This is a genomic window from Vibrio rotiferianus CAIM 577 = LMG 21460, from assembly GCF_002741985.1.
GTDB classification, from domain to species: Bacteria; Pseudomonadota; Gammaproteobacteria; order Enterobacterales; family Vibrionaceae; genus Vibrio; species Vibrio rotiferianus.
The window spans coordinates 57,672-233,014 of record NZ_APHW01000021.1 but is presented as its reverse complement, the minus strand read 5'-3'; the positions used below and the strand labels follow the sequence as shown (position 1 = coordinate 233,014).

Genomic DNA, 175,343 nt, shown 5'->3' with positions numbered 1-175,343 from the left:
AGCAGACCAGTTGTTGAAGATGAAGAGTTCAACTTCGATGATCTAGAGTGCCAGAGTTTGGTGAAGAAGATGCGAAGGCATCCATGGCTGAAGAGCCAGCAGAGCCGGAAGTGGCAGCTCAACCAGAGCAACCAGTTGTTGAAGATGAAGAGTTCAACTTCGATGAGCTAGAGTTGCCAGAGTTTGGTGAAGAAGACGCAATGGCATCAATGGCTGAAGAGCCAGTAGAGCAGGACGTTGAAGAGCAATCCGAACAGGATGCATTGTTTGACATGTTTGCTCAGCCAAGCGAAACGGTAGCTCCAGAGTTTTCGGCGCCATCTGAACCGGAAGTGTCTGATTTTGATGAAGCTGCAATGGCGAATCTACTTTCTGAAGACAGTATGGATTCAGAAACCTTCGATACTGATTTGGACAGTGACACCATAGCAAGCGCAGGCATGGATATTGAGGCTATGCTTGACGTTGGTGATGATTGGGATGGTTTCAAACTTTCTCCTGAAACTGAGTACCCTTCTCGTGGGGAGGAAGTGCCAGAAGATGAGCGTGAGGTTTGGAGTTCATCAGAGGCACTTGAGCAACCAAGAATCACCGAAGAAAACTGGGGTGAGCAAGAAGACCTTACCGACTTTGACCCTAAGAAAAATCAGTTCATGACGATTGACGAATTGATGGCTCAAGTGGATAAAGATGGTGGTGAATTTGAAGAACAAGATCTCAAACTTGATGTTGGTTTGAACGAGTTTCCTGATGTGATTGGTGATAATGGTGATGTCGACGTAGATACTAACGCAGAAGCGGCAGGTAAGCTTGACCTTGCAAAAATCTACCTAGAGATGAATGACCCGCAAGGTGCGGTCAAACTGCTAGAGGAAGCCATTGTTTACGGTGAAGATGATATTCGCCGCGAAGCGAAAGGACTCATCGACGCCATCAACGGTCGATAAACAAAAAATGGGTAGCAAACGCTGCCCATTTTTGTATCTGGAAGGACTTACGTATATACTTCCCGCCCCATTTTAGAGTTCGAAGGTTAAAATGAGAATCGCATTAGGTATCGAATATAACGGTACAAATTACTTTGGTTGGCAACGCCAAAGAGAAGTGAAAAGTGTCCAAGAAGAGCTAGAAAAAGCACTCTCTGTTGTCGCGAACCACCCTGTAGAAGTGCAGTGTGCTGGTCGTACAGATGCTGGTGTGCACGGCACAGGTCAAGTTGTTCACTTCGACACCAACGTAAGTCGAAAAATGGTTGCTTGGACAATGGGTGCAAATGCGAACATGCCAAGCGATATTGCTGTCCGTTGGGCGGTAGAAGTACCTGACGACTTCCATGCTCGATTCTCAGCAACTGCACGTCGTTACCGCTACATCATCTTCAATCATGCATTGCGTCCAGGTATCTTAAATTCGGGTGTGAGTCATTACCACGGTGATTTGGACGAGAAAAAAATGCACGAAGCTGGGCAGTACTTACTCGGTGAAAATGACTTCAGCTCATTTCGTGCTGCGCATTGTCAATCATTGAGCCCTTGCCGCAACATGATGCATCTCAATGTAACCCGTCATGGTGATTATGTTGTTATCGACATTAAAGCCAATGCTTTTGTTCACCATATGGTTCGCAATATTACTGGCAGCTTGATTAAAGTAGGCCGCGGTGAAGAAAAACCAGAGTGGATTAAGTCACTTTTAGAAGCGAAAGACCGCAAGTTAGCAGGAGCGACAGCAAAGGCGGAAGGTCTGTATCTGGTAGATGTGGACTATCCAGAAGAGTTTGGATTACCAAGAGTGCCGATCGGCCCCTTATTTTTGCCAGATAATTTGAACTAAATTCACGAACTTAATTCAAAATATCGGTACTTTAGAAGAGATCGCCGCGATAACCATTGTTGCGTCACCTGTATCAAAAATAGGTACAACCAGTTTTTTATCTACAGTCGCGGCAAGATATGTTTTAATCCGTCCGTAATATTCCGAATTTATATCTTTCGCAATGAAGCGGAAGAGTTGAGAGAAAAGGTCTTCCATGAGTTGGCTTGAAAAGATTTTAGAGAAAAGCAACCTTGTAAGTTCACGCAAAGCTTCTATCCCTGAAGGTGTGTGGACTAAATGTACATCTTGTGAGCAGGTGCTATACCATGCTGAACTTGAACGTAACCTAGAAGTTTGTCCTAAGTGTAACCACCACATGCGTATGAAAGCGCGTCGTCGTTTGGAAACTTTCCTAGACGAAGGTGAGCGCGTCGAGCTAGGTACAGAGTTTGAGCCGCAAGATAAACTGAAGTTTAAAGATTCCAAGCGCTACAAAGAGCGCATCTCTGCTGCTCAAAAGAACAGTGGTGAGAAAGATGCATTGGTTGTGATGCAGGGCGAACTGCTAGGCATGCCGCTTGTAGCGTGTGCGTTTGAATTCTCTTTCATGGGTGGTTCAATGGGTTCAGTTGTAGGTGCGCGCTTTGTAAAAGCGGTAGATGCTGCAATTGAAAACAACTGTGCGCTTGTTTGTTTCTCTGCAAGTGGTGGTGCGCGTATGCAGGAGGCGCTTATGTCTCTAATGCAAATGGCGAAAACCAGTGCTGCACTTGAACGCCTTTCTGAGAAAGGTCTGCCATTCATCTCTGTACTTACAGATCCAACAATGGGTGGCGTATCAGCAAGTTTGGCGATGCTAGGTGACATCAATATTGGTGAACCTAAAGCGCTGATTGGCTTTGCTGGTCGTCGTGTTATCGAGCAGACTGTACGTGAAGATCTTCCTGAAGGCTTCCAGCGTAGTGAGTTCCTTCTGGAGCACGGTGCGATTGATATGATCGTTGACCGTCGTGAAATGCGTCAGCGTGTGGGTGGTCTAGTGGCTAAGCTAACTAACCACAAATCTCCTATGGTGGTTTCGGTTAACGAATCTCCAAATGAAGAGCCATATTCTGTACCAGAAGCGGACGAAAAAGGGTAAAGTATCAACTAACATAAAAACCAAAGAAATTAATGGTTAAAGTTAGATGACCCAAAACTCTATTCCTCAAGCCACATCCCCTCTAGCGGTGTGGCTTGATTATTTAACAAAACTCCACACTTCAGCAATCGACCTTGGCTTAGACCGCGTTCAAGCGGTAGCACAAAAAGCCAACCTCACTAAACCAGCTCCTACTGTGATTACTGTTGCCGGCACCAATGGCAAGGGTTCAACCTGTGCGCTGATGGAAGCCATTCTATTGGACGCTGGCTACTCAGTCGGTGTGTACAGCTCACCACACCTTATTCGCTACAACGAGCGTGTTCGTATCAATGGCCTTGATGCCGATGACAGCAAACACTGTGAAGCGTTCGACTACATCGAAAAACAGCGCGGCGAGATCAGCCTAAGCTTGTTTGAATTCGGTACGTTAGCTGCTCTTCGTATTTTTCAAGTAGAGAAGGTGGATGTGGTTCTGCTAGAAGTTGGCCTTGGAGGTCGCTTGGACGCGACCAACGTGGTTGACCATGACGTGTCAGTTATCACTAGTTTGGCCATTGACCATGTTGACTGGCTAGGTGATGACATCAATGTGATCGGTTTTGAGAAAGCTGGCATTTACCGCGCGGGTAAACCTGCGATTTGTGGTCAACCAACGCCACCTGCATCGGTTGCTGCACACGCTGATGATATCGGCGCGGAATTCTACCAAGTTGGTATTCAATTCGATTACCACCTAACTGACAATGGTTGGAAGTGGTGTAGTGGTGCGTTCGGTCTTGATGATCTTCCGCTTCCTTCTCTGCCTTTACCAAATGCAGCTACTGCTTTAATGGCTCTCGGTGCTTCAGAATTGCAAATCACTGACATTAACATCGTTAATGGCTTGAATAATGCACGCCTAGCTGGCCGAATGCAGGTTCTGCAAAACAGTCCTGAAATCGTACTTGATGTTGCACATAACCCTCATTCAGCAGAATACTTAGTTGAGAAGGTAAAGCGCCAATACGCAGATAAAAACATCCACGTAGTGGTGGCGATGCTGCACGATAAAGACATCAAGGCAACAATCGAAGCGTTAAGCTCAATTGCTACACAATGGTATCCGTCATCGCTGACTGGCCCACGAGCGGCTACAGCAGAGGAACTATGCCAACACTTACCTCAAGGTCAAGTTCAGTTCCAAACGCCAGTAGAAGCGTTTGAGGACGCGAAAATACACGCGACTCAAGACGATGTCATTCTGGTGGTTGGATCCTTCCATACTGTGGGTGAAGTGTTGGAGCATTGGCAATCAAATAATGAGTAATCAAAGGTAATTTGATGGCAAGTAAATTCCAGAGTCGTTTAGTCGGCACCATCATTCTAGTCGCTGTAGGGGTTATCGTCCTTCCAGACGTACTAGATGGGAAGAAACTCCACTACAAAGAAGAGTTTGCCAGTATTCCTATTAAGCCTGAACTTGATAGCGATGTGGAAAACTTCGAAATTTTAAAACCTGTCGAAGATGATATTTCACTGCCTGACTCTCCAGTGACGGCGACAGTGAATGATTCAGAAGTCGTTGAAGCGGCGGTAGTTGAGCCGAATCAAACGACTGGGACACAGTCAGAAGAAACGAAACAGCCTGAACAGGTGGAAGTCGCAGTTCGACCGATTGAAGAAAAAAATCAATATGAAGATTCAGCCTGGATCATTCAGTTGATGGCTCTGAAAAATCATGAGAATGCAGTTGCACTAGTAGAGGATTTACAGAAGCGTGGTTACCAAGCTCATGTGAAAAAAGAGAAAACCTTTACTCGTGTGATTGTTGGCCCTGATGTATCAAAAAGTAAACTTGAACGACAGGTCAAGGAATTACAAAAAATTACAGGCTCAAAAGGTCAATTGCTTAAATTTAAGCCATTAAATCCATAAGAAAACGTTTGCGTCAGCATTTTTTCTGTTAAAATGCGCGCCAACTTAAGATGAAGAAAACATGAATTGGTTAGATTTTGTCATTTTAGGTGTGATCGGATTTTCAGCTCTGATCAGTTTAGTTCGCGGTTTTGCTAAAGAAGCTTTGTCTTTGGTGATTTGGTTTGGAGCATTTTTTATCTCCAGCAACTACTACGCCAAATTGGCGGTGTACTTCACCAACATCGAAGACGAAATGTTTCGAAACGGAGCCGCAATTGCGGCGTTATTCGTCGCAACCTTAGTGGTTGGTGCAGTGGTGAATTACGTCATTGGTCAACTGGTACAAAAAACAGGACTGTCCGGCACCGATCGAATTCTTGGTGTTGTGTTTGGTGGTTTACGTGGAGTACTGATTGTTTCTGCGGTGCTGTTTTTTATGGATGCGTTTACTGCATTCCCAAGCTCGGATTGGTGGAAAGAGTCACAGTTGGTCCCAGAGTTCAGCCGTATCATCGCCCCATTCTTCGAGCACTTACAAGCAACATCAAGTTTTTTGTCTGGCACTATCTAGTAGTGCCAGCTACTGTCGCAAATCGAGGATTAGGACATGTGTGGTATTGTTGGAATCGTGGGCACAACGCCTGTAAACCAGTCTATTTATGACGCGTTAACGGTGTTACAGCATCGTGGCCAAGATGCCGCTGGTATTTGTACCATAGAAAGCAATCGTTTTCGTCTGCGTAAGGCGAACGGTTTAGTGAAGGATGTGTTTGAAGCCAAACACATGCAGCGCTTGCAAGGTGAGGTGGGTATTGGACATGTACGCTACCCAACTGCAGGCAGCTCAAGTGCCTCAGAAGCTCAACCTTTCTACGTAAACTCTCCTTTCGGTATTACACTTGCCCACAACGGGAACCTGACTAACGCGCACGAAGTTCGTCAGAAACTGTTTGAAAAAGACCGCCGCCACATTAACACCACCTCAGATTCTGAGGTCTTACTTAACGTATTGGCTCATGAAATCGACACAGTGAAGGGGAACGTTACTTCAGAAGATGTGTTCCGCGCTGTAACAAATGTACATCGTACAATCCGTGGTGCTTATGCCGTCGCTGCAATGATCATTGGGCACGGTATGATTGCATTTCGTGACCCACATGGAATCCGTCCACTTTGCCTTGGTAAGCGCGAAGAGAATGGCAAAACAGAATACATGGTGGCTTCAGAATCAGTAGCGTTAGATGCGGTTGGTTTTGATTTTGTACGTGACGTTGCACCAGGTGAAGCAATTTACGCAACGTTCGATGGTGAGTTGTTTACTAAGCAATGTGCTGACAATCCTAAGCTTAATCCATGTATCTTTGAGTTTGTTTACTTTGCTCGCCCAGATTCATTTATCGATAAAATTTCTGTTTACAGCGCACGCGTTGAGATGGGTAAGAAACTCGGTGAACGCATCAGCGAAGACTACGCAGATCTCGATATCGATGTTGTTATCCCAATTCCAGAAACTTCTTGTGACATTGCTTTGCAAATTGCTCAAGCGATCGACAAACCATACCGCCAAGGTTTTGTGAAAAACCGTTATGTCGGCCGTACCTTTATCATGCCGGGTCAGCAGCAGCGTAAGAAATCTGTGCGCCGTAAGTTGAATGCGATTCGCTCTGAGTTTAAAGGCAAAAACGTACTACTTGTTGACGATTCTATCGTGCGTGGCACAACGTCTGAGCAGATCATTGAAATGGCGCGTGACTCGGGTGCGAATAAAGTATTTATGGTTTCTGCAGCACCTGAAGTTCGTTTCCCGAACGTATATGGTATTGACATGCCAAGTGCAACAGAATTGATTGCTCACGGTCGCGACAACGAGACCATTTGTAAGCAAATTGGTGCAGACGCGCTTATTTATCAGCGCCTTGATGATTTAGTTGAGGCGGTTGGCCTAGGTAACCAAGACATTGCTCAGTTCGATACCTCAGTATTTAACGGCGAATACGTTACTGGTGATATAGATCAGCAATATCTCGATTTCTTAGATGGTATGCGTAATGATGATGCGAAGACGGAACGCGAAATTCAACAAGATTTAGCGAACCTTGAACTGCATAATGAAGGCGCATAATTAGGGTCTGTTGACCTTTTGAGCTGATTTTTGCAGCAGTTTGTGGATTCTTTATACAAGGCAGAGGCTTTGAAATGTAGTTGCCCTACCTGATAAGCCGATAACGCAGTAGAAAGGAGCCACAAACGCTGCCCGAAGGGTTCGGCTAGGCGCCCCCTTCGGGCAGCGTTTTACTCTTTGTTGAGAGGATTTTGCTTAGAATAACTAGGCTACAAACCTCTCGCCGCGATTAAAACGCTTTTGACTAGGCGTCCCCATCCGAACAAAATTTAACCGCAAAAGGTCAACAGACCCTAGCGACTTCTTAAGAAATAAAAAACCAGAGCGAAGGCTCTGGTTTTTTTATGGCTCTTGACTTAGTGAATGTTGTAAGCAATCACGAAATCAATGAATAAGCGCACTTTTTCAGGAAGGTGGTCTTTGTGGTTGTAAAGCATGTAGATATCACGCGGGTTTGCGCTCCAATCTGGCAGAACGCGAACTAAATCACCACTCTCAATAAATTCTTTGATCATCACGTCAGGCATTAGGGTAATACCAAGGCTGTCTGAACAAGCGCTACGAACAACATTTAGCGCGTTAGCTTGGAAGCGACCTCGCTCGATGTTAACGACAGATTCACCCTTGCTGTTAATCAACGTCCACTTAAGAAGAGGGTGCCCTTTAAGTAGCGAGTGATTGCTAAGTTCTTCTGCATGAGTTGGGGCCGGGTTTGCAGATAAGTAGTCGGGACTAGCGACTAAAATATCTTTAACTTCGCCGATCTTACGTGCAATTAGACTTGAATCACGTTGAGGGCCTACACGGAAAATAACATCCCATTCGGTCGGATCAAGTTGATCTGCATTGCTTTCAGTTGTCAGTTCAATATTGATATCTGGGTACTGGCGCATAAAACCATTGAACATCGGCATCATCATGCGCTTAGTCAGATTATATGGCGCGGATATCTTTATCTTGCCAGACGCACCGCGGCATTCGTCGGTGATCTCTTCAGCAGCAGAAGTAAGGCGTTGAAGAAGGGGAGAACACTCATGATAAAAACGTTCTCCGGCTTCTGTTAGAGACAGTTTTCGCGCATGGCGGTTTAACAGTCGCAAGTTAACCGAATCTTCTAGCGCCTGAATACGTCGGGTGATGGTTGCCACCGGAATCATGGTCTTACGCGAAGTTGCGGTATAGCTCCCATTTTCGACAACTAATCGAAACAGGTTCAAATCATCTAATTTCATATTTCCAGACACTTTAAATTACCGTTTTTGGCTAATTTATAATTAACTTTGTGATCAAAGTTTGCTTTAAGTCAACATGTTGCATCATTTCAACACACGAGACATAGCTGAGTAAATACTGATAAAACATGCAATATTTGTATAAAACTCATTTTAAGGCTACGGTTTATAACAAGGTGAAAGGGCCTGATGTCTTGCTGCGCAACGTTTCGTGAGACGTAAATATAACAAAAATAATGACTTATTAATTTGTTTTTTGACTGAGCTTTGTGAGGTGTAAAGGTATGTATAAGACTCACAGTCAAACAGCAATAGCCTCGGCGCAAGAAGCGGTTAATCAGAAACTGATCATGTTAGTGGACGACGATCCGATTTTTCGCAAAGTGACTAGTGCTTATTTGGAAAGTCAGGGATTTAAGGTAGTAGAAGCTGAAAACGGGCTAGAAGCACTGCAACAACTTCGAAATAATGATCCCGACGTTATATTGTGTGATTTATCAATGCCAGTGCTCGATGGTATTGAGTTCGTCGAAGAGGTTAGTCTAGAGTATCCATCACTACCCCTTATTGTAGTTTCTGCTACCAATGAGATGTCAGATGTTGCGAAAGCCTTAAGGTTTGGAATAAAAGATTTCTTACCCAAACCCATTAGTAATTATGAACATCTCTATCAAGCAGTTGAAAACACCCTAGAGGATTCTGATTGTCATTTTTCAGAGCAACGCGATTTTTCAAGCCAGTGGTTCCGAGTTGATGATGGCGGTGAGATGCCAGATGAACAGGAATTGCATTGGCACTTAGAGTATCTGCAAAACAACCCAAGCGCCGCTCGTGATCTGCTGCATGCTTTGCTGCCAGAGAAAGATACCACCCAAGGTGATTGGAAGTGTTCGTATAGGTTGCTGCAATCCACTGACGTTATGCCTTTGGTATTTGATTATCGATGGTTGATGAATGGTCAGTTTGCATTTTACTTGGTGGATTCTGCTTCTCAGTCAGATAAAGGGGTAGCGACAACACTCCTTATTCGAGCTTTATTTGATGATTACCTGAGGAACCTGAAGAGCTTTAGTGCTGACCTTAAAGACCTTGTCGAGATTATTGAAAAGGGCATTCAGTGTTCAGAGTGTGCAGCGCCAGTCAATGCGGTATTTGGTGTGGCGGATCTGGCTTCTTCTTCAATATCGATACTACCAGCAGGCTTAGACAGCCAATGGATCAATGGCAATATGAACCACCATGTACCAGCTGGATTGAGTTTAGGAGAGGGAAGTGTGAAGAACTTCGTTACCAAAGATCTAACCATTAACACCAATGGTCAGCTTTCAATAGGTTGTATCGGATCTTCAAGCTTTAGCCTCAGTATCATTCAGATGAGTCGGCTTATTTAGTTGTGGGAGTATATTTATACTGAAACGGCGCATTGCGCCGTTTTTTGTTGGTTCGTATCCGGCTTCTTATTCTATAAACCCTTACTTTTTGTTGGTGTTTAGCATTTGCTGTTTAAGGTATAGTCATCGCTTAAAACAATAATGACCCATTTGTGCAACGTTAATTTAACGCGGTGCGTTTGGGAGAAGTAAAGTCAACTAGTGAGAAGAAGTCCATGGCAGACAAAGAATTTAAAGAGCCTTATAATGTTTTTTACTTTTTAGGTTTCATTGCAGTCCTTTTGATCCCAACTCTACCTGCAACGTTAACCTGGCTTCGCGTAATGAACGGTTACGCAGGCTTTTAATTAAAAGATAGTTTATTGGAGTCCACCATTCGTATTAAGCGTTACTTTTTCAATATTGCAGGTGGACTCTGCATGATACTTGGCATTGCAGGTATCGTTCTTCCTTTGCTCCCGACCACACCTTTTATCCTTTTAGCGAGTGCCTGCTTTTTACGTGGTAGTCCGATATTTCATCGTTGGCTACACGAGCATAAAACTTTTGGGCCGATATTAGAGAACTGGCACAAACATAGAGCGGTAACTCGAAAAGTTAAGCAACGTGGTGCGTTGTTTATCGTATTGAGTTTTACCGTATCAATTCTGGTTGCGCCCTTCATCTGGGTAAAAATTGCGCTTTTAGTGATGCTAATCGTTTTACTCAGTTGGTTTATACGTCTACCTGTGACTGAGCTTGTTGCTGACAGAGAAGAAAATCACTAAGATTGTAGGGAATAGTGTGCCCGCTCTTCGAGTGGGCGTTTGTATTTTCAGCGCCTGTGATTTTTTAAAAAAGCATATGGTGGTGAAAACCTATTGTTGATTGCCCTCATAATATTGTGATTAGAACAGAGGGTGATGAGCCAATCTAAGTAAACCGGTATTATGACTACAGAAACAATTTCACTGATCAAATCTAGCATCAAAAGCATCCAAGACTACCCAAAACCAGGTATCCTTTTCCGCGACGTAACTAGCCTTCTTGAGGACGCAGCAGCGTACCAAGCAACGATTAACCTATTGGTTGAGCGTTACAAAGACATGGGCTTTACTAAAGTTGTGGGTACAGAGGCTCGTGGTTTCCTATTCGGCGCACCTTTAGCGCTAGAGTTAGGCGTGGGTTTTGTTCCTGTGCGTAAGCCTGGCAAGCTTCCTCGCCCGACGGTTGCTCAATCATATGAGCTTGAATATGGTGTCGATACGCTAGAAATTCATACTGATGCAATCGTAGAAGGCGATAAAGTATTGGTTGTTGACGATCTGCTAGCAACTGGCGGCACAATTGAAGCAACAACGAAGCTTATCCGCCAACTAGGCGGTGAGTTAGAGCATGCTGCATTCGTTATCAACCTGCCAGAAATCGGTGGTGATAAGCGCCTAGAAGGTCTAGGCCTGAACGTATACAGCATTTGCGAGTTTGAAGGACACTAATACATTCAATGAGTTATTTAGCTTTAGCGCGAAAATGGCGTCCTAACAAGTTTGACCAAGTCGTAGGCCAGAACCATGTTCTGACGGCTTTAGAGAACGCGTTAGCGCAAAATCGCTTACACCATGCGTACTTATTTAGCGGCACTCGAGGCGTTGGTAAAACGTCGATTGGCCGACTGTTTGCTAAGGGCCTGAACTGTGAGACAGGTATTACCGCTAACCCTTGTGGTGAGTGTGATACTTGTCGTGAGATTGATGAAGGTCGTTTTGTTGACCTATTAGAGATTGACGCAGCTTCTCGTACTAAAGTTGAAGACACTCGTGAACTGTTAGATAACGTTCAATACAAACCCGCTCGCGGACGTTTTAAAGTGTACCTCATCGATGAGGTACACATGCTTTCGCGTCACTCTTTCAATGCACTGTTAAAAACGTTGGAAGAGCCGCCTGAGTATGTGAAGTTCTTGTTGGCGACCACGGATCCACAAAAACTGCCAGTAACGATTTTATCGCGCTGTTTGCAGTTCCACCTAAAGCCAATCAGTGTTGATGACATTCATCAGCAACTTGACCATATTCTGGAAAAAGAACAAGTCTCTGCAGAAGCAAGAGCACTTGGCATGATCTCGCACGCTGCAGATGGCAGTATGCGTGATGCATTGAGCTTAACTGACCAAGCGATTGCTCTAGGTAACGGTACAATTCAAACCGATATCGTGAGTCACATGCTTGGGACAATTGATACTGACCAAGCGATTCACTTACTTGAGTCGATCAGCAGTAAGCAACCTCAACAGGCGCTGGATAAAATCCAGCAACTTGCATCGAATGGTGTGGAGTGGGATGGATTGTTACAACAACTGGCATCGCAGCTTCATCGTGTCGCGATGTATCAAGCTCTTCCATCGACTTTGGATCAGGCGCAACCTGATGCCGAAAAAATCGAATTATTGAGTAAAGCTCTCACACCGCAAGATGTGCAGCTTTACTACCAAATTGCTTTGAAAGGTCGTGAAGATCTGACGTTGTCACCAAATGGTCGCGTCGGCATGGAAATGATCGTATTGCGCATGATGGCATTCCGTCCATCAGCGACTAATGGCGCAAACGTGATTTCTACATCATCACAGCCACAAGTCGCGCCAGCTGCGAGTACAAGTCAGCCAAAAGCGGCTCCGCAGCAGTCATCTCAACAGCCACCATCACACCAACAAGCATCCGTGTCTCAAGCGCCCGTACAGCAAACGCAAAGCCGCCCAATGACATCGGCACCGCAACAACAAGCTGTATCTCAGCCAATGAGTCAGCCTGCGGCGCACAACCCAAGTGCGATGAACGAAGCGCCACAGTACCAACCTGAGTATCAAGGTGGCTACGACATGGTACCACCACAATATGATATGGCTCCGCCAGTGAGTGAGAACCCTGCACCAACGCAGCAAGCTCCTCAACAGGCTCAGCCACAAGAAAGTGCTCCGGCACCTGCTCGTGGTAGCTTGAGTGGTTTGCGTCATCAATTGCGTTCGCAACGTCAAGGGCAGCAGCAAGCACCAAATCAAACTGGTGGCCCAAAAAAGTCTAACGCGACATCTGCACAAAAAGAATCGGTTATTGACCGTTTAGCGCAATTGCATGGCAATTCCGCGCAGGTGTCGCCTAAATCTGCTCCTCAAGCTGAAAAACAAGCACCAGAGGATGAAGCGTACCGTTGGCGTCCAACCAAGCCGGTTGAAAAGAAAGCCAATACGCAGTTGACACCTACGCAGCTCAAGCAAGCGCTAGAGCATGAAAAAACGCCAGAGATGGCGCAGAAGCTGGTTGATGAATCGCTAGAGAAAAGCGAATGGGCGAACTTAATTAGCCAAATGAATACCCCAAAATTAGTGGAACAATTGGCATTAAACTCGCATTTCAACAAAGAAGGCTCGACAGTTTCGCTACAATTAAGAGGCAGTCAGGCACACTTGAATACCGACAGAGCGCAAAGTGAGCTTCTGAGCGCACTGAACAATGTGTTGGGAGAAGAGTGTCACCTGAGCATCGGAGTCGGCGAAAACGGTGAGACGCCGCTTGAGTTGAGAGACAGGCTCTACCAAGAAAAATTACAACAAGCTCTGAACAGCTTAGAGAACGATCCGCATGTTCAGTTCATCGAACGTCGATTTGCAGCAGAGCTTGATAAAGATAGTGTTCGTCCTATCTAAAAATTGAACGGAATGGGGTTGAAAACGCAATGTGAAAACCCCATTAACAGATGCAACACCTAATTAAACCAGAGAGATAAACATGTTTGGTAAAGGCGGTATGGGCAACCTAATGAAGCAAGCCCAGCAAATGCAAGATCGCATGCAAAAGCTTCAAGAAGAAATCGCGAATATGGAAGTAACTGGCGAGTCTGGTGCTGGTCTAGTTAAAGTTACAATCACTGGCAGCCACAGTGTGCGTCGTGTAGACATTGACGAAAGTCTGATGGAAGACGACAAAGAGATGCTAGAAGATCTTATTGCTGCAGCATTCAACGATGCAGCACGTCGCGTTGAAGAGACTCAAAAAGAGAAAATGGCTTCTGTAACTGGCGGTATGCAACTACCACCAGGTATGAAGATGCCATTCTAATCTGCTGAATCTTAATTAAGCGGATTTTTAATGCGTACCAGTCATATGCTGGAACAATTGATGGAGGCCTTACGTTGTCTACCTGGGGTTGGCCCCAAGTCGGCGCAACGTATGGCCTTTCATTTGTTACAGCGTGATAGAAAAGGCGGTTTGCAACTGGCAGACGCGCTGAGTCAGTCCATGACAGAAATTGGTCATTGCACTGAGTGCCGTACTTTTACTGAAGAAGAAGTCTGCCATATCTGTACTAACCCAAAACGCCAAGAAAACGGTCAAATTTGTGTAGTAGAAAGCCCAGCAGACATTGCAGCAGTAGAAGCCACTGGTCAATACTCCGGTCGGTACTTTGTGCTGATGGGGCACTTATCACCCCTGGATGGTATTGGCCCAAGTGATATTGGCCTTGATGTGTTGGATTACCGTCTCCGTCGAGGTGATGTTTCTGAAGTGATTCTCGCCACCAACCCAACGGTGGAAGGGGAAGCAACAGCACATTACATCGCTGAACTGTGTAAAGAACATCAAGTTGATGCAAGCCGCATTGCCCACGGTGTACCAGTTGGTGGCGAGCTTGAGCTCGTGGACGGGACAACCTTGTCACACTCCCTTCTGGGGCGACACAAGATTTAATAATAAAGCCGCTGAATTCAGCGGCTTTTTTGATCTTGCGGTTTGAGAACTAATTAATCGTTTGATTCTTTACCTAGGAGATTCTGGTAGATAAGCGCACCTAGAATACCGCCCACGATTGGTGCTACCCAGAATAGCCAAAGCTGAGAAACCGCCCAGTCGCCAACAAATACCGCAACACCAGTACTACGCGCTGGGTTAACCGAAGTGTTAGTCACAGGAATACTGATTAGGTGGATAAGAGTCAAACACAGACCAATCGCGATAGGTGCAAAGCCTTGCGGTGCGCGTTTGTCTGTCGCGCCCATGATTACGATAAGGAACATCATCGTCATCACCACTTCAGTCACAAGTGCCGCCATCATTGAGTATTGACCTGGAGAATGTTCACCGTAGCCGTTTGAAGCGAAGCCCGAACCGACAACATCAAATCCCGCTTGGCCGGTCGCGATAACATAAAGTATGCCACCTGCAATCACACCACCGACAACTTGAGCAATGATATAAGGTACAACGTCTTTAGTCTCGAAACGGCCGCCAGCCCATAAACCGACAGTCACAGCTGGGTTTAGGTGACAGCCAGAGATATGGCCGATAGCAAATGCCATGGTAAGAACGGTCAAACCGAAAGCAAAAGAAACACCTAATAGGCCAATGCCCACGTCTGGAAAGCCAGCAGCCAGTACAGCACTGCCACAACCACCAAGTACTAACCAAAAAGTACCAAACACCTCTGCCATGTATTTATTCATATTGTTTCCTATGCGGATTGAGATTACCCGCTGAACATAGTTGAGAATTGTCAGAAAAGTGTGAGCTAGCACTCGGAAATTAAGCAGATTGCGAGATTTGGGTAAACTCGTCTCAGGTATGAAACAGAATTGTCGCGAACGGAGAGGGGAAAAAATAAAGACGAAAACCTCGGCTACCACTTAGATAAATGATAACCGAGGCGAGAGGATGGATTAACTAAAAGCGATAAACGGTGAGATACACAGCAAAATGCCTGTAGCAATGATTAGGTATAAAGAAGCACCTTTGTATTTATGCAGAGAAGGCACTTGATACACTAGGTAAGCTGGGATCAAACAACCAATCAGACCAAAGATAGGGCTACATACTGAAGTAAAGCTCAGCACAGGTAAATTCAGAACGATAGCACCCCATGCCATCAATATCGCGAATAAGATAATGCCTTTTGTCACAAGCTCTTTGTTGATTTGTTCTTCTGGCATGACCTTCTTAAGAGCGAGCATGGCTAGGCCTTGGCAAGAATCACGGAAACCAAGGTATACGCCGAAGAATGCAGTCATCACTGAGAAGATATTGAGCATTAGGCTTAGAAGTTTCAGAGTTGTGCCGTCCATCCCTTGAGCTACCATCGCCAAGGCTGAGATGTTTTCTTCTGCTGCTTTTACTGCATGTTCATGAGACATTGCTAAGGTAAATGAAATTGCGTAGAAGAACACGGTGACAAATAAAATACCGAAGGCAAGCTTCATCGCGCGCATTGCTTTGAAGCGTGCAACTTCAATCGACTTCTCTTTAGAACGGTAAGAGATCACCATTGGGCTTAAGCTTTGAATGAACAAGATAGAAGTGAGCGTGAACGGCAATAGCTCTATGGCATCTTTCAAGCCAGCACCTGCTGTTGGTACGCTACCCACGTTTGCTAAATCCCACTTCTCAATCATCATGAAGCCAAGCAATGCAACAGTACACAATTTGATTAATACCAATCCTGTACTGACTTTGAATAGGATCTTCTCACCACGAGAAGCGATGGCTACCAAAGCACAAACCAAAGCTAGACCGTACAGCGGATTTTCTGACAATAGCCCTTTGGTTACGCCAAAACTATGTAGGAAGGAAGCTGAATCATTGTTGATCGCAGTGGAATAGACAAATACCCAGATCACCAACATGATGAAGTAGAGCATGCCTAATAATGCTCCCCACTTATTACCTAGGTAACCGGAGATGACACCTGCGTAATCTTGGCATTTCGGTGAAGTGGATAAGGTATTGATGAAGAGGCGTTGGAATAGATACATTGCAGGGTAGCCAATTACTGCAGAGGCTAGGAACACCCATAGGCCAAGCACGCCAACCTTAACGGGGAGGAACACAATACCTGCACCGATAGCCATACCGATACTCATGATAACCCAACCCCAGTCGGTGCTATCAAACTTAGTTGCGGCTCTCCATTCTTCTGCCGTCATGCCAGCTTTAACGTGAGGCGGTTCATTTGTTATTGGAAGAGTTTGTGTAGGAACAGTAACGCTCATTGTCGTTTTCTCTTTGTTTGTATGAATTTTTCTCAAATCTATTTGAGAAAAACTTTAACAACAATTTTTTTGTGGAAAATTCAGATAAATTTGAGATCTCGACAAAAATACTCAATAAAATCTGAAAAAAGATCGATTTGTGTGATCTGAGGTAGTTGTTGTATTCGCATTTAGTTGAAAGAATAGCTTTGAAATGACAGCTTACTTAAGAGCTTTTAGATTAAAACTAAAAATTATGTGAGGATTAACATGAAAGAATTGATCGCTTCAGAGCACGCTCCAGCCGCAATCGGCCCTTATTCACACGGTACCGCTTATGGTGACTTGATTTTTACTTCTGGTCAGCTTCCTGTTGATAGCGCGACAGGCAAAGTGGTTGAGGGCGGCATTACTGCTCAGAGCCATCAATCTTTGACGAACCTGAAACACGTCTTAGAAGCGGGTGGCGGTAGTATTGATACTGTTTTAAAAACAACTTGCTACCTAGCAAACATTAGTGATTTTGCTGAATTCAATAAAGTGTATGCAGAGTTTTTCAATAAAGATTGCCCTGCACGCAGCTGCTTTGCGGTGAAAGATCTTCCGCTAGGTGTGTTGATTGAAGTTGAAGCGATTGCTTGCAAGAAGTAATACGGAGAAAAAAGCATGAATCAGCAATGGAACCAATATATCCAAATCATTAAGCAAGTCGTAAAACCTGCGCTCGGATGTACAGAACCCATTGCTGCTGCATATGCGGCAGCAGTTGCAAAGCGTGAGCTTGGAAGCCAGACCCCAGACAGGATTGAAGTTCGTGTCTCTGACAATTTATTTAAAAACTCGATGGGAGTTTATGTTTCCGGAACCGGGAAAATTGGTCTTAAGATCGCTGCGTCAGTTGGTGCGTTGGCTGGAGATCCTAATGCAGAACTTGAGGTTCTTGCCAAAATTAATCAAGACGACGTAACTGCCGCCCAGCAACTGATCGATCAAGAGCGTGTTAGTGTTGCACGTATCGACACACAAGAATTTATCTTTTGCAGCGTGACTATGACAGCTGGGGATGAAGTCGTTTCAGTGACGATCAGTGGCGGACATACCAACATTATTCAGATTACTCGTAACGGTGAAGTGACGTTTGATGCACCTCAGCAACAGCGTGTTGCAACAGGATCGATTTGCGAAGGCGTCGATATCTCGATTAAACAAATCTACGAATTTGCACTTCAAGCGCCTTTTGAAGACATCAAATTTATTCTAAAAGCGGCGGAGTTAAATAGTTCTTTGGCGCAAGAAGGGATCGATCGCGGTTACGGTTTGGAGATAGGAAGAACGCTGAAAGGCAATATCGATCAAGGTTTGCTTGGCAATGATTTGATGAGCCGAATTCAGATGATGACGTCTGCGGCATCCGACGCTCGAATGGGTGGTGCGACACTGCCTGCTATGAGCAACTTTGGTAGTGGAAACCAAGGTATCGCAGCAACGGTTCCTGTCGTTATTGCTGCAGAAGCGTTCCAAAGCAGTGAAGAGCAGCTAGCACGAGCATTGATAATGAGTCATCTTGGCGCGATTTATATCAAATCCTACTACCCACCATTGTCTGCTTTCTGTGGCAACACAGTAACCAGCGCGGCGGCATCCATGGCGTTAGTGTATTTGGCGGGCGGCTCGTTTGAACAGTCATGTTATGCGATTCAGAACGTAATTAGCGACAGTTCGGGCATGGTATGTGATGGGGCGAAATCATCCTGCGCGATGAAAGTCTGCACTTCCTCTACCACCGCGGTACGCTCATATTTGATGGCGATGGGTAACCACAGCGTGAAGAATCAAGGTATAGTAGGCGACGAAGTTGAACAAACGATAAGAAATGTAGGTTCAATGGTTAGACTTGGTATGCCATATACTGACAAATCTATAATCGATATTATGTCGGCCTAGCCTCAACGTTTTTGCTAAGGGAAGTAACATTGCAACTTAAGAAACTCACCAAAAGTGACTTAGATATTTTGAATTCAATGAAGAACGTCGTAGATGGTATTGCTCGCATGTACGGTGAGCATACCGAAGTCGTCCTTCACAGTCTTGATGCGGAAGCACCGGAAATCATCAAAATTGCCAATGGCCATGTTACTGAACGTGGAGAAGGTGCACCGATTACCAACTTAGCAAGAATGAAACTACTTGAAGGCAACGACGTTTCGGATTCGTACGTAACTAAAACGGCGAGTGGCAAGACTCTGCATTCAATTACCACTATTGTCCGCAACCCCAAAAATAAACCAATTGGTTTATTGTGCATTAATGTGGATATGGACGTACCGATGCAGGATTTCTTAAGGTCGATTATGCCGGTTCAGCAAAATGATTGTTGTTCGGGGAATGCTCGTTCGCCGGAGACGTTCGCACGTAATATCGATGAAACCATCATCAGCACCATTGAGACAGTGCAGTCGGAAGTGTGGGCTAACGAGGCGATTTCACCTTCAAAACGTAACCGAGAGCTGGTGACGCGTTTACAGGGCTTAGGTATCTTCAAGTACAAAGATGCGGTATTGATGGTGGCAAATCATCTCGGTATTTCACGCGATACGATTTACCTTTACCTTCGAGAGCTGGGCAGCAACGATTAAGTCAGTAGCTCGAGCTCTGTAATATTACTGATCGCTTCTTGATTGGTTTTGCCACACACGACCGGGCAAGGTTTAAAGTCGTGGCAAACTTTTGGGCGTTCAGGTTTTCCGAAAAGCTTACATAGGTTGTCATCATTCAATTGAATACAGCGCTCTCCAGCTGGTTTGCCTTTTGGCATGCCAGGAATCGGAGAAGAGATACTTGGTGCGATACAACACGCCCCGCAGCCCAATCGACATTCCATTTATAAGCCCTCGTAAAAAATAAGGGGGCATTATGGACATTTCTCGCCAGATTGGAAGCATTCCAACTAAATTCCCTTCATCTAATTGAACTCTCCTTTCTCTTAATGATTAAAATCAGCTGGTTACGTGTTTGCCTTATCTTTGAGTAGTTAGCAAAACTTGAACTTTTGCCGCTAGAGGAGTATAAAACGCACCCTATTCATTCCCATTCAAAACATAAGTAGTAAGCGTATGAGCACTCCATTTTGGCAAAGTAAATCGTTAGAGCACATGACAGAAGAAGAATGGGAATCTCTCTGTGATGGTTGTGGTAAGTGCTGCTTGCACAAGCTAATGGATGAAGATACTGACGAAATCTACTATACCAACGTTGCGTGTAGTTGGTTGAACAGTAAAACCTGTTCTTGTAAAGACTATCCGAACCGTTTCACATCAGGTGAAGAGTGTACCAAGCTCACGCGTGAAGACATTGATGATTTCACATGGTTACCTCATACCTGTGCTTACCGTCTGCTCGCAGAGAAGCAATCGTTGCCAGAATGGCACCCTTTGATTACGGGTTCTAAGTCAGCTATGCATGCGGCTGGTGAGAGTGTACGCAACAAAGTCGTTTACGAGATTGATGTGGTGGACTGGGAAGACCATATTTTGAACCACCCTAATCGTTCGTAACCAAATTTAATCAAGCCTCTCAAGTATATGAGAGGCTTGTTCGTTATGGGCAAGAGAAAAATGAGCTTAGTTTCTCAAGAAACGGTTATAGACGAAAAGTAGGACGAAAGCGCCCAGTGTCGCTGTGATGATACTCCCGATATTGATCCCATCCGCGCCACCAAGTCCGACAAAGCTTCCTAAAAAACCGCCCACGAATGCCCCGGCGATACCGAGCAGCATGGTTGCAATCCAGCCACCACCATCCTTACCGGGCATTAGCCATTTTGCTAACGCGCCTGCAATCAAGCCAAGAATAATCCACGATAGAATACCCATAATTTTCCCTTACATAAGTTGAAGTTACACGGATACGACTAAATCATAGTTCATTCCATTTAAGCGGGATGGGGAATATTTTGAAGCTGCGCTATGAACTTTGACATATGAGTAACGAAATGCTGTTCGACATTTAAAGTCGTGTTGTAAACTTAAGAACTATAATTTCAGGTGTTTAAGTCTCTTTGAGTCAAAATTGGACTCTAAGAACGGAATCACGTCTTCGAATGAGGTAATAATGGCGTTTCTATCCCCCCCCTTAAAGTGCGTTTCGCTTCCTTGTTATTTGTATTGACAATAGCCATGGCTTCTCTGAGCACATTTATTGCGCAGGCAACAGAAAGTGAAGCAGAAGTCCCAAAGGTTTCTGCTGCCGAGCAAGCGATTGATAGCATCAACACAGACATCATCGATTTGTCTGAAACCCTGAAACAAGCGAGTGGTGATGAGCGCGATGCGCTACAACTGCAGCTTTTCCAGAAAAACGAAGAATTAAGAAGCCGATTAGCAACTGCCATCGACCATGAATCGATTCCTCATAGCAAACTACTTGAGTTGGTGAGAACGCAAGAGAAGTACTCTGTAGGTGCGACTGCTTATTTAGATGAGAAAATCAAAACACTTTTGGTGGAAATCAATAAGGCTAAGGATGAAGACAAACTTTCTTTGATCAATAGCTATCGAGAATTGCAGCAATATCTTGATGCAAGCTATGACTCGAGCTGGCAAAACCTGACTTGGTTGAAAAAGCTCAATATCCAAGATCAAGATGCGGAATTGGAGCTTAAAGAAGGAGTCGATAAGCGAATGCGCTTACTTTCGGCTTCGATTGAATACTTGAATCAACAAAGTGGCGTCATTGCCTCTCAGTTATCTTCAAGCCCTGAATCAGAGAAGGCATCGCTCCAACTAAGCCAATTAATACTTAAGCAGAGACTTGGTATTGCAACGGACAGCTTGCGAAAACTGATTTCCATTGGTGATAAAGTTGGTTTAGAAACCTCTGAATATAAGCGTCAGATTTTCGAAGTGACAGGGAGCATTACCCACGACCTACTCAACACCAAAGTGGTGCTCTCCATCGTGAGCCACTGGTCAAACTCAGCGGTAGATTGGCTAGCTGATAATGCGCCTCAACATATCTTCCAGCTGTTCGTATTTGCGTTAATTCTCATTATTGCACGTGCCTTAGCCAAGCTAACTCGCAAAGTGGTGAGTAAAACCGTTGCTTCGAAAAACTTAAAACTCTCTCACCTAATGCAAGATTTCTTTATCTCAATGTCAGGTAAAGCCGTTTGGGTGATTGGTATCATGGTCGGCTTATCTCAAATAGGTCTGAACCTAGCGCCAATTTTGACAGGTTTTGGTATCGCGGGTGTGATTATCGGTTTTGCGCTGCAAGATACCCTGTCGAACTTTGCGGCGGGTATGATGTTACTTATTTACCGTCCGTTTGATGTTGGCGATTTTGTTTATGCTGGTGGAGTAGATGGAAAGGTAAGCCATATGAGCTTAGTGAACACCACAATTCGTACCTTCGACAACCAAATCATTATCGTACCAAATAGCAAAATTTGGGGGGGGATGTGATTAAAAACGTCACCCATGAGCGCATTCGTCGTGTTGATATGATTTTTGGTATCGGCTATGCCGATGATCTGCTCAAAGCAGAAGAAGTGCTAAATGATATTGTTACGTCGCACCCTTCGGTACTTCGTTCACCTGAACCTAATATCAAGGTACACACCTTAAACACATCTTCAGTTGATTTCATTGTTCGTCCTTGGGTGAAAACCGATGATTACTGGGATGTATATTGGGATGTAACCAAGGAAGTGAAACTGCGCTTCGATCGTGAAGGCATTTCGATTCCATTCCCGCAACAAGACGTGCACTTACACATGGTGGAAAAGAAAGAGTCGTAGACACCTCCTCTTTAACAGATAACAACAAAGGCGCTCAATGAGCGCCTTTTTATTGGTGTTTTTCTTGGTATTGCTGTCGAGATTTAGACCTGGTCGAAGAAAGTCACTTTAGGCTCGCTAACCAGTAAGTCTTCAATCTCCTTCAATAGGGCTTGAAAGTGCGCCGTGTTGCAATGTGAGTCAAACGCGGCTTGGTCTGCAAACTGCTCTTGAAACAAGAACTGGCTTGGGTCGTTTTTATCTTGGAACAGTTGGTAACGCAGGCAACCCGGCTCATTTCGAGTAGGTTCTAGCATGCCTTCTAGCGTTTGCTTGAGTTGCGAAATAGAGTCTGTTTTAGCATGAAATGCAGCTGTTAAATGAATCATTGTTGTGTTCACTTCTTTGTCGTTATGAAAGATTTCGTTTTTATAGGTAACGACCTTGACGTTGCAAGAACTCAATCTTGTAGCCGTCTGGATCGGTAATAAAGAAGAATGTCGCCAGGTGCTTTTGTTGGTGATCAAACGCTTTAATGTCACTCGCCTCTATGTCTAAGTTCTTTAGGCGTTGATGGGCGGCCTCGATATCTTCGACACTGACAGCGAGGTGACCGTAACCAGTACCATGAGTATATGGCTCGTTCTGATCATGGTTGTGGGTAAGTTCGAGTTCGAAGCTCGTTTCTGGGTTGGCCAGATAGGTAAGAGAAAACCCGTCGAAGATATATTGGTCTTTGATTTCTAGCTGAAGTGCATTGCTGTAAAACTTAAGAGAACGCTCCAGATCGCTTACGCGGATCATGGTATGAATCATTTTTGTCATGAGTACTCCTTATTAGTGCGCCCAGACTAGTCATTTTTCGGGAACAATAGGTAGTACTCAAGTACGACAATCAAATAGGGGCTTAGTTAAGTTCGCTGAGCGCGCTTTCAATCGTTGCTTGAGGTTGGCGTGCGTAGGTAAGACAAGCACAACGTAGCAGGGAAGCGAAATTGTTGACTTCACCATTGTGCTTTAACGCTTCTTGGTAAACAGTACCGATGAACTTAGGCACCGTCATCTCTTGCGCGGAAGCAATCTCTTCAAGAATCAACCAAAAGCTCGATTCTAGTTTTACGCTGGTGGCATGGCCATCAATGCGGATAGAGCGGGTGATAAACTGATAATTTTCTTGGGGTTGTTTAGCAAATATTTCGCACATGTGATGTTGTTCGTTTTACAAATGAACCGAAGATATTGGAGCTTGAGAAGCGTAGCGTCAACCGTTTTGAGTACAAAAAACGCCCTCAAGTGAGGGCGTGGAAGTGCACCAATGTAGTCAGTGCGGAGCATGGATTATTTGATTTGCTGGATAAGGTATTCACCAAGTTGTGAGTGATGCATTATCTTCGATACTGGCAGAATGGTACCCGCTGGTCCCCAAGCGAACACATTGACTGGTGTATGCGTGTGTGTGCCTGTTCCCCAAACGGTATTTTGTTTAGTGGCTTGTTCACGAGCTAGCAAGTTCCCCCTGTCGTTGTATGGGAAAAATGCATCAAAGTCGTTAATGGCTGGGACAGTTTCTTCACTCAAGTACTTATGGCTCGCTAAGCGGTACGGGTTAGGTTGACTTGCTAGTACGCGTTCTGCTTGCTCTGGAGTAATAGAGAAATCGCTGTTGGCGTTCACAATGTCAGCCAGCTTTTCAGGGGTTTGCTGCGCTTTATCAAGTTTTTGGAACTCGCTGATCATGCCGTAGTAGCTTTGCTTTTGATTGTAGAGGCTATCGAGAATATCAAACTGACCAAAGTTGAAGTTTGGCGCGTAATCACGCTTCGCGAAGGCTTCGCCACTACGCTTTTCAGGCTTAGGAAGATTGGCTGAAGAGTAGCTGAAACCAAAAGAACCGGTTTCATGGTCAGCGGTGACGATCACTAGCGTATCCTCACGGTTTTTTGCCCATTCATAAACGGAATTTACAGCTTCATCGAACTTGATCAACTCATGCAGCATGGTGCCAGCATCGTTGCTGTGACCTGCCCAGTCAATTTGTCCGCCTTCTACCATCAAGAAGAAGCCGTCTTTGTCTTTTGAAAGTACATCTAACGCCTTCTCGGTCATCTCTTTGAGAGAAGGTTGGCTTCGTTTTGGATCATTTTTACTCTGGCTGTAGGCAATGCCATCATTCATTCCTGAGTAAGCAAATAGGCCGAGTACTTTGTCGCCTTTGGCTTTCTCAAGCATGTTGCGGTTGAATGCTAAGCTGTAACCCTGCTGCTGCGCTTCGGTGAGTAAGTTACGTTCATCTTTGCGCTTCGATTTTAGGTAAACATCACCTTGAGTGAGCTTCTCAAGTTGCTTGTAGGTATCGCCTTTGTCGTTGGTTGATTTTGGAATCCAGTGACGAAGGCCACCAGAAAGCATCACATCAACGCCAGTTTCTAGCATGTCGACCGCAATGCTGTTCTCAAGTGAGCGATGAGGCTGGTGCGAGGCAAAAGCCGCGGGTGTGGCGTGCGTCATTCGGGTATCCGATACTAAGCCCGTCGCCTTACCTTTTGCTTTTGCTTTTTCCAAAATAGTTTCGACATGGTTGCCTTGGCTATCGATACCAATCACTTCAGAAGCGGTGGGGATACCCGTCGCAAGCATGGTCGCAGAACAGGCTGAATCTACAACAATGGCGTCTTCAGGGTTTGTCAAAGAGGAGCCTATAACACCTTCTTGGGCGAGTTTATAGAGCGCGGTGGTTTCACCTTGGTAAATTGAGTTTGGAGCGTGGTTTGCGTAGGTTTCTAGCAGGCCAACTTGTTGAGGGCCCATGCCGTCACCAATCATCAAGATAACGTTTTTGATTTCTGCCGATAGGGCATTGAAAGAGAGCGTCGAAGCCGCCATTGCGGTTACGATTGGGGTCACTAAGTGCTTCATTGTATATTCCTTATTTATAAAAGCGCTGGCATTACAACAAGGATTGATGAAGGAAATACTACAGTAACAAAAGATTCATATGAAAGTCATTGCGATGTTCTAGGGTGACAATAAAAAAAGCTCACCGAAGTGAGCTTTGAATTACGTTTAGGAGTTGAAAGTCATGAGCTAAAGTTACACCGCGTAAGCAGTACTTTGGGCCACGATTTGATTAAACTCGGCTCTGGACTGCTGGGCAGCTTCCGATAACTCGAGTTTTCTCTCTTTTGCTTTTACCACGTTATCCAATAGGGTTTGCAACTCCTCTTGCATCTCCTGAGGTAAGTGATGGTCTGCAAAATCACTGTCGTCACTATGCTCAAGAGCAAAAGCGCGAATACGTTTACGAAGTCTCATTAATTCAGCCAGCGCGTCACGCTCCTCTTCTGCAGCTTCTTGAGCAGCATCGCGTGCGCGTTCAAATTGTGCCATTGCCATCCCTTCGGTTGACCAAGGATCGAATTCTGGCAGCTCTTCAATGTTGATGGTCGGCTCTACGTAATCTTCCTGATGGCGAATATCCAGTGTGGTAGCGCGAACCGCTGATACCATCAACATGATGGAAATTCCTAGCAGAGGCAAGCCACCAACGATCGCTGCGGTTTGTAGCGTGCTTAGACCACCCATGAACATCAGAACGGTAGGAAGGAAAGACAGCGTGAATGCCCAGAACATACGGTTCCAGCGCATTGGTTCTTCTGTCACGTTGTTTTGCACTACAGAAGCAAGAATGTAAGAAATGGAATCAAACGTCGTCGCAGTAAAGATAATGCAAAGCAGCGTAAAGACTGCAATGACGAAGTAGCTCATTGGCAATGCATCAAGCATAGAAAATATTGCAGCTGTAGCACCTTCTGCATTTAAGATTCCCACGACGTCTAACTCCCCTGACAGCTGTAGAGACAAGCCATAGTTGCCTAGAATCATGAAGAATAGGAAGCAACCCAACGAGCCAAAGAAGATTGATCCGGAAACCATTTGTTTGATCGTGCGGCCACGAGAAATACGTGCAACAAACAGGCCCATGCTTGGTGCGAACACTAACCACCATGCCCAGTAGAAAATCGTCCAATCTTGTGGGAAGTGGGTATTGTCGAATGTACCGTAACCACCGAATGGTTCAGCCCAAGTCGCCATCACAAAAAAGTTCGATAGCATACGGCCAATCGAATCCAAACCAGTCTCCAGCATGAAGATAGTTGGGCCTACAGCTAACACAAAAGCGAGTAGCCCCATGGCACCCCAAAAGTTAATGTTACTTAGGACTTTGATGCCTTTTTCCATGCCCGCGTAAGAAGAGTAAGCAAAAATAGCGGTACAGATTAAAAGTACTAACACTTGGCTGTAGGTGTTCTTAGGCATGCCGAACAAGTAATGTAGACCTTCACCAATCAAAGGTGCCGCCAAGCCCAAACTGGTTGCTGCACCGCCAAGTAGGCCAAAGATAAACAGTACATCAACAATCTTGCCCGCTTTACCTTTACTGCGCTCTTCGCCAAGCACTGGCATCAGCGCACTGGAAACTTTCAGTACAGGCTGTTTACGTACGTAGAAGAAGTAGGCGATAGGTAATGCGGGAATAAGGTAGATAGACCAAGCAATTGGCCCCCAGTGGAACAGGCCGTACGTTGCAGCCCAACGAACGGCTTCTTCACTGCCTGGCTCTAGTTGAAAAGGAGGAGATTGGTAGTAATAAGCCCATTCGATACAGCCCCAGTAAAGAATGCTGGCACCAATACCACCACAGAACAGCATCGCCGCCCATGAGGCTGTAGTAAACTCTGGCTTTTCGTCTGGGTCGCCTAGCTTAATTTGCCCCATGTCGCTGAATACCACGTAAATCATGAAGATAAAAGCGGCAAGCCCAAGTGCAAGGTAGAGGAAGCCGAGCTTGTCGGTCATAAAGGTCTTCGCAACCGCAATCCATTCTGCACCTTCAGCTGGAAACAAAATTAAAGGGAAAACAATCGAAAGGAGAAGCGCAATTGCGCCGAAAAAAGTGGGTTTGTCTATAAGAGAAAATGCGTCTTTCACAGTTCATCATCCGTTAATGAATAGTTACCCATTATGGACTTGGACAAAAAACGCGTTCAAATGAGGTTACTTGTCGTAACGAAAGAAACTCTTGTTTAATCTTTTGATTTTTGGGTGGATTTTAAACATTATCCAAAAAAGCTAAACAAGCGCTAAGATGATTCCACCAACGGTGAGTGCTGCTGAAAGGTATTGACCCGCAGAGTAAGAGTCATCCTCTTCTTCTTTAATCTTATCCGGATGATCCATGCCTAACGCACCATGGGCGAATGACTCAACTTTGTCTCCCACGGTTTTATTTTCAGCTTTGACTTCGTGGCCATTTTGGTCGATGTCTTGCAGCGCGGCTAACAAGGCTTTGCCTTCATCAGACAAGGTCACCTTATTTTTCTCTATCTGCAATGGTTTAGGCGCATCATCACTACCAGCAGCCTTGTTAGCTTGTATCTTAGCTGGCTGACTGGAATATGCATTGACCGAGTTGCTTCCTACTGGATTCATCTGTTACCCCTTCGAACAACAGCACTCCTTCTATGAGTGCAGGTAAAAAGCAGTTATTTCTATATCGGCGGCAATGGATAATTCTTGAATCAATCAAACAAAAAATAGGTCTGCTTTTGCCGCCTCTGGTTTATACCCAGAAATTAAAGCAAAAAGCAGACCTATTTTTCTTTATCGATTGTAAGGTATTTCGGATTACTTACATTGAAGGTCGTTGTTTCGTTTCGTGAGGTGTTTGTACGCCGCCATACGATTCGCGTCTTGTACGTAGCGTACTGGTGGATCAAGGACCTCAAGTTGGTAATCAGAACCATCAGACGTAATGTCCGCAGTAGGCGTAATAACTGCGACGTTTAAATCTGGGTTGCGATTCAAGATAGATGTTGCTGTGCCTAAACCACCTTCGGTGTGGAATTTACCTGCAACATGAACTACTTGAGCCCCTGGGTGTTTTTCTAAGTATTTTACGATGGATTCCGCCATGGTCTCGTCCCATGTAACCTGAGCTGCGTATTGCTTCTCGGTCTGTTCTGGCTTGCCATGGTGCATGGATGCCATGAACTTTTCTTTGTATGGGCTGTTTGCGGTGTTGACTTCATTTGCAACAAAACGGCGCTCGTCAGAATCGAGCTTATCTAGGTAGTCGATACCTTGGCGTCCAATACAGCGCACAATGTCTTTTGGCGCATTTGATGCGATCACAGGAATCTCCGCTTGCTTAGCAAGCTCCACCAATGGGCGGTAGTCACTCTCGTAATTTGGCCAAGCATTACTTTGCTTCATGAAGTACTGCTCGCCGATTTCGCCGTTTAGGTACGAATCCAAGATTACTTGCTTGTCGCGTGTGACCTGTTCCATTGAAAGAGCAAGGGGGCGGTTAGCAGAAGATAGCTGCTTTAGCATGTCGGTCTGAAATCGGTGGACACCTGCATGTGTATGCCATTCACCAATTAAAATTACGTCAGCTTGCTGTAGTTCAGGGGGCAGTTGATTGACGGAGATAACTTCACCGGATGGATCATGAAGTTGGTAGTCATAGAAACTGGATACGTTATTTTCAGTAACGTTAGGAGTTGTTGGTGTGTTAGATACACAACCAGTGAGCAAGCCTGCAAAAATCAGACTCAATGTAGTAAAGCGCATTGAAAAGCCTCCAAAAATGTCCGAGTGATATTAATGGAGGCTGGCAGATGAATCAATGCTAATGAGAATAATTTACATTGCAATCTGTTATTCGTTGCTTGATTGAGCTGCTTTCTTTCGATAAACGCGCAGCATAAAGTCAGCCTCACATTGGAAAAGTGTAGATGACTTTAATTCTTCGCGAAGTTCATCGCTGGCTTTCCATGCAAATGGGGTCATTTGTAGTAGGTCAAATGCTACGCCGTCTTTTAAGTCCATGGTGTAGTTGAGCTTTTGTTGATGCTCTAATTCAAACCCGTCAATGCTCTCAGGCTCTTCATTATGTAGGCGCACTTCTTGATAGATACGTTCACGGAATTGATACAGGTGACGACCCGCAGGAGTGACGGTAATGACGACGCCATTATCCTTGATGACGCGCTGCAGTTCTTCTGCCTTACATGGCGCGTAGATACGTAAAACCGCATCGAGAGATTGCTCGGAAAATGGTAGACGGTGGCTAGATGCCACGCTGAAATCACAGTTCGGGTAGCGCTTAGATGCATAACGAATCGCTACTTTAGAGATGTCCAAACCGTATACATTGGCCGCTTCATTTTGAGCGTGCAGAGATTGCTGAACTTGGTCAGTGTAGTAGCCTTCACCACAGCCGATATCCAAAAGCTGGTGGTCAGTGCCCTCAGCGTATTTTGCACATAGGCGAGCCACTTCTTGGCGCATTGGATCGTAATGGTTACCTTCTAAAAAACGACGACGAGCCTGCATCATCTCTTTGTTATCACCTGGATCTTTTGAGCGTTTATGGTGAGCAGGCATCAGATTCACGTAGCCTTCTTTGGCTAGATCGAATTGATGATTGTTATCACATTTAAACGTCTTTGCTGTGAGCGTAAGAGCTTGATGACATAGAGGGCATTGATAGTTCATGACGATCTCTGGACAAATAGTAGGGCGGCAGATTCTATCAAAAAGGGATGCGGCAAGCGAAAGAAAAAGAGCCGAATATATCGGCTCTTTTGAACGGTTTTGCTAACGAGTGCTTAGTGGAAGAAATCCACTTGTTGCTTCAAGTTCTGAGCTTGCTGCTGTAGTTCAGTAGCGCTTTGTGACGTTTTAGCGCTGGTGTCACGGCTTTCGTGGTTGAGTTCACTGATAGAGTGAGCGTTAGCAGCGATTTCTTGTGAAACTTGAGCTTGCTCTTCTGACGTTGCGGCAATGGCATCGGCTTGAGAGGCGATGGATTGAACTTGTCCTGCTATAGCTTCAAGTGCCGTACCAGCTTCTTGCGCCTTATCGAGTACTTTATTCGCATTTTGCTGGCTTTCGTTCATCATGGAGACCGCATTACTGGTTGAGCCTTTTAGCTTTTCAATGATCTCGACAACGTCTTTAACGGAAGTCTGTGTTCGGTGGGCTAGGGTACGAACTTCATCAGCAACTACGGCAAAACCACGACCTTGTTCGCCAGCCCGCGCGGCTTCAATTGCGGCATTGAGTGCGAGGAGGTTGGTTTGCTCTGCAATCTCATCAATCATCTTAGTGACGGTTTGAATGCTTTCACTGTCATTGTTTACTTGTTCGATGGCTGCTGCCGATTGATCAAGTTGGTCATTCAATTGTGCTACATCGATGCAGACACCTTCGACAACTTCCAAGCCAGATTGGCTGTCGGTGTTCGCAGAGCGAACGTTTACGGCAATCTGTTCCACTTGCTGTGCAACAGATTGAGCTGAGGATGCCATTTCTTCAATGGCCGTAACAACTTGTTCTACTTGCTCTTGCTGTAAATCTGATTGCATAAGATTGCGGTTGGCATCATCAACAACGCTGGTTGAGTTACTTTCAACCTGATCGCTGGTGGTACGAATTTCTCCAACTAGATCATCGAGCTGGTTTGCCATATTGGCTACGCCATTGTTCAAATTGATGATTTCGTTATTGGATGGTTGACCGGTCGCAGGGATATCTATGCTGACTTCACCTTTGGCTAGTCGAGCCATGAAGCCATTTAGTACAGTGAGCGGCTTCAATGTTCGATTCAGCACGATAGTTAACACGATGAAGGTCGCCGCACCAACAATCACTGAAATAATGATGATCAGCTTAAGTAGAGCTTGGCTTCCTTTGGTCACCTCGTTGATAAAGGTGCCGCCAAGTAGCTTCCAGTTCCATCCCGGAACTTCGGTAAATACTAAGTATTTTTCACCAATGTTACCCTGATACTCGAACGGGTAGCGAATCAGACCACTTTGTTGCTCAAAAATTTGATGGAAAGGTTTGTTGCCGTTGTAGTCTGCTACATCAGTAATTGGCGGATCAGTCTCTTCATGGCTTGGATGAAGAAGGTAATGGCCTTGATTGTCTTTTTCGTTGTCAACGAGGATGGTGTAACCCGTGTCACCCCAACTTACCGATTCCAGTGATGCAAAAAGGTTTTGTGTTGCTTTTTCAACTGGCAGACCAATAAATGAAATACCGTTGACTTTACCATTCGAATCTTTCAGTGGCGCATAGTAGGTGATGTAACGTTCACCATACAGCTTGATCTGAGCGTAATAGGGCTGACCACTTCTAATTTTTTGGTAGCCTGGGTGATCAGAGCCTAGCGTTGTGCCAACAGCACGGTTTCCTTGAGGGTCCTTTAAAGAAGTTGATACTCGAATAAAGTCATTACCAAGTGGGGCGAAAATTGTCGCGATGGCGCCAGTGTCGCGAGTGAAGCTATCAACGAGTTTAGTATCTCCGATTAAGCTTTCACTGTATTGGGTAATATTTGGTACCTGCTTACCCATAAAATCAACGGAGTAACTTTCGACATATACACCGGCGAGGTAGCCATTACGAAAAGTTGACTCCAGTATTTCCGCAGTATGCAGGTAAGCATTGAATTGCCCAGCAATGGTTTTTGCCATGGATTCAACTTTAGATTGATGTTCTTTCAGAGTGCTTTCTAATAACACAGTTGAAGCGTTTTGATAAACAAGCGCAGCAATGCTTGAAAATGCGACGAGTAGACACAGCGTGATCACCAGCTTGAGCTGGAAACCGACACTTTGATTTCTATAGTTGTCTAGCATGTAGTGTCTTTCCTGATATTGGTTAAAGTTATGATTTCTGTATCGGCATGCTAACGATTTATATGATGAGTTTTTTTGATATTTATTAAGTTAATTGTCAAAAGTATGAGCAACCAATAGCTTAGATAGGAAATGACCGCTTGATTGCTCAGTTTATTTCAGAAAGAACGGATGAATCGCCACTCTGGATAGCGATCTTTTTGTATTCATTCAATTCGTCGGTTAGATGGTGAGAAAAAGAAAACTCATACCTTCGGTTTCGGTCACGTTAATCCATGTTTTTTCTAGGTATTGTTGCTTCTTTCCTAGCGTTTAGTAGAAGCCGATATGACGAAAAAAATCATTCTAGACACAGACCCAGGTATTGATGATGCAATGGCAATTCTTTTTGCTGAAGCGCATCCAGATATAGAGTTAATGGGCATCACGACGGTTTATGGTAATGCGACGATAGATAATGCGACTCAGAATGCCCTTTACCTAAAACAGAAGTTTGGTATGAATGCTCTGGTTGCTAAAGGGGCAGATAAGCCTTTAGTGAAAGCCCCTGTTGGAGCCACGGTTGTCGTACACGGTGAAGCCGGCTTTGGTGATGTAAAAGCGCCGAGTTCACTGGATGTGAGTGCCATTGACACGCCAGCCTATCAGTACATCATCGACAGCGTTAGAGCAGAACCGGGAGAAATCACCTTGGTGGCTGTTGGCCCACTTACCAACCTTGCGCTTGCACTCGAAGCGGACCCTGAAATCGTGAATTTGGTGAAAGAAGTGGTTGTGATGGGCGGCGCTTTTGGCGAGAACGATCATCGAGGCAATGTTACGCCATACGCTGAAGCGAACATCCATGATGACCCTCATGCTGCAGACAAAGTATTCACAGCTTCTTGGCCTGTTGTGATCATTGGTTTAGATGTGACAGAAGAGAGTTTCTTTACGGGGCAATATCTTGATCAACTAAGAGAGGACGCAGGAGAGGTAGGGCAGTTTATCTGGGATGTCAGTCGCTACTACTTGAAGTTTTACTCTGAGAAGGTAGGAATGGATGGCTGTCATGTTCATGACCCTTCCGCGATTGCTTATGTGATTGAACCTGAACTATTCACGTTGCGTAGTGGTGCAGTCAGGGTGGTCACTGATGGGCCAGCAGAAGGAATGACGATTCAGAAAATCGACCAACGCAAATATATGCATGATGAGTGGAGTGCTTTCTCTGCGCAAAACGTTGGCGTCGGTGTGAAAAGCGATACACTGCTTTCGCTTTATCGAGAGTCTATTATTCGTTATTCCGAACGATAATGGAGTGAGGTTATCTGTAATAGTCGATAACTTGCACGGATAGCCTCTCGTTGCCTGACTCTACGGGAAGAGTAAAAGTATTCGACGTTGGGTATTGATTTTGATTGTCGTAGGTAAGCCCCTCAATCTTCTTGAACGGTTTGCCTTCTACGTAGAACATCTCAATGTTTACTGCCGTTTTCTCGTCCGCGGAGACTTGGAAGCGGCAAATGCCGGTTGGGCAATAGACTTGAAATTGTGTTGGTGACAACTGCTTGTATTCGGAGACGTTTTTCTCTGCGTGTAACAAGACCTCAGAGCTAACACAGCCAAACAATAAGCTTGTAAGAAGTGATATTGAATAAATGTGGTATTTCATGGTTGCTCCATCGTCTCAATTCGCTTTGATTGGTCTTAGTATGGAATTGTAAAAAAGGCCGGGTGAACCGGCCTTTAAAATTGGATTACTGCGTAGAAATCACAGTGATAAGCTCGTGAGTCTCGCCAGGTTGAAGCGTTTTGCCTTGCTCGATACTTGGAGCGTGAACCGTCGACTCAACACACATCATGGTTTGGTAACCGTTGTCAGCCATATCACCCATGCCTTGCGCGCCCTCTGCCCAAGGGTTCCACAATACTGCCGAGTTATGACCTTGGTTCTCTACGCTCAATGTGCGGCCTAATACTGGATCTTTCACCAAAATTTGCGCTTCTGGTTGAGTGTAAACACGGTCGATAGTATCGGTTAGCTGAAGAACTTCGCCACCTTTGCAGATTTCACCTGCTTTTAGGCTATCGATGTATTCAGGACCCATACCTGTTGTTTGTGCTTGGTTGATGTCACCGACATTTAGGTAAGTGTGCAGCGCGCCAGAGAATGTCCACTCTTCATCATCGATGTTCATGACTTTCAATGTCACTTTTAGCTCGTCGCTGATTTCAACAACTAGGCGAGCATCGAACATGTGTGGCCAGATATCGTGAATCTCTTCAGTTGGGAACAGAGCCAGTTCAACGATCACGCCATTGTCGTTCTCACGGTGTTCAACTAGTTCCCATTCTGCAGTGCGTGCAAAGCCATGTGCTGGCGCAGCAACGCGGCCAAACCAAGGCCAACAAACTGGAATGCCACCACGCAGTGCCGCTTTACCATCAAAGATTGCTTTCTCGCTCATCCAGATCAGATCTTCTTGACCTGCTGGTGTAAACGATACGACATGACCGCCGTGTAGTGCGATGCCTGCAGTGGCCTTCTCATGAATAATGCGGACGACTTTAACCTGATCGATTTCTACGATTGTCACGTTGTCAGATAGAACCGTTAGGGCAGGGAGAGTATTTAAATCCATGTGCTGTTTCCTATAGCTGGGGGAGAGACTTCGCGACACACTTCATACATCAAATGTAAAACAGAGTCTGTCTTCTCTCAAATTCCAGATACAAAAAAGGCGACTCTAGAGCCGCCTTTTCTTTAACGAAGTTATTCGCTAATTGCTAACTGTCTAATTACTTAGAGATGTGAGCGATTAGGTCTAGAACTTTGTTTGAGTAACCGATTTCGTTGTCGTACCAAGATACAACTTTAACGAAGTTTTCAGTTAGAGCGATACCAGCTTTAGCATCGAATACTGAAGTTTGAACTTCGCCGATGAAGTCTTGAGAAACAACTTGGTCTTCAGTGTAGCCTAGAACGCCTTTTAGTTCGCCTTCAGAAGCTTCTTTCATTGCTGCACAGATAGCTTCGTAAGATGCGCCTTTCTCTAGGTTAACTGTTAGGTCAACTACAGAAACGTTAGCTGTTGGTACGCGGAAAGCCATACCAGTTAGTTTGCCGTTTAGTTCTGGAAGAACAACGCCTACAGCTTTAGCAGCACCAGTTGAAGATGGGATGATGTTCTGAGAAGCACCACGACCACCGCGCCAGTCTTTAGCAGAAGGACCGTCAACAGTTTTTTGAGTTGCTGTAGTAGCGTGAACTGTAGTCATAAGACCAGATACGATACCGAACTTGTCGTTAAGAACTTTAGCGATAGGCGCTAGACAGTTAGTAGTACAAGAAGCGTTAGAAACGATGTCTTGACCAGCGTAAGTGTCTTGGTTAACACCCATAACGATCATTGGAGTCGCGTCTTTAGAAGGACCAGTTAGAACAACTTTCTTAGCACCAGCAGTGATGTGCTTACGTGCAGTCTCGTCAGTTAGGAAAAGACCAGTTGCTTCAGCTACTACGTCAACGTCGATAGCATCCCATTTTAGATCTTCAGGGTTGCGCTCTGCAGTTACACGTACAGTTTTACCGTTAACGATTAGGTTACCGCCTTCAACTTCAACAGTACCGTTGAAACGGCCGTGAGTTGAGTCGTACTTAAGCATGTATGCCATGTAATCTACGTCGATAAGGTCGTTAATACCTACAACTTCGATGTCGTTGCGCTCTTGCGCTGCACGGAATACGAAACGACCGATACGGCCAAAACCGTTAATACCTACTTTGATAGTCATTATAGTTGCTCCACAACTTAATTTCTGATTAAAGATAACTGGTAGTAAAATTACAGAATCCAGTAAACATCTGCAACAGATAATCGGACTTAACTTGTTTAAAGTCAAAAAAAAGCGACGCTTTTTTTAACAATTCTTCGCAAATGCTCGTTTTTTAAACTTTTATCTAGTTATTCTACATTCCAGTTGGCGTAATATAACTTTTGAGATAAGTACTCGTATCAAATTAATTACACATGGTGTCCTGGTGAGAAAGTATGTGCTACAACTGTTACGAGAAGCAAGTTTTTTGCTCAAAAAGTCATTGCCAAAAATAAGAAAGAAGGAAATGAATGCTGTGAAGAAAGATGGAATAAAAGTAACGAAGTCCGATGAGTACTGGCGTGAGCAGTTATCTGTTGAGGAATATCATGTCTGTCGTGAGCAAGGTACTGAACCTCCATTTAGCGGCAAGCTGCTTCATAACAAAGATACCGGAGTGTATGCATGCACCTGCTGTAATGCGCCTCTTTTTGTGTCCGACAACAAGTATGATTCCGGCTGTGGGTGGCCAAGCTTTGATGCACCAATAGATAATGATGCGATTCGTTATTTGAAGGACTTAAGTCACGGAATGGTTCGAACTGAGATACGTTGTGCGGCATGTGATAGCCACCTAGGTCACGTTTTTGAGGATGGTCCGGTGTCTACCGGTGAACGCTACTGCGTCAACTCGGTGTCGTTAATTTTCAACAAATCAGAACAATAGTCGCACTATATAATGTAAGAATGTTTCATCCTTTCATTTTTCATTCATAACAAGTGAGTGGCTGCTTACCCAAATGCAAGGACACCCTAAGAGTGGGTGTTCTTTTCAAATATTTATTACCTTATTCAGCTTGGTTAGACAGCTATTCAAGATCAGTAGGAATGAGGCTTGGGTGATAACGGCCTTTATCAATCGCTTTAGCGACGTTACCTGCTATATCGTCAAGCACGTCATATTTACTTGCATCGGAAAAGTTAAACATGACTTTTAGGTTCTTTTCTGAGGCGACTTGCACATCAAATCGCTTCGCTACCATCGTCCAAATGTAAGCACGTTCTTTTCTGTTCAAACCTTGATGGATACTTGCCATAGACTTGAGGATCTCAGGGTTCACTTTTCCGCCCTGAGTCAGAGACAATGCCTTATCGAGAATAGTGATAGTCTTTTCTTGATCGCGAGTCGTGTAAAAAGTGGCTAAAGCGAACTGCAATTCGGCAGTATCTAAAGCTGTCGTTCCTTCCATTTGCAAGAATCGTCGTCTCGCATTGTTGTCACCAGTTTGAGACCAAAGAAAGTACAGCGTTGATGGATCTGATGTAGATTGTAAATCATTAACAATGCGCTCTAGCTCATCAATACTATTAACTAAAGCATTGAAGCGTTGCCTTTTAAGTGCACTTTGGTCGATAGGGGTGATCTGAGAAGCGAGTTCTAGACATTTTCGGTACTCAGCAACCAGCTTATATTCTTGAACTTTATTTGCTTCTGTTGGGGCTTTCATTACTTCAAAGCGGTGCCATACCAAATTGGTACGCGGAATACGGCACTGCCCATCGCTCATGTTGAGCTGTTCGCAACGAAGTTCAGGATTCTTTTCGCACAGCTCTTCGGTTGTTAAGTTTCCTTCAAAGCAGCCAGTGAGTAATAGAGAAAAGGTGGTTGCAACTAGCCAATTTGTACGTTTCATCATTTTGCTTGTGATCCGTTACACCAATTTATTTGTGTTGTCTTGACTCTGTTTAGTATCCGGTTATTTTCTGTGATGAAAATGTAATAAAAAGGTACATGATGAACGCAGAACAATTACTAAACGCGATAACCCCAGAAGTCTATGATCGCTTGGTTTATGCGGTCGAAACGGGTAGATGGCCTGAGGGTACACCACTTTCTCAAGAGCAGCGAGACTCATGTATGCAAGCTGTGATGTTGTTTCAATCTAAGCACAATACGGAAGCACAGCACATGACGGTTGCTGCAGGTGGGGAAATAAGCTTTAAGTCGAAACAAGAACTTAAGAAGCAGTTTTGTCAAGAAGAGGCAGATATAGTTAGAGTGAACCCAAACTTAGACTAAAATTTACGCCCAAAAAAGCCCAACGCATAAGTTGGGCTTAGCATTTGAAATGAGTTTACAGGCTCATTTCTCCTCTTAATACTTCCTGCATCTTGTCTTTGATTTGTTCGTAAGACAGATCTTGGCTTAATAAGTAGTGCAGTTTTGCTAGCGCTGCTTCTGGCGTCATATCAAAGCCGCTGATAACACCTGACTCCGCAAGAGCACAGCCTGTTGCATAGCCACCCATGTTGACTTTACCCGCCAGACATTGAGTGAGGTTCACGACGATGACTCCGCGCTCAGATGCTTCTTTCAGATGGCCAAGTAATTCTGGATTTTGTGGTGCATTGCCCACCCCAAACGTCAGCAAGATCATCGCGTTTACAGGCTGAAGTAGCGTGTTGCGAATTACTTCGTGCGAAATACCTGGGTACATAGTGATCACGCCAATAGGCTGTGGTGTGATGTTGTGTACTTTGAATTCACCTTCTGGCTTTGCCCCCACAGTAATGTTGTTGCTGATTTGGATATTGATACCCGCTTCCAGCAATGGAGGTAGATTAGGTGAAGTAAAGGCATTAAAGCCATCTGCATGAGACTTGGTACTACGGTTGCCGCGCATCAACTGGTTATTGAAGAATAATGTGACTTCGTTGATTGGGTAATTTGCCGCAATGTGTAGCGCGTTTAGCAGGTTCGCTTGACCATCCGAACGTAACTCCGCCAACGGGATTTGTGAGCCTGTCACGATAACGGGTTTGCCCAAGTTTTCTAACATGAAAGACAGCGCAGATGCCGTATACGCCATAGTATCGGTACCGTGAAGGATCACGAAACCGTCGTACTTTTCATAGTTGTCACGGATGTCATCGGCGATCTGCTGCCAGTCTGCCGGAGTCATATCAGAAGAGTCGATCAGAGGCTCGTACTCATGGATCGTATAATCTGGCATCTCTGGACGGTGAAACTCTGGCATGCTAGCAAGTTGTTTTTCCATAAAACCTGCTACTGGTACGTAACCATGGTCATCGGATTTCTGCATACCGATGGTACCGCCAGTGTAAGCGATGTAGATGTGTTTTCTAGTCATCGTTATATTTAACTTTCATGTAGGGGAACAGTGGCGGGGATTATAGCGGAATGAAACCTAATAAAAAGGGGCATCTCGCACAGAGCTACCCCTTTTAGACCATGATTCAGAGTGCTATTGCACTTGGCAAGTTAAACAGAATGCGTATTGGCCTTTAGGATCGTTGAAGCTTTGTAGCATACTTGCGTCTTGTTCGAACTGTTGAGCAATCGGTTGAAGGCTCTTCGGTAAAAAGCTTGTAGCGTCGATACCTAGAGACACTTTCACTTGATTCATGAACTCTTGGATAAACTGCTCGGTAGGTGACAGAGGTTCTTCCACCCAGTAGATGCCGTAGTCAGTGATGTCAGCAAGTTGCGCGGCCAACTTAACGGCATCATCGAAATCACCCATTTGGTCAACAAGACCGAATGACATCGCATCTTGCCCAGTCCACACTCTACCTTGCGCCACCTTATCTACTTCTTCTAGTGACATATCACGATTAGTACCAACTAAAGAAATGAAACGCTTATAGCCATGCTCGATACCAAGCTGGAATGCGTCAGATGCGCCTTTAGAAAGACCAGTGGTAAAACCTTCACCAGAGAATGGGGATGTACCAACACCATCAGTGCTGATGCCAATTTTGTTGAAGCCTTTCTCGAATGTCGTAATAACACTGAAGATACCAATTGAACCTGTTAGCGTTGTTGGTTGAGCTACAATTTTATCGGCGCTCATAGAGATCCAGTAACCGCCTGAAGCCGCGAGGCTAGACATGGACACAACCACAGGTTTGCCAGCTTCTTTCAGTGCTTCGATTTCGTTGCGAATAACTTCTGAAGCAAATGCGCTACCCCCTGGGCTATCTACACGAAGAACCACAGCTTTTACTTTGTCATCGTTACGCGCTTGGCGAAGCAAGCTTGCCACTGTATCGCCACCAATTGTGCCACGCGGCTGCTGACCATCCATAATTGTACCGCTTGCAACGACAACCGCGACATCACTCTCTGGTAGTGAAAGGTCAGGACGCATAGTTACAAGGTAATCGTAGTAGCTCACTGCGTTATAGCTGTCTTTACCGTCACTGCCAAATTGTTCGGCGAACAACTTACGAATATCTTGACGGGTGGCGAGTTCATCAACCAAGCCTAACTTTTTCGCCAATTGGGCAATATCACCATCCACGGATTTCATTTGAGCTAGCAACTCGTCCATCGTCGGATTCAGAACTTTCACGTCGATATTGCGGTTAGTGGCAACATCGTCCACAAAAGCGCTCCAAAGCTGCGTGATCCAACGTGTTGCTGATTCTTTTGCTGCATCTGACATATCATCGCGAATGAATGGCTCGATGGCAGACTTATAGGTACCTACGCGGAACACGTGTGTTGAAACGTCTAGCTTCTCAAGCAATGTTTTGTAGTACATCGAGTAAGAACTGTAACCCTTAATCAGTACACCGCCATCAGGAGCGAGATAAACTTTGTCTGCGTAACTTGCTAGGTAGTATTGGCTTTGGTTGTAAAAGTCACCAACGGCATAAATAGGTTTACCTGACGCTTTGAATTCATTGAGTGCTTTTGCGATATAACGAAGCTTCGTCAAGTTTGTTTCTGGCATATCGCGGAGCGCGAGTACTAAGCCGGAAATCTTCGGGTCGTCTTTCGCGTAACGAATGGTATCGACGATGTCGAATAACACGTTCTCTTTCGGGATTTCGTTACCAAGAACTGAGCCAGCTATCGAATCCATCGGGTTTACATAGCGACGTTGTTCTACGATAGGGCCAGACAGGTTCATCACCAGCGCGGATTCTTTTTCAACGGTAGGTTGACCTTCGCCCGTGTAGGTAAAGGCAAAGTAGAAAACGGCAATCATCACTAGGAAGATCAAGTTTGCCAGTGCAAGTCTGACAAAGGTGATGGCTTTCCATATCCCCTTAAATATCAGACCAATAAATTTGAAGAGTTTTTTCATCTTGTCTCCATAACGAGATAGTCATTCCCTAATCTTACAAAGTATGGGTTCTTATCTCTAAGATCTCAAAAGATAACAATTTTTTTAGCTTATCACGGCAATTCAACAATTGGCATATTTTAACGTGAGATTGACGCGTGTTGCAAAAATGTAAACGGCTGTTTGATTTTTTGATTTTTGCGGCGTACTGTGGTCAGACCACAACAATAAAAATGGATGTTTAGTGATGTCTGCCATGTACCCGAACTTGTTAAAGCCACTGGACTTAGGTTTTACACAACTACGAAACCGTGTCCTGATGGGATCAATGCACACAGGCCTAGAAGAGCATAAAGAAGGTCTACAAAAGCTTGCCGCGTTTTATGAAGAACGTGCAAAAGGCGGTGTAGGTCTGATCGTGACGGGCGGTTTCTCTCCCAATCTACGTGGTCGATTACATCCTTTGAGTGCAGAGTTCAGTAAACCTAAGCACGCTAAAGCACACAAGGTAGTAACAGAAGCCGTACATAAACATGGCGGTAAGATCGCTCTGCAAATCCTTCATGCTGGGCGCTATGCAATGCACCCATTCGCACAAAGTGCGTCAGGCATGAAAGCGCCAATCGCGAAGTTTGCCCCAAGTGAAATGAGTGCTCGCCAAATTAAAAATACCATCGAAGCATTTGCTAATAGTGCAGAGCTGGCTCAGCTAGCTGGCTATGATGGTGTTGAACTGATGGGCTCTGAAGGTTATTTGATTAACCAATTCTTATGTAAACGTACCAACATGCGATATGACGAATGGGGTGGCAGTTATAAAAAACGTATGCGCTTCCCGGTTGAGATCGTTAAAGCGGTACGTAAAGCGGTCGGTGAAAAATTCATTATTATCTTCCGTCTTTCAATGCTTGATTTGGTTGAGCAAGGAAGCACGTTTGAGGATGTAATTGAGTTAGCGAAAGCGTTAGAAGAAGCAGGCGTAACCATTATCAACACGGGTATCGGTTGGCACGAAGCACGTATTCCGACCATTGCCACTCAGGTTCCTCGTGGCGCATTCACGTGGGTGACAGAGAAAGTCAAACCTCATGTGTCAGTGCCTATTATCACCTGTAATCGTATCAATACCCCAGACGATGCCGAACGTATTCTCTCATCTGGGCAAGCAGATATGGTCTCAATGGCGCGCCCTTTCTTAGCTGACCCGTATTTTGTTGCCAAAGCGGAGCAAGAGAAATCTCAGTTAATCAATACGTGTATTGGCTGTAACCAAGCCTGCTTGGATAATGTTTTCAAAGGTAAGCGCGCAAGCTGTTTGGTTAACCCGCTGGCGTGTTACGAAACGGAAATCGTTGTTGAAGACGCTTTCAAGAAGAAAAACATTGCTGTAGTCGGTGCTGGACCTGCGGGTTTGGCTTGTGCGACGACACTGGCTGAGCGTGGGCATAAAGTTGATTTGTTTGAGAAGAATGATCGCATTGGCGGTCAGTTCCGCTTGGCCATGCAGATTCCGGGTAAAGAAGAGTTCCGTGAGACTATTCGTTACTTTGCAAACCGCATTGAAGAAACGGGTGTGAATCTGCATCTAGAGACAGAAGCCAATTATGATTTACTTACTGAGTACGATGAAGTCGTCATGGCATCAGGTGTTGAGCCACGTAAAGTCAAAATCGATGGTATTGATAACCCAGAGAAAGTCGTCGACTACCAAACGTTGATTCGAGATAAAACCCCAGTTGGTGAGAAAGTTGCGATCGTCGGTGCTGGTGGTATTGGTGTTGATGTTGCCACCATGATTACAGAGCCTGTCGGCCAAACACTTGATGATTGGCTGCACGAGTGGGGCATCGATAAAGAGATGTCTCAACCGGGCGGTTTGTATCCTTATCCAGATGCGGTGAGCGATAAAGAAGTGTGGGTGCTTCAACGTCGTAAGGGGCGTGTAGGTAAAGGCCCAGGTAAAACGACCGGTTGGATTCACAAACGTACATTAGAGAAGCGCGGCGTTCATCTGTACGGTGGCGTATCGTACGACAAAATTGATGATGCGGGTTTACATATCCATGTGAATGGCAAAGAGCAGTTGTTAGAAGCCGACAAAGTGGTGATTTGTGCTGGTCAAGAGTCAGTTCGCCCATTCGAAGATAAATGGCATGAACTGGGAGAGAAGCTACATATCATCGGTGGTGCCGATCATGCTGGTGAACTGGATGCGGTTCGGGCCATTCGCCAAGGCGTTAAATTAGCAGTGAAACTCTAACTCCTCGACACATATCCTAATTTTTTCATTCGTTCTTAACTTTTATAGCTGCGCCAAGTGCGCAGTTTTTTTTTGTTTCTAAGTCCCTATAAAACAGAGTGTTATTTGGGAAAGTGGATTATGCTAAAGTGAGTTGCGTAAAAAATAATAACTCAATCAAATAAGGATTTGCTCATGGAAGCTCTCGAACTTTTGCTCAACCGTCGTTCTATTGCCAAGTTGTCTGAGCCCGCACCAGAAGGTAAAGCGCTTGAAAACATCATTCGAGCAGGTCTACGAGCCCCTGATCATGCAGCGCTAACACCTTGGCGTTTTGTTATTGCTCAGGGTGATGGCCTGAAGAGGCTGTCTGATATTCTGGTTAAAGCAGCAGAGGCGGAAGAGAGTGATGAGGCGGTTGTTGAGAAAGTGAGAAATGCTCCTTTCCGTGCTCCTATGGTAGTTACTATTATTGCTAAAGTGACAGAGCATGAAAAAGTGCCAGCACTTGAACAGTACCTTTCTGCCGGTTGTGCTGCACAAGCTATGCAGATGGCAGCGGTGGCTCAGGGTTTCCAAGGTTTCTGGCGTTCAGGTAAGTGGATGTTCCATCCAGAAGTACACCAAGCTTTTGGCCTTGAAGGCGAAGACCAAATCGTCGGCTTCTTATACTTGGGAACACCAGGTTGTACCCCAATGAAGGTACCTCAAAGAAACCTCTCTGATTATGTCGAGTTTCTTTAATCAAAGGATGAATCTTACTGTTTATCTGTACAGTTCTTCTTGATTTATTAGGGCGACATTGGATAATGTGGCCTTAATTGTTTTTACTTCCAAGTCCTTATGTCTCGTCTGTTTATTGCTGAAAAACCAAGTTTAGGTCGCGCGATCGCGGCGGCTTTGCCAAATCCCCAAAAGAAAGACCAAGGCTTCATCCGTTGTGGTAATGGAGATGTGGTCACATGGTGTATTGGCCACTTGTTAGAGCAAGTCGAGCCCGATGCTTATGACGAACGTTATAAGAAATGGAATATGGCAGATTTGCCTATCGTTCCACAGCAATGGCAACTGAGACCGCGAAAAAGCGCGAGTAAACAGCTTACGGTGATCCGTAAACTCCTCAAAGACGCGACAGAGGTTATCCACGCAGGAGACCCAGACCGAGAAGGTCAATTGTTGGTGGACGAGGTTCTGGATTACTGCAAGCTTTCCAAAACTAAGAAAGAGGCTACACAGCGACTTCTTATCTCTGACTTAAACTTACCCGCGGTAAAGCGTGCGTTAAGCTCAATGCGCAGCAATCGTGACTTTATTCCTCTTTCTGTGTCGGCTCTGGCCCGTTCTCGTGCTGATTGGCTTTACGGAATGAATATGTCTCGCGCTTATACCTTACTGGGACAAAAAGCGGGTTATCAAGGTGTTTTATCTGTGGGGCGTGTGCAAACACCAGTGCTTGGTTTGGTGGTACGCCGAGATGAAGAAATCGAAAACTTTGTACCCAAAGATTACTTCACGTTGCATGCTCTGATCCCTTACCAAGATCAAAATGGCTCGTTTGATATTCGTGCGCGCTGGAAGCCAAGTGAAGCCTGTAAGCCTTGGCAAGATGAGGAAGGGCGTGTTCTCAGCAGAAAGCTGGTCGAGAACGTGGCGAACCGCATTACCAACCAACCTGCGAAAGTGACCGAGTCGGAACAAAAGCAAACCAAGCAATTTGCACCACTACCATATTCATTATCCGCATTGCAGATTGATGCTGCCAAGCGTTACGGCATGAGTGCGCAGCAGGTGCTGGATACTTGTCAGGCGTTGTATGAGAAGCACAAGCTGATCACGTACCCACGTTCCGATTGCCGTTACTTACCGATGGAGCATTATTCGCAAGCGGGATCAGTGACTTCTGCTATTGCTAACAATGCCAAAGAGTTACAAAGCGCGGTGCAAGGTGCTGACTTATCGATTAAGTCTAAAGCGTGGAACGACAAAAAGGTGGATGCTCACCACGCAATCATTCCAACGCCAAAACAAGCAAATGTGAACGCGCTATCTGGCAATGAGATGAAGGTATATCAACTTATTGCACGACAATACTTGATGCAGTTTTATCCGGCAGCGGTTTATGCTGAGGCGAAGCTGGTGTTTGATATTGCTGGTGGTATGTTTATCGCCAAAGGTCGTCAGCTCGTATCGACGGGCTGGAAAGCGTTAATGGGGAAAACGGATAAAGAAGATGATGGCATTGATGCGGTTCCGCCGTTAGCAGAAGGGACCGTACTGACTTGTCGTGAAGGTGAAATTAAAGATCGTAAGACTGAACCACCAAAGCACTTTACCGAAGCTACATTACTTCAAGCCATGACGGGCATTGCTCGCTATGTAGCAGATAAAGAATTGAAGAAGATATTGCGCGAGACGGATGGTTTAGGAACGGAAGCGACTCGAGCCGGTATTCTGGATACGCTGTTTAAGCGCCAGTTGCTGACTCGTCAGGGTAAATCGATTTTGAGTTCGCCAGCGGGGCGTGGCTTGATTCATGCGCTACCAATGGATGCGACTTATCCTGATATGACAGCGCATTGGGAGCACCAATTACAAGGAATGGCAGAACGAAATCAAGCGTATCAGCCTTTCATGCAAGCGTTAGAACAGCGTATTGATGGATTGATGGGCGAAGTGAAATCGGGTCCGATTCCTGATTCTTTACGTCATCTTCCTAAAGTAGAACGACCAGCATTCAAGCGTAAGAAGCGCAGCTATTCGAAAGGTGGTACATCGAAATCAACCTCCGGCAAACGTAAGTCTTCTTGAGACAGTAAAAGCGGCATCGATGAGTGCCGCTATTTATTTTTCAAATGGATAGTGAGTTCTAATCAAACAAATCGTTCTGCCTATCTCAATTGCTTAGGTATGGCGTTATTCTCAATCACTTAAACTACAAATTAGCTCATGATTTTCACTGAAATGAAGCAACTTTCCGTTGCCTCGCTGTAACTTATTACCAAATAGAGCTACCAAGGCAATTGGGTTCCGTCGTAGTTAATAAACTGGCCAGAATTTTCTTGCGTGCTTTGCTCAATGACTTTTGCTAACCCTGCAGCAGAGGTTTTAGTGTCGATAAGCGCATTTGGTCCGCCCATTGCAGTGCGTACCCAGCCAGGATGAAGCGCAAGCACAGTGAACCCCTCATCGGTTAAATCGTTACTTAAGCTCTTAACAACGGAGTTGAGTGCCGCTTTAGAAGAGCGGTAGATGTAGCCACCACCAGAGGTGTTTTCAGTCATGCTTCCTACTTTAGAAGAGATACACGCAACCTTCTTCGAGCTACCTTTTTGTAGCAGCGGGTAAAAAGTTTCCACTAGTTTTAATGGTGCGATGGTATTTATCTCGAAGACCTTTCGCCATTCCTCGATATCAGTGTTACCAAAGCCATAGCCTTTAGGACCGTAGTAACCAGCGTTGTTAATCAGCACGTCGATAGCCGGTAACTTGCTAGCTAACTCTGCGACTTGCTGGTAATTAGTGACGTCCAATTGATGCAAAGTTAATGTGCGGTAGTTTGATGCTAATGCTTGTAGCTCTGAGCTCTCTGCTAGGTTACGGCTAGTCGCGTGTACTTGAGCACCTTGTTGTAAATACAGTTCAGCTAAACTCAAGCCAATACCGCGATTCGCACCAGTGATAAAGACTGTTTGACTCATGGAAATACCTATCTATCTGATTCAATGAGGTTACTAGGAGATAGAATCATTGTGTTAGCTTAAGGCGATAAAATCAACTAACCACCACGCACCTAGCATCATCGACATGAATAGAGATATCGCGCAGAAAGAGCCAAAGAAAGTACCAAGGATCGTATATAAGGTTTTATTCATAACAGAAGGAAATTAATTGATATTGAAAATCATTATCAATTAATTTCCTTTTTATTCAACTCTTGGAGTTGGTACTATTTCACAACGATATATGAAAAGAATGTCTCATGCTACCCCTTATCTATCACCCTATTTACTCACAACTTGAGCTGCCAGAAGGCCATCGCTATCCGATAATGAAATATCACTATCTCTATCAAGCGGTAGTGGAGAAGCTTGCGACCAAAGGGTGGGGAGAACAAGTTGAATTCTTCCAACCAAACCCTTTGAATGTGGATGATATCAAACGCGTTCATAGTAAAGAGTACGTTGATTTATTGGTGACGGGAGCTATGCCAGCAGTCAAAATGCGCCGGATCGGGTTCCCTTGGAGTGAGGCCCTCATCGCACGGACACTCACGTCGACAGCAGGTACGGTATTGACAGCAGAGATGGCGCTAGAGCATGGCGTCGCGATTCATCTCAGCGGCGGTTATCATCACGCACACAAAGACTTTGGTAGTGGCTTCTGTCTTTTCAATGATCTTGCTATCGCGGCGAAGCACATGCTGGATCATGACCATATTGACAAGGTGATGATCATTGACAGCGACGTACACCATGGTGATGGAACGGCGACTCTGTGCGAGGACGAACCAGACATCATCACGTTGTCTTTCCATTGTGATAAGAACTTCCCAGCGAGAAAGCCAGATTCCGATCTTGATGTCCCTTTGAGTCGTGATACCAGTGATGAAACGTTCTTAATGACGTTTAAAGAAGTGGTTGAAATGGCGATTAACTTACATCGTCCAGACATGGTGATTTACGATGCTGGTGTGGATATTCATACCGACGATGAACTGGGTTATTTTGACGTGTCGACAGACGGTATATTTCGGCGAGACTGCTTCTTAATGCAGTTAATGAAAGACAAAGGTATTCCTGTCGCAGCCGTCGTTGGTGGCGGGTACCGAAGTGACCACGCTGACTTGGTGCCTATCCATATGCAGCTTATCGAAGCTGTGGCTCAAGTGTATGCGTTTGAACAATTTTAAGGTCTCACTGATAAAAAAAGTTAAAGGGATTCGCATGTCAGCGCGCTTATATTGGTAACTCAATGTAATTATTAACTTTTTTAACAGGAGTGCGTGACTTTTCTGGAACGCTATTCAAGGTTATTTGTTGATTTAGTAGGCACAATAGTCCCTATTTAACTCAATTGGTTTCTTATCCGTGCATAGTGTTGAAGTTAATCATAAATTGGCCATAGGAATTGATCTCGGGACAACTAATAGCGCGATATCTGTATGGCAAGATGACAAAGCGGTGTTTATCCCGAACAGTTTAGGGAAATTCTTAACACCTTCAGTTGTAGCGATTAATGAGAAAGACGAACTATTGGTTGGCGAAGCTGCCAAATCGCGTTTAGTTACAAATCCACTTTGTTCAGTCGCTTCTTTTAAGCGGTTTTTGGGCACGAATAAGACGTTTAAGCTGGCTAAAAAGGAATACAACGCAGTAGAGTTGTGTTCACTGATTCTCGCTTCGCTAAAACAAGATGCTGAAACATACTTGTCTCTGCCTATATCTGATGTGGTTATCTCCGTTCCTGCTTATTTTAATGACTCTCAAAGAAAAGAGGTCAAAGCAGCAGCTCGCTTGGCTGGTCTAAATGCTGTTCGGCTTATCAATGAACCCACCGCTGCATGTTTATCTTATAGCCTGCACAAGCAAGCGAATAGTCGTTTCCTTGTGTTTGACTTAGGCGGGGGAACATTCGATGTAACGGTCGTGGAACACTTTGAGAGCTTTATCGAGGTTAGAGCCTCAACAGGAGATAACTTTTTAGGCGGGGATGATTTTACAGATGATGTGATTCATGCAGTCTTAGCCAGATTACAACTTGCCCCAGAGGAGCTTCCACTCTCATTTCTATCCTCTCTTAGAGCTCATTGTGAGACGGCAAAGCATCGTTATGAAGATGGTTTGATCGTTGAAGTCCCAGAGCCTTATGGCCAAAAAATCCAGTTTACCAAACAGGACATGGAGGAAGTTTGGAAAAGTTCTCTCGACCGAATATTACGACCACTTGGGCAAGCTCTATCAGATGCTCGATTGGAATCAAATCAGATTGATGAGCTCATTTTTGTAGGTGGTGCCACACGACTAAGACTCATCCAGTCAACCGCGAATCGATTGTTAGGCCGTTTCGGCCACAGTGAGATCGATCCTGATCTAGTCGTGGCTCAAGGAGCAGCAATTCAAGCGGCTTGTCGTTTAAGAAACGAACATGTCAGTGAAATCATATTGACTGACGTATGTCCCTATAGTCTTGGCATTCTTTGTCGCCGAGGCGATCGAGAAGGCGTTTTTTCACCAATCATAGAAAGGAATACGATAATTCCAGTTTCTAGGGTTCAGACATTCTCGACCTGCAATGATGACCAAACCGATATATGCGTGGCGATCTATCAAGGAGAGCGCCTTTGGGCTAAGGACAATATTTTTATTGATGAGTTTGTAGTGGATATCCCCAAGGGAAAAGCGGGACAAGAGCTAATTGACATAAGGTTTAGCTATGACATCAATGGCTTGTTAGAGGTTGATGTTACTCCTCAATCAACTGGTGAAACCGTCAGTAAAGTTATCGACAAAACGCCAGAAGGTATAAGCCAGGAACAGTTGGAGATGAGTCATGCGAAACTAAGTCGCTTGAAGTTCCATCCTAGAGAGGCAATTCCCAACATTACATTACTCGAAAAACTGCATCAGCTCTATGCCGAAAACACAGCGGAATTTCGAACGGTTATAGAAGAGTACATCTTTGCGTTTGAGATGGCATTGGCGTCACAAGATGAGCTCGAGATCAGAGAAAAACGGACATTAATTTATCAACAACTGGGTAGGCTAGGGCTTAAATAATAAGAACACTATGAAATCTCAAAAACTAGATAAGATAAAAGATCAACCTTGTTATAACTGGTTGCTTGCTGTTACTGCGCCGATGTTGCTTTGGAGTTGGGGTACCGATTGGAGCCAGATTTGGATGGCTACTGAATTCAGAGATGGCAGTTTTGAGGAAAACAGAAAGCCCATCACTGAATCGTGGGGGATCCAGAACCATGATGATCTCGTCGAAACTATCAATCGATTACTGAGCTTGGATATGCATGGTTATGGAGGCAGAGGTTTCTTTGACCAAATAGCTTTGACCGGGAAGCACAAGCAACAGGAAATAATAGACAACATGGAAAGCGACCAGTTAAGAGATGAGTTTAGATTTCATCAAATGGCCTATGATCTCGTCGGTAATTGTCGCTTTTTTGGATTCGATTTGATGAGGGCAACTTATCTTTCTCGTCACGGCTTTGTGTCAGGTTGGCTCTCAGAAGACGAGATGTTGTTTTTTTTATCCTATGCTGCCCGCAAAATTCAATACTTGTTTCCCGATTGGGCCACCTATCATCGCAGTTACATACTGGGTAGAGTGTTTTGGAGATACAGCGTCAACGATGAAGGCCCCGAAATATTATTCACTGATGGAAGTTTTACATGCTATAGCCAATTTTACTCTTGTTTAAATCTCCCGAATGCTCCCGTCTGGGATAGTTTACCTTTTGATCTGCAGCTTCCTATTTTTGATGCTCCGGAATCCTTATTTTTAAAAGCCCAAGAAGAACAAAAAGAGGAAGCTTGATGGACATTTGGAAAATACTTGGTATCACGAAAACTGAAGATGAAACCGAGATAAAGCGTGCATATCGTGAACAATTGAAGCACAACCACCCAGAGGTGAATCCTGAAGGGTTTAAACAATTAAAACAAGCTTATGATTTGGCGTTAAAAAGCCGTAATGCAGAGACGATTACTCAAGCTTTTCCAACGCGAGAAAAGAGTGACACACCATTAAGTGTGTACAAAGCAACTTTTGATGAGCGAATTTCAGATCCTAAGGTACGTTTTGATATCGTCGGTTGGAAAAAGTGGTCGGAGAAAATTGCCTTATTGGATCTGTCATCTCAGATTAAGATCTCTGATCATGCATTAGACAAAATCATGAAACGACGCTGGTTTCCTGGCGAATTGATTCATTGCTTTTGGCAAATGTTCAACTGGCAACGTTTGATGAAGGGCTCGGAATATGATCAGGAGGTCGCTGACTTCTTAGTTTACTGGGGAGGTGTACAAACTCAAATACCACTTGAAGCACTAAGTGAGTATTGTGCAACTCAACAACGAGCGATAATGATGCGAATTGGGCCATTGTCTTTTTCAACAACATATCAGAATATCGACGATTTTATGCAGTGGTGGCACACGCCGATGCCATCTTCAGAAGTTTTCCATCCTTCGCAATATCTACTATTTCTGAAAGGATGCCAGCTACAAGGTTGGTGGCCAAAAACAGTCGTCCCGGAAGTTGTTGAACAGCTAAATAAATTGCACTTCACTGCACTTAACTGTGATGAATGGCTGCTTGTTGCTAATGCTTGTAAAGAGTTCGCAATGGAAGACTTGTTTGTGCAATCGTTGAATAATGTGCTGCAAGTGAATCAGAGCAGTTTTGGTCTTGTTGCTGAAGTATTGTCTGATTGGTTTAAAGGACAGCAGCAAGATGTGTCTATGGCTATGGCTGTTGTTGCAGCAGAGATATTACAAAAGCCAAAGGTGCGTTGGTTATTTCCGACACCATGGGACAAAGAGAAAAGCAAAGATCACGCTCGTTATGAATTTTTCGTCGATACTCTATCAAACGACAAACCTTTCGCAAAAACGATGAGGCCACTTAAGCACGGGGAAATAAACGATCTGAGCGATGAGGTTTATCTCACGCTGTGGTGCGGGTGTTATGGTTCTGCTAACGATTTTCAGCAAACATCAGCCAGAGTTTCTAAGCAACAAAGGGGAGATGACTTTGGCCTTATGTTCCAAGTGCTTGGAATGTGGTTGCAACACAAGAGCTCTGAGTTGGACTATCCTGAATGGCTGAAAAGTTCTCTTTCTCTATACGGCAATCATGATTGGTTTGACATTCCAGACTTGACCGAAGAACAAGTCTTGGAGCTGAGCTCTGAACAGTGGCAAAACTTATATTTCCGCCATCCACTTTTACCTGATCAATGGTTTAAGTTGCTAGTGAGAAAAGAAATCCTAACAAGGAAACTATTTGTTCGCCAATCACGAGTAAACTGGTTGTCTAGCATTGGCTTTTATCGGGTAGTCTGTCCAGATTACCAATTATTAAGTCCGCTAGGTGGGTTACGCTTTGCAAACGACATAGAGTGGTTGCTGCATTATTATCACCTATCTCCAACCTTACAGAATTATTCTGTTCCTTTACCTTCGACGTCGCTAGATACAGTCGGTGAATGCGCAATCACTGCCGCAAAAGCATTTTTGTTTGATCCGGCAAATGAGCACCTAGACGAGTTTGTAGATATCGAAAAGTACAGTGATCAGTTTATTCTTAAAAAGTTAATCGAACGGCGGATTGAGCACATATCTCAAAATGTTGATTATCAAGAGCTTGCAAAGCAGTCTCTGTCTAGTGGTATGCATTTAGCCGCATTTTCTAGATACTTGATACGAGAAGGGCAATTAGAAGGTGCAGCTGCATGCCTTGCAATCCTAGAGGCTAGATTAGAGGATTGGGCATATCTGGATTTATACGTAGATGTATTAAAATTATGCCTTGAGCAAGAGTTAGACGAGAGAAAAATCGAATATATTGAGTTTAGATATGATGATGAAACTTACCTCTATGCTGTGTGTTGTGCCTGTTTTGAAGAACCTACAGGGGCAAATAGGTTCATGGCTAAAACCATACCACGCGATAGCTACGAGGTTGGGATTAACTATGTGATTACTTTGATTAAGACTAAACTCGATAAACATAACTTCGATAAATCTTACATTGAGCAACTAGTATCAAAAGACCAAATATCAGCCGAACAAAGTACGATTGCTGAAATTGCTCTGTACCATTTGAACTCTACGATGCAAACTAAATTGGAAGAAGACATTGAACAGAAGGGTAAAAAGGCCAAATCACACAATGCAGGCATATATAATAAACTCGCATTTCTAAATATCGCCCTTTATGTTGTTTGTCGAGATCATCTGATTGGGCTCTCAGAAATTTTCTCGACTCAGAACACGGTTAATATATCTACTAGTATCTCATTGTATGCCTTCTCGTTACTCTTGTTTTTCGCTACTTATGCAAGAACGACTTCTAAGATTAATCGAGATGTGGTGAGGCTGATATATCCGATTTTCTATGTTTGTACGTTATTGTTTGGAAGTTTTTGGGTTGGAATAATACAAGGCTTAGTATTGCTGATTTTCACCTATGGTATTACTAAGTTTAACTTGAACGGAAAGTGGGAGTCCTCGACTTTCCATCGTCGAGAAGTACCTTTATTCGAGCAGATTTATGAACGCAAGCCAGAACCAGAATTATTCAGGTTAGATGCTGATAACGAAATGAGTGCTTAAGAAAGTTGGATGTAGCCTAACTTTGGCTCATCCTAAAACATGTTGACTGTTTATACTGAGCCAACTACTTACGCAGTTGGCTTTTTTCATGCGTCTGGTTTGGGTGTCTCACCAGGAGGCTAAGCAGTGGCCTCAATTGTTCTAGGCACTTATATATACCTTTATCTGCCGCTGAATCGACTTGCTTGTAAGTGGTGTCGCTTTTTCAAAAGTGTCGACGACCAGTAATTTAAAGTCTAGAGTGTAATCACGCAGGGTACGCTAACGTAGCGAGCTTTCTAAATGTGTCGGAGTGCTGGGCTTGCATTCAAGGAGGGATTTGGAGAAATCCCTCTTTAAATCTTCAGATACGAAAAAGCCCACTAATTGATTAGCGGGCTTTCTCTAAATGTGGCTTAGAGCCGGGGTTGTGCTCAACTAGGGATTTAGAAATCCCGACTTTTTTCCAAGCGCTAAAACGACGAAAGCCCGTTGATTTCTCAACGAGCTTTCTAAATGTGTCGGAGTGCTGGGCTTGCATTCAAGAAGGGATTTGGAGAAATCCCTCTTTAAACCTTCAGATACGAAAAAGCCCACTAATTTCTTAGCGGGCTTTTTACTAGAATGTGGCGGAGAGATAGGGATTTGAACCCTAGATACGCTATTAACGTATGCCGGTTTTCAAGACCGGTGCTTTCAACCACTCAGCCATCTCTCCGTTGTTGAGGCGCATAATATAAGGCTTTGAAAATCTTGTAAACCCCAAAATTGTTCGTTTGGTTATTTCGTGATCACAATTGTGTTGTTTGGTGTTTATTTAAACAAAAACGGCTTTCAAAATGAAAGCCGTTTAAGATTAGTTAGTTGCTCTTTGTATAGAAACGCTGTAGCTCGGTCAGACCTTGCATTAATACCGGCAGTTTAGGGCTAGTATCACGTAGGCGCTGATAGTCTTGATTATACAGCTTGTAGTTTCCAAACTTGTCGATAACGGTAGTTTGGTTCTCTGTAATAAGTGCAAGCTCTTTAGTATCTCCCGCCAAAATCCAACGGCGACGGCTTTCATCAAATAGATTGCGGCCACTACTGTATTCATTTGGGTTTGATGATACGCCTAGCATGTCTTGAAGTAAGGTTACTGATAGATCAAGGTGGCTAGTACTATGGCTAAACTTAGCAGGTAGCATTCCAGGCCAGTGAACAACCATCGGCACTTGAAGTTGATAGCGGCTGTAATTACTGTTTGCACCCCAGCTGTTTGTCTTAGTTTCGTTGAACTCACTACCATGGTTAGAGGTAATAACAACGATGGTGTTTTCTAACAACTGCTGCTCTTCTAGAGTGGTCAGGATGTTTTTCACCGTAGTATCTGCCGACTGTACTGCTTGCTCATAAGCTTGCTTAAATCGTTCACTTGCGCTCAGTTCATTATTGATAGAAGCAGGCTCGGATTCGAAGTTATCTACGGTGGTCACTTCAATGTAGCTAAACCATGGCGTACTAGCTTGCTCTGTTAGCCAAGTATTCCACGCAATCAGCGACTGAGCTTCAGTATGTGCTTGGGTACCATCTAAAGTAGGAGCCAGCTCTAAACCTCGGAAGATAACCTCTGGATATAAATCGTCTTCAAATCCATTCCCGCTGAACAAGCCGAATGAGTAGCCTTGCTCTTGCAATACATTCAGCATAACGGGTGATGAACCTTGTGCTTTAATGCTGCTTGCATAGCTTGTTGGTAAACCATAAAACAAACCAAAGGCGCCAAAAGCATCATTGCTCGAGCTGTAATGGTTGGTAAAGTTTTGATTATCTATTGCAAACTGATAGGTACTTGGCATTTCAGAGGCATTCAGGGCATCTGCACGCAAATTATTGACACTGATCATCAGTACATTGAGCTTATTGCCGCGGCGATTAAACTCTAACTTTTCCAATGGGTAACTAACGAGATCAATGTTGTCACGGTTTTCTTCTAAGCGTTTCAGGTACTCTTCACGATCAAGTAGACCATGTTTTTCCATAAAGCTTTTTGCTGTCATTGGGTACGACAGAGGGAAGTTCGATCGTTGACTTGTAATTGGACTATAGAAATAGGCGTCAGCCCATATATAAACAAGATGGCTAGCCATAAAGCTTAAGAAGAACACTGCAGCGAGTGGTCGGCCAACATGTTTATGAGATAGTTTACGTTGTTTACGCCACACCCACTCGGATAAGCCGAGTTGGAGTAAGAAAATAAGCGGCATTACAACAAAAAGGTGCTGTAAGTCTGCGCTAATGGCGCTTTTATCTTCACTAAACAACAATTCCCAAACGACGGGATTTAAGTGAAGGTTAATGGATTGATAGGCTTGGGTATCAATCAATAAAACGGTTTGACCGACGGTCGCGAATACCACTGCCACCAAACGAAAGAGTTTTCGTGATGGCAGGATAAACGTAAGCGGAAAAAGAACCAGTAAGTAGAGAGCAAATACTAGGAAGCCAAAGTGACCCACCCAGGATACCGCCAGATAAAATTGCCCTAACAAAGTTTCGGGCCAAGGTGACTGGACGATATAGCGTGTACCTATCAACATCGAAGCTATGATGTTGAAGAATGCGAACCAGTGACCCCAACCAACCAGTCGAGATACGCGTTCGCCGTATGAGTTTCCGCTGTCTACCATGTACTTGTTCTATTGTCCGTTATTAGTGTGATTTTGGGGCTTCAAGAGAAGACATTAGTGCCTGAGCAAATTTTTCAGCAATAATCTTACGTTGTGAAGCAGCAACTCGTTGATTTAAGACATTGGTTGCGATATTTCCGGCAATCATTAGCGTTAACTCTGGCGTTGCGGCATGTTTTTCAAGAACAGCACCCACTTCAGCAAGAATTTTCTCTACTTGGTCGTCAGTATATTTAGATGTAATCGGCATAAAGACTCTAATAATGATAGTAAAAGCGGCTTATGATACCCTACAATGCCTAGCAACTTAAACCTTGTCGCAAGATAAAATCACTATGAGCCTTCATCTTTCAAACGTAATATTGCATCAGCTGAGCAAAAATGATCAGGACGAACTGGTTGTTACCTACCGTTCAGACTCTCTCGAAAATGACGCATCCACTGAAAATCTAGTCGCAGAACTGCATCGAGTATTCCATTCTAAAGCAGGAAAAGGCTTTGGCTGCTTCCAGTCAGACAGCGAATTTCAGTTTTGGCTTCAAGAAATGCGCAAAGGAGAACGAAATTTTTATGACTTCTCACAAATTAGTGCAAATCGTTTGAAAGATGAGTTGATTAAATACCCTTTTGCAGACGAAGGTATTTTAGTATTTGCTGAGTACCAAAGCTTAGCTACCGACTATCTGTTTATTGGTATCTTGCCACTGAATCAAAGCTTAAAAGTAACGGAAGGTTTAGATATCAGTGCTACTGACTATCTAGATATCACTAAGATGGACATCGCTGCACGCATTGACCTATCAAGTTACGATACTGACCGTGATTCAAACCGCTACCTTTCTTACATCAAAGGTCGCGTAGGTCGTAAAGTAGCGGACTTTTTCTTGGATTTCCTACAGGCAGATGTGGGTCTAGATACTAAGCAGCAAAACCAAGTCTTGATGCAAGCAGTCGAAGACTTTTGTGCTGACTCAAAGCTTGAGAAGCAAGAAGCGAACGAGTACAAAAAGCAGGTTTACAATTACTGTAACGAACAAATCAAATCCGGCGACGAAGTTCAAATTTCTGAACTGTCTGGTGAGTTGCCACCAAGTCAAGATGGCACTAGCTTTGTGGATTTCACTAAAGAGCAAGGCTACGAGTTGGAAGAGTCATTCCCTGGTGATCGTTCAACCGTACGTAAGTTGACTAAGTACGTTGGTGCTGGTGGCGGCTTGAATATCAGTTTTGATAGTTTGCTACTTGGTGAACGTATTTTTTACGATCCAGAAACCGATACCTTGACGATTAAAGGCACGCCTCCAAATCTAAAAGACCAGTTGAGTCGAAATTAATCATTTTCAAAAGAGAGCTAGAGTAGCTCTCTTTTTTATGTGAGGTAAGCCCAGTAAACCTGTAATTGATGTTATATTCTTGTTATTAATGGAGTTCACCTGAGGGCTAGGGATTGATTCAAGCTAGAAGTGTTTTAAGACGATTTTCTTGGTTGTTATTTGTCATCTGGAGTATTGCTGCGGTGGCATTGTGGACCAGTTACCGTTCTACAGAGCAGTCTGTAAAAGCCGTTGATGAGCTGGGCACGAAAATCGATGAAGTACGAAATTCATTTCGTTTTGAATTACCTTATCGGGTACAGCATGCTGACGATATCTCCCTAACTCTACAGCTGATCTATGCAGTTAGGTTACAACTGGAAAGCCAATCCAAGAGTGTCTTATGGGCTCCGGATGTTACTCAGTTGCTTTATACGACAGATCGATTTTTAGAAAGTGCGAACAAGTTTGTTACTAGTGATCTTGAGTTGTTATCTCTTGCGGAAGCATTACAAGAAACAAGGGTTGCAGCTGGTGGTAGTGACGCGTTGCAGGCGATGGTTGCTCGCCTTGGGGCACATATATTGGATGCTCTCTTTATCAATCGCGCTAACAATCAAACTTCTTATCAAGAGTTGGATCAATTGTTTATTGAGTCGATGAGTTTACCGCAGGCACAAAGAGACGATTTTCAGCGCTTATTGGCTCAGGCTTCTGGCGTATTGTCTCGCCATGCTCAGGGCAAGTACCTAGTAACCCACCTTTCTAGTCCCGACTTTACTCATCAGCTACGAAAATTCGAAGAAGAAGTTCACCTCCGATTAGAACACCTTGTACTCATGATGACGCTACTAAGTGGCAGTCTGCTATTTGTTTTCTGCTATATAGCTTATGAAACCAAACAGCCTCATCCTAATAAAGAAACTCACTTATCTGAACCCCAGCGATTAGGGGGGGGCTTCTTGTTCTGAACAGGGCGTCCAGGAGCCGAACGAAGACGTTGACGATGTTAGTCAGTGTTCAAATCAGAAAGCGGCGGACTTTCATGCACCTGCTGCAGTGTATGAACCTAGAGAAACGGCTGAGAGTAAGTTCATTGATATCGATAAAATGTTGGATGCACTCTCGGGAGATGAAGAATCAGTCAGGATGCTGTTGGATGTGTTTATCCAAGATCATGCTGGTGATTCGGATAAGTTACGCCAATTACTCAGTGAAGATCTCGAACACGCTCAGCGAGTTGCGCATAGTCTAAAAGGTGTTTCTGGTAGTTTAGGAGCGATGCCACTGCACCATATTTCAGCGGAAATCGAAGACTTGCTCAAACAGGGAAGCCAAGTACCAGAAAGTGTGCTGCTTAAGCTGACAACCATACTTGAAAGTACAATACTTTTCGCAAAAGGTAGTCTTGAAACTGAAACCCTTCAAGAATCGCTAACGGATTGATATTCCTCTGACTTAAAATAGGTTGCTATGAGGTAAAAAGCGTTGCCTCAAGCTACTTCGTTAATAAACGGAGTGCTTATCCTGTTCTTATTCTATCGAATATAGGTATTTATCATGTGTTTTCGTCGGTTAGCTGTCACTCTGGCTATATGTTTATCATCAATCCTTTCTGGCTGCTCTTTATTAGAAGTAAAGATCGAGAGCCAGACAGTTCCGTTGACAAAGCAAGAGTTAAATATGCGCATTATGACGCGTGAATACGCTCAGCAATTCTTCGCTCAGGTCGAGCAAGCTGCCGATGTGCTGCATGAGCGCTATGAGTCTACGGATAAAGTGAATCAATCTTACATTCTACTTTGGAAAATTAATGCGGAAGAGGGGCTTCAAGCTGCGGCTTACCAAGTGTCACCAATGGCGGCGTTGATTGATACCTGGGTGTTTAGTTACCAAATGAACCAATTCTACAGTGCAGGCGCGGGTAAAGGCTTGTTTGCAACGGATGAAGCAACACAAGTATCTGCTCACTTAGCGAAAGAAGTTGATAAGCTGGCGCAATCTTTGTTGAAGAAGGACGTGTACGTCAAGACTAAGGTGTTCGTAGCTGATTTTGTTGAGAAGTACCCATTTACTGATTTAAGCATGATTCGCACACCTGCTTACCGAGCATGGCTAGCTGCAAACCAAATCAGTGAAGAAGAAGCGGTAACGACTCTAGGTACAATGCCAGAAGCCATTGGCGATGTTTCTGATCGTCTAAGTTTGGTTTCTGAACAAACTCCAAAGATCATGACGTGGAAAGCACAGCTATTAGCACTAAACAGTTCGGCAAGTATTGAGCAAGTCAACGCTGCACTGAACAGCCTTAAAGTGACTTCAGAGTCGCTGAAAGACTTTATCGATAATAACCCAGAATATATGCGCAATTTAGCTGAGCAAATGGCCTTGAAGTTGCAGCCCCTAGTGGAAGATATCGATCAAAAAACAGAAGAGCGTTTGTCTCAGTTGAGTGAAGAGCGTCAGGCTTTAGAGTTGATGGTGGCGAGAGAGCGCCAAGAGATAGCTCAAATCATCACAAACGAACGTGAGAAGTTCGCTCAAGATCTCGACCATGTTTCACAAGAGGTTGTGAACCTTGCCATGGATAAACTGATTGAACTCGTGAAGAGCACCATCATCTACTTCATTTTGTTCATTCTCGTGATCTTCTTTGCTCCCCTAGTTTTGGGTTATGCATTGGGTAAACGTTCAGCGGTAAGAACCAGCACTAAATCTGCTTGATTGACCAGAACTTAAATGACAAACATAAAAAAGGACCGAATCGTCGGTCCTTTTTTCTATCTGTCGAACAATAAGAAGACTTAAGCTGTTTGCTGTTTAAGTTCGCCTTCCGCTTCTTCTGTTGCTGGCGCAGTTGGTTCGCATTTATCAACAAACCAGCCCATGTAAGAGGTAAAGATTGTCACGATGATACATACGAAGCTTAACCACATGAATGGCGCGTAAGAAAGCGTTGCGACACCAAGGATACTCGCCATGTAGATACCGTTATCACTCCATGGAACCATACCTGATGTTAGCGTGCCGCCGAACTCAGCGTTACGAGATAGATTCTTACGCTTGTAGCCAAGACGGTCATAGTTCTTCGCACAAATTTTAGGAGTAAGGATCAGCGATACGTACATTGCTGAGCCAAATACGTTGCCCATAAACGCGGTGCCGATAGTACTTGTTGCTAGTGAGCCTGCGCTTTGTACACGTTTTTCAAACAGTTTAGCAATCGTTTCTAGTACACCCACTTTATCTAGTAAGCCACCGAAGCCAAGGCCAAATACGATAACCGCGACAGAACCAAGCATCGAAGACATACCACCACGGTTCAAGATGGAATCAATGAAATCCACGCCTGAAGAAATCGCAAATGGTGCCCAAGCTGTGTTGAACGCTGTTAAGAAGTCCACATCTTGGATCATTACTGCCCAAATAATACCTAGCAGAGAGCCGAAACTGATCACTGGGAAAGAAGGCATACGCATCGCTAGCAGTGCTAACACGATGATCACCGGAACAAAAGAATAAGGCGTAATGAAGAATTGCTGTTCCATTGCCTGGATAACAGAGTCTACTTGGCTCATGTCAACTTTGCCTGCAAAGTGGAAGCCAAATGCAGTGAACATGATGCCAGTGATGATGTAGCTGATCAGCGCGATAGGTAACATGCCCTTGATATGCTCAACCACTTCTACGTTCGACATTGAAGACGCAAGAATTACCGAGTCTGAAAGTGGCGACATTTTGTCACCAAAGTAACAGCCTGATAGAACTGCACCAGCCGTAATTGGAGCCGGGACACCAAGACCTTGACCTATGCCCATCATCGCGATGCCTGCTGTACCAGCCGCACCCCAAGAGGTGCCTGTTGCCAGCGCAGTTAGCGAGCAGATGATCATGGTTGCTAGCAAGAAGATAGAAGGATGAATTGCCTTTAAACCGTAGTAGATGATGGTAGGTACAATACCGCCACTGATCCAAGTACCGACTAAGGCACCTACAGCAAGAAGAATAAGCACTGCACCTAAGCCATTAGAAATGCCATTTAGTGCTGCTTTTTCAAGATCTTTGTATTGGTGACCTAATCTTAGGCCCAATAGCATGATAATGAACCAACCAATATACAGCGCCAGCTGAATTGGAAGGTCTAGTTTGGCAGTAAATGAAAATGCCAAAAGTAGAAACAAACCTAGCGAGATAAATACCTGTATCAGACTAGGAAGACGTGTTGTAACTTGCTTCATATGTGCCTCTGTCGTTCATGGAGCAATAGAGGAAGGCCGCTCCCTGTTTTAATCGCGCATAACATACATTAACAAAAATTATATTTCGAACATTTGGTGCTTTATCTTGACTTTCGTCCGTAAAAACGTTTGCTTGTAAAATTAATAACTGAAAAAGATTAAATTTAATGGTTTGAAATGTTTTGTGGTGTAAAAATCGTGTGCTTCAATTGTTATTTTCTCACTGAGTGGTAAGACCAAAGGATAAAGGGCGAGTGATGTTTCAGGGGCGATAGATAACGGGATGAATATGAAAACGCGATAAAATACCCCAAGTAGGTATCTTTCTCAGTAAAGGTTAAAAAAGTTGCGTTTATTTGCAAATTAGGGCTTGAGATTTTGTGTCGAAAATTGAACTATGGAGCAAGTTTTAAAAATATACATGGAGAGTTAATGCGATGAGAGTAGGTTTAGTTGGTTGGCGCGGCATGGTCGGTTCGGTTCTGATGCAGCGTATGGTCGAAGAGAAAGACTTCGATTTGATTGAACCAGTTTTCTACAGCACGTCTCAAATAGGTATCCCAGCTCCAAACCTAGGTAAAGAAGCTGGTCTACTTCAAGATGCGTTCGATATTGACAGCTTAAAACAGCTTGATGCGGTGATTACGTGTCAAGGTGGTGGTTACACAGAGAAAGTTTACCCAGCACTACGCCAGGCTGGTTGGAAAGGCTACTGGATTGATGCAGCTTCTACACTACGTATGGCAGAAGACTCTATCATCACTCTAGACCCAGTAAACCTAGCGCAAATTCAACAAGGCATTCACGGTGGCACCAATACGTTCGTTGGTGGTAACTGTACAGTAAGCTTGATGCTAATGGGTCTTGGTGGTCTGTTCGAGAAAGGTTTAGTTGAGTGGACAAGTGCAATGACGTACCAAGCAGCGTCTGGCGCAGGTGCACAAAACATGCGTGAGTTGATCTCTCAGATGGGCGTAATCAACGACTCTGTAAGCTCTGAATTGGCAAACCCAGCAAGTTCTATTCTGGATATCGATAAAAAAGTTGCTGACACAATGCGCAGCTCTTCATTCCCAACCGATAAGTTTGGTGTGCCGCTAGCGGGTTCTTTGATTCCTTGGATCGATGTTAAACGCGACAACGGTCAGAGCAAAGAAGAGTGGAAAGCGGGCGTAGAAGCAAACAAAATTCTTGGTTTCCAAGATGCGCCTGTTCCTATCGATGGTACTTGTGTACGTATCGGTGCGATGCGTTGTCACTCTCAAGCGTTGACCATTAAGCTCAAGCAAAACGTGCCAATGGATGAAATCGAAGAAATCATCGCAACGCACAACGATTGGGTCAAAGTGGTGCCAAATGATCGTGACATCACCGCTCAAGAGCTAACACCAGCGAAGGTGACTGGTACGTTGTCTATCCCAGTTGGCCGTCTGCGTAAGATGGCAATGGGTGATGACTTCCTAAACGCTTTCACTGTAGGTGACCAACTATTGTGGGGTGCAGCAGAACCACTTCGTCGTACTCTGCGTATTATCCTTGCAGAGAAAGCGTAGCCTGTCTTACAAATGAGACATTAAACCGAAAGCGCCCAATGGGCGCTTTTTTGATATTCACGTGACAAAAAATTGACTTTTGACCTTTAGCTTTGCTGCGTCTTACAAATCGGAGCGCTGTTATGAAGCAAACATCTAAAGGTTTCACCCTTATTGAACTCGTTGTTGTCATTGTTATTTTAGGCATTCTTGCAGTCGTAGCTGCACCGCGCTTTTTAAACTTACAGCATGACGCTCGGGTCTCTTCAATTCAGGGCATGGCAGCCTCTGTGCACAACGCTGCGGAACTTGCTTTCGGTAAATCGGCTATTGAAGGACAAGAAAAGCTTCCGGCGTACCATGTTGATGGTGCAGGTAGCGTCCAATTTGGTTACCCAATTGTAGAAAATGGTGGTCTAGAACAGTTTATGACGGCTGACATGAACTACAAAAACGGTGATGGTGAATGGGTCTGGGATGCATTCAATAGTGGTAAAACTCCAGCCGATCCAAACTATCGAGTGATCACACAATCAAAGTGGGTGAAAGCTTATGACCGAGACTCAATCAAAGCAAGTAACTGCTATGTAAAATACACCACTGCAATGGAAGAGGGTGATGATTACAAGGTAGAAGTCTTCACTGATGGTTGCTAAACCAAGAGCGGGCTTCGTCCTGCGGGAATGCTTTGTTTCGTGAGAGCCAAAAGCGATGGAAAAGCCGATGTTAGTTCATCGGCTTTTTTGATCGTAGATCTGGTGTGCAGGAACGTACAACGCCTTGATCAGAGAAACAAGTAGATAGAGAGCCCCAACTCGATCTTCCGTCGATCTTGAGGGTGACGGGCATTGTTGTCTAAATTCAAATACGTCATTCCCGATTCTATTCTTCCTCGTCCGCGCTCACGACACGATTATCAGGATCCGCCAACTCGCTACCACAATGCTTACAGTGCATTGCGTCAGAGTCATGACCAGAGCGATTGCAGTTTGGACACTTAACCAGTTGCTTATGCGCATTCATTTCGTTGCTCAGTTCCGCGGTAATAATGCCAGTCGGGACAGCAAGTATTGAATAGCCCAGCAACATAGTGAGGGATGCAATGGCTTTACCCAAGTGAGTTTGCGGCACCATGTCGCCATAGCCAACCGTTGTAATAGTTACGATCGCCCAGTAGATGCTTTTCGGAATACTCGTAAAGCCGTTGTGCGGACCTTCAATAACAAAGATCAACGCGCCAAAAATAGTGACAAGAATGCCTACCGTGCTAAAGAAGATAAGGATCTTACGACGCGCCATTAATAGAGAGCGCAGCAAGATGTTGGAATCTTGCAGGTAGCGAACGAGTTTGAGGATACGGAAGATCCGCATAACACGCAGTAATCGCACCACGCCCATAAATGAGGCACCCGGGAAGAATATCGCCAAGTAGGTGGGCAGAATGGCTAACAAGTCAACGACGCCATAAAAGCTGGTGGCATACGATTTAGGTTTTGGAGAGCAGTAAAGCCTTAACAAATACTCGATAGTGAACAGGGCTGTGAAGGTGTATTCGATATAACGCAGCTCTCGAGACCATTCGGTCATCACCGATGGCAGTGATTCAAGAATAAGAACCACAAGCGAAGTAATGATGGCAATAATAAGTGCGATATCGAAGGCACGTCCGGCACGAGTGTGAGTACCGAAGATAATGACGTATAAATGATGCTTAAAAGACTTGCGAGGCATGATGTTGCACTGTCAGCGTTAGAATGAAACGGATTGCAACATCATACCAGAACTTAGGAAACTTAGGCTAAACCTGGAAATAGGTTTCTCAAGCCGTTGGCAATAAACTCGATACCTAGTGCACCAAGGATCAGACCCATGATACGAGTGATAACGTTAATACCTGTCTGACCTAAAAATCGTACGATCAAAGGTGCGGAACGGAATAGTAACCAAGAGCATAGACAGAACAGTACAATGGTAATACTAATGCCTACTGTATCGAAGGCACTTGGGTAGCGTGCGCCATAAACGATAGTCGAACTGATCGCACCTGGACCAGCCATTAATGGCATAGCCAGTGGTACTACGCCAATCTGTTCACGGCTGACGTATTCCGATTTCTCTTGTTTGTTTTGCTTATCTTCACCCAACTTACCGCTCATCATCGAAAACGCGATACTCAGAAGAAGCAAACCACCCGCCACTCGAAATGAATCCAGTGAAATGCTGAACATATCTAATAGCAGCTGACCAGCAAACAGCGAGATGATCAGAATAACCGCAACAGCAACATTCGCTGTCGTTGCCGTTTTGCTTTTCTCTTCTGGAGTCATATGCCCAGTCAAAGAGACAAACACAGGCATGATACCGACTGGGTTAACAGCGGCAACCAAACCTAAGAAAAACTGTAGGAAAATCGCTAACTCTAAAGTTTGCATAAGTTGTTCTCATCAATATTCACAATAGTGAAAAGGAGGGAGGGTATTTTTAGCGCGTAATGTAAGGCAAAAGAGGGGAGACACAAAATGAAAAAAACTAACGTATTGCCCAGTCTATTTGTGAGAAAAACTAATTATTGAAGAAAATGTATCCAAAGTGGAAATGTTTTGTTACTGAGAAAGTTGACGCGAATGTAGGCTGAATTATACAAACGTTAACATTCGCACATTTTTGATAAAAAAAAACGTTGTTTGTAGAGAGATATAACGAGTCGGATATACTCTCAGTAGCACAAAAATTTAGGCTTACATGTAATTTTGTTGGCTAAAAATGAAACTTTTTTACAGATTATTGTAGTTTCTTTTGTTTTTTGGTTTGTTTGCTTCTTTTTTGTTCAATAAAAATTTAAGTTTTATTTACTTGTTTATCAATGATTTATGCTATTTTGTTGTGGTAAACCACTACTTTTGGGGTATTTCGAGAGTGAGATCTGATCCAAGTCAATTTTTTTCACACTCTGAAATATTATACTCAGCCCTGAAAGCAATTTACTAAGACGGTTGTTGGTTAAGTAGCTGATAAACAGTGGAAACAGCAAGCAGTGGCCTTAATAAAAAGTTTTTAATATTTGTTAATTTTAGGAGAATCCCTATGCCTGTAACTAATATGGCTGAACTAGATGCAATGATTGCTCGCGTTAAGAAAGCGCAAGAAGAGTTCGCTACTTACTCTCAAGAGCAAGTAGATGCAATCTTCCGCGCTGCGTCTCTTGCAGCTAACCAAGCTCGTATCCCGCTAGCTCAACAAGCGGTTGAAGAATCTGGTATGGGTATTGTTGAAGATAAAGTAATCAAGAACCACTTCGCTTCTGAGTTTATCTACAATAAATACAAAGACGAACAAACGTGTGGCATCCTTGAAGAGGATGACAACCTAGGTACAATGACTATCGCAGAACCTGTAGGTATCATCTGTGGTATCGTACCAACAACTAACCCAACTTCTACTGCAATCTTCAAATCTCTAATCTCTTTGAAGACTCGTAACGGTATCATCTTCTCGCCACACCCACGTGCGAAAAATTCTACTAACGACGCAGCTAAACTAGTTCTAGATGCAGCAGTAGCAGCGGGTGCTCCAAAAGACATCATCGGTTGGATCGACCAACCATCTGTAGAGCTTTCTAACGCTCTTATGAAGCACGACGACATCGCTCTTATCCTTGCAACTGGTGGCCCAGGCATGGTTAAAGCAGCTTACTCTTCTGGTAAGCCAGCAATCGGTGTAGGTGCAGGTAACGTTCCTGTAGTTATCGATGAAACAGCTGACATCAAGCGTGCTGTAGCTTCTATCCTTATGTCTAAGACTTTCGATAACGGCGTAGTGTGTGCTTCTGAGCAGGCTGCAATCGTTGTTGATGAAGTATACGACGAAGTAAAAGAGCGTTTCGCTTCTCACAAAGCTTACGTACTAAGCAAAGGTGAAGCAGATAAAGTTCGCAAAGTTCTTCTAATCGACGGCGCACTAAACGCGAAAATCGTTGGTCAACCGGCTCCAGCAATCGCTGAAATGGCAGGCGTGAAAGTTCCAGCTGACACTAAAGTTCTAGTTGGTGAAGGTCTAGGCAAAGTTTCTTACGATGACGCATTTGCTCACGAGAAACTATCTCCAACTCTAGGTCTATTCCGCGCTGACAACTTCGAAGACGCTGTTGCTCAAGCAGTAACAATGGTTGAAATCGGCGGTATCGGTCACACATCTGGTCTATACACAAACCAAGACGTTAACGCAGACCGTATCCGTTACTTCGGCGACAAGATGAAGACTGCACGTATCCTTGTAAACATCCCAACTACTCACGGTGGTATCGGTGACCTTTACAACTTCAACGTAGCACCTTCTCTAACTCTAGGTTGTGGTTCATGGGGTGGTAACTCTATCTCTGAGAACGTAGGTCCTAAGCACCTAATCAACAAGAAAACTGTAGCGAAGCGAGCTGAAAACATGTTGTGGCACAAACTACCTAAGTCTATCTACTTCCGTCGTGGTAGCCTTCCAATCGCTCTTAGCGACCTAGAAGGTAAGAAACGCGCATTCCTAGTAACTGACCGTTTCCTATTCAACAACGGTTACGCAGATGACGTAGTACAACTACTTAAAGCTCAAGGCATGGAAGTTCAAACGTTCTTCGACGTTGAAGCTGACCCAACGCTATCTGTAGTTAAGAAAGGTGCTGAAGCAATGCAAAGCTTCCAACCTGACGTAATCCTAGCACTAGGTGGTGGTTCACCAATGGATGCTGCGAAGATCATGTGGGTAATGTACGAGCACCCAGAAACAGCATTTGAAGAACTAGCGATGCGCTTTATGGACATCCGTAAACGTATCTACAAGTTCCCTAAAATGGGTCAAAAAGCTGAGCTTGTATGTATCACTACAACTTCAGGTACTGGTTCAGAAGTTACTCCATTCGCGGTTGTTACTGACGACAAGACTGGTGCTAAGTACCCACTAGCTGACTACGAACTAACGCCAAACATGGCAATCGTTGATGCTAACCTAGTAATGAACATGCCTAAGTCTCTAACAGCATTCGGTGGTTACGATGCAGTAACTCACGCTCTAGAAGCTTACGTATCTGTTCTTGCGAACGAATACTCAGATGGTCAAGCTCTACAAGCTCTTAAGATGCTAAAAGAGTACCTACCATCAAGCTACGCGAACGGTGCAAACGACCCAATCGCTCGTGAAAAAGTACACAACGCAGCAACTATCGCTGGTGTAGCATTCGCGAACGCATTCCTAGGTGTTTGTCACTCAATGGCGCACAAGATTGGTGCTGAGTTCCACCTACCACACGGTCTGGCGAACGCACTACTAATCTCTAACGTTGTACGTTACAACGCGAACGACAACCCAACTAAGCAAACTGCGTTTTCTCAATACGACCGTCCACAAGCACGTCGTCGTTACGCTGAAGTAGCTGACCACCTAGGCCTAAGCCAAGCTGGTGACCGTACTGCTCAGAAGATTGAACGTCTACTAGCATGGTTGGATGAGCTGAAAGGCGACCTAGACATCCCAATGTCTATCCAAGCTGCAGGTGTTTCTGAAGCTGACTTCGTAGCGAAACTAGATGAGCTAGCGGTTGAAGCGTTCGATGACCAATGTACTGGTGCGAACCCACGTTACCCACTAATCTCTGAGCTAAAAGAAGTTCTAATGGCTGCTTACTACGGTAAAGCTTTCGTTGAAGGTGAAACTTTCGAAGGTACTACAGTAATCAAGAAAAAAGCAGACCAAGAAGCAGCGAAAGCAGCTCCTAAAGCTAAAAAATAATAAGCGGAAACGTAATTAAGATTCGCTTATGAGAAAAGGTTTTCGCTAGCACGAAACCTTAATCGGGAAAAGGTTAAAGCCCCAGTCGTATGACTGGGGCTTTTTTTATCTTTTGATGTCACCCTGAAATGTATTTACCCATTGAGGACGAATTATGGATACTTCACATAAAAAGCGGCGTTAAACTTCAGTACTCACCACTCGGCCACTGAAGTACTCATTGGAAACGATATACGCAGTATTCCGCACCAGTTCATCTTGAATTTCAGCCCAATGTCGTTCGTCTAGATCTTCTTTCATATGGTTAAGCGATGGGATGACACCGCCGACACGTATATTGAATGGGGTGAGCTCTTTCGCCCAACTCAGCGTAAACCCAGACACTAGCGCGGCCATACTCTCAACACCAGTCAGGTCCTGGTGATCATCATGAGATATCACATTGACTATCACGCCTTTTTTGTTTCTATTGCGAAACCGTTCTGCCCCAACTTGTCCATAGGTATAAAGAAAGCGAGCTGCACTAGAAAGGTGATCAATGTATGTGTTCATTGGTTCTGGGTCCATTAAGCTCGGCATTGGTGAGCTTGTCCAGCAATTGACGATCACATCAGGGGAAGCGCTAAGCTGGGATTCAATTTGGTCAAACAGAAGGTTGATGGAAGTCGGAGTATCGCCACAGACGTTAATGGCATAAACCTTATCGGTGAATGTCTTAATTTGAGCGTAGCTTGCACTTAGGTTTTGTGGATTGCTGTCACACAGAACTAGAGTCGCGCCCAGATGTGCAAAATGATTGGAACACGTTCGTCCCAGCACCGAGCCGGCTGCAGTAACGAGTATGATTGAATCTTTGATATCCATAACACCTTCACTATTTAGGCAATGATAACCAGTAGTTTGTGCTTTTAGCATGGATCAAAAATGTTATAGGCAGTGTGAAAAGCCTCAAACTAACGGCTTAACCCTGAGGTAAATGTTGGGTTCTTTGCAAGGTGTCACATTTCTGGCGTGCGTCAAATGAAACCGGACGCTTGGAAAGCAGTTATTTACGCTTGAGCGTGGATTTGGTACTGGCGTTGAGCGGTTACGAGTTGGTTGTATAAGCCTGCCTCAGGAATCAGCTTTTTGTTACGCTCACCAAGGCTGCGACGCTCATGGCCGGATAGGTTGTGGTAAACCTCTTCCGGTAGATTGAATGTGTCTTCAGGGAGGTAAGTAAGCGCGTCAGGCTTTAGATAGTGGCTCAGTTTCGCCGAAGGCAATCCAGCATCATGAAACTGTTTCGCTTGCTCTGCGGCTAGCTCGTAGCTGCTGCTATCAGAACGCAGTGCCTGAGGTTGAGATAGACCGAATTGTTGGCGAAGAATGTCGTCGCTAGTGATAACTTCTTGGACTTCTTCAACTGGAACCACATCGCGTACATCATTTGAAAACATCGATAGAATCAGCGAAAAATCGGCACGACGACCCTCATGCACGGCATGGTTGATACCATTACCGAACTGAAGTTCGTTGATGATTGCTGCTTTATCTAAAGTATGGAGTTGCATGTTGTTCCTCGTTTGATGCACTTTTAACGGCAACAGCGGAAAGAACTTTAGGAAAAAGAGGGGATTAATTGAAGAAATAGGTTGCTGAAGTAATAAAAAAGCCCGCGATGATGCGAGCTTTTAAATATGACTAAATTGAACTCAGGGGAAGTAAATTACTTCGCTAGGTTCTCAGCTACGAAGTCCCAGTTTACAAGTGCCCAGAAGCCGTTCATGTAATCAGGACGTACGTTGCGGTAATCGATGTAGTAAGCGTGTTCCCACAGGTCAACAGTTAGAAGTGGAGTAGTACCTTCTTCTGTTAGAGGCGTTGCTGCGTTAGAAGTGTTAACGATCTCTAGAGAGCCGTCAGCTTTCTTAACTAGCCAAGTCCATGAAGAACCGAAGTTGTTGATCGCTGCATCAGTGAACTTCGCTTTGAATTCTTCGAAAGAACCGAATGCTGCGTTGATTGCATCAGCAACTGCACCAGTTGGTTCGCCGCCCGCGTTTGGCGCTAGACAGTGCCAGTAGAACGTGTGGTTCCAAATCTGTGCTGCGTTGTTGAATACGCCACCAGTAGAAGTCTTGATGATTTCTTCTAGTGTTTTGCCTTCGAACTCAGTACCAGGGATAAGACCGTTTAGCTTAACAACGTAAGTGTTGTGGTGCTTACCGTGGTGGAAATCTAGAGTCTCTGCAGAGATGTGTGGTTCTAGTGCGTCTTTCGCGTAAGGAAGAGCTGGTAGTTCAAATGCCATTGCTCGATTCTCCATAGATATGAAAGGGTTACCTTTCGATTGCTTCCAGTGTTTTTATTTATATGTAGTCGTTACGACTGACTTGAAAAGTATTTTAGCAAGTTTTTACTTTATTAAAAGCCCGATATGAAAATATTTTGACAGAAAGGAGGGCTAGCGCGATAACTTCCAAGGCCATTACTAAGTGTAAAGAGAGCGAGTTATTGGTCCTATTGTTGCGTCAAACAACTTGAGTAGTGCTCGTTATTACACCGCATTGTTTTCCTTGCTTACTTTCGGTAGACAGGGAGTCAATGACAATGCGCTGAATCCTGACTCTTGAAGTGACTTGGGCATACACACCAAAACAAATCGCCTCCATGTGTACAGCAAAAAGCCGATTCGGCTTTTAAACCTTATGGAAGTGGTCGTTTTCTCAAGGTGTCCATTTTCTTGAGTTAGAATAAGTGACGATGCTCGGATTCCTGTATCTTGAAGTTACTTTAGTACAAAAGCTTACTAATTATATGGTTTTTATTCTGTGTTTATTGAGTAGAATGTGGCAATAATTAAAGTTCACATCCATGAATGAGGAAGCGATGGAAACTATCGATAAAATCAAACAGCAGATTTCTGAAAACTCAATCCTGCTGTACATGAAAGGATCACCGAAACTACCTAGCTGTGGTTTCTCTTCTCAAGCAGCACAAGCGCTAATGGCTTGTGGCGAGAAGTTCGCTTACGTAGACATTCTACAAAACCCAGACATCCGTGCTGAGCTACCAAAGTACGCTCAATGGCCAACATTCCCACAGCTTTGGATTGAAGGTGAGTTGATCGGTGGTTGTGACATCATTTTGGAAATGTTCCAAAAAGGTGAACTTCAGCCTCTAATCAAAGAAGCGGCAGCTCGTGTTGAAGGTGACGCGGAGTAATTCGTAAATACTCACATTTGGCGATAGAATACAAAGGAGCCGCATTGGCTCCTTTTTCTTTTTTAGGTTAGTGGAATGAACATAAAGCTTTACTACGTACATGATCCAATGTGCAGTTGGTGTTGGGGTTACAAACCAACCATCGAAAAATTGAAACAACAACTGCCTGGCGTGATTCAATTCGAGTATGTGGTGGGTGGCTTGCGCCAGATACTAATCTGCCGATGCCACCAGAAATGCAGCAGAAAATTGAACAAATTTGGAAGCAAATCGAAGCACAGCTTGGTACTAAGTTTAACTACGATTTCTGGACACTATGTACACCAGTACGCAGCACTTACCAATCTTGCCGAGCAGTCATTGCAGCCGGTTTCCAAGATTCTTATGAGCAAATGTTAGAAGCAATTCAGCACGCTTATTACCTTCGTGCGATGCCACCTCATGAAGAAGCGACACTTCTGCAATTAGCGAAAGAAATCGGTTTAAATGTGCAGCAGTTTAAGAACGATATGGATGGTTCTCTGCTAGAAGGAGTCTTCCAAGATCAATTGAGCTTAGCAAAGAGTCTTGGTGTTAATTCCTACCCAAGTTTGGTATTGCAGATCAACGATGCTTATTTCCCGATAGAAGTCGACTATTTATCGACGGAAACGACGCTGAAGTTAATTCGCGAGCGTATTATTGAAAACATGCCTGCTCAATAGCCTCTGAAGCATCCTATGAATTATAAAAGCCTAGCGTTACCGTTAGGCTTTATCATTGAGGTTAAACTCTTCCGAGCCCTACATTATTACCTTTAGCTTATCCGCTTAGCCTTCTACCGTTGTGGTCAGAAGTTCTTTCTCGAAACTTTCAGATAGCTCTAAGATCTTATCAATAAGATGTTCGACCTTTGTTTGAACATCGATGCTGAACTCACGCTCCTCAATCATCTCTTCACTTATTTGCTCTAGCTCAGCTAATGGTCGAGCGATGGCAACGCAGGTGACCATCTGTGCCGCCCCTTTCATTCTGTGTGCGGTGGTTCTTAGGGGCTTGTATTGGTTCTCTTTCCATAGCTGCCTGAGCAATTTACTATCTGCTGCAAGTGTTTGGTTAAACTCTCGTAATAGGTTGTCAATGATTTGTCTATCTCCAAATAGCTCCTTGAGTTCTTGGTGATTGATGAATTGGAGTTGCTCCGGCTTAGAAGATGCCTGTTTCGGTTTGTTGGGTTTGTCCTCTGAGGTGGCCGCTTGCTCCATGCTTAATTCAATTGAGCTGAACAGATCACTGAAAGAGTGGCTGTCGTTGTCTGCGGTTTTGCTAAGTTCAACCTCTGGATTTAATAGCGTACTTGAAATAGGTGGTAGCCACTTTTCAATCGTTAGCTTGAGTTGTTTTATTGATACCGGCTTGACTAAAAAGTCGTCCATACCATATTCATAGCAATGGGAGTCTTCCCCCTGTACTGCATTAGCTGTTAATGCCACGATTGGCAGTCTTATTTCAGTGGTAGTAGGAGAAGAAGAACTACACCCTGTTTGGATGATTTCCATTCTCGGGGCAATAAAAGTTACTCCAGCTTCAGGCAGCGAATGCGATAGTTCTTGCTCACTCCCGCAGAGGCGTTGTTGTTCATCGCATTGTTGCTCAATCTTACGAATGGTTGCTGATAACGTGTAGCCGTCCATTGCCGGCATATGGCAGTCTGTTAATAGTAAGCCATATCGAGTGGACTTAAGGGCATCTAGCGCTTGCTGCCCATCATCGACGATATCGGCATGTGCACCGATTTTTTCAAGTTGTTTAGAGATTACCTGCTGATTAATTGGATGATCTTCGGCAACTAAAATTAAGCGACCATTTAACTCGGCTTGCTCTCGTGACTCTTTTGGTATGTGGTGACTGGTCTCTGATTCATGTGGTGGAAGTAGAGGTTCATGACTTACAGGTTTAGTCAGCACATGCACTAAGTTATCTGGCATAAGTGGGTTAACAGATAAGCACCAACATTTGCCAAGAGGCTCTGGTGATAACATTGGGCTTTGGTTTATGACTGTAAAACGCGTACCTGGGGCATGAGTCTCAATCCAAGCATCGGTAATGGCGAGTTGCTGCCAAACTGACATTGCGACAAATATATGTTTTGGTTGGTCGTTAATGACAGAGTCTTGCAAAAGACTTTTTTGGCTAATATTCATAACTTTAGGTTCTAGACCTAAGTGTTTTATGTAACGGCATAGTTCTTCTTGTTGTATGAAGTACCCGACGATGAGAACGCCATTTGAGTAGGAGTTTGCTTGCGTATTTTCATCACTAATTTCGACTGTGCTCTCAGGAAGCGCTAAAGCCGGAGTTGTGAGGTGGTGCTTGTTCGTCACGATAGGGAAGCTTAACACTAGCGTAAACTGGCTTCCTTTGCCCTCTTCGCTGTGTAATTTTAGTTCCCCGTTCATCTGCTCGATGAGCTTCAGAGCAATTGACAGTCCTAATCCTGTACCACCAAAACGACGGCTTGTGGTTTTATCAACTTGCTCAAATGGTTGGAAGAGAGTGTGTTGTTTCTCTGTGGGGATACCGATTCCGGTATCTGATACCGTTAAACTGAGTGTCTGTTTGGTGCTGGTGGTTTCAAGCACATCGAGTCCCAGTGATATCACGCCATGCTCAGTAAACTTAATTGCGTTATTTAGGAAGTTGTTGAGGATTTGATGAAGGCGAATATCATCAGCTACTAAGGTTTTAACAAGCCTAGGATCTTGCCAATAATGGAAAGCCAACCCTTTCTGTTGTGCGTGAATAGATTGCGGTTGGACAATCCTCGCCAGTGCTTTGCCAAGTTCAATTTCGGTTGGTGTTATTTCGAGCTTACCTGCTTCAATTTTTGAGTAGTCTAAAACATCGTTGACGATGTGGAGTAGGTTTCGTGCTGATTGATGAATGCCTGCGTGCAAGTTCAGCAGCTCGTCGTTTAAGTTATGTTCTTGCATCAATTCCAGTAAGCCGAGTATCCCACTGATAGGTGTCCTCACTTCATGGCTAATTGTTGCAAGAAACTGAGATTTCGCAGCTGTAGCGCTTTCGGCTTTTTGTCTTGCGTAATCTAATGCCTGCTGCTGCTTTTTCAATTCAGTGATATCCGTGACGACGGTATTCCACTCCAACAGTGGTTTATTGTCTTTCGCTCTTATCCGCATCTTGCTGGATCGCAGAGGTTTTTGGTGGTGTCTTGTCGCTGAAATATGACTATTAAATCGCACCCACTTTTCTTCACTGTGCTTGTTTGCAAGTAGGTGCTCACTTTCCCATCGACCTACTTTAATTGCATCTCTCATCTCTTGCTCTAACTGGTCTAACTTACCTGGAGCGATAAGTTCAAATAAACAAATAGGGCTCTGTTTAACAGCGTCAGGTGAGAGGGAAAACATATCTCGAACGCCTGCACTGACAAAATTAACGTGTATGTCGAGTGGGGACTTCGCATCTTGATGGGTGTGTTGAAGTACAACACCATTAATATTATCAGCAAGTGTTTGTAGGTGTGCTTCGGCTTTTTTTGCTCTATTCTCGGCGATTTTTCTTTGCTCGATTTCCGCCGCCATTTTTCTATTCCACAGCACTATGCCAAGAATAATACACAAAATGGCAGTGCCTAAAATGGCTGACCATTTTGCAACCTCACGAGGGGAAAGGCCTTCTTGATACTCGTAATTTAGCCACTTTCCTTCGAGCCTATCCAACTCCTGTGGAGGCAAGGCATCAATGGCTTTGTTTAGAATGCTGAGCAGCATCGGATGCCGAAAGTTGACGGCTAAGGTGAGAGGAGCACTATTTTGCTCGCTAATAACCCCTGAGACTTTAAATTGGCCAACATAGTCTTTGTGTAACAATGGAGCTGCGTGATGCAACGAAGCCAGAACATAATCGGTTTGCTCTTTTTGTAAAGACTGGAATGCTGAGACATGGTTGATAAAAGGAATTGGACGGCAGGTAAGACATAAAGCAGACAAAATGGAGGCTCCGCCAGTATGCTCGATTATCGCAACAGATTCACGACCATTAGGTGCAAAGTTTGATAGTTGCTCTGCTCGGCTCAGTAACACCCAAGGCTCATGACTGTATGGTTGACTAAAGTCCATAGTACGACGCGCTTCAGCTGAGGGGGTTGCTCCCGTTAGGTCATCAAATCGCCTTTTTCGAAAGCCGTTTGCTTTGCTTCTTCCGAAGAATAGGCGACTGGGGTGAAGGTTACGCCTAATATGTTGCCAATTAGCCCCAGTACGTCAGCACTTAACCCGGTGTGTTGTTGTCCGGTTAAAAAATCATATGGAGCCCAATTGGCATTTACGCCAACGGTTATTTTGGGGTTTTTGCCTAGCCAGTTTTTCTCGTCTTGGGTGAGGTTTAGCGCGCCATATTCTAGCAACATACCGTGCTGGGCTGGCGTCAGCCATTGATTATAAATCGCCTGAACAGAGTGAGATTTAATGTCTTCTAGAGCGAAATTAATTCGGCTAAGTAATTTGTGCTTTCCCTTTTTTACGGCGAAGTGGAGGTGGTCAGCCGGTAAATCCGGCAATATAGATAATACGAGAGAATCTTTAGGGGAGTTTTTCAGTAGTGTTGATAATGCCAGTGCGTCTCCAATGTATCCGTCTACTGAACCTTCCGCGATTGCTCTAAACGCGGCCTGAGTATTATCCAATGTCGTAACCTGACTTTGAGGAAGAAGGCGAGGTAGCAAATCATTGAGTGCAAAACCTTTTTCTATAGCAAGGTTGGCGCCAGACAGGTCGGAGAGTTCACCAATACTGTGTTGTTGGGTGATAACGGCTCGTCGAATACTGAACATCGGCTCACTGAATGCCATGTAATTTTGCCGCTCCGGTGTGGCAGACACTCCAACTAATAAATCCAGTTCGCCTTGCTGAAAGGCATTGAGCACGTCACTGAACGTAGGATAAAGCTCGATCTTGTATCGAAAACCAGCTTGATTAGAGACTTGATCAAGCATGCTTATTAGCAAACCTTCGGTGATCATGTGGCCTGAAGTTGTTTGATGTTGATAGCTATAAGGTATAAGTGCGTATTCGGGCAACCCCACGATAAGCTCCGGTCTATCGATTTGACTCGGCGTAAACTTGTTGTCTTGGATGCTTGCATAGCTGAGTGTTGACCATAAAAAGATCAGCAAGCAGAATCCAAAGCCAATGAACTTATCTCGTTTGAATTGTATGACCTGAACTGTCATAGGCTCTCTCACGTTGAGTGTTTACTTCAAATCCAAGTTTTACCCGACTGCAACTTGACTGGTTTCTATTAAAGGGGGAAGGTCAAAGTTATCGAGTTGTTCGAACGTAAGCCGCTGTAATAATGCCAAGCCTGAATCGTCGTTATTGAGATACGATTTGGTTTGTATCCTGACTTGTTCCAGCTCCTCTTGCATGCCAATTGCTTGGTAACACATAGCAAGTAAGAAATGAGCTTCGATATCACTATCCAAAAAATCACTATGAGACAAACTCCAAATGAGTTCTTTAGCGGTTTCTGGTTGATTTAGTTGGAGTAGCTGTAGGCTTCTGCATAGATTTTGCAATGGTTTGGTGAGAGGTAAGGTTTTTTCTACATTAGTTAGGCGTTGCCATGCACTATCTGGACGCCAGATTGCAAGTTCTTTACCTGTCAGGCTCTGATAATCTGACCACAGAATCAGTGCTCGCTTGCCTGCGCTGTCCCAGATGGAATAAGGCATAAGCCGAGCGAGTGACCTGAGATGAGTATTTGCTTCGGCTGTGTTTCGATTGAACAGTTGCAACCAAACCATAGTCGTTGTCATTTCGATATTTGTACTATTGACGGATAAAACCTGATTGATCAACTTTTGAGCTTCTTCCTTTTTGTTGGCACACAAGCAAATCTTTACCTTGAGTTGCAGCAGCTTAATATTACGGGGGTTAGCATCGATTAATGCCTCAATGCTGGTCAATGCCTCTTCGTATCTCTTTTGAGCAAAGTAAACTTCAATAACCTTTATTTTGGCTGGCAGATAGTCATGGAGCTGTAATAGACCATTAAGCATGGCGTGCGCTTGATCGAGTTGTTGATGCTTTATCAATACATTGGACATATAGATAATCGCATCTTTTAACGTTGCTGGATCAGGTGCTTGAGCAAATAGTGGTTTGACGGCATTGAGATCTTGTTTTAGATAGGTCTGCTCTAAGGTCGCGAAGAATTGTTGACGAGAGAGGGCGAGAGAGACACGTTTGATAATATCATCTGCTCTGATAGGTTTTATCAAATAGCCGTCGGGTTCAAAGTGTGAATAACCAAAGAAGATATCTTGAGTGTCATTGCCAGTGACCACAAACACTAAGGTGCTCGCTTTTATTAGTTCCTTTTGTCTTAAGAATTCGAGTAATTGAAGGCCGTTGCTTCCTGCTCCTAGATCGTGGTCGATAAGTAAGATATCAAATCGATGAGAACGGCATGCTGCGATCGCGTTTTGAGCATTGGCGGCACTTATGACGTTATTATTTGGTACGCCTAGTTTGATCAGTAATGCTCGAGTTGCACTTTGAATAACGCTACTGTCATCAATAATGAGATATCGTGATTGGGCGAGTATATCCATATCATAGCCTTTTGACGAAATAGTAATTGGCCGTGTTCTTATCCTTTAATCAACGGCTTATTAGAAGTTAAAGTGTAGCCAAGAGTGATACTTTTTCCACTTGTTGCATATCGTTCTGTGAAGATGTGTAAGCGTGTTTAAGTTGAAGGCGAGGTCTTTGGCAAACAGTAGAAATAAAAAAGGCCGCGTAGGCGGCCTTTTTAGAAGGGAGTTGATAGGGCTCTATAGCACCATTGCAGCAATCCAACCGAAGATAATCAGTGGAATGTTGTAGTGGATAAATGTTGGTACCACTGTTTCCCAAATGTGTTCGTGCTGACCATCTGCGTTTAGGCCAGATGTTGGACCTAACGTTGAGTCAGAAGCCGGAGAGCCAGCATCACCTAGAGCGGCTGCAGTACCAACAAGTGCGATGGTTGCCATTGGAGAGAAGCCGAATGCCAAAGCCAGTGGTACATAGATCGTCGCAAGGATTGGAATCGTTGAGAACGATGAACCGATACCCATAGTTACTAACAGACCAACGATCAGCATCAGTAGTGCTGCCAGCGGCTTGTTGTCACCGATGCTTGTTGATAGCGATTGTACTAGCGTTTCTACACCACCAGTTTGCTTCATTACTGCCGCAAAACCTGCTGCCGCAATCATGATGAAGCCAATCATTGCCATCATGTGTACGCCTTTAGTGAACACATCGTGCGTTTCTTTCCACGCGATAACGCCGCCGAAAGTGAATACCATGAAGCCAGCCAATGCACCAATGATCATTGAACCAGTGTAAAGTTGCATGCTTAGTGCTGCGATAATGCCTAGACCAGCGACCATGATGTGTTGTTTATTAATCGTCTCGCCCGTCTCATGAACAACCGTTAGCTCTGTTTCTTTGTATTCACGAGGTTTACGGTAGCTAACAAAAATCGCGGTAAGAAGACCAAAAATCATACCTGCGCCAGGCAGTAGCATTGCGGTAGGTACTTGGCTTGCCACCACATCGGTTAGACCGTTGTCATGCAGGTTCTTCAGTAGGATGTTGTTTAGGAAGATACCACCGAAGCCAATAGGTAGAACCATATATGGCGTGATCAAACCAAAAGTCAAAACACAAGCGACTAAACGACGATCCAGCTTAAGCTTTGCGAATACGCCTAATAGAGGTGGAATCAAAATTGGAATGAAGGCGATATGTACCGGAATCACGTTTTGAGAGGACATGGTAACAAGTATAAGAGCAACCAATACTGCGTACTTTAGACCAGTAGTCGACGCAGAGCTCTCTTTACCGTTTAAGCGCTTAATAACGCTTTTGGCCAGAAGGTCAGTGATGCCAGAACGAGAAATCGCAACAGCGAAAGTACCTAGCATTGCGTAGCTCAGTGCGATAGTCGCACCGCCACCTAGGCCACTTTCAAATGCGGCAACCGTATCCCCAAGGCTCATGCCTGCAACAAGGCCACCAACGATGGCACTAAACGTGAGGGCTACCACCACGTTTACGCGCATCAATGCTAACGCGAGCATGACGCACACAGATATAACGACAGGATTCATACTTTTCCTAATATGTTGTGTTTATTTATTATTCTTCGTCAACAAGCGGCCAACCGCCGAGGGCCTTCCATTTGTTGACGATGCCACAGAATAACTCTGCAGTTTTTTGTGTATCGTAAAGGGCTGAGTGAGCCTCACGATTGTCAAAATCCATCCCTGCTGTTTTGCATGCTTTGGCAAGAACAGTTTGACCATAAGCAAGTCCACTTAATGTTGCGGTGTCAAAAGTGGCAAATGGATGGAAAGGGACTCTTTTTAGTTTGCAGCGCTCGTTAGCTGCATTAACAAAACCTAAGTCGAAAGCCGCATTATGTGCAACCATGATCGCTCTTGAGCAATCTGCTGCTTTTTGCTCTTTACGGATTAACTTGTAAATCTCTTTTAGTGCTTCTTGTTCAGAAACAGCGCCACGTAGCGGGCTAAAAGGGTCACGAATGCCGTTAAATTCTAGCGCTTCTTTTTCCAAATTCGCGCCTTCAAAAGGTTCGATATGAAAATGAATGGTTGAGGCAGGATGCAGATCGCCATTTTCATCCATGCTTAGGGTGACGGCGCAAATTTCTAAAAGTGCATCAGTTTGAGCATTGAAACCTGCGGTCTCAACATCAACTACCACTGGGAAATAACCTCGAAAACGCTTTTTCAGGGTTAGAGCTTCATTTTCTATTGTCATGTCGGCTTATTTTTGTGTGACGAAGGCTGCATTATTGCAGATTCTACCGATGAGAAAAACCGCAATTTCTCATAATTATCTAATTCAACAATGTCTATATAAAACAAGACTTATACTCTGAATTAGCAGGTATGTAACTCTCTAATCTGGCGAAGTAATTTTTCATTTTATATAGAAGGTAAGTGGAAGGCGGCCTCTGTTTGGTCTTCAGCTATTATAGTTGGCGAGAATTTTGCATTATTTCGATAGTTTTCAATAGAACCAGATCAACGGCAATTGCCTGCCGTTTAAGAGATTATATCTAAATGAAGAAATGGCTAATAACAAGTGGTGCAGTACTCTCTATGCTAAGTGCAAGTGATGCATTGGCAATGGGGAAGCGTTATTTAGCCACACCGCAGCAGTCTCAGTGGGAAATGGTGGTCAATACTCCGTTGGAATGTCAGCTTGTTCATCCTATTCCAAACTTTGGTGATGCTGTGTTTTCATCTCATGCGAGTAAAAAAATCAACTTAGATTTTGAATTGAAGATGCGCCGCCCAATGGGTGAGACGCGTAATGTTAGCCTGATATCAATGCCGCCTCCTTGGCGACCGGGAGAGAACGCAGACCGCATTACTAACCTCAAGTTTTTCAAACAGTTTGATGGTTATGTTGGAGGGCAAATGGCTTGGGGTATTCTGTCTGAGCTAGAGAAAGGCCGTTATCCTACGTTTAGCTATCAAGACTGGCAAAGCCGGGATCAGCGTATAGAAGTGGCTCTGTCATCGGTATTGTTTCAAAGTAAGTACAATGCGTTTAGTGATTGCGTTGCTAATTTGCTGAAATATAGTTTTGAAGATATAGCGTTCACTATTTTGCATTATGAACGCCAGGGCGACCAGCTCACAAAAGCATCAAAAAAACGGCTCTCTCAAATTGCTGATTACGTGCGTCACAATCAAGACATTGATTTAGTGCTTGTGGCCACTTATACAGATACCACCAACGGTAAAAGTGAAAGCCAAAACTTATCTGAGCGAAGAGCTGAGTCATTGAGAGATTATTTTGAATCACTCGGTTTACCGGAAGATAGAATCCAAGTGCAAGGCTACGGTAAGCGTCGTCCAATTGCGGACAATGGATCTCCAATTGGTAAAGATAAGAACCGTCGCGTGGTGATTTCTCTAGGACGAACCCAGGTCTAACTGAACTGCTAACCAATAAAAACGCCAGAGTTTGACTCTGGCGTTTTTGTATCCACTTGACGTTGTTAGTAGTTTTATTCGTTGCCGCTTAGCTTGTGTAATAGGTTTTAGTTTAGGCGAAACTTTGCAATGATCTCACAATTAGTCGCGGTATCAATTTTCTCGACTTGTTTTGCGATTGCAGGATTTGGGTGGCGCTTCATGAAATCGACAAGAGCTTTGGTACAGCAGCCAATCGAGTCAATAAAGCTTGCGCAATCTGTATTAGGACACTGAGGGATCAGTGTCAGTACTTTTTCAGACGCTAGTTGAAGGTACTTGAGCTCATATTCTGTGTCGCCTACCCAGCGCCAAAATTGGGCAAGGTTGTGGCATGAAATCACCGAAATTAGTAATCGCTCGTCGGCTTCTATTTCCACGCATTCGCTAATATCTTCACTCAGGCTAAGGGCTTGCTGGTAATGAAGAATGCTGCGAACAGGGTCATCTAGTTGAAGTGCGGTATCGGCTAGAAGTGTGTGTTTTTCCCATTCACTGATCATTATCGTTATCCCACATGTCGATGTTGATGGTGAATCTAAACGATAATTATTATCAAGTAAAGTAATTTGTTGATAAAAGAAAGGCAGGTCTCAGACCTGCCTGTAATTAATAGTGTGTTTCAGTAGAGGCGTCTTAGTTAGCCTTCTAGGCCTGCTGATGCTTGTTTATTTTGAATCAGTTCAACCATGTAGCCGTCTGGATCTTTAACGAAAGCGATGTGAGTCGTTCCGCCTTTTACTGGGCCAGGTTCACGAGTCACGTTACCGCCAGCCGCTTTAATCGCGTCACACGTTGAGTAGATATCATCTACACCAATCGCGATGTGGCCAAATGCAGACCCTAAGTCGTACTCGGTTGTGCCCCAGTTGTAAGTTAATTCGATGACGGCACCTTGAGACTCATCACCGTAACCAAGGAACGCCAGCGTGTATTCGTACTCTTTGTTTTCATTAGTACGAAGCAACTGCATGCCCATGACTTCAGTGTAGAACTTGATAGATTTGTCTAGATCACCCACGCGCAGCATGGTGTGAAGAATTCGACCGTTTGACATTATTTGCTCCTAGCGATTGTTTCAGACGGGTTTATTCGTCTGGGTACACTTTTTCTTTGAATTCACACAGATCTTCGATGATACAACTGCCACAGCGCGGCTTTCTCGCCACACAGGTATAGCGACCATGAAGGATCAGCCAGTGGTGTACATCAAGCTTAAACTCTTTTGGCACCACTTTAAGAAGTTTTTCTTCTACGTCGTCGACGGTTTTACCCATCGCAAACTTTGTACGGTTAGAAACACGATAGATGTGCGTGTCCACTGCAATAGTTGGCCAACCGAAGGCGGTATTCAGTACCACGTTAGCGGTTTTACGACCTACACCCGGCAAAGCTTCAAGTGCAGCACGATCTTCTGGTACTTCGCCGTTGTGCTTCTCTAGCAAGATCTTACAAGTCTTGATGGTGTTTTCGGCTTTTGAATTAAACAGACCGATGGTTTTGATGTATTCCTTTAAACCATCGACACCCAAATCAAGAATGCCTTGTGGCGTGTTTGCAACAGGGTAAAGCTTGTCTGTTGCTTTGTTTACACTTACGTCTGTCGCCTGCGCAGAAAGCAGTACGGCGATAAGCAACTCAAACGGTGTGCTCCAGTTAAGCTCCGTCTGAGGATTGGGATTGTTTTCTCGGAGTCGTTCGAGAATTTCAATTCTTTTGACTTTGTTCATTGCTGACTTCCAAACCCGTCTTTGCGGTTTATGAAAAAGGCCCTACGAGTGGTAGAGCCTTGATTTTAGAATTCTTATATTATGCGTTAGTTACGCGAGCGCGCTCAATGGCTGGTTTTTCTTCTTTTGGCTGACGTGCCTGAATTGAGCTGTCGATAACGTTTTTCAACGCAATCAAAAGTCCTACGCCAATGAAAGCCCCCGGCGGCAACAATGCCAATAGGAAGCTGCTATCGAAGTGGAAAACCTGAATACGCAGTGCCGCTGCCCAGTCACCCAATAGTAGGTCTGCGCCATCAAATAGAGTACCGTTACCGATCAGTTCACGCATAGCACCAAGTACAACCAATACCGTTGTCATACCCAGTCCCATCCAGAAACCGTCTAGTGCTGCTGGCAATGGATCATTCTTCGATGCGTAAGCTTCTGCACGGCCGATGATAATACAGTTAGTTACGATCAGTGGGATGAAGATGCCCAGAGATAGATACAGTCCGTAGGCGTAAGCGTTCATCAAGAGCTGAACACAAGTTACCAAGGCGGCGATGATCATAACGAAGACCGGAATACGGATTTCTTTTGGTACGTAGTTACGAATCAACGAAACCGTCAGGTTAGAGCCGACAAGCACTAACAAGGTCGCGACACCCAAACCAAGGGCGTTGGTAATAGTAGAAGAAACCGCAAGTAGAGGACACAAACCCAGAAGTTGCACTAGGGCAGGGTTGTTGCTCCACATGCCGTTTTTCATTAGCAGTTTATTTTCACTCATGGTTGCCTCCTGCGCAGTCTAGGGGCTGATTTAGAATCTCATCACGCGACTTATTTACGTAGTTTACTGTGTTTCTCACCGCTTTCACTACCGCACGAGGGGTAATGGTTGCGCCAGTAAACTGATCGAAATCGCCACCATCTTTACGAACTTGCCAAGAATTCCAGTTACTTTCTGTCACTTGCTTACCAGTGAAGCTCAAGATCCAGTCCGTAACGCGTAGATCAATTTTATCACCCAACCCCGGAGTTTCTTGATGGCTTAGGATACGAGTACCAAGGATCTTGCCTTGGTTATCGATGCCAGTGATGATTTTGATTTCACCGTTGTAGCCATCTGGTGCGATGGACTCAATCGCCATTGCCGTCGGTTGGCCATCTTTAGTGGCAATGTAAGTTGGCATCGAGCGAACCGTACCTAGATCGGGTGCAGATACCATAGTACATGCCGCAACAAGGTTGTTGTCATGCATTTCTTCCGGAATCACTTGGTTAAGAACCGACAGCAATTGCTTTTGTTCCTGAAGCTTAATTTGATCTTTTGTTAGGTACTGAGTCAGTGCCACAAGACCGGTTGTAGCACAGGCGAAGATCGCCAATGTCAGACCATTTTTTCTAATAGCGGTTAACATGTTTACCTCAGTGACCGTAAGTTCTTGGTTTGGTGTAGTAGTCGATCAACGGTACACACATATTGGCAAGCAGAACGGCGAACGCAACGCCATCTGGGAAGCCACCCCAACTACGAATAATGAATACCAACGCGCCGATCAGAGCACCGAAAATCAAGCGACCTTTCACGGTCGTTGATGCTGAAACAGGATCGGTAGCGATAAAGAACGCGCCTAACATCGTTGCACCTGAAAGTAGGTGGAAGATTGGTGACGCGGTTTCTCCCGGCATGATCAAGCTAAACACGGAACTAAACAGTGCCAAGCTACTTAGGAAACCAACAGGAATGTACCATTGGATGATACGTTTCTTGATCATCACTAGGCCACCAACCAAGTAAGCTAGGTTTACCCATTGCCAACCGATACCCGCAAGCCCACCAAACATTGGCTGTGAAAGTACCTCACTTGGCGTAGCACCTGTGTGAATACCGGTTTTGAATGCATCTAATGGGGTTGCCATTGTTACGCCATCCACACCAGCGCGAACTTGTTGCAGCGACAAACCATCAAAGTCATAGCCAGTGAAGATCAGAGATAACGCGTCTGCAAAACTAACGTGCTCAGACATCAATGAAACAGGTGCGCTCCAACTTGTCATCTGGACAGGGAAGGAGATAAGTAGCACCACGTAGGCGACCATCGCTGGGTTAAATAGGTTTTGACCAATACCGCCGTATAGGTGCTTCGCGATCACGATGGCAAAAATCAAGCCGATGACCATGATCCACCACGGAGACCATGGTGGGATAGCAACGGCTAATAACCATGCTGTCACGATGGCACTGTTATCACGAAGTGCACGCATTGGTGAACGCTTACGCACAAGCATGACTAGCGCTTCTAGCGACACCGCGACCGCAATAGCGAACACAAGTTGAATGATGGTGCCCCAACCAAAGAAGTAGGTTTGAGCCACTAAGCCAGGAATTGCACACAGTGCTACCCATTTCATCAAATCAGGCGTACTACGACGGCTGTGAGCGTGTGGTGAACTGGCAATAAAAAACGACATTACTCGTTCTCCTCAGTATTGTTCTTATTCGCTTCTTGCTGAGCCTTACGCGCTTTAGCGCGGGCAATGGCAGCGGCAACTGCAGCTTTCTTCGGATCCACTTCTGGCTCTTCAGAAGGCGCTGCTTCAACGGATTCAGATTGTGCTTCTTGCTGAGCCTTACGTGCTTTAGCGCGGGCAATGGCAGCGGCAACTGCAGCTTTCTTCGGATCCACTTCTGGCTCTACAGAAGGCGCTTCTTCAATGGATTCAGCTTGTGATTCTTGCTGAGCCTTACGTGCTTTAGCACGAGCAATCGCAGCGGCAACTGCGGCTTTCTTTGGATCTTCAACTTGTTCAGCAGGAGCTTCAGTTTCTACAGGTTCTGTAGAGTTTTCTTGCTTAGCTTTGCGCGCTTTTGCACGAGCAATCGCAGCGGCAACTGCGGCTTTCTTTGGATCTTCAACTTGCTCTGCAGGCGCTTCCGCTTCAACAGATTCTGTTTGTGCTTCTTGCTGAGCTTTGCGTGCTTTAGCGCGAGCAATGGCTGCGGCAACAGCGGCTTTTTTCGGATCTTCAGCTTGTTCAGCAGGAGCTTCCGTTTCTACAGGTTCTGTAGAGTTTTCTTGCTTAGCTTTGCGCGCTTTTGCACGAGCAATCGCTGCAGCAACTGCGGCTTTCTTCGGATCTTCCGCTTGTTCTGCAGGTGCTTCCGTTTCTACAGATTCAATTGATTCTTCTTGCTGAGCTTTGCGCGCTTTTGCACGAGCAATGGCAGCAGCTACAGCAGCTTTCTTTGGATCTTCAGCTTGTTCAGCAGGAGCTTCCGTTTCTACAGATTCTGTAGAGTCTTCTTGCTTAGCTTTGCGCGCTTTTGCACGGGCAATCGCTGCAGCAACAGCGGCTTTCTTCGGATCTTCCGCTTGTTCTGCAGGCACTTCAGCTTCTACAGATTCGGTTGAATCTGCTTGTTGTGCTTTTTTCGCTTTAGCTCTGGCGATAGCTGCCGCGACGGCTGCTTTCTTGTCACCAGATTCAGCAGGTGTTGATGCGTCTTCTTGTTGAGCTTTCTTCGCCTTAGCACGGGCAATTGCTGCTGCAACCGCCGACTTCTTATCGTCAGCATTATCCGTAGATGCGTCACCTTGCTCTTTTTGCGCTTTGCGTTCGCGAGCAAGACGTTTGCGTTCTTCGCGTAGCTTCGCCATTTCTGAGTTATCAGGCTCCGCTGCACCAGATTGAGCCGCCGCAGCTTGTTTGGCTTTTGCTTTGGCAATCGCGGCTGCAACCGCTGGTTTCACTGCTGGCTCCGCTTTGGCTTCGGCATTGTCTTTTTGTGCTTTCACGCGAGCGATGGCTGCGGCAATCGCATCGTCACCGCCAGAGGCTTTCATGTCTTTACGACGATCATCCGCGGCTTTCTTAAAGCGATTTTCACGTTCTGCTTTTTCGCGTTCCATACGCGCTTTCTTCTCTTCAAAGCGCAGCTTAGCTCGTTCAGCTGCTGCCGCTTCTTGAGCGCGTGTACGGATTTCAGCTTTCGCTTGACGATAGTATTGAACCAGTGGAATTTCACTAGGGCACACAAATGCACACGCGCCACATTCAATACAATCTTTAAGGTTCAGTTCTTCCAGCTTTTCGTATTCTTGGCTTTTTGCATACCATTGGAGCTGCTGTGGTAATAGCGATGCAGGGCACGCTTCCGCACATTGGCTACAACGGATACATTCCATTTCATATTGGTCAGAAGCGATCTCACGACGCTTCGGTGCCAGAATACAGTTTGACGTTTTAGTGATGGGAACCTGAGCGTGGGGTAGGGTAAAGCCCATCATTGGACCACCCATGATCAGGCGCTGCAGTTTCTTATCTGCTTTGTAGCCAAACTCGTCTAAAAGTGCTTGTACTGGCGTACCAAGTAGCGTCCAAACGTTACGTGGTTGCTTGAAGGTCTTACCCGTCAGAGTCACGATGCGATTTACTACAGGTTCGCCATCGATCACTGCACGTTTAATTGAGTAGAGAGAACCAACGTTTTGAACCAGGATGCCAATATCAGCAGGGATAGCGCCGCTAGGAACTTCTTTGTTGGTCAAAATCTTGATGAGCTGCTTCTCACCACCAGAAGGGTATTTGGTTGGGATAACGCGGATCACGATGTCTTTGTTCATCGCCGCTTGTTCCAGCGCTTTGATTGCTGCTGGCTTGTTATCTTCAATACCAATGATGGTCAGTTTTGGCTTGAGAATATGCTCAACGATCTCGATACCTTGGATCAGTTCGTCCGCATGCTCTTGCATGAGTTTGTCATCGGCGGTGATGTAAGGTTCACATTCTGCCGCATTAACGATAAGAATTTCGGTACGCGCAATACCCGATTGGATCTTCTTAGCGGTAGGGAAGCCTGCGCCACCCATGCCAGAGATACCAGCAAGGCGAATCACGTCGATTAGTGCATCAGCGGATTCTTGGGTGTAATCGGCTACTGGCGTTTTCTCACACCAAGTATCGTTACCATCAGGTGTAATCACTGCGCACAGTTCACTTAACCCCGATGGGTGAGCAACGGTGCGTGGTTCAATAGCCGTCACTTGCCCAGAAGTTGGTGCATGAACAGGAACGGTGAAACCACTGTCTGACGCCGTTAGCTGTTGACCTTTCAACACTGTGTCACCAACAGCAATCAATAGATTACCTGCTTTACCGATGTGTTGTTTCAGAGGTAGGACGATTTCCGACGGAATGGCTGCATGAACCAATTCAGTTTTGTTGGATTGCTTTTTGTTTTCTGCCGGATGCACGCCGCCTGGGAAATCCCATAGCGAACCAGTACGAATTTGTTCAATCAAAGACAACATACGAAACCTTATTTAATTGAATCAGTCACGTTCGCTGCGTTGGCAGCATCCGTAATGTTAACTACTGGAATAGCGTTAAGCTTCCACTTCCAGCTCTCTGTGGTGGTTTCCACAGGAATCATTTCAATACAGTCAGTTGGACAAGGAGCAACACACAAGTCACAACCGGTACACTCGTCTTTGATAACGGTATGAAGGGCTTTAGTACCACCAACAATCGCATCCACAGGACACGCTTGAATACACTTGGTACAACCGATACACATATCTTCATGGATGAAAGCAACGGTTTTGACTTTGCTGTCGAGATCGTGTGCCGACTCTTCCGCTTCGACGCCCATTAGATCCGCCAGTTTTTCAATGGTCGCTTGACCACCTGGAGGACATTTATTGATTTTATCGCCATTCGCGATTGCTTCTGCGTATGGACGACAACCAGGGTAGCCACATTGGCCACACTGAGTTTGCGGTAGGATAGAATCGATTTGATCGACAATTGGATCCGCTTCGACTTTGAAGCGAATCGATGCAAAACCAAGTATGGCCCCAAATACAGCGGCGAGGGCAGCAAGAGCGATGATCGCAATTAAAATCGTACTCATCGTTTACTTCACCAAACCTGTAAAGCCCATAAAGGCAAGAGACATCAGGCCTGCGGTAATCATCGCAATCGATGCGCCTTTAAACGGCACTGGTACGTCGGCAGCAGCAATACGTTCACGCATTGACGCAAATAGGATCAGTACCAAAGAGAAGCCAACCGCTGCGCCAAAACCGTAAATGATCGATTCGATAAAGTTGTGGTTCTCATTGATGTTAAGCAGAGCAACACCCAGAACCGCACAGTTCGTTGTGATCAGAGGTAGGAAGATACCCAACAGACGATAAAGCGTTGGGCTGGTTTTGTGCACGACCATTTCGGTGAACTGTACAACAACAGCGATCACCAAAATAAAGCTCATGGTTCGTAGATATTCGATGCCCAGTGGACGCAAAACATAGCTTTCCACCAAGTAGGCACACACAGACGCGAGCGTTAGTACAAAAGTTGTAGCTAAGCCCATGCCAATTGCTGTTTCCAGTTTTTTAGACACGCCCATAAAAGGACACAAGCCTAAAAACTTCACCAGTACAAAGTTGTTCACCAGCACAGTGCCGACCAACAACAAAATATATTCGGTCATAGTTATTACGTTCTTAAAATCCGATCCCAATATTATCGTGTTTTGTGACACCAATAACAACCAGAGAACGGTGTGGTTTTATGCACCCGATGGAAAATTATACGTGTATGTGATGTGAGCAGATGAATTAATAAGAAATTGAAAAGTTTGGTGAATGGTTGTTAACAAAGTAAAACGCAATTAGTGCTGCTGATTTAACGTGGCTTTGCTGGTAGTCAACTAACATCAGGGGAAGAACAAAAGCGTGTTTCTGGGAAGAGCTTTTTTTGCAAGAGAGGTGGTAGCTTGTATAGGTGGATCGCTAGATACGAAAAAGCCGCGTCTTAGACGCGGCTTCTCTGAATTTGGCTCCTCCTGCTGGACTTGAACCAGCGACCTGCGGATTAACAGTCCGTCGCTCTACCAACTGAGCTAAGGAGGAATTGCTTTGCTTGAAAGCGGGGCGAATCTTACCGAGCGCCTATGTTTCTGTCAACACCAAAAAATAGATTTTTCGCAAAAAAGAATAGTTTTTTTTCTTTACTTTTTTGTACACCTTGCCAGTTAAGGGCTGGAGTTACTTATCCACCAAAATTGTGGATAACTATGTTGATGAGATCTGGGTAAAGGCATTTTATATGAAACTGCACAACTTTTAAGCGAAGAAGCATTTGAATAAATTGAGAATAAATCTAAATAAAACAGGGGCTTCGCTTATCTTTCACTCAGAATTAAGATGGTGGATAAAATTTGGGCTTTTGGGGATAAAAGCTTGTAGAACGATATTTTGGGGAAAAGTTGTGGAAACTAAAAATTGATAATCAAAGGAGGTCATCGAGTAGGGCGAAAGACTATAACAGACTCGCTTTGAGAAGGCTAGAGTAAAAACTACATCGTTTAAAATTTCATAACAATGCGCTATAAAATTCAATTAGGCATAGATTTAAACTACCAAGGTGTATATATATACAGCTAAAGTGCAGTAAATTTGAGGAAGGGTATGAGTAAAGTTTATGAACTGGTCTCTGAATATCAGCCATCTGGTGATCAGCCAACCGCTATTAAGCAGTTGTTAGAAGGGTTAGATGCTGGTCTTGCCCATCAGACACTGTTGGGTGTAACGGGGTCGGGTAAAACATTCACACTGGCAAATGTGATCGCAGAAGCACAGCGACCAGCGATACTTCTTGCCCCTAACAAAACCTTAGCTGCTCAATTGTATGGTGAAATGAAGTCTTTCTTCCCCAATAACGCGGTGGAATACTTTGTGTCGTACTACGACTACTACCAGCCAGAAGCATACGTTCCGACTACGGATACGTTTATAGAGAAAGACGCTTCAGTTAACGCGCATATTGAACAAATGCGTTTGTCCGCTACAAAAGCACTACTAGAACGTAAAGATGCCATTATTGTCGCGTCGGTATCGGCTATCTATGGTTTGGGTGATCCAGAATCTTATCTACAAATGATGTTGCACTTACGTCGCGGTGATGTGATTGATCAGCGCGATATGCTGCGCCGCCTTGCTGAGCTGCAATACTCACGCAATGACGTTGCATTTGAGCGTGGCCAGTTCCGTGTTCGAGGTGAAGTGATTGACATCTTCCCGGCCGAATCAGACCAAGATGCTGTACGTGTAGAGATGTTTGACGATGAAGTCGATTGCATTAGCGTATTCGACCCATTGACTGGAGTGGTCAAACAGCGCGACTTGCCGCGTTATACTATTTATCCAAAGACGCACTATGTTACGCCACGTGAGCGTATTCTTGATGCGATTGAAAGCATCAAAGATGAGCTTGAAGTGCGTAAGAAGCAGCTTCTGGATAACAATAAGCTTCTAGAAGAACAACGCATCAGCCAACGCACTCAATTCGATATTGAGATGATGAACGAGCTGGGCTTCTGTTCAGGTATCGAAAACTACTCTCGTTACTTGAGTGGCCGTGCTGAGGGTGAGCCGCCACCGACACTATTTGATTATTTGCCTCACGATGGTTTGCTGATCATCGATGAGTCCCACGTGACGGTTCCGCAAATTGGCGCGATGTATAAAGGTGACCGTTCCCGTAAAGAAACACTGGTTGAGTTTGGTTTCCGCCTGCCTTCAGCGTTGGATAACCGTCCGATGAAGTTTGAAGAATTCGAAGCGATTTCGCCGCAGACGATATTTGTCTCGGCAACACCTGGTAATTATGAGCTGGAAAAATCAGCCGACGAGATAGCTGATCAGGTTGTGCGTCCAACAGGTCTACTCGACCCTGAGTTAGAAGTTCGCCCAGTTGCCACTCAAGTCGATGATCTGTTGTCTGAGATTCGAATCCGTTCTGCGAAAGAGGAGCGTGTTCTGGTAACGACACTAACTAAGCGCATGGCGGAAGACTTAACCGAGTACCTGCATGAGCATGATGTTAGAGTTCGCTACCTTCACTCTGATATCGATACGGTAGAGCGTGTCGAGATTATCCGTGATCTTCGCTTAGGTGAGTTTGATGTGCTGGTGGGCATCAACTTATTACGAGAAGGCCTGGACATGCCAGAAGTCTCATTAGTAGCGATTCTTGATGCGGATAAAGAGGGCTTCTTGCGATCTGAACGCTCCCTGATTCAGACGATTGGACGAGCGGCACGTAACCTCGAAGGTAAAGCAATTCTGTATGCGGATTCGATCACCAAGTCGATGAAAAAGGCGATGGACGAAACCGACCGCCGTCGTGAAAAACAGCGAGCTTACAATGAGAAGATGGGTATTGAGCCACAAGCTCTGAAACGTAATATCAAAGATATTATGGAGCTAGGGGATATCACTAAGTCGAAGCGTCAGCGTAACAATAAGCAAGTACCGTTATCGAAAGTAGCTGAGCCTTCGCAAACCTACGAGATTATGTCTCCGCAGCAGTTGGAGAAAGAGATCAGTCGCTTGGAAGCGGCGATGTACCAACACGCCCAAGATCTTGAGTTTGAGTTGGCTGCCCAAAAACGCGATGAGATTGAGAAGTTACGCGCGCAGTTCATTGCAAATAGTTAGCCTGATTAGCGGTAATTTGATTACCGACAAAATGCCCAAGTGCGCATGTTTCAATACTTAGGATTGAATATTTAGTGTACTTGGGTGATTCGGCACTCTTGAATCGAAGACAAAAAAAAGCCAATAGGCAGTCGGGTCTATTGGCTCATTGCGTGAATATAGAATTCACAAACAACGTCAGTTGGCTAGGTGACCCGAGGGGTCACATTATGTAACGCATACATCGTGCCATTCTTCATCTCATTGATCTGTATACTTTCCTAATTTAGCATTTCATTTTATTACGATTGTTTATTTGCAAAATGCAAAGCGTAATGCGATTATTATTTAAAACACAACGATAAATTGGCTAGGTTATGCAATCTAATGAAGGTCAAAAGTCTCGCTATCTATTGATGGTCGAAGACACCGCATCCGTCGCAGCGTTATATCGCTCCTATCTAACACCTCTTGGTATTGATATTAATATCGTTGGCACTGGGCGTGATGCTATTGACAGCTTAAAGCACCGAATCCCAGATTTAATTCTGCTGGATCTGCGTCTACCCGATATGACAGGTATGGATGTTCTCCATGCGGTTAAAGAGAGTAACCCAGACGTCCCGATCATTTTTATGACGGCACACGGCTCTATTGATACGGCCGTAGAGGCAATGCGTCATGGTTCCCAAGATTTTTTAATTAAGCCCTGCGAAGCCGACCGATTGCGTGTCACGGTGAATAATGCGATCCGCAAAGCAACCAAATTAAAGAATGAAGCTGACAACCCTGGCAATCAAAATTATCAAGGCTTTATTGGCAGTAGCCAAACCATGCAGCAGGTTTACCGCACTATTGATTCTGCTGCGAGCAGTAAGGCGAGCATTTTCATTACTGGTGAAAGTGGCACGGGTAAAGAAGTGTGTGCGGAGGCGATTCACGCAGCAAGTAAGCGTGGAGATAAGCCGTTTATCGCCATCAACTGTGCAGCAATTCCGAAAGACCTTATTGAAAGTGAACTGTTTGGTCACGTAAAAGGTGCTTTCACCGGTGCGGCTAATGATCGACAAGGTGCGGCAGAACTGGCTGATGGCGGCACGCTGTTCCTTGATGAGCTGTGTGAAATGGACTTGGATCTTCAAACTAAGTTATTGCGTTTTATTCAAACGGGTACGTTCCAAAAGGTCGGTTCTTCTAAAATGAAGAGCGTAGACGTGCGCTTTGTGTGTGCGACCAACCGCGACCCATGGAAAGAGGTTCAAGAAGGCCGTTTCCGTGAAGACCTTTACTATCGTTTGTACGTAATTCCATTACACCTCCCACCACTACGTGAACGTGGTGAAGATGTAATTGAAATTGCTTATTCATTGCTTGGCTACATGTCGCATGAAGAAGGGAAGAGCTTTGTACGTTTCTCTCCAGAGGTAATAGAGCGATTCAATGATTACGAATGGCCTGGAAACGTTCGCCAATTGCAAAACGTGTTACGTAACATTGTTGTCTTGAACAGCGGTAAAGAGATTTCTTTAGACATGTTACCGCCACCATTGAACGCGCCAATGACTAAGACACCAATGCCAAGAGCCGTTGAAATCGAGAGTTTTTCTGCTTCTGATATTATACCGTTGTGGATGACAGAGAAGTCCGCCATTGAACAGGCTATAGAGGCTTGCGATGGCAATATACCGAGAGCTGCTGGGTATTTGGATGTAAGCCCTTCAACGATTTATCGTAAGCTCCAAACTTGGAATCAAACCGAAGAGCAGAAAAAGGCATGAACAAGGAAGTGTTAAATCAACAAAAAATTGATGAGTTGTCTGATGAAATAGGTAGTGAAAATGTTCCTATTCTTTTGGATATTTTCCTCGGTGAGATGAACTCATATGTCGACAATCTAAACGCTGATTCCAGTGATGGCCAACTTGTGTATTTGAAAGAAATCAGCCATGCATTGAAGAGCAGTGCGGCGAGTTTTGGTGCCGACCGCTTATGTGACTTAGCGATTCAAATTGATCATAAAGTGAAGCGAGGAGAGTCATTAAGCCATGATGGTGATGTGTCTATGATGCTTGACACGCTGAAGGTTACACAAAAGGCTTATTTGAGCTGGGGTCAATGATAGACGTATACAGAAAAGAGGCATAGCGCCTCTTTTCTAATGTCTCTTATAGCGTTAATTGGTCAACAATCGCTTGTTTTAACTTATCACGATCATGTCGCCAATCTCGATTGGTAGAAGCAAGTGATTGTGTGACAACATTCCAGTGTGCATTTACCTCATCATCCGCATCTTCCGCCAAAACTACGTCAATCTTTCTTCCTTGGCAGGCGCGCTCACACCATTCTAATTTCTGTCTCAAAGACATTAAGCCAGCGGGACCAAATTCAGGGCTCAAGTTGGCAACGAATATAAGTTTAGCACTATGGTTATTCGCAATGGCTTTCCCAAGTTCCGGAAGTAGCAAAGGTGGCATTATGCTGGTTAGAAAACTGCCTGGGCCTAGGATGATTGCATCAGCCTGTTCTAGAGCTGTGATCGCTTCTTTTGTCGCAGGGACTTCTGGAGAAAGATCGAGACGACGCAGTTCTTTGTTCATCTCGTCTACATTGGTTTCACCAGTTACTAGTTGGCCGTCAACCGCAAGTGCTGTCAGGTCAGATGGGTGCTCTGACATCGGTAAGATGTTGACGTCTACTTTCAGCATGTTGCGGATCAAGTTGATAGCATCAAGAGGCCGCACTGATAGGTGATCTAAAGCCGTCAACATTAGATTACCTAGGTTATGTCCATCAAGTTCGCCAGCGCCACGAAAACGATATTCAAACATCATTGAGCTGATAGAAGGCTCCGTGATGAGCTGGTTGATGCAATTACGTGTATCTCCCCAAGCAATACCGCCTTGGCAATGACGAATTCGCCCAGTTGAGCCACCATTATCTGTTGTTGCTACAATTCCGGTTGCATTTTCGCCGAAGTCTTTCAAAGCCGATAGCATTCGACCTAGACCATGGCCACCGCCAACCGCAGCAACCTTTTTGTCGTTATAGATTTTCATCGTGTTCTTCTAATATTTTTTGTCATAACCGACTACAATTTATCTTATTGAGTAATAGCCGTGTACTCACTAGGAAGTAAATTGTGTTTCTACAGAGATTTTTATCGATTAAGGCTAGATTCCATTACGAATATTAAGTATTTTACACGGCAAAGCTACCAAGTGCTTATATTATAGTGCTGGTTGCCATAACTCCGAGCTTACTATGCTAAGTCCAAGGATAAGCATTTTGAGCCAGTGACATTCTGTCACAAGGGCATAATTGGAAATGATTATGCCTCCCGTGTTTGGAAAGGTGTTCCGTGGCGCAACAATTCGAAGACAAATTTCATCGTAAGTTCTATTACTTGCGTCTGTCTGTGACCGACGTATGTAATTTCAAATGTACCTATTGCCTTCCTGACGGCTATAAGCCATCGGGCAATAAAAACTCGTCTTTTTTATCTCTCCCTGAGATCAAACGTGTCGTCAAAGCGTTTGCTGATTGTGGTACCTCAAAGGTACGTATCACAGGTGGTGAGCCGAGTTTACGCAAAGACTTTACTGACATTATTCACTCAGTCGCAACCACGCCGGGTATCAAAAAAGTCGCGACAACGACTAACGGCTACCGCATGGCGAAGCAAGTGGCGGACTGGCATGACGCTGGCCTCACGCACATTAACGTGAGTGTGGATAGTCTTGACCCACGTATGTTCCATCAAATTACAGGTGAAAATAAGTTCACTGAGGTGATGAATGGTATCGAACGTGCGTTCGAAGTGGGTTATGAACAAGTCAAAGTGAATGTGGTACTGATGAAAGACCTCAACCACAACGAGCTACCTGCTTTCCTTAACTGGATTAAAGATCGTCCCATCCAACTGCGTTTTATAGAATTAATGCAGACGGGAGAAATGGATGATCTGTTTGCCAAGCATCATGTCTCTGGTGTGGCAATCCGAAATCAATTAATCGCCAACGGTTGGTTACTTAAAGTACGTTCTCATAATGATGGTCCTGCACAGGTATTTGTTCATCCAGATTATAAGGGTGAAATTGGCCTAATCATGCCGTATGAGAAAGACTTCTGTGAGAGCTGTAACCGACTTCGTGTATCGGCTATGGGTAAACTGCATCTATGTCTGTTCGGTGAGCATGGCGTGGAATTACGTGACCTATTAGAACGTGACGAGCAAGAGGAAGAATTGATTGAACGTATTCAAGCGCAGCTGCAAACGAAATCCGTTAGTCACTTCTTGCACGATGGCAATACAGGTATGACGCCACATCTTGCGTCTATCGGCGGCTAATTCCAATCAGATTTTACATCGGGAGCTGACGTGGCTTCTGATGATTTTTCCAGAATCGATACCCTGCGTATCAAAAGCAAATTAGAGAATAGGTGAACAAATGGGTCACGCTGAAAGCAAATTTCAACCTGCAAACATTGCCGTTCTAACGGTATCTGACACTCGTACTGAAGAAAACGACACTTCTGGTGGTTACCTCGTTGAGCACGCGAAAGAAGCGGGTCACAACGTTGTCGATAAACAAATCGTTATCGATGACATGTACAAGATCCGTGCGATCGTTTCTCAGTGGATTGCTGACGAAAATGTACAAGCAATCATGATCACAGGCGGTACAGGTTTCACTTCACGTGATAGCACGCCAGAAGCACTTAAGCCGCTATTTGATAAAGAAGTAGAAGGCTTCGGTGAACTATTCCGCTTGGTTTCTTACGAAGAGATTGGTACTTCAACGATTCAATCTCGCGCGATTGCAGGCTTTGCTAACCATACCGTTATCTTCGCGATGCCGGGTTCTACTGGTGCGTGCCGTACTGGTTGGACGAAGATCATCAAGCAACAGCTAGATGCAAGCCACCGTCCTTGTAACTTCATGCCACACCTATCTGTATAACCTTTCCTAAAAGCGAAGGAAAAACAATGACCCAATTTACACATATCAACGCGTCTGGCGAAGCTAACATGGTAGACGTATCAGCAAAAGCAGAAACCGTTCGTGAAGCACGTGCTGAAGCGTTCGTGCATATGGCTCCAGAAACACTACAACTTATTGTTTCAGGCCAACACCACAAAGGTGATGTGTTTGCGACTGCTCGTATTGCTGGTATTCAAGCTGCTAAGAAAACATGGGATTTGATTCCTCTTTGTCATCCTCTGTTGCTTTCTAAGGTTGAAGTTCAACTGGAAGCTATAGAAGCAGAAAACAAAGTACGTATCGAATCTGTATGTAAGCTAGCGGGTAAAACAGGCGTGGAAATGGAAGCGCTGACGGCGGCTTCAGTGGCAGCTTTAACGATTTACGATATGTGTAAAGCGGTGCAGAAAGATATGGTTATTGAACAAGTTCGTCTACTAGAGAAGACGGGCGGTAAATCAGGACACTTCAAGGCGGAATAATGATTAAAGTACTTTTCTTTGCTCAAACGCGAGAGCTAGTTGGTATGGATGGTCTAGAACTTGAAGGCCAGTTTGATAATGTAGAAGCCATTCGAGCTCACCTTGTTGAGTCGGGGGCTGACAAAGAAGGCAAGTGGGATTTAGCGCTAGAACCAGGCAAGTTACTGGCTGCGGTAAACCAGTCTATCGTACCTTTAGACACTGTAGTGAAAGCGGGCGATGAAGTTGCCTTCTTTCCACCAGTAACAGGGGGCTAATATGGATCCTCGCGTTTCTGTACAAGCTGAAGACTTTTCGGTCGATCAAGAGTACCAACGTCTATCAGAAGGCACGGCCTCTGGTGCGGTAGTTACCTTTATCGGTAAAGTTCGTGATATGAACCTTGGTGATAACGTGGTTGGTCTTCACCTAGAGCATTATCCGGGTATGACGGAGAAAAGCCTGATCGACATCTGCGATGAAGCGGAATCACGTTGGCCTTTGTTAGGTGTGCGCGTTATTCACCGTATTGGTGATCTCGATACAGGTGACCAAATTGTTTTTGTTGGTGTGTCCAGTGCACACCGTGGTGCGGCATTTGATGCTTGCGAGTTCATTATGGACTTTCTAAAGACCAAAGCACCATTCTGGAAAAAAGAACGCACCACCAGTGAAAACCGTTGGATTGAATCGCGAGATACCGATCATCAAGCAGCGCAGCGCTGGGAGAAATAACTCCTTTTCTATCGCGAGTAGCTACCTATGGCCAAGTTGTTTAGATGACTTGGCCTTTTCCATTTCCAGACCTTCCTCTCTTCAAATTAGCTCCCACTAAACGAGGGCTAAATAACTTCTCTAAATACCGTACATTTCACTTGTTTACCGAACGGTGATCCTGTTCACAATAAAAAATCTTGAACAAGATATAAACAATAATTTGTTAGACTTGTACCATGGTAAATGTTAATTAATATGTGCATATCTAGCATAAGATGCTATCAAATCGTTTAAATTTAGATTTATCGAATGTTTCGCCTGTTAAATGATATCTCATATCCCCATTTTGCTAGCGAATACTTATTAACTAGTATTTATTGCTGAATATGAATGGTATTTACAGAATTATTAGTTTTTTTGCTACATTTTTATGGCAAATTACTTCAATGATTGCTAATGTGTGCCGCAGTCTTTGTAAGGTTTTAGAGTTTTGTGCTCAGAAAGTGCGCTAAAAAGTTCTAAAATGCTGACCGTTCCAGTCCCTTGCAGAGAAGTCATGGATGCTAATGAAAAACTCGGAGTTTTACGCATGTATAAGAACAAAATCACTCAAGCCCTTCTTCTAGGTGCTGGTCTGGCAGTGGCTGCCGCTTCTACTACCGCTTTTGCTGCTGATGTTCCAGCAGGTACTAAACTAGCTGATAAACAAGAACTTGTTCGTGGTAACGGTACTGAAGTTGCGACAATTGACCCGCATAAATCTCAAGGTGTTCCTGAGTCACACGTGATTCGTGATCTTCTTGAAGGCTTGGTGAATCAGAATGCAGATGGCGACACTATCCCTGGTGTTGCTGAAAGCTGGGAAACCCCAGACAACAAAACCTTCACTTTCCACCTACGTAAAGACGCAAAATGGTCTAATGGCGAGCCTGTAACAGCACAAGACTTCGTGTTCAGCTGGCAGCGTGCTGTCGATCCTGCAACTGCTTCTCCTTATTCTTGGTACATGGAATACACCAAGATGAAGAATGCGAAAGATATCGTTGCGGGTAAAAAAGACAAAAGCGAGCTAGGTGTTAAGGCGACTGATGATCACACTCTAGTCGTTGAACTAGATACTGCGGTTCCTTACTTTGTAATGATGACTGGCCACACAACAATGAAACCAGTTCACAAAGGAACAGTTGAGAAGTTCGGTGATCAATGGACGAAACCAGCAAACTTCGTAGGTAACGGTGCATACGTAGTAAATAACTGGGTTGTGAACGAGCGTCTAGAGCTGACTCGTAACGAGCAGTACTGGGATAACAGCAAAACAGTCATCAACAAGGTTACTTTCCTACCTATCGAAAACGCAGTAGCGGAAATGAACCGTTTCCTATCTGGCGAGATCGATTTCACATCAACGCTACCGACTGAGCACTTTAAGCGTCTGCAAAAAGAGCATCCTGAGTCAGTATCGGTTGAGGGTAGCCTGTGTACTTACTACTACTCATTCAACACGAAGAAAGAACCATTTAACGACGTTCGTGTTCGTAAAGCGATTTCTTACGCGATTGACCGTGATATCGTTGCAAAAGCAATCCTTGCTCAAGGCCAAAAACCAGCATACTTCCTAACGCCTGAAATTACAGCGCACTTCGACCCTGAGCTACCAGTTTACGGTAAGATGACGCAAAAAGAGCGTAACGCAGAAGCTGCACGCCTTCTTGAAGAAGCGGGTTACGGTAAAGGCAACCCACTTAAGTTCTCTCTTCTTTACAACACGAACGAGAACCACAAGAAGCTAGCTGTTGCTCTAGGTTCAATGTGGAAGAAAACGCTTGGTCTAGACGTTACACTAGAAAACCAAGAGTGGAAAACATACCTATCTACTAAAGATCAAGGTGATTTCGAAGTTGCACGCGCTGGTTGGTGTGGCGACTACAACGAAGCATCTTCATTCCTAACCCTTATGGTTAGCTCGAACACTACTGGTGGTCAGCACTGGGGTAGTAAAGAGTACGACGCACTGATCGACAAAGCACTTAAGTCGACTTCAGAAGAAGAGCGTACTCAAATTTACCTAGATGCTGAAAAGCTGATGGCGAAAGAAATGCCAATCGCACCAATTTACCAGTACGTGCGTTCACGTCTACTAAACCCGCACGTTGGTGGTTTCCCTGCTAACAACGCGGAAGAGAAGATCTACTCAAAAGATCTTTACATCAAAGCTAACTAATCGTTTAGCTTCAAAACTATAAGAATAAGGCACACGCGCATCCTTTAGGCTGCGTGTGTTGCCTATCATCAATTTTTTAACTGTCACAGACTGAAAGAGTGAGTTTATGCTTAAATTCATCGCAAAAAGGATATTTGAGGCGATCCCAACAATGTTGGTTTTGATCACCGTATCTTTCTTTCTCATGCGTTTCGCACCGGGTAACCCATTCTCGAGCGAGCGTCCATTACCGCCAGAAGTTATGGCGAACATTGAAGCCAAATACGGCCTAGATAAGCCAGTATTTGAGCAATACACCACGTATTTGACTAACGTAATCCAAGGTGACTTTGGTCCTTCATTCAAATACTTAGATTACACAGTAAACGAGCTAATCTCGGTAGCACTCCCAGTATCGGCGAAGGTAGGCTTTATTGCCTTTATCTTCACGGTGATTCTGGGGGTAACGATCGGGACCATAGCCGCGCTCAAACAAAACTCGTGGCTTGATTACACCATTATGTCGACGGCGATGCTTGGGGTCGTAATGCCATCCTTCGTACTAGCGCCTGCTCTGATTTACTTGTTCTCACTCCACTGGAATTTATTCCCTGCGGGTGGTTGGCATGATGGATCATGGCAATACTTAGTGTTACCAGTCATTGCCATGTCACTGCTTTATGTTGCCACGTTTGCTCGTATCACTCGTGGTTCTATGATCGAGACATTGAACAGTAACTTTATTCGTACTGCTCGTGCGAAAGGTCTAAGTTACCGTTACATCATCCTGAAACACGCATTAAAACCAGCGTTACTGCCAGTGGTGTCCTACATGGGACCAGCGTTTGTCGGCATTATTACCGGCTCGGTGGTTGTTGAGACCATCTTTGGTCTGCCTGGTATCGGTAAGCTGTTCGTAAACGCAGCCTTCAACCGTGACTACTCGCTAGTAATGGGGGTAACCATTCTGATTGGTTTCCTATTCATCTTGTTCAACGCTATCGTTGATATTCTGCTAGCAATGATTGACCCGAAAATTCGCTACTAACAGGGAAGTATGGTTATGTTAACGAAAAAAGAGAATCTTGAAGCGGTCGAGAAATTTGCAGAGAACCTGGAAGTTGAAGGCCGTAGTTTGTGGCAAGACGCCCGTATCCGCTTTATGCGTAACAAAGCGGCGATGGTGAGCTTGTTCATTCTTACATTGATGACCCTTGCGGTAATCTTCCTGCCAATGTTGGCACCTTACACATTTGATGATACAGACTGGTACGCAATGCACGTTGGTCCAAGTGCTGAGCACTGGTTCGGTACTGACAGCTTAGGTCGTGACCTTTACGTACGTACGCTAATTGGTGGTCGTATCTCTCTAATGGTTGGTGTTCTAGGTGCATTGGTTGCGGTTGTGATTGGTACGCTTTACGGTGCGGCTTCTGGCTTCATCGGCGGTAAAGTTGACCGTATCATGATGCGTATTCTTGAAATCCTATACGCGGTTCCGTTCATGTTCCTAGTTATCGTACTGGTAACATTCTTCGGTCGTAACATCGTTCTTATCTTCGTCGCTATCGGTGCTATCGCATGGCTAGATATGGCTCGTATCGTACGTGGTCAAACACTAAGTCTGCGTAGTAAAGAGTTTATTGAAGCGGCACACGTTTGTGGTGTGAGCAAGTGGAAGATCATTACTCGCCATATCGTACCAAACGTACTGGGTATCGTAGCGGTTTACTCAACACTACTTATCCCAAGCATGATTCTTACTGAGTCATTCCTTTCATTCCTTGGTCTTGGTGTACAGGAACCAATGACAAGTTGGGGCGCACTTCTACAAGAAGGTTCGCAAACAATGGAAGTGGCAATCTGGCAGCTGGCGTTCCCCGCAGCATTCATGGTTGTGACTCTATTCTGCTTCAACTACGTTGGTGACGGTCTGCGCGATGCGCTGGATCCAAAAGACAGATAATTAAAAATAGAAAGAATAAAGGAAGCAATGATGAGTTTATTAGATGTCAAAGATCTGCGCGTCGAATTTACCACGCAAGATGGTATCGTAACCGCAGTAAACGATTTGAACTTCTCTCTGAATCAAGGTGAAACCCTAGGTATCGTAGGTGAGTCTGGTTCAGGTAAGTCACAAACTGTATTCGCAATCATGGGACTACTGGCTAAGAACGGTATTATCTCTGGTAGTGCAAAATTCGAAGGTAATGAGATTCTTAACCTTCCAGAAAAAGAGCTGAACAAGGTTCGTGCGGAACAGATCGCGATGATCTTCCAAGACCCGATGACGTCTCTTAACCCATACATGAAAGTGAGTGATCAGCTGATGGAAGTACTGATGCTGCACAAAGGTATGGGTAAAGCAGAAGCGTTCGAAGAGTCGGTTCGCATGCTTGAAGCAGTAAAAATCCCAGAAGCTCGTAAGCGTATCACCATGTACCCACACGAGTTCTCAGGCGGTATGCGTCAGCGTGTAATGATCGCAATGGCACTACTGTGTCGTCCAAAACTGCTTATTGCGGATGAGCCAACTACGGCATTGGACGTTACGGTTCAAGCGCAGATCATGGACCTGCTTAACGAACTGAAATCTGAGTTCAACACTGCAATCATCATGATCACGCACGACCTTGGTGTCGTAGCGGGTTCTTGTGACAAAGTACTTGTGATGTACGCAGGTCGTACCATGGAGTACGGCACGGTGAACGAAATCTTCTACAACCCAAGCCACCCTTACGCGGAAGGTCTATTGAAGGCGATTCCTCGTTTGGATACAGAAGGCGAGATCCTGCCAACGATTCCAGGTAACCCGCCAAACTTGCTTCGTCTACCACCTGGCTGTCCTTACCAAGATCGCTGCCACCGTGTGATGGATCGTTGTAAGCGTGAAGCACCAATTCTGACGCCGTTTGGTGATGGCCGTCAGCGTGCATGTTTTTCTGAATGGGAGGCTTGGAGCAAATGAGTACAGATAAAAAACTAATTCTGGATGTATCTGATCTGAAAGTTCACTTCAGCATTGCATCAAAATCTGCATGGCCTTGGGCAAAACCTTCAAGCCTAAAAGCGGTAGACGGCGTAAACGTTCGTCTATACGAAGGTGAGACTCTTGGTGTAGTAGGTGAGTCTGGTTGTGGTAAATCGACGTTTGCTCGCGCGATCATTGGTTTGGTTGAAGCAACAGATGGCGAAGTAGTTTGGTTAGGCCAAGACCTAACGAAGATGAAAGACGTCCAACGCCGTGAAACGCGCAAAGAAATTCAAATGATTTTCCAAGATCCTTTGGCTTCTTTGAACCCGCGTATGACAGTCGGCGACATCATCGCTGAGCCGCTAGAGACGTTCTACCCAGAACTGACTAAGCAAGAAGTAAAAGATCGCGTTAAAGAGATGATGGCGAAGGTTGGTCTACTGCCAAACGTGATCAACCGTTACCCACACGAGTTCTCTGGTGGCCAGTGTCAGCGTATTGGTATCGCACGTGCACTTATCCTTAAGCCTAAGATGATCATCTGTGACGAACCGGTATCAGCGCTGGACGTATCGATTCAGGCTCAGGTGGTTAACCTACTGAAAGAGCTACAAAAAGAGCTAGGTCTTTCATTAGTATTTATCGCACACGATTTGTCAGTAGTGAAACACATCTCTGACCGCGTACTGGTTATGTACCTAGGTAACGCTGTTGAGTTGGGTGAAGCGGAGGCATTGTTTGCCGATCCAAAACACCCATACACACGAGCATTGATGTCGGCAGTTCCGATCCCAGATCCTGAATTAGAGCGCAACAAAACCATTCAGATGCTGGAGGGTGACCTACCATCGCCAATCAGTCCGCCTTCAGGTTGTGTGTTCCGTACCCGTTGCCCACAAGCAACAGAAGAGTGTGCGAAGACTAAGCCACATATCGAAGGTTCTGACGTTCACGCAGTATCTTGTCTACACGTAGCAGTGTAATTAAATTCGGCCTGTGACGGGCTTAAGCGCGGCGCCTTTTATAGGGTCGCGCTTTTTTTATGCCTGCAGTTTTTCTTTATGTCTGATTGGCTGACACTATTCTAAATTTGGATCATTCGAAATTCTTGAACAAGTTGTACTAAGTGGCCTGATTCTAAGCTGAGCGAGAATCGCTAATATAGTAGAAAACACAGAACGAGGAGATCAGTCATGGGTAAGTTAGTCGAAGGCGTTTGGCACGACGTATGGTACGAAACTAAATCAAGCGGTGGTAAGTTCGTTCGTGAAGATGCGGGTTTTCGCAACTGGATAAAGAACAAACCTGATGCAACGTTCCAGCCAGAGTCGGGTCGCTACCATTTATATGTTTCACTCGCTTGTCCGTGGGCGCATCGCACACTGATCTTCCGTAAGCTCAAGGGCTTGGAAAAGCACATAGACGTTACTGTGGTATGCCCAGATATGCTAAGTGAAGGCTGGCAAATGGGACTCCCAGAGCCACTATTCGGTCATATCCGCATGCACCAGATCTACACCCAAGCTAAGTCCGATTATACTGGGCGCGTTACCGTTCCAGTTCTGTGGGATAAAAAGACCAACACGATCGTATCGAATGAATCGTCTGAAATCATCCGCATGTTTAACTCTGAGTTCAATGAGTTAACGGGTAATCACGATGACTATTATCCAGAACAACTTCAAAGCGTCATTGATGAGTGGAACGACTACATCTATCCAAACGTGAATAACGGTGTTTACCGCTGCGGATTTGCGACAACGCAAGAGGCGTACGAAGAGGCGTTTGATTCATTGTTTGCCGCTCTGGATAAAATCGATGCACACCTTGCGACGCATCGCTACCTAGCGGGCAATAAAATCACCGAAGCCGACTGGCGGTTGTTTACCACTTTGGTGCGTTTTGACGCCGTGTATGTAGGTCACTTTAAGTGTAATAAACAACGCATCGCGGATTACCCAAATATTCAGGGTTATTTGAAAGAGCTTTATCAAGTGGAAGGCGTGGCTGAGACTACCGACTTCTACCACATTAAGCGCCACTACTATTTCAGCCATACGGGTATCAACCTACGCAAGTGGTACCAAAAGGCCCTGAACTAGATTTGGATTCACCCCATGACCGAGATTTAATCTAACTTCAAGCTCTCCGAGAAAAGCGCCATCTGATGTGCGCTTTTTCTTTTTTCTCAATATCTTCCAACCATCACAACTTCTTTCCGCTCATAACATAAACTGATGATATAACGGCCGATCTTGGACTGAGGTGGGGTATGGATATCAATGAGTTCGTCAGTGGTGAGCAGCTAATTTGGAATCTGTTTATTGCACTATTACTGGGTGCGATTGTGGGCACACAACGTGGTTGGGTGATGCGCAATAGTGTCGAAGGTAGCCGCGTGGCAGGTATTCGAACCTTTTCCTTAGTTGGATTACTTGGTGGTTTGGTTGGGATTCTTGCCAATATCTATACACCTTTACTGATTGGCTTTGCTCTAATCGCACTGGTTATCCTTGCTTGTATCGCATTTGTCATTCAACAACGAAAGAGTGAGGACATTAGCATCACAGGTGTGGTTAGCTTAGTGATTACTTTTGTTCTTGGCTGTTTGACCGTTTCTGGCGAACCTGTTCTGGCAGCTGGAGCAGCGGTCATTACTGCGGTTGTACTCGATAATAAGAAAGAGCTTCACCATGCCCTACAAAGGCTGCAAGAGTATGAGCTTGATGCAGCTTTACGTCTGCTACTCATTTCCATCGTTTTATTACCACTTCTTCCGAATCAAGCTTATGGTCCTTGGAGTGCGCTCAACCCTTATGAAATCTGGTGGATGGTCGTACTAATTGCCAGTATTTCATTTGTCGGTTATTTCGCGATTAAGATTGGTGGCGCGAAGCGGGGCATTTTGTTTACGTCTGTCTTTGCTGGGTTAAGTTCTTCTACCGCACTTACGCTACAGTTTTCTCACCTCTCTCGTGAGCAAGCCAATATAAGCCCTTTGCTTGCCAGTGGCATACTACTGAGTTGTGGGACTATGTTCCCTCGTTTGTTAATCGTTCTTTCGGTGATTAACCCGCAATTAGTCGCTTTATTGTGGCCAATAGTGCTCATCATGATGGTCGCTCTTTATCTGCCTGCTTGGTGGATATGGCGTCGGAGCGAGATAGGGAAAGTGGAGCAATCTAATAAACAGCGTAACCCTTTAGCACTTCAATCGGCACTGTTCTTTGGCGTAGTGTTGGCGGCCATTATGCTGTTGTCCCATGCGCTGTCAGACTGGTTTGGTAATGCCGGGGTATTGATATTATCTGCGCTTTCAGGCATCACCGATGTCGATGCTATCTCGTTGGCTCTTGGACGACAAAGTACCCAAACCTTGAGTGTGACGACTGCCGCACTTGGTATTTTGATTGCTGCGTCTGTAAATACCATCGTTAAGATGGGGATGGTCGTTGCGATAGGGGATAAAGCGCTGTCGGCAAAAGTGGCACCGGTAATGATTGGCTGTGTGCTTTCTGGGGCTGCTTTGTTTTTGGTGATTTATTGATTATTCAAACCAAAAGGTAAAAAAAACCTCGCCGAGGCGAGGTTTTGTTATCTTGCAAGAAGCGCGGTTATTAGTTAACTGCTTTCTCTTTTGCTTGGTCAGCTTGATCTGCCTGAATCGCAGTTAGAGCAACTGTGTATACGATATCGTCTACTAGTGCACCGCGAGATAGATCGTTTACAGGCTTACGCATACCTTGCAGCATTGGACCGATAGATACTAGGTCTGCTGAACGCTGTACCGCTTTGTAAGTCGTGTTACCAGTGTTTAGGTCTGGGAATACGAATACAGTCGCTTTACCTGCTACTGGAGAGTTAGGCGCTTTAGAAGCAGCTACGTTTTCCATGATCGCTGCGTCGTACTGTAGAGGACCGTCGATCACTAGATCTGGACGTTTCTCTTGAGCAATCTTAGTTGCTTCACGTACTTTATCTACGTCTGCACCCTTACCAGATTCACCAGTAGAGTAAGAGATCATAGCAACGCGTGGGTCGATACCGAATGCTGCTGCAGAATCAGCAGATTGGATAGCGATTTCAGCTAGCTGTTCCGCTGTTGGATCTGGGTTGATCGCACAGTCACCGTAAACCAATACTTGGTCAGGCAGTAGCATGAAGAATACAGAAGATACGATAGAAGCATCAGGTGCAGTCTTGATGATTTGGAACGGAGGAACGATAGTGTTCGCTGTGGTGTGAACCGCACCAGAAACTAGACCGTCTACTTCGTCGTTCTCAAGCATCATTGTGCCTAGGAATACTGAATCTTGTAGTTTCTCGCGAGCAACAACTTCAGTCATGCCTTTCGCGCCACGTAGCTCAACTAGACGAGCCACGTAGTTTTCACGAACTTCATCAGAGTTGATGATAGTTACGCCAGCACCTAGTGTTACGCCTTGCTGCTCTGCAACGCGACGGATTTCGTCTGGGTTACCTAGAAGCACACACTCCGCGATGCCGCGCTCAGCACAGATAGCCGCAGCTTTAACTGTACGTGGCTCGTCACCTTCAGGAAGAACGATACGCTTGCCAGCTTTACGAGCGAACTCAGTTAGCTGGTAACGGAATGCTGGTGGGCTTAGACGACGAGACTTTTGAGTACCTTCAGTCATAGACTCGATCCAGTTACCGTCGATGTGACCAGCAACGTGCTCGTTGATGAACTCGATACGCTCTTTATCGTCTGCAGGAACTTCGATAGAGAAGCTCTGTAGGTTCAGAGAAGTTTGCCAAGTGTTACCTTGTGCTTTGAAGATCGGTAGACCAGTTTCGAATGCTGGCTTACATAGACCCACGATTTCTTCTGGGATGTCGTAACCGCCAGTTAGAAGCACTGCACCGATATCAACGCCGTTCATTGCTGCAAGTGCAGCTGCAACGATAACGTCTGGACGGTCTGCAGAAGTAACAAGTAGAGAGCCTGGTTTGAAGTGCTCAATCATGTTTGGCAGAGAACGTGCACAGAAAGTGATGCTCTTAATACGACGAGTTGCGATGTCACCTTCGTTGATAATGTCAGCGTTTAGGTGCTGAGCCATATCGATTGCACGAGTAGCGATAAGATCGATGCTCCATGGCACGCAACCTAGTACACGAATTGGAGAAGTGTTGAAGATTTCCATCACTTTCATTTCGTTTTGCTTCGCGCTGTCTGCATCGTCAAAGATTTCAGATAGGTCAGGGCGAGTACGGCCAGCTTCATCAACAGGTGCGTTTAGCTTGTTGATGATTACGCCAGAGATGTTCTTGTTCTTAGTACCACCGAAGTTAGAACATGCTACTTCAATGCGCTCTTTAAGTTGAGCTGGGTTATCTGTACCAGGAGTTGCAACAAGAACGATTTCCGCGCCTAGTGTTGCTGCGATTTCCGCGTTCACTTGGTTAGCGAATGGGTGCTTACGAGTTGGTACTAGACCTTCGATAAGCGTTACATCTGCATCTTTGTTGATTTGGTTGTAACGCTCAACAACAGTTTCTAGTAGCTCGTCCATGTTGTCGTTACCGATTAGGCTTTCAGCAACAGACATCGCTACAGGTTGACCAATCTTCATATCGCTGTTGTAGCCAACGATAGTTGAAGTTAGATCTGGTTGATCACCGCCAGAACGTGGCTGTGAAATTGGTTTGTAGAAAGAAACTTTAACGCCTTTGCGCTCCATTGCGCGAAGAACACCCATGCTTACGCTAGTTAGACCAACACCAGCACTTGCAGGGATAAGCATAATAGTACGAGACATTCGTAGAGTACCTTTAGCTATTGGGGGGGGATAAAAGCTCAACTCTTATTCCATGAAAATTCAGAGAATAGGAGTTAAGCCCCTAATAAATTCTTTGGAAGAAAAACTGGCTAGCCAATCGGCTAGCCAGTTTAATCATTAAAGACCTGCTAGACGTGCAGTGTCTTCAGCGATAACTAGCTCTTCGTTAGTAGAGATAACCATTGCAGGGATACGGCTGTTTGCAGTAGTGATAGTACCTTCACCACCGAAACGTGCTTTAAGGTTTGCTTCGCTGTCTACTTCGATGCCGAAGATAGCTAGACGGTTAAGAACCATTTCACGGATAGGGCCAGAGTTCTCGCCGATACCGCCAGTGAAAGTGATTGCGTCTAGACGGCCTTCCATTGAAGCTGTGTAACCCGCTACGTATTTAGCTAGACGGTGACAGAACACGTCCATTGCGCGAGTTGCTTCTTCTTTCTCACCGTAGTTGTCTTCAACGAAACGACAGTCAGAAGTCACTTCAGTTAGACCAGCAAGACCAGACTCTTTAGTTAGCATGTTGTTGATTTGTTCAACAGAGTAACCTAGAGCGTCGTGTAGGTGGAAGATGATCGCTGGATCGATGTCACCACAACGAGTACCCATTACTAGACCTTCAAGAGGAGTTAGACCCATAGAAGTGTCTACAGATTTACCGTTCTTGATTGCACAAACAGAAGCACCGTTACCTAGGTGACAGTTGATGATGTTTACTTCTTCAACTGGCTTGTCTAGTAGGTTAGCAACTTCACGAGTGATGAACAGGTGTGAAGTACCGTGCATGCCGTAACGACGGATGCCGTGCTCTTTGTATAGGTTGTATGGAAGAGCGTATAGGAAAGACTCTTCAGGCATAGTTTGGTGGAACGCAGTGTCAAATACAGCAACGTTTTTAAGCTCTGGGAAGTTTACTTTAGCAGCTTCGATACCGATAAGGTGTGCTGGGTTGTGAAGAGGTGCGAAAGTCGCAGCGTCTTGAATACCCTTTAGAACTTCATCAGTGATCAGTGCAGATTGAGTGAACTGCTCACCACCGTGTACGATACGGTGACCGATAGCGCCTAGGTTAGCTTTAAGCTCTGGCTTAGAAGCAAGAATAGTTTCTACCATGAATGATAGTGCTTCTACGTGAGCTGCGCCTGCACCAAGTTGAGCTTCGTGCTTGCCGTCAAGTTTCCATTTCATACGAGCTTCTGGAAGACCAAGACACTCTGCAAGACCTGTTAGGTGCTCTGCACCTGTTTCTGCATCAACAACAGCAAATTTAAGAGAAGAACTACCACAGTTTAAAACTAAAACTAGCTTAGACATGTATGACTACCTGTTTATTCGTCTGACAAAAAAATCAGTTAAGGATGAAAATCAATCACAAGAATAGACGATACCAGCAAGGCTGCGCACTAATCTTGGTCAAAAATTGTTCTAATTCCATATAAAAGAATAGTGATGAACCCATCCATCACTATGATGCGATCCGTGCAGATAGGAATCTCGGAGTTGCTTAAATTGTAAATAACGGCAACAATGAGATTGAGGGTCTGCAAAGGATAGCGATAATAGGCAATGATAACAAAAAAATTTTGAAAGAATATTAACTTTCATCAATTTTTTGCGCCTTCAGTTGAAATGTTCAACTATTTTTTAGTGAGAGAGCGGTATGAGCAAACAAGTCGGATTGATCCATAGCCTGAAAGACGGCCAACGCTACATGGAGATCTGGCCGGTTCGTAAAGAGCTGAACGCCATTTTTCCCGAACAACGCATTATCAAAGCAACACGCTTTGGCATTAAAGTTATGCCAGCAGTCGCGGCGATCAGTGTGCTCACTCAAATGGCTTTTAATAATTACAACGCGCTACCGCAAGCCATCGTGGTTGCATTATTCGCGATCAGTATGCCACTGCAAGGCATGTGGTGGTTGGGCAGTCGTTCAAATACTAAGTTACCGCCTACGCTGGCGTCTTGGTACCGTGAATTACACCAAAAGATCACTGAGTCAGGTTTCGCACTTGAACCAGTAAAAGCGCGTCCAAGATACAAAGAATTGGCGGTGATCTTAAACCGAGCATTCCGCCAACTAGATAAGACAGCACTCGAGCGTTGGTTCTAAACATCGAAACTAATCACTATCACTGAAATGGAGTGTGCAATTGCCACTCCATTTTTTATGCCCGCAATTCTTATTTCACTCCTTTCGTATTTGCAATAACCGCTTTACGTACCGATTGTAAGATCACAAATGTTACTCTGTTGTTAAATCTTGCTTTTCTTTCCCGAGACTTAGCGTTAATAATGAAAAACAGATGCACAAAAAGTGCACAGTTTTAAACACAACATCCCATCTTCCTCATTATTTCTGTTGAGCATTCATTTTCGAAGAGGCTTTCAGTTCAAGGACGAAGAGACATCAAGGAGTCATGATGAAAACGAAACATTTATTAGCTACTGCCATTCTTACCGCGACCACTGTTTTTTCCTCTGCCAATGTGCTTGCTAACACTGCCACTGTTGCGGTTTCACAAATCGTAGAACACCCTGCACTCGATGCGACTCGTCAGGGCTTGGTAGATGGCCTGAAAGCAAAAGGCTATGAGCAAGGGAAGAATTTGGAGTTTGACTACAAAACGGCACAAGGTAACCCAGCTATAGCGGTACAGATTGCACGTCAATATGTGGGTGAAAGCCAGATGTGCTTGTGGGCATAGCAACACCATCAGCACAGGCTTTGGTTTCTGCTACTCGTTCTATCCCAGTGGTGTTTACTGCGGTAACGGATCCTGTGGGCGCAAAGCTTGTGAAATCCATGCATCAGCCGGGTAAAAATGTCACAGGTCTTTCTGATTTGTCTCCTGTGGCGCAGCACGTTGCACTGATTCAAGAAATTTTGCCGAAAGCTAAATCCATTGGGGTGGTCTACAACCCTGGTGAGGCAAATGCAGTGACACTGGTGCAGCTGTTAAAAGAGAGCGCGGAAGCAAATGGCCTTGAAGTGGTAGAAGCGACGGCACTGAAGAGCGCAGATGTACAATCTGCGACTCAAGCTATTGCAGCTAAGTCAGATGTGATTTATGCACCGACAGATAACACAGTAGCTAGCGCGATTGAAGGTATGATCGTCGCAGCGAATCAGGCGAAGAAACCCGTCTTTGGTGGGGCGACTTCTTATGTAGAAAAAGGAGCGATTGCCAGTTTAGGTTTTGATTACTATCAGGTTGGTGTTCAAACTGCTGACTATGTTGCTGCGATTTTGGAAGGGCAAGAGCCGGGCAAGTTAGATGTCAAAGTAGCAACAGGCTCTGATCTGGTTGTGAATGAAGGTGCGGCAACTAAGCTGGGTATTCAACTACCGAGCTCTGTTGTGAAACGTGCGACTAGCATTCAGTAATAGCCGTGTTCAGGTCGGTTTAACGGCGACCTGACTTGTGCAGAAAGGAGCAGTTATGTCTGCATTTGCTTTTTTTGGAGCCCTCGAGATAGGCCTTATCTACGGTTTAGTTGCCTTGGGCGTCTACCTTACGTTTCGAGTACTAGATTTCCCCGACTTAAGTGTTGACGGTAGCTTTCCTATGGGTGCCGCCGTCGCCGCAACCGCTATTGTGGCGGGTATCAATCCTTGGGTTGCGACAGGAATGGCAGTCATTGCAGGTGGCATGACAGGGTGGGTGACCGCTTTTCTAGCGGTTCGCTGTGGAATCCTTCATCTATTGGCTTCCATTCTTACCATGATTGCGGCGTTTTCTATCAACATTCGCATCATGGGCAAGCCGAACATGGCGCTGCTTGGAGAAGACACTATTCTTACCCCTTTTGAATCGATCGGCGATGCTATGTATATCCGACCTTTGATTGTCGGTGTGCTGGTATTACTTTCCGCGCTATTTGTCGTGCGTCTTCTTAACAGCGATTTCGGTTTAGGGTTAAGAGCGACAGGGGTAAACGCCCGAATGGTGGCAGCGCAAGGGGCGAGTACTGGCTTTTACACTTACTTTGGCTTAGCGCTGTCTAACGGATTTGTTGGTTTTGCTGGGGCGTTATTTGCTCAGACCAACAGCTTTGCCGATGTCACCTCTGGTGTGGGTACCATCGTAGTTGGTCTTGCGGCGGTTATTCTTGGACAAACCCTTATTCCAGGGCGGAAAATCTGGGTTGCAGTTTGTGCGGTGATTATTGGTTCGGTGCTTTATCGCCTAGCAGTAGCATTTGCCCTGAGTTCGGGAATGTTTGGCCTACAAGCATCGGATCTAAATTTGGTTACAGCCGTACTCGTCGCGGTAGCTTTAATTGCGCCGAAATTGAAACAGAGAATGAAAGCCAAACAACGAGTGTCGAATGCAAAACAAGCGGCATCGAAAAATGGATCAGGAGAGGCACTATGATTGAACTCAATGATATTCAAGTGACCTTCAATCCCGGCACTATTTTGGAAAACAGAGCGTTAAAAGGGGTGTCTTTAGAAGTACCTGAGCATGAGTTCCTCACCGTGATTGGATCCAACGGCGCGGGTAAATCAACGCTACTTGGTGCGGTGACGGGCGAAACGCCAATGATTGGCGGGCAAGTGATTATAGGGGGGGGCAAGATGTTACGCGTAAGAGGGTTGCACAACGCGCCACTCAATGTGCTCGCGTATTCCAAGACCCACTAGCAGGTACTTGTGGGGATTTGTCCATTGAAGAAAACATGGCGCTTGCTTACATGCGGGGTCAGCGTCGCGGGTGGGGGATGGCGCTCTCAGCGAAACGTCGCAAGCTGTTTCAAGAGCGCATCAGCATTCTGGGTTTAGGCTTGAAGATCGCCTTGGTGACAGCATTGGGCTGCTTTCTGGGGGGGGCAGCGTCAAGCGGTTAGTCTGGTTATGGCAACACTATCAGACAGTAAGCTACTACTGCTTGATGAACATACGGCTGCGTTAGACCCTCGTATGGCGGCTTTTGTTATTGACCTGACTAAGCGCATTGTCACCGAGTTTAATCTTACGGTAATGATGGTGACACACTCGATGAAGGATGCTCTGGCCTGTGGTGACAGGACAGTAATGTTGCACCAAGGAGAAATTGTTCTTGATGTAGCGGGTGATCAGCGAGCGAATATGCAAGTACCAGACTTATTGGAAATGTTTTCTAAAGTGCGTGGAGAGGAGTTGGCAGATGACAGCTTGTTGTTGAACTAGCTTAGAGTGTTTGTCGACTACGCCTACCAAATGTGATCCTCCTTGAGAAAATGACCCGTACGGTATTTTTAAAAGGAGGATTTTTATATGGGTACTCTTTATTAAAATAGTGGAATATTCCAATACTAAGAGCGCTTACCATGACCCTTCCATTTATCTTCCATAGCCAAACTGAAGATGGCCTTGTTTTTGATGGTGAACGGCTTACCGTCATTTTGAAAACCGAAAACATCGAGTTTGATAGCGTGTATGTACGCTGTGAACCAGACAACGAAGAATACCTCCTAGAGATGAAGCCTTGTGGTAATGCTGGTGAGCTTCAGCTGTGGCAAGCACAATTTGCAGCGAACCGAGACCGTGACGTCACCCATTATGTGTTCAAGCTGATCAAAGGCAACCACCAGCTTTGGCTTGATGGCAGAGGCGTGCATAAGCGTATGCCGCCGAAAGAGTTCCACTTTAAGTTGAACACGCAGTCTCAACCTCCTCGCTGGGTGCAAGAACAGGTCTTCTACCAGATATTTCCTGATCGCTTTGCGGCTAGCCAAGATGAGAAATCGATTCGAAATGCTTACGCTCAATACGACCCAGAAATTTTAGTAAAACCTTGGGGGGGGAGGCGGTTGGGTCTCACCAAAATACGGGCGCAAGAGAGTTTTTCGGTGGTGATTTAAAAGGTGTTGAGCAGAAGCTTGATTACTTGGATGAGTTGGGTGTGACAGCGTTGTACTTCAACCCAATTTTTACTGCACCAAGTAATCATAAATATGACACTACGGATTATTTCACGATCGATCCAATGTTTGGAAGCAATGAACTGTTTGCAGATTTGTGTGAACGAATTCATGGCAAGCAAATGAAGGTAGTTTTGGATGCGGTATTTAATCACACCTCAGTGGAGCACCCTTGGTTCGATATAAAACAAGAAGGTCTTGGGGCGTATGGAAACCCAAATTCAGATTTTCGTGACTATTACTTCTTCGAGGGAGAAACCAATAATTACATTGGCTGGAAAGGTATTGCTAGCCTACCCGTTCTGAACTTTGAAAATGAGCAGGTGCGCGATTACATCTATCAAAGTGAAGAGGCCGTAATCAAATATTGGCTCAAACCACCATATTCTGTCGATGGTTGGCGTTTTGATGTCATTCATATGTTGGGTGAAGGCGATGGTGCGAAAAACAACGCGCACTATGTGGAAGCTTTCCGTCAAGCAACCAAATCAACCAACCCTAATGCGTATGTGTTAGGTGAACACTTCTTTGAGGCGACGCAATGGCTGCAAGGCGGCCAAGAGGATGGAGCGATGAACTACTATGGTTTTGCCCATCCAGTGCGAGCATTTGTAGCTAAAAAAGATATTGCTTATGACCCGATCATGATTGGTGGACTGGATTTTAAAGAATGGTTAGATGAAGCAAGAGCAAAAATTCCTTGGCACAACCAACTATCCCAACTGAATCAGTTGGACAGCCACGATACTGCGCGCTTTCTTTCTCTGATTAAAGGGGACAACAAACGGATGGAATTAGCATTAATCATGCTGATGACGTACGTAGGAGTACCATGTGTTTATTATGGCAGTGAAGTTGGCCTAGAAGGCGGTTTGGATCCGGATAACAGACGCTGTTTCCCTTGGGAAGAGGTTGCAAAGTCCAAATGGTTGCCAATCTATAAGCGTTGGATTGCCATACGTAGGAACTACCCATGTTTACAATCAGGTAGTCTTCAGTGGTTATATGCGTCTGATGATGTATTGGTCTTTGCAAGACAGCTGGGGAGTGAAGCTGTAATTGTTGCATTGAATTTTAGTGAAGATGTGCAATTGATTGATATTCCGTTATGGAAACTTGGCTTAAATGCTAAACACTTGCTTCAGCTTTGCGAAACTGGCGATAAAGTTGATTATAGGCGTCATTTTTCTGTCAAGATCACACCTTTAACGTCTAGTTTATGGCAAGTGAAGTGACACTTAGCACCTAATTTATTAAAATTTATGAATACTTAAATTAAAAACTATAAACAGCCCCTGAATGGCTTAAGCTATTCAGGGTAAATAATAATCAGTCGTGGTATTCAATGGGTAATCAAAGGCGATTCAGCCTCAAGTTTGTCATCTTCTTCCCTCTGTTTTTGCTCTGTGTTGTCATGCTAGTGACAGCCAAAAACTACTATGATGCGATGAATCGCTACATCGACTTGGAATACGCTAAAATCGACCGAGCGGTCAATCGTGCAGTTAAAGTTCTGACAGCTCTAGATTATAGCTTCGTCAATTATTCAAATCCTGCCCATCCATTATTTAAAGAACACAATCATATGCTAGAAAATGATTTGTGTTATGTATGGCCTATTGATGTATTGCTTCTAGAGAATACCCATTCAGGTGGACTGCCGGCTGTTGAGCTGGACTACATGGTTGTTGGTCAAAAAGAACTGTGTGAACCGGGAAGTGATCTGTTCAAGGTGGCTGAAAAAAAAGCGGGTTTTGCTCCTTCCCTTTCATTCCTTCATGATATTGAATCGCACATTCTTGGTATCCACTATATCGATCAGAGAGGCTACGTTATTTCCTCTCCAGAAACGTACGCAAAGTACTTTACTCAAGAGCTTTGGAGTACGTTGAAAGCAAGACCGTTTTGGCAGAAAACAGCTCAGGATACCGTGAAAGTGACTATGTCTGGCCCCGCACCTATGTTGGACCGACATGACGGTCAGGTTATTAGCCTAACCGTGCCAATTTATGAGAAAGGCGAACATCAAGGTGTGTTGTCGATTGATTTTGATGTCGACGCCTTACTCAAAACGACGGACAACTTAGCGGGCAAGTTGCATGTCATTTCTAATGTAATGAGCATGCCTGACAACGTTTTGAGAGTAGAGGCTTTAGAGCACGAACGTTTAAGCTCAAATCATAAAATCTTCTATGAATACAATATTTTGGATGAGTTTAAGAACTTACTTGTATTTGAGAAGTACAGTGTCGCCGTTGCGTTCTTTATTTATGTACTGAGTACCGTCGCTCTATTTTTAGTCAATGCTCGTACAGAAAGTCGTTATTTTGAAGAGCTTGCAGCGAAAGATCCAATGACAGGTTTATTGAACCGTCGCGGAATGGAAGCGGTCTGGCGCAATAAAATCACGAAAAAGAATATTGCCTTAGCCGTATTTGATATCGATAACTTTAAATCTATTAATGATACTTATGGCCACGATGTTGGCGATGATGCGATTAAGGCTGTCGCGAGAGCCATTAAAGAAAATATTCGCCACACTGATGTCGCTTCTCGGTTCGGTGGTGAAGAGTTTGTTCTAGCAATCTACGATGAAGATATTGAATGTATGAAGCTCATTCTTCAACGAGTTGCGGATTCAATTGCAGCAAGTTCAAATAAAGTAATAAAGGAAGGATTTACGGTTTCTGGTGGGGTTGTTGTGAAAGGCTCGACTCAGTTAGCGAGCTTTGATGAGCTTTTCAAAGTTGCTGATGAAAAACTGTACGAAGCGAAAACAACAGGAAAGAACAAAATCTGTTACTAGCGCAACAAATCTTAGTATTGAAAAGGGCGATCTAATCGCCCTTTTTAACACACAGAGAGGTCAAGTTTTTAAGCTACATTGAGGCGTGCTTGTAGCTCATCACGGTAGCGTTGGATATGTTCAACGATTGGTGCTGCTTTATTAAACGTACGGATCTCTCGGAATAGTTCGTTCGCTTCAGGGTAAGATTGGCGCAAGTACGCAAACCATTGTTTTACGCGGTTTGGATAATACAAACCTTTATCGCCTTTCATTTCAAACTGTGAGTAGTAAATCAGCAAATCTACCACTTCATTCCAAGCCATCGGCTGGTGGTTGTATTTCACCATATTGCCAAGGTTCGGAATATTAAATGCACCACGGCATACCATTAAAGAGTCAACACCTGTCGTTGCAATACAGCGTTGTCCGTCTTCGTAGTTCCAAATCTCGCCATTGGCAATTAAGGGGATATCAAAACGTTCACGAATTTTAGTTATGTATTCCCATTTGATCTCAGATGCCTTGTAACCACCCTCTTTCGTACGTGCGTGGACAGTCAGTTCATTCGCGCCAGCTGATTGAATCGCATCAACGATCTCAAAGCAGTCCCCTGGATTTTCCCAGCCTAGGCGAATTTTCGCGGTAACAGGGATATCAGCAGGCACCGCGTCGCGACATGCTTTTACAACGTTGTGAATTAGGTCAGGATGCTGGAGTAGGGCTGCACCACCTTTACTTCTGTTGACCAATCTAGCGGGACAACCAAAGTTCAAATCAATACCGCGAGCGCCAAGTTCAGCTGCTTTGATCGCGTTCTCTGCCATCCAGTTTGGCTCTTGGCCAAGAAGTTGCACGTGAACGGGTACGCCAGATGCGGTTTGCGAGTCTTGCAGAAGCTCAGGGCACAGACGATGGAATACGTGATCAGGTAACAGTTGGTCGATGACTCGAACAAACTCTGTCACACAAAGATCATAGTCGTTTATCTCGGTTAGGATTTGGCGCATCAAATGGTCCAAAACGCCTTCCATCGGGCCTAATACAACTCGCATAGCTTGCCTAATACAGTTTGGTGGTAAAAAGGAGGGCGATTGTAGCGATGTGCGTGAAGTTTGTCATTAAAAGACTCATCAGCATCGAGTGACATCAACTAGCATCTTATAAACTCTAGGGTATAATGCCGCCAAATTCATGGGAAACCAGATGTCATGCAATACACATTAATTGAGAAAGGTGAAGTTCAAATCGACGAATCTTCACTGTTTATGGAAGGCGCGGTACTGGCTGCTAACCTGACCACGAAACCCTTAGCACCTGAAACATGGCTAGAGCCTCTTCTAGGTGAGGGTTTTAAAGCGATTCAGCCAGTCATTGAAGAGCAGATTCACAAGCAGCACAACTACATATTGCGTAACGAGTACTCTATTCTTGCACTTACGGAAAACAAACCAGAGCAGTTAGCTGATTTTGCTGAAGGCTTTATGTCCGTTTGGCCGATGATTGAAGAGCAGTGGCATGATGTGGTACTGAACGATGGCCTTGAACGCATGCTACAGGCATTGTTAACAACGATGATGTTGGCAATTGATGAAGAGCAAACGCAACAGCAGATGCGTGATGCGGGTATTGAAACCCCGCCTGCGCTAACGGATTTCATCGAGCAGTTTGATCTTATGATCAACGAAGTCGCACTTGGTGCTGATGAGTTGATGGTAGGAAAAAAATCAAAGAGCTTAAACCCATTCAAAGGGGTGGGTCGTAACGATCTTTGCCCATGTGAAAGCGGTAAGAAATTTAAGCAATGCTGCGGTAAATAACAGATATACAGATAAAAAGAAAAGCCGACTTGTAGTCGGCTTTTTTGTGTAATGTCGTTAGAAATCAGAGTTTAAGGCTCATCAATTATTGAATTGGGTTTTTGCGCTTACCACCAAAGAATTGAGCGATCACGATAAAGGCAAAAGCAATTAGGTTACCCGCGAAAATCACTACAAGCCACTGAGGCATAGAAAGGCCAAGGAACTGCCACACGATCTTCGCACAGTCACCATATGCTTCAAACATCCACGGAACCCATTGATTTAAAGGTGCCCAGCTAGGGAAGGTAACAAACAGATCACAAGTTGCAAATGGTGATGGATTGAACTGGTAGTCGACATGCTGCATCGCCAGCATCAAACCTTTATAAGCACTTGCTCCCCATGCCGCCAATGCCACCCAACGTACAAGAGGGTTATTGGGTGCAATAAGACCAATCATTGCAGCTGCGCCGATTCCCATCATGGCGACACGCTCATAAACACACATAACGCAAGGTTCAAGCATCATCACGTGTTGGAAGAATAATGCACAGGCTTCGAAAAAAACGATTGCGATAAGAAGAAGAAGCCAAGATAAGCGTCCCTTCGAGAAGTCATTCAGTGATGCAAAAATAGTCACAAGTAATATCCTATTGATGAAATTAAAAAGCTCTGAATACTCAGAGCTTTTTAACGTGGATAAGTTTCTTAATCAACCAAATTTTAATGGCCGCTAGATACTGCCGGAGCGATATCACCACTGTGCGGAACGATCCAGCCCGCGTCGTAGAAAGAAGCTGTTGCTGGTTCTAGGAAGAACATAATTCCCATCAAACCAACCAAAGCCAATACAACGGTGTATGGCAGTGCCATTACTACCATGCGACCGTAAGATAGACGAATCAACGGTGCCAGTGCTGAAGTTAGCAAGAATAGGAAAGCAGCTTGACCGTTTGGAGTCGCAACTGAAGGTAGGTTAGTACCAGTGTTAATTGCCACTGCTAGTAGATCAAATTGTTCACGTGTAATTAGGCCTTCCATGAGAGCCGTTTTCACTTCATTGATGTATACCGTACCAACGAATACGTTATCCGAAACCATAGATAATAGTCCGTTTGCTACGTAGAACAAAGCAAGCTGAGCGCCTTTGTCCTCGACAGCAAGTACTGCGTCAATAACAGGCTTGAATAGCTCTTGGTCAATGATAACGGCAACGACAGCAAAGAATACTGCTAACAGCGCTGTAAATGGCAGTGCCTCTTCAAACGCTTTACCCATTGAGTGCTCTTCGATTACTCCGGTAAACGATGTTGCAAGGATGATAACTGATAGACCAATTAGGCCAACGGCGGCTAGGTGAAGTGCGAGAGCGGCGATCAGCCAAACTGCAATAAGGCCTTGAACCCAAAGCTTAGCCACGTCTTGGTTTGTACGTGTCTTACGTTCTTCACGATCGAAATCAACGAGGATTTGACGGACGTTGTCAGGAAGTTTTACTCCATAGCCAAATACTTTTAGCTTTTCAACAACCGCACAAGTGATCAAACCACAGATAAATACAGGTAGTGTCACAGGTGACATGCGAATTAGAAACTCGCCAAATAACCAACCTGCTTGATCGGCAATAATCAGGTTTTGTGGTTCACCAACCATAGTAGTTACACCACCTAGCGCGGTACCAACACCAGCATGCATTAGTAACGAACGTAGAAATGCACGATAGTTTTCTAGGTCATCACGGGTTAGTTCTGTGATGGTGTCATCTTGAGTATGGTCGTGGTCTCCAATTGGGTTACCAGAAGCAACTTTGTGGTAAATCGAGTAGAAACCAACCGCAACGCTAATAACAACGGCAATTACTGTCAAAGCATCTAAGAAAGCTGAAAGAAATGCAGCTGCAAAACAAAAAGCGAGTGAAAGTAAAGTTTTTGAACGAATACCAAGCAATATCTTCGTAAAGATGAATAGCAAAAGGTGCTTCATGAAGTAGATACCCGCTACCATAAATACAAGTAGTAGGAGCACCTCAATATTGGCTACAAGCTCATGCTTCACCTGTGCAGGGCTTGTCATTCCAATCGCAACCGCTTCTATTGCTAGAAGACCGCCCGGTTGCAGTGGGTAGCATTTTAGAGCCATTGCTAGAGTGAAAATAAATTCAGCAACTAACAACCAACCAGCTACGAATGGATCAATTAGAAAGAATACAATTGGGTTAACAATTAGGAAGGCTATAATGGCAACTTTGTACCAATCAGGCGCCTTACCAAGAAAGTTCTTGATAAAGGCGTTTCCGAGCGATATCGGCATGATAATTCTCTTTATAACAAAATTATGAATAGACACTACAATAGTGCTTCAGCTTCTGTTCATTAGGCTTATTAGTTAGCCTTTTTAAACAATAACTTAGTAAAACAACAATCCTTTGTTCTCTTGTAGTCTTGCCAAGTTACTTCCCCTGAAACTCAAGCACCGCTCACTTTCGACCGCAACTCTACACTCAGTCAATCAATAGTCAACAACAAAACTTAATGCTACCGACTAAAACGGCTTTTTAATTGTAATAACGCGATCAAAACGGCGTTACTATATCATGAAAAGCTTATAAAAATTCACCTTGGATTTTAATTTACGTTCAATGACGAGAAAAGATAAATTAATAAAGAACATTAACCATTAGGCACAATTTTATTTTGCATATTTTGATCTAAAAAATGTGATCAATAATGCTTTATTACAGCTTGCTTTGTGCCCTGTAGCGGGAATTTAAAATATGAATTTCACGTCTTTGGCTTCATAAATTACCAATAGCAATTTGATGAAACAAATAGAGTGTTAACTCTATATTTAAACTTCGTTTCATTTATTGATCGTAAATTTTCTCAAATCGCTAACTAGTGGTATGATGAGTCTTATCGACCCAGTGAAATCAATAATTGGATAAAAAGTAGAATGGTCATAAAGGCGAAAAGCCCTGCGGGATTCGCAGAAAAATACATTATCGAGAGCATTTGGAACGGCCGTTTTCCTCCTGGCTCCATTTTACCCGCTGAGCGTGAGCTTTCTGAATTAATCGGTGTAACGAGAACGACATTACGTGAAGTATTGCAACGTTTAGCTCGTGATGGCTGGTTAACTATCCAACACGGTAAGCCAACGAAAGTTAACCAGTTTATGGAGACGTCTGGTCTGCATATCTTGGATACGCTAATGACACTTGATGTGGATAACGCAACGAACATCGTTGAAGACCTGCTCGCTGCGCGTACTAACATCAGTCCAATCTTCATGCGTTATGCATTCAAAGCAAACAAAGAAGCGTCTGAGCGTACTATCCAGAACGTGATTGAGTCGTGTGAAGCGCTTGTCAGTGCCTCTTCATGGGATGAATTTATCGCAGCTTCTCCATATGCAGACAAGATCCTGCAAAGCGTAAAAGAAGACAACGAGAAAGACGAAGCGAAACGCCAAGAAATCTTGATCGCGAAGACGTTCAACTTCTACGATTACATGTTGTTCCAGCGTTTAGCGTTCCATTCTGGCAACCAGATCTACGGTCTTATCTTTAATGGCCTGAGAAAGCTTTATGATCGAGTGGGTAGCTACTACTTCTCAAACCCAGCGTCACGTGATTTAGCGCTACGTTTTTACCGTCAGCTTCTAGAAACGTGTGAGACGGGTCAGCGTGATCAACTACCAATTGTGATTCGTCACTATGGTATGGAGAGTGCGCAAATTTGGAACGAGATGAAGCAAGAGTTGCCAACCAACTTCACAGAAGACGACAGCTAATCAATTCTTGAATTCAACGATTTCAAAATAAAACCGCAGGCATATACCTGCGGTTTTTTGTTGGTATTGAGAGTGTCTCAAGCGAGCAATCCGATGATTAAGCTAGGGACAATCTGGGTAAAGGTAAGTAGAGGGTTTCTATGATGTCCGAAAGCATTTGGTCGTAGGTGTTAAACACGGATAGGGATAAGTCCGAGGTGATGTCATAGAGTTCTTCTTCGCTTAAGGCGAGTACTTCACCTTCAATGTAATCGTTCAGTGACTGAATCGATTTGGTCGATGTTGGCGAGGCAAGGCTCAAAGGCTAATGACTGCCAACTGGTTAAGCCTTCTAATCATCACTGACGCATAGTTTCTCATTCGTTCAGGGCCGCCTCTATCTTCCATGTCCTGAATGCTGATACGCAGTTGTGTCAATGTCTCTAAGCTATCAATTACAGTTTGCCAGTTCATGTGGTACTCGTCATACAACTCGTCTCTTTGGGCAATAGCGAGCCATGCAATAGTGACCTCATCCATCAAAAACAAACTATGGCGAATCAATTTACCATGCTCCATCTGATTGCGTGCTACGGTGTTGTCTTGCCATTGCTCTATCAACTTGTCGACTTTGATTTGCAGCACGCGATACATGGGTTTGTTCTCAAAGCGAGAGGTTTCCACTAGCTGGTGCAATTTATAGCCTAGTTCTTGATGAATTTGCTCTATCTCTTTTTCGTGATTTTGTTGGTATTGAATAGAGTAGTGGGTTACTGCTCGATGGCGACGCAATAGATGGACGACATCGCGTAATAACGTGAGTAATTGATACTTGCGAGCGTGTTGTTTCTCCCGCTTCGCAGCTAAATGATAGATCCCAGCCAGAATGGCAATCGAGATCAAAGTAGAAATCAAAACAAACATAACCAACTCCTTGTTAGTGCTGTTGACCTAGCAACTAAGTAAGAGCAGCTTTGATGCCAATAATTAAAACATTTTAAAACAGTAGCTTATGTAAATTGTTAATAATGAAATGTCCGAATTTGGTGCGCGATTTCACCAAAAGTGTGAATTTGGTCAAATTACATCGCAGTTGTGTATACCTTTCCTGATTGGATGAAATTAGTGCTAGTTCTAAAGTCGCAAAGTTTTCTAATTGCATTTAATTGCGCAGGAACCCTCGATTCAAGTCACAATGCCGGTAGGCTAAATGATGATCTATTTGTATATGCTATGGGTTGTTTATGTGAACAATAGAGGGAATTACTTTGTCCAACGCGCTTGAAATTTGTTTTAGTACAACACCAAAGTCAAAGTTACCTGTAGATGCCAAAAACAAAACAGCCTACAGCCAGTTTAGAAAAGACAATCCGCATATACTCGGCACCTTTATCCCTGCTGGGACCCCGTTCATTCTAAGTAATAATTCGTCTAATTCTGTAGAGAAAATTAGGAATGATAGGCCAGATATTGCATGTGCTCTTGACACAGTGAAGAGTTGGTCTCAAGAAACGAAAAGAAATGTGGCCTACCTTTCTAGCGAATTTGGCGATGAAAACTTACAGGCAATAGCATACATCTATGAAAAAGAAATTAAGCCGTTCTTAGATGCAACTAATACCGTTATGGGCGGAAAGTTGGATGAATACACCGCAGCTGGAGCTGCGGCGACCGCGATCAATGAAAAACAGGCTAGGATGAGTAACTTTGGTAAAGCGTTGCTCAGCTATCAAAATGCGCTGATCAATGTACGACTTGCTGCTAAAAGTGGAGCCAAGAAAACTGAACTTCTGAAACTAGGCAACAAAGTTAAGTTTGCACATGACTCTTTAAACAAGCAGTTTCTAAAAGAGCTGACTCATTACTCAGGGCGAGTTAAGAGTAGTAAAGGCAATATCTGGAGTAATCCTGAACGAGGAATAAATATTGCCAAAAGCGGCAGGAACTCAAGCAAGCTTCAACTCACGTCTCTGGCCAATATACGTTCTGTTAGAGCACTAGAGGTTGGCTCTGATGTCATTGGAAAAAAGATTATTGCCATAGATGCAGGTGTTAGATTCAACAACGTTCGTAATGCGAAGAGTAATGGTAAAGATTGGCAAAAAAAAGCGGTGATGGAAGTCGCAGGCTTCGGAGCAAGTAATGCTGCAGGGGCTTGGACGACCGCAAAAGTTGTAACGGCAGGTATGGGGATTGCGTTAGCAGCGGGGCCACTGGGTATTGTAGTACTTATTGGTGTTGGGTTAGGGGCTGGCTATGCGGCTGCAAAAATGGGTGATTGGTTTGGGCAAGGTTTAGCAGAAAAAACCTATGAAACTAGCTCTAAAGTAAATTGGTTTTAAAGGAGTAATTGTGTTTTATTTCGATCTTATAGTGATGATTGTTGGTTGGACATGGTTACTGAGCACATTGGCTTTTATTCGTGTATCAGCAAAGCGGATTGAGACAAAAATATTGCAGGATGGTCATGATCCAATTGGCTGGGACAGAAATGGGTGGGGTTTTAGATTTCCTATGTACGCCTCAGTGTTGATGCGAGGTAAACCTGCGAAAGTATCGCTGGTAGAAGACAAACTTATTCTAAAGTATGCGACAGTCTTTGACCGAGTGCTTGCGTATATTGTCACAATAAGCTTCGTGATGGCACTTGCTTTGGGAGCAGTAATGGGGTTGGGGCCTGAAGAGTACAGAGTGAAAACCAGTTAAGTGCAGGGCTCTGTATAACGGTGAGTACAAGCCTAGTTGAAAGGCCAAATCCTGCTCTAGGGAGCAAAGTGTTTTATTTTGATATTGTAAACATGATTATTGGATGCACTTGGCTAGTGAGTACCTTGCTTTTTATTCGTATATCGGTAAAGCGGATTGAGAAAAAAATGTTGCGGGATGGTCATGACCCTATTGGTTGGGACAGAAATGGGTGGGGGTTTAGATTTCCTATGTACACATCAGTATTGATGCGAGGAAAGCCAGCTAAAGTATCACTTGTGGATGACCAACTAATACTAAAATACGCAACAACGTTTGATAGAGTACTTACGTATGTTGTAAGCATCAGCTTTGTGCTTTTCCTTGTGTGTGGTGCGATCATTACTTGGGGACCCGAAGAGTATAGGTTGCACTAAGTAATTTTCTCTCGTTGTAAAAAAGGCTTAACTGAACTAGTTAAGCCTTTCTTTTATGCGAAGAGCATTACATTACACGCATACCTGGTTGAGCACCTTCGTGCGGCTCAAGGATCCATAGGTCGCTGCCACCAGGGCCCGCTGCGAGGATCATGCCTTCAGACATACCAAACTTCATCTTACGAGGCTTTAGGTTAGCAACCATTACGGTTAGCTTGCCTTCTAGCTCTTCAGGTTTGTACGCTGACTTAATGCCAGAGAACACCTGACGAGTTTCGCCGCCGATGTCTAGTTGGAATTTAAGCAGCTTGTTTGCTTTTGGCACTTCTTCACACGAGATGATGCGCGCGATACGCATATCAACGGCTGCGAAAGCGTCAAATTCAATCTCTTCTGCGATTGGATCCTTGTCTAGCTCAGTTTGGCTCGCTTTGTTCTTTTCAGCTTCTGCTTTCTCTTGTGCTGCAACTTCTGCTGCTGCATCTTCTTTAGATGCTTCAATCATCGCTTCAACCTTCTTAGGATCGATGCGGTTGAATAGTGCTTTGAACTTAGTGATCTCGTGATCAGTTAGCGGCGCAGCGATACCTTCCCAAGTTAGTTCTTCGTTTAGGAACGCTTCAGTACGTGCAGCAAGCTCTGGCATTACTGGTTTCAGGTAAGTCATCAGAACGCGGAATAGGTTGATACCAACAGAACAAATGTCTTGTAGCTCTTGGTCTTTACCTTCTTCTTTAGCAACAACCCACGGTGCTTTTTCATCAACGTATTGGTTTGCTTTATCAGCCAGTGCTGTGATTTCACGGATTGCACGACCGAACTCACGCGTTTCGTATAGTTCTGCGATACGGTCAGCGGCCGCTGTGAACTCGTTATATAGCTCAGTTTCTGCGAAGTTAGCAGATAGTTTGCCTTCAAAGCGCTTAGAGATGAAGCCAGCGTTACGAGATGCTAGGTTAACAATCTTGTTTACTACGTCAGCGTTAACGCGCTGAGTGAAGTCTTCAAGGTTAAGGTCTAGGTCATCGATACGGCTGTTTAGCTTAGCTGCGTAGTAGTAACGTAGACACTCTGGATCTAGGTGATCTAGGTATGTTGCTGCTTTGATGAACGTGCCTTTCGACTTAGACATTTTCGCGCCGTTTACTGTAACGTAGCCGTGTACGAATACGTTGTTTGGCTTACGGAAACCACTGCCTTCTAGCATCGCTGGCCAGAATAGAGAGTGGAAGTAAACGATGTCTTTACCGATGAAGTGGTAAAGCTCAGTTGTGCTGTCTTTCTTCCAGTACTCATCGAAGTCCAGACCTTCAGTTTTGTTACATAGGTTCTTGAAAGAAGCCATGTAACCTACAGGTGCGTCTAGCCATACATAGAAGAATTTGTTCTTCTCGCCTGGGATTTCAAAACCGAAGTAAGGTGCATCACGTGAGATATCCCACTGCTGCAGGCCAGACTCGAACCACTCTTGCATTTTATTTGCCGTTTCGGCTTGTAGTGAACCAGAGCGTGTCCATTCTTTTAGCATGCTTTCGAACTGAGGTAGGTCGAAGAAGAAGTGCTCAGAGTCTTTCATTACTGGAGTCGCGCCAGATACTGCTGATTTAGGATTAATCAGTTCAGTTGGGCTGTACGTCTCACCACAGTTATCACAGTTGTCACCGTATTGGTCTTCTGACTTACACTTAGGACAAGTACCTTTTACGAAACGGTCTGGTAGGAACATTTCTTTCTCAGGATCAAACAGCTGAGAGATAGTACGGCTAGAGATAAAACCGTTTTTCTTAAGCTCTAGGTAGATGTGAGAAGCTAGCTCACGGTTCTCTTCTGAGTGTGTGCTGTGGTAGTTATCAAAGCTAATATCAAAGCCAGCGAAGTCTTTTTGATGCTCTTCGCTTACTGCAGCGATCATCTCTTCTGGCGTAATACCCATCTGTTGTGCTTTTAGCATGATTGGCGTGCCGTGAGCATCGTCAGCACAGATGAAGTTTACAGTGTTGCCGCGTAGGCGTTGGTAGCGAACCCAGATGTCAGCTTGAATATGTTCAAGCATATGACCTAGGTGAATCGAACCATTAGCGTACGGAAGGGCACAAGTTACCAGCAGTTTTCTTGGATCGTTTGCCATACTTAATAATCGCTTTTTGATAGGTATAAAAAAATAGAGAGTAATACTACCCCATGAGCTTCCTAACGCCAAGGTATCAAACCATGGATTGCCTTAGTTTTTTTGGGGTTCTGAATCTTGTCTCTGGGTGCTACGATTAGAGTGTTATACCCAAGTGACTTCAAGATGCGAAAAGGCCTAAGCACTTTGAGGTCATTTAGGTATAAAGGAGGCGTCATGCACCAGTTCACTTCAAAACAAGACTTTTGTCATTGGCTTAACCAGTTCCAACATCCGCAGTTGGTGGAAAACTGGGCAGATATTCATGGGATGGTCGCGATTCCAGCGCTAGGCGGCATCCAAATTACTTTGCCATTCGCGAGCAACGAGCTTCAACATGCGCTGAGCGATTGGATCAAAGAACAGCAAGCAGCAGGTGATGTCCCTGCGTTTGAGTTCCAGATTGAGCTCGGTGTCAAAGCGCTTGAAACCGGGGTTCAGAATGCAGTTAAGGGTGTTAAGAACATCATCGCAGTCAGTTCTGCGAAAGGAGGAGTAGGGAAGTCGACGACAGCAGTCAACCTTGCTCTAGCAATTGCGCAATCAGGTGCCAAAGTGGGTTTGTTAGATGCCGACATTTATGGCCCGTCGGTACCGATGATGCTGGGTCAAGAAGACGCAAAGCCTGAAGTACGTGACGCGAAATGGATGGAGCCAATTTTAGCCCATGGCATCTATACTCATTCTATCGGTTACTTAGTAGATAAAGCTGAAGCGGCAATATGGCGGGGGCCGATGGCTTCTAAGGCATTGTCACAATTGCTAACAGAGACTGATTGGCCAGAACTCGATTATTTGGTGATTGATATGCCACCGGGTACAGGGGATATTCAGCTGACGTTGTCACAACAAATTCCAGTAACAGGTACTGTACTTGTTACTACGCCGCAAGACTTAGCTTTGGCTGATGCTCGTAAAGGTGCTGCGATGTTCCATAAAGTGAATGTACCAGTGGTGGGCGTCGTGGAGAACATGAGCTATCACATTTGTAGCCAGTGCGGAGCGGTTGAGCACATATTTGGCACGGGTGGTGCTGAAAAAATGTCGCAAGAGTTTGGTTTGGCGTTACTTGGGCAGATCCCACTTCATATATCAATGCGAGAAGATATTGATGCGGGTATCCCAACTGTGGCAAGACGTTCTGATAGCGAGCATGCCGGTTACTACAAACAGCTTGCGGATCGTGTGTGTTGTACAATGTATTGGCAAGGCAAAGCAAAACCAGATGCAATCAGTTTTACTATGGTGAACTGAGTTTAATATCAAGGCCGGTTGAATATTGTGCATTTAAACGTTTGCTTGGCGGTTAATCCTCTGAGTAGATAGAAACTTATAACTAAACCCTAATTCCAACTAGTAACGAAGGGGTGAACTCCCTATAATCAGGCAGTTTATCTTTTTATGTGACTAGAAAATCATCATCGGGTGCAAACTAATGTCTGATAATAATCAATGCGTCATCGTAGGTATTGCTGGCGCTTCTGCTTCTGGAAAAAGTCTGATCGCGAGCACAATCTACAATGAGCTTCGCGAGAAAGTGGGCGATCATCAAATCGGTGTCATCACGGAAGATTGCTACTACAACGACCAAAGCCAACTAAGCATGGAAGAGCGTGTAAAGACTAACTACGACCACCCGAGCGCGTTGGACCACGACCTACTCTGTGAACACCTAGAGAAGTTGGTGCGTGGCGAGGCTGTAGAAGTACCAGAATACAGCTACACAGAGCACACTCGTACAAGCAACACCACTCCAATGACCCCTAAAAAGGTAATCATTTTGGAAGGTATCTTGCTGCTAACAGACCCACGCCTTCGTAATTTAATGCACGCGACAGTGTTTATGGATACTCCACTTGATATCTGTCTACTTCGTCGTGTTAAGCGTGATGTTGAAGAGCGTGGCCGTACTATGGAGTCGGTTCTTAAGCAATACCAACAGACAGTTCGTCCGATGTTCATGCAATTTATCGAACCTTCTAAGCAATACGCGGACATCATCGTACCTCGTGGTGGTAAAAACCGTATCGCAATCGACGTTCTTAAAGCGCACATTGCAAAACTTCTGAAAGCTTAAGCCTTTAGAAGGCTATATCGCTTTATTTTTGGATAAAGAAGTGGCACCTTAAGTGCCACTTCTTTTTTTTGTTTTTAAATTAGCCAGTTGCAATACAAAATCGGACATTTTTCACGCTTTCGTGGAACTGTCAGCGATAAAAAAAGTCTGCGCTTATAATTGTAAAAACACCCGAGCAAGGAAAAAAGCGAATGAAGAAACTGCTCTTAGTCATTGCCATCCCAATTGTGGCGATTTTGGCTGTTATTTTAGGGTTAGTGATTTTTGTTAATCCAAACCAATTTAAACCACTGATTGTGGAACAAGCTCAAAAGCAAACCGGCTTGGAACTGGTCATTGAAGGGGACATTAGTTGGCAGTTTTTCCCATCAATTGGCTTCGAACTGGGTCGCACTGAATTAAGAAACCCACAAGGCTTCAGCCAACCAAATCTATTTAAAGTTGAGACGGTAGGTGTAGATGTTTCCGTTACTCCTCTGTTCAGCAAACAACTGGAAATTGGGAATGTCACTCTTGATGGTGCTGAGTTCTATCTTGAAACGCAGAAAGATGGTACCAAGAACATTGATGCGCTAACCAAAGCACAAACTCAGCAAGCAGAAAAAACGACTGAAGCGACTCCAGAGCAAGCGGTAGATTCACAGAGCACGGCTTCTGATTGGACGATCAATCTGGCTGGCGTCACCATCTCTAATGGCTATGTTGAAATCCAAGACAAGCAAGCGGGTAGCTACACTAAGCTGTCTGATATTTCTTTAAACCTTTCTCAGTTTGCCTTTGATAGCTGGACAACGGCAGACTTCGGCGTGAAAGGTGAAATGAATGACCAGACGTTTACAGCGCAAGGTAAAGCGGATTTCAAACTGGCGAAAGGTTTAACTAGCTACGCTCTGAAAAACATCAACTTTGATGCAACTTACCGCGATCCTGCAAACAAAATTGAATCTGCAACCATTGGTTTAGACACGTTTGAGTTCGATAAAGTAAACAACCTAAGCTACGCATTAAAAGGCGAAGCAGGTGGCATGAAGCTTGATATGCAAGGTGGCGGTGAGCTAAACGTCGATAAAGCTATCAGCAAAGTGCAATTGAACAAATTGACGTTGAACTCAACGTTTGAAGGAGATGCGCTTCCACAATCACCAATGAAAGTCGATATGGCTTCAGACCTTTCATTCGATTTGGCTAAGGGCCACTTGAGCTTTGTTCTAGAGAAACTTACTGCAAACGCCATTGCACTTGATGGTAAAGCGGATGTGACTCTAGGCGATATTCCGAAAGTTCGCTTTGCTGTACACAGTCCTAACATCGACTTAGATGAGTTCCTTGGCTTAAATCAACAAGCACCGGTTAGTGACAAGCCAGCGTCCGGTGGCGAAAGTGCGCCAGCAGGGCCGGAAGTTGAACCAGACTTATCTGCATTAAAGACTCTGGATGTGAAAGGCGATATTACGATTGATAAGTTCAAAGCGGCTAACGCGAAGATGGAAGCGGTTAAAGCAAGCTTCTCTATCAATCGTGGTGTCTTTGACCTAACTTCATTCAGCTCTAAGTTGTACCAAGGTACGATTACTGCAACCGCTAAGCTAGACGCACGTAAATCACCTGCAACTTACTCAGCGAAGAAGTCAATTAAAGGTGTCCATATCCAACCATTGCTGATCGATGTAGCCAACAACGACATGTTGGAAGGTACGGGTAACATTGATGTAAACGTAAGTGGTAAGAGCTTAACGCCAACTGGCATCAAGAAGAACCTGACCGGCACGGTCGTGATCAATTTTGCCGATGGCGCTGTGAATGGCATCAACGTTGCTCAATTGATCCGAGAAAACTACGCGCGATTCAAAGGTCAAAGTCTAGAAGGTACAGATGAAGTTAAGAAAACCGACTTCAGTGCTATGACAGCGACCTTGAAGTTGAACAAAGGTGTAGTCTCTACCGACAATATGAAAGCGCAGTCTCCACTTCTTCGCGTTCGTGGTAAAGGTAAAGCGAACTACCTGAATGAAACGGTTGACTTCACTATCAGCACCTCGATTGTGGGTACGCTAGAAGGTCAGGGCGGTAAGAACATTGATGAACTGAAGGACATTACTATTCCTATCAATGTTTCTGGTAAGTGGGCAGATCCTAAGTTTAAGCTGGTCTTTGATGATGTGTTGAAGCAAAAAGCACAGAAAGAAATTGACCGTGGTGTAGAGAAGCTAACGGATAAGATCAAAGATGAGAAGACCAAAGAAGCCGTTGATGGTCTATTGAAAGGCTTGTTTAATTAACAGCGGTCTAAATCCAAAAGAGAAAGGGTTGGCAATGTGCCAACCCTTTTTATTACTTATTACACGATGAATAGATTACCAATCCACACCTTTTAACGCTTTTACGCCAGATTCAAAAGCGTGTTTGACGTTCTTTACTTCCGATACTGTATCGGCCATTTCAATCAAAGTGCGGTGTGCTCCGCGACCAGTAATGACGACAGATTGCATTTTCGGACGATTGTTCAGCGCTTCGACCACTTCATCTAGGTCGATATAGCCATAGCTCACCATGTACGTCAGTTCGTCAAATAGAATTACATCAATCGATTCGTCGGTGAGCATACGCTTACACTCTTGCCAAACCAGTTGCGCTGCTTCAGTATCGGCGGTTTTGTTTTGTGTCTCCCATGTAAAACCCGTCGCCATCACTTGGAACTCAACACCGAGCTTTTCAAGTAGGTTACGCTCTCCGTTGTCCCATGTCCCCTTGATAAACTGAGCAACAGAACACTTCAAACCGTGGCCCACCGCTCGCGCAATAGTACCGAAGCCTGAAGTCGATTTACCTTTGCCATTACCTGTAATGATCAGCAATAAACCTTTTTCTTCTTGGGCGGCAGCGATCTTGGCGTCTACCTGTTGTTTTACTTTTTGTTGGCGAGCCTTATGGCGAGCTTCTTTGTTTTCTTCGATAGACATGCGGCTTCCTCAATTCCTTTTTGTACCTTGTACGGGGTGACTTGGGTTCATTGAATTATCTCGCTATGATAGACCAACATACCGTGAAGAAAAACCATCGATAATTCAGGGAATAAAATGAAGAAACTACTCGTTGTTTGTATGGGAAATATCTGCCGCTCGCCAACCGGGGAGGCAGTGCTAAGAGCAAAAGCGCAGGAGCTGGGTGTGGTTGTAGAAGTGGACTCTGCTGGGACAATTGGCTACCACGCCGGTAACCAGCCTGATGCGCGTTCGATGCAAGCTGGTAAGCAACGAGGTTATTCGTTTAAAGGGATGCGTTCTCGAAAGGTAACATTAGAGGACTTTGAGGAGTTTGATATGGTGCTAGCCGCGGATAAAGCGAACTTGGCTGATCTTCTCGATCTTTGTCCTAGAGAGCATCGCCATAAAGTATCACTGTTTTTGAGTCACTCAAGTTCTGATTACAATGAAATCCCAGACCCATATTATGGTGGTGATGCAGGCTTTGAATTGGTACTTGATTTGATTGAAGAGGCGTCAGAAACGATTTTGAAGAAGCTCTAAGCATTTACAACGTGCCAGATACCAAAAGGGATGAGTATTACTCATCCCTTTTTGTATTATTCATAAAGCTAAAAACTGCAATTTATGTCGGCTTAGCCAGCCAGAATGTCAGTTGCAACTTTATAGCTTGGGTCTTCTTTTACGTTGATTTCTACCAAGCTACCAGCTTTATCTAGAAGCTTACGACAGTCTGGGCTCAAGTGACGTAGGTGAAGTGTTTTACCTAGTGCAGCGTAGCGCTCTGCCAAAGTTTCAATTGCTTCGATTGCGGAGTGATCTGTTACGCGAGAGTCTGCGAAGTCTACGATAATATCTTTTGGATCGCCGTGCGCGTTGAACAGTTCTAGGAAGTTTGCCGCTGAACCGAAGAAGATAGGGCCGTGAATCTTGTACTCTTTTGAGCCTTCATCATTTAGTCGAGTATCTGCATAGATATGCTTCGCATGTTGCCATGCAAACATGAGAGCAGATGCTACAACGCCCACTGCAACCGCAACCGCTAGGTCAGTTAGAACCGTCACAACTGTTACTAGAACAATAACGAAGAAATCTTGTTTAGGTACACGACGTGCCAGTTTGAATGTCGCCCATTCAAATGTGCCGATAACCACCATGAACATTACACCAACGAGCGCGGCTAGAGGGATCATCTCAATCAGCGAAGAAGCAAATAGGATGAACATCAGTAGAGCGATTGCAGCCACGATACCTGATAGACGGCCACGACCGCCTGAGTTCACGTTGATCATTGACTGGCCGATCATCGCACAACCACCCATTGCACCAAACACTGAACAAGTCATGTTCGCCATACCTTGACCAATACATTCACGGTTAGATTGACCACGTGTGTTGGTCATTTCATCTAGCACCGTTAGCGTCAGTAGAGACTCAATCAGGCCGATAGCCGCAAGAATGATTGCGTAAGGCAAGATGATTTGCAGTGTTTCAAGAGTGAAAGGTACAGCTGGAATAGAGAAGGTCGGAAGAGAGCCCGCCAAAGTCGCTGCTTCGTCACCAGACATAGTACGTAGGAAGTCAACAACTGTACGCGTTTCTAGATCCAAGCCAACCACAAGAGCCGTCACCGTCACGATTGCTACTAGAGAAGACGGTACCGCAGTTGTGAGCTTTGGTAGGAAGTGAATGATCGCCATTGTTAGCGCAACGAGACCCAGCATTAGCAGCATTTGGTCTTGTGGTAGCCAAGTCAGCATGCCGTTGATGTCTGGTGCTTTAAACTGGCCCAATTGTGCTAAGAAGATAACAATAGCAAGACCGTTTACGAAACCAATCATTACCGGGTGAGGTACGATTCGGATGAATTTACCTAGCTTGAATAGACCAGCTGCGATCTGAAGAATACCCGCCAGCATAATAGCAGCAAATAGGTATTGAACGCCGTGAGTCGCGACCAGCGACACCATAACAACGGCCATTGCGCCTGTTGCACCAGAAATCATACCTGGGCGACCACCAAAGATAGAGGTGATAAGGCCAACAATAAAGGCTGCGTACAGGCCGACCATAGGGTCAACACCGGCAACGAATGCAAATGCAACGGCTTCAGGGACCAGTGCTAATGCAACAGTTAGGCCTGATAGCACGTCGTTTTTTACGGAGTGCTTAGAAAATTGAGGGAATTCGAACATGTTTTGTATTGAGTTCTCTTGGCGATGAATTTCTCTCGACACATATTCGTATTTGCACAAGCACTGGTGGTCGAAGTTGTTACTTCGTTTCAGCGCAAACCGTAGTAAAAAAGAGCAGCATCAGAATGGTGTCGAAAACTTGAGTCGGCGAATGCTACCGAAAAGTGTGATTAAGTTCAAGAATGAAGGGGATATTGACGCACAAATGTGATCCGTCATTGATATTAATATGGCTAATTAGAGTTAACACTTACTTCAACAAAAAAGGCTGCCAATTGGCAGCCTTTTGCTTCTTATTTCGCTTAATGCGATGACAAGCTAAAACTTAGTTAAAGTTAGGCTTTGTCATTCCTGAAGATGCACGGTTAGTCGCTACTTGGCTACCTGCACCTTTTGGTGCGTAGCGCTCAGCTTTAAACGGTGCTGCTGAAACAGTAATCTCGCGAAGCTCTTGAGGACCTGGTGCTTTAGTCATCGGAGCACTAGCGCGTGGCTTAGCTGCTACTTTGATAACTTCAGCTTTAGGAGCTGGTGCAGCGATTGGTGCTTCTACTGCAACTTGCTCTACAGTGACTTCTACCACTTCAACTACTGGCTCTTGAGCTGCTTCTGTGGTGGTTTCAGCTTGCTCTACCACTGCTGGTTCAGCCACTGGTGCTGCTGCAATAGGTGCTTCTACAACCGGTGCTTCTACAACTGGAGCTTCTACTTTCGTTTCTACAGGTTGTTGAACTTTTGGTTCAACCACTGGCGTTTCAACGACTGCAGGTTGTTCACGGCGAATGATCACTTTACCCATCGCCATTTCAGGGCAAGCAAAACCACCTTGGATTGCAGGTACTGCTGTCGCTACTACCGCTGCTTCTTCCTTCACTCGCTCTTCCTTCTTAGGCGCTGGTTTTGGAATGTAGCGTGGCATCACTTTGCCCATTGCCATCTCAGGAGATGCTACACCACCTTTACGTAGGCGGAATGGGTTAGGGCGACGATCGCGACCACGACGACGACGTTGACCGCTTGCACGTAGGTGACGCGGTGAACGACGGTTACGACGTTGTTTTGATTCTGCTTTGTTATCTTTATCCTGTTGAGTCTCAGCCACTGCCTCTACTGGCTTCTCTACAGGAGTTTCAATCGCTTTTACTGGAGCCTCAGCTACCTGTTCTGAAGCTTGCTGATCTTTAACGCGTACAGATTTGTTAAGTTTGCGACGTTGACGGCGCTCTTTAACTTTTTCTGCTTTCGCATTTGACTTCGCTTTGCTCTCTTCAGGTTTCGCTTCAGAGCCAGTACGAGCTTCAGCCGCAAGCTGTAGACCTTTTTCCGCTACCTTAGCGTTTGCTTTCTGCTCTTGAGCTTTATCTGCTTGCTGAGCTTTTGGTTTGCGTTTTTGGTTACGGTTTTGCTGTTTATTAGGCTGCTGTGTTTCGTTTTGCTCTGTTGCCTGCTCATCACGTGGCTTGCGACGACGTTTGTTATCGCGGTTATCTCTGTTGTCACGTGGGTTACGGCGACGGTCGTTACGATCACGTCGGTTGTTACGTTTGTTGTCGCGTGCAGGCTTAGTTTCTTCTTGCTTAGGTTCTTCTTTTTCTTCATTAGAACCAAATAGGAAGCTGCTTAATGCTTTGAACAAACGACTAAACAAACCAGGCTTTTCTTCTTGCTCTACGTGTTTCTTCTTAGGCGCGGCAGCCGCAGCAGCAGGTTTCGCTGCTGGCGTTGGAGCTGATTGAGTTGAAGAAGCAAAGCCTTTTAGTACAGGTTCTTCGATCTTCTTAGGCTTTAATTCAGTCTCAGGTACTTCTTTGCCTTCTGCTTCTTTCATGGCTTCCAGTTTCTTTGGAAGTAGGTAAGAAAGCAGGTCGAACTCTTCGCCTTCACGAACACGAATTACTTCAAAGTGCGGTGTTTCCATATCTGAGTTAGGAACAACCGTGATCTTCACTTCTTGTGTACGCTCAATGTGGTTCACAGAGCGACGCTTTTCGTTTAGAAGGTATGATGCGATTGGAACAGGGACAACTGCCAGCACTTGAGCTGTATTGTCTTTTAACGCCTCTTCTTCGATTAGACGAAGTACAGAAAGAGCTAGGGACTCGTTGTCACGAACAACACCAGTACCTGTACAGCGAGGACAGATGTGGTGGCTTGCTTCTGCTAGAGATGGGCTCAAACGTTGACGAGACATCTCCAATAGACCGAAGCGAGAAATGCGACCAATTTGAACGCGAGCGCGATCTAGACGAACGGCTTCACGTAGACGGTTTTCTACTTCACGCTGGTGGCGTACAGGTGTCATATCGATAAAGTCGATAACTACCAGACCACCAAGGTCACGCAGTCGCAACTGACGAGCAATTTCATCAGCAGCTTCAAGGTTAGTGTTAAGTGCTGTTTCTTCGATATCACCACCCTTTGTTGCACGAGCAGAGTTAATATCGATAGAAGTCAGTGCTTCTGTTGGGTCGATAACGATAGAACCACCAGACGGTAAGCGCACTTCACGTTGGAAAGCTGATTCAATTTGGCTTTCGATTTGGTAGTGGCTGAACAGTGGAACTTCACCATCATATTTCTTCACACGGTTGATGAAATCTGGACGCACTAACTGAATATGCTCTTTCGCACGTTCGTAGATAGTGTTGCTATCGATCAGGATTTCACCGATATCACGACGTAGGTAGTCACGGATTGCACGAACAATAACGTTACTTTCTTGGTGGATTAAGAATGGAGCAGGGTTAGAATCTGCAGCACCTTTGATCGCTCCCCAATGATTTAGGAGTACGTTTAAATCCCACTCTAGTTCTTCGGCACTCTTACCAACGCCAGCTGTGCGAACAATTAAACCCATACCTTGCGGCAGTTCAAGAGTACTCAATGCAGCTTTTAGTTGCGTACGCTCATCACCTTCGATTCGGCGAGAAATACCGCCAGCGCGAGGGTTGTTAGGCATCAGAACTAGATAACTACCAGCTAAAGAGATGAAAGTAGTCAGGGCTGCACCTTTACTACCACGCTCTTCTTTTTCCACTTGTACGATTACTTCTTGGCCTTCGGTCAGCACTTCTTTAATGCTTGGTCGGCCTTGGTAAGTGTAACCTTCAGGGAAATATTCGCGGGCAATTTCTTTAAGAGGAAGGAAACCGTGACGCTCAGCACCGTAATCAACAAATGCGGCTTCTAAGCTTGGTTCAATACGTGTGATACGTCCTTTGTAGATATTCGCTTTTTTGGACTCATGACCTGGACTCTCGATATCAAGATCGAAAAGTCGCTGGCCATCAACCAGAGCGACACGCAACTCTTCTTTTTGAGTTGCGTTAATTAACATTCTTTTCATTGAAAATTTCTCGTTGTCTTTTCTTTTGTCTTTCTAGTCAACTTGTCACTGTTTTTTCGCTCTTTCACGGTGCCTGATCCCATGGCTATATTTTGCAGCCTCCCGGCTGGAAGGGGATGCTCTTGGGCACTTCAGTCATCACAAGTCTAGTTTAGGTTTCGTTGGAAACGCAGGCTTGTGACCCGCTATATGGTGCGGTAGATACTCAACGTGAATATGCGAGGAGTAGAGTAACAAGTGTGTTGAATTCAGCATGTCTTACGCCAATGCAGCACCTGAGCTTCAACAATCTACTCACATTGCTTGGGGATAAATGATTGGTAATGAACAAAATGTAACCAAACCTTCCTTAGCAGCTGTGAACTATAGCAGTGCAGGTGGATATCAGCAATCTGCTTTCACGCAAACGTTGGAAAATTTGGCGCTAAATTCAAGTTTTGTAATTTATAACTGGCTGTTTCATAAGCAGTTGAGTCTAGAAAATTGAAAAAGAGGCAAAGCAGATTGAGAAGTTGGCCAAGAGTTTTGATAATTGAAACAAAAGGTTGGCGTGTTTTAGAACTATTTATGGCAACAAGTATTTCTTTTGTGGCAAGAATAATGTGAAGTCGTACAGATTTGGGTTTACAATACCGCGCATGAGCGAAATAAGAACACAAGTCCAGTTCGTCGATATTGACGAAGATATGGCGGGTCAACGCATTGATAATTTCTTGCGTAACCAATTAAAAGACATCCCAAAGAGCATGATTTATCGAATTGTGCGCAAGGGCGAAGTACGCGTAAATAAAAAGCGCATTAAAGCCGAGTACAAACTAAAAGCAGGCGATCTTGTTCGTATTCCTCCAGTTACGGTAGAAAAGAAAGTAGATGACGTTGCACCAAGTACCAAGCTAAACAAAGTGGCAGAGTTAGAAGATAAGATCATTTTTGAAGATGATCATATGCTGATTCTTAATAAGCCTTCTGGAACCGCAGTTCATGGTGGTAGTGGTTTGAAGTTTGGCGCGATTGAAGCACTTCGTGCTTTGCGCCCACAAGCTCGCTTCCTTGAGTTAGTTCACCGTATCGACCGTGACACTTCCGGTATATTGCTTGTCGCGAAAAAGCGTTCGGCACTACGCCACTTACAAGCACAGTTCCGTGAAAAGACAGTGAAGAAGTTCTACTTTGCACTTGTCATGGGGGAGTGGAAAGCAAGCTGTAAGGTTGTTAATGCACCACTGCTAAAAAACGAAGTGAACAGTATTGTTCGAGTGAACCCAAATGGTAAGCCGTCAGAAACACGCTTCAAGATTTTGGAAAAGTTCGACCAAGCAACGCTAATCCAAGCAAGCCCGATTACTGGTCGTACTCACCAGATTCGTGTGCATACCCAATATACAGGGCACCCAATTGCATGGGATGACCGTTACGGTGACCGTCGCTTTGATGCTTATACTGGGCAAGTTGGCTTGGATCGTTTGTTCCTTCATGCGGCGAACATCAAGTTCCAGCACCCATCGAATGATGAGTGGATGGAGATCAACGCGCCGATGGAAGCGAAATTAGAGAAAGTCTTAGCGGGTTTGCGTAAAAAGTAGAGGCAAGAGTATCTACACCCTTTGGGGTCGCAAAAAGCTATGTAAAAGCCGATGTTAATACATCGGCTTTTTTGATCGTAGAAAGCTTCTTAGGGAATAGCGCCAGCTTTATCCGTTGAGTTATGAGCTCTCTGTGCTTAGAACTAAAGACGAAAGAGAGCCCCAACTCGCTTGTTTTGAATTTTGCTGGGCCTCTCTACAAAACCTCTAACCCTTGCTTTTGCAGCATATCGATCAAATCAATCAGTGGCAGGCCGACTAGCGTATTCGGATCTTTGCCGACTAACTTCTTAAACAGACAAATCCCCATACCCTCGCTTTTAAAACTGCCAGCGCAGTAAAACGGTTCTTCTCTGTCAACGTAACGCTCGATTTGCTCGCGAGCCAAATCTCTAAAATGGACTTCAAAGGTATCGAAGCCGACTTCAGTATGATTCGTAGCGGTGTTATGTACTGCAAGCCCGGTATAAAAAGTGATGGTTTTACCGCTTTGAGCTAATAGCTGTCTGATTGCGTTTTCTCGGCTTAGCGGCTTACCCACAATTTCACCGTCGATAACACAAACTTGGTCACTGCCAACGACCAAACTGTCCTGAGTTGTGTGGCAAGACGTCGCTTTTCCAATCGCGAGCCTTTGAACGAGATCTAAAGGGGTTTCATTGGGTAAAGGCGTCTCGTCACAGTCTGGTGATAAGCAAGTAAAAGGTACTGCTAGTTTTTCCAGCAGTTGTTTACGAAAAGGTGAGGTTGAGGCTAAAACCAGTTGGTAATTTTTCATTTTGAATTACAATTCGCACAAGCATTTTCACTAGGATAATCGATCAAAATCGATTCTGGCTAATGCTCTGTATGATAAGCGTAAAAAAGTACAACTTTTTTTCCTTTTTCTTTGACTAATTTTGATTTGGAAGATAATATTCGCGCCCTATGCAAAAGGTAAAAATACCGCGAACGGTTGATCCGGCGAAGTCCGCACAGAAACGATTAGATTACGATGGCATCATCCAAGCTAGTCTTTTCAAGCGCTTAGCGGAAACAACTGAAGGCGTAAAACGCGACGCAGAAGTCTCATTGTCATTTGATATTGATGAACAGCGACTTGTTGTTATCTCTGGTAAAGCTAACATCGAAGTCGATTTAGAGTGTCAGCGTTGTAATGAGGTATTCACACATTTGTGTGAAGTTGAATTCCTTTACACTCCTTACTACGGTGAGAAGACGGAAGAGGAAGCACCAGAAATTTATGATTTGGTAGATCTAAATGAGTACGGTGAATTAGACCTTATACAACTAGTTGAAGACGAGTTCATCTTAACATTACCTCAAATCGCAATGCACGATGAAGCGGATTGTAGCGTTGATTCAAATAACATGGTTTTTGGTGAGATTCCTGAAGAAATTGAGGAAGAAAAACCGAATCCATTCGACGTTTTGAAAAATCTGAAAAAGTAACTGGTGTGGTAGCCGCTTCTTCTTTAGGTTTTTAACCCAATAGTATAGGAGTAGGGTCAATGGCCGTACAGAAAAACCGTAAAACTCGTTCTAAGCGCGGTATGCGTCGTTCACACGATGCGCTAACTACAGCTGCACTATCTGTAGACGCGACTTCTGGTGAAACTCACCTACGCCACAACGTAACTGCTGAAGGTTACTACCGTGGTCAAAAGGTTATCAACAAGTAAGGTTGAACCTTTGCAAAGTATTACCGTTGCACTTGATGCAATGGGCGGGGATTTCGGTCCACGCGTAACAGTGCCTGCCGCCGTGCAGGCACTGTCTCATTTCCCAGAGCTAAAAGTGATTCTTATAGGTGATCAATCTCTGATCACGTCTCAATTATCTCAACTAGGCGCCTCTACCAGTTCTCGTTTGAGCATTCTTCATAGCGAGAAAGTGATATCAAACTCAGAAAAGCCATCTTTAGCATTACGCAATAGCCAAAACAGCTCTATGCGTATGGCCATCGACCTTGTTTCTGAAAGCGAAGCAGACGCATGTGTGAGTGGTGGTAACACCGGTGCGCTTATGGCGCTCTCACGTTTCATTCTTAAACTGCTTCCTGGTATTGAGCGTCCTGCTTTAGTTTCCGCATTACCAACTATCAGCGGCAAGCGTACCTGGATGTTAGATCTTGGTGCGAATGTGTCGTGCGATGCCGACAGTTTGTTCCAGTTTGCAGTGATGGGCAGTGCATTAGCTGAGGAGCACCTCGGTCATCCACCTCGTGTGGCTGTACTAAATATTGGCGCTGAAGAAATCAAAGGAAACGATTTGGTCAAGCGCTGTGCAGAAATGCTTTCTCAAACCGACGCAATTAATTTTGTGGGTTATATTGAAGGTAATCAAATTTTGCATGACGTAGCCGATGTCATTGTTTGTGATGGCTTTGTCGGTAACGTATGCTTAAAAGCCAGCGAGGGAACAGCACAACTCTTTATCGAAAAACTTAAAACCAGCATGATGGCATCAACGATAAAGGGATGGATTGCTAGAAAGTTGTTTTCTCGGCTATTTAATGAACTAAAAACACTGAACCCCGACCAGTATAACGGCGCAAGTTTGCTAGGATTGCGCGGCATTGTCATAAAAAGCCATGGAAGTGCGGATGTATCTGCGATTGTCAATGCACTTGGCGAGGCAGTACACGAGGTCAAACGACAAGTACCAAGCCGTATTAGCGATCGTTTGGAAGCGGTTTTACTCGAGAGGCATTATTAGTCTTCATGCATAGCAAAATATTAGGTACTGGCAGCTACCTGCCATCTCAGGTGCGTACTAACGCAGACCTAGAGAAAATGGTAGATACAAGTGATGAGTGGATCGTAGCTCGCACGGGTATTAAAGAGCGTCGAATTGCAGCAGAAAATGAAACTGTTGCAGACATGGCATTCTACGCAGCTGAAAACGCTATCGATATGGCCGGCATTGATAAAAATGATATCGACCTAATTATCGTTGCTACTACTAGCAGTAGCCATACTTTCCCTTCATCTGCGTGTCAGGTGCAGGGAAAGCTTGGCATTAAAGGTTGTCCAGCATTTGACTTGGCCGCTGCTTGTTCAGGCTTTGTATACGCCTTATCTGTTGCTGATCAACACATCAAATCAGGTATGTGTAAAAACGTACTCGTGATTGGTGCAGACGCATTATCGAAAACGTGTGATCCAACGGATCGTTCAACCATCATCTTATTTGGTGATGCGGCAGGAGCGGTAGTGGTTGGCGCGAGCGAAGAGCCGGGTATCATCTCTACACACGTATACTCAGACGGTCAATTTGGTGATCTGTTGAGTCTGCCTGTGCCAGAACGTGGCAAAGATGCTGACAAATGGCTGCACATGGCGGGTAACGAAGTATTCAAAGTGGCAGTAACTCAGCTATCTAAGCTAGTGAAAGACACACTTGAAGCGAACGATATGCACAAGTCTGAACTAGACTGGCTAGTGCCGCACCAAGCGAACTACCGCATTATTTCAGCGACAGCGAAAAAGCTTTCGATGTCACTAGACCAAGTCGTGATTACACTTGATAAGCACGGCAACACATCAGCTGCAACTGTGCCAACAGCACTGGATGAAGCGGTACGTGATGGTCGAATTAAACGCGGTCAAACTTTACTTCTTGAAGCGTTTGGTGGCGGATTCACTTGGGGCTCGGCTCTGGTGAAATTCTAAGTTTCATAAGAATTCAAAATTTAAGATGCGCTACCGTGCATCTTATTTCTTTTTACTTTGCTTAAAGGAAAACAACATGAGCAAGTTTGCTATCGTATTTCCAGGCCAGGGTTCACAAGCTGTAGGTATGCTTGCTGATCTAGGCGAACAATATGACGTAGTAAAACAAACATTTGCAGAAGCATCTGACGCACTAGGTTACGACCTATGGGCGCTTGTTCAAAATGGACCTGCAGAAGATCTAAACCAAACTTTCCGTACACAGCCTGCATTGCTAGCTTCATCTGTTGCTATCTGGCGCGTATGGCAAGAGCTTGGTCTTGAGCAACCAGCAAACCTAGCGGGTCACAGCCTAGGTGAGTACTCAGCACTAGTATGTGCTGGCGTGATTGACTTTAAAGAAGCAATCAAACTGGTTGAGCTACGTGGTCAACTTATGCAAGAAGCCGTACCAGCAGGTACTGGTGCAATGTACGCGATCATCGGTCTAGATGACGAAGCGATTGCAAAAGCTTGTGAAGAAGCTGCGCAAGGTGACGTAGTTTCACCAGTAAACTTCAACTCGCCTGGTCAAGTTGTTATCGCAGGTAGCAAAGACGCAGTAGAGCGCGCGGGCGTACTATGTAAAGAAGCGGGTGCAAAACGTGCACTTCCTCTTCCTGTTTCAGTGCCTTCACACTGTGCACTAATGAAACCAGCAGCAGAGAAACTAGCGGTTGCGCTAGAGTCTATTGAATTCAACGCACCACAACTTCCAGTTATCAACAACGTTGATGTGGCAGCAGAAACGGATCCTGCAAAAATCAAAGACGCACTTGTTCGTCAGCTGCACAGCCCAGTTCGTTGGACTGAGAGCGTGCAGCTAATGAGCGAGCAAGGCGTAGAAAATCTTCTTGAGCTTGGTCCTGGCAAAGTACTGACAGGTCTGACTAAACGTATCGTGAAAACACTAAGCGCAGCAGCTGTTAACGACGTAGCGTCGCTAGAAGCTGCTAAGTAATTCGTTCACGATAAGAAAAGGAAAACACAACATGATGAATCTAGAAGGTAAGATCGCTCTAGTGACAGGCGCAAGCCGTGGCATTGGTCGTGCGATTGCTGAGCTTCTTGTTGAACGCGGTGCAACAGTAATTGGTACTGCGACTTCTGAAGGTGGCGCAGCAGCGATCAGCGAATACCTGGGTGAAAACGGTAAAGGCCTAGCACTTAACGTGACTGACGTTGAGTCTATCGAAGCGACACTAAAAACCATTAATGATGAGTTCGGTGTAATCGATATTCTAGTTAACAACGCTGGTATCACTCGCGATAACCTACTAATGCGTATGAAGGATGACGAGTGGAACGACATCATCAATACGAACCTAACGCCAATTTACCGCATGTCTAAGGCGGTTCTACGTGGCATGATGAAAAAACGCGCTGGTCGCATCATCAACGTAGGTTCTGTTGTTGGTACTATGGGTAACGCTGGTCAAACGAACTACGCAGCAGCGAAAGCAGGCGTAATTGGTTTCACTAAATCAATGGCTCGTGAAGTAGCTTCTCGTGGTGTAACGGTTAATACAGTCGCTCCTGGTTTCATCGAAACTGACATGACTAAGGCGCTAAATGATGACCAACGTGCAGCAACGTTATCGAACGTGCCTGCAGGTCGTCTAGGTGACCCACGTGAAATTGCATCAGCAGTAGTATTCCTAGCTTCACCTGAGGCAGCTTACATTACTGGTGAAACTTTGCATGTAAATGGCGGCATGTACATGGTTTAATGCACAGTTCGTGCAAAATAAGCTATTTTACTTTATGAAAAATAGCCTATAGTTGCTGTTAACTGTCATTAAGTTGTGATGGTCGTGCACAAGATTTGTGCATGATTTAAGTCAAAAATGTATTGAAATTCGGTTAAATTCGCTAATTTTGTGGTTTGACCAGCAAGGACCCCCTTGCAACTTTCCATAGTTCGAATAAACTACGGAATCATCGCATTAGGCGAAATCTGTAAAGGAAAAGAAAAATGAGCAACATCGAAGAACGCGTAAAGAAAATCATTGTTGAACAGCTAGGTGTAGACGAAGCAGAAGTTAAGAATGAAGCTTCTTTCGTTGACGATCTAGGTGCTGATTCTCTAGACACAGTAGAGCTAGTTATGGCTCTAGAAGAGGAATTCGACACTGAGATTCCTGACGAAGAAGCTGAGAAAATCACTACTGTTCAAGCTGCAATCGACTACGTAAACAGCGCTCAGTAATTATCTCTCCCAGGCGGTCTCCTAGACCGCCTGTGTTCTTTCTAACTTCTTCTATCCTCTCATAGAAACATTCAATTCCCGGAGAATTATATCGTGTCCAAGCGTCGTGTAGTTGTCACAGGCATGGGTATGTTGTCACCGGTAGGCAACACAGTAGAATCATCTTGGAAAGCCCTGCTAGAAGGTCAAAGCGGAATCGTTAACATCGATCATTTCGATGCAACGAACTTCTCAACTCGTTTTGCAGGTCTTGTTAAAGATTTTGATTGCACAGAGTACATGTCTAAAAAAGATGCTCGTAAAATGGATCTATTTATCCAGTACGGCATCGCAGCAGGTATCCAAGCGTTGGATGACTCTGGCTTAGAAATTACCGAAGAAAACGCAGCTCGAGTTGGTGTCGCAATCGGCTCTGGTATTGGCGGTCTAGACCTAATCGAAAAAGGTCACTCAGCACTTGTTGAGAAAGGCCCGCGTAAAGTTAGCCCATTTTTTGTTCCTTCGACCATCGTAAACATGGTTGCAGGTAACCTATCTATCATGCGTGGTCTTCGTGGTCCAAATATCGCGATCTCTACTGCATGTACTACAGGCCTTCACAACATCGGCCACGCAGCTCGTATGATTGCATACGGTGATGCAGAAGCGATGGTAGCTGGTGGTGCCGAGAAAGCATCAACACCGCTAGGCATGGCTGGTTTCGGCGCGGCTAAAGCATTATCGACTCGTAATGATGAGCCTCAAAAAGCGTCTCGTCCATGGGATAAAGGCCGTGACGGCTTCGTTCTTGGTGACGGCGCGGGTATGATGGTTCTTGAAGAGTACGAACACGCAAAAGCTCGTGGCGCTAAGATTTACGCAGAGCTTGTTGGCTTTGGTATGTCTGGTGACGCTTACCACATGACTTCTCCAAGTGAAGATGGTTCAGGTGGCGCACTAGCAATGGAAGCCGCGATGCGTGATGCAAACATCATCGGTACTCAAGTTGGTTACGTGAACGCTCACGGAACATCAACACCAGCTGGTGACGTAGCTGAAATCAAGGGTGTAAAACGTGCTCTTGGTGAAGAAGGCTCAAAACAAGTATTAGTATCTTCGACTAAATCGATGACTGGCCACCTACTGGGTGCTGCAGGTTCTGTTGAAGCTATCATTACGGTTCTTTCTCTGGTTGACCAAATCGTTCCACCAACGATTAACCTAGATGATCCTGAAGAAGGCCTAGATATTGACCTTGTACCGCATACTGCGCGCAAAGTTGATATGGAATACGCGATCTGTAATTCGTTTGGCTTTGGTGGCACAAACGGTTCACTTGTATTCAAAAAATTCGCTGAGTAAGAATCTCTAACACTGTTTTAGAGTAGCGATACTTGTATTCTAACGGCTCGATGCTTAGCATTGAGCCGTTTTGTTTTATTTGTCGATCAGAAATCAAAGGGTATCTGAATGTTCTGGGTAAATGGACTTCCACAAACGCATGTTTCGCTCGGTGATCGCTCATTTCAGTATGGTGATGGCTGTTTCACTACTATTAAGACTAAGTACGGTCAACTGGAGCACTGGCAAGCGCATATTGAACGTATGGAGGCGTGTCTAAAAACATTGCAAATACCTTTCCCAGATTGGAATACGGTTTTTGATTGGGCGATGCTCGCGGTCTTAAATGACGAGGCGGCAGGAATCAAGATTCATATTAGTCGTGGTTGTGGTGGTCGAGGGTACAGCCCAAGCGGTATAGATGGTCCAGTTATGACTATTTCGAACTTTGCATTTCCTTTTCATTATGCTCTGTGGCAAGAAAATGGTGTGCAGTTAGGTATTTGTGAAACTCGCCTTGGCATCCAACCATTACTTGCAGGTCACAAGCACAACAACCGAATAGAGCAGGTTCTCGCAAAGGCGGAAATTGATGGTTCTGAATTTGCCGATGCTGTGACGTTAAATGTGCAAAATCATGTCATTGAAACTACAATGGCAAACCTTTTTTGGGTTAATGATAAAAGGGTATACACACCGGATTTGAGTTTGTCCGGTGTGGCCGGCGTAATGCGCCGTAAGGTATTGGAATTTCTCCAAGCTGAAGGTTACCCGGTGAAGGTAGCCCAATTCACACTGGCAGATTTGCTTGATGCAGAAGAGGTGTGGATGTGTAACTCACTATTGGGTGTAGCGCCGGTTTGCGGTATTTCAACACCAGAGAACAAGATTGAACTTCCAATTGGAAAACTGACTCGACGACTTCAAGGGAATCTAAATACGTGATTAAAAAACTGTTTGCTTTTGTTGTACTGATTGCCGTTATTGGTGCAGCAGGTGCTTTTTACGTTGTTTCACAGACTAAGCAATACGTTAACTCGCCAATCCTTATAGAACAGCCACAGCTGTTCACCGTTGAAAATGGCACCAGCTTTCACCGAGTCATGCGTGATTTAGCGAAAGATAATATTATTGAAGCTTCTGATTACACCCGCTTAATGCCTCACCTTTACCCAGAGCTTCTTCAAGTGCGAGCAGGCACTTACCAACTAGAGCCAAAGCTTTCGCTTTATCAAACGTTAGAACAGCTCAATACGGGCAAAGAACATCAGTTTGCAATAACATTTGTGGAAGGTAGTCGCTTTTCTGAATGGGTTGAACAACTAAGTTCAGCACCTTATGTAAAACATGACTTAACCGGATTATCTGAAAAAGAGATGGCTGAAAAGCTAGGTATTGAGCGTGAAAAGCTTGAGGCTTATTCCTTGCCGAGACCTACCATTACACAGCAGGCACGAGTGAAAGTCAGATCTTAGAGCGTGCTCATACTAAGTTGAACAATATTCTTGATGCTCATTGGGAAGGGCGCCAAGAGAAACTGCCGATTAAAGACAAATACGAAGCTCTGATCCTTGCTTCAATTATTGAAAAAGAAACGGCAATCGACTCGGAGCGTGAACGAGTGGCGTCTGTATTTGTCAACCGTCTCAATAAACGCATGCGCCTGCAAACCGACCCGACCGTTATTTACGGAATGGGTGATGCGTACGATGGTAATATTCGTAAAAAAGATTTACGTACTCCAACGCCATACAACACATACACAATCAACGGTTTGCCACCAACACCAATCGCTATGGCGGGCGAAGCGTCGATTGAAGCTGCTTTAAACCCAGAAAACAGCAAATATTTATATTTTGTAGCAAGTGGAAAGGGCGGACATGTATTTTCGAAATCCCTTGCTGAGCACAACCGTGCTGTACGTGCCTATTTAAGAGAACTAAGAAAGAATAAATGATGAAAGCAAACTTTATTGTCGTTGAGGGCCTAGAAGGCGCGGGTAAAAGTACTGCGATTAAAACCGTTTTAGACACGCTGAAAGCGGCGGGTATTGAAAACATCGTCAATACTCGTGAGCCGGGTGGTACACCACTGGCTGAGAAAATGCGCGCGTTGGTTAAAGAAGAGCACGAAGGCGAAGACCTAAAAGATATGACCGAGCTGCTTTTGCTTTACGCCGCGCGTGTTCAGTTAGTTGAGAACGTGATTAAACCAGCACTAGCAAACAACCAATGGGTTGTGGGTGACCGTCATGATTTGTCTTCTCAAGCTTACCAAGGTGGTGGCCGTCAGATCGATGCATCACTGATGAAGAACCTGCGCGATACAACTCTAGGTGAGTTTAAGCCTGCTTTCACATTGTACATGGATATCGATCCGCGTGTTGGTCTTGAGCGTGCACGCGGTCGCGGTGAACTCGACCGCATCGAAAAGATGGATATCAGCTTCTTTGAGCGTACTCGTGAGCGTTACTTGGAACTCGCGAATGCAGATGACTCTATCGTAGTTATCAATGCAGAGCAGTCGATTGAAGAAGTAGCACAAGACATCAAAGCCGCTTTGAACGAATGGCTTGCATCATTGTAAGCAGGATGTGGATTGAGGTGATTCATGCTAAATGACTTTCCATGGTTACAACCCGTTTGGGATAACCTCAAAACAAGTTTGGATTCAGAACGAGTTCCAGGTGCACTGTTATTACAAAGTGAGAAAGGCTTAGCCGTTGAAAAGTTGGTTGAGCTCTTTAGTCATTCACTTTTATGTCAAAACTACACCAGTGAAGCGTGTGGGTTCTGCCATAGCTGCCAGTTGATTCAGTCAAACAGCCACCCTGACTTACACTGGGTCAAACCAGAGAAGGAAGGGAAATCCATTACCGTTGAGCAGATTCGAGCATGCAATCGTCTTGCGCATGAATCGTCTCAGCTAAATGGCTATCGTGTGTTTATCATTGAACCTGCGGATGCGATGAACGAATCAGCGTCGAACGCGTTGCTCAAAACACTCGAAGAACCTGGGCAGAAGTGCTTGTTCTTGCTTGTCACGCATAATCAAGAGCGATTGCTTCCAACCATTCAGAGCCGTTGCCAGCAGTGGGTAGTTACGCCACCTTCAACAGAACAAGCAATGACTTGGATGAGCGAGCGGGGCACCTCGAAAGTGCCGCCGTACGCACTCAAGCTAAACATGGGGTCCCCCATAAACACACTAGAAGCGGTAAAAAACGGTGAGCTTGATGAGTACCAAGTGTTTGAGCGCTGCTTTATAGAGACTTTGTCTTCTCCGGTTTCTGATGTGTTTCAATGTGCGTCCTTAATGGCTAAGAACCCGGACAAAACATTGGATTGGGCTTGGCACTTGTTAGCGGATGCACAAAAAGCGCAATTTGGTGTGGTCGAAGTGGACCAACTTCCGGGGGCTGATAAGTTTCCTCCGAGCAACTACAACGACTTATACTCAGCAGCACAAAAATTGCTCGAATTAAAGGCTCAAATGCAAACCTTCCCAGGCTTAAACCTTGAGCTACTTTCTATGAATTGGTTAATTGAATCACGAGAGGCATTATGTTCGTAGATTCGCACTGTCATTTAGACAAATTGAATTACGATGATCTTCACATCAACGTTGAAGACGTTATTAATAAAGCAAAGCAAGCGAATGTCACAGAGCTTCTATCGGTTGGCGTAACGCTGGACTCGTTTCCTAAGATGCTGGAGTTGATCACATCTTATGAGAATGTTTATGCTTCTTGTGGTGTTCATCCACTCGATGTGGAAAGCGCGTTTTCATTAGAAATGCTACACCAACATGCGTCGCACGAAAAGGTGGTGGCGATTGGTGAAACGGGCTTGGATTATCACTACAAGCCAGAGACAGCAGCACTGCAAAAAGAACGTTTTGAGCAGCAAGTTGACTTAGCTGTCGAATTGAACAAGCCACTTATCATCCACACTCGTAATGCACGAGAAGATACATTAGAAATTCTTCGTAACGGTGGTGCCGAAAAATGTGGTGGCGTGATCCACTGTTTTACTGAAGATCTAGCATTTGCAGAAGCGGCGCTTGATTTAGGCTTCTACATATCAATTTCAGGTATTGTGACCTTCCGCCAAGCAACAGAACTAAAAGAAGTTGTGAAAGCTCTACCACTAGAGAAGTTGCTTATTGAGACGGACTCGCCGTATTTGGCTCCTGTTCCTCACCGCGGAAAAGAAAACCAACCAGCTTATGTAGTGGAAGTTGCGGCCTATATTGCGCAGCTAAAAGGGTGTGCTTTATCCGAGGTCGGGCAAAAAACCACCGAAAACTTCCGAAATCTTTTTTTGCGTTAGAAATCATTAAATAGTTTAAAAAAGGGGCGTAAGCCCCTTTTTTGTTGATTAAAGCAACAAAACCACTAATTAATTTAATGTTTACTAAAAATGTTGATTTACTGAAGGCCTAAACCTACAAATGTAATTTTGTTACTAAAAATAACATCGTGGTTTATTTTATTTACGCAGTGAAATTAATTTTATAGATATAAAACTAATTAAAAAACAAGGCTTTAGGTGCGGTGCAAACCTTTTCATTAGCTCGTTTTTCATGTGATCTAAGACTTGTTTTGAAACTAAATTTCGTAACTGTGTGGAAAGTTTGAGGGTCATCAATATATATTTAGAGCCGGAAAATATAATGCAACGTGTGGTTACATTTTCATTGGGTGCTAACATTTAGGCTACGGGGGTGTGCCGTTAGTGCCCAAATAATACTTATAATTTATCAGGAGCATAAACATGTTTAAGAACCTTTTTGCAAACCTGCAAAAAGTTGGTAAAGCTCTGATGCTACCAGTATCAGTGTTACCAGTCGCAGGTATCCTACTAGGTGTTGGTGCTGCCCACCTAAGCTTCATTCCAGAGATCGTTTCGAACCTAATGGAACAAGCTGGTGGCTCAGTATTCGGCCAAATGGCACTTCTATTTGCTGTTGGTGTAGCACTTGGCTTCACAAACAACGACGGTGTAGCAGGTCTTGCTGCAATCGTTGGTTACGGCATCATGACAGCTACACTAGGTGTTATGGCTGGCATCATGGGTGTTGAGAAAATCGATACAGGTGTACTAGGTGGTATCCTTGTCGGTGGTGTTGCTGCTTGGGCATTCAACCGTTTCTTCAAAATCCAACTTCCAGAGTACCTTGGCTTCTTCGCTGGTAAGCGTGCTGTGCCAATCATCACTGGTTTCGCTGCGATTATCCTAGCGGTAGTACTTTCTGTTGTTTGGCCTCCAATCGGCGGTGCAATCTCTGCATTCTCTGACTGGGCTGCGCATCAAAACCCACAACTAGCGTTTGGTATCTACGGCGTTGTTGAGCGTTCTCTAATCCCATTCGGTCTACACCACGTTTGGAACGTACCATTCTTCTTCGAAGCAGGTACTTGTGTGAACGCTGCTGGTGAAACTCAAAACGGCGTACTAACTTGTTACCTAGTTGCTGATGAAGCATCTCGTGCTGCTGGTAATGGCTTCGGTCAGCTAGCGGGTGGTTACATGTTCAAGATGTTCGGTCTACCAGCTGCAGCAATCGCTATTGCTCACTGTGCTAAACCAGAAAACCGCGCGAAAGTAATGGGTATCATGGCGTCAGCTGCACTGACTTCATTCCTAACTGGTATTACAGAGCCAATCGAATTCTCATTCCTATTCGTTGCTCCACTACTATACGGTATCCACGCTCTACTAGCTGGTTCTGCATACGTTGTTGCTAACACTCTAGGCTTCGTACACGGTACTTCATTCTCTCACGGTCTGATCGACTTCCTAGTTCTATCTGGTAACGCTCAGAAGATGGGTCTAATGATTGCTGTAGGTCTAGTTTACGCTGCAATCTACTACGTAGTATTCCGTACTGTAATCACAGCACTTGATCTGAAAACTCCTGGTCGTGAAGATGAATCTGAAGATGCAGTAGCAGCTACTGGTTCTGACATGGCAGGTGAGCTTGTTGCAGCATTCGGCGGCAAAGCTAACATCACAGGTCTAGACGCATGTATCACTCGTCTACGTGTTGCAGTTGCTGACACAGCAGCAGTTGACCAAGACAAGCTAAAACAACTAGGCGCTGCTGGTGTTGTAGTTGTAGCAGGTGGTGTTCAGGCTATCTTCGGTACTAAGTCTGACAACCTGAAAACTGAAATGGATGAGTGGATTCGTAACCACGGCTAATCTCAGTCATTCATAAAAAAGGAGGCTTCGGCCTCCTTTTTGCTTTCTGTATCTTTCCCCTCATACCCCTCAGTATTTATTCTTCTCCAATCTCCAATCTCCAATCTCCAATCTCCAATCTTTTTCTCACTAGCACTTACTTTTGGTGTTTTAGCCGTGATCTCACGCTCATCCTTACGTTCGTGGCTTTTTTCGTACGTCATTCTTACTCATTACTGACACAACAAAATGACATCATGTTTGAATTATGCACGCTGTTTTTTAAGTGGGGGAAGGCTGTGAAAAAGCGAATTTTATTGGCGGCAACAATGCTGCCGAGTGCCGTAATGGCGGCGGACGGAGCAAAGAATTTTTCTGTTGGTATGGCGGTTGATCAAGAGCTTAGCGTTGTCGTTGAAATTGATGACAAGTACCGCGGTATTATTGGTAATGATGGTATGGCGTTTGATTACATAGCGAAGCGCGGCACATTTGATCAAAGCATGCCATTAACTTGGTATGTCGGTGTTGGTGGTTGGTACGAGTGGGATGATGAGTTCGGTGTCCGTGTTCCGCTCGGCTTGAACTGGGATTTATCTAAAGGCTGGGATCTGTACGCCCAAGTTCATCCGGAGATAGATTTTTATAAAGGACCAGATTTACAAATCGGTGGGGCGCTTGGTATCAAGTACAATTTCTAATGGATACCAAAATGCCGGCACTGAGCCGGCATTCTGTTTTTTGAACCCTAATTTTTCTGGCAGTTAGCCTTACTGCTGTTTATTCATTGCTCGTTTGATGCATACCGCAGCGCCACCCCAAGTGATGCCAAGTCCGATAACCATCATGATGATTGCACTTGTAGTCATTATGCTTTCTCCTTGCTTGCTACGTTAATCAATACACCAGACACAAATAGTGCGGCGATCATTGCCCAACCAAGAGTTAGGTCGTAGCCACCGTAACCTTCTGTTAGAAGCGTATACAGCTTTGTTGTTAGGATAACGGCTAGCATGATAGGTGTGATAAAACGTAAACAGACTTCAAACCATTGACCAACCGAGAAATCAGAGCGCTCATTCACATAGCTATGAACTTCAGGGACTCGTTTTAGCAACCAAGTCATCAACACGATTTCAACTAGGCCACCAGCCATGATGCCGATGTTATTGGCAAAGTGGTCGACTAAGTCCAATAGAAGTAAACCGCCGTTGGTTGCAAATGCCATTGAGACAATAAAACCAGTGCCAATGACTACGTTTGCGGCTTTCTTACGGCTCCACTTTAGCTTGTCAATAACCGCAGATGTTACCGCTTCCATAATCGAAATATGTGAACTCAAGCCAGCAATAACCAATGCAAAGAAAAACAGTGGACCAAGAATATAAGGAGCTGGTAGCAGGTTAATTGCCGCAGGTAACGTTACAAACGCTAAGCCTACGCCTGCTGATACCACTTCTGTAAGCGGTTTCCCTTGCTCTTGAGCCATGTAACCCAATACAGAGAAAATCATGATACCAGCAAGGATAGAGAAGCCACAGTTGATCAAAACTGTCATGAAAGCGTTATTGGTGATGTCTGATTTCTCTGGCAAGTAGCTAGAGTAAGCCAGCATAATGGCAAAGCCGATACTCAGTGTGAAGAAGATTTGCCCGTATGCTGCTGCCCAAACCTTCACATCCCAAATCTTGCTGAAGTCCGGTTCGAACATGTAGTTCACACCGTCTAGTGCGCCTGGAAGAAAAATCATACGTCCAATTAGGAAGAGCACCATGATGAACAATACCGGCATCATGATCTTAGAGGCGCGTTCGATACCCGACTTAACACCGCTAACGATAGCAATATAGGTAATTGCCCAAGCTATCAGCATAGAGAGTGCGATCTTCCATTGAATGCTGCCCAAGTTCGTCGGTGAGTTATCACCAAGCTTTAGGTATTCACTAAAGAAGAAAGCATTGGTATCGGACCCCCAACTTTGGGTAAACGACATGCCAAAGTAAGAGATTGCCCAGCCAATAACTGCCACATAATAAACGGCGATAACAGCGGCTACACCAACTTGGAACCAGCCTAGCCATTCAAACTTTGAATGGATTTTTGCCAGTGTCTTAGGTGCAGAACCACGGTATTTTTGGCCCATGCTGAACTCTAGGATCATGAATGGAATACCCGCTGTGATCATGGCGAAAAGGTAAGGAATAAAAAAGGCACCGCCACCGTTTTCATAGGCCATGTATGGGAAACGCCAGATGTTACCCAAACCGATGGCTGAACCGACTGCGGCTAAGATGAATCCCGCACGGGATCCCCATTGTTCTCGCTTCATATTTGACTCCTGTACGACTCCCTAAGGAATGAAGCTCTTCTCGGCAATGAGCAAAACCAGTAGAACAAAGGACAACTGTTATCCGTCAGCTTTCTATCCGATATTCGGTGTTGGTATAAAATTCAGGTGTTTTGCTTTGCGTTGCCTAACAAGAAATAGAATTAAATGCTTTAAATTTTGATATGTGTTTGCAAAAGCTGAAATATTCTTCTGCTTTCTGTCTTCAGACTAACTTTTTACATTATTTAGCGCAATAGATTCTAAATGTTAATGAAGATATTTTATCTGGTTTAAATATTGTTGATTAATCGTTTTGTAGGCTATTAGATCGAGGGGGAGGGTATCTTGTGAAATAAAATTGTGTTTGCTGGGTGTGATTTTGGTCAAATAATCTGTTTTTTAATATTAGGGCGTATCGCTATGTTCCCTACGCCCAATAGATGATTTTCCGTTAAAAGCCTTAACTAGAAGCGGAAGGTAAAACCAATATTTGATTGGAATTGGTTCATCCAGTCGGTTTCAAACTTGATTACACAGTTGGAACCGTCATCTGGCAGTACACACGCTCCGGACGTATCGTTATCAACAACAGTTCCAAGCCAACGGACTTGTGCTGTTAAGGCAAATTCCGGTGATATCGCGTATTCCATGCCTAAAAAAGCCGTGGCCGAAAACCCATATTTCGTATCAGCCCAATCTACATCGGTATAAGCGGCGCCTAAACCAATACCTAGCTGTGAAGACCAACCTTGGCTGATAGGGTACAAGATGCTGCTCTGAAAATGGAGATAGTGAAAATCAGAATTATTATTGACTCGCTCTAATTCTGTAGACTGGTAAGAGTAGAATAGACCCAATCGTCCATTCTCAAATGGCGTTTCAACAGCAAGTGCGTAGTTTGGTGATGGTTCAATGTCAAATTTAGCGCCGTCCTCATCTTCAACATTTCCGCCGCCGGTAAAACCTATATAGGGAGTAATTATAACTTCTGCATGGCAGCTGATACTGCCCAGCAATAATGCACTCCCAATTAGCCACTTGATATTGTTCTTCATCTTGCTATCTCCCTATAGTAACTAGATTAATTGTGATGCCTTAGCCAAAATTGTGCGACTAAATTAGCCATTTCTTGAACATAATTCACACTGGTGTTATTAATTTGTTACAACAACAGGAGGTGTCTATGGAACACGATCTCAAATCTGCCCTACTCATTGTCGTAACAGTCTTTGCTGTCTTACTTACATTCGGCATCATAGCGATTACGACAGCTTAACCTAAGAGGTTGAGCCTATGATACGCAACAGCGGTATTATCACAGACAGCCACATAGAGCTTGAATTCTCAGTTTATGAGCACTATTGGCAAGGGAAAACAGCTTTGGTTGCACAAGGTGGCGGCCAGAGAGGGATTTTTACCGCTGGTGTGTTGGATGCATTTCTACTCTCCAACTTCGATCCTTTCGATGAATTTTATGGTACTTCCGCGGGTGCCCTCAACTTGTGTGCGTTTTTATGTCGTCAGCATGGGATGGGAAAAGCGTTTATTACCGATCTCACGACTTCAACAGAATTCTTTAACTTATTCGGATATATCCGTAAGAAGCAGTACTTAGGGCTCGAATGGGCGTTAGAACGTATCCAAGAATACCCATATAAACTCGATCTCGATTTGGGACACCGCTCTCTTGGTCATCGAAGGGCATTTGCTGCGGTCACCGATACGCATTCTTTATCTGACCGTTATTTACCTATGCTAGGAAAACGCTGGTTCGAAACCATGATCGCGACTTGTGCGATTCCCAAGCTATATCAAGGAATCGTTAACATTGATGGCTCACAGTATGTGGACGGTGGGGTTTCTGCTTCCATTCCGGTGCAAGAAGCTTGGCGTCAAAATGCCCGCAATATCATTGTGATAAGGACTGAGCCATTCTCTCCGGCTCAAGCTAAAGAGAGTGAAACTGGTCAACATGTTGAGTGGTATCGAGAGTCATTCAATTCAGTTCAAGATACTTGGCAGCAGCGAGTTGAGCAATGGAAAGAAGATTGGAGCAGCTTTTTACAGCAGAAAGTGGCGGCTGCTCATCAAACTAAAATGCCGGGACATAAGTTATTAAACGGTGGGCGTTGGTTGTTTGGTGCAGATAACCTATATCGCCTGAGTCATTTGATTGGTGAGCACTTTGACTCTGGCCTCGCAGACATGTTGATGATTCATTATCAGACATACGAGTTGACCCAAGAGTTTTTAGCGAACCCACCCGATGACACGTTTATTTTGCAAGTGGCTCCAAAAGAGGAATTGAGGGCGTCTTCACTGTTGAGTGAGCCCGAGGATTTGGAGCACGACTATCAACTGGGACTTCAAGCTGGGTTCAACTTAATCAGCCTCTATGATGAACTCAAATCGGATGGTTTGGAAAGGGCTTAAAATAGGCTCAATACTCGCTGAGAATATTGAGCCTAGCGAGAGGTGAGCCCTAAGCCGATAAGATTCGCATACAGTTCGTTGAACCTACCACGTCCATTACATCGCCTTGGGTAATAATCACTAAATCACCTTCGTGTAGCAGGCCTTGCTCTTTGAGAGTCTCAATCGCAGCATGTGCTGTTGTAAGCCCGACATCACCCTTGGAATCAAAGTATACTGGCGTTACCCCTCTGTATAACGCTGCGCGGTTGAGGGTCGATTCATTTCGCGAAAGAGCAAATATCGGCAGACCAGAGCTTAATCGAGACATCATCAATGCTGTTCGGCCAGATTCGGTCAATGCGATCATCGCTTTGATGCCTTCCATATGGTTGGCAGCATACATCGTCGACATTGAAATGGTTTCTTCAGCCGTTTCAAAAGTTCGGTCTAAGCGGTAACTAGAGTGATTTGCTTCTGACATCTTCTCAGCACCCATGCACACCTCGGCCATGGATTTAACCGTCTCTACCGGGTAGAGGCCTGCTGCTGTCTCTCCCGATAGCATAACGGCATCTGTTCCATCTAATACTGCGTTGGCTACGTCCATGACTTCAGCACGTGTTGGCATTGGGTTTGCCATCATCGATTCCATCATTTGGGTTGCTGTAATGACAAGTCGGTTTAGGCTACGAGCACGGCGAATAAGTTTCTTTTGTACGCCAATCAGTTCTGGGTCTCCGATCTCTACACCGAGGTCACCACGTGCAACCATTACTACATCAGAAGCCTTGATAATGTCATCAATAGAGTCATTGCTTGCGACAGTTTCGGCACGCTCGACCTTAGCGACCAATTTTGCTTCCAATCCTGCGTCTCGTGCGAGTCGACGGGCATAGTGCATATCCTCCCCATTACGAGGGAAAGATATTGCTAAGTAATCGACTTTGATCTCCGCAGCCGTCAATATATCGGCTTTGTCTTTATCCGTAAGGGCATCGGCAGATAAGCCACCACCTTTTTTATTGATGCCCTTATTGTTCGAAAGAGGGCCACCTACGGTCACTCGAGTGTGGACTTTATTACCTTCAACTTTCGTTACCTGTAGTTGTACACGGCCATCGTCCAATAAAAGAATGTCATTAGTGGTGACATCTTGTGGAAGCTCTTTGTAATCAAGTCCAACAGCTTCTTGGTTACCTTCGCCTCTTGGGAGATCGCTGTCTAAGGTAAATTTGTCACCCACGGCCAGAGTGATTTTCCCTTCTTTAAACGTGGATACGCGGATTTTGGGGCCTTGAAGATCTCCTAAAATAGCAACTTGTCGCCCGAGTCTTGCCGCTATCGCTCTTACTTTTTCAGCTCTGAGTTTGTGGTCTTCGCTGGTGCCGTGAGAAAAGTTCATACGGACGACGTTTGCGCCAGCTTTGATGATATCCTCTAGGACGTTGTCTTTATCTGTAGAAGGGCCAAGTGTTGTAACGATTTTTGTTCTTCTTAGTGTTGAAGTCATAAATTCTCCGAGGAATGCGATGTAGGGACGAGATAAGTATATGCACAGTCTTTAGCTATTGTTCATTTTTAGCGCAAAGCTCTGTAGAAACACCATGCTTCAGACTTTGGTTCCTAGTTTGAGGAAAAAAATAAGTGTCTTGCCATTCAATTTATCAGCAGTTGATTTTCTGTTATTTGATTGAATACACAAACAAACATGTTTATACGTGACGCTTGTCACGGGGATCTATCAATTCACTTCACAATTACTTCGCAAAGTAAAAAAATTACCGAGTTATAGAATTTCGGAGTGCAAGATGTACATGGCTCAACCGGGCCATATTGATCATATCAAACAGGTCAATGCTGGTCGTGTATACAAACTAATTGACCTAAAGGGTCCAATTTCTCGAATTGATTTATCCAAGCAAAGTGAGCTTGCGCCTGCGAGTATCACAAAGATCACTCGAGAACTAATTGAAGCCCACCTTATCCATGAGACGACGGTGCAAGAAGCTACGAGCCGTGGACGTCCGGCGGTAGGTTTGCAGGTCAATAATGAAGGTTGGCAGTTCTTGTCGATGCGTTTAGGCCGAGGCTATTTGACGATTGCACTTCATGAACTGGGCGGTGATGTTCTTATCGATACCAAAATCGATATCCATGAGCGTGATCAAGACGACGTGCTTGAACGCTTGCTTTACGAAATTGATGAATTTTTTCAAACTTATGCCGATCAGCTTGATCGCGTGACTAGTATTGCTATTACACTTCCTGGCCTCGTGAATTCAGAACAGGGAATTGTATTGCAAATGCCGCATTACAATGTTGAAAACCTAGCGCTTGGTCCTGAAATCTACAAAGCGACGGGGCTACCAGTCTTCATTGCTAACGATACGCGAGCTTGGGCGCTAGCTGAAAAGCTGTTTGGTCACTCACAAGAGAACGATAACTCGGTTCTTATCTCTATCCACCACGGACTCGGAGCAGGCATCATCCTTGATGGACGAGTACTGCAAGGTCGTCACGGAAACATCGGTGAACTCGGACATATCCAAATCGACCCGAATGGGAAGCGCTGTCATTGCGGTAACATTGGCTGTCTAGAAACGGTAGCAAGTTCGCAAGCTATCCGTGAAGAAGTGGTGAGCCGTATTGCGGATGGTGAGCCGTCTATTCTTGCTGAACAGGAAGAGATGAGTATTGAAAGCATCTGTGAGGCGGCTGCAAACGGAGATCCGCTAGCCGTTGATGTGATTGAAAAGCTTGGCCGTTATTTAGGTTCAGCTATCGCTATCGTAATCAATCTTTTCAACCCTGAAAAGATTCTAATCGGTGGGGTTATCAATCAAGCAAAAGATGTGCTTTATCCTTCGGTTCGTCGCTGTATTGAAGAGCAAAGCCTTCCTGTTTACCACCAAGATCTTGAATTAGTCGAGTCTCGCTTCTATAAACAGGCAACAATGCCTGGTGCTGCGCTAATTAAACAAGCCCTTTATGACGGTCAATTGCTGATGAAGGTGATTGAAGGTTAATCCTTTTTTCGTAGGTTTAGTGAGATAGCTACACCTACGAAACCGTGTTCATTGCTATATTCTCTCCATTCATGTAATTTCCTCTAATTATCAAGGCAACTTAACTTTTTCTCATTTGAGCCGATATTGTAAGAAAGTTGCTTGTCATTTTTTAAGGTAGTAGGAAGTCGTATGTCTGGAGTTTTAAATACCGTTGATCAGCGTACAAATTTAGTAGGTGAGAACCGACTGGAATTATTGTTGTTTACTTTAAACAGTCGACAATTGTTTGCTATTAACGTCTTTAAAGTAAAAGAAGTGATTAAGCTACCTCCGCTAACCAAGCTTCCTGGCTCACATTACAATATTCGTGGTGTTGCTTCTTTACGTGGAGAAGCCGTTCCAGTTATCGATTTACGTCAGTCTATTGGTTTTCCTCCTCTGCGTGGTGATGCTGAGGAAGAGAACTTGATTATTACCGAGTACAACCGCTCTATTCAGGGCTTTTTAGTTGGTCCTGTACGCAATATCATCAATACGGCTTGGACCGAAATTCAACCGCCACCGAAGACTTCAGGGCGTTCAAATTACTTAACTGCGATTACCCAAGTCAAAGAAGGGGATGGTTCGCAGATCGTAGAAATCATAGATGTTGAAAAGGTTTTAGCTGAAATCATTCATTATGATGTGACGATCTCTGAAGGTATTTTGGATCAGAATCTTGTTCAAGAAATGGTGGGTCGTAATATTCTGATTGTGGATGATTCTTCTACAGCTCGAAACCAGGTTAGGGACACCTTGTCTCAGCTTGGTCTAAATATCATCGAATGCTGTGATGGCCTTGAAGCCTTAACTTTGTTAAAGCGTTGGTGTGACGAAGGTAAGGAAGTGTCTAAAGAGCTACTTATGATGATTACCGACGCAGAAATGCCAGAGATGGACGGATATAAGTTGACTCACGAAGTTCGTACCGACCCACGCATGTCCGATCTATTTGTTACTCTGAATACGTCATTAAGTGGCAGTTTCAATGAGGCAATGGTGCAAAAAGTAGGTTGTGATCGCTTTATTTCAAAGTTCCAACCCGATTTGTTGGTAGAAGTTGCCCAAGAGCGTTTACGTCAAGTCGTTTATCCTGAGGGATAAAGTACAGTTACAATTTACCGTATTAGCTGTTGTGATTAATCGCCCTGCTTTTGCTATGCTTTAGTTACATATTTTTTACAATGAAATATGTAAGGTATACCACGTCACTTTTCACCTACTAACATAGGGCCGTTCCTTTTAATGATATGGCTAACATCTAAAGTCGTTATGACTTTATCTTTGTTACTGTATAGGGAATACAAGAAAAAGCGTACGGAAGCGGAAGCTGATAATTAATTCAGCGGATTTGAGAAGGGAGGGCTAACCTCCCTTTTTTTGTCTAGCCTTTACTTTAGTGGCACAGCTCTTAAGGTGTTATTTCTTAATGGAAATCACGCGATTTACTTTTTAGCTCGGCAAGATTGTGTGTGTAGTCGATGAGCTTCCCTGCGATTACGTGCGTCACTTCTCCTTCTCGTTCTAGAATACCTTTGACCATCAATACTTTTGAGGTGAGATAAGCCTGCTTTTGAGCACGCGCGGTTGCTCGCCATACCACCACATTAATGTTGCCCGTATCGTCTTCTAAAGTGAAAAAGGTCACACCTGCTGCCGTGCCAGGAGATTGTCTGCCAGTGACGACGCCGACGACCGTTACTAAAGATTTGTGCTCTTTTTCTACCAGCTGCTTCATCCGAGTAAAGCGTGGTAACTTGCCTGCCTCTTCCAGCAAAGTAATCGGGTGGCGACTTAGCGATAGTCCGGTACTGGCGTAATCTTCTATCAAACTCTCGTATTCAGAAGGCTGAGCTTGGTAACTCATCACTGGCTCTTCCACATGAGTGAACAAGGGTAAGTCTGATAACGAATCCATCGCTGCCCAACGTGCGTTATAGCGATTGCCAGAAAGGATCTGAAATGCATTGGCAGAGGCGAGTAATTCAATATCGCGGCGGTTTCTTAAGATTTGTTTTACCTCTTGGATACTGCGATAGCCAGTTTTTGGTCGGCGCTCGACCAGTCGAGAAGCACTCTCTTGGTTAAACCCTTTCACTAATCGAAGCCCCAGTTGAACACCAAAGCGACCATTAGGACGCTGAACCAAATGATGCTGATACGAAGAGTGATTAATGCAAACAGGCAGCACTTCCACGCCATGTCGGCGAGCATCTTGCACCAGTTGAGAAGGGCTATAAAACCCCATCGGTTGGCTATTAAGTAGGGCTGTATAGAACTCAGCCGGGTAATAGAATTTTAACCACGCGGAGCAGTAAGCCAGCACCGCGAAAGAGGCGGAGTGACTTTCTGGGAAGCCATACTCACCAAAGCCGCAGATTTGGTCGAAGATGCGCTCTGCAAATTCCAAGTCATAACCGCGCTCACGCATCCCGTCGATAAGCTTTGGCTTGAACTTGGCGAGATCGCCGTTCTTTTTCCATGATGCCATTGCTCGTCGAAGTTGGTCGGCTTCTCCGCCACTGAACCCTGCCGCTACCATCGCGAGTTTGATCACTTGCTCTTGGAAAATCGGCACGCCCATAGTGCGCTCTAGTACGCTTTTTACTTCTTCCGATGGGTAACTGATCGGTTCTTCACCGTTGCGCCTTTTTAGAAACGGATGCACCATATCACCTTGGATTGGGCCCGGACGGACAATAGCAATCTGTACGACTAAGTCGTAGTAACGTGCAGGCTTTAAGCGTGGCAGCATGCTCATTTGTGCGCGAGACTCAATTTGAAACACACCAACGGTGTCCGCTTTTTGGATCATACGGTATACGTGTGGATCATCTTGTAAGCGCGTGATCTCGGCAATCGACAGGGATCGCTGGTGGTGTTTCTCAACCAATTGAAAGCATTTACGGATCGCGTTTAACATGCCCAGTGCCAGTACATCGACTTTCAGTAACTTTAAGCTTTCTAAATCATCTTTATCCCATTGAATAATCGTACGATCTTCCATTGAGGCATTTTCGACAGGCACCAGTTCATACAAAGGGCCTGATGAAATCACAAAGCCGCCCACGTGCTGAGATAAATGGCGCGGAAAGCCGATGATCTCGTTCACCAGCTGGATAAACTGTTGGCCTTTTAACGACTCTGGTTGCAGCCCTAATTCGATGATTTGTGCTTGCCAACCTTGGCTGCGATCACGTCGATTAACGTTTTTGATGAAGAAGTCCAATTGTGTTTCTTCAATCCCCAGCGCTTTACCTACTTCACGCGCGGCGCTTTTAAAGCGATAGCTGATAACGGTGGCTGCTAAAGCGGCACGCTCGCGTCCGTACTTCTTGTAGATATATTGAATCACTTCCTCACGGCGCTCGTGTTCAAAGTCGACATCAATGTCTGGCGGCTCTTTTCGCTCTCGGCTAATAAAGCGTTCGAACAGAACTGAGATTTGCCTAGGGTCGACGGCGGTGATTTCTAAGCAGTAACACACCACCGAGTTTGCCGCAGAGCCTCGTCCTTGATAGAGAATGCCTTGCTGCTTAGCGAACATTACAATGTCGTGAATGGTGAGAAAGTAATAGTGATATTGTAGCTCTTCAATAAGGGCTAATTCATTCTCGATGGTTTGATGAATGTCTGTGGGTACGCCTTCTGGAAAGCGCAATTTTTTACCATGCTCGACCAACATTCGCAGATAAGAGGTAGGGGTGTAACCGTTTGGAATCAGTTCGGTTGGGTATTCGTATTTTAGATCTGAGAGATTGAAGTCGCACAAGTCCGCAATGTGGGCGCTTTCAACTAACCATTCGGATTTGTAAATTCGAGAGAGTTTATTTAATGGGCGCAGCGCTCTCTCGGCATTGGATAAACGGCCAAAGCCCAACTTGTCGACGCTACAACCATGCTTAACTGCTGTCAGGACATGTTGCAATGGTAAACGCTCAACAGCATGCATCAAGACGCCACCACAAGCGGTAATCGGCAATTGAAACTCGTTTGCCAGTAACTCACAGTGTGTGGTGTAGGCGTCATCATCGCCACCTAAATGGCGCTGAATCGCGACCCATAAGCGATGAGCGTGATGCTGCTGGAGCCAACGTCCCCAATAATGGTCATTCTCCTGATGAGTCGGAAGCCATAACACAAGGCAGTGACGAATTGACATTAAGTCCCATTCAGATAACTGATAGCTGCCTTTCTCGCTGCGGCGTCTCGCATTGGTGATGATCCGGCACAGCTCAGCGTAAGCTTTACGGCAGGGGCAAAGTAGTACCACTTGGCACTCGCCATTGAGCCAAAACATGCTGCCGACAATTTGTTTGATGTCGAGTTTATGTTGCTCGATGGTCGCATGGGCTTTCACTACGCCCGCAACCGAGCACTCATCGGTGATCGCAATGGCTTGATAGCGATAAAATGCCGCCTGCAACACCAACTCTTCTGCATGAGAAGCGCCGGTGAGAAAGGAGAAGTTGGACTGACAAAACAGTTCTGCGTAACTCATAACGACCTAACAAAAATAACCGTCGATTTAACAAAAATAGCCATGGAGAAACCAATGCTTGTGCTGATCGCGAAATACCCATAACCAGCGGCCTTGTTTGGTGTGCGCGATGTAGTAATCACGCATGATCTCATCGCCATCCCACCACCCAGAGACAATCCGCTCAGGCCCATGCACTAGAGAGACTTGCTCTTGTAACGCGATAGGTTCGGGTAGTTGCATCGCGGGGCGCAGCAGAGAAGGTATGGTGTTAATCGGCACATCCGGCTCGTCAGCTGGGCGATATTGGCTGGCTTTCTCTGGCCTTGGATCGCAGGCAATATTGGGTTTGAGTACCGCGCTTTTGCCCAATTTAGCTTGCAGTAAAGAGAGCAGCTCTAACGCGTTCATTTGTCCTTTTTGCCCGGCAAAAAAATCGCGTGCAGAGCTTAAAGGTTCACCTTGGCGTTTTACTTGTAACGTCAGACCGATTACAGGACCGTTTAACGTGACGGATTCCAGACTCAAACTTGCGAGCTGTTGCCAACGTTGACACAAGTAATCGCCTTGCGCGGATGTGAGCAGAAGGTGCTGTGCTTGTTTGTCTCGCTGGTGGAGGGTTAAGCACAGTTCAAACGCGACTTTATCGCGTAGCTTGAGAAAGGTTTCGAGCTGACGAAGCAACTTAGCCAGTGGTTTCTCCACCCATTGAACGTTTTCAATCTCAAACAACAGTTCTAAATAGACTTGGAAGGATTCGGTTGGATGATAAAAGTCGACAGGATGCTTGAACTGCCCAGTCAGTCGACCAACGTAATTCACCAAATCAATGTCGAATCGGCGTGCGATGTCTTGTAGCGGCAGTTCAAGCAAGCCTTGCAGTGTGGTAACACCTACACGCTGTAACTTCTCAACGGTAGTACTGGATAAATCCGTCATTGTTAGGGGCAGTGGCGATAAGGCTTGCTGCATGGCCGATTTGTCTTCGCTGATGAAGTTCGCTCCTGCCAATGCCATCAACTTGGCAGCAAAAGGCGAAAAGCCACATCCGAATTGAAAGCTTAATCTTAGCTCCGATAAATGAGCGCTGACTTTAGTCCAATAGTTTTGTAGCCCTTCATACAGATTAAGCATTGGGGTTGCGCGCAGTAAAATACCTTGGCTTGGCATCAACACAACATCAGACGTGATCAAATACAGCCACTGGGCAATTTCTTGTAACTTGCTTAACTCAGTTTGCGGATGATAAGGGTGTACTTGGAGATCTCGGCACAAGGACGCGGCACTGCCTAAACCCATGTTGGTCTTAATACCTTGTTGCTCAGCAATCTCATTGTATTGAATGATCCGACAACGTTGGCTTTCTACAATTACCACTGCTTGCTCTTGGTTATCACCAAAGAGGGCATCTAACTGTAGGCGAGGGAAGTGCAAGTAAATCCACAAAGTCATATCGCTAACCTTGGCTCGCTAATGGGAAATTGACCACGGTCGATGGAATATGAGTTGTATTTGGCATTACTAATTGCGGGTAGTGGTGCTGGAAGTTGATATTGACACTACCTTTACTCCAGCCGCCTTTTCGTTTGAGAACCTCCACGCTGACACCTTGTTCATGGCCTTGCAATTTCAGACTCAATGAAACAGGTAAAGACAAACGATTGGTCATGTTGGGTTTGAGCATAAACAGAGGGCAAGAACCTTGCTCGCTCGCCACTTGCAGGCGTTTTACTTGGTGGATCTCTAGCTCATCTTGCCATAGCAAAACGTTGGTACACACGCCGCTCTTGAGGCATTGCTCCGCTGCCCATAATGCATCACGCTGATGTTCAGGTGTGATCACCCACACCTGGTTGATGTCCAAGCCAATGCTGTGGAGGAACAATGAATTTATCAACGCTGGTGGCTGAATGAATGCTGTTACCCCTCTCGAAAGAGATGCTTTTAAGTAAGGCGCAAGCAAACGCAGCTCACCAATGCTGCCTACGGATTCCATTTCTACCACACCGTGAGGAGGAAAGCCGCCGCCAAGCAGGGCATCTAGCTCAGGAAAACCAGAACTATGGAGGAACTGATGGTCGTCTGCTTTGGTTAAATTTGCTTGCCAAACAAGATGTTGGCTTTTTAAGTGTTGGATGATGTCTTGCATAAATAAAATACCTGTATGTATATACAGTATATTTCTGTAGGGAAAAGTCGCAAGATTTTTATAGGAAGAAATACGAAAAAAGGCAGCGTTTGCTGCCTTTTTAATCGATTATGTGAGGTAACCTGAGTTGGTTACTTACGCTTTGGCTGCGCGTCGATACATTGGCCGTTTACATCAGTGACCGCAGGATCCATTAAATGAAGGTACAGCGGCATGATATCCAGTGGAGTTTTTAGTGTATTCGCATCTTCACCTGGGTAGGCTTTTTCACGCATACGAGTGCGAGTTGCACCCGGGTTAATTGCATTAACGCGAATTGGCGTGTCGCTCAACTCATCTGCCAATACCTGCATCATGCCTTCTACGGCAAACTTAGAAATAGCGTATGAACCCCAGAAAGCACGACCAGAGTGACCAACGGTTGAAGAGGTAAAAACAATACGCCCCGCGTCTGATTTTCGCATGATAGGTAGCAGAGCTTGGGTCATCAGCACTTCGGCTTTCACGTTAATCTGCATGATGTCATCGAAGTCTTCTTCATTGATTTGCTCAAACGGACACAGCGTGCTGAGAACGCCGGCGTTGTGCAATAGGCCATCCAAGCGACCAAATTGACCTTCGATGGTTTCTGCCATATCGATGTAGTGCTGCTTTGTTGCACCTTTCAAGTCAAGTGGGATGATCGCAGGCTGAGGGTAGCCCGCAGATTCGATTTCATCGTAAATGGATTCAAGGTTTTGAACGTTTCGACCAAGTAGAATCACAGTCGCACCGTGCTGAGCGTAAGAAAGTGCGGCTTGGCGACCGATACCATTACCTGCACCAGTGACAAGAATGACTTTACCTTTTAGGGCATCTGCTGAAACGGAGTAGTTCACGGTAGTAAATCCTTATTATTGTATCTAGTTCCGACGTACAGGCTTCATGTTCGTTTGTGTAGAAATGCGCCTGTTTCTCAATGGAAAATCTTGGTAATCGTGACAAGTTGGTTACAATACACCAATTCATGTGTTATACCAATTCCAGAACGGTTGTCCGGTATGTTATTTGAACGCTATCAATCAGAACAAGAGGTTACTGATTTTCTTGCCTTCTCTCTGATTTTTCTACGTAACATATTGATGACTATCACTGGTATGAGATAGAGGAACTCTCATTGGAATTTTTATTAGATTACGGTCTGTTTTTAGCCAAGATTATCACCGTCGTAGCGGCAGTTGTTGTGCTGCTGATTATTGCAAAATCAGCAGGTGGTAAGTCAGGCGCGGCAAAAGGCGAATTAGAAGTTACGAATCTTTCTGAGCGTCATAAAGATGCGGTAGAGCAACTAGAGCATCACTTGCACGATGATGCTTTCATCAAAGCGCGTGATAAAGCGGTTAAGAAAGAAGAAAAAGAAAAGAACAAATCTCGCGAGAAAGAAATCAAACAAGCGAGCAAAGAAGGTTCTCTTGATAGCAAGCGCGAACCGCATCTGTTCGTGTTGGACTTCAATGGCAGCATTGATGCAAAAGAAGTGGGTTCACTGCGTGAAGAGATCACTGCAGTATTAGCAGTCGCTCGCGAAGGTGATGAAGTTCTGCTTCGTCTAGAGTCTGGTGGTGGCATGGTTCATGGCTATGGCTTGGCATCTTCTCAACTTGATCGAATCAAAGCAGCCGGTCTGCCTCTGACAATTTCTGTCGATAAAGTAGCAGCAAGTGGCGGCTACATGATGGCGTGTGTGGCTGACAAAATTGTGTCAGCACCGTTTGCGATTGTTGGATCTATTGGCGTTATTGCGCAGCTCCCTAACTTCAACAAACTGTTGAAAAAGCATGATATCGAATACGAACAGCTAACTGCGGGTGAGTACAAACGTACACTGACCATGTTTGGTGAGAACACCGACAAAGCGCGTGATAAGTTCAAGCAAGAGCTTGAAGAAACGCACGTACTATTCAAAGACTTCATCCGTGAGCGTCGCCCTGCGCTAGAGCTTGAAAAAGTGGCAACAGGTGAGCATTGGTTTGGCACGCAAGCGAAAGAGTTAGGGCTGGTGGATGAAATCAGTACTTCTGACGACCTTGTGGTTGCGGCATGCAAAGAGAAAACAGTGTTGGCCGTTCAATACGTACAGAAGAAAAAACTGGCGGATAAACTTGCTGGCGTTGCTAGCAAAGTGGCTGATAGCGTGGTGCTGAAACTTGCAGAGCGCGGTCAAAAGCCGATTGTTTAATCAATAATACGGCTATTTAAAGTAAAAACGGCGAGGGTGAAAACTCTTGCCGTTTTTATTGGAACTTTCCCCAATAGCGTGAATCCAACTGCGCATTAGGTGTAATGCTTTACAGGACATTTTTCCTCGCCCCAGAGGGCAATTACCCGTATAATACGCGCCTCGAAAACCGAGCAAATTGCTGAAAAAGAAATTATAGGTGGAGAAGAACATGTCCTCTCAAACTCCGGTTGTTACCGTAGATGGACCTAGCGGTGCAGGTAAAGGCACTTTATGTATGTTGCTAGCAAAGAAGTTGGGCTTCCACCTTCTGGATTCTGGCGCGATTTATCGTGTACTTGCACTTGCAGCGATTCACCACGGTGTAGACACTGAGTCAGAAGACGCGCTTGTCCCACTAGCTACTCACCTAGACGTTCAGTTTGTTGCTGAAGGTGACCTAGTAAAAGTGATTCTAGAAGGCGAAGACGTTTCAGGTGAACTTCGTAAAGAAGAAACCGGCATGGCTGCGTCTAAAGTGGCAGCACTGCCACGCGTTCGTGAAGCATTATTGCGTCGTCAGCGTGCATTTGAGACCGCTCCGGGTCTTGTTGCTGATGGTCGTGACATGGGTACGGTTGTATTCACAGGTGCACAAGCGAAAATTTTCCTTGATGCAAGTGCAGAAGAGCGTGCAAATCGACGCCTTAAACAGTTGCAAGATAAAGGGTTAGATGTTAGATTTGCTGACCTTTTGAGCGAGATCCAAGAGCGTGACGACCGAGATCGTAACCGCCCAGTGGCGCCACTACGCCCTGCAGAGGATGCGCTTGTGCTAGATTCTACGTCGATGACTATCGACGAAGTGGTAGAAAAGGCACTACAATATATCGAATCGAAGCTAGCTGAGTAATGATACTCGGCTAGACTAAGAGCGTTGGTCGCAAGGATGATGACTGGCGAATTTAATAACCCCATGCGGTAGGATACCCGTGGACGTTTAATTTATTGAAGATTAAATAAATGACTGAATCTTTTGCTCAACTCTTTGAAGAGTTTCTAAACGAAACAGAATTCCAACAAGGCAGCATCGTTAAAGGTACTGTAGTAGCTATCGAGAACGGTTACGTTCTTGTTGACGCTGGTCTTAAGTCTGAATCTGCTATCCCTGCTGAACAGTTCAAGAACGCTGCTGGCGAACTTGAAGTTGAAGTTGGTGCTGAAGTAGACGTAGCTCTAGACGCTGTTGAAGATGGTTTCGGTGAAACTCAACTTTCTCGTGAGAAAGCTAAGCGTCACGAAGCTTGGATCGTTCTTGAGAAAGCTTACGAAGAAGCTGAAACTGTTGTTGGTATCATCAACGGTAAAGTTAAAGGCGGTTTCACTGTTGAACTAAACGGTATCCGTGCTTTCCTTCCTGGCTCTCTAGTAGACGTACGTCCAATCCGCGACACTGCTCACCTAGAAAACAAAGAGCTAGAGTTCAAAGTTATCAAACTTGACCAAAAACGTAACAACGTAGTTGTTTCACGTCGTGCTGTTATCGAATCTGAGAACAGCGTTGAGCGTGACGAGCTTCTAGAAACTCTACAAGAAGGTTCTGAAGTTAAAGGTATCGTTAAGAACCTTACTGACTACGGTGCGTTCGTTGACCTAGGTGGCGTTGACGGTCTTCTACATATCACTGATATGGCTTGGAAGCGCGTTAAGCACCCATCTGAAATCGTTAACGTTGGTGACGAGATCCAAGTTAAAGTTCTTAAGTTCGACCGTGAGCGTACTCGCGTATCACTAGGTCTTAAGCAACTAGGCGAAGATCCATGGGTAGCAATCGCTAAGCGTTACCCAGAAGGTCACAAACTAACTGGTCGCGTAACTAACCTAACTGACTACGGCTGCTTCGTTGAAATCGAAGAAGGCGTTGAAGGTCTAGTACACGTTTCAGAAATGGATTGGACTAACAAGAACATCCACCCATCTAAAGTTGTTAATGTTGGCGACGAAGTTGAGGTTATGGTTCTTGAGATCGACGAAGAACGTCGTCGTATTTCTCTAGGTCTGAAACAGTGTAAAGCTAACCCATGGCAGTCATTCGCTGAAGCACAAGCTAAAGGCGACAAAGTTACTGGTAAGATCAAGTCTATCACTGACTTCGGTATCTTCATCGGTCTAGAAGGCGGCATCGACGGTCTAGTTCACCTATCTGACATTTCTTGGAATGTTGCTGGCGAAGAAGCTGTACGTGAGTACAAGAAAGGCGACGAGATCTCTGCAGTTGTTCTAGCAGTAGACGCTGAGCGTGAGCGCATCTCTCTAGGCGTTAAGCAAATGGAAAACGACCCATTCAATGCTTACGTTGCTGATAACAAGAAAGGTGTTCTAGTTAACGCTACTGTAACTGCTGTTGACGCTAAAGGCGCTACAGTTGAAATCGCAGAAGGCGTTGAAGGCTACATCCGTGCTTCTGAAGTATCTCGCGATCGCGTAGAAGATGCTTCTCTAATCCTAAGCGCTGGTGATGTTGTTGAAGCGAAGTTCACAGGTGTTGACCGTAAGAACCGCGTAATCAACCTATCTATCAAAGCTAAAGATGAAGCTGATGAGCAAGAAGCAATGGCATCTATCAACAAGCAAGACGAAGCTGCTTTTGGTAATGCAATGGCTGACGCTTTCAAAGCTGCTAAAGGCGAATAATTTACTCGCTTAAGCTAAAAAGGAGCCGCAAGGCTCCTTTTTTATGCTTGTTACAAACTAAGTAGTAATACTAATGTCGATAAACTATCTTGGTAAAAGGCATTTTTTCATTACGCATTTTGCATAAAATTTGTCTAGAATTGATAGCAAGTGTTTGTTGGAATTAGTATTACTTACTATAATGAGTGATAAA

150 protein-coding genes, 2 tRNA genes, 8 pseudogenes and 1 riboswitch are annotated in these 175,343 nt (G+C 44.8%); of the genes and pseudogenes, 94 read left to right on the top strand and 66 right to left on the bottom strand.

What is annotated here, in order from left to right:
* The 7 genes and pseudogenes from B853_RS10500 to purF all read left to right on the top strand — a co-directional run.
* Positions 1-947: pseudogene (locus B853_RS10500) on the top strand (FimV/HubP family polar landmark protein); the annotation flags it as partial.
* Between the two features lie 91 nt (positions 948-1,038).
* Positions 1,039-1,833 (top strand): tRNA pseudouridine(38-40) synthase TruA, encoded by a 795-nt coding sequence (gene truA, locus B853_RS10495; protein WP_010449526.1) that lies wholly within the window; start codon positions 1,039-1,041, stop codon positions 1,831-1,833.
* 196 nt (positions 1,834-2,029) lie between these two features.
* Positions 2,030-2,956, top strand: a complete 927-nt coding sequence (accD, locus tag B853_RS10485) for an acetyl-CoA carboxylase, carboxyltransferase subunit beta (RefSeq protein WP_038887054.1) — start codon at positions 2,030-2,032, stop codon at positions 2,954-2,956.
* Between the two features lie 46 nt (positions 2,957-3,002).
* The gene (gene folC / locus B853_RS10480) at positions 3,003-4,265 is read left to right on the top strand and encodes a bifunctional tetrahydrofolate synthase/dihydrofolate synthase (protein ID WP_038887052.1); all 1,263 of its coding nucleotides are present in this window, start codon (positions 3,003-3,005) and stop codon (positions 4,263-4,265) included.
* A gap of 14 nt (positions 4,266-4,279) precedes the next feature.
* Positions 4,280-4,873, top strand: coding sequence for an SPOR domain-containing protein (locus B853_RS10475; RefSeq protein WP_038887050.1), 594 nt, complete (start codon positions 4,280-4,282; stop codon positions 4,871-4,873).
* A gap of 61 nt (positions 4,874-4,934) precedes the next feature.
* Positions 4,935-5,426 (top strand): CvpA family protein, encoded by a 492-nt coding sequence (locus tag B853_RS10470; protein WP_009842584.1) that lies wholly within the window; start codon positions 4,935-4,937, stop codon positions 5,424-5,426.
* 36 nt (positions 5,427-5,462) lie between these two features.
* Positions 5,463-6,977: an amidophosphoribosyltransferase gene (gene purF, locus B853_RS10465; RefSeq protein ID WP_010449512.1), complete on the top strand. Its 1,515-nt coding sequence runs from the start codon at positions 5,463-5,465 to the stop codon at positions 6,975-6,977.
* Between the two features lie 356 nt (positions 6,978-7,333).
* Here the strand turns inward: purF and B853_RS10455 are convergent, their stop codons facing one another.
* Positions 7,334-8,209: a LysR family transcriptional regulator gene (locus tag B853_RS10455; protein WP_010449511.1), complete on the bottom strand. Its 876-nt coding sequence runs from the start codon at positions 8,207-8,209 to the stop codon at positions 7,334-7,336.
* A gap of 284 nt (positions 8,210-8,493) precedes the next feature.
* Between B853_RS10455 and B853_RS10450 the strand changes: the two genes are divergently transcribed.
* The 7 genes from B853_RS10450 to recR all read left to right on the top strand — a co-directional run bounded on the left by B853_RS10450 (position 8,494) and on the right by recR (position 14,321).
* Positions 8,494-9,600, top strand: a complete 1,107-nt coding sequence (locus B853_RS10450) for a response regulator (RefSeq protein WP_038884270.1) — start codon at positions 8,494-8,496, stop codon at positions 9,598-9,600.
* Positions 9,601-9,815: 215 nt separating this feature from the next.
* Entirely contained in the window at positions 9,816-9,947 is a 132-nt protein-coding gene (locus B853_RS26685; RefSeq protein WP_010449509.1) for a hypothetical protein, read from the top strand.
* A 15-nt stretch (positions 9,948-9,962) separates the two neighbouring features.
* Positions 9,963-10,367, top strand: a complete 405-nt coding sequence (locus B853_RS10440; protein ID WP_038884273.1) for a YbaN family protein — start codon at positions 9,963-9,965, stop codon at positions 10,365-10,367.
* Between the two features lie 162 nt (positions 10,368-10,529).
* Positions 10,530-11,075: an adenine phosphoribosyltransferase gene (apt, locus tag B853_RS10435; protein WP_010449507.1), complete on the top strand. Its 546-nt coding sequence runs from the start codon at positions 10,530-10,532 to the stop codon at positions 11,073-11,075.
* Positions 11,076-11,083: 8 nt separating this feature from the next.
* On the top strand, positions 11,084-13,279 hold the full coding sequence (dnaX, locus tag B853_RS10430; RefSeq protein ID WP_038884275.1) for a DNA polymerase III subunit gamma/tau: 2,196 nt from the start codon (positions 11,084-11,086) through the stop codon (positions 13,277-13,279).
* An 82-nt stretch (positions 13,280-13,361) separates the two neighbouring features.
* Positions 13,362-13,691, top strand: coding sequence for a YbaB/EbfC family nucleoid-associated protein (locus tag B853_RS10425; RefSeq protein ID WP_005380618.1), 330 nt, complete (start codon positions 13,362-13,364; stop codon positions 13,689-13,691).
* 30 nt (positions 13,692-13,721) lie between these two features.
* Positions 13,722-14,321 carry a recombination mediator RecR gene (gene recR / locus B853_RS10420; protein ID WP_010449502.1) on the top strand — a complete coding sequence of 200 codons (600 nt, stop codon included), beginning with the start codon at positions 13,722-13,724 and terminating at the stop codon, positions 14,319-14,321.
* A gap of 53 nt (positions 14,322-14,374) precedes the next feature.
* Here recR and aqpZ read toward each other — a convergent pair whose 3' ends face one another.
* Together aqpZ and B853_RS10410 are read right to left on the bottom strand one after the other, a co-directional pair.
* Positions 14,375-15,073, bottom strand: coding sequence for an aquaporin Z (gene aqpZ, locus B853_RS10415; protein ID WP_038884276.1), 699 nt, complete (start codon positions 15,071-15,073; stop codon positions 14,375-14,377).
* Between the two features lie 213 nt (positions 15,074-15,286).
* Positions 15,287-16,546, bottom strand: a complete 1,260-nt coding sequence (locus tag B853_RS10410) for an SLC5/6 family protein (RefSeq protein WP_038884318.1) — start codon at positions 16,544-16,546, stop codon at positions 15,287-15,289.
* 315 nt (positions 16,547-16,861) lie between these two features.
* Between B853_RS10410 and B853_RS10405 the strand changes: the two genes are divergently transcribed.
* The 3 genes from B853_RS10405 to B853_RS10395 are packed head-to-tail and all read left to right on the top strand — an operon-like array spanning position 16,862 to position 19,227.
* On the top strand, positions 16,862-17,242 hold the full coding sequence (locus B853_RS10405) for a RidA family protein (RefSeq protein ID WP_010449499.1): 381 nt from the start codon (positions 16,862-16,864) through the stop codon (positions 17,240-17,242).
* Positions 17,243-17,257: 15 nt separating this feature from the next.
* Positions 17,258-18,535 carry an L-cysteine desulfidase family protein gene (locus B853_RS10400; RefSeq protein ID WP_128826871.1) on the top strand — a complete coding sequence of 426 codons (1,278 nt, stop codon included), beginning with the start codon at positions 17,258-17,260 and terminating at the stop codon, positions 18,533-18,535.
* 29 nt (positions 18,536-18,564) lie between these two features.
* Positions 18,565-19,227, top strand: coding sequence for a helix-turn-helix transcriptional regulator (locus B853_RS10395; RefSeq protein WP_010449497.1), 663 nt, complete (start codon positions 18,565-18,567; stop codon positions 19,225-19,227).
* Here the strand turns inward: B853_RS10395 and B853_RS10390 are convergent.
* Positions 19,224-19,472: a YkgJ family cysteine cluster protein gene (locus B853_RS10390; protein WP_038884280.1), complete on the bottom strand. Its 249-nt coding sequence runs from the start codon at positions 19,470-19,472 to the stop codon at positions 19,224-19,226. The two genes, B853_RS10395 and B853_RS10390, sit on opposite strands and share 4 nt — an antisense overlap.
* Positions 19,473-19,704: 232 nt before the next feature.
* Between B853_RS10390 and B853_RS10385 the strand changes: the two genes are divergently transcribed.
* Positions 19,705-20,145 (top strand): YcgN family cysteine cluster protein, encoded by a 441-nt coding sequence (locus tag B853_RS10385; protein ID WP_010449494.1) that lies wholly within the window; start codon positions 19,705-19,707, stop codon positions 20,143-20,145.
* Between the two features lie 66 nt (positions 20,146-20,211).
* Here the strand turns inward: B853_RS10385 and B853_RS10380 are convergent, their stop codons facing one another.
* The gene (locus B853_RS10380; RefSeq protein ID WP_038884282.1) at positions 20,212-20,463 is read right to left on the bottom strand and encodes a GlsB/YeaQ/YmgE family stress response membrane protein; all 252 of its coding nucleotides are present in this window, start codon (positions 20,461-20,463) and stop codon (positions 20,212-20,214) included.
* Between the two features lie 303 nt (positions 20,464-20,766).
* On the opposite strand from B853_RS10380, the pseudogene B853_RS10375 reads away from it, so the two are divergent.
* Positions 20,767-22,388 (top strand): annotated as a pseudogene (locus B853_RS10375) (mechanosensitive ion channel domain-containing protein).
* Positions 22,389-22,471: 83 nt separating this feature from the next.
* Here B853_RS10375 and B853_RS10370 read toward each other — a convergent pair.
* From B853_RS10370 to B853_RS10330, 9 genes are all read right to left on the bottom strand, one after another.
* Positions 22,472-22,756, bottom strand: a complete 285-nt coding sequence (locus tag B853_RS10370) for a putative quinol monooxygenase (protein ID WP_038884284.1) — start codon at positions 22,754-22,756, stop codon at positions 22,472-22,474.
* A gap of 40 nt (positions 22,757-22,796) precedes the next feature.
* The gene (locus tag B853_RS10365) at positions 22,797-23,192 is read right to left on the bottom strand and encodes a VOC family protein (protein ID WP_038884285.1); all 396 of its coding nucleotides are present in this window, start codon (positions 23,190-23,192) and stop codon (positions 22,797-22,799) included.
* Between the two features lie 82 nt (positions 23,193-23,274).
* On the bottom strand, positions 23,275-23,571 hold the full coding sequence (locus B853_RS10360) for a ribbon-helix-helix domain-containing protein (protein ID WP_038884287.1): 297 nt from the start codon (positions 23,569-23,571) through the stop codon (positions 23,275-23,277).
* A 134-nt stretch (positions 23,572-23,705) separates the two neighbouring features.
* Positions 23,706-25,283: an alkaline phosphatase gene (locus tag B853_RS10355; protein WP_038884288.1), complete on the bottom strand. Its 1,578-nt coding sequence runs from the start codon at positions 25,281-25,283 to the stop codon at positions 23,706-23,708.
* Positions 25,284-25,457: 174 nt separating this feature from the next.
* Positions 25,458-27,356, bottom strand: a complete 1,899-nt coding sequence (locus B853_RS10350; protein WP_010449486.1) for a BCCT family transporter — start codon at positions 27,354-27,356, stop codon at positions 25,458-25,460.
* Between the two features lie 141 nt (positions 27,357-27,497).
* Positions 27,498-27,857 (bottom strand): hypothetical protein, encoded by a 360-nt coding sequence (locus B853_RS10345; RefSeq protein WP_038884291.1) that lies wholly within the window; start codon positions 27,855-27,857, stop codon positions 27,498-27,500.
* A gap of 195 nt (positions 27,858-28,052) precedes the next feature.
* Positions 28,053-29,000, bottom strand: coding sequence for a ChaN family lipoprotein (locus B853_RS10340; RefSeq protein WP_038884294.1), 948 nt, complete (start codon positions 28,998-29,000; stop codon positions 28,053-28,055).
* A gap of 87 nt (positions 29,001-29,087) precedes the next feature.
* The gene (rlmA, locus tag B853_RS10335) at positions 29,088-29,927 is read right to left on the bottom strand and encodes a 23S rRNA (guanine(745)-N(1))-methyltransferase (RefSeq protein WP_038884296.1); all 840 of its coding nucleotides are present in this window, start codon (positions 29,925-29,927) and stop codon (positions 29,088-29,090) included.
* A 113-nt stretch (positions 29,928-30,040) separates the two neighbouring features.
* Positions 30,041-32,077, bottom strand: a complete 2,037-nt coding sequence (locus tag B853_RS10330; RefSeq protein ID WP_038884297.1) for a methyl-accepting chemotaxis protein — start codon at positions 32,075-32,077, stop codon at positions 30,041-30,043.
* Between the two features lie 327 nt (positions 32,078-32,404).
* On the opposite strand from B853_RS10330, the gene B853_RS10325 reads away from it, so the two are divergent.
* Positions 32,405-33,373, top strand: coding sequence for a nucleoside hydrolase (locus tag B853_RS10325; protein WP_038884299.1), 969 nt, complete (start codon positions 32,405-32,407; stop codon positions 33,371-33,373).
* A gap of 10 nt (positions 33,374-33,383) precedes the next feature.
* Here the strand turns inward: B853_RS10325 and B853_RS10320 are convergent, their stop codons facing one another.
* The 3 genes from B853_RS10320 to gap form a co-directional block, all read right to left on the bottom strand.
* A complete protein-coding gene (locus tag B853_RS10320) occupies positions 33,384-33,731 on the bottom strand; it encodes a hypothetical protein (RefSeq protein WP_038884300.1) in 348 nt (115 codons plus the stop codon).
* 85 nt (positions 33,732-33,816) lie between these two features.
* Positions 33,817-34,701 (bottom strand): D-hexose-6-phosphate mutarotase, encoded by an 885-nt coding sequence (locus B853_RS10315; RefSeq protein ID WP_038884302.1) that lies wholly within the window; start codon positions 34,699-34,701, stop codon positions 33,817-33,819.
* Between the two features lie 157 nt (positions 34,702-34,858).
* Positions 34,859-35,854 (bottom strand): type I glyceraldehyde-3-phosphate dehydrogenase, encoded by a 996-nt coding sequence (gene gap / locus B853_RS10310; RefSeq protein ID WP_010449472.1) that lies wholly within the window; start codon positions 35,852-35,854, stop codon positions 34,859-34,861.
* Positions 35,855-36,182: 328 nt separating this feature from the next.
* On the opposite strand from gap, the gene msrB reads away from it, so the two are divergent.
* A complete protein-coding gene (gene msrB / locus B853_RS10305) occupies positions 36,183-36,602 on the top strand; it encodes a peptide-methionine (R)-S-oxide reductase MsrB (protein WP_010449470.1) in 420 nt (139 codons plus the stop codon).
* 142 nt (positions 36,603-36,744) lie between these two features.
* On the opposite strand, the gene B853_RS10300 is transcribed toward msrB, so the two are convergent.
* Positions 36,745-37,569: a DUF2989 domain-containing protein gene (locus tag B853_RS10300; RefSeq protein WP_038884319.1), complete on the bottom strand. Its 825-nt coding sequence runs from the start codon at positions 37,567-37,569 to the stop codon at positions 36,745-36,747.
* Between the two features lie 101 nt (positions 37,570-37,670).
* Here B853_RS10300 and B853_RS10295 point away from each other — a divergent pair, with 101 nt between their 5' ends.
* Complete coding sequence (locus B853_RS10295; protein ID WP_038884303.1) at positions 37,671-37,955, top strand: YeaC family protein; 285 nt, start codon at positions 37,671-37,673, stop codon at positions 37,953-37,955.
* 55 nt (positions 37,956-38,010) lie between these two features.
* Here the strand turns inward: B853_RS10295 and ansA are convergent, their stop codons facing one another.
* A complete protein-coding gene (gene ansA, locus B853_RS10290) occupies positions 38,011-39,027 on the bottom strand; it encodes an asparaginase (RefSeq protein WP_010449463.1) in 1,017 nt (338 codons plus the stop codon).
* 114 nt (positions 39,028-39,141) lie between these two features.
* Positions 39,142-40,992 (bottom strand): signal peptide peptidase SppA, encoded by a 1,851-nt coding sequence (gene sppA, locus B853_RS10285; RefSeq protein WP_010449461.1) that lies wholly within the window; start codon positions 40,990-40,992, stop codon positions 39,142-39,144.
* 226 nt (positions 40,993-41,218) lie between these two features.
* Between sppA and B853_RS10280 the strand changes: the two genes are divergently transcribed.
* From B853_RS10280 to B853_RS10270, 3 genes are all read left to right on the top strand, one after another.
* Positions 41,219-43,231 carry an NADPH-dependent 2,4-dienoyl-CoA reductase gene (locus tag B853_RS10280; RefSeq protein WP_010449460.1) on the top strand — a complete coding sequence of 671 codons (2,013 nt, stop codon included), beginning with the start codon at positions 41,219-41,221 and terminating at the stop codon, positions 43,229-43,231.
* Positions 43,232-43,405: 174 nt separating this feature from the next.
* Positions 43,406-43,954 (top strand): NAD(P)H nitroreductase, encoded by a 549-nt coding sequence (locus B853_RS10275; RefSeq protein ID WP_010449457.1) that lies wholly within the window; start codon positions 43,406-43,408, stop codon positions 43,952-43,954.
* Positions 43,955-44,053: 99 nt separating this feature from the next.
* Positions 44,054-46,018: a DNA topoisomerase III gene (locus B853_RS10270; RefSeq protein WP_038884305.1), complete on the top strand. Its 1,965-nt coding sequence runs from the start codon at positions 44,054-44,056 to the stop codon at positions 46,016-46,018.
* 200 nt (positions 46,019-46,218) lie between these two features.
* Here the strand turns inward: B853_RS10270 and B853_RS10265 are convergent, their stop codons facing one another.
* Positions 46,219-46,908: an SDR family oxidoreductase gene (locus B853_RS10265; protein WP_038884306.1), complete on the bottom strand. Its 690-nt coding sequence runs from the start codon at positions 46,906-46,908 to the stop codon at positions 46,219-46,221.
* A 281-nt stretch (positions 46,909-47,189) separates the two neighbouring features.
* On the opposite strand from B853_RS10265, the gene B853_RS10260 reads away from it, so the two are divergent.
* From B853_RS10260 to B853_RS10245, 4 genes are all read left to right on the top strand, one after another.
* Positions 47,190-48,119, top strand: coding sequence for a histone deacetylase family protein (locus tag B853_RS10260; protein WP_038884307.1), 930 nt, complete (start codon positions 47,190-47,192; stop codon positions 48,117-48,119).
* 178 nt (positions 48,120-48,297) lie between these two features.
* On the top strand, positions 48,298-49,986 hold the full coding sequence (locus B853_RS10255) for an Hsp70 family protein (protein WP_038884309.1): 1,689 nt from the start codon (positions 48,298-48,300) through the stop codon (positions 49,984-49,986).
* Between the two features lie 10 nt (positions 49,987-49,996).
* Positions 49,997-50,761: a DUF1266 domain-containing protein gene (locus B853_RS10250; RefSeq protein WP_038884310.1), complete on the top strand. Its 765-nt coding sequence runs from the start codon at positions 49,997-49,999 to the stop codon at positions 50,759-50,761.
* Complete coding sequence (locus tag B853_RS10245; RefSeq protein WP_038884311.1) at positions 50,761-53,562, top strand: J domain-containing protein; 2,802 nt, start codon at positions 50,761-50,763, stop codon at positions 53,560-53,562. The genes B853_RS10250 and B853_RS10245 overlap by 1 nt, the downstream gene beginning before the upstream one ends.
* Positions 53,563-54,168: 606 nt before the next feature.
* Here the strand turns inward: B853_RS10245 and B853_RS10240 are convergent.
* From B853_RS10240 to B853_RS10230, 3 genes are all read right to left on the bottom strand, one after another.
* A tRNA-Ser gene (locus B853_RS10240) sits at positions 54,169-54,259 on the bottom strand.
* Between the two features lie 142 nt (positions 54,260-54,401).
* Complete coding sequence (locus tag B853_RS10235) at positions 54,402-56,210, bottom strand: DUF3413 domain-containing protein (protein ID WP_038884312.1); 1,809 nt, start codon at positions 56,208-56,210, stop codon at positions 54,402-54,404.
* Positions 56,211-56,232: 22 nt separating this feature from the next.
* A complete protein-coding gene (locus B853_RS10230) occupies positions 56,233-56,460 on the bottom strand; it encodes a YejL family protein (RefSeq protein ID WP_010449442.1) in 228 nt (75 codons plus the stop codon).
* 85 nt (positions 56,461-56,545) lie between these two features.
* On the opposite strand from B853_RS10230, the gene yejK reads away from it, so the two are divergent.
* The 4 genes from yejK to B853_RS10210 all read left to right on the top strand — a co-directional run bounded on the left by yejK (position 56,546) and on the right by B853_RS10210 (position 60,247).
* On the top strand, positions 56,546-57,544 hold the full coding sequence (gene yejK, locus B853_RS10225) for a nucleoid-associated protein YejK (RefSeq protein ID WP_038884313.1): 999 nt from the start codon (positions 56,546-56,548) through the stop codon (positions 57,542-57,544).
* A 113-nt stretch (positions 57,545-57,657) separates the two neighbouring features.
* Positions 57,658-58,494, top strand: a complete 837-nt coding sequence (locus tag B853_RS10220) for a hypothetical protein (protein WP_143700785.1) — start codon at positions 57,658-57,660, stop codon at positions 58,492-58,494.
* Positions 58,495-58,582: 88 nt separating this feature from the next.
* Positions 58,583-58,969: an Hpt domain-containing protein gene (locus tag B853_RS10215; protein WP_428843298.1), complete on the top strand. Its 387-nt coding sequence runs from the start codon at positions 58,583-58,585 to the stop codon at positions 58,967-58,969.
* 114 nt (positions 58,970-59,083) lie between these two features.
* Positions 59,084-60,247 carry a hypothetical protein gene (locus B853_RS10210; protein ID WP_038884315.1) on the top strand — a complete coding sequence of 388 codons (1,164 nt, stop codon included), beginning with the start codon at positions 59,084-59,086 and terminating at the stop codon, positions 60,245-60,247.
* An 80-nt stretch (positions 60,248-60,327) separates the two neighbouring features.
* Here B853_RS10210 and nhaC read toward each other — a convergent pair whose 3' ends face one another.
* Entirely contained in the window at positions 60,328-61,761 is a 1,434-nt protein-coding gene (gene nhaC / locus B853_RS10205; protein WP_010449438.1) for a Na+/H+ antiporter NhaC, read from the bottom strand.
* Positions 61,762-62,198: 437 nt separating this feature from the next.
* On the opposite strand from nhaC, the gene asd reads away from it, so the two are divergent.
* Positions 62,199-63,314, top strand: a complete 1,116-nt coding sequence (asd, locus tag B853_RS10200) for an aspartate-semialdehyde dehydrogenase (protein ID WP_010449437.1) — start codon at positions 62,199-62,201, stop codon at positions 63,312-63,314.
* 122 nt (positions 63,315-63,436) lie between these two features.
* Positions 63,437-63,949: a type II secretion system protein gene (locus B853_RS10195; protein ID WP_038884317.1), complete on the top strand. Its 513-nt coding sequence runs from the start codon at positions 63,437-63,439 to the stop codon at positions 63,947-63,949.
* A gap of 226 nt (positions 63,950-64,175) precedes the next feature.
* Here the strand turns inward: B853_RS10195 and B853_RS10190 are convergent, their stop codons facing one another.
* Together B853_RS10190 and B853_RS10185 are read right to left on the bottom strand one after the other, a co-directional pair.
* A complete protein-coding gene (locus B853_RS10190) occupies positions 64,176-65,024 on the bottom strand; it encodes an ion transporter (protein WP_005444660.1) in 849 nt (282 codons plus the stop codon).
* Between the two features lie 62 nt (positions 65,025-65,086).
* On the bottom strand, positions 65,087-65,725 hold the full coding sequence (locus B853_RS10185; RefSeq protein WP_010449435.1) for a YchE family NAAT transporter: 639 nt from the start codon (positions 65,723-65,725) through the stop codon (positions 65,087-65,089).
* 652 nt (positions 65,726-66,377) lie between these two features.
* Here B853_RS10185 and adhE point away from each other — a divergent pair.
* Positions 66,378-69,065 carry a bifunctional acetaldehyde-CoA/alcohol dehydrogenase gene (adhE, locus tag B853_RS10180; RefSeq protein WP_010449434.1) on the top strand — a complete coding sequence of 896 codons (2,688 nt, stop codon included), beginning with the start codon at positions 66,378-66,380 and terminating at the stop codon, positions 69,063-69,065.
* Positions 69,066-69,245: 180 nt separating this feature from the next.
* On the opposite strand, the gene B853_RS10175 is transcribed toward adhE, so the two are convergent.
* The 3 genes from B853_RS10175 to sodB form a co-directional block, all read right to left on the bottom strand.
* Positions 69,246-69,929, bottom strand: a complete 684-nt coding sequence (locus tag B853_RS10175; RefSeq protein WP_010449433.1) for an SDR family oxidoreductase — start codon at positions 69,927-69,929, stop codon at positions 69,246-69,248.
* Between the two features lie 185 nt (positions 69,930-70,114).
* On the bottom strand, positions 70,115-70,618 hold the full coding sequence (locus tag B853_RS10170) for a VC2046/SO_2500 family protein (protein ID WP_038885115.1): 504 nt from the start codon (positions 70,616-70,618) through the stop codon (positions 70,115-70,117).
* A 155-nt stretch (positions 70,619-70,773) separates the two neighbouring features.
* Entirely contained in the window at positions 70,774-71,358 is a 585-nt protein-coding gene (gene sodB, locus B853_RS10165; RefSeq protein WP_005444665.1) for a superoxide dismutase [Fe], read from the bottom strand.
* Positions 71,359-71,936: 578 nt separating this feature from the next.
* Here sodB and B853_RS10160 point away from each other — a divergent pair.
* Both B853_RS10160 and B853_RS10155 read left to right on the top strand, forming a co-directional pair.
* Positions 71,937-72,272: a Grx4 family monothiol glutaredoxin gene (locus tag B853_RS10160; RefSeq protein ID WP_010449429.1), complete on the top strand. Its 336-nt coding sequence runs from the start codon at positions 71,937-71,939 to the stop codon at positions 72,270-72,272.
* Positions 72,273-72,347: 75 nt separating this feature from the next.
* A pseudogene (locus tag B853_RS10155) lies at positions 72,348-72,976 on the top strand (DsbA family protein).
* A 105-nt stretch (positions 72,977-73,081) separates the two neighbouring features.
* Here B853_RS10155 and B853_RS10150 read toward each other — a convergent pair.
* The 5 genes from B853_RS10150 to rnt all read right to left on the bottom strand — a co-directional run bounded on the left by B853_RS10150 (position 73,082) and on the right by rnt (position 81,109).
* Positions 73,082-76,393 (bottom strand): ATP-binding protein, encoded by a 3,312-nt coding sequence (locus B853_RS10150; RefSeq protein WP_428843297.1) that lies wholly within the window; start codon positions 76,391-76,393, stop codon positions 73,082-73,084.
* A gap of 35 nt (positions 76,394-76,428) precedes the next feature.
* Positions 76,429-77,505 carry a transporter substrate-binding domain-containing protein gene (locus B853_RS26455; RefSeq protein ID WP_249027410.1) on the bottom strand — a complete coding sequence of 359 codons (1,077 nt, stop codon included), beginning with the start codon at positions 77,503-77,505 and terminating at the stop codon, positions 76,429-76,431.
* A 39-nt stretch (positions 77,506-77,544) separates the two neighbouring features.
* Entirely contained in the window at positions 77,545-78,888 is a 1,344-nt protein-coding gene (locus B853_RS10145) for a response regulator (RefSeq protein ID WP_038885119.1), read from the bottom strand.
* Positions 78,889-79,110: 222 nt separating this feature from the next.
* Positions 79,111-80,436 carry a Na+/H+ antiporter family protein gene (locus B853_RS10140; RefSeq protein WP_010449421.1) on the bottom strand — a complete coding sequence of 442 codons (1,326 nt, stop codon included), beginning with the start codon at positions 80,434-80,436 and terminating at the stop codon, positions 79,111-79,113.
* Positions 80,437-80,464: 28 nt separating this feature from the next.
* On the bottom strand, positions 80,465-81,109 hold the full coding sequence (gene rnt, locus B853_RS10135) for a ribonuclease T (protein WP_010449419.1): 645 nt from the start codon (positions 81,107-81,109) through the stop codon (positions 80,465-80,467).
* A 305-nt stretch (positions 81,110-81,414) separates the two neighbouring features.
* On the opposite strand from rnt, the gene motY reads away from it, so the two are divergent.
* The gene (gene motY / locus B853_RS10130; protein WP_038885120.1) at positions 81,415-82,296 is read left to right on the top strand and encodes a flagellar protein MotY; all 882 of its coding nucleotides are present in this window, start codon (positions 81,415-81,417) and stop codon (positions 82,294-82,296) included.
* Between the two features lie 107 nt (positions 82,297-82,403).
* Here motY and B853_RS10125 read toward each other — a convergent pair whose 3' ends face one another.
* From B853_RS10125 to B853_RS10080, 10 genes are all read right to left on the bottom strand, one after another.
* On the bottom strand, positions 82,404-82,838 hold the full coding sequence (locus B853_RS10125; protein ID WP_038885121.1) for a DUF2753 domain-containing protein: 435 nt from the start codon (positions 82,836-82,838) through the stop codon (positions 82,404-82,406).
* Positions 82,839-82,975: 137 nt separating this feature from the next.
* Positions 82,976-83,392 carry a lactoylglutathione lyase gene (gloA, locus tag B853_RS10120; protein WP_009698517.1) on the bottom strand — a complete coding sequence of 139 codons (417 nt, stop codon included), beginning with the start codon at positions 83,390-83,392 and terminating at the stop codon, positions 82,976-82,978.
* 31 nt (positions 83,393-83,423) lie between these two features.
* Positions 83,424-84,065, bottom strand: a complete 642-nt coding sequence (nth, locus tag B853_RS10115) for an endonuclease III (RefSeq protein WP_005536424.1) — start codon at positions 84,063-84,065, stop codon at positions 83,424-83,426.
* 79 nt (positions 84,066-84,144) lie between these two features.
* Positions 84,145-84,837, bottom strand: coding sequence for an electron transport complex subunit E (locus tag B853_RS10110; protein ID WP_038885123.1), 693 nt, complete (start codon positions 84,835-84,837; stop codon positions 84,145-84,147).
* Complete coding sequence (gene rsxG, locus B853_RS10105; protein ID WP_010449407.1) at positions 84,830-85,468, bottom strand: electron transport complex subunit RsxG; 639 nt, start codon at positions 85,466-85,468, stop codon at positions 84,830-84,832. Before rsxG ends, B853_RS10110 begins: the two co-directional genes overlap by 8 nt.
* 7 nt (positions 85,469-85,475) lie before the next feature.
* Positions 85,476-86,522: an electron transport complex subunit RsxD gene (gene rsxD / locus B853_RS10100; RefSeq protein ID WP_038885124.1), complete on the bottom strand. Its 1,047-nt coding sequence runs from the start codon at positions 86,520-86,522 to the stop codon at positions 85,476-85,478.
* Complete coding sequence (gene rsxC, locus B853_RS10095) at positions 86,522-89,362, bottom strand: electron transport complex subunit RsxC (protein ID WP_038885125.1); 2,841 nt, start codon at positions 89,360-89,362, stop codon at positions 86,522-86,524. The genes rsxD and rsxC overlap by 1 nt, the downstream gene beginning before the upstream one ends.
* 8 nt (positions 89,363-89,370) lie before the next feature.
* The gene (rsxB, locus tag B853_RS10090) at positions 89,371-89,964 is read right to left on the bottom strand and encodes an electron transport complex subunit RsxB (protein WP_005439677.1); all 594 of its coding nucleotides are present in this window, start codon (positions 89,962-89,964) and stop codon (positions 89,371-89,373) included.
* Between the two features lie 3 nt (positions 89,965-89,967).
* On the bottom strand, positions 89,968-90,546 hold the full coding sequence (rsxA, locus tag B853_RS10085; RefSeq protein WP_005425202.1) for an electron transport complex subunit RsxA: 579 nt from the start codon (positions 90,544-90,546) through the stop codon (positions 89,968-89,970).
* Positions 90,547-90,891: 345 nt separating this feature from the next.
* Positions 90,892-90,967 (bottom strand) — tRNA-Asn (locus B853_RS10080).
* Positions 90,968-91,525: 558 nt separating this feature from the next.
* Here B853_RS10080 and uvrB point away from each other — a divergent pair.
* The 3 genes from uvrB (at position 91,526) to luxU (ending at position 95,654) form a co-directional block, all read left to right on the top strand.
* On the top strand, positions 91,526-93,556 hold the full coding sequence (gene uvrB, locus B853_RS10075) for an excinuclease ABC subunit UvrB (RefSeq protein WP_038885126.1): 2,031 nt from the start codon (positions 91,526-91,528) through the stop codon (positions 93,554-93,556).
* 356 nt (positions 93,557-93,912) lie between these two features.
* Complete coding sequence (gene luxO / locus B853_RS10070; RefSeq protein ID WP_038885127.1) at positions 93,913-95,313, top strand: quorum-sensing sigma-54 dependent transcriptional regulator LuxO; 1,401 nt, start codon at positions 93,913-93,915, stop codon at positions 95,311-95,313.
* Positions 95,310-95,654 carry a quorum-sensing phosphorelay protein LuxU gene (gene luxU, locus B853_RS10065; protein ID WP_010449380.1) on the top strand — a complete coding sequence of 115 codons (345 nt, stop codon included), beginning with the start codon at positions 95,310-95,312 and terminating at the stop codon, positions 95,652-95,654. Before luxO ends, luxU begins: the two co-directional genes overlap by 4 nt.
* Before the next feature lie 46 nt (positions 95,655-95,700).
* Here the strand turns inward: luxU and yvcK are convergent, their stop codons facing one another.
* Entirely contained in the window at positions 95,701-96,591 is an 891-nt protein-coding gene (gene yvcK, locus B853_RS10060) for a uridine diphosphate-N-acetylglucosamine-binding protein YvcK (protein ID WP_010449378.1), read from the bottom strand.
* A 180-nt stretch (positions 96,592-96,771) separates the two neighbouring features.
* Positions 96,772-96,905: riboswitch (molybdenum cofactor riboswitch) on the top strand.
* On the opposite strand from yvcK, the gene moaA reads away from it, so the two are divergent.
* The 12 genes and pseudogenes from moaA (at position 96,894) to B853_RS10000 (ending at position 108,416) form a co-directional block, all read left to right on the top strand.
* The gene (gene moaA / locus B853_RS10055) at positions 96,894-97,883 is read left to right on the top strand and encodes a GTP 3',8-cyclase MoaA (RefSeq protein ID WP_038885128.1); all 990 of its coding nucleotides are present in this window, start codon (positions 96,894-96,896) and stop codon (positions 97,881-97,883) included. Its footprint overlaps the riboswitch before it by 12 nt.
* 100 nt (positions 97,884-97,983) lie before the next feature.
* Entirely contained in the window at positions 97,984-98,496 is a 513-nt protein-coding gene (moaB, locus tag B853_RS10050) for a molybdenum cofactor biosynthesis protein B (RefSeq protein WP_005433210.1), read from the top strand.
* 26 nt (positions 98,497-98,522) lie between these two features.
* Positions 98,523-98,999, top strand: a complete 477-nt coding sequence (gene moaC / locus B853_RS10045) for a cyclic pyranopterin monophosphate synthase MoaC (protein ID WP_005439664.1) — start codon at positions 98,523-98,525, stop codon at positions 98,997-98,999.
* Positions 98,999-99,256: a molybdopterin synthase sulfur carrier subunit gene (gene moaD / locus B853_RS10040; RefSeq protein ID WP_038885130.1), complete on the top strand. Its 258-nt coding sequence runs from the start codon at positions 98,999-99,001 to the stop codon at positions 99,254-99,256. The genes moaC and moaD overlap by 1 nt, the downstream gene beginning before the upstream one ends.
* A 1-nt stretch (position 99,257) precedes the next feature.
* The gene (moaE, locus tag B853_RS10035) at positions 99,258-99,713 is read left to right on the top strand and encodes a molybdopterin synthase catalytic subunit MoaE (RefSeq protein WP_038885131.1); all 456 of its coding nucleotides are present in this window, start codon (positions 99,258-99,260) and stop codon (positions 99,711-99,713) included.
* A gap of 571 nt (positions 99,714-100,284) precedes the next feature.
* A complete protein-coding gene (locus B853_RS10030; RefSeq protein WP_038887119.1) occupies positions 100,285-101,916 on the top strand; it encodes an ABC transporter substrate-binding protein in 1,632 nt (543 codons plus the stop codon).
* A gap of 106 nt (positions 101,917-102,022) precedes the next feature.
* Positions 102,023-102,943 (top strand): oligopeptide ABC transporter permease OppB, encoded by a 921-nt coding sequence (gene oppB, locus B853_RS10025; protein WP_010449365.1) that lies wholly within the window; start codon positions 102,023-102,025, stop codon positions 102,941-102,943.
* Positions 102,944-102,958: 15 nt separating this feature from the next.
* Entirely contained in the window at positions 102,959-103,861 is a 903-nt protein-coding gene (oppC, locus tag B853_RS10020) for an oligopeptide ABC transporter permease OppC (RefSeq protein ID WP_005531413.1), read from the top strand.
* A 30-nt stretch (positions 103,862-103,891) separates the two neighbouring features.
* Positions 103,892-104,863, top strand: a complete 972-nt coding sequence (oppD, locus tag B853_RS10015; RefSeq protein ID WP_010449362.1) for an ABC transporter ATP-binding protein — start codon at positions 103,892-103,894, stop codon at positions 104,861-104,863.
* Positions 104,860-105,852 carry a murein tripeptide/oligopeptide ABC transporter ATP binding protein OppF gene (gene oppF, locus B853_RS10010; protein ID WP_038887118.1) on the top strand — a complete coding sequence of 331 codons (993 nt, stop codon included), beginning with the start codon at positions 104,860-104,862 and terminating at the stop codon, positions 105,850-105,852. The genes oppD and oppF overlap by 4 nt, the downstream gene beginning before the upstream one ends.
* 210 nt (positions 105,853-106,062) lie before the next feature.
* A pseudogene (locus B853_RS10005) lies at positions 106,063-107,006 on the top strand (glutathione S-transferase family protein).
* 135 nt (positions 107,007-107,141) lie between these two features.
* On the top strand, positions 107,142-108,416 hold the full coding sequence (locus B853_RS10000; protein ID WP_038887115.1) for an MgtC/SapB family protein: 1,275 nt from the start codon (positions 107,142-107,144) through the stop codon (positions 108,414-108,416).
* A 70-nt stretch (positions 108,417-108,486) separates the two neighbouring features.
* Here the strand turns inward: B853_RS10000 and pta are convergent, their stop codons facing one another.
* Positions 108,487-110,652 carry a phosphate acetyltransferase gene (gene pta, locus B853_RS09995; protein ID WP_010449357.1) on the bottom strand — a complete coding sequence of 722 codons (2,166 nt, stop codon included), beginning with the start codon at positions 110,650-110,652 and terminating at the stop codon, positions 108,487-108,489.
* 138 nt (positions 110,653-110,790) lie between these two features.
* Complete coding sequence (locus tag B853_RS09990) at positions 110,791-111,987, bottom strand: acetate kinase (RefSeq protein ID WP_010449356.1); 1,197 nt, start codon at positions 111,985-111,987, stop codon at positions 110,791-110,793.
* A 346-nt stretch (positions 111,988-112,333) separates the two neighbouring features.
* On the opposite strand from B853_RS09990, the gene yfbV reads away from it, so the two are divergent.
* From yfbV to B853_RS09955, 8 genes and pseudogenes are all read left to right on the top strand, one after another.
* A complete protein-coding gene (gene yfbV / locus B853_RS09985) occupies positions 112,334-112,786 on the top strand; it encodes a terminus macrodomain insulation protein YfbV (protein ID WP_010449355.1) in 453 nt (150 codons plus the stop codon).
* A 310-nt stretch (positions 112,787-113,096) separates the two neighbouring features.
* Positions 113,097-114,061, top strand: a pseudogene (locus tag B853_RS09975) (ABC transporter substrate-binding protein).
* A 55-nt stretch (positions 114,062-114,116) separates the two neighbouring features.
* Complete coding sequence (locus tag B853_RS09970; protein ID WP_038887112.1) at positions 114,117-115,052, top strand: ABC transporter permease; 936 nt, start codon at positions 114,117-114,119, stop codon at positions 115,050-115,052.
* Positions 115,049-115,321: an ATP-binding cassette domain-containing protein gene (locus tag B853_RS26680; RefSeq protein WP_282957158.1), complete on the top strand. Its 273-nt coding sequence runs from the start codon at positions 115,049-115,051 to the stop codon at positions 115,319-115,321. Before B853_RS09970 ends, B853_RS26680 begins: the two co-directional genes overlap by 4 nt.
* Before the next feature lie 50 nt (positions 115,322-115,371).
* On the top strand, positions 115,372-115,524 hold the full coding sequence (locus B853_RS26675; protein ID WP_282957157.1) for a hypothetical protein: 153 nt from the start codon (positions 115,372-115,374) through the stop codon (positions 115,522-115,524).
* A 7-nt stretch (positions 115,525-115,531) separates the two neighbouring features.
* On the top strand, positions 115,532-115,846 hold the full coding sequence (locus B853_RS26670) for an ATP-binding cassette domain-containing protein (RefSeq protein ID WP_282957156.1): 315 nt from the start codon (positions 115,532-115,534) through the stop codon (positions 115,844-115,846).
* A 140-nt stretch (positions 115,847-115,986) separates the two neighbouring features.
* Positions 115,987-117,815: pseudogene (gene malZ / locus B853_RS09960) on the top strand (maltodextrin glucosidase).
* A gap of 110 nt (positions 117,816-117,925) precedes the next feature.
* Positions 117,926-119,386 carry a sensor domain-containing diguanylate cyclase gene (locus B853_RS09955; protein WP_038887107.1) on the top strand — a complete coding sequence of 487 codons (1,461 nt, stop codon included), beginning with the start codon at positions 117,926-117,928 and terminating at the stop codon, positions 119,384-119,386.
* Positions 119,387-119,454: 68 nt separating this feature from the next.
* Here B853_RS09955 and dusC read toward each other — a convergent pair whose 3' ends face one another.
* Positions 119,455-120,420, bottom strand: coding sequence for a tRNA dihydrouridine(16) synthase DusC (gene dusC / locus B853_RS09950; RefSeq protein WP_038887105.1), 966 nt, complete (start codon positions 120,418-120,420; stop codon positions 119,455-119,457).
* A 156-nt stretch (positions 120,421-120,576) separates the two neighbouring features.
* Here dusC and B853_RS09945 point away from each other — a divergent pair, with 156 nt between their 5' ends.
* Positions 120,577-121,185 carry an SEC-C metal-binding domain-containing protein gene (locus B853_RS09945; RefSeq protein ID WP_038887103.1) on the top strand — a complete coding sequence of 203 codons (609 nt, stop codon included), beginning with the start codon at positions 120,577-120,579 and terminating at the stop codon, positions 121,183-121,185.
* A gap of 85 nt (positions 121,186-121,270) precedes the next feature.
* Here the strand turns inward: B853_RS09945 and dsbB are convergent, their stop codons facing one another.
* Positions 121,271-121,807, bottom strand: coding sequence for a disulfide bond formation protein DsbB (gene dsbB, locus B853_RS09940; protein ID WP_038887102.1), 537 nt, complete (start codon positions 121,805-121,807; stop codon positions 121,271-121,273).
* An 83-nt stretch (positions 121,808-121,890) separates the two neighbouring features.
* Positions 121,891-123,477 (bottom strand): Na(+)/H(+) antiporter NhaB, encoded by a 1,587-nt coding sequence (nhaB, locus tag B853_RS09935; RefSeq protein ID WP_010449340.1) that lies wholly within the window; start codon positions 123,475-123,477, stop codon positions 121,891-121,893.
* A gap of 642 nt (positions 123,478-124,119) precedes the next feature.
* On the opposite strand from nhaB, the gene fadR reads away from it, so the two are divergent.
* Positions 124,120-124,959, top strand: a complete 840-nt coding sequence (fadR, locus tag B853_RS09930; RefSeq protein ID WP_010449338.1) for a fatty acid metabolism transcriptional regulator FadR — start codon at positions 124,120-124,122, stop codon at positions 124,957-124,959.
* A 97-nt stretch (positions 124,960-125,056) separates the two neighbouring features.
* On the opposite strand, the pseudogene B853_RS09925 reads toward fadR, so the two are convergent.
* Positions 125,057-125,862: pseudogene (locus B853_RS09925) on the bottom strand (hypothetical protein).
* A 344-nt stretch (positions 125,863-126,206) separates the two neighbouring features.
* Here B853_RS09925 and B853_RS09920 point away from each other — a divergent pair.
* Both B853_RS09920 and B853_RS09915 read left to right on the top strand, forming a co-directional pair.
* Positions 126,207-127,280 carry a hypothetical protein gene (locus B853_RS09920; RefSeq protein ID WP_038887098.1) on the top strand — a complete coding sequence of 358 codons (1,074 nt, stop codon included), beginning with the start codon at positions 126,207-126,209 and terminating at the stop codon, positions 127,278-127,280.
* 10 nt (positions 127,281-127,290) lie between these two features.
* On the top strand, positions 127,291-127,644 hold the full coding sequence (locus B853_RS09915) for a hypothetical protein (RefSeq protein WP_038887096.1): 354 nt from the start codon (positions 127,291-127,293) through the stop codon (positions 127,642-127,644).
* Between the two features lie 483 nt (positions 127,645-128,127).
* On the opposite strand, the gene metG is transcribed toward B853_RS09915, so the two are convergent.
* The gene (gene metG / locus B853_RS09905) at positions 128,128-130,188 is read right to left on the bottom strand and encodes a methionine--tRNA ligase (protein ID WP_038887092.1); all 2,061 of its coding nucleotides are present in this window, start codon (positions 130,186-130,188) and stop codon (positions 128,128-128,130) included.
* A gap of 216 nt (positions 130,189-130,404) precedes the next feature.
* On the opposite strand from metG, the gene apbC reads away from it, so the two are divergent.
* The 3 genes from apbC (at position 130,405) to B853_RS09890 (ending at position 134,583) form a co-directional block, all read left to right on the top strand.
* Positions 130,405-131,481, top strand: coding sequence for an iron-sulfur cluster carrier protein ApbC (gene apbC, locus B853_RS09900; RefSeq protein ID WP_038887090.1), 1,077 nt, complete (start codon positions 130,405-130,407; stop codon positions 131,479-131,481).
* 181 nt (positions 131,482-131,662) lie between these two features.
* The gene (gene udk / locus B853_RS09895) at positions 131,663-132,304 is read left to right on the top strand and encodes a uridine kinase (RefSeq protein ID WP_010449330.1); all 642 of its coding nucleotides are present in this window, start codon (positions 131,663-131,665) and stop codon (positions 132,302-132,304) included.
* A 191-nt stretch (positions 132,305-132,495) separates the two neighbouring features.
* Entirely contained in the window at positions 132,496-134,583 is a 2,088-nt protein-coding gene (locus B853_RS09890) for an AsmA family protein (protein ID WP_038887088.1), read from the top strand.
* 75 nt (positions 134,584-134,658) lie between these two features.
* Here B853_RS09890 and cobO read toward each other — a convergent pair whose 3' ends face one another.
* The gene (cobO, locus tag B853_RS09885) at positions 134,659-135,264 is read right to left on the bottom strand and encodes a cob(I)yrinic acid a,c-diamide adenosyltransferase (RefSeq protein WP_010449325.1); all 606 of its coding nucleotides are present in this window, start codon (positions 135,262-135,264) and stop codon (positions 134,659-134,661) included.
* Between the two features lie 117 nt (positions 135,265-135,381).
* On the opposite strand from cobO, the gene B853_RS09880 reads away from it, so the two are divergent.
* On the top strand, positions 135,382-135,831 hold the full coding sequence (locus B853_RS09880) for a low molecular weight protein-tyrosine-phosphatase (protein ID WP_038887086.1): 450 nt from the start codon (positions 135,382-135,384) through the stop codon (positions 135,829-135,831).
* Positions 135,832-135,923: 92 nt separating this feature from the next.
* Here B853_RS09880 and B853_RS09875 read toward each other — a convergent pair whose 3' ends face one another.
* Together B853_RS09875 and rne are read right to left on the bottom strand one after the other, a co-directional pair.
* Positions 135,924-137,483, bottom strand: a complete 1,560-nt coding sequence (locus B853_RS09875; protein ID WP_010449321.1) for a SulP family inorganic anion transporter — start codon at positions 137,481-137,483, stop codon at positions 135,924-135,926.
* A gap of 325 nt (positions 137,484-137,808) precedes the next feature.
* Positions 137,809-140,829 carry a ribonuclease E gene (gene rne, locus B853_RS09865; protein ID WP_038887084.1) on the bottom strand — a complete coding sequence of 1,007 codons (3,021 nt, stop codon included), beginning with the start codon at positions 140,827-140,829 and terminating at the stop codon, positions 137,809-137,811.
* Between the two features lie 313 nt (positions 140,830-141,142).
* Here rne and B853_RS26000 point away from each other — a divergent pair, with 313 nt between their 5' ends.
* Entirely contained in the window at positions 141,143-141,316 is a 174-nt protein-coding gene (locus tag B853_RS26000; protein ID WP_010449316.1) for a hypothetical protein, read from the top strand.
* Between the two features lie 151 nt (positions 141,317-141,467).
* Positions 141,468-142,412, top strand: coding sequence for a 23S rRNA pseudouridine(955/2504/2580) synthase RluC (gene rluC, locus B853_RS09860; RefSeq protein WP_038887083.1), 945 nt, complete (start codon positions 141,468-141,470; stop codon positions 142,410-142,412).
* A gap of 196 nt (positions 142,413-142,608) precedes the next feature.
* Here the strand turns inward: rluC and B853_RS09855 are convergent, their stop codons facing one another.
* Positions 142,609-143,190, bottom strand: coding sequence for a Maf family protein (locus B853_RS09855; protein ID WP_038887081.1), 582 nt, complete (start codon positions 143,188-143,190; stop codon positions 142,609-142,611).
* Positions 143,191-143,339: 149 nt separating this feature from the next.
* On the opposite strand from B853_RS09855, the gene yceD reads away from it, so the two are divergent.
* The 14 genes and pseudogenes from yceD (at position 143,340) to ptsG (ending at position 155,860) form a co-directional block, all read left to right on the top strand.
* Positions 143,340-143,864 (top strand): 23S rRNA accumulation protein YceD, encoded by a 525-nt coding sequence (gene yceD / locus B853_RS09850; protein WP_010449311.1) that lies wholly within the window; start codon positions 143,340-143,342, stop codon positions 143,862-143,864.
* Between the two features lie 59 nt (positions 143,865-143,923).
* Complete coding sequence (rpmF, locus tag B853_RS09845) at positions 143,924-144,094, top strand: 50S ribosomal protein L32 (RefSeq protein ID WP_005396978.1); 171 nt, start codon at positions 143,924-143,926, stop codon at positions 144,092-144,094.
* Positions 144,095-144,104: 10 nt separating this feature from the next.
* Complete coding sequence (gene plsX, locus B853_RS09840; protein ID WP_010449303.1) at positions 144,105-145,130, top strand: phosphate acyltransferase PlsX; 1,026 nt, start codon at positions 144,105-144,107, stop codon at positions 145,128-145,130.
* A gap of 5 nt (positions 145,131-145,135) precedes the next feature.
* Positions 145,136-146,086 carry a beta-ketoacyl-ACP synthase III gene (locus tag B853_RS09835; protein ID WP_038887080.1) on the top strand — a complete coding sequence of 317 codons (951 nt, stop codon included), beginning with the start codon at positions 145,136-145,138 and terminating at the stop codon, positions 146,084-146,086.
* A gap of 76 nt (positions 146,087-146,162) precedes the next feature.
* Positions 146,163-147,086 carry an ACP S-malonyltransferase gene (gene fabD, locus B853_RS09830; RefSeq protein WP_010449299.1) on the top strand — a complete coding sequence of 308 codons (924 nt, stop codon included), beginning with the start codon at positions 146,163-146,165 and terminating at the stop codon, positions 147,084-147,086.
* A gap of 34 nt (positions 147,087-147,120) precedes the next feature.
* Positions 147,121-147,855: a 3-oxoacyl-ACP reductase FabG gene (gene fabG / locus B853_RS09825; protein WP_010449297.1), complete on the top strand. Its 735-nt coding sequence runs from the start codon at positions 147,121-147,123 to the stop codon at positions 147,853-147,855.
* 245 nt (positions 147,856-148,100) lie between these two features.
* A complete protein-coding gene (gene acpP, locus B853_RS09820) occupies positions 148,101-148,334 on the top strand; it encodes an acyl carrier protein (protein WP_004406112.1) in 234 nt (77 codons plus the stop codon).
* Positions 148,335-148,427: 93 nt separating this feature from the next.
* Positions 148,428-149,675, top strand: coding sequence for a beta-ketoacyl-ACP synthase II (gene fabF, locus B853_RS09815; RefSeq protein ID WP_010449277.1), 1,248 nt, complete (start codon positions 148,428-148,430; stop codon positions 149,673-149,675).
* A gap of 108 nt (positions 149,676-149,783) precedes the next feature.
* Complete coding sequence (gene pabC, locus B853_RS09810) at positions 149,784-150,599, top strand: aminodeoxychorismate lyase (protein ID WP_038887078.1); 816 nt, start codon at positions 149,784-149,786, stop codon at positions 150,597-150,599.
* A gap of 158 nt (positions 150,600-150,757) precedes the next feature.
* Positions 150,758-151,611 (top strand): annotated as a pseudogene (mltG, locus tag B853_RS09805) (endolytic transglycosylase MltG).
* On the top strand, positions 151,608-152,240 hold the full coding sequence (gene tmk / locus B853_RS09800) for a dTMP kinase (protein WP_038887075.1): 633 nt from the start codon (positions 151,608-151,610) through the stop codon (positions 152,238-152,240). Before mltG ends, tmk begins: the two are co-directional and overlap by 4 nt.
* Positions 152,241-152,264: 24 nt before the next feature.
* Positions 152,265-153,227, top strand: a complete 963-nt coding sequence (locus tag B853_RS09795; protein ID WP_038887073.1) for a DNA polymerase III subunit delta' — start codon at positions 152,265-152,267, stop codon at positions 153,225-153,227.
* Positions 153,218-153,985, top strand: coding sequence for a TatD family hydrolase (locus tag B853_RS09790; protein WP_128826868.1), 768 nt, complete (start codon positions 153,218-153,220; stop codon positions 153,983-153,985). The genes B853_RS09795 and B853_RS09790 overlap by 10 nt, the downstream gene beginning before the upstream one ends.
* Positions 153,986-154,429: 444 nt before the next feature.
* Positions 154,430-155,860, top strand: a complete 1,431-nt coding sequence (gene ptsG / locus B853_RS09785; protein ID WP_038882767.1) for a PTS glucose transporter subunit IIBC — start codon at positions 154,430-154,432, stop codon at positions 155,858-155,860.
* Positions 155,861-155,862: 2 nt separating this feature from the next.
* On the opposite strand, the gene B853_RS09780 is transcribed toward ptsG, so the two are convergent.
* Positions 155,863-156,063 (bottom strand): hypothetical protein, encoded by a 201-nt coding sequence (locus B853_RS09780; protein WP_038882769.1) that lies wholly within the window; start codon positions 156,061-156,063, stop codon positions 155,863-155,865.
* A gap of 75 nt (positions 156,064-156,138) precedes the next feature.
* Between B853_RS09780 and B853_RS09775 the strand changes: the two genes are divergently transcribed.
* Positions 156,139-156,540, top strand: a complete 402-nt coding sequence (locus B853_RS09775; protein ID WP_038882771.1) for a hypothetical protein — start codon at positions 156,139-156,141, stop codon at positions 156,538-156,540.
* 69 nt (positions 156,541-156,609) lie between these two features.
* Here the strand turns inward: B853_RS09775 and B853_RS09770 are convergent, their stop codons facing one another.
* From B853_RS09770 to B853_RS09760, 3 genes are all read right to left on the bottom strand, one after another.
* Complete coding sequence (locus B853_RS09770; RefSeq protein ID WP_005536518.1) at positions 156,610-156,708, bottom strand: MetS family NSS transporter small subunit; 99 nt, start codon at positions 156,706-156,708, stop codon at positions 156,610-156,612.
* The gene (locus tag B853_RS09765; protein ID WP_038882772.1) at positions 156,708-158,168 is read right to left on the bottom strand and encodes a sodium-dependent transporter; all 1,461 of its coding nucleotides are present in this window, start codon (positions 158,166-158,168) and stop codon (positions 156,708-156,710) included. The genes B853_RS09770 and B853_RS09765 overlap by 1 nt, the downstream gene beginning before the upstream one ends.
* Before the next feature lie 464 nt (positions 158,169-158,632).
* Positions 158,633-159,223 (bottom strand): outer membrane beta-barrel domain protein, encoded by a 591-nt coding sequence (locus tag B853_RS09760; RefSeq protein WP_038882773.1) that lies wholly within the window; start codon positions 159,221-159,223, stop codon positions 158,633-158,635.
* A 128-nt stretch (positions 159,224-159,351) separates the two neighbouring features.
* On the opposite strand from B853_RS09760, the gene cydH reads away from it, so the two are divergent.
* Positions 159,352-159,444, top strand: coding sequence for a cytochrome bd-I oxidase subunit CydH (gene cydH / locus B853_RS09755; protein ID WP_010449255.1), 93 nt, complete (start codon positions 159,352-159,354; stop codon positions 159,442-159,444).
* Between the two features lie 17 nt (positions 159,445-159,461).
* Complete coding sequence (locus B853_RS09750; protein WP_038882774.1) at positions 159,462-160,601, top strand: patatin-like phospholipase family protein; 1,140 nt, start codon at positions 159,462-159,464, stop codon at positions 160,599-160,601.
* Positions 160,602-160,650: 49 nt separating this feature from the next.
* Here B853_RS09750 and pyk read toward each other — a convergent pair whose 3' ends face one another.
* Entirely contained in the window at positions 160,651-162,093 is a 1,443-nt protein-coding gene (pyk, locus tag B853_RS09745; RefSeq protein WP_010449250.1) for a pyruvate kinase, read from the bottom strand.
* Positions 162,094-162,391: 298 nt separating this feature from the next.
* Here pyk and mlc point away from each other — a divergent pair, with 298 nt between their 5' ends.
* Together mlc and B853_RS09735 are read left to right on the top strand one after the other, a co-directional pair.
* On the top strand, positions 162,392-163,609 hold the full coding sequence (gene mlc / locus B853_RS09740; protein ID WP_010449249.1) for a sugar metabolism global transcriptional regulator Mlc: 1,218 nt from the start codon (positions 162,392-162,394) through the stop codon (positions 163,607-163,609).
* Between the two features lie 171 nt (positions 163,610-163,780).
* Positions 163,781-164,734, top strand: coding sequence for a chemotaxis protein CheV (locus B853_RS09735; RefSeq protein ID WP_010449247.1), 954 nt, complete (start codon positions 163,781-163,783; stop codon positions 164,732-164,734).
* A 322-nt stretch (positions 164,735-165,056) separates the two neighbouring features.
* Here B853_RS09735 and B853_RS09730 read toward each other — a convergent pair whose 3' ends face one another.
* The 4 genes from B853_RS09730 to B853_RS09715 all read right to left on the bottom strand — a co-directional run bounded on the left by B853_RS09730 (position 165,057) and on the right by B853_RS09715 (position 171,137).
* A complete protein-coding gene (locus B853_RS09730; protein WP_038882775.1) occupies positions 165,057-168,131 on the bottom strand; it encodes an error-prone DNA polymerase in 3,075 nt (1,024 codons plus the stop codon).
* 27 nt (positions 168,132-168,158) lie between these two features.
* Positions 168,159-169,562: a Y-family DNA polymerase gene (locus B853_RS09725; RefSeq protein ID WP_038882776.1), complete on the bottom strand. Its 1,404-nt coding sequence runs from the start codon at positions 169,560-169,562 to the stop codon at positions 168,159-168,161.
* A 4-nt stretch (positions 169,563-169,566) separates the two neighbouring features.
* Complete coding sequence (gene imuA, locus B853_RS09720) at positions 169,567-170,259, bottom strand: translesion DNA synthesis-associated protein ImuA (RefSeq protein ID WP_010449244.1); 693 nt, start codon at positions 170,257-170,259, stop codon at positions 169,567-169,569.
* A gap of 131 nt (positions 170,260-170,390) precedes the next feature.
* Positions 170,391-171,137, bottom strand: coding sequence for a YciK family oxidoreductase (locus B853_RS09715; RefSeq protein ID WP_038882777.1), 747 nt, complete (start codon positions 171,135-171,137; stop codon positions 170,391-170,393).
* Between the two features lie 278 nt (positions 171,138-171,415).
* Here B853_RS09715 and sohB point away from each other — a divergent pair, with 278 nt between their 5' ends.
* The 3 genes from sohB to rpsA all read left to right on the top strand — a co-directional run bounded on the left by sohB (position 171,416) and on the right by rpsA (position 175,150).
* A complete protein-coding gene (gene sohB, locus B853_RS09710) occupies positions 171,416-172,477 on the top strand; it encodes a protease SohB (protein WP_038882778.1) in 1,062 nt (353 codons plus the stop codon).
* Between the two features lie 211 nt (positions 172,478-172,688).
* Positions 172,689-173,369, top strand: a complete 681-nt coding sequence (gene cmk / locus B853_RS09705) for a (d)CMP kinase (RefSeq protein ID WP_010449241.1) — start codon at positions 172,689-172,691, stop codon at positions 173,367-173,369.
* A gap of 110 nt (positions 173,370-173,479) precedes the next feature.
* Positions 173,480-175,150 carry a 30S ribosomal protein S1 gene (gene rpsA, locus B853_RS09700; protein WP_010449240.1) on the top strand — a complete coding sequence of 557 codons (1,671 nt, stop codon included), beginning with the start codon at positions 173,480-173,482 and terminating at the stop codon, positions 175,148-175,150.
* Positions 175,151-175,343: the final 193 nt, after the last annotated feature.

Excerpts from the sequence above, each read along its gene's own strand:
- B853_RS10145 (WP_038885119.1), bottom strand. The coding sequence starts at position 78,888 with ATGGATATACTCGCCCAATCACGATATCTCATTATTGATGACAGTAGC.
- pabC (WP_038887078.1), top strand. The coding sequence starts at position 149,784 with ATGTTCTGGGTAAATGGACTTCCACAAACGCATGTTTCGCTCGGTGAT.
- B853_RS09855 (WP_038887081.1), bottom strand. The coding sequence starts at position 143,190 with ATGAAAAATTACCAACTGGTTTTAGCCTCAACCTCACCTTTTCGTAAA.
- ptsG (WP_038882767.1), top strand. The coding sequence starts at position 154,430 with ATGTTTAAGAACCTTTTTGCAAACCTGCAAAAAGTTGGTAAAGCTCTG.
- mlc (WP_010449249.1), top strand. The coding sequence starts at position 162,392 with ATGTACATGGCTCAACCGGGCCATATTGATCATATCAAACAGGTCAAT.
- B853_RS10125 (WP_038885121.1), bottom strand. The coding sequence starts at position 82,838 with ATGATCAGTGAATGGGAAAAACACACACTTCTAGCCGATACCGCACTT.
- B853_RS10340 (WP_038884294.1), bottom strand. The coding sequence starts at position 29,000 with ATGCGCTTTACTACATTGAGTCTGATTTTTGCAGGCTTGCTCACTGGT.
- B853_RS09765 (WP_038882772.1), bottom strand. The coding sequence starts at position 158,168 with ATGAAGCGAGAACAATGGGGATCCCGTGCGGGATTCATCTTAGCCGCA.
- B853_RS09795 (WP_038887073.1), top strand. The coding sequence starts at position 152,265 with ATGCTAAATGACTTTCCATGGTTACAACCCGTTTGGGATAACCTCAAA.
- yfbV (WP_010449355.1), top strand. The coding sequence starts at position 112,334 with ATGAGCAAACAAGTCGGATTGATCCATAGCCTGAAAGACGGCCAACGC.
- B853_RS10160 (WP_010449429.1), top strand. The coding sequence starts at position 71,937 with ATGGAAACTATCGATAAAATCAAACAGCAGATTTCTGAAAACTCAATC.
- B853_RS10355 (WP_038884288.1), bottom strand. The coding sequence starts at position 25,283 with ATGAAGCACTTAGTGACCCCAATCGTAACCGCAATGGCGGCTTCGACG.
- B853_RS10475 (WP_038887050.1), top strand. The coding sequence starts at position 4,280 with ATGGCAAGTAAATTCCAGAGTCGTTTAGTCGGCACCATCATTCTAGTC.
- imuA (WP_010449244.1), bottom strand. The coding sequence starts at position 170,259 with ATGCAAGACATCATCCAACACTTAAAAAGCCAACATCTTGTTTGGCAA.
- gloA (WP_009698517.1), bottom strand. The coding sequence starts at position 83,392 with ATGTCAAACGGTCGAATTCTTCACACCATGCTGCGCGTGGGTGATCTA.
- rluC (WP_038887083.1), top strand. The coding sequence starts at position 141,468 with ATGAGCGAAATAAGAACACAAGTCCAGTTCGTCGATATTGACGAAGAT.
- B853_RS10410 (WP_038884318.1), bottom strand. The coding sequence starts at position 16,546 with ATGACGGCAGAAGAATGGAGAGCCGCAACTAAGTTTGATAGCACCGAC.
- B853_RS10265 (WP_038884306.1), bottom strand. The coding sequence starts at position 46,908 with ATGAGTCAAACAGTCTTTATCACTGGTGCGAATCGCGGTATTGGCTTG.
- rsxA (WP_005425202.1), bottom strand. The coding sequence starts at position 90,546 with ATGACCGAATATATTTTGTTGTTGGTCGGCACTGTGCTGGTGAACAAC.
- B853_RS26455 (WP_249027410.1), bottom strand. The coding sequence starts at position 77,505 with ATGACAGTTCAGGTCATACAATTCAAACGAGATAAGTTCATTGGCTTT.
- rsxC (WP_038885125.1), bottom strand. The coding sequence starts at position 89,362 with ATGTTGTCTTTGATTGAACAAATTCGTACTGGTTCGCTATGGGATTTC.
- B853_RS10315 (WP_038884302.1), bottom strand. The coding sequence starts at position 34,701 with ATGGATTTAAATACTCTCCCTGCCCTAACGGTTCTATCTGACAACGTG.
- sppA (WP_010449461.1), bottom strand. The coding sequence starts at position 40,992 with ATGAAAAAACTCTTCAAATTTATTGGTCTGATATTTAAGGGGATATGG.
- rsxB (WP_005439677.1), bottom strand. The coding sequence starts at position 89,964 with ATGAGTACGATTTTAATTGCGATCATCGCTCTTGCTGCCCTCGCCGCT.
- luxO (WP_038885127.1), top strand. The coding sequence starts at position 93,913 with ATGCAATCTAATGAAGGTCAAAAGTCTCGCTATCTATTGATGGTCGAA.
- cobO (WP_010449325.1), bottom strand. The coding sequence starts at position 135,264 with ATGTCTATCGAAGAAAACAAAGAAGCTCGCCATAAGGCTCGCCAACAA.
- acpP (WP_004406112.1), top strand. The coding sequence starts at position 148,101 with ATGAGCAACATCGAAGAACGCGTAAAGAAAATCATTGTTGAACAGCTA.
- fabG (WP_010449297.1), top strand. The coding sequence starts at position 147,121 with ATGAATCTAGAAGGTAAGATCGCTCTAGTGACAGGCGCAAGCCGTGGC.
- rsxG (WP_010449407.1), bottom strand. The coding sequence starts at position 85,468 with ATGTTAACCGCTATTAGAAAAAATGGTCTGACATTGGCGATCTTCGCC.
- oppF (WP_038887118.1), top strand. The coding sequence starts at position 104,860 with ATGAGTACAGATAAAAAACTAATTCTGGATGTATCTGATCTGAAAGTT.
- B853_RS09990 (WP_010449356.1), bottom strand. The coding sequence starts at position 111,987 with ATGTCTAAGCTAGTTTTAGTTTTAAACTGTGGTAGTTCTTCTCTTAAA.
- B853_RS10280 (WP_010449460.1), top strand. The coding sequence starts at position 41,219 with ATGTCTGCCATGTACCCGAACTTGTTAAAGCCACTGGACTTAGGTTTT.
- B853_RS10325 (WP_038884299.1), top strand. The coding sequence starts at position 32,405 with ATGACGAAAAAAATCATTCTAGACACAGACCCAGGTATTGATGATGCA.
- moaC (WP_005439664.1), top strand. The coding sequence starts at position 98,523 with ATGACCCAATTTACACATATCAACGCGTCTGGCGAAGCTAACATGGTA.
- yvcK (WP_010449378.1), bottom strand. The coding sequence starts at position 96,591 with ATGAAAATCTATAACGACAAAAAGGTTGCTGCGGTTGGCGGTGGCCAT.
- nhaC (WP_010449438.1), bottom strand. The coding sequence starts at position 61,761 with ATGAAGCAAGTTACAACACGTCTTCCTAGTCTGATACAGGTATTTATC.
- pta (WP_010449357.1), bottom strand. The coding sequence starts at position 110,652 with ATGTCTCGTACTATTATGCTTATCCCTGCAAGTGCTGGTGTTGGTCTA.
- B853_RS10320 (WP_038884300.1), bottom strand. The coding sequence starts at position 33,731 with ATGAAATACCACATTTATTCAATATCACTTCTTACAAGCTTATTGTTT.
- B853_RS26680 (WP_282957158.1), top strand. The coding sequence starts at position 115,049 with ATGATTGAACTCAATGATATTCAAGTGACCTTCAATCCCGGCACTATT.
- accD (WP_038887054.1), top strand. The coding sequence starts at position 2,030 with ATGAGTTGGCTTGAAAAGATTTTAGAGAAAAGCAACCTTGTAAGTTCA.
- B853_RS10295 (WP_038884303.1), top strand. The coding sequence starts at position 37,671 with ATGAACGCAGAACAATTACTAAACGCGATAACCCCAGAAGTCTATGAT.
- sodB (WP_005444665.1), bottom strand. The coding sequence starts at position 71,358 with ATGGCATTTGAACTACCAGCTCTTCCTTACGCGAAAGACGCACTAGAA.
- dusC (WP_038887105.1), bottom strand. The coding sequence starts at position 120,420 with ATGCGAGTTGTATTAGGCCCGATGGAAGGCGTTTTGGACCATTTGATG.
- B853_RS10385 (WP_010449494.1), top strand. The coding sequence starts at position 19,705 with ATGAGCACTCCATTTTGGCAAAGTAAATCGTTAGAGCACATGACAGAA.
- B853_RS10345 (WP_038884291.1), bottom strand. The coding sequence starts at position 27,857 with ATGAATCCAGTAGGAAGCAACTCGGTCAATGCATATTCCAGTCAGCCA.
- B853_RS10110 (WP_038885123.1), bottom strand. The coding sequence starts at position 84,837 with ATGAGTGAAAATAAACTGCTAATGAAAAACGGCATGTGGAGCAACAAC.
- B853_RS09770 (WP_005536518.1), bottom strand. The coding sequence starts at position 156,708 with ATGACTACAAGTGCAATCATCATGATGGTTATCGGACTTGGCATCACT.
- apbC (WP_038887090.1), top strand. The coding sequence starts at position 130,405 with ATGCACCAGTTCACTTCAAAACAAGACTTTTGTCATTGGCTTAACCAG.
- yceD (WP_010449311.1), top strand. The coding sequence starts at position 143,340 with ATGCAAAAGGTAAAAATACCGCGAACGGTTGATCCGGCGAAGTCCGCA.
- B853_RS10260 (WP_038884307.1), top strand. The coding sequence starts at position 47,190 with ATGCTACCCCTTATCTATCACCCTATTTACTCACAACTTGAGCTGCCA.
- B853_RS10380 (WP_038884282.1), bottom strand. The coding sequence starts at position 20,463 with ATGGGTATTCTATCGTGGATTATTCTTGGCTTGATTGCAGGCGCGTTA.
- B853_RS10425 (WP_005380618.1), top strand. The coding sequence starts at position 13,362 with ATGTTTGGTAAAGGCGGTATGGGCAACCTAATGAAGCAAGCCCAGCAA.
- B853_RS09750 (WP_038882774.1), top strand. The coding sequence starts at position 159,462 with ATGATACGCAACAGCGGTATTATCACAGACAGCCACATAGAGCTTGAA.
- B853_RS09880 (WP_038887086.1), top strand. The coding sequence starts at position 135,382 with ATGAAGAAACTACTCGTTGTTTGTATGGGAAATATCTGCCGCTCGCCA.
- asd (WP_010449437.1), top strand. The coding sequence starts at position 62,199 with ATGAGAGTAGGTTTAGTTGGTTGGCGCGGCATGGTCGGTTCGGTTCTG.
- rne (WP_038887084.1), bottom strand. The coding sequence starts at position 140,829 with ATGAAAAGAATGTTAATTAACGCAACTCAAAAAGAAGAGTTGCGTGTC.
- B853_RS10140 (WP_010449421.1), bottom strand. The coding sequence starts at position 80,436 with ATGAATCCTGTCGTTATATCTGTGTGCGTCATGCTCGCGTTAGCATTG.
- B853_RS09760 (WP_038882773.1), bottom strand. The coding sequence starts at position 159,223 with ATGAAGAACAATATCAAGTGGCTAATTGGGAGTGCATTATTGCTGGGC.
- udk (WP_010449330.1), top strand. The coding sequence starts at position 131,663 with ATGTCTGATAATAATCAATGCGTCATCGTAGGTATTGCTGGCGCTTCT.
- B853_RS26000 (WP_010449316.1), top strand. The coding sequence starts at position 141,143 with ATGATTGGTAATGAACAAAATGTAACCAAACCTTCCTTAGCAGCTGTG.
- B853_RS10175 (WP_010449433.1), bottom strand. The coding sequence starts at position 69,929 with ATGGATATCAAAGATTCAATCATACTCGTTACTGCAGCCGGCTCGGTG.
- B853_RS10450 (WP_038884270.1), top strand. The coding sequence starts at position 8,494 with ATGTATAAGACTCACAGTCAAACAGCAATAGCCTCGGCGCAAGAAGCG.
- B853_RS09780 (WP_038882769.1), bottom strand. The coding sequence starts at position 156,063 with ATGACGTACGAAAAAAGCCACGAACGTAAGGATGAGCGTGAGATCACG.
- B853_RS10210 (WP_038884315.1), top strand. The coding sequence starts at position 59,084 with ATGTGTTTTCGTCGGTTAGCTGTCACTCTGGCTATATGTTTATCATCA.
- B853_RS10150 (WP_428843297.1), bottom strand. The coding sequence starts at position 76,393 with ATGGACTTTAGTCAACCATACAGTCATGAGCCTTGGGTGTTACTGAGC.
- B853_RS10250 (WP_038884310.1), top strand. The coding sequence starts at position 49,997 with ATGAAATCTCAAAAACTAGATAAGATAAAAGATCAACCTTGTTATAAC.
- B853_RS09730 (WP_038882775.1), bottom strand. The coding sequence starts at position 168,131 with ATGAGTTACGCAGAACTGTTTTGTCAGTCCAACTTCTCCTTTCTCACC.
- B853_RS09955 (WP_038887107.1), top strand. The coding sequence starts at position 117,926 with ATGGGTAATCAAAGGCGATTCAGCCTCAAGTTTGTCATCTTCTTCCCT.
- metG (WP_038887092.1), bottom strand. The coding sequence starts at position 130,188 with ATGGCAAACGATCCAAGAAAACTGCTGGTAACTTGTGCCCTTCCGTAC.
- B853_RS10270 (WP_038884305.1), top strand. The coding sequence starts at position 44,054 with ATGTCTCGTCTGTTTATTGCTGAAAAACCAAGTTTAGGTCGCGCGATC.
- truA (WP_010449526.1), top strand. The coding sequence starts at position 1,039 with ATGAGAATCGCATTAGGTATCGAATATAACGGTACAAATTACTTTGGT.
- rnt (WP_010449419.1), bottom strand. The coding sequence starts at position 81,109 with ATGACAATAGAAAATGAAGCTCTAACCCTGAAAAAGCGTTTTCGAGGT.
- oppC (WP_005531413.1), top strand. The coding sequence starts at position 102,959 with ATGTTAACGAAAAAAGAGAATCTTGAAGCGGTCGAGAAATTTGCAGAG.
- nhaB (WP_010449340.1), bottom strand. The coding sequence starts at position 123,477 with ATGCCGATATCGCTCGGAAACGCCTTTATCAAGAACTTTCTTGGTAAG.
- moaB (WP_005433210.1), top strand. The coding sequence starts at position 97,984 with ATGGGTCACGCTGAAAGCAAATTTCAACCTGCAAACATTGCCGTTCTA.
- rpsA (WP_010449240.1), top strand. The coding sequence starts at position 173,480 with ATGACTGAATCTTTTGCTCAACTCTTTGAAGAGTTTCTAAACGAAACA.
- B853_RS10330 (WP_038884297.1), bottom strand. The coding sequence starts at position 32,077 with ATGCTAGACAACTATAGAAATCAAAGTGTCGGTTTCCAGCTCAAGCTG.
- B853_RS26685 (WP_010449509.1), top strand. The coding sequence starts at position 9,816 with ATGGCAGACAAAGAATTTAAAGAGCCTTATAATGTTTTTTACTTTTTA.
- recR (WP_010449502.1), top strand. The coding sequence starts at position 13,722 with ATGCGTACCAGTCATATGCTGGAACAATTGATGGAGGCCTTACGTTGT.
- moaE (WP_038885131.1), top strand. The coding sequence starts at position 99,258 with ATGGATCCTCGCGTTTCTGTACAAGCTGAAGACTTTTCGGTCGATCAA.
- folC (WP_038887052.1), top strand. The coding sequence starts at position 3,003 with ATGACCCAAAACTCTATTCCTCAAGCCACATCCCCTCTAGCGGTGTGG.
- B853_RS10030 (WP_038887119.1), top strand. The coding sequence starts at position 100,285 with ATGTATAAGAACAAAATCACTCAAGCCCTTCTTCTAGGTGCTGGTCTG.
- B853_RS10470 (WP_009842584.1), top strand. The coding sequence starts at position 4,935 with ATGAATTGGTTAGATTTTGTCATTTTAGGTGTGATCGGATTTTCAGCT.
- dnaX (WP_038884275.1), top strand. The coding sequence starts at position 11,084 with ATGAGTTATTTAGCTTTAGCGCGAAAATGGCGTCCTAACAAGTTTGAC.
- B853_RS09735 (WP_010449247.1), top strand. The coding sequence starts at position 163,781 with ATGTCTGGAGTTTTAAATACCGTTGATCAGCGTACAAATTTAGTAGGT.
- msrB (WP_010449470.1), top strand. The coding sequence starts at position 36,183 with ATGAATGCTGTGAAGAAAGATGGAATAAAAGTAACGAAGTCCGATGAG.
- B853_RS09725 (WP_038882776.1), bottom strand. The coding sequence starts at position 169,562 with ATGACTTTGTGGATTTACTTGCACTTCCCTCGCCTACAGTTAGATGCC.
- B853_RS10000 (WP_038887115.1), top strand. The coding sequence starts at position 107,142 with ATGGATATCAATGAGTTCGTCAGTGGTGAGCAGCTAATTTGGAATCTG.
- ansA (WP_010449463.1), bottom strand. The coding sequence starts at position 39,027 with ATGACTAGAAAACACATCTACATCGCTTACACTGGCGGTACCATCGGT.
- B853_RS09835 (WP_038887080.1), top strand. The coding sequence starts at position 145,136 with ATGCATAGCAAAATATTAGGTACTGGCAGCTACCTGCCATCTCAGGTG.
- B853_RS09970 (WP_038887112.1), top strand. The coding sequence starts at position 114,117 with ATGTCTGCATTTGCTTTTTTTGGAGCCCTCGAGATAGGCCTTATCTAC.
- pyk (WP_010449250.1), bottom strand. The coding sequence starts at position 162,093 with ATGACTTCAACACTAAGAAGAACAAAAATCGTTACAACACTTGGCCCT.
- B853_RS10400 (WP_128826871.1), top strand. The coding sequence starts at position 17,258 with ATGAATCAGCAATGGAACCAATATATCCAAATCATTAAGCAAGTCGTA.
- B853_RS09790 (WP_128826868.1), top strand. The coding sequence starts at position 153,218 with ATGTTCGTAGATTCGCACTGTCATTTAGACAAATTGAATTACGATGAT.
- B853_RS10195 (WP_038884317.1), top strand. The coding sequence starts at position 63,437 with ATGAAGCAAACATCTAAAGGTTTCACCCTTATTGAACTCGTTGTTGTC.
- B853_RS10365 (WP_038884285.1), bottom strand. The coding sequence starts at position 23,192 with ATGACAAAAATGATTCATACCATGATCCGCGTAAGCGATCTGGAGCGT.
- luxU (WP_010449380.1), top strand. The coding sequence starts at position 95,310 with ATGAACAAGGAAGTGTTAAATCAACAAAAAATTGATGAGTTGTCTGAT.
- B853_RS10370 (WP_038884284.1), bottom strand. The coding sequence starts at position 22,756 with ATGATTCATTTAACAGCTGCATTTCATGCTAAAACAGACTCTATTTCG.
- B853_RS10390 (WP_038884280.1), bottom strand. The coding sequence starts at position 19,472 with ATGGAATGTCGATTGGGCTGCGGGGCGTGTTGTATCGCACCAAGTATC.
- B853_RS10405 (WP_010449499.1), top strand. The coding sequence starts at position 16,862 with ATGAAAGAATTGATCGCTTCAGAGCACGCTCCAGCCGCAATCGGCCCT.
- B853_RS10275 (WP_010449457.1), top strand. The coding sequence starts at position 43,406 with ATGGAAGCTCTCGAACTTTTGCTCAACCGTCGTTCTATTGCCAAGTTG.
- tmk (WP_038887075.1), top strand. The coding sequence starts at position 151,608 with ATGATGAAAGCAAACTTTATTGTCGTTGAGGGCCTAGAAGGCGCGGGT.
- B853_RS10455 (WP_010449511.1), bottom strand. The coding sequence starts at position 8,209 with ATGAAATTAGATGATTTGAACCTGTTTCGATTAGTTGTCGAAAATGGG.
- fabD (WP_010449299.1), top strand. The coding sequence starts at position 146,163 with ATGAGCAAGTTTGCTATCGTATTTCCAGGCCAGGGTTCACAAGCTGTA.
- B853_RS10185 (WP_010449435.1), bottom strand. The coding sequence starts at position 65,725 with ATGCAAACTTTAGAGTTAGCGATTTTCCTACAGTTTTTCTTAGGTTTG.
- gap (WP_010449472.1), bottom strand. The coding sequence starts at position 35,854 with ATGACTATCAAAGTAGGTATTAACGGTTTTGGCCGTATCGGTCGTTTC.
- rsxD (WP_038885124.1), bottom strand. The coding sequence starts at position 86,522 with ATGTCGTTTTTTATTGCCAGTTCACCACACGCTCACAGCCGTCGTAGT.
- B853_RS10300 (WP_038884319.1), bottom strand. The coding sequence starts at position 37,569 with ATGAAACGTACAAATTGGCTAGTTGCAACCACCTTTTCTCTATTACTC.
- oppB (WP_010449365.1), top strand. The coding sequence starts at position 102,023 with ATGCTTAAATTCATCGCAAAAAGGATATTTGAGGCGATCCCAACAATG.
- moaD (WP_038885130.1), top strand. The coding sequence starts at position 98,999 with ATGATTAAAGTACTTTTCTTTGCTCAAACGCGAGAGCTAGTTGGTATG.
- B853_RS10190 (WP_005444660.1), bottom strand. The coding sequence starts at position 65,024 with ATGCCTCGCAAGTCTTTTAAGCATCATTTATACGTCATTATCTTCGGT.
- rpmF (WP_005396978.1), top strand. The coding sequence starts at position 143,924 with ATGGCCGTACAGAAAAACCGTAAAACTCGTTCTAAGCGCGGTATGCGT.
- purF (WP_010449512.1), top strand. The coding sequence starts at position 5,463 with ATGTGTGGTATTGTTGGAATCGTGGGCACAACGCCTGTAAACCAGTCT.
- adhE (WP_010449434.1), top strand. The coding sequence starts at position 66,378 with ATGCCTGTAACTAATATGGCTGAACTAGATGCAATGATTGCTCGCGTT.
- B853_RS26675 (WP_282957157.1), top strand. The coding sequence starts at position 115,372 with ATGCGGGGTCAGCGTCGCGGGTGGGGGATGGCGCTCTCAGCGAAACGT.
- yejK (WP_038884313.1), top strand. The coding sequence starts at position 56,546 with ATGAGCCTTCATCTTTCAAACGTAATATTGCATCAGCTGAGCAAAAAT.
- apt (WP_010449507.1), top strand. The coding sequence starts at position 10,530 with ATGACTACAGAAACAATTTCACTGATCAAATCTAGCATCAAAAGCATC.
- B853_RS10360 (WP_038884287.1), bottom strand. The coding sequence starts at position 23,571 with ATGTGCGAAATATTTGCTAAACAACCCCAAGAAAATTATCAGTTTATC.
- B853_RS09890 (WP_038887088.1), top strand. The coding sequence starts at position 132,496 with ATGAAGAAACTGCTCTTAGTCATTGCCATCCCAATTGTGGCGATTTTG.
- uvrB (WP_038885126.1), top strand. The coding sequence starts at position 91,526 with ATGAGTAAAGTTTATGAACTGGTCTCTGAATATCAGCCATCTGGTGAT.
- B853_RS10235 (WP_038884312.1), bottom strand. The coding sequence starts at position 56,210 with ATGGTAGACAGCGGAAACTCATACGGCGAACGCGTATCTCGACTGGTT.
- B853_RS09945 (WP_038887103.1), top strand. The coding sequence starts at position 120,577 with ATGCAATACACATTAATTGAGAAAGGTGAAGTTCAAATCGACGAATCT.
- B853_RS10230 (WP_010449442.1), bottom strand. The coding sequence starts at position 56,460 with ATGCCGATTACATCTAAATATACTGACGACCAAGTAGAGAAAATTCTT.
- cmk (WP_010449241.1), top strand. The coding sequence starts at position 172,689 with ATGTCCTCTCAAACTCCGGTTGTTACCGTAGATGGACCTAGCGGTGCA.
- B853_RS09875 (WP_010449321.1), bottom strand. The coding sequence starts at position 137,483 with ATGTTCGAATTCCCTCAATTTTCTAAGCACTCCGTAAAAAACGACGTG.
- rlmA (WP_038884296.1), bottom strand. The coding sequence starts at position 29,927 with ATGAACTATCAATGCCCTCTATGTCATCAAGCTCTTACGCTCACAGCA.
- B853_RS26670 (WP_282957156.1), top strand. The coding sequence starts at position 115,532 with ATGGCAACACTATCAGACAGTAAGCTACTACTGCTTGATGAACATACG.
- cydH (WP_010449255.1), top strand. The coding sequence starts at position 159,352 with ATGGAACACGATCTCAAATCTGCCCTACTCATTGTCGTAACAGTCTTT.
- B853_RS10170 (WP_038885115.1), bottom strand. The coding sequence starts at position 70,618 with ATGCAACTCCATACTTTAGATAAAGCAGCAATCATCAACGAACTTCAG.
- motY (WP_038885120.1), top strand. The coding sequence starts at position 81,415 with ATGAAGAAATGGCTAATAACAAGTGGTGCAGTACTCTCTATGCTAAGT.
- B853_RS10245 (WP_038884311.1), top strand. The coding sequence starts at position 50,761 with ATGGACATTTGGAAAATACTTGGTATCACGAAAACTGAAGATGAAACC.
- fadR (WP_010449338.1), top strand. The coding sequence starts at position 124,120 with ATGGTCATAAAGGCGAAAAGCCCTGCGGGATTCGCAGAAAAATACATT.
- aqpZ (WP_038884276.1), bottom strand. The coding sequence starts at position 15,073 with ATGAATAAATACATGGCAGAGGTGTTTGGTACTTTTTGGTTAGTACTT.
- oppD (WP_010449362.1), top strand. The coding sequence starts at position 103,892 with ATGAGTTTATTAGATGTCAAAGATCTGCGCGTCGAATTTACCACGCAA.
- nth (WP_005536424.1), bottom strand. The coding sequence starts at position 84,065 with ATGAACAAAGTCAAAAGAATTGAAATTCTCGAACGACTCCGAGAAAAC.